Here is a 230686-nt window from a genome sequence, read left to right as displayed (position 1 = left end):
ACGGTCAACAACCTGCATCCGTTCACCGTCAATCGCCACCGCGTCAACCTGCGTCGGCCAGCCCCGGTCGATTTCGTTCACCGTCCAGGCGAACCCCGCCTCCTTCGGTGGACGAATCTCAAGCTTACTGGCATCGAGGCCTGCGCTACGCGCGAGCGTCAGCACCCGGTCAAACTGCTCCCCCTGCAGAGGCGGCATCGTTTCGGGCATCGCCATATTGCCCATATGATGTTCGGCATGAGCATCGTGGGCCATCGGCATCGCGGCGCGCAGCTGAGTATTGACCTGCGGCGTCAGCCAGCCGAAAGCGGCGCGCATCTTATCGACATTATCCCCGGCCCACTGCGACCAAGTTAAGCCCGTCGCGGAGAACAGCAGCATTCCGGCCAGCAGCACCCAGCCGAGAGAAACATGCAGCCGACGCGTATTTTGCTGAGGATTATTGATGCGTCGACGCGGCCGGGTCATTGCCCATAGCGCAATGCCTCCCAGCGCGGCAACCCACATCCAGGATGCCGCCAGCTCGCTATACAGCCGGCCGATATTACCTGCCAGCAGCGACCTGTGCGCGTAATCAATCCACTGGCGCAGGGGCAAAATACCGCTGGTGCCATAGACCGTCATATCGCCTTTAACCCGTAAGGTCACCGGATCGATAAACAGCGCCCGGGATTCAGATTCTCCCAGCTGCGGATCGGCGAACATCACCCGCGTGGTCTCGCCGGGGGCAATGGCAGGTCGCACCGCCTGCAGGCGAAGATTTCCCTGAGTCAGCGCCTCCGCGGCCGCGATTTGGGCGCTCAGCGGCTGCTTCTCACCGCCGGGTGTCGCGCTCAGCGCATCGTGATACAGCCAGTTTTCCAGCCTGCGGCGTGGCAATATACAGCGTACCGGTTAGCGCAGCCACGAAGATAAACGGCCCGATAAACAGGCCAATATAAAAATGAAGACGCCGCAGCAGGTTCAGCCATGCCGCGCGCGAGGTGCAGGTAGTCATACTTTTCCTTTCCGAAAGCAAAAAGAGAACGTTGCGCAGTGCGCACGTTATTTTTTATTAACAGGAAACAGCAGACCGGCGCGGCGGCGCGCGAGTATCGGGATAGAGCCAGGGGAAGTAGTGCCAATGCTTCTGCACCGGGCGAGCCGTAAAGATACGCAGTCGCCGCAGGATGAAGGTGATAAGCAGCGCCAGCGCCAGCAGCAGGCCCGGCACGTGGGCTAGCAGCACGCAGTAGCCGCAGGCCTCGGCGTGGTCAGCCGGCACGGTATGCGCAGGCGTAGACGTAGACGTAGACGCCGGCGGAGCAGAGTGGGACATCTTCATGCCGTGAGGCATTTCCATGGCATGAGGCGTTTCCGCCATCATCATCGCGTGGTGCATTCCGGGCATCGCGCCCATCGGATCTTTTTGCAATGAGATAGAGATCAGCGGAGCGACGACGATCAGCAGGATCGAAAACAGCGCCAGCCATGCGGCCCGCCATTGATGTGCTGACTGTCGATAAATATTGCCGGCCACCGCCCCTCCATCGTGAGGGCGATATTGTAAATGATTTACATCAAGATAGTTAAAACAAAGATAAAAAAAGGGCCAGCCTACCAGGCCAGCCCTTTTTATCAGGATGTCGCGAAAGCGAATCTTAGTTAAGACGCTCTTTGATACGAGCAGACTTACCGGTACGCTCACGCAGGTAGTACAGTTTAGCTTTACGTACAGCACCACGACGTTTAACAGCAATGCTGTCAACTACCGGAGAGTGAGTCTGGAAGACACGCTCAACGCCTTCGCCGTTGGAAATTTTGCGAACAGTGAATGCAGAGTGCAGACCGCGGTTACGAATAGCGATAACCACGCCCTCGAATGCCTGCAGACGTTTTTTGGAACCTTCAACAACCCATACTTTCACTTCCACGGTATCACCCGGACGGAAGGAAGGTACGTCCTGCTTCATCTGTTCTTGTTCAATTTGCTTAATAATGTTGCTCATAATTTAATCTCTTATCCTGGGTAAACTGATATTGGGGGCGTTACGCCATCCCATCATGTTTATGCTGCTGTTTTGCGTGTTCAGTTTTGAACTGCGCCAGCAACTTTGCTTGCTCTTCAGTCAGAGCCAGGTTTTCCAAAAGTTCAGGTCTTCTAAGCCAGGTGCGGCCCAGCGACTGTTTCAAACGCCAGCGACGTATCTCAGCATGGTTTCCCGACAGCAATACCGGCGGTACTTCCATCTCTTCTAACACTTCAGGACGGGTATAGTGTGGGCAGTCCAGCAGACCATCGGCAAAGGAATCTTCCGTTGCCGAAGCTTCATGACCCAGAACCCCCGGGATGAACCGGGAAACGGAATCAATCAGCGTCATTGCCGGTAACTCACCACCGCTGAGAACGTAATCGCCGATTGACCATTCTTCATCAATTTCGGTCTGAATTACGCGCTCGTCTATCCCTTCGTAGCGACCGCACACCAGAATCAGCTTCTGATTCGCTGCCAGTTCGCTGACGCCCGCTTGATCAAGCTTGCGTCCCTGAGGCGACAGATATATCACCTTAGCGCCTTCACCTGCCGCGGCTTTTGCTGTATGGATGGCGTCCCGCAAGGGTTGCACCATCATTAACATCCCCGGTCCGCCGCCGTAAGGACGATCGTCCACGGTACGGTGCCGGTCGTGCGCGAAGTCGCGAGGACTCCAGCACTGGATGCTCAGCAGGCCATTTTTTACTGCCCGGCCAGTTACCCCGTAATCGGTAATTGCGCGGAACATTTCAGGAAACAGGCTAATTATGCCAATCCACATAGCGCCGTCTTTTACCGTTTATTCGGAGAATTTAAAAACCAGGATCCCAATCTACTTCGATTGTTCGAGTAGCGAGATCGACTTTCTTGATAACCTGCCCATCGAGGAACGGAACCAGCCGCTCCTTGATGCCAAACGCATCTTTCAGGTTTGCCTTGATGACGAGAACGTCATTTGACCCGGTTTCCATCATATCGATGACTTTGCCCAGGCCATAGCCTTCAGTGGTGACTACCTGGCAGCCCATCAGGTCTTTCCAGTAATAGTCGCCCTCTCCCAGCTTCGGCAACTGCGAGGAATCCACGATAATTTCGCAATTAGTCAGCAGATTCGCAGCATCGCGATCGTCAACGCCCTTCAGCTTGATGACGATATCCTGATTGTGGTGGCGCCAGCTTTCCAGCTCAACAACCTGCCACTGACCCGCCTTCTGGATTAACCAGGGCTGATAGTCAAAAATGCTTTCGGCGTCTTCGGTGGAGGAGAACACTCTGAGCCAACCACGGATACCGTAGGAAGAACCCATTTTGCCCAATACGATCGGATCAACAGGTGCTTGTGCGGTGTGTTGCTTGCTCATCATGACCACCGTGACAGATTAAGCTGCTTTGTTCGCTGCTTTGATCAGCGTAGCTACGCGATCGGAAACGGTAGCGCCCTGGCCAACCCAGTGAGCGATACGATCCAGATCCAGACGAGTTTCTTCTTCGTTCGCGGAAGCTATCGGGTTGAAGAAACCAACGCGCTCGATGAAGCGGCCGTTGCGTGCATTACGGCTGTCGGTGACAACAACCTGGTAGAACGGACGCTTTTTAGCGCCGTGACGAGCTAAACGAATAGTTACCATAACATCCTCTTGTGTGAATAAAACAACCGGGCCCCATCGAGGAACGGGACCCGGGTGTCATATTAAAAGCCCGAAAATTTTACTGATTTCTGTGCAAAAATCAATTCAAAACTGCAATACGCTAAATAATTCGAGTTGCAGGCAGGCGGCAAGTGAGTAAATCCCCGGGAGCGTACACAAGTACGTGACCGGGGTGAGCGAATGCAGCCAACGCATCTGCGGCTTGAATTATGACGCGTATTAGCGACCGGGGAAACCGGGCGGCATCATCCCTTTCATCCCACGCATCATCTTCATCATGCCGCCTTTCGACTTCATCTTCTTCATCATGCGCTGCATATCGTCAAACTGCTTGAGCAGACGGTTAACGTCCTGTACCTGCATCCCGCAGCCCGCGGCGATACGGCGCTTGCGCGAACCTTTGATGATCTCAGGTTTAGCGCGCTCTTTCAGCGTCATCGAGTTGATGATCGCTTCCATCCGCACCAGCACTTTATCGTCCATCTGCGACTTAACGTTATCCGGGATCTGCCCCATGCCCGGCAGCTTGCCCATCAGGCTGGCCATACCGCCCATGTTCTTCATCTGGCGCAGCTGCTCGAGGAAGTCGGTCAGGTCGAAGCCGTCGCCCTTCTTCAGCTTGGAGGCCAGCTTTTCTGCCTGCGCGCGGTCGACCTTGCTCTCAATATCTTCGATCAGAGACAGCACGTCGCCCATGCCGAGGATACGGGAGGCGATACGATCCGGATGGAACGGCTCGAGGGCTTCGGTTTTCTCGCCGACGCCGAGGAATTTAATCGGCTTACCGGTGATATGACGAATCGACAGCGCCGCACCGCCGCGGGCGTCGCCGTCCACTTTGGTCAGCACCACGCCGGTCAACGGCAGCGCTTCGTTAAAGGCTTTCGCGGTATTCGCCGCATCCTGACCGGTCATCGCATCAACGACGAACAGCGTTTCTACCGGGTTAAGAGCAGCGTGAACCTGCTTGATTTCGTCCATCATCGCTTCATCGACGTGCAGACGACCGGCGGTATCCACCAGCAGCACGTCGTAGAACTTCAGCTTCGCCTCTTTCAGCGCGGCATTAACGATGTCGAGCGGCTTCTGGCCGACGTCGGACGGGAAGAAATCAACGCCCACCTGCTCGGCCAGCGTTTCCAGCTGTTTAATCGCCGCCGGGCGATAAACGTCCGCAGAGACCACCAGCACCTTCTTCTTGTGCTTCTCGCGCAGGAATTTACCCAGCTTCGCAACGCTGGTGGTTTTACCCGCACCCTGCAGGCCCGCCATCAGCACCACGGCCGGCGGCTGAGCGGCTAAATCCAGCGCCTGGTTCTCTTCACCCATCGCCGCAACCAGACTCGTTGCGTACGATCTTGACGAACTCCTGGCCCGGGGTCAGGCTTTTGTTAACTTCATGCCCTACCGCGCTCTCTTTTACGCGGCTGATGAATTCACGCACGACGGGCAGAGCAACGTCCGCCTCGAGCAGCGCCATGCGCACTTCGCGCAGGGTTTCTTTAATATTGTCTTCGGTAAGGCGTCCGCGGCCGCTAATGTTGCGCAGCGAACGCGACAAACGATCGGTTAAATTATCAAACATTGTCTCTCGCCTGAGGTGGAAACTGTCGGTCGCCGCAGCGACACCACAAATACAAATTTGCCGCAGTATAACACGACATGTCGCGGGATGTGATGCAACGGTTGGAGCCGACGTCGCGTAACGCTATACTGCTTCTCTTTCTTATTTAGTCAACAGTCGACGCCCATATGCCTGTTTTTGCTCTACTCGCGCTTGTCGCCTATTCCGTCAGCCTGGCGCTGATCGTTCCCGGCCTGCTGCAAAAGAACAGCAGCTGGCGGCGGATGGCGATAGTTTCCGCAGCTATTGCGCTGATTTGTCATGCTTTTGCGCTGGAGTCACGCATTTTCCCCGGCGGCGGTAGCGGGCAAAATCTCAGCTTACTCAACGTCGGCTCGCTGGTCAGCCTGATGATCTGTACGGTGATGACCATCGTCGCTTCGCGCAACCGAGGCTGGCTGCTGCTGCCCATCGTCTACGCTTTTGCGCTGATTAATCTGGCCTTCGCCACCTTCGTTCCCAACGAATACATCACGCACCTGGAAACAACCCCGGGCATGCTGGTGCACATTGGCCTGTCGCTCTTCTCTTACGCAACGCTGATCATTGCCGCCCTGTACGCCCTGCAGCTGGCCTGGATTGACTACCAGCTGAAAAACAAAAAGCTGGCTTTTAGCCACGAAATGCCGCCGTTGATGAGTATTGAACGTAAAATGTTTCATATCACCCAGGTCGGCGTGGTGCTGCTGACGCTGACGCTGTGCACCGGGCTGTTCTACATGCACAACCTGTTCAGTACGGAAAATATTGATAAAGCCGTGCTGTCGATCGTGGCGTGGTTCGTTTATATCGTCCTGCTATGGGGGCACTACCATGAAGGCTGGCGCGGTCGCCGGGTCGTCTGGTTTAACGTCACCGGCGCAGGCCTGCTGACGCTGGCTTATTTTGGCAGCCGCGTCCTTCAGCAGTTTATTAGCTAAATCCAGACTACGAGCAACCACACCGGGCAGCATTACGACAGGTCATCTGAACGCCGGCAGCGCGAAGCAACCGCCGCATACTCTGAATATGCGAAGGTTCCAGGCTCTACCGGATCGGGCCGGTAATCGCCCGGTGGGACAGGCTTTAAGGAGTCCCTCCTGGAACACATCTCTACCACCACGCTAATCGTGACGTTGATTATCATGGTGATCATCTCAGCCTATTTCTCCGGTTCTGAGACCGGCATGATGACGCTGAACCGCTACCGCCTGCGCCATATGGCGAAGCAGGGCAACCGCCAGGCGAAGCGCGTCGAAAAGCTGCTGCGCAAACCCGATCGCTTAATCAGCCTGGTGCTGATCGGCAACAACCTGGTCAATATTCTCGCCTCCGCGCTGGGGACTATCGTGGGTATGCGCCTGTACGGCGACGCAGGGGTGGCGATCGCCACCGGTGTTCTGACCTTCGTGGTGCTGGTATTTGCCGAGGTTCTGCCCAAGACTATCGCCGCGCTGTATCCGGAGAAAGTCGCCTATCCGAGCAGCATCCTGCTGGCGCCGCTGCAGGTGCTGATGATGCCGCTGGTGTGGCTGCTGAACACCATCACCCGCCTTCTGATGCGCATCATGGGCATCAAGGCCGATATTATTATCAGCGGCGCGCTGAGCAAAGACGAGCTGCGTACCATCGTGAATGAATCGCGTACGCAAATCTCCCGCCGCAATCAGGACATGCTGCTGTCGGTGCTGGACCTCGAGAAGGTCAGCGTGGACGACATTATGGTGCCGCGAAATGAGATTATCGGTATCGATATTAACGATGACTGGAAATCCATCGTCCGCCAGCTCACCCACTCGCCGCACGGCCGTATTGTGCTCTACCGCGGTTCGCTGGATGACGCCATCAGCATGCTGCGCGTCCGTGAAGCCTATCGCCTGATGACCGAGAAAAAAGAGTTCACTAAAGAGGTGATGCTCCGCGCCGCGGATGAGATTTACTTCGTGCCGGAAGGCACGCCGCTGAGCACGCAGCTGGTGAAGTTCCAGCGCAATAAGAAGAAGGTAGGGCTGGTGGTCGATGAATATGGCGATATCCAGGGCCTGGTGACCGTTGAAGATATTCTGGAAGAGATTGTCGGCGACTTCACCACCTCGATGTCGCCCACCCTGGCGGAGGAAGTGACCCCGCTCAACGACGGTTCGGTGATTATTGACGGCAGCGCCAACGTTCGTGAAATCAATAAGGCGTTTAACTGGCGTCTGCCGGAAGACGAAGCCCGCACGATCAACGGCATTATTCTTGAAGCGCTGGAAGAGATCCCGGCTCCCGGCACCCGCGTGCGCATCGAGCAGTACGACATCGATATTCTCGATGTTCAGGACAATATGATTAAGCAGGTGAAGGTGATGCCGGTGAAGCCGATTCGTGAAAGCGCGGCGGAATAATCGCCCGTTAGCTCAAGCAAGCGGTGAACCTCGGTTCGCCGTTTTTTTGCTGCCGAATCGGCGGTAACGCAGGTCAATAAAGCATAAAAAAACGGCCACCCGCAGGCGGCCGCTTTACAGAGAATTACTTCGCCTTCGCCACGGTCACCATCGCTGCGCGAATGGTACGACCGTTCAGGGTGTAGCCCTTTTGCATTACGCCCAGCACGTTGCCCGCCGCCACGTCTTCAGATTCAACCATGGCGATGGCCTGATGAACATTAGGATCCAGCGGCACGTTGGTATCGGCAATCACTTCCACGCCGAACTTACGGACAACGTCCAGCATCGACTTCAGCGTCAGCTCAATACCTTCAACCATTGAAGCCATGTCCGGATTGGCTTTATCGGCCACTTCCAGCGCGCGGTCCAGGCTATCGATCACCGGCAGCAGTTCGTTGACGAACTTCTCCAGGGCGAATTTATGCGCCTTTTCCACGTCAAGCTCGGTGCGACGACGCAGGTTTTCCATTTCCGCTTTTACGCGCAGGATACCTTCGCGTTCACGAGTCTGGGCTTCAACCAGCTGCGCTTCCAGATTCGCAATTTTTTCATCGCGCGGATCCACCTGGTCAGCAGAAACCTCAGGCTCAACCGCCTCAACGTTGTCGTGCTGTTCCGTGATAATTTCTTCCGGGGCTTGCCCGTCAGGCGTTTTCTGTTCTTTACTACTCATGAATTTCTCCGCGTTTTTTTCGCATTCATCTCGCTAACTTCGCTTATTATGGGGATCAGTTTCCGGGTTTCAAGGGAAGCAGTCAGATTGTCATCATTCATTTAACGCAAGGACATCCAGAACATGAAGAACCATTTCAAGTGTATAGGCATTGTGGGGCATCCTCGTCACCCAACCGCGCTGACCACACATGAAATGCTCTGGCGCTGGCTGTGCAGTAAAGGCTATGAAGTTCTGGTCGAACAACAGATCGCCCATGAGCTACAGCTTAGCAACGTCAAAACGGGAACGCTGGCGGAGATTGGCCAGCAGGCGGATCTGGCGGTCGTCGTTGGCGGTGATGGCAATATGCTTGGCGCCGCGCGCACCCTGGCGCGGTATGATATTCAGGTCATCGGCATCAACCGCGGCAATCTCGGTTTTCTGACCGACCTCGACCCGGATAACGCGCTGCAGCAGCTTGCCGACGTGCTTGAAGGCCACTATATCGCCGAAAAACGCTTTCTGCTGGAAGCCCAGGTCTGCCAGCAGGATTGTCAGAAACGGATTAGCACGGCAATTAACGAAGTGGTTCTGCATCCGGGCAAGGTCGCGCATATGATCGAGTTCGAGGTCTACATCGACGAGGTGTTTGCCTTTTCCCAGCGCTCCGACGGCCTGATTATCTCCACCCCGACGGGCTCAACCGCCTACTCGCTGTCCGCCGGAGGCCCCATTCTGACGCCTTCGCTCGACGCCATCACCCTGGTGCCGATGTTCCCGCATACGCTCTCGGCCCGCCCGCTGGTCATTAACGGCGACAGCACCATTCGCCTGCGCTTCTCCCAGCGCTGCAGCGACCTTGAGATCAGTCTGTGACAGCCAGATAGCCCTGCCGATTCAGGACGGTGAAGATGTCTTAATCCACCGCTGCGACTACCACCTGAATCTTATTCACCCGAAAGATTACAGCTATTTCAATACATTGAGCACCAAGCTTGGCTGGTCGAAAAAATTATTCTGATTTTATAAGCCGCCTCTTTACTGGATAAAAAACCAGTATATACTGTACGAAAACACAGTAATGGTTTTTCACACAGGAAGGCAGCTATGTTGGCGCAACTCACCATCAGTAATTTTGCTATCGTTCGTGAACTGGAGATCGATTTTCACAGCGGCATGACCGCCATCACTGGGGAAACCGGTGCGGGAAAATCGATAGCCATCGATGCGCTAGGGCTGTGCCTTGGCGGCAGAGCGGAAGCAGATATGGTGCGAAGAGGCGCCAGCCGCGCGGACCTGTGCGCGCGCTTCGCGTTGAAGGATACGCCCGCGGCGCAGCGCTGGCTGGAAGCGAACCAGCTGGAAAGCGGACGTGAGTGTTTACTTCGCCGCGTCATCAGCACCGACGGCCGTTCGCGCGGCTTCATTAACGGTACCGCTGTTCCTCTCTCCCAGCTTCGCGAGCTCGGCCAGCTGCTTATCCAGATCCACGGGCAGCACGCGCACCAGCTATTAACCAAGCCAGAACACCAAAAAACGCTGCTCGATGGTTATACCGCTGAGTATGCGCTTACTCAGCTCATGGGCGGGCATTATCGCCAGTGGCACCAGAGCTGCCGCGAGCTGGCGCAGCATCAGCAGCAGAGCCAGGAGCGCGCCGCCCGCGCCGATCTGTTGCAGTATCAGCTAAAAGAGCTGAACGAGTTCTGTCCTCAGCAGGGTGAATTCGAACAAATCGACGAAGAGTACAGACGTCTGGCCAACAGCGGCCAGCTGCTGAGCACCTGTCAGCATGCGCTGACGGTGATGGCGGACGGCGAAGAGGCGAACCTGCAGGACCAGCTCTACGCCGCTAAGCAGCTGGTAGGCGAGCTGGTCGGCATGGACGGCAAGCTCGCCAGCGTGCTGGATATGCTGGAAGAAGCGTCAATCCAGCTTAGCGAGGCAACCGACGAGCTGCGCCACTACAACGACCGTCTGGATCTCGACCCGAATCGCCTGTTCGAACTGGAGCAGCGCATCTCGCGGCAGATTTCCCTCGCCCGCAAGCATCAAATTACGCCGGAGGAGCTGCCGGCGTTCTATCAGGCGCTGTTAGAGGAGCAGCGCCTGCTGGACGACAGCGCGGGCTCGCTGGAGTCACTCAGCCAGACGGTGGTTGAACATCACCAGCTGGCGCTGGAAACGGCCCGCCAGCTGCACGCCGCACGGCAGCGCAGCGCCGATGAGCTGACCCGGCTGATCACTGAAAGTATGCACTCACTTTCCATGCCTCACGGGGTGTTTGCCATCGACATCGCCTTTGATGAGCGTCATCTGACGGCCGAAGGCGCCGATCGCATCGAGTTTCGCGTAACCACCAACCCCGGTCAGCCGCTGCAGCCTCTTGCTAAAGTGGCCTCCGGCGGGGAGCTATCTCGTATTGCGCTGGCTATTCAGGTCATTACCGCGCAGAAGATGGAAACGCCGGCCCTGATTTTCGATGAAGTCGATGTCGGCATCAGCGGCCCAACTGCCGCCGTGGTCGGCAAGCTGCTGCGCCAGTTGGGGGAATCGACCCAGGTCATGTGCGTCACTCACCTGCCGCAGGTGGCCGGCTGCGGCCACCATCACTTCATCGTCTGCAAAGAGACCGATGGCGAGATGACCGAAACCCACATGCATCCGCTGGATAAACGCGCGCGTCTGCAGGAGCTGGCCCGCCTGCTGGGCGGGAGCGAAGTCACGCGCAACACGCTGGCGAATGCGAAAGAGTTGCTCGCGGCGTAAACTTTTTGATTTCCGCAGAGTCATAGTGAACAGCAAATTGCCGCAAGACCTGCAGTCGAAGGTTTCCAACTGGGCAAAGGTCTATTATTATCGGCATATTACAGATGAGCCACGTACTGTTCGGGCCCGAAAAGGAATCAAATCACTATGCGCTGTAAAACGCTGACTGCTGCCGCAGCGGTTCTTCTTATGTTGACCGCAGGCTGTTCCACTCTGGAACGAGTGGTTTACCGTCCTGACATCAACCAGGGTAACTATCTGGCACCTAACGATGTAGCAAAAATTCGTGTCGGCATGACGCAACAGCAGGTTGCTTATGCTCTGGGTACCCCAATGATGTCGGATCCGTTTGGCACTAACACCTGGTTCTACGTTTTCCGTCAGCAGCCTGGCCATGAAAACATTACCCAGCAGACCCTCACTCTGACCTTTAACAACAGCGGCGTGTTAACCAACATCGATAACAAACCGGCACTGACCAAAGAGTAAGGCACAGCGGCGGTAGCCATACCGCTCCGGAAACGCAAAAAGCGCTCATTGAGCGCTTTTTTTATGCCAACCGGCCCTACTTCTCGTCGTTCTTTTTTTCTGCCCGCTGGCGCCGCAGCTCTTTCGGGTCGGCAATCAGCGGCCGGTAAATCTCCACCCGGTCGCCATCATGGACTTCATCGTGCAGCTTAGCCGGGCGGCTATATATTCCCACCTTGTTTTTCGCCAGGTTTATATCGTCGCGTAGCGCCAGAAGGCCGCTGGCAATAATCGCCTGTTCGACGGTCGCCCCCTCCTCCAGCCTTACGCTTTGCAGATACTGCTTTTCAGGCAGGGCATAGGCGACTTCAACGACGATTTTAGCCGACACGATAAACCTCTTTCGCCCGGGTGGTAAACGCCTGCACCATATTGAGCGCCAGTTCTTTAAAGATACGGCCAAACGCCATTTCAATCAGCTTGTTGGTGAATTCAAAATCGAGGTGGAATTCGATTTTGCACGCATCCGGACTCAGCGGAATAAACTGCCAGCCGCCAATAAGCGATTTAAACGGGCCATCGACCAGACTCATCAGGATGCTCTGGTTGCTGGTTAACGTATTCCGCGTTGTGAAAGTCTTACTGATGCCAGCCTTAGACACATCAACCGCCGCCATCATCTGCGTCGGCCCGGACTCCAGCACGCGGCTACCGGTGCAACCTGGCAAAAAATCAGGATAGGACTTCACATCGTTTACGAGTTGATACATCTGCTCCACGCTGAACGGCACCAGCGCAGTACGGCTAATCTGAGGCATAGCAAGTTCCACATTTAAACACGGCGCAAATAATATCATTTATCTGCTGCTAAAAAAAACGCTGTGCCACAACTCGTGCTAAGATAACGCGTTACACCTCGCAGGATGGATTGAGGTAACTATGTATAAGATAAGCGATGACTTCAGGACACTATGACTAAGAAAAAAGCACACAAACCTGGATCAGCCACCATTGCGCTGAATAAACGCGCCCGTCATGAATACTTTATCGAAGATGAATACGAGGCGGGTCTTGCCCTGCAAGGGTGGGAAGTCAAATCTCTGCGCGCCGGTAAAGCCAACATCGGCGATAGCTACGTGATTCTGAAGGACGGCGAAGCCTATCTGTTTGGTGCCAACTTTACGCCAATGGCCGTGGCTTCAACCCACTACGTCTGCGACCCGACGCGCACCCGCAAGCTGCTGCTAAATCAACGAGAGCTCGATGCGCTGTACGGCCGTATTAACCGGGAAGGTTATACCGTCGTAGCCCTGTCGCTGTACTGGAAAAATGCCTGGTGCAAAGTCAAAATCGGCGTGGCGAAAGGTAAGAAACAGCACGACAAGCGTACCGATCTGAAAGACCGTGAATGGGCGGTCGATAAAGCGCGCATTATGAAACACGCCGGACGTTAACCTCCTTCTACAGGGGCCAGCTAAGCTGACCCTTGTGCTATATCGTTGTTGATGCTGCTTTTTTACCCAACCAGGCGCCATAAACCACCGCACGAGGGCTGGTAAGCCTGTTCATAAATCTGTTATACTTGTCCTAACACATTGGGGCTGATTCTGGATTCGACGGGATTCGCGAAACCCAAGGTGCATGCCGAGGGGCGGTTGGCCTCGTAAAAAGCCGCAAAAAAATAGTCGCAAACGACGAAAACTACGCTTTAGCAGCTTAATAACCTGCTCTGAGCCCTCTCTCCCTAGCTTCCGCTCTTAAGACGGGGATCAAAGAGAGGTCAAACCCAAAAGAGATCGCGTGAATACCCTGCCTGGGGTTGAAGCGTTAAAACTAATCAGGCTAGTCTGGTAGTGGCGTGTCTGTCCGCAGGTGCCAGGCGAATGTAAAGACTGACTAAGCATGTAGTGCCGAGGATGTAGGAATTTCGGACGCGGGTTCAACTCCCGCCAGCTCCACCAAATAAAACAAGGGGTTACGTGAGAGCGTAGCCCCTTTTTGTTTGGTTGTGGCGGCAAAATGGCGGCAGCCAATTTGCCCACCGTTCATTAACGACTTAGCCGTTTATGTAATAAAGGTGATTCACATGGAAGAAATGCACTTTGTCTACATCAATGCGAATGCACGCATTGGTGCCCATTCGATAAGCAATGTTAGCCACAGCGATAACTACATTCAGGGTATATGCCAATCAGCCCATTCAATAAGGACGTTTCGAAAAGATAGAATACTTAAGGAATGCACATCTGCTTATGAAGCAGAGCAAGCCTGTCAGTCCTTTTTTCCTGAAAATTACATCCATCTAACCAGGGAGACAAAGCCCAAAGCTCTCACTTTTGACGTTTGCTTTACAGGGTTCAAAAAAGCGGATAAAGAACGTTTGATTGACGTTGCCGAGGCACACAATCTTACGGTTAGAAGTTCAGTAACTCAAAATCTGCAAATGCTCTGCTGCGGATACAATGCAGGACCAACTAAAGTAAATGCTGCTCGCATGAAAGGCACCGTCATCATTGATGAGGCAGGTTTTATGCATTTTCTTGAAACAGGCGAGATCTCAGACGAATAAAAACCCGCCGCAGCAGGTTATTTTTTTAAAAGTTCATATGACCCTGCCCGCTTGACGTCGGATGCGGCGGGGCATTATCAATTACGCCTGGTATCATGATATACCGGACTACGGTTTCATGGGTGATAAACGTGGTGCCGCAATTGATATTTTGGCACTGGCAGTAACGCTCCTTTGTCTGATCCGTTACGCGAAAACTGCTCCGCGTGTGCGCTGCATGTCCGCATTTAGGGCAATTCATCATATCCGTTTCTCCGCCGCCGTTACCGAAATCGCATCAATAATACACAACATCAATATCGAGAACCAATTATTCAATATTGAGATCGTCAATTTCTACTTCCAGTTCGATGCTGGTCATAAATCCGCTATTCGGGTTGACCGTGTGCGTTAAGGTGGTGATGGTCCAGCTGGCATCATCAATGGGTTGCTTAAAGCCGGTGACCTTAACGGGCATTTCCGTATAGAGATCTGCGCGGCCTTCTGCCAGTTGCAGGGAAAATGACGCTACACCACGCTGCAGCCGCTCCCAGTTCACTTTTGCAGCCCGCTCTGCATTACTTCGGTTCGCATAGGTCCGGTTCAGAACCAGCACGTTTTCATCCGTCCCGATCAGGTAATCCCCCTGCTTTGCTTCCGGCTCTTTGGGTTTTGTTGTCTTCCGGCGGCGCTTCACCTTAGCCGTTTCTTTCTTTTCTGGTTCCCGCGTATGCAGCCAGTGAGCTATAACCCCGGTATACGCTCCCCTGTCCGCCAGACTGAAGCGATGACTGTCACCGTCCCGACGGGTAATAGTGATGACCGGCAGCGCTTTCCCGCTGGCCGTTTTCCCCTGCCCCTGCCGGATAAACAGCAGGTTACTGTCCTTAACCGAAGCAATCGCGCCATACTGCCGCGCCAGCTTCATCAAAAAGCTGGCGTCGCTTTCGTTGGTCTGGTCCAGGTGATCCAGCGTCTGCTCCGCGACATCTTTGCCGATAGCAACCTTCAGGCTGTGCCGCGTGGCAATCTCCTTCACCACCTCACCCAACGTCGTTTTGTGCCAGGACTTTTCACGCCGTACATTTAGCGTCTCCCTGAAATCAGCGCTGCGGGCACGGATTGTCAGTCGGTCCGGGCTGCCGCTATGTTCGATCTCATCAACGGTAAACTTCCCTTTTGAAAACAGCGGCTCGCCTTTCCATCCAAGCGCCAGAGAAATCACCGCGCCACGACGCGGCATAATTACCAGACCGTCCGCATCGTCCAGCTCCAGATCAAGCTGGTCAGCTTCGAATCCGCGGTTGTCGGTCAGCGTCATACCCATCAGGCGCTTATCCAGCGTCTGCGTGGCATCCTTACCCTCAATCACGATGCGAAAGGCCGGGGTCTTGCTGAGGTTGAGTAAATCAGTCATCTCGCTCACTGCAGTAACCCTCCTACCGTGGTTCTGATATTCCCTACCGCTGCCGCTGCGGAGTCCTGCAGGCTGCTAAGCTGGTCACTCAGGCTGCCGAACATTTCGGACAGCGACTCATCAACACGTTTCAGCCCCAGCGAAAACTCTATTTTTCTCGCTTCACCGCTGGCGAAAAACTCTGTTTTCGTCTGGCTCAGGTTTTCAATCACGTACATACCATAGATAGTCCCGCCGCCCTCGATCAGCGGCCAGGCCTTTCCCTGCTCCGCCATCAGCTCCAGCGCCAGCAACGACAACCTGCCGCCGGTCACTTCCGGCATGAGGACGCCGGAGAGCGTCAGCTGATCGTTATCTGGCCCCAAAAACTGCGTTGTCGGACGGCGATTAATGCGGTTGTTGGTCACATGCCGCCAGTTCCGCTGATACTGCAGTTGCTGATAGGGAACCGTGCGCAGCTGAAACACAAACAAGCCCAGGACCATCATCATGAATCGTACCCCCCTTGATCGCTGAAGTTGCTTCGGGCCTTAGCCCTCATACGACGCTCGCGCTCATCGAGCTGTCGCGCAACCTCCTGCGCAATATCCTGAGCGTTCTGCCCTGGCTGGGCGGTGATATGAATGGGTGCGTTAATCTCATAACGGATCACTGGCGTCACGCTGGATGAGGCAGCCTGGTTTTGTTTGTATGCCATAGCTGAAAGGCTGTACGGATGTAAAGGCACAGCTTCTACAGGCGCTGCAGCTACCCCCATAAAGCCTGCAACGACGGACGCCAGCGCAGCAGTGCGCCGCCTGCTGGTCACACTTGCCGGACCGTTAATGATTTCCGGGCCGCTCTCCCCCACAATGCCAAACTGACCTCGCGGGATCGTGCCGCCGCTGTCATACATACCTGCAAAGCCCATTGGCGGGAATCCGCCAGGCGGCAACACCACCTTGCCGTCACCGTTCATCGTAGCGGACTGCTGTCGTGTGACCTGTTCAGGTAGTTTTGCTTTTGCCGCTTCCTGACTGACGATGCCGAGTTTTTCCAGCAACCACGACACGCCTGATTTAAGCGATTCAAGCGGGTGCATCACCATATTCAGACCTTCCGCCAGCGCCTCACCAAACCTGCGGCCCATTGCAGCTGCACTGTTCAGTTCTTCAGAAGTGGATTTGACCGGCGTAAGCAAATCAGTGAACCACTTCCACAAAGCCTGCACCTTATCGCCAATCCACTGAAAAACAGGCCGCAATGGCTCAAAGGCAGCACTGATCGGTGCCGCAGCGGCTTTAAACCCATCCACCACACCACCTAAAAATGCGCTGATAGGTTGCCAGTATTTCCAGACTACCAATGCCACACCAGCCAGTGCAGCCACAACCAGCCCTATTGGGCTAAGCAATACACCCAGCACACTGCCAACACCCATAAGGGCCGCACGCAACAAGGCGAACGGTGACATTACCAGCCATCTGAGTACGCCCCCGGCACTCCGCACCGAGGCTATCAGAGCTGCAAATGCAGCGCTCGCCAGTCCGCTGATTTTCATACCAAGCTGGCGGACCGCGGTGCCGGGGTTACGAAAGGAGGCCACCAGTGTCTCACCCGCCTGCTGGGCAGACTCTTTAATCTTTTCCAGCACGCCATCACGGAACGCATCCAGTATACCGCCCCCATCGTTATCATCACCGCCACCACTGAGCACCTCGCGAATACGGCTGATCCAGTCAACCGTTTCACCTGCTTCATTTCCCGCAAACAGTCCAAGCAGTTTTTTCAATGCATTTCCGGACTGGAACAGCCCCGGAGCGAACGACGTAAACGCCTGGCCCAGCCGACCCAGCAACGGACCAAACCGCCCCAACCCGGTAATGGCAAGCGATTTCATCCCAAAGCGCAGCAATACCAGCGGCCCCAGAACCGCGGCCATTGCGATCGCCAGCGTACCAAGGGCTGCCGTGACCGAAGCCACCACGGCGGCAATCTTCATTAACCGGCCCGCCAGTTCCGGGTTGGCTTCTACCCACCGGCGCATCACACCAGTAACGCGTTTAACTGCATCCATGATTTCCATCAGCGGAGTACGCAGCGTTTCCCCCAGGCTACTGAAAACGTTTTGCGTTCCAGTTTTTACCAGCAACCACTGAGCTGAAAGTGAATCCTTATTAATATCAGATTCTTTCTGCATGGAACCGTCGGCATTGCTGCCAGCAGTCAGTTTCAATTGGCGCTGCAGCTCCGGCAGATTGTTAGCAAGCTTCGCTGCATCGTCACCAAACTCTTTGCCGAAAACTAAAGTCATTGCACTAAGTCGTTTGTCCTTAGGCAGACTGTTTACCTTTTCAAGCACATATTGGATGGTCCCTATTGCATCACGAGTCATATCTTTCTGAATCTTCTCTGGATTCAGTTTGAGCATTTCCATTCCTTCGTAAAAGCTCTTGCTCTGCTGGGTAGCAATCGACAGTTCTCGCACCATAGCATTCGAGGCGCTGGCGGCAATTTCCGGCGTGGCCCCGAGGGACAGGAAGGCGGAACCCAGCGCGGCAGCCTTTCGGAAATCAAGCCTGTCAGCCACGCCCCCCATGCGCTGCAACACGTCGATAATATCCGCGCCCTTCGACATGGCGTTATCGTCCAGGTAGTTCAGCGCGTCACCCAGCTGTTCGATATTGCGGGTCGGCACTTTATACAGCTGTGCGATTTTCCCCAGACTTTCCGCCAGCTCATCTGCCGGAAGTTCAAAGGCCGTTGCAGCCTTAGCCGCGGTTGATGCAAAAGCCAGCAGATCACGCTTCTGGTCCTCAAAGGGATCGTCCTGATTGGTCACGCCCATGCGTGCGCCACCTTCTACCAACGCGGCGTAATCAATTGCGCCATTCTCCATGGGAAACTGCTCACTGGCGGCCTTAATGGCATTCTGCATGTCATAAAACTGTTTCGTGCGGTTGCCGTTATCGTCCCGCAGCCCGTTTACCTGTTTTGCCACACCCTTCATGGCATCTTCCATGCTGGCGTAGCTTTTCACAGCAGCCATGACCGGCGCGCCCATTGCAAGCCCCGCTGCCATGGTGGTTGCCCCAGCCCCGGCAATGCGATCCCTCACCTCAAGACGGCGTGAATATTGCTCACGTGCGGCATTCATTTTCGCCTGCTGTTCGCCCAGGCGTTTCAGGGATTTCTGCTGACGCTCCAGAGCTTGCCGGGTTTCGTCGGCATTTTTACGCAGTTCCCGCTGGGCGCTACTTAGCTGTTTAGTATCAATGCCGGATTCTTTCAGCGCTTGTCGCTGCCGTTGTACCGAACCCAACAGGCCGTTGTAGGTCTGTTGCAGTTCCTGCACACGGTTTTTTGCCTGGCTGAAGAGCTTAGCCTGCGCAGCCGTCGGGCGGTGTGTTGCCGCAAACTGCGTGGCAAGTTTTGCGGCTTCCTCACGCGCGGCATTGAGATTTTTTGCAGTAATGGCAAGCTGCGACCGGGTTTTACGAAATTCATCAATGGTCAGCTTCGCGTAACTGTTAACGCTGCTGACCTTGGTGGTATTGCTCTCGCCGGTTTTCCACTCGCCGGAATCCACCTCTTTGTGGCGTCCGCGTACAACCAGCTCAACGGCCTGCACCTCGCCGGTGTCATCGCGCTGGATAGAGCCGGTGAAGCGCATCTGCACCCCGTCAACCGTGGCTTTACCCATCTGTTTAAACAGAAGCGCCTCAGTGCCGCCGATGGTCATTTCCGTATCCAGTGCCCCATCATCCAGCCCCAGATCGATACCGACTGAACCGGGCATACCGCCGCCGCGATAGTTCTCAAGCTTGCGGGAAAACTTCGGCAGGGTGACGGATTCAGCAATGCCCATCCAGCTGTTACCGGCGTTGAAGATGTTCAGGTGTTTTAGTTTGCGTGGTAAGGCCATGGGTCCCCCTTATGCGCTTACGCGGGTGGTGAAATCCACCAGGTAACGGTTAGTGATGCGCTGGCGCAGCATCAGGTTTTCCAGCGGCGGCACTGGCGTGTAGTCGTAATCGATCCAGAGCTTCCCGGCCTTCAGGGTATCTTTGTCGTTAACGCTGTCATCAATCCAGCAATCACCGCCGATGAGGTAGCCCTGATTCACCAGGCTGCGCATTTTGGCGCGGATGCCTTCGATAATGTCGCGGGCCAGAGACGGGTTAAGCGGCATGTCCACCGCCCACATATGGCCTTCTGCCATAGTGTCAGCCAGTACCTGCGCGGTGCGGGTGTAGTTTTCAAACTGGAAGAGCGGGTCATCGCTGAGGCAGCGGGAACCCCAGAAGCGGAAACCATCCTTGCGGATCAACGTGGTGACGTCGTTTTGGTTCAGCAGCCCGGCATCGGTTGCCGGGTCCTGCAGGTCCCAGAACACATCCGCAGACAAGCCGGTTACGCCGTTGACGCCCACGTTAGACAGGGTTTTGTGCCAGCCGGTTTGCTCGTCGATTTTGGCGCGCAGGCCAAGGGCGCGGGCGGTGGCGTAGGCGGTCGCATCCGCCTGCAGTACCGTGTCAAAGTTGATGAAGTCAGGCCAGATCAGCATCCCTTCACGCTGGCTGAAGTTGTCGCGGTAGGCGATCGCATCCTCCACCGTCTTACAGCCATACGCGGACATATAGGCAAAGCCGAAAGTGGATTCTGCGTAGCTACGGAATCCGCAGTAATATTTCCCCCGCGCCTGAAACCCGTTCAGGATGTTGTAATCTCCGCCGCTGTACATGTCATACCCGTAGCCCACCCCGGCAATCGCCGCCTTGCGGTTGTACATGCCGAGTTCAAATCCTGCCATCGACGTCGCGCGGGAGTCTTCATTAACTGAAACAAGCCAGTTTCCACCCCATACCTTTGTAAGACCGGCTACACGCATCGTCGCGCCAGCCGCAGGTATGCCGGTGCCGGTCCCGGAAACGATATACCAGCCGGTGTCGATGGTGATGGTCTGCGTATCAGCATCAACGCCAACAATCAGGGATGAGTACCACACCCCGTCGCTGCCGTTGACGTCAATAATCTGATGGTACCTCAGCTTTGCAATCACCTCCGGCGTAAGGTCAGAACAGGTTACCGTGGTGGCGGTGAAGGTCGTATTCACGCTCTTCAGTAGTTCCGGTGGTGCCACAATGTGGCAGTAAATCCCGACCCCGTCGCGGTTGGCGTACTTTGCCAGCGCCGCCGCCGAGCTGATTCCGAATGATTGCGTTGTCCTGATTGAATGAATCCCGGCTATCATAATAACCATCTGCACTATTGAAAATTTTAAACAGGTGTTTGGCACGCTCAATAAAATCTGATGCGTTTGTAGCTATCTCCCGATATAGATTTATTAAGTCAGGGTTAATATCCGCGACAAGATAATGAGGATACTCTGTCGCCATCATCACAGCGCAGGAACCCGCGAAAGGTTCAACCAGTCGCGGGCCTGCAGGCAGGTGCTTTTTCAGCTCATGCATGACGGCGGTTTTATTGCCCGCCCATTTCAGGATGGTGCTCATACAGCACCCCCATTGTAGTGTTTGCCTTTCAGACTCTGCGATTTCCTGACAGGTGATGCAGCACTGCACACCAGGAATAGCACGGCGGCGGGCTGGCGGTATTGGTGCGTCGCAGTCAATGCACAAGACACGGGAAACGCCCGGCGCTTTATTGCGGGCGGTGTGGATGTGCCGCTGGCGTTCTTCTTCAACGCGCTGCTGTCCGAGGTCCATAGAATCAGCCATCAGTGGATCTCCTGCGCTTCGTTCTGGATGTTTTCCGCAGCAACGCGCAGCAGCTCCGCCGCCTCAACGTGATTAAGCTGGCGCGATGTGATGTGACACGCCATGCTATCAAGAAGGGCAGCCATCGCCGCAGCACGTGCACGGCGTTCTTCCATACGGGCCTCTGTCAGTATCTGGTTAAGACCTGCATCATCCGGGCCGATTTTGTTGGAACGGGTTTCGATATTTCGCATTGTTGTTTCTCCTGAATTTGGGCAAAAAAATGCCCGGCGGGTATACGCCATTAATTTCTGTTGTCGTTTAATTCGGCATGGCTAGCCGTTTTGGAAATAAACTCACGACTGCGCGAAGATGGTTCATCACACCAATAAGTGCGGTTACCTCGTCACTCGTCAGCTCACTAAACTCAACGCAGTGACGCTCCTTGCTAATATTTGCAAGAAAAAATAATGCAGCAAGCACACGATTATTCAGCTCGTACTTTTCATCACGCTTATCACGCATTTCGTTAATAAAGCGATTAAGTTCTTTTTCACAGTCGCCATATAGAGCGGTGCGTAGCACAGATATATGATTTAACGCACTGGCACGCTGCCCGGCGCTCATATTGATAGTGATATCTTCAGCTTTGAAAGCCATGACATTCTTTTCCTGTTACCGGTTAAACCTTCCAGCAGCGCATCCTGAGAGCGGCACGGATGCCAGCGCTTGCCATCCTTCCCCATGATCCAGCCATGCCCGAAATGAGGTGATGGGCTTTGCTTAACGAGCAGCGATGCGAGAGATGGTTGTTTAGTCAACATAGCCACCTCAGATCAAACCAAACGAGGCACCCAGGCCAGTGACTGTATCAATGGTGCTGGCCATCGCCGGGCTTGCCTGCAGGCGCGCCTGCAACGTCACTGCGGTTAATGCCATCAGTCGAGTAACTGAATTAATGCTATCAACAATCTGACGGCGCCCTGCCGTTGTATGCGCTTCGCCGGAAACAGCGCCGGCAGCCACGCGGCCGATTTCTGCCGTAGCTTTTAGAACATATTCCGGCATCTTTTCGCGCGCGACTTCGTTTAACGGCACGCACGGGAGGCAGTGGATCTGAGCCAGGAAACCATCAACCAACGCTGAATCCTCGGTCAGATCAGTAAGCAGCCAGATCTCCGGCGCGGTAAGTTGGTGCGGCTGGTCCGGGTTAAGCTTATTGCGCAGAGTCTGAACATTCATCCCGGCACGCCCTGCCAGTTTCGCCATGTTATGACGCAGTGCGAAAGCCCGGCAGGCTTCATCAAAATGCGGATGTTTGGAAATCTTATAATCAAACATGTGAGCCCCTTAAAAAGTTCTCATAATCGAACTTACTGACCAACAATGACGCGGAAGTTGGAATGACCAAGAGACTCACGGACCTGATCGGTTTTGTACATTAAGTAACGCAGGCTTACGCGACCTTTATTTTTCTCTTTTTTAACCATGTACTTAGCAAGATGACCATGATGAATTTTTTGGTATACAGAGCCACGGGAAATACCTTCCCACTCCGCGAACTCTGCAGGCGTAGCCATCTCTTTTGGTACTCGAATTGAAATATCTGTGCTCATAGTGCAGTATCTCTTAGTTTTAGTGCGTTTTATGATGTTCAACCCCAACTTCCAAACTCTCACTTTAGAAGTTGGACATAACTTACGATCCCGATATTGGATTGTCAAATGGAGAGTTCAACTTGAAGATTAACAGCGGTACAAATACGGGAGGAAGGGAAGCTATCAAAAGGCTAATGACTGCCTACGGTTTCAATACTCAGATTGCTTTAGTTGAGCATCTTCAAGCTTCTAAAAGTACTATGGCAAACAGGATGTTACGTGACAGCTTTCCTGCTGACTGGGTTATCCAATGCGCTCTTGAAACAGGCATTTCTTTGCTCTGGTTAACAACAGGGCAAGGCGAAATGTACCCTCAGGCAGACGAAAAAAATAAGTCCAAAAACGAGAGTCAGCCCACAGTACGCCCCCTTTCTAAGATTGTCGTCCCGCCAGTGAAACAGGTAACGATAGAGGGCGGTACTTTTAATGAACTGGAGGATATTTATCTTGATCAGGGGCTGATTTCAGGTAAAGCAGAAGACTGTTTGTACGTAAAAACGACTGAAGGGGATTACGTTATTGATACCTCTACAAAACAGCTCAGTAACGGAATCTGGCTTATCGATATTGATGGAATGAAAAGTATCGTGAAGATTGCCCGCATCCCAGGGAATAAAATTATTGTCCATCAAGATGACACCTCTTTTGAATGCTCTGTCGACGACGTTGAGGTAATTGGCCGTGCAGTAAAAGTCATTAAGAGCATTTAATTATGACGATCAGAAAGCAGCCGAACGGAAAGTGGTTATGCGAGTGTTATCCGAACGGACGTGACGGGAAGCGCGTGCGCAAGCAATTTGCGACAAAGGGCGAGGCTGTAGCATTCGAAAATTTCACCATGGATGAAGTGAACAAAAAACCGTGGCTGGGTGAAAAGGAAGATCGGCGGCGTTTGTCAGAATTGATTGAGCAGTGGCACTCCCTTTACGGCCAGACGCTGGCAGACCCTAAGCGCCTAATGGCGAAATTGAATATTATCTGCAATGGCCTGGGCGATCCCGTCGCCTCTGAATTAACCGCCAGTGACTTTACAAAATATCGTGAAGCACGATTAAAAGGTGAGGTTCGTAACGAAGACGGTGCGCTAATGTCGCCAGTAAAGCCCCGCACGGTAAACCTGGAACAGCGTAACTTATCATCCGTTTTTGGCACCTTGAAAAAGTTGGGCCACTGGTCAGCCCCTAACCCACTAGCAGGGCTGCCAACATTCAAAATCGCAGAGGGAGAACTAGCGTTCCTGGCCCCGGACGAAATTAAACGCCTGCTTGATGCCTGTGCTGACTCTCAAAGCCCCAGCTTGCTGATGATTGCAAAAATATGCCTGGCCACCGGCGCACGCTGGAGTGAGGCCGAAAACCTTCAGGGCCATCAGTTGTCAAAATACCGGATCACCTATACCAAAACCAAAGGCAAGAAAAACCGAACCGTACCGATATCTCAGGATCTGTATGACGAACTCCCCAAAATCAGAGGGAAGCTATTCACGCCATGCAGAAAAGCCTTTGAGCGCGCAGTGAAACGCGCAGGAATCGACTTGCCAGAGGGTCAATGCACCCATGTGTTGCGTCATACTTTCGCCAGTCACTTTATGATGAATGGCGGAAACATACTGGTACTGCGAGATATTCTGGGGCATTCAGACATTAAAATGACAATGGTTTATGCTCATTTTTCACCAGATCACCTAGAAGATGCTGTGACGAAAAACCCTCTTAATAACTTGGTGTATTGGAAATGAAAAAAATAACGGTCTTAGATTCAGATATCCTATCTAAAATGAAGATGAGAGCTGTCAAATCGGCAATCCGAAAATTACAGCCAGAAACATTTATTCGTCAATGTATGGATTATAATCTCCAGAGATTTAAAGATAGTCTAGACATGTTGAAACATCACCCTTGGATTGTAAATCTATGCATCAAGTGGGCAGCATCAAGCATAGGTGATAAAAGGGCCACAAAAGTTGGTGATACTCGCACACTCAATAAAATTCTACAGCAAACATACGATGTAATGCCTTACATCCCAGTTGGTTTGAAAAGTGCTGATGGTATTGATTTCTTCTTTAGAAATAATCTATATCAGCAGCTAATGTACCAAACTTCATCTACTGGTCACTACATTAGCAGGGAAGCCTTCATATTTGGAAGGCTCGATCCTCATCATAAATTATCAAGAAGGTTCTTTGAATTAACTAATTTATCAGTTGAACGCTTTGTCATGTTATCAATTACATTCACCTTCTTAATCAGCAGCAAAAAAAATGTAATAAAAGAAGTAACAGCTGACATGTTTAGTATATTGACACCATATATAAGCCGAGAAGAGATTTTCTTTTTTTTGGATTCATTATCAATTAGTTATGAAGAGCTTCCTGAGTTTTGCAAAAGAAAAACCACGGAAAATCCGTTAAAAGAATACTTCTTACCTTCACCATTTATTGAGAACCCATTAATAAAATACAACGACAAATTTTTATTACTACATACTCAACTGACTTTAGCTAGCCTTCAAACGTTTATCTATGACTTATTAAGAAGAGATGATCCTGAAAAGTTTATGGACAGCTTTGGCTCAATATTTGAAAATCTTGTCAAGGATATATTTGATGAAAGCAAAATAAGATACATTGATGAGCAATCACTTAAAAAACATTTGCCTCAAGAAAACAAAGTGGTTGATTTTTTAATACCCCATGAGGCAGCGAACATATTCATTGATGCTAAAGGGGTTGAGATACATGAGCGGGGCATGGTTACTCTCAGTCATAGTGAAATATCAGGGAGGATAAAAAACTCAGTATTAAAAACAATCGAACAAGCGCACGCCGTTAATAGGGAAATCCTTAACTCACCTAAATTAATAACAGATTTCAAAAGTGAATCTTATATTTTATGCATAACGTATAAAAACCTCATGCTTGGAAATGGCACCTTTTTAGAAAAGTCATACGCCACTGATGGAGTTTCAAAAATACGGAAAAATCACGATGATGCATATCAAATTCCAGATAGTCATATTTTTTGCATTAGCATTGAAGAATTTGAGTACCTGATGTCATCTTGTAAAGAGCATGGTCGCCAACCATATGAAGTTTTAAGGTATGCCGTTGAAATGAATAGAACACCATCACAAACTGTATTTTTATTCATTCAGCACCTCGAAAAAATCTTTGGTCAAGTTACAAAGTCGGAAATGATTAGGAAAACAGGTTTAGATTTACTTGAACGAATGACAGAGAGCATTCCCGGACTTAAACAAAATGTAAATTTGGTTAATGAGTAATGGCGGCAAAGTGGCGACAGCACATTAAAAATGCATAAAACCGCCAAACACCAAATAACACTAATTAGCTGTATTTAAAGATAAATATCTGTTTTCATTACACAACAAATGGTATGTAGGAATTTCGGACGCGGGTTCAACTCCCGCCAGCTCCACCACTTTTTAGTTGTTTGAAGTATACTGAAGTCTACTAAGCCCGCATGGAACCAGCCTTGCGGGCTTTTTTACGTCTACAGAAGTCTACTGAGATTTGCTAGAAGCTACTCGTTATGGCACCCTTTTTGGGACCCAGTGCAAAGGGTCCAAAAAACGAGGGTCCTAAAATGGCAAAGATCGCTAAGAAGCTCACTGACACTGAAATCAAAAATACCAAGCCAGCAGAAAAGGAAATCAACCTTTTTGACGGTGATGGCCTGATGCTACGAATCGCTCCCCTATCAAAGGGTGGTAAGAAAAATTGGTATTTCAGGTATGCAGTGCCAGTAAGTAAGAAGCGAACAAAGATGAGCTTAGGAACCTATCCTCATCTCACACTTGCTAAGGCTCGGGCTACACGTGATGAATACTTATCGTTGCTTGCAAATGGTATCGATCCGCAGATTCACAACAACGATAAAGCTAATGCCCTTAAGGATGCCACTGAGCACACGCTACAAGCGGTTGCTAGGAAATGGTTAGATGAAAAGGTTAAGACCTCTGGTATCTCTCCAGACCACGCAGAAGACATCTGGCGAAGCCTTGAACGAAATATTTTCCCCGGTTTAGGCAACATTCCTATCAAAGAGATCCGTCCCAAGCTCTTAAAACAACACCTTGACCCCATAGAACAACGAGGCGTATTGGAAACTCTACGCCGTATCATTTCACGTCTAAATGAAATTTTCCGTTGGGCTGCAACAGAAGAACTTATTGAGTTTAATCCTGCTGACAATCTCGGCCAGAGATTCAGCAAACCCAAGAAGCAAAATATGCCAGCTTTACCACCAGATGATTTACCCCGATTCTTGATTGCTCTATCTAACGCTTCTATACGGCTCGAAACACGTCTTCTAATTGAATGGCAACTCCTTACGTGGGTTCGTCCGGGAGAAGCAGTCCGTGCTCGGTGGAGTGATATAGACGAAGATAATCGATTCTGGAACATCCCCGGTGAGTTTATGAAGATGAAGCGCCCTCACAAGATTCCGCTGAGTAAAGAGGCTATGCGTATACTTGAGTTAATCAGACCAATCAGTGGTCATAGAGAGTGGGTTTTCCCAAGTATTAAGGCTCCCCTTAATCACATGCATGAACAAACAGCCAATGCTGCAATTATCCGTATGGGATTCGGTGGAGAACTTGTTGCTCACGGAATGCGCTCTATAGCAAGAACGGCTGCTGAAGAAAGTAGTAAATTTAGAACAGAGGTGCTTGAATCAGCCTTAGCTCATACTAAGAACAACGAAATCATAGCCGCTTACAATCGTGCTGAGTATCTTGCTGAAAGAACAGAGCTGATGCAGTGGTGGGGAGATTACATTCAAGCTCAGAAATATAAGGCAATTGCTGCGTAGAAGGTTTAACTAAACAACTCTGATTCAAATTATGGATTAGAATGCATCACGCATCTAATTTATAGTATGAATACTGAGTTCACTTCATAATACCATATAAAATTACAGTCTGATATTAAATGCTATAACAGGAACGATTAATGATATATTATTAATCTAATTGTGAAGTATATATTGTCAGCTCAATGACCTCATTGCCTTCGCCCACTTTCCTTATACTGCATTAATTGTGTTTGTTAGGGTAAAGCTTCTTGGTCATGTGCCCTAAACTGCAACCCAATTTCTTATAAAAGCTGTTTTCTTCGGCGCTCACACTATACAAAATCTGGTAGATAGCAAAAAGTATGATTTAGCTCTATCATTTTACATTCAATCTCTGTTAGAAATTTCAATGTGTTTGAGTTTGTAGGCACTTCAATAAACTTGAAGAATAATCGTTGATTAGGAAATTATCATGAAGATTATCATATCAAAAGTTAAGAAAGGAAAAATATTTACTGACGAATACTTAAACCTGACTCAAAATAATGAATTAGATTTTGGGAAAAGGAAAACCTGCGTTCTTTATGGACCCAATGGCACGGGTAAGACAAGTTTATCAAAGGTATTGAATAGAGAGCAAGATGCCGAATACTCAATGAATATAGATGGTGTGCAATTCACAGAGAAAAATGATGCTATAGCTCATATCATTTCTGATCAAAATGACAGAAATATTATTCAAGGTGAGACACAGGACTTTATTCTTGGCGAGGACATAAAAAAAGAATATGAGCTTAAAGAAAAAATCAATAATAGCTTCATTAGCATATTCGAGAAAGATCTTGTTGACATATTAAAAAAAGATTATCAAATATCGAAGATTAAGACTAATTTTGATAGTCTTATTCAAGACAAAAAGATACTTGGATATATATCAGATATTGCAAACAGTCGCTCAAGGGGCAAAAAAATTGATCGGGAGGATTTTATCAAAACAATCCACGAATTCGATTTAAATGATAAACCAGATTATGATGAAGGTAAGTTAAAGTTTTTCATTGACGATTTTGCCAGAGATGATTCGATTATAAGAGCATTATCAAGTTATAACTTCAAATTTAATGGAAAAGAAAATTGCATAGTTAAACTTGAAGAACAAGGTGAAGCATTATCGATATTGAAAAAGTTTAATTACATAGATGAATGTTTAGTTTGCGATCATCCAATTAATGTCAATGATAAATTGGCTGAAAAAAATGAGCAATATGAAAAGACATCAAACGGAATGGATGACCATGAAAAAGAAATTGCAGAAAAGATTGTAAAAAACCTATCACAAACCGATCCATTCATTATCAAAGATAAAGTTAGAAATGCGATAAAAAAATCCGACAAGTCGTTCATATTGGAATTAATAACAGATTTCAATAAATATAGAGAAATATACTGGCAATTACTTAAATATGATTTTCTCAATATTTCAACCAACAAAGGACTAAAGGAGGATTTCTCAGCCTACAAAGAGTTACTAAAAAACAAACCAACATTTGGCAGTGAAGACATTTTATTTATTGAGCAGTTTTTAAATGAATCTCTTGAACGAGAAATTTCATTAGTTCGAGATGCGGAAAATAATATTAGACTCACTTTGGGGGGAAGAGATTTTTTAAACAAAAATCGTAAAGATCTAGAATTAAGTAATGGAGAACAAAATTTTCTTTCACTAGCATTTGAACTGTTAAAAGCAAAAAATTCCACGTGTAAATTAATAGTTCTTGACGATCCTATTTCCAGCTTCGATTCAATTTACAAAAATAAATTAGCATATGCAATATTAAGTTTCTTATCATCTAAGAAAACATTGATTCTTACACACAATACAGATTTAATTAAACTGCTCGAACACCAAGAAAAACAATGTTTAAACCTTTATTACTTTAATAATGTTGCTGGTGAACAAAACGGATTTATACCTATAAATCAAAATGAAATGTCCATTCTACTTTATATCCATGAGTTTTTGAGGGTTTTACGAGAAGATATAAAATCTGAGATTGAAGATGAAAAACAATTTCTAATATCTCTAGTCCCATTCATGCGTGGACTTTGCCAAATAATAGGATTACCCGAAGAAAAGAACAAATTAACGCAGTTAATGCATGGATATTGTGACGAAAAAGTGAATGTAAAAGACATTTATGAAAAATTATTTTCTAATAACGTATTAACTAGAGATCATGAATTATCAGCAAAGGATGTGATTTCGTGGGATTATAAAAACTTTAATCCACTAAAGAATGGAGTTTACCCATTATTATCTAAAACATTAAGGCATACTCTAACATATCTTTATTTACGTCTGAGCGTTGAACATCACTTAGTTGATAAATATAATATCAATACAAGTAAACATGATATGTTATCCAGTATAATTTTTAATTCATTTAAAGGTAGTGAGCCTGAAAAAATTCAACATCGCGTATTTTTCATGTCTAAAAAAACTCTTTTGAATGAGTTTAATCATTTTGAAATGGATATGAATATTTTTCAACCTGCTATAGATATAACAGATAAAGCCTTAATCAAGGAACGGGAACAGATACTAAACAGATTAAAAGAAATATAATTTTTAACTGTAGGCACTCCAAAAGTGCCTACAGTTTCATATATAGTTAAATCAAGGCTTTTTAAAATACATCTTTTTTTCTTTTGAAATAACATTTTTTTCTTCAGTGCTTTCTTTAAAATTTTCTTTTAATCTCTTTTTAAATCTATTTTCATATTCAACTAAGTAATCAGTTTTTTTCTTTAAAGATTCTTTAATCAGCTTCTCTTTATTTCTGGGCTGAATAAGGGGTTTTATGATACCTAATCTCTCCCTTACTTCTTCGATCTTAGCTGCTCTACTATTGAAACTGCTACGGCCTTTGAGTCTAAAGTTATTCGTGGCTGTTGTGGCTGTTTCTGCATGATCAAGTATCCTACTGATAGAACCGCTATCAGATTTATCACGCCAACTATTGAGGCCATTTTTATTATAAGTTTTGATTGGTTCTTTATTGTATTGTCTTTTAACTCTGTTGAGTATTTGTGCAGCTTTTTGTGTTGTTCTTCTAACTTTATGGCTTGCTGATCTATTATATTTTTCGCTGAGTTTAAAGCTGTTGTTGTTGCTTCTAATGAGTTGTTCACTCTTGTTAGTGTCTGTTGTGTCTGATTTAATGCTGTGCTGACAGACTCTGATAGTATCATCATCGATTCTGATAATGGTTCTATCGTCATTGATATTTGGTTCAATAGGTGATCGTCCAATACTATTTTCGTCATCTGTTTTTCTTGCTGCGAATCTTCTAATGAGTTCATCATCTCTATTTTTGTCATATTTCACCTTACCTTTAATAGTGTTCCAGCTAAATTTTTTACCTAATGAAGATCCCTTAAATGCTATATCATTCACACTGAATGAAACCCCCGCCACGTTGCCAGTGCTGGCAACATTGAACCTCGGTTCAATGCCTACGGCCTGTATTCTGTCTATAAAAGTCTGCAGGTCTGGTTTACCCAACATAGCCGCTTGTAGCGCGTTCTGAAGCACTATACGAGCTGGTTTCTCACCTGTACGTAGGGCTTGCTCGATCTCGTTCTTGGTTGGTGCTAATACGTCTGATTTTTGCTCCTGTAAGCCTTTAGTAATGGTTAAGCTGTGCTTTACTTCTAAACGTTCACAAGCTGCTATTGTTTTAAATGCTGAGTGCTGACCATGCCATACAGAACCATCAAGGCCGATCCTGTTTGCTACAATATGAATATGGTCTTGATTTGTATCTTTATGACGCACACAAATATATTGATATTTTTCTATATCAATATTCATTTCTTTCAAATAGTCTTTTGCTATCTCCTGCCATTTTTCATCTGTTAATTTTTCATCTTTTGGAAGAGATAAAAATGCATGAAAGACTGGTTTTTTTATATCTTGTCTAAAGCCGCTTACAGTTTTAAACTCATCAGTTAACTCACTAACGTTATTTTTATCTGCTGACATATTGCTACAAATAAAACTGTGATCATCTTTTAATATATAATCTACCCTATTTATAAATGATCTCCCTGTTTTAGCTACATTCCCTTTCATATATACCCCAAGTTTTTATTTATTTCTATTATCCTTCTACCAACCTGTTTTATATTAAAGTTGAGTTTATCAACCTCATTTTTATCAAAATACTCATTACCATTTAGTTTCTTTGTTGCTTGGTTTATATTATTGGCAACTGCTGAAAGCTGCATGTATGTTTTTTGATTTATTTCAGGCATTTTTCTTTTAACAATAGGTTCAGAGTTTAAAATCTCTTTCCTAATGTAATGGCCTCTTTCAAGACCGGATGCCTCAACAAGTTCTTTTAAATATTCAAACTCTGCTTTGTTTACTCTAAACTGTATAGATATATCTCTGCGTTCTTCGTGATTTAATTCTATACGCCCTCTTTTTCTGTCTGTTCGCATTCTTTATTCCTCTGGATAATGTAATCATCTGTTGCTCTTATGTAGTCGTTATCATTTTCAATAATTAATGCTTCAATAAGCTCATCAGCTTTATTCTCTGTAATGTATCTATTGGCTACAAAATAACACAAATCTCGCTCATCACTATTGATTTCATTAAATGGTATATCTTTGTTTTGTTCTATGTAATAAAAAAACCTTGCCAGTATTTCGAGCTTATATTCTATAGTCATACTATTCATTAAGTTTTCTACATTCATGTTCTATTATTCCTTTTGTATTTAATCAGTGCTTTCTTATCTATCATTTTTCTAACTTCTGATATTGCTTGCTTTGCTTCGCTTGAAGAGTTTGTTTTTCCAGTACAGCTACGGATCATAAAACCTCCCAACATAATACAAAGTATTACCATTGCTACAGACATAATCATCATAATATTCTTTTCTCCCTGCCTAAAAACCTAAATAGTGTATTATAAGAACCTACCAATGAAATATCTTCAAACCACAATATAATATGTTCAGCTAAAGCAACCTTAGCCCTATTTGATAATTTACTTATTATCTCCACTGCTTCGTTTAAATCTTTTATTTCAACATCTCTATTTGCTTCATCTCTTGCCTCACCTAAAAAATAGATACTCGCTTCAAGATAATACCTTAAATAATCCAAGTCATAATGTTCATATTTCACAAATTCTTTTTTTGTGTCATCATCACCCAGTATGGCATTAGTTAAATATTGATAATGCTCAAATAAAATTTTCCCATCTATGTTATTTATAAAACCTAAATCATCATTCATTTTAAATACTCCTATAATATTAAACTGTATGGTTTACCGCCTCCCCTTTGACAAGGGGATTAGGCGGAAGGGTAGATCTTTTTCAACCCTACGAGCAAAGCGAGATAGGGCAATCCGAAGGATTGGGTAAATAGCGGATACGCTATTACACCTTGCCTCAGTTTCCGAAAGCTAAAAAATAAAAGCTGAACTCAACTTATATTTAAATAAATAACCGATCTAAAAAACTAGTCAATAGCGGCTACATAAATAAATACACTGCACGATAAATAAAATGCAAATAAAAGATAGAGTAAACAATATATTGTCTTTATGGCAACTTTGGGGGGAAATCGTCAAGGGCTAAATCGTGGGGTCCCGCTTGCGGGTTCCGATTTAGTGCTTGATGATATAGAGGAGGAAATAAAATTTATATGGGTGATGGTTCGACACTTCGAGCCATCACCTTGGAAGACGTATTTTACATTCTCCTTCTGAAAGAAATCCTGTCAGAAAAAGCCAACTTGCTAATAATAAACCCAACAATCGCAATAACAAATAAACTAATATTACCAGCCATTATTCCTGAACTCATACCAATCAAAACTGATAATATTAAGGTGCTGAATACTATTAAAAATACGCACCAACCCGGCGGAGCACCGTATAATACAGTTGCTTGACATCCAGTGCATACGTGAACCCCTTTCTGACTTTCTTTTAGACAGTATGGGCATTGAATGGTATTATTTTCCATTTCCTACTCCTCTAATCTTTCTTAAAAACCGCACCTTGGTAAACAACTCCATCTTTGACTTTTTCGATTTTAAAAGTCCAAGATCCGAGATTTTTGTTTTGCGTTTTGGCGATATAGATGGGTTTCTTGCTTTCATCCCAGCTTTTAACGGTAAAAACACCATCGCGAAACTTGATCACATCTTTCTGAATATCAAGCCTGACGCCAAACTGTTGATTAACATAGTTGCCATAGATGCCATCATCGCCACACCCTGCTAACAGGACGGCAAGACCTGCCACTAACATAAATTTCCGCATACCTTTTCCTTCATTGGTAAGACACAGGCCAACGCTTGGCCTGTAAACGTCTTAGAATTCAATTATTTTGATGGTTCGTCATATCGTTTGTACCGATCGAAAATCACACCATGATAGGTTAAAACTATCGTAAACAAATAATCGATCGTTTATATCAATTAAAAACCGATCGATCTGGTATCATTTGATTGTCAAAAGCTATCAATATCTAATTATCGATCTTTTATACCGATCTATTCCTGTTAAGGATTTGGATCTCGAACGGGCAACAGCGGGAAAATTTCTATGATGGGATATCTGGCGCGAGACTTTTTTTATATCTTTTATATATGGTTTTCTTTTTACTTTATTAGGCTTCGCCCTATATATTTTTTAGATCTAGTTCTACTTTATATTTTATTGGTGCCATAAAACAAGGCACCTTTGCTATAAACAAAAACAGCCTTACTGAGAGTTATATACTGCCTTGTGTTCGCCCCCGAAAAGGGGACTTCATCCAAGGCTTCGCCTCCTGAAATTTTCAACTTATTTTGTTGAAAATATATCAAGATTGGCGAAAACCAAGATGAAAAATATGACTTCACCCAAGTTGATCTGGCTTAAAGCTCTACATCGTTTCCAATGTAGGACACCCTACGACACCCCCAGATTCGTTCATGCAGATTAATGTATTGTTATCCCCTATTTATGCTGTAAACAAAGGTAGGGCTTTCTCATAGCTATTCCATATACAACTTCACTTATCTGTTTAGAACTTCGCTTCGGGTTGGTATTACGTCGCTTCCCCTTCTATACCTACAACCAACAAAACATACGGACATCTCTTATTAGCGACTCGCGCTCAATTGCTCCACATATGTAGACCTGATACAAAGGTTTATAATTTGATTGCTTTCGAGGACATTAAAGATTCTGGAAGTGGTATTTAAAAGACTTGTAAAAAGCTCAGATTTAGATTTGACAAATATGAAAAGATTATTTAATACTTTATTATATTTGTAATCACGTTAATCCTCTAACTGATTACAAGACTTAAAAAAGTCAGCGAAAACTTTTTTAGTCCTTAAAAAGTCAGATTTAAAATCTGGCTTTTTTTGTATCTTTACTTTTTATAGATCTTATATTTTAATAGTCAATAGAAATAAAGAAATATTTCACAGCATCATTATTAATGCTGAAATAAATGAAGGTCAGATATACATCTGACCTTTAGTTTAATATGGGTTTATTATTCATACTTGGCCCTAAACGCTCTACAAACCAAATCACGCTGCTTTATTACGAGACGAGTAAATCATTTGGTCAATCCATTCATCAACTTCACTTTCTACGAACCTGATTGCTCGATCACCTAGTTTTATAGGTGCGGGGAATTGACCACGACTGATTAATCGATAAATCCAAGCTTTAGAAAATCCGGTTCTTTCCAGCACTTCAGGCAAACGGATAAATCTTTTTCTTTCTGTCATACATTTCTCCATTGTTGTTTTGATGGATGCAGTATCTTCAGATCGCTTATGGCGATCAACTCTCAAAAAGCACGAATTGATCAATGAGTGGTGTTTTTTTATGCAGATTTGTAAGAAGAGCTTTGAAAGCAAGCCAGCATAGGCTTAGTGGGACTTTTGCAAAAAGTGCTATTTTTCCGACCTATGCAAGTTTTTTAATAAAAAGTTATTTATCAATGAGTTAATTGGTTTGCGATTTAATTCCGTACTATCCCCCTTTATAATTCTTGTTTAGCACATTGAGAAGACTTAGTTGGAGAAGATCTTGCATACGGGAAATAGCCTCTGGATCAGAAAGGCTCTGTTTCGTGAGTTCAACTCCTCAACGCTAGCAGTATCTAAGATTTTAGCTCTGGAATAAGTAAAATCAGTGATGACGCCTTTTTTTGGACCCTTTATTGAACCCTTAATGAACATCTATAAAAAAATAATAATATAAATCATATAGTTGATAAATAAAGCACAGGGACGCCAGCCATCGGTGATTACCAGAGTCATCCGATGAAGTCCTAAGAGCCCGCACGGCGCAAGCCTGCGGGCTTTTTTGTATCTGCAATTTGTCCCGCGAAGTCCGAAGAGAACTAATTAAATCCGAACCTTTTAGGCCCATTGATAGGCCCAACGAAAAGCTCTATTGTTTTCGTTGGGCCTAAACGCATGGAGACTCCCCATGGCAAGAAAAACCAAGCCGTTAACCGATACGGAAATCAAAGCCGCCAAACCTAAAGATGCCGATTACCAGCTGTATGATGGTGACGGGCTTACTCTGTTAATCAAGTCCAGTGGTAGTAAGCTCTGGCAGTTCCGTTACTATCGACCTCTGACAAAGCAGCGAACCAAGCAGAGCTTCGGTGCCTATCCTGCCGTCTCACTTTCTGATGCGCGTAAACTCAGAGCCGAATCTCGAGTTTTATTGGCAAAAGATATTGATCCTCAGGAACATCAGAAAGAACAGGTGAGGAATTCTCAAGAGGCCAAAACCAACACCTTCTTGTTAGGCTGTGTCCCTTAATTACATAACCTCTTGTAAAACAATCGGATGCAACCCAGTTTCACCATCGCCAGATAATTCCTCGCCGTTTTGTCGTAACGTGTGGCAATGCGGCGGTATTCTTTCAGGCGACCAAAGCACCTCTCAACAACATTGCGATTGCGGTAGGCTTCACGATCGAGTGGTGAACGACCATCTGTGGCCATTTTTTCATTGGATTTACGCGGGATGACAACTTTTATCCCTCTTCTTTTCAGTTCGTTACGTAACGCATGTCCGGAGTAGGCTTTATCAGCCAGTACTGCATGACCACGGCGCTTGATACTTCCGTTCTGGCGCTGAACACCGATACCGTCCAGAAGACGTTGTGCAAACTGGCTTTCGTGAGCCTGACCGGGACTCAGTACGATGTTTAACGGCAGACCACTTCCGTCTGTCGCCAGATGAATTTTGGTGCCAAAACCACCGCGAGAGCGACCCAGCCCATTATCTCCGGTGATATCGGGTTGTTTTTTTGCGCACCGGCAGCACATTTCAGCGCCCGGATATTGCTGCCATCCAGTGCAGTGGCCGACCAGTCCACGAGGCCATGTGCATCCAGAGCTGAAAGTAACTTGTTGAAAATAATGTTAATCACACCCGATTTTGACCATCGGTTAAAGCGGTTATAAACGGTCTTCCATGGGCCGTACCGTTCAGGTAAATCACGCCATGGTGCACCTGAACACAGCACCCAGAACATGCCGTTGATGATCATACGATGCTCCGCCCACGGACGCCCGGCCTGTGGAGAGGCAGACGCTGCTGGCAGAAAGGGTTGGATGATAGTCCATGCTTCATCGGGAATGTCGTAGCGAGCCATAGTTTAATATGTTGTGGAAACAGACAGTTACTATAGCTCAGGTGATTACGGGACACAGCCTAGTTGCCGAGCGTTGGTGGAATGTGAAGAAAGCCAGCGTGACAGAGGACTATGCCGACGATATCTGGCGCTCGCTTGAGAGAGATGTTTTTCCAGCAATCGGTGATATCAGTGTCACTGAGATTAAGGCTCATACTCTGGTTAGAGCAGTTCAGCCGGTTCAGGCTAGAGGCGCATTAGAAACTGTTCGCCGTCTTTGTCAGCGTATTAACGAAGTCATGATTTATGCGCAGAACACGGGCATGATTGATGCGGTTCCCAGCGTAAATATCGGAAAAGCGTTCGAGAAGCCTCAGAAAAAGAACATGCCGAGCATCCGGCCTGATCAACTGCCTCAACTGATGCAGACGATGCGAACAGCAAACATCAGCCAGTCAACACGATGCCTGTTCATGTGGCAGCTTCTTACTATTACCCGTCCTGCCGAAGCCGCTGAAGCTCGATGGGATGAGATCTATTTTGAAGCTAAAGAATGGAAAATTCCTGCAGCTCGAATGAAGATGAACCGGGAGCATACGATTCCATTGTCTGATGGAGCTCTCGCTATTCTGGCAATGATGAAGTCACTCAGTGGTGGCCGAGAATTTATCTTTCCTAGTCGCATCAAACCAACCCAGCCGATGAATAGCCAAACAGTGAATGCAGCACTCAAACGGCTGGATTGGGAGGCGTTCTCGTTTCTCATGGCTTGCGTTCTATCGCCAGTACCGCCCTTAATGAACAAGGCTTCCCACCTGATGTTATTGAAGCGGCGCTGGCTCATGTGGACAAAAATGAAGTACGTCGCGCTTACAATCGCAGCGATTATCTTGAGCAGAGACGCCCGATGATGCAGTGGTGGGCAAACCTTATAAAAGCGGCAGATAGTATTCCTACCGTTTGTAACGAAGTAGCAGGTCTTAGATTGGTTGGGTAGTGGATTTAAAATCTCAAGTGATTATCCTTAGAAAAGATAAACACTTGAGATAATTGAAATTTTTATTGGATTAAGGCAAAACCATGCTACATTAATTAAGATAGTTTAAAATAGCATTTATATAGATATATGTTACACTTTCTAAAAAAATCGCGAAAAAGGAAATCTGATAACAATCAGATTTTAGAAGTTGACATAATACATACCAAATTTATCGTGCTATAAACACTACATTAACCTTTTGTTTTTTCATAACAAGCAAGCAAAAATGATGAATACAATAGAAATTCACCGCAAACAACCAAACCTAACTCTAGCCCAGCACATACAAAATAAAAGACTACAACTTGGAAAAGAAATCTCCAAAAAATACAAGATTTATCTCGACTTAAGGTTCTGGATTTTTTTTAGAGACATTGAGCTTGGGAATAATAACGATCGAGACTTAATTAATCTCCTACAAAAAATAAAGTACTTGGTTGATAATGGAAAGGTAGTTTGCCCTATATCTGCTACTGTTTTTTTAGAACTAATGAAACAGAACGATATCGAAACAAGGATGGCCACAGCCAAAATTATTGATCATCTGAGTTTTGGAGTTACACTTATAGCTAGTCCTGAGAGAGTCAAACAAGAATTATGTAATGCTACGTATTCGATTTTGGGAACTAAGGACAGCATTCCAATTGATCAATTAGTATGGACCAAACTAAGTTATATTTTCGGCGATTACCATCCATACGATACATCTTTCGATGCAGCTGAAGAACTGATCATTCAGAAATCTTTTTTTGATCATATGTGGGATATTTCACTCGTTGAAATGATGAACCATATCAACTATGAAAGCTGGGAACAATTTGATTGGCAGAAAACAGCAGAAATGCTTAACTTGGCTAATAAAGAGCATACCAATGAGCTTAGAAGCTATCAACACGCATATCGTATTGAGTTCGACGGAGTGTTAAGCCTTTTCAACGAGCAATTAATCCAGATATTCAAAGAGGCTTACAAGGCCGGATATAACAATGATGAAATTAATAATAAGAAAAAATCAAAAAATGAAAAATTTAAACAATTTGCACAATTAGTCCGTACTTTACATATTGGTGCCTCTTGTCATGCTGCAGTAAGATGGGATCAGAAACGCCACTCAATGGTAATGATCTTTTAGATTTTCATCATGCCGAAGCAGCTTTAGGATATTGTGATTTATTTTTGACTGAAAAACCTTTGAAAGTTCTAGTGAGTCAAGAACATTTGGGATTAAGAGAATTATTCTCATGCTCTGTTGAGTCATCAGCTAGTGAAGGGCTCAAGATACTTAACATATGTAAAATATAAAAATCAAGAATATTTCATATTACTAAATCTATAAACTTTAGAGGTCATTTTCATAATTGAAGCTGACCTCTCACCCGCTCGATAAGTCTCACACAACTATGACTAAGATTGGCAAGTATTATACCCCCAATTATAATCTATTACAAAAATAGCTAATCATCTATTTTAAAATCAAAAATCCTTAAGATATCATTAAATGATGCTTCACATTGCCCCACAAGGCTAGTGAAGTGTGCACGTAGATTTTCATGATCGGTACGCGCTTCTAATATCGCTTTCTTCTTTTTTCTGTAGAAGCATGTCCGCGTACTTCGGTTCGTAGAGCATGCAGTTTTTGCATAGGCTGAACTAACATTTTCGCTTCATCTACTGTTGCACTTTTAGCAATAAGAGCTTCTTGTAGTATGCGCAAGGATCCCCATTTGGGTTCAATGATTCGGCCCTCATATTTAGCAATTTCACTCAGTGGCTTTGGTAAAAAGCCCTCAACTAAATACTGATCAAGCGCAAGGATTTCATCACCCCACTCTTTGATTGAATCTGTTGCAGGATACTGAACAGCGTCACTCAATACTGTACCCCGTGGCTTCCACCAGATGGGAGGATTCTTGTCCATTAGCGAAATTTTGTGTTTGAGTGCCAACAATGGTTCATTGGACAGATACCATTCCCCAACAATATCCGTCTGAAATGCACGCTTAGAAATTGTTCCTTTTGGCCATTCATTGAAGGCTTGCCAATAGAGCTGTTCTTCATAAGGTAAATGAGCCAAATCACCAATGTATACATGAACTTGCCCGGCCTCATTAATATCATAGGATTTTAAATACCAAGCATTTCGACAAGCAATACTTCTTTCATCTAAAGTATATTTTTCTGGATCCGCCTTGAAACGATGTAACACTTCTGCTCTAAAAAAGGCAGGTGAAACTTCCCACGGTAATTTATTTTCTTGAAAATAGTTAGATAGTGAGTCTGGTCCGCAAGATGTTTCAATATTGCAGCTATTTTTACGATCGTATATTTTAAAGGTTGCGTATTTCCTTTTAGATGGATTATCTTCATCCTTCCATGCTTTTACCAGACCGCGCACAGTTACTTGAGGGCGAATGATCATTACACCATTACAGTAACTGGCTTCCCCGTTAATACCACCATGATAAAAAAGACCCCCTTCATCTTTAGTATATCTGTTGATATTCCCCCAGCCAGCAAAATTACCCCATCTGACACGTGTAAAATCAAACTTTAAAACAAGACATGTTTTGGATAAAGCCATGAATGTATCTAAATCCTTTCTCTTAATAGTAACTATATCCAGATAGTTAAAAGGAGGTGAAATATTTTTGTTAATTATCCTGATTACATCTTCAATATCACCCCGTTCATCGAGACGACAATATGCATTTCTTTCTGGCAAGTAATATAACCCAAGGCTGTGCACAAGTTTCTGACTTAATTCGATAGGTGCACGGCCTTCTTCAACGCCATGAAACCTACGACGATAAATTAATGCCTCTCCCCCTTTGAACACCCCATCTAAAGGTGGCTCAAGATAAATACGATGTCCTTGACCTCCACCCCATGACTTTTGGATCTTCCAACAATACTCAACATCCATACGCATATTCTGCAATGCCCATCTATCTGCTGTAGTAACATTTTTCTCTAGAGCTAGCGTGCCATGAATTAGGACACTATTTCCAATCGCGTAGATAACCACTTCATCATTTTGAGCATTTTCTTTCAGAAATTTAATTGACCTTTCAGCCTCTATTAACCAAGCGGCATCATCATTCTGTGGCTTTTCCGAAATAGCATGAAGCTCTGTGAATTTAAATTGGCTCATGAGTAATATTCATATCCTTTTACTTTATCTATAACTGACATAAGTTATAAGTTATAAGTTATAAGTTATAAGTTATAAGTTCCCCTTATGAATTAAGAAATAACATCAAACAAATACCACCCCTCTCGTAATTTTTTCACTGAATCTGCCATAACTTCCATTACGATGGAATCTACGTACTTGCCAAGAGTAAAATGAGCGCAATGACCCGGTATTTGTTATGTTTCTCTCGCGATATGTAGTGCCTCGCGATATGAGGGCTGTCCCACAATTACCTTGAATTTGCCCTAGCCTAGCTGGCCCCCATCCAGCATTCCAATAATGAAGCTCTGCGACGACTAGGTCCTTTAACTTAACCTGTAGACGCCCATCATGCGGGATGACTTCAAGAGAATTTTCTATGCCTGGCATCGTCGGTAAAAATAACCGGGATGGATACAAATCATGTTGTAGGTATCCTATCCGACCAAAATCGAGCGTTCCCGCCAATGGCCAAGCCATACAAGTTTTATTCACCAGTTGTTCAAAAGTTGGTGGAGTTATTAAGGTTGTTGTACTGAGTGGATCCGGAGCTTGGCTGGAAAGCATTTGTTCACGTGTCCAGAACGATTCAATATGGGATGTCAACGAGTCCGCTCCTTCCTTATCACTACTTACAGTTTGTGACCACCGAACAATCGACAACTCTACGCACTGTTCCATTGACATTGAAATGGGCGAGCTAAATGCAATTAGCTCGTCTCCTGGGTTTGCCGCCTCTACTTGAGCAAAGAAAGTTCGCAATGAAGCCTCGATCGCCTTACTATCACTTTTGAATTCAGTCGATACTGAGAGCCATTCGGGACGATAAGGTCGAAGAAAAGCCAAAGTTGGATGGATAGGCAACGCCAAGAGAGAATGTTGCTCGGTCAACTCCATTGGTATCCTCCAGATGTGTCTAGCCACAGCTAACGTGCGAAGATAAGCGGAAATTACGCGAAGGGCTGTTCGAGAGGAAAAATGAGGGGCAAAGCCCTCTCCCAAGGGCCGAATGAAATATCCTGCATCCCCTTGGTACGGTGCATTTGGATATGCCGTCCGGTTTTTTGTCCATTCGAAGGCCATTTGTCGAATAAATGGACAGCGGGTAAAAGTTTCCAACTTGCTAATGGTTATATGGAAGATTCTTGGCAAATCCGTACCTTGAACACTATCAAAGTCATCGGGAATGATGAAGTCTTCTGGAGCTACTTCCAAATCAGTATTCACGAGCAGAATCGATAACCCAAAATCTTTCATCAACAATGATGAAAGTGGTGAGGGTAGAAGAATATTCTCTGCCAACAAAGTCGTAGGAAAGTAGTTAAACTCTTTAATTGCCATCCAGAAAATACATAATACTTCGACAACCTCGGCTTCAAGTTTGCGCGAGCGCAGCAATTGAAGCAGCAATGATTCGGTTTCAGCTTTCGTCTCAGGCTCTCCCAGTCGAGCGGCAAGCTCCTGGATAGTCCACCACCGAGCAGACGTAGCAGGCCATCCAAGACGGGCAATAAGAATGCGAAGATCGTTCATTTCACTTCCTGGGCGATTGGCTCGAGCAGTTTTGACATCCAGCAAGGTGGTTCTAAGGGCAAGGTCCGAGTATCCTCAATCACACAATTAACCATCGTCTCTGTGAACTTTACAGCTTCATCAATGCGATTTTGCTTAACGTAGAAATAGACCATAACTTCCGATGGAGCTAGGCGTGACGACACTGGCTCATCAAACATGTTGTAGGTTGTTACGGCCACAAATTCATCACAGCGCTGCGGATAATTTTGGGCAACCAGGTCGAGTCTTTTGCAAGTCACATCCACGTTCTCCATGTAACCAATCCATCCCCCATTACGGATCTGTGCATGAACAAGATACTTCCAAGCTGCAGTTAAGCCACTTAATCTACGTTTTGTTTGAAATGCAAACTCGGAAAGATGTAGAGCTTCCCTCATCCATTTGTTGTTTTTTGCAAATAGAATCTTATCCAGTTCGACGAGTAAATTTCGCCCCTGCTTTTGGCTTTCCCAGTGCTGATACCAAGTACGGAGAAGTTTTGGACGCTCTTTGTAATATGGTTCCAGAACTTTGAGCAAGTCTTCCAATTGTTCAGGTCTAAAGACCGTCACATCACCTTCATAAGGTTTATTGTCAGCGTCACTACTTGAATTTTCGTGGCGATGTAAACAACCAATATCCCATCCATTATGCTCTTCAAGAATGCGAAGCCGCTCGGAAGCAGTTGTACAACCATCCTCTACATGTTGTTGCAGTGTATCCCGAATTTCGGGATGAAGGCCTGTGCGCATTAGAGCATCCAGAGGCCACTCTTCAATGATTCCCTGTTTGATGTAGGCCTGCATACTGCTCTCGGCCAAAGCCCAGTCACCCACACATGTATGCTCTTCAAATTTTATTACCAATGCGGAAGGCTTCAGCTTTGCCAGTAGCCGATCTGCTTCAGCAAGAACATGTCTCGTACCCTTACCATCGGTGTAATCCAAAACATGGTGTATTTGCGGCGCAATTTTAGCCAGTAACCGACAAGCTTCTTTCGGCACTACATCAACTAAATAAGCGATGGCATCAACCGTATTACTCAGTGTCGGATCTTTACGATGTCCGTATCCAGTGGTCAATTCCCACGTCTGCGTGCAAAGCTCACGAGCCTCCGAATTCAGTCGATGGGAGATCGCTATCGCACAGAGTTGTAATGGTATTTGAAGATGTACACTGGTCTCATTTTGAATGTCTGCATCAAGTAACAAACGTTGAGCGCCAATGAATGTTATAGCCGCTTCGTCGGCCATTCTGATCAATGAACCAGATGCGTACTGAGTGCGGAATGACGCACTATCGAACCAAGCGCATTGCAACGCAGCATCAATAGTCGATTGGGAAAGTACCACAGCACTAGTTCCCGAAAGCAGAACACTACCAATATATATATCGCAAGCAATACGGTGTAGTGCCGCTTGAAAGTCCGCTGTTGCCGATTTTCTAAAATAACTTTGTCTAAATCGCCGCGATTCAACAGGCTCGAGTAATTCATACAGCTCATGGAAGTTGATGAATTCCCCACACCACCATCGTTGGGCTATTTGTGCACCAATTCCGGACAGTACATTGAGATAATCAGTAATATCTTCTCTATCTTCGTACATAGGGGCTTTGATGTGCTCGAAGTTTGTTTGCCCTTCTGCAATCATACAAAGATTCAGATGTACGGCACCAAACAGCCAGTGGTGCGTGAGAGTCGCCAAATTATCTTTGTGTTTGTAATAGCTGTCGCTTATCCAGTTCACCGGGATTGGTTGGCTCGAAGGAGTTGAGGTTTTGATTAACGCGACCTCTATTGCAGCCACAAATGGAGTTCTGACAAGTTCGTCGAAGTCCTCTCGCTCGGTCACTACTACCCCTGCAACCGCAGCCGCTCGTATACAAGCATCGCTAATTATGTTCTTTTTCTGTCCATCGGGTAGAGAAGCTGCTAGCAACATTAAATCATCCAAATTACCTTTTTGAATCAGCATTTGAGCAACACGATGCCCTCCTTGTTACTGAGAGGACTAGAATCCAACGAGCCCGTTTGAGTCTTGCTCATGAAGTTGAGTATGACAGACTTGATGCGATAGAACATGCACGCAAAGAATTCGGTGATAAGGCCCGCCATTATCGATATCTACTAGAGAAGACCGTCAATTTATCTTCAAATGGTGTAGATAGAGTTACAGAGGATGTACTACGAGAATTAGTTGGCTTGGTTGATTGGTTCATGGTGCTGACTGGTGCCAGTGATACCCTTCACAATGGTATAGATGTGGGTGGTGTTGAGATCGACGACTCATATATTCCAGAAGTTTTCTATTCGACAGATTTTGGTGATCGTGAGGCTACCTTTGCAAAGGAGTATGCGAAGTCCAGGTTGGGGCTTGGCACAAATGACAAGGATGCGGTGGAAGGAGAGTCAGAGGGGTTGCTGGCTTCAGAGAAACTCAAAAAAGCTTTTATCACCGATTTGGGGTTCGAGCTTCAGAATATGCTCACTGTTCTCGCTGTGTTATCGCAAGCTCAACGATATGGATTCGGGAACGAACTTTCCTTGTCTTATGCTGCAGCACCTGATCGCCTTGCGCGAGGGTTGGCTGATAGCATTGATAGGCTTGACTATTCTGAGGCCCAAAAGATTGTTGCTTTTCTGACTCTTTCGGAAGTAGGAGTTCGCAGGCTCGTTGGAAGGGATATCGATGAAGGAGATATTCCATATTGGGAGCGGAATAAGCGAATCGATCGATACACTATCAAGCCGCTGGTAATTGATGGTGCCGATTTGCGTTGGGGGGCAGAGTCGGCAAGCCGGGCAATGTACATTTGGATGTCGGCGGTACGAGACGGTTATTTGCCTGCGGAATTTGATTGGCCTCATGTTAAGCCAGTCATTCGCGAGGTTAAGGAGAGTATTGAAAAGCGTCTCGAGCTTCGTACAGAGGAAATATTCCGCAGGCATACACCTTATGTTCAGCGAGGTATTGATTTCTTTAGAAGATTCCGGGAAGAGAAGTTTGATGACGTTGGTGATTTCGATGTTTTTGCATACTGGCCGGAAAGCAATTTGCTCGTGACAGTAGAGTGTAAGTACAACCAGCCGCCATTTACAATGAAAGATAGCCGTCGTCTTCGTGGTCGGATATTTGGCAAGGCAGAGAATGACAGGGCAGGACAATTCAGTCGTATTTTAGACCGCAGAAAATTTCTCGAAACTCACCGTTCAAGGTTACTTGAACTGCTCCAGTGGCCACAGCCAGAGAGTGTTCCTTTAAGGAATATTGAACTCTATGTAAGCCGCGATGTGTACTACTGGATGGTTCATCCGCCATATCCTGTTCCGACCCAGTTTGTACGTGTAGACACTTTGGACACTTGGATCAAAACCGAACTAAACATACCTTGATGCTATGAGTGAAGATATTAAGAAAACCGCCATCACTGCAGCTGGTTATATTTATCAAAATCGCCAGGGCCTTAAGGTCCTGTGCGATTGGCTTGATGCGCCGACGCGCTATAGCCGCGTGAAATTTGAATGTGATAATGAAAACGAAGCACCACAGGGACTAGATGATATCGTCATCGAACGAAGTGATGGCTTCGTTGACCTTCAGCAGATCAAGTTCACTCCAGATTCTGAGACGCATCTTCTATCTTGGGATTGGATGCTGGAGAAAACGGGCAAGACAGAGCGGTCGAGATCGATGCTACGCAAATGGTTCGATGCTTTCAAACAACTTGATCCAGTGCGTATTGGCGAAATTTCGCTCATAACGAATCGCCGACCAGATGCTGCTATTGAGGTTTGTCTGGAACGAGACCGGATTGATCCTTCTAAGATCCCAGAACCTCAGCGCACCTTGGTAGAAGTTGAACTCGGCGGCGTTGAGGAATGCAAACTTTTCTTCAGACAATTATGTATTCGACACAGCGATAAGGGCTATCTTGCATTGGAGCATGAAGTTGATGCTCGCCTTCGACTGCATGGTACGCCAGAGGGAATCGCTAATCTAAAATATGTGGCTCTGAATTGGGCAACGCAAAAAAATCTCCCTGCGCCGGATGGCTGGATCAAACTGGCAGAGGTTGGAACCATCTTGCGAGCTTCACCTCCAGCTCCTTTGCCAGAGGATTTTGTTGTTCCAGAAGGTTATGAGGTTCCTGATGAAATATTCCATCAAGAATTTGTCCAGAGCACAATTAATGCTACCGGAAAGGCAATTGTGCTGACTGGTCCACCAGGACGCGGAAAGAGTACTTACCTGAGCGCACTGTGCGACACGCTTGCAGAAAAAGGTATCCCAACGGTTCGCCATCACTATTTTCTGTCGACAACCGAGCGAGGCCGCGACCGGGTTAATAGCTACATTGTCGAGCAATCCATTCTGGCGCAGATCCAACAGTTTCACGAGGATGTCCCGAAGACTGGTGGAGGCTTACATACACAATTGGAGGCATGTGCTGCCCACTACAAAGTACTGGGAAAGCCATTTGTGCTCATTCTTGATGGTTTGGATCATGTCTGGCGTATCAACGCTGAGGATAAACGGCCACTAGATGACCTTTTCTGTCAGGTAATTCCCTGCCCGGAAAATATGGTACTGCTCGTCGGCACTCAACCGGTAAATGACGAACAGTTGCCAGCGGATTTGCTCGCCTTTGCACCAAAATCTGAGTGGCATACATTGCCTGCAATGTCTGAGAGTGCAGTACTTTCTTATCTACGTAGAACAGTTCAGGAAGGCTGGCTTACAACTGGTTTTGAAAGTGAAGAACAAATTGAAGAACAACTGCAGAGTGCAGCATCCGCTCTTCGTAAGAAAACTAATGGCCATCCTCTTCACGTTATTTATGCTACATCAGAATTGAAACATTCGGGTCGCAGACTATCCAGTTGGGATATTGAGCAGTTGAAGGGAGACTTGAGCCAAGACGCCCGATTTTACTATGCATCTCTATGGGAACGTCTTGCTCCAAGCCAAAAGGATACGCTAAGGCTTATCTGTGCCTTTACTTTTTTCTGGCCTAAGACAGCCTTCTCAGAGATTGCTACCAAAATTAAGGCGGTGGAACCAGATGTGGATAAAGTAGAGCATTTGCTCCATTCGTCTGTGGCTGGTCTTAAAGTCTTCCATGAAAGTTTGGCTGTTTTCGTACGTGCAACTGATGACTATGAGAGTCGAATCAATGAATTAATGCCTGTTATTGCAGACTGGCTTGAACACCAGGCACCTACTTCACTACGAGTGAACTGGTTATGGACAGTTCAAGCGAAGCTTGGTAACCCCAACAATCTCATTACAGGTTTAACTCGTGACTGGATCATGAGTCGCTTAAAAGAAGGATATTCAGAAGCTTTATTTGAGATATTATTGTCAGAAGCCCTGAGCGCTGCGCTTGAAACTGCAAATTTTTCAGATGCCTACCGGTTGGCGCATCTGAAAGCTCGTATGGTTGATGGAAGTCAATTTCAGATGCAGGATAGCGATCTGGCTAGGCTCATATCTTTTACATTGACACTAACCTCAGAGGAAAGTGTGATCGCCCTGCTTAACCACATCGCCCGTTTTTACATGAGGGGTAAAAAACTGCCCGCCCAGCTTTACCGTATCGATCCCAACGTGAATTAATATCTCCGCCCCATTCCCGGATTCCAGGCCTATGGCGTGGTGAGTTTCAAACAACGACGCAACCGTACCGTTTACCGGAGACACAACCCGCCCGCTCTGCGGCCTGATTGCAATCCCCTTTCCCATGATAGCGCTGGCAAACACCGGGTCATTCACCATCGCCAGGGGCAGTACATCCCCTTCAAGCGGGCTGACGATTATTTCCTGGCGCGATAGCCGGGCCTGTTTTTCCTGAGGCTCGTCAGCCGGAGCGTGACGTTCAGCCACGGCTTCCGGTGTGCATTCTTTTGCAACATCAGATGCCGTCGTTTTCATTTTTCGCGGTCTGAACAGGGCTTTCAGATAATAAATAAGGCCTGGGGAATTTTTTTTCATACTGCGTTCTGTCTTTTCTTCATTAGGTTTTTTATTAAGTACTGCAACGTCAAGTATTGCATCAAATACTTCACTGACATGGTTTTCAATAGCTACCTGCAATTGTTCACCGCGCCTCACTACGTTGACAACACTGGGGTTAACTTTAAGATCATCGATATTTACCTGCGTATGATCTTTTAAGTTAAAGCGCAATCTGGTTGCACAATGAATTACGCTGTTGATATTGTCAAGACCGCCTACGCAACTCAGTATCTCTATAGCTAACTTCTTGAATTCCATAATCTATCCTTAATATTCAATAGCAATACAGGTAAACCAGAATCCCCCTTCGCCCTGCATTTGATACTGTTTTTGAGGCAAAAAAAAACCCAACCTGTTTTTATTCGCCAACACGAATAAAAACAGCTTAGGTTTTGCCTGCCCTATTTACTACATCAGAATAGGTACAGTAACAATCCATACAAGCATTATGTCATTAACAATAATTCTATTCTATACATCGTACCAAAAGCAAGCCTTTTATTATGTAAGTGGGTAGGGAAATACAAAAAAAGAGACCATTGATATTTATTTTTTCTCTTCGAGGATTTCAGTTCTCACCCGCTCTATATGAATCGCCAGGAACATCAGTTCTTCTTTCGTCAGCATATAGTTGTATTTCTGATTAATATACTGTTGAATTTTTTCTGCACACTGGTAAGCCAGAACATATTTTACTTTCACCACATCATGCAGAGACTCGTCATCGCTAAAAACCGTCTTGTTGCCCATAAGCCTCTGAGCAAAAAACTTCAGATGGGTAACAAAACGGTGGTAGCTTAATGCCTGCTCATCGTAGTCAATCTTTAAAAACCGTCTGACGATATTAAGTATTTCCTGCATAATTTTCGTGATATGCATGATGTCCGGCATGCCGCCGCCAAGCTGTGCGTTTACCAGATGCAGAGCGATAAACCCCGCTTCATCTTCCGGCAGGCGGACAAACAGTCGCTGTTCAATGATGTCCAGCGCCTCCAGCCCAACGGCAAATTCTTTCTGATACAGGCGTTTGATTTCTATCAGCAAAACGTTGCTGATCTCCATGCCTTCCTTGTGCCGCTCAATGGCAAAATGGCAGTGATCCGTCAGCGAGATATAAATACTGTTCTGCAACTTGCCCGGCAAGCGCTCCTTCGCCAGCGCGATGATTCGGTCTGCCGTCGCCACCACCTCCACCGGAATTTCGGCCAGTAATTCACTCAGCCGCGACATCAGTTCGCCGCTTTTCAGCTCGAATATTTTTTCTATCAGGGTCTCATCCAGCGTATCGCCGGCATGCTTTTTAAAACCAAGCCCCCGCCCCATCACAACCGACTCGTTCTGATGTTCGTCCATCACCGTCACAACATTATTATTGAGTATCTTGGCTATTTGCATTTTTCAAACCCTGGAAACAAAAAAACCACAGCATCGCCAAAGTAGCGAATCTGTGGTTTTGCCTGACGATGCAGTAACAATCCTGATTGCATGGACATTATCACTTTAAGCGATCTTTTCAATCTGAACACATGAAAATCGTGATGCGGATCTACATAAGTCTGTTTTGTCAATAACGCAACAAAAGGTACCGCTGGTATGATGTTACTGATCCTGACCTGACCCTGGCCCAAAATCAATACAGTGCTAAATCAGAGATCTTCGTCTTTTTGCAGGCTCCGGATAAATTCAGCCGGAGTCATGTCATTTAATGATGAATGCGTCCTCTCATGATTGTACTCCCTGACAGCCCCCGCCGCCCGCTAAAAGCCCACGGACAAAATGGACTTTACGTGCCCTCCCCGATTGGGGTTCCTTCTAAAAAGTCGCCTTCTTTGTTATATTGTGCTTATTGATCACTCACCTCTGCGGTGCCAAAAAGAAAAATATTCACCGCGACCCAGGAAGATGAAATGTTAGATTACCGCTTCCCGACAGCTTTGCAGATGGTTCTCAGCGTAGCGATGGCGGAGCAGTTGGGTGAACGTTCGACCAGCGCGATCCTCGCCTATGGCCTGGAAGCCAATCCGAGCTTTATCCGTAAACTGATGGTCCCCCTCACGCGCGACGGCATTATCGTCTCGACGCTGGGGCGCAACGGCTCCATCCACCTCGGCCGTCCGGCTGATAAAATCACCCTGCGCGATATCTACGTCTCCGTTATTGAAGACAAAAAGCTGTGGGCTTCGCGTCCTGACGTCCCGGCCCGCTGCGTGGTCAGCGCCAACGCCTGCTGGTACTTCAAGTCCATCGCCGACGAAGCCGAACAGGCGTCGCTGAACGTGCTGGCACTTCATACCGTGGCAAGCGCGCTGGAAAAGGTTAAAAAAGGCGATATCAGCGGCTGCCTGCAGTCTGCTCGAAGCAGACGATCTCGCCAAAAAAGCGCACTAAATCCGGCGCTCCGGCCCCCTTAAATAGTAAAAAACCGCCTTCACTGAAGGCGGTTTTTTTATGCTACGAAGGTTGGGTCGGAACGTCAGGAGGGCTGAACTTCCGCTACCGGCTTGCCGCGCGTCACGAACTTGCGCAGCGCAACGTAAAATACCGGCGTCAGGAACAGACCGAACAGCGTCACCCCTAGCATCCCGGAGAACACCGTGATCCCGGTAACGCCGCGAACCTCCGCCCCCGCGCCGTGGCCCAGAATCAGCGGGATAGTCCCGGCGATAAAGGCTATCGAGGTCATTACAATCGGACGCAGACGCAGGCGGCAGGCCTCCAGCGCGGCCTCGACGATCCCTTTCCCCTGCATCTCCAGCTCGCGGGCGAACTCGACGATCAGGATGGCGTTCTTACAGGCCAGCCCCATCAATACCACCAGCCCCACCTGCACGAACACGTTATTATCGCCGCCGGTTAACCAGACGCCAAACAGCGCCGATAGCAGGGTCATAGGTACAATCAGAATCACCGCCAGCGGCAGCGTCCAGCTTTCATACAGCGCCGCCAGCACCAGGAACGCCAGCAGCACCGCGACCGGGAAGACGATTATGGCCGTGTTGCCCTGAGTGGCCTGCTGATAGCTAAGGTCCGTCCATTCAATATTCATCCCGTTCGGCAGCACCTGCTTAGACATCCCGGCCAGCGTCGTCATCGCCTGAGCTGACGACAGCACGCGGGGATCGGCATCGCCGATCAGATCCGCCGCCGGATAGCCGTTGTAGCGGATCACCGGATCGGGCCCGTAGGTGGTGGTGATATTCACCATGCTGCCGATCGGCACCATCTCGCCCTGGCTGTTGCGGGTGCGCAGATTGCCGATATCCTCCACGCTGTCGCGGAACGGCCCGTCGGCCTGGGCCATCACGCGCCAGGTGCGGCCAAACTGGTTGAAATCGTTCACGTAGGACGATCCCAGATAGGTCTGCAGCGTCCCGAACAGATCGGTCAGCGACACGCCCTGGGCCTTGGCCTTATCGCGATCCACCTGCACATCCAGCTGCGTAACGTTGGCCTGATAGGTGGAGATCGGGAAGTGCATTCCCGGCGTCTGCATAATCGCCCCCGACATGGTGTTAACCGCGGTTTGCAGCGCGCCGTAGCCCAGCCCGGCCCGGTCCTGAATATAGAGCGAGTAGCCGGAACCCTGGCCCAGCCCCAAAATCGGCGGCGGCAGGATCGAGAAGCCGAACCCCTGCTGCAGCTGCGCGATTTTAGCATTAATCTCGGCGTTAATTTCCGCCGCGGTATGCGTACGCTGATCGAACGGCTTCAGGCCGAAGAAGACCGTCCCGGTGTTCGGCGTATTGGTAAACTGCAGCGCGTTGAGCCCCGGGAACGCCACCGCATAATCCACGCCTTCGGTGTTCATGCCGATTTCGCTCATTTTGCGGATCATCGCGTCGGTTCGCGCCAGCGAAGCGCCTTCCGGCATCTTCACGCCGCCAATCAGGTACAGCTTATCCTGGGTCGGAATAAATCCGCCGGGCACGGCTTTAAACATTACCCCGGCGGCGCAAAGCAGCAGCAGATACACCACGAATACCGCCCCGCGGCGGCCCAGGGTTTTCGCCACCAGCCCCTGATAGCCGTTAGAGCTGCGGTTGAAGAAGCGGTTAAACGGCCGGAACAGCCAGCCGAACAGCCGGTCGATAAGCCGGGTCGGCATATCTTTCGGCGCGCCGTGCGGCTTCAACAGCAGCGCCGCCAGCGCCGGAGAGAGCGTCAGCGAGTTAATCGCCGAGATCACCGTCGAAATCGCGATGGTCACCGCAAACTGCTTGTAGAACTGTCCGGTAACGCCGGAGAGGAAGGCCATCGGCACGAATACCGCGCACAGCACCAGGGCGATAGCGATAATCGGCCCGGACACCTCGCGCATCGCCTGGTGCGCAGCCTGCAGCGGCGCCAGCCCCTCTTCAATATTACGCTCGACGTTCTCCACCACCACGATGGCGTCATCCACCACGATCCCGATGGCCAGCACCAGCCCGAACAGGCTCAGGGTATTCAGCGAGAAGCCAAGCAGATAGAGAATGCTGAAGGTCCCCACCACCGACACCGGCACGGCAATCAGCGGGATGATCGACGCGCGCCAGGTTTGCAGGAACAGAATCACCACCAGCACCACCAGCACCACCAGCACCACCAGCACCACCGCTTCCAGCAGGGTTTGCACCACCGCGCGGATGGAGTCGCGCACGAAGACCGTCGGATCGTACGGCGCCGCCCACTTCATATCCTCCGGGAAGCGCGTCGCCAGCTCGCTCATCTTAGCGCGCACGGCGTTAGAGAGGTCGATGGCGTTCGCCCCCGGCGACTGGAAGATACCAATCCCCACCGCATCTTTATTATTCAGCCTGGGAGCGCAGCGCGTAGCTGCCGGACCCCATCTCAACGCGCGCCACGTCGTGCAGACGCACCACCGATCCGTCCTGGGCCGTTTTGAGGATGATATTGCCGAACTCCTCCTCAGTATGCAGGCGTCCCTGGGCGTTAATCGAGATCAGGAAATCGCTCTCTTTCGGCAGCGGCTCGGCGCCGAGCTGGCCGGCGGAAACCTGCACGTTTTGCTCCTGCATCGCCGCGACGACGTCAGAAGCGGTCAGGCCGCGCGCCGCCACCTTATTGGGGTCCAGCCAGACGCGCATGGCGTATTCGCCGGAGCCAAAAATCTGAATCTGGCCGACGCCGGGCAGGCGCGCCAGCTCATCCTTGACCTTCAGCGTGGCGTAGTTGCGCATATACAGCGAATCGTACTTGCCATTCGGCGAGAACAGATGCACCACCAGGGTAAGCGTTGGGGACTGCTTCTGGGTGGTGATCCCGAGACGGCGCACGTCCTCGGGCAGGCGGGCTTCGGCCTGCGATACCCGGTTTTGCACCTGAACCTGCGCCTGGTCGGGATCGGTGCCCGGACGGAAGGTCACGGTGGTGACCAGCACGCCGTCGGAACCGGCGACGGATTTCATATACATCATGTTTTCAACGCCGTTGATCGCTTCCTCCAGCGGCGTCGCCACGGTTTCGGCGATAACCTTCGGGTTGGCGCCCGGATACTCCGCGCGCACCTGCACGCTCGGCGGCACGACGTCAGGATATTCGCTGACCGGCAGCAGCGGAATCGCGATCAATCCGGTGACGAAAATCAAAATCGACAGCACCGCGGCAAAAATCGGCCTGTCGATAAAAAAGCGGGAAAAGTCCATACGACGGATTCTCTGGTAAGGGATCAGTTAAGGGCGGTGCTGGCGGTCATGGCGACGGTTTTCGCGTTAACCGGCATGCCCGGCATAAACACTTTTTGTAAGCCGTCTACGATGACTTTATCGCCGGGGTTAAGCCCCTGCTGCACGATACGCAGGCCCGCCGCCAGGCGGCCAGGCGTGATATCACGACGCTGCGCTTTACCATCTTTATCAACGATATAAACGTATTTTCGATCCTGATCGGTTAATACCGCCTTGTCGTCAATCAGCATGGCGTTGAATTCGGCGCTGCCCGGCAGGCGTACGCGGGCGAAGAGTCCCGGCGTAAACAGGCGCTGGGCGTTATCCAGCACCGCGCGCATGCGGATCGTACCGGTACTCGGGGTGAGCTGATTGTCGAGGAAATCCACTTTGCCCTGATGGGGATAGCCCTCCTCTCCGACCAGGCCAATTTCTACCGGCAGGGCCAGATGGCTGCTGGAAGCCCCCTGCCCGCTGCGGGCAAGGTTTTGGTAGTGAAGATAGGTTGATTCATCCACGTCAAAGTAGACGTAAACCGTCTTCTGCGACACCAGAGTGGTAAGCACGCTGGCGCTGTCGCCCGCGGTGACGAGGTTGCCGCTGGTAATCAGCGCGCGGCTGGCGCGGCCGTCGATAGGCGCGGTCACCTTGGTAAAATCAAGGTTCAGCTGCGCTGCGTCAACCGCCGCCTGCGCAGCCCGCATATCGGCCTGCGCCTGAACGGCGGCCGAACGCCGCTGCTCCCACTCTTCGCGGGAGACCACGTTGGTGTTCACCAGCTTGTCGGTACGGCCGGCCTCGCTGCGCGCCAGGCTGGCCTGGGTTTTGCTGCGTGAGAGCTCCGCCTGCGCCTGTTCGAGCGCGGCGCGGTAGGTCCTGTCGTCGATGGTGAACAGCACCTCGCCTTTTTTCACTTCCTGACCATCGGTGTAGTTCACCTTATCGATATAGCCGGAGACGCGCGGGCGCAGCTGGACGCTCTCTACCGCTTCGATGCGGCCGTTAAAGCTATCCCACTGGCTGACGGGTTTAACCACCACGTCGGCGGCGCTGACGGCAGGCGCCTGCGGCGCGGCGTTTTGCGCAATGCCGTTATCGCATCCGGCAAGCAGCGCCGCGAGCAGCGCCGTCCCCAATAAACGCCGATGAAAGTTAACCCAAGGTTTTTGCAGGCTCATTATTTTTATTCCGCTGGTTGTTGTTGCCGCCGAACAAGACGCCGCGGGGGACGCAGCGCCACTTCCTTTGTTCGGGCTGGCTGAAGGCCATTTGTGTCGCTCATCGCCACAAAATATGTATCAATTACGAGTACACTATCGCGGCGATTGTAGGGAGGCGCTAAATTAAGTGCAAGAATAATTGTTGCACTTTATGTGCTATTCGCGGGAGCGAAGTATGACCATTTGTTAAGGGCCACCGTTTTTCCTGGCTTTAGCGCCGCCCTCGCGCATCGCCCGGCGGGTTCGGGGCCGGACCGCTGCGCCGGCCGGCTCCAAATACGCCATCGGCGATGCGATGAAACCCTAAGAGCCCGCACCGCGCATGCCCTGCGGCCGTTTTGTGCCCGCATTCCTGCGGGACAATTTCCCTGATTCCAGTTAACCTTATGACCCATTGCAGAAAACATCGCACTTACTGAGCAATGTCATGATTTTGACCAGGAGGGAACACGATGACTGTCCCGTATTATCAGTACGAAAAGCGTCTGAAATAAGGTATAAAGCCGCATGAAAATCCCAAACAGAATCCAACCTCTGGTCGATGACGGCCTGATAGACGAAGTGCTTCAGCGGCTGAAAAGCGGTAAAGAGGCCGACGTTTACACTGTTTTATGCGGTGACAAGATCCAATGCGCCAAAGTCTACAAAGAGGCGGCGCAGCGCAGCTTTAAGCAGGCCGTGCAGTATCAGGAAGGGCGTAAAGTCCGCAACTCGCGCAATAACCGCGCGATGCAAAAAGGCTCAAAGTTCGGCCGCAAGCAGCAGGAAGAGACCTGGCAAATGGCGGAGGTCGACGCGCTGTTCCGCCTGGCTAACGCCGGGGTTCGCGTACCTCAGCCCTATATCTGCCTTGACGGCGTATTATTGATGGAGCTGATCACCGACGCCGAGGGCGCGGTGGCCCCGCGCCTGAGCGATGTGGCCCTGTCGGAAGAGGAAGCCGTTGCTGATTTCGCGACCATGATCCGCAATATCGTGCGCATGCTGTGCGCCGGACTGGTACACGGCGATTTATCGGAGTTCAACGTCCTGCTTGACGCGCAGGGGCCGGTGATTATCGACCTGCCGCAGGCGGTAGACGCCGCGGCAAACAACCATGCCCGGTCCATGTTCGAACGTGACGTGAATAACATCACCGCCTACTACGGCCAGTTCGCCCCGCAGCTCTTAAAGACGCGCTATGCGAAAGAAATCTGGATGCTGTATGAAGACGGGAAATTAACCCCGGAAACGCCGCTAACCGGCCTCTATGTCGAAGAGGTTCACGCGGTCGATATGGACTCGCTACTGGACGAAATTACCGCCGCGGAAGATGAGTTCTACGAACGCCAGCGCGCCGCCAGAGAGCGCGACGATGAGTAGATTTAGGCCTTTGCGCTGCCGCACGGCGGCCCGGGCCAAGGGGCAAACAAGCGCTTAACCGGCGTCTCTCCCCGCGGACAGGCCCTGCAAGGGGCCCGTCTGGCCGAACAACGCCGGCGCCGGTTCACCCGCCGCGAGATCCTCTGCTTAATCAACGACTCCGGGAAGAGGCCTTCCCTCCCCCACAGCCCTCATACTTTTGAACATCAAGGTAACTCTTGAATGCTCCTTATTGCGCCGCACTTCGCCGCCGACGCCTGCGCACGTCCCGCAAAGACGAAAAATTATCTTAAATAAAATCAATAGAAATATGCGTATAACCGCTGTTCAAAGCAAAGTGCGATCGGCGTCAAGGTTATCACATTACCCGCGTTCTATGTTTGTTCATATGTTCATATATCATTAAAATGTTCACAGACAATAAGGCGCTTCCTGCACCTGGCATAACCGTTTAGCCCACACCTTAACCCCGCTCTTTAAGGAGGCAGTGATATGACAGCAACGACCGAGTTGTACCCTTCGGCGCACATCGCCGAACTTTTTTTCCCGCTGGCCGGCGATGAGAACGCCGTTTTACAGGTCATCGACAAAATCGCCGCTACCGGCTATTACCGGGGGTTTGAAACCGGCATTATTCATCGCCCGGAAATCGCGGCGAAAATCCGCCATCTCGCTGAACAGCAGCGTCTGAACGTCACCCAGTGGCTGACCTTCGAACTGCTTAAAGACCATCTCAACCTCAGCAGCCTCGACCCCGAGCTGCGGGAAAAATCCATCCGTCGCGCCTGCGAGCTGGTCCACCTGGCGGCCGAATGCGGCACCAGTAAACTGTCGCTGGTGAGCGGCAGCGATCCCGGCGACGCGCGCCGCGAAGAGGCAAAAAAGGGGTTTGGCGAAGCGCTGGTGCGCATCGGCGAAGTCGTTGCCCGGTATGACAACATGCTTTTACAGGTGGAGCCGCTCGACCGCTTCGCGCATAAATGCCAGCTGATTGGCCCAACGGATGAGACCGTGGAGTGGATGCAAGCGCTGCGCCCTGACTGCCCGAAACTCTATCTCGCCTGGGACAGCGCCCACGTCTCGCTGAATCAGGAAGATCTCGTCGAATCGCTGACGCTCGCCGCGCCGCTGATTTCACAGCTGCATCTGGCTAACGCCATCCTTGACCCGCAGGCCGAGGGCTACGGCGATTATCATATGAAATTTGGCGAACCAGGATTCCTCACCACTGCCTCAGCGGCGCACATCATCCGCACTGCAATGGGCCTTGCGCTGCCGAAGGAGCTCGGCGCCATCTCCCTCGCCGTCGAAATGCGCACCACCGAGCAGGACGATCTATGGGATAACGAACGCCAGTGCCGCGAGTTTCTGCAGAGCGCCTGGCGCGAAGCGCAGCGCGGATAGCGACGCCTGAATAGCGACGCCTGAATAGCAAAGGGGCCATAAAGGCCCCTTTTTATTAACCGGATTGCGATCCAGGCATTACGCTGACGTTACACCACCGATACCGGCGTCAGCAGCGGCTTACCGGCATAAAACGCCGCGATATTATCGATCACCAGCTGCGCCATCGCCGCGCGGGTGGCGCGGGTAGCGCTGCCAATATGCGGCGTCACCACCACGTCATCGCGGTTCAACAGCGCCTGCGGCACGTGGGGTTCGTTCGCGAAAACGTCCAGACCCGCGCCGCCGATCGTGCCGAGGGTGAGCGCCTCCGCCAGCGCCTCCTCATCCACGACGCTGCCGCGGGCAATGTTAATCAAAATCCCCTGCGGACCGAGCGCGGCCAGCACGTCGTGATTAATCAACTTCTGGCTCTCCTTCCCCGCGCTGGCGCATACCATCAGCACATCGCTATTTTTCGCCAACTCCAGCAGATCGGAATAGTAGGTCACCTCGCTGCTCTCAACGGGATTGCGGTCGAAGCAGGCAATGCGCATCGCAAAGCCCTGCGCCCTCTTCGCAACGGCCCGACCAATGCGGCCGAAGCCAACAATGCCCAGCCGCGCGCCGCTGACTTTGGTGGACTGCGGGTAGGCGCCGGATTGCCAGCCGCCGCGCTCAATAAACTTCTGCGCGCCGGTAATGCGCCTTGATACGTTCAGCATCAGAGCGATCCCAAGGTCGGCAACGTCATCGGTTAAAATATCCGGCGTATTGGTCACCCGGACGCCCCTGGCGGAGGCGGCGCGAATATCCACGCCGTCATAGCCGACGCCAAATACGGCGATTAATTTTAATTGCGGTAATTGATTAATCAACGCGGCCTCAACCTTCGACTCGCCGCTGGCTAATATTACCTGGACTTCCCCGGCAATGGCATGCAATTGTTCAGCAGATAACTTACTGTATTCATACAACGTGTGGGCGAGCGCTAACTCCTCCGCTAACGTCTGCGGTACTTTATCCACTCGTAATATAACTGACATATCAGCATCCTGTATTTAAGAGTAATTCAGCCAGATGACTCAGTGGCTATTTATTTCTGGTACGACAGCTGGCCGTTTTTCAACGGTAATTTATTAAAGTTAATGCACAGCGTTCCGACGGTGTAGAGGCCGGCGCAGATGGCGAAATAGACCAGCACGCTTTCAAAGCTGCCGGTGGCCTGTAAAATAACGCCCACCAGAATCGGTACCAGAATCCCCGCACAGCTGTTCGCCATATTCATCAGCCCGCCAACCAGACCGACGCGGTCTTTCGGCGCCAGAATAGCCGGGAAGCTCCAGTACAGGCTGCCGAACATCATAAAGAAGGCGGCGACGGAGAGCAGGCCAACCGCCAGGTTCGGATCGGTCACCGTTGACAGCGCGTAAAGTATGCTCAGGCCGACGATACCGGAGATAGACAGCAGGCTTTTCAGCGATACGTTATGGCTGACGCCTCTTTTCACCAGGAAGTCGACGAAGAAGCCGCTAAACAGGCATCCCAGCGTCCCCATGATAAAGATGATAAACGTCGAGTTGCCGATAGAGGCCAGCTGCAGACCCTGCGCCTGCGCCAGATAGCTCGGTCCCCAGGTCAGCAGCCCCCAGTACACCATGCCCCAGGAGGCGCGGCCGATCATGATCGCTATCATAGTAAACCAGCTGATCCCCAGCCCCCTGGTCGGCGCGGTGTTATCGTCGCCGGTCGCGCCGCTGACGTTGCCGGCGGCAATGTACGCCACCTCCTGCGGGTCGACTTTCGGGTGTTCAGACGGGCGGTCGCGCAGAATTCGCCATGCCACAAAGCCCAGCAGCATCGTGAACAGGCCCACCACCACGAAGGTGACGCGCCATGAGTCCAGCAGCACGATGAGATGCGCCACGATGATCCCGCCGATCGCCACGCCCAGCGGGCTACCGGAGTCCATGATAACCGCCCCGCGGCCCCTTTCAGATTGCGTCAGCCAGGTTGAGCTCAGCTTCGCGCCGCTGGGTGAAACCGGCGCTTCCATCGCCCCTAAACCGATACGGGCGAGGATCAGGCTAATCCCGCCGCTCGCCAGACCGATAATGGCCTGGAAGAACCCCCAGCCAAACAGCGCGCCGGTGATCACTTTACGCGGGCCGTAGCGGTCGAGCAGCCAGCCTCCCGGCACCTGCAGCAGAGCATAGGACCAGAAGAAGCTGCTGAGAATCAAACCCTGCATGGTTGGTGAAAGGTCAAATTCTTCTTTTATATAGGGCATCCCGATCGATAAAGTAATACGATCCATCAGGTTAACGGCTAATAAGAAGAACATCGTGCCAAAGATAACCCAGCGGTAGTTGGTAGGTTTCTTTGTATTGGGTATTGGAGTAAGTGTAGAGTCAGACATAATTAACCTTCGATTTTAAAAGTCGTTAAAAAAATAAAACGAAATTAATCTATGAGCGTTAAGTACCCGGTGAACATTAGTTACGCTTTTGAATTATTATGAACAAAAGAGCAGCCAATGAACTTATGTTAAAAACATAACAACATATGCGTCATAAACCGTATGCGACTTTAATCACAGAACATGGAAATGTGCTTATAATCATTTTTATAACCCCAAATAAAATATCGCCCCTAACCTTTAGTTCATTCTCAACGATAAATAAGAATAAGCTACAGGATTAAAAATAAAATAAATTGCGCCAGCGGCTTATATCCTTTGCCCGGAATTTCAGCGGTGACGCATTTTTTATTTATCAGGCGCCTGGAGGGTAGCCCAACCATTTTTCCAGCATCTGCCGGGACTGGATCAGTACCTCCAGGCTATACGCCGGATCGATAGGCGAAGCCCCCCTCACCGGATAGCTGTCGCGCTGGCGATGCATGCGTAAAGGAATCTCCAGGCTACAGGGAATCGCCCGCGCCTCCAGCTCTTTTAGCATTGGCACATAGTTCAGCTGCCCGTAGCCCATCGGCGTGAAGTGTACCTCCCCGTCACGGACCTGCAGATCCTTCAGATGGCAATGCTGGGCCCCCGGCAGCATGGCGATCGCCGCCGCAACCGGATCGACGTCCGGGCACAGCGAAACAATATTGCCGGCATCGACGTTGAAGGCCACCGCCGGACTATCGATAGCCTCCAGCAGCGCAAAGCCGTCGTCGGCCAGGCGGAAGACGTCATAATTCGGATCGCCGCCGTTTTCCAGGCAGATCGTGCAGTCGTGCTCGGCGGCAACCGCCGCCAGCTCGCGCAGATTATCGATAATCCGCGCGCGGTCGGCGCTTCTGCCGACGCAGACGTTGATCCATTTGGCGCCAATCATGCTGGCAAAACGGATGCGCTGGCTGAACTGCTCCACGGCATCCGCGGCGCCCATATTCATCGTCGCCCCCAGCGCATACGTGCCCAGCTGGTGTTTTTCCAGCAGCTCACGAATATGCGCCGCGTTTTCCGCGCCAAAGAGCTCGGGCGGCATATCGCCCACGTAGCCCTGGTTATAGGCCAGCTCAACGTAATGAAACCCGGCTTTTTTAATGGTGCTAAAGGCGACGTCGGTATCAAGGCCGTCGAACATCGCGGTATTTACGCCAATCACAAGTTTACTCATGCCGATCCCTTCCTTTATGTAACAGGTCTACCAGCGTGGTGGTTGCCAGAATAGCCGATAGACCAGCCCACGGTTATCAGAACTACAGCAGCGCTTTCGCCTTCGCGACAACGTTCTCCACGGTGAAGCCGAACTCTTCGAACAGCAGCTCCGCCGGCGCAGACTCGCCGAAGCTGGTCATCCCGACTATCGCGCCGTTCAGACCCACGTATTTGAACCAGTAGTCGGCGATACCCGCTTCCACCGCCACGCGGGCAGAGACCGCTTTCGGCAGCACCGATTCACGGTACGCCGCATCCTGCCTGTCAAACGCGTCGGTGGACGGCATGGAGACCACCCGCGCCTTCACGCCTTCGGCTGTCAGTTTATCCCACGCGGCAACCGCCAGCTCCACTTCCGAACCGGTGGCGATGAAGATCAGCTCCGGCTGCCCGGCGCAATCCTTCAGCACGTAGCCGCCGCGGGCGACGTTTGCCAGCTGCTCTGCCGTACGCTCCTGCTGCGCCAGGTTCTGACGCGACAGGATCAGCGCCGTCGGGCCGTCGTGACGCTCCACGCCGTATTTCCACGCAATCGCCGATTCCACCTGGTCGCACGGACGCCATGTGCTCATGTTCGGCGTCACGCGCAGCGAAGCCACCTGCTCGACCGGCTGGTGCGTCGGGCCGTCTTCCCCCAGACCGATGGAGTCGTGGGTGTAGACCATCACCTGACGCTGTTTCATCAGCGCCGCCATACGCACCGCGTTGCGCGCGTATTCCACGAACATCAGGAAGGTGGAGGTGTACGGCAGGAAGCCGCCGTGCAGGGCAATCCCGTTGGCAATCGCGGTCATGCCGAATTCACGCACGCCGTAGTGGATGTAGTTCCCGGCGCTGTCTTCGTTAATCGCTTTCGAACCGGACCACAGGGTGAGGTTGGAAGGCGCGAGGTCGGCGGAGCCGCCGAGGAATTCCGGCAGCAGCGGGCCAAAGGCTTCAATCGCGTTCTGCGACGCTTTACGGCTGGCGATTTTCGCCGGGTTCGCCTGCAGCTTAGCGATAAATTCACTGGCTTTGGCGTCGAAGTCAGCCAGCATTTCGCCCTTCATACGGCGGGTGAATTCATCGGCTTCCTGCGGGAAGGCGCCGGCGTAGGCGGCAAACTTCTCGTTCCACGCCGCTTCTTTCGCCTGACCGGCCTCTTTCGCATCCCACTGCGCGTAGATATCAGACGGGATGTCGAAGGCCGGATGATGCCAGCCCAGCGCTTCGCGGGTCAGCGCGATTTCCGAGTCGCCCAGCGGCGCGCCGTGGGAGTCGTGGGTGCCGGCTTTGTTCGGCGAACCGAAGCCGATGATGGTTTTGCACATCAGCAGGGACGGTTTGTCGGTCACCGCGCGCGCTTCTTCAACCGCGCGTTTGATGGCGTCGGCATCGTGGCCGTCCACGCCGCGCACCACGTGCCAGCCGTAGGCTTCAAAGCGTTTGGCGGTGTCGTCGGTGAACCAGCCTTCCACGTGGCCGTCGATGGAGATGCCGTTGTCGTCATAGAACGCCACCAGTTTGCCCAGCTTCAGGGTACCGGCCAGGGAGCACACTTCGTGAGAAATGCCTTCCATCATGCAGCCGTCGCCCATGAAGGCGTAAGTGAAGTGGTCAACGATATCGTGGCCCGGACGGTTGAACTGCGCCGCCAGGGTTTTCTCGGCAATCGCCATGCCGACGGCGTTGGCAATCCCCTGGCCCAGCGGGCCGGTGGTGGTTTCCACGCCGGGGGTGTAGCCGACTTCCGGGTGGCCCGGGGTTCTGGAGTGCAGCTGACGGAAGTTTTTCAGTTCTTCAATCGGCAGGTCATAACCGGTGAGGTGCAGCAGGCTGTAAATCAGCATCGAGCCGTGGCCGTTGGAGAGCACGAAGCGGTCGCGGTCGGCCCAGGCCGGGTTGTTCGGGTTATGGTTCAGGAAATCACGCCACAGGACTTCGGCAATGTCAGCCATACCCATCGGGGCACCCGGGTGGCCGGATTTGGCTTTCTGTACCGCGTCCATGCTCAGCGCACGAATAGCGTTCGCCAGTTCTCTACGCGATGACATCGTCCGCCTCCTGTTTTTCCAGCAGCTCGCTGAGCATCGCCTCCAGCTTTTGCTGGTCCCGGGCAAACAGGCGAATGCCTTCCGCCAGCTTATCAACCGCCATCGGGTCCTGATTGTGCAGCCAGTAAAACTCGGACTCGGTGAGCGGCGACGGCGGCATTTCGCCGGCCTGCGGCGGCGCCAGCGCAACGCTAAGATCGCCCTCCATTCGGCTGAGCTCCTCCAGCAGCGCCGGAGCAATGGTCAGGCGATCGCAGCCGGCCAGCGCAATCACCTGCGCCGTTTTACGAAAGCTGGCGCCCATGATCACCGTCGGGTAGCGGTGCTTCTTATAGTAATCGTAAATATTGCGCACCGAGACCACGCCCGGATCGTTCTCCGCCGCGTCATCTTCCAGCAGGTTGCGTTCGCGATACCAGTCGTAAATTCGCCCGACGAACGGCGAAATCAGCCATACTCCCGCTTCGGCGCAGGCGCGCGCTTGGGCAAATGAAAAGAGCAGCGTCAAGTTGCAGTGAATGCCTTCGCGCTCCAGCTCTTCCGCCGCCTTAATCCCCTGCCACGTCGCGGCCAGCTTGATCAGCACCCGCGAGCGATCGATTCCGGCCTGCTCATATAAACGAATCAGCTTGCGCGCTTTCGCCACGCACAGCCCGCGATCGTAAGAGAGGCGGGCATCCACCTCCGTCGACACTTTGCCCGGCACCTGGCCCAGCAGCTCGAGGCCGATATTTACCGCCAGCTTATCGCTGGCGTTAATCAGCCGCGTTTGCGCCGTGCCGCCCTGCTCGCAGGCCCAGGCGATGGCCTGTTCGATCAGCGGACGGTAGAGCGGCTGCGCGGCGGCTTTGAGGATCAGCGACGGATTGGTCGTGGCATCCTGCGGATGGTACTCACGGATCGCGGTGATATCACCGCTGTCCGCGACAACGGTGGTCACTTCTTTCAGTTTTTCCAGAATGGTCATCGTGATGACTCCTTTATTCGTCTGCGCGGGCCGCACCGTCCGGGTGAACCAGCGTTTCGTAGTAATCGATACGCTGCACCTTCGGCCCGGAACGCCCGGCTTCAAACTCGGAGGCAAGCCAGGTATCGACCAGCATCAGCGCCAGCTCGCTGCCCACCACCCGCGCGCCGAGGGTCATGATTTGCGCATTGTTGCTTTTGCGGGCGCGCTCGGCCGAGTAAACGTCATGACACTGCGCGGCGCGAATGCCGGGCACCTTATTCGCCACAATCGCCATCCCGATGCCGGTACCGCAAAATAGCAGCCCGCGCTCAAAGGTGCCTTCGCGGATAGCCGAAGCCAGGTTAAAGGCGATATCCGGGTACATCTGCTCATTTCCCACCACGTCGTGGCTAAAATCAACGACCTCGATGTCCCGCTGCTGAAGATGTTCCTTTACCAGATTTTTAAGTCCGGTCGCAGCATCATCAGCACCGATTGCGACTTTCAACATTTTTCTTACCTCATTAATGACAGCGTTAGTATCAAACTTATGTTCAGAAGCCGATCGTGTGATGGATTCAGGCTGGAATTACCGGCCGCTTAACTGAACTAAAGTTCACCAGTTGTTCGTATGTAATAAGGTTTAGCAAGAAAACTGCGGTTAAAAAAGGGGCAACAGCACAAAAAATAGCTTTATTAAGCAAATCACGACCTCGATCACATATCCACCTGCTGAACATTTGATTGATTCATGTGATCTGATAGCGTTCATTTGTGATGGTACAAATGGCCAGAAACTGGCGGCTGGGAAACTAAATACAAATCATCTGGAGAAGACAAAATGAGCTGGATTTTTAACCGACCGTCAGACTTCGCAAAAGAAATGGTGGCGGGCTTCGTCAGCGCGCACGCGTCAATGGTGCGCCAGGTTCCGGGCGGGGTCGTACGTAACACGCAAAGCAGGCCGGGCGGCGTGGCCGTCGTGGTCGGCGGCGGATCCGGGCACTACCCCGCCTTCGCCGGGCTGGTCGGCCAGGGCCTGGCCCACGGCGCGGCCATGGGCAATCTTTTCGCCTCGCCTTCCGCACAGCAAATCTGCTCCGTCGCGCGGGCGGCCAATAACGGCGGCGGCGTGCTGCTAATGTTCGGCAACTACGCCGGCGACGTGCTCCATTTCGGTCTCGCCTGCGAGCGGCTGCGCGCCGAGGGGATCCCCTGCGAAACCATGGCCATCACCGACGATGTCTCCAGCGCGCCGCTGGCTGAAAAAGAGAAACGCCGCGGCGTAGCCGGCGATCTGGTGGTGTTTAAAGCCGCCGCCGCCGCCGCAGAGCGCGGCGACTCCCTGGCCGAGGTGCTGGCTATTTCCCGCCGCGCCAACGAACAAACGCGTTCGCTGGGCCTCGCCTTCAGCGGCTGCACTTTCCCCGGCGCGGAGCATCCGCTCTTTACCATTCCGGAAGGGAAGATGGGCTTTGGCATGGGGATCCATGGCGAACCCGGCATTAGCGAGCTGGATACCGTGTCGTCGCACGAGCTGGCGCAGATGCTCACCAGCACCCTGCTGGAAGAGCGCCCGCAGGCTATCGCGCAGGCCAAAGGCGCGCGCCTGGGCGTGATCATTAACGGTCTTGGCTCGGTGAAATATGAAGAGCTGTTCGTCTTCTGGCACGACGTGCAGCCGCTGCTGCAGAAAGCCGGTGTCGAAGTGGCTGACATTCAGATTGGCGAGTTTGTCACCAGCTTTGATATGGCCGGAATGTCGATGACCTTCGTCTGGTTTGATGACGAGCTGGAGGCCCTGTGGCTTGCCCCGGCCACCACTCCCGCCTTTAGCCGCGGTTCCGTCCTGCCGCAGGTTCCCCTCGATCCGCAGCGCCTGGAGCAGAGCGGCGAGGTCAAAATTCCCCAGGGCAGCGCCGAATCGAAAGAGGTCGCCGTTAAGGTGATGCGGATGGTTGACGCCGTCGCGCAAACGGTGATTGATAACGCCGAGGAGTTTGGCCGTATCGATGCGATCGCCGGCGATGGCGACCACGGCATCGGTATGGAGCGCGGCGTCGTTGCCGCCCGCAGCGCGGCGAAAAAGGTGCTGGAACAGGGCGCCGGAGCCGGTACCCTGCTACAATTCGCCGCTGACGCCTGGGCCGATGAGGCCGGCGGTACCTCTGGCGCTATCTGGGGCGTGATTCTTAATACGCTGGGTATCACCATCGGCAATCAGGAAAAACCTGACGCCGCGCGGGTTGCGCAGGCCATCTCCAAAGCCAACGCCGGGGTGATGCATTTTGGCAAAGCCAAACCCGGCGATAAAACCCTGGTCGACGTGCTGCTGCCGTTTAGCCAGGCGCTGAGCGCGGCAACGGACGAGGGACTCTCTCTCGCGCAGGCGTGGGATAAAGCCGAACGCGTCGCCCGCCAGAGCGCGCAGGATACCGCCCAGCTGCTGCCGAAAATCGGCCGCGCCCGCCCGCTGGCAGAGCGCAGCCTCGGCACGCCGGACGCCGGCGCGGTGTCGCTGGCGATGATTATCGCCGCGGTGGGCGCCTGCCTGAGCGATAACGCAGAAACTCAAGAACCCCGGGAGAACGTATGTCCCTAAGCCCCATCGTCGGCACCAGCCATAAAACCTATTTTGGCTATGGCCAAACCCGGGCGTGGTGCCAGCAGGTTGCCGAGCTGCTGCGCCAGCAGCCGGCAGAGCTCGACGGCGCGGCTGCAGCTGTTCACCTTCCCGGCAATGCCGGCGGTGGCGGCGGCATTGCGCTGCTTTGAGGGAACGGCAATGGCCACGGGTGCGCAGAATATCTGCGCCGCCCCGCCCGGCGCCTGGACCGGCGAGAGCAGCGCCGCCATGCTGCAGGAGATGGGCTGCCGCTACGTCGAACTCGGCCATGCCGAACGGCGCCGCCACTTCGGCGAAACCGTCGACATCATCAACCAGAAGATCGATATGGCCTACGCAACTCATCTCACGCCGGTCATTTGTATAGGTGAAGACCAGCAAATGAGCGCCGAAGATGCCGCTGACTACGCCGTCGGTCAGGTGCAGGAGTCTGCTGGCGCACCGCGGAGACGACGCGCTGCCGCCGACGATTTTTGCCTGGGAGCCGCAGTGGGCCATCGGCGCGCCAAAGCCCGCCAGCGACGACTATATCCGCCACGTCTGCCGGGAGCTGCGCGCGTATTTGCGGCAAAATTACGGCCCACAGTTTCAGGTTATCTACGGCGGAAGCGCGGGCCCCGGCCTGCTCAGCCGCCTGTGGCCCGACGTTGACGGCATTTTCCTCGGCCGTTTTGCCCACCGGCCCGAGGCTTTTGCGTCAATTCTTGCCGAAGCGCAGCAGATAGCGGCCGGGCGCCCGGAGAGCTAGCCGCCCTTCCCCTGGCGCGACGGGCTCACGGAGGGCCGTCGCGCTTACCCTGCTTGAGGTAAAAACGTTTCTGATATACTTTCAGCAAATGTTCACCCCCTAAACATTAATCTACCGCGTGGAGAAAGCAGCCGAATGGAAAAATCGAGCGCGTCCCAGGAGTATGAGCTACTCACCGAGATTGCCGTAGCCTACTACAGTGATGAGATAACGCAGGAAGAGATTGCCAACAAATTTGGCTTCTCGCGTATTAAGGTCGGACGTCTGCTGAAACGGGCAAAAGAAGAAGGGATCGTCGAGATCAACGTCCGCTACCACCCGATCTTCAGCACCCAGCTTGAGAAGCAGCTCAAAGATCGTTTCCCCATCAGCCGCGCGCTTATCGCCCTCGACCATAACGATGAAGAGGAGCAGCGTCGCCAGGTTGCCACCCTGGTCTCCAGCCACCTTAACAATATGCTGAAAGATAACGTGGTGGTAGCGGTAGGTCAGGGTCGCAACGTGGCGGCGGTCGCCGAATTCTCCGGCACCATCCAGGCGCGCGACTGCCGCTTTATTTGCGGCATCGGCGGCACCCATCGCCCGGGCGATATCATCAACGCCGATCATATCAGCCGCCTGCTGGCGAAGAAATTTGGCGGCAGCAGCGAGTCGCTGTACGCGCCGGCCTATGTCGAAAATATGCAGCTAAAAGAGCTGCTGCTGCAGAACGGCACCATTAAAGAGACCCTCGATCGCGCCCGCAAAGCCGATATTGCTCTGGTTGGCATCGGCGACATGAACGAAGAGAGCTATATGGTGAAGCTGGGCTGGTTCACGCCGCAGGAGATCAACGACGCCAGCATTAACCAGGGCGTCATCGGCGACGTCGCCGGCTACGATTTCTTCAACTCCCGCGGCGAGCACGTCAACACGGTGATGGACAACCGCGTGATTGGTCTGAGCGTCGAGGAGCTCAAGCAGATCCCCTGCGTGATTGCGATTGCCTCTGAAAATACCAAAGCGATGGCGATTATGGGCGCGCTGCGCACCGGGGCGATCGATATCATCGCCACCAGCGCCCGCAACATCCGCACGATTTTAAGCATGAGCCAGTAACCCGTCGGGCTGCCCCAGGCCGCGCGGCCGTTTGGCGCCGACCTGGGCGCAAAAAGCTCGATTGGTTAAAAAATGGCGGAAAAGGAGCACGAAGTGAAGAGGAAGTTATAAATACGGCACTTACCATATTGTTTTTCAATATATAACGTGGTGCTAATGTCTGTACTCAGAAGCTTTCTCTTCTTCCTCGGCGCGGCTTTCGCCTCCGCCATCGCGGTGCTCTGCCTGTGGATGGACGTGCGGGTCTTTGATAACAATATTGCGGAAATATCGCTCACTGAAATAGTGCAGGAGCTGGTGCTGGCGGCAATCGTGCTGATTCACTTCTGGCTGGCAAAGAGATATGCGCTTCTGCGCTACTGCAATATTCTCGTCGGCGGCTTTTTCCTCACCATGCTGATCCGCGAGCTGGACGCGGCCTTCGATCTTATTTCCCACGGCAGCTGGCTCTGGTTTGCCCTCTTCTCCACGCTGTGTAAGCTTATTTATCCGCTCATCCATTTCCGCCAGACCCTTGCACAGCTGGCGCAATATACCCGCACGCCTTATTACGGGATGATGCTCAGCGGTCTGCTGGCGGTGCTGGTCTTCTCGCGTCTGTTCGGGATGCACGGCCTGTGGTTCGCCATCCTTGCCGAGGATTACGCCCGGGCGGTAAAAAACGCCGTCGAAGAGGGCAGCGAGTCGTTTGGCTATATGCTCTGCCTGACGGCTTCGATCGGCTACTTCTACTATTTTCGCTTTGTCGCCCGCGCTTCGGCCGCGGCCAGCGCCTGATCTCGCGCGTCCCTTAATAGTTCCACTTCGGCCTGGCGACGGTATTCTTCTTGAGTAAATTACGAAACTCTTTCAGATAGGGCTCGTTGCTGCGCCCGCGTTTGCAAATCGCCGAGAACGGCGACTGGAAGCCGAACTCGTTGGGCAGCAGCACCCGCAGCCGGTTCTCCTTGATCCACGGCCAGGCGTAGTGTTCCGGGAGATAGCCGATATATTTCCCCGACAGGATCAGCAGCAGCTGCGCATCGACCGTCTCCACGGTGGCGCTGCCTTTACTGAAGCCGCGCCGCCGCAGATCGCTGGTGTTCCAGTAGCTGCGGGTCACCAGCGGGCACTGGCTGATCTGCTCTTTATCGAGCTGGCGGCTGAAGAACATCGGGTGCAGGTCGCTGCAGTAGAGCCAGTGCTGCTCGCGATAGAGCGGCTCGCTGATGATGTTATGCACCTGGGAATTGTAGCTGCCGATAGCCAGATCGATATGGTTGTTGAGCACGCCGTTCAGCTGCTCCGCCGGGGTACGGATAATCAGTTTGATATGCACGTGGGGAAACTTATCGCTGAAGCTGCGCAGCACCACCGGCAGCGACAGCGCGGTTTCGGTTTCGATCGAGTCGAGCGTCGAGATGCAAATCGTGCCGCTGTGTTCGCCCTTCAGCAGCGCCGACTGGCGTTCCAGCTCGTTGAGCTCGCTTAGCACGCGAATCGCCTGCTGCAAAAACTGCTGCCCTTTCTCGGTCAGCGCAAAACCGCCACGCCCGCGCTGGCACAGGCTAAACCCCAACTGACCTTCCAGTTGAGACATGGCGTTACTGATCGCCGACACCGAAATCCCCAGCTCCTGCTGGGCTCTGCCGTAGCTTTCCAGGCGGGCCACCGCCTCAAAAATCTGCAGCTGGCGAATGTTAAGGCTACCATCGTTGAGCATGATTAGTTCACCGGTAAATGAACTAAGTATTTGCAGCAGACGATTTAAAGTCCAGCACATCTTTCGCACTATCACCTTATCGAGCATTTGTGTGTCAGATTCAGGAGCTGAAATGGATAACGTCTTTCATCAACCGCAGGGCGGCAACGAGATGCCGCGTTTCGGCGGCCGCGCAACGATGATGCGACTGCCTTTTATCGAAGATTTACAGGGGCTTGATGCGGCTTTCGTTGGCATCCCGCTGGATATCGGCACGTCGCAGCGCTCCGGCACCCGCTACGGGCCGCGCTATATCCGCACCGAATCGGTGATGATTCGTCCCTATAACATGGCAACCGGCGCGGCGCCTTTTGAATCGCTATCGGTGGCCGATATCGGTGACGTACCGATAAATACCTACAGCCTGCTCAAATCGGTGCAGATCATCGAGGATTACTACACCGGTTTAAATAGTTTTCCGCTCATCCCGCTGACCCTCGGGGGAGACCACACCATCACCCTGCCGATTCTCCGCGCCCTGACCAAAAAACATGGTCCGGTAGGGCTGATTCATGTAGATGCCCACACCGATACCAACGATGAGATGTTCGGCGAAAAAATCGCCCACGGCACCACCTTCCGCCGCGCCGTCGAAGAGGGGCTGCTGGATCTTAAACGGGTGGTGCAGATTGGCCAGCGCGCCCAGGGTTACGCCGCCGGCGACTTCCAGTGGGGCGTCGACCAGGGCTTTCGTCTGGTGCAGGCGGAGCAGTGCTGGCACCGGTCGCTGGCGCCGCTAATGGCCGAAGTTCGCCAGCAGATGGGCGCAGGCCCGGTCTATCTCAGCTTCGATATCGACAGCCTCGACCCCATCTGGGCGCCCGGTACCGGCACCCCGGAAGTCGGCGGCCTGACCTCGATTCAGGCGCTGGAGATCGTCCGCGGCTGCCGCGGCCTGAACCTGATTGGCTGCGACCTGGTTGAGGTCTCTCCACCTTACGATATCAGCGGCAACACCTCCCAGCTGGCGGCCAACCTGCTGTATGAAATGCTCTGCGTCCTGCCGGGCGTGAAATATCCATAAGGGGATTCAGAATGCAGCCAACCATGCAGCCAGCCATGCAGCTCAAGGTTTTTCGCACCCTGTGGGGCGTGACGACTCCGTGGCAGCAAACCCTCAGCGAGCTAAAAAGCGTCGGCTGCTGCGGCATCGAGGCGCGAGTCCCGCTGAGCGCCGATGAGCGGCAGACGCTGGCCCGGCGTCTGCAGGAGTCCGAACTGGAGTATATCGCCATCGTCTTCAGCGGCGGCGGCGTGATCCCGGCGCAGGCCGAGACGCCGCACCAGCATCTGGAGCGCTTAAAAAGCCGCTTTGCAGAGGCAAAGGCGCTGAATCCGCGCTTTGTCAATCTGCTGGCCGGCAACGACCGCTGGCCGCTGGCGCAGCAGGTGGATTTTCTCGGCCGGGCCCACGAGCTGGCCGCCGCCTGTGAGGTGACCTGCAGCTTTGAAACTCATCGCGCCACCTCGCTGTATAGCCCGTGGCTGACCCTGGAAATTATCCAGCAGCTGCCGCAGCTGCGCTTTACCGCCGATATCAGCCACTGGCTGGTGGTGAGCGAGCGTCTGCTGGATGACCCCTGCGATGATTTCAGCGCCTTTATCGACCGCGTCCACCACGTTCAGGCCCGCGCCGGCTACGACCAGGGGCCGCAGGTGCCGCATCCGGCGGCGCCGGAATATCAGGCCGCGCTGCAGTTCCAGCAGCGCTTCTGGCAGCAGGTCTGGCAGTCGCAGCGCCGGCGCGGGTATCAGCAAACCACGCTGACGCCCGAGTTTGGCCCCGACGGCTATCTGCACCATCTGCCGTTCACCAACGTCCCGGTGGCCGATCTGTGGTCGCTGAATGCATGGATGGCGAAACATGAACAGCAGCGTTTCGCCGAGTTTTTATCGCTAACCAAAAAGGATCTGTCGTCATGAACGTCGCAAAAAGTTCTTTCACTGAGTTACCGACCATCGATATCAGCGATCTGGCCGGCGACAGTCTGGCAAAGCGCCAGGCCGTCGCCGACACCATCGGCAAGGCGGCGCGGGAAGTCGGCTTTTTCTACATCACCGGCCACGGCATTGTCCCTGAGCTGATCGCCGGGATCCGCACGGCGGCCAAACAGCTCTTCGCCCTGCCGATGGATCAAAAGATGCAGTACTACATCGGCCACTCCCGCAGCCACAAAGGCTACGTCCCGGAAGGGGAAGAGATCTACGGCTCCGGTAAACCGGACCATAAAGAAGCGTTTGATATTGGCTTTCAGGCCGCGGATGACCACCCGTTTGTGCTGGCCGGCACGCCGCTGATTGGCGCCAACGAGTGGCCGCAGCTGTCCGAGTTTCAGTCCCGAGTGCTGGCCTACTATGAAGCCGTATTTGCCCTCGGCCATCGCCTGTTTGACGCCTTCGCCCTCGCCCTTGGCCTGCCGGAGGGGTATTTCAAGTCGATGGTGACCTGCCCGCCGTCGAAGCTGCGCCTGATCCACTATCCCTTTGACGCCAGCGCCGAAGACGTTCCCGGTATTGGTGCACACACCGATTACGAATGCTTCACCCTGCTGCTCGCCGACCAGCCTGGCCTTGAGGTGCTGAATGAAGATAGCGCCTGGATCGACGCGCCGCCGGCGAAGAGCGCCGCCGGAGAAGAGGCTTTCGTGATCAATATCGGCGACATGCTGGAAGTGCTAAGCGCTGGCACATTTGTTGCTACAGCCCACCGTGTCCGCAAGGTGCCGCAGGAGCGCTACTCCTTCCCGCTGTTCTTCGCCTGCGATTACCACACCCTGATCCGCCCGCTGCCCAACTTTTTAACCGCCGGGGAGGCCAGCGACTATCAGGAACTGAGCATTGGCGAGCATATGTGGAGCCAGGCGCTGCAGACCTATCGCTACCTGCGCGAGAAGGTCAACAAAGGCGAGCTGCAGCTCCCGGAGCGCGCCCGCGGCACCAACACCTTTGGTCATCTGAAAAAACAAGCCCAGCAAAAAACCGTAACTAACCCGTGAGGATACATGATGAAAAAAACGCTCCATAAGCTCTCGCGCCGTGTGGCTCTGGGCATCGCCGTCGCCGCCTGCTTTTCCCCGCTGACCCAGGCGGCAGAACTGCTGACGGATGGCGTATTTAAAGTCGGGATGGAGGTGACCTATCCGCCGTTTGAATCTTACGACAGCAGTAACAACATCGTCGGCCTCGACCCGGAATTCGCCGCGCTGATTGCCGAGCATCTGAAGGCCAAACCGCAGCTGATCGACACCAAATTCACCAGTCTGATCTTAGGGATTGGTAAGAAATATGACGCGGTGATCTCCGGGATGTACGTCACGCCGGAGCGCCTTAAACAGGCCGATGCCGTGCCTTACGCCCTATCCGGCGCGTCGATTATCGCCCTGAAAAGCAGCGATATTCAGCCGAAAACGGAAGATGACCTCTGCGGCGTCAAGGTCGGCCTGCAGCAGGGCACCAGTTGGGTCTCGAGCCTGAAAAATCACTCCGATGAGTACTGCCTGAAGAACGGGAAGCCGGCGATTAGCATTCAGGAGTTCCCGACCGCGCCGGAAGTCTCCCAGGCCCTGATATCGAAAAACATTAACGCGCAGTTAGAGATCGCTCCGGCGGCGCAAATTCTTGTCGACAAGAGCCGCGGACGGCTGGCGATCAGCTCCACGCGGCTGGTCTATCCCCTGCCGCTGGGGATTTACGTCAGCAAAGGCAATAGCGAACTGGTGGAGGCGATTAAATCGACGTTAGCCACCTTAAAAGCCAACGGCAAATATGACGCCATCATCAAGAAATACAACTTAGAACGCATCGATTAAATACGATCAAGCCAATGCGCAACAGGAGTCGGTATGGAGTTCGATTGGGGATACTTTTTCTCGTTATTTAGCATTGGGGCATTCTGGCAGGCGTGCGTGACCGTCATCGTCGTCAGTGCATTGTCGTGGTTTATTGGCCTGGTATTAGGTTTTCTTTTAGCCTGCGCGAAGCTCTCCGGCCCGCGCTGGCTGAAGGTTCCCGTCGAACTCTATATTTGGTTTTTCCGCAGCGTGCCGCTAATGGTGCTGCTGGTGTTTGTCTATAACCTGCCGCAGCTGTTTCCGGCCACCCAGCCGCTGCTCGGCGTTCCGTTTATTGCCGGCCTGGTCTCGATGACCGTCACCGAGGCGGCCTATATGGCGGAAATCCATCGCGGCGGTTTAATTTCGGTGGCGAAAGGACAAAGCGAAGCCGGCCACGCCTTAAGCTTCAGCTTTATCGGCATTCAGCGCCTGATAATTATCCCGCAGGCGTTTCGCATCTCGCTGCCGACGATGATTAATGAATACATCACCATCATTAAACTCAGCTCGATTTTGTCGGTGATCTCGCTACCTGAACTGCTGCTCACCGGCCAGCGGCTGTACGCGCAGAACTTCCTCGTGATGGAGACGCTACTGGCGGTGGCGGTGTACTACGTGATGGTGGTGACGGTATTTACCTGGCTGTTCCGGGCGCTGGAAAACCGGCTCGATATTCAGCAAAAGCGCCCGCAAACCTTCAACGACGCCGAATGCGAGACCCTGCGCCAGATCCTGAAAGCGCCGCCGCAGGCGGCGAAGGCCGTGCCCGCCAGCGGCAGCCCGCCGGCTCTCGATCTGCGGGCGATCGCAAAGTCCTGGGGCCAGCATCAGGTGCTGAAAGGCATCCACCTGAAGGTCGATAACGGCGAGGTCATCAGCATTATCGGGCCATCCGGGTCGGGCAAAACCACCCTGATCCGCACCATCAACGCCCTGGAAAGCATCGATGGCGGGGAAATTATTCTCTACGGCGAAAATTATCTGAAAGGCGCGGCGATCGTCGATAAGCCGCAGATGCGCGCCGGCGTGCGCCGCATCGGCATGGTTTTCCAGAGCTTCAACCTGTTTCCTCACCGCACGGTGCTCGACAACGTCATGCTCGCCCCGCTGTATCACAAGCTGGCCGATCGCCGCGTGGCAAAAGAGCAGGCCCTCTATCTGCTGGACCGCGTCGGGCTGCTGGCCCACGCCGAAAAGTACCCCTGGCAGCTCTCCGGCGGCCAGCAGCAGCGCGTCGCCATCGCCAGGGCGCTGGCCTTAAAACCGGACATCATGCTGTTTGACGAACCCACCTCGGCGCTGGACCCGGAGCTGGTTGGTGAGGTGCTGAAGGTGATTCAGTCTCTCGCCCGCGAAGGGATGACGATGCTGATCGTGACCCACGAGATGGACTTCGCGCTATCCATCTCCGACCGGGTGGTGATGATGGAAAACGGCGTGGTGGTGAGCGATGTGCCGCCACGGCGCATCCGCGACGGCGCCGGCGATCCGGCACTGACCCGCATCCGTGAATTTATGGGAGTACAATAAATGGCTACTGAACGTGAGCTACGCCAGGATCTGGCCGCCGCCTACCGCCTGGCGGCGCTGTTTGGCTGGGAAGATACGCTCTATACCCACTTTTCCGTGCGCCTGCCGGGCGACGGCGAACCGCGGTTTCTGATTAACCCGTTCGGCATGATGTTCGACGAGGTGACCGCCAGCAATCTGATTGTCGTCGATATGCAGGGCAAGGTGGTGGAGGGCCACGCTCCGGCTAACTCGGCCGGTTTTACCATCCACAGCGCGGTGCATATGGCGCGGGAGGATGCCCACTGCGTGATCCACACCCATACGCTGCCGGGGATGGCGGTCGCCGCCTGTCAGGATGGCCTGCTGCAGCTTAACCAGATCAGCACCGAGTTTTATCAGCGCGTCGGCTATCACCCGTATGAAGGGGTGGCGTTTGATCTCGACGAACGCGAGCGTATTCAGCGCTCGCTCGGGGATAATATCGCCATGATTTTACAGAGCCACGGGCTGCTGTCGGTCGGGCGCAGCGTCGCCGATGCGTTTTGCATCATGTACTACCTCAACCGCGCCTGCGAAATTCAGACTGGCCGCCGCCCAGCTCGCTCCGCTCAGCCCGATTCACCTCATCCCGGCGCACCTGAGCCAGCACGCCTGCGAACAGCTGATGGGCGTGGAGCACGAGCGCCAGCAGGTCTGGCAGGCGTGGCTGCGCCGCCTTAACCGCCTCGACACCTCTTATAAAGACTAACGCCTATGCCGAACCTGACTATCGTTGTCGACTGCAATGACCCAAACTACGCCCGCGAGATTTGCGACGCGCTGCGGCTTTTCCCCGACGTGACGGCGGTCCTGCCCGACCATCCGGCGGCAGGTCGCGCGGAGTATGCCAGCTGCTGGTTTCCCGACCCTCAGTCTGCTGGCCCGCTCGCCGGAGCTAAAGCTTATCCAGGCCGCTTCGGCCGGGGTCGACCACCTTCCCGCAGAGGTGTTCGCCAGCCAGGTTCCGCTATGCCGGGTGGTGGATGAAGATTTTCGTCACGGGATGTTCGAATATGCGCTGTGGGGCGTGCTGTGGTTTCAGCGCCACTTTGACCGCGCGCTGGCGCATCAGCGCGAGCGGGTGTGGCAGGGCTACCCGCAGCGGGCCGCCGGCGATTTTCGCGTCGGGGTGATGGGGCTCGGTGAAATCGGCGGCTACATCGCCGCCCGCCTTGCCGGGCTGGGGTACTGCGTCTCCGGCTGGGCGCGGAGCGAAAAGCGGCTGGCGGGCGTGCGCTGCTACCACGGCGATGCGCAGGCCGCTGGTTTCCTGGGCGAACTGGATGCGCTGATCAACGTGCTGCCGCTCACCGAACAGACCCGCGGCATCCTCGCGCAGCCTCTGCTCGACCAGCTCCCGGCCGGAGCGGTGCTGATCAACTGCGGACGCGGCGAGCATATGGTGAATCACGATGTGCTGCAGGCGCTGGACAGCGGCCGGCTGGCGGGCGCGCTGCTGGACGTCTTCCCCGTCGAACCGCTGCCGGACGCCGATCCGCTGTGGTCGCATCCGCGGGTGGTCATCACTCCGCATATTGCCTCCATCGCCCCGGCGCAGGTGATCGCCCGTCAGCTGCTGGAAAATATTCAGCGTCTGCAGCAGGCGCTGCCGCTGAAAAACCTGGTCAATAAACAGATCGGCTATTAACACCTTGCAACCTCTGTCCCGCCCGGCGCAGGCGTCAGCTGCTACGCTTAACGGTCTGTTGCTCACACAATAAGGCCAAGGTTATGAAGATTGATTTATCGGGGAAAGTCGCGCTGGTCACCGCCTCCACGGCGGGCATTGGTTTTGCTATCGCCAGGGGGCTGGCGGCCAGCGGCGCGGAAGTAGTGATTAACGGGCGCAGCGAGCGCAGCGTTAACGCGGCCATCTCTCGCCTGCAAAACGAAGTGCCCGGCGCCAGAACCCGTCCGGCGGTCGCCGACCTGAGCGACGCCGGGGGCGTGAATCAGCTGCTGCAGGCGCTGGTCGGCATCGATATTCTGGTCAACAACGCCGGCATCTATGGCCCGCAGGATTTCTATGAAACCGATGACGAGACCTGGGAAAACTACTGGCAGACCAACGTGATGTCCGGCGTGCGCTTATCGCGGGCCCTGCTGCCGGCGATGGTGCAAAAAGGCTGGGGCCGGGTGGTGTTTATCTCCTCCGAGTCGGCGCGCAACATTCCGGCGGACATGATCCACTACGGGGTGACCAAAACCGCCCAGCTGTCGCTGGCGCGCGGGCTGGCGAAGTACGTCGCCGGCAGCGGCGTCACCGTCAACAGCGTGCTGCCGGGCCCCACCCTTTCCGACGGCTTTGCCGAAATGATGAAAGAAGAAGTCGCGAGGACCGGGAAACCGCTGGAGCAGCTGGCGAAAGAGTTTGTCATGGCCCATCGCCCCGCGTCGGTGATTCAGCGCGCGGCATCGGTGGAAGAGGTGGCGAATATGGTGGTGTACGTCTGCTCGACCCAAGCCTCGGCGACCTCGGGGGCGGCATTGCGCGTTGACGGCGGCGTGGTGGACGATATCGTCTGATAACGCGACGCCCGGCCGCTGGCTAGCGGTCGGGGGTTTTTGACGGCTCTTTTACGCTGGTCATTTCGTACTTACCCTCAGGATCCATGGCGTTGACCGCTTTTTGCAGCTCCGCCAGCGCAAACTTGAGGGAGGCCACCTCCTCTCGCAGCGCCTGCACTTCTTGTTCCTGAGTAGTGCTAACCCGGCTGGTTTTGGGGAACGCTTCGAAGACGTCCTCTTCGAAAAACATACGAACCTGACGATTATCAACGTTGACCAGCTGGTACTTAAGCCGGCCGCTGTTGATCGCGTTATAGATAGTTTTACGACTCACCATCGCTAACTCTATGACGTCGCTGATTCGTAACATCTTGTCCCTCTTTGCATCCGGCATTACCGTATTGAGCCCATCATTTTATCTTACTTCGTGACGATGCCATCGGTGAACACTTTTGCAATCTCCTCTGGCGTCATTTTCACGATTTCGTTAACGCGATCGCTATCGGCCAGCAGGGCGAACAAGGATTGAATAATTGCCACCTTTTCGCAGGTTTTATCAATTGCCATCATCACCACCAGCTGCGGCACCACCGCCTCCTCCGGCTCGTCGGTGCGCTGGAACTCCACGCCTGCGAGGTTAATGCCGATGGCAAAACCGGTGCGGTTGACGTGCTCAAACTCGGTGTGCGGGATGGCGACGCTGTGGGTCTCCATAAAAATCCCCGTCGGATAGACCTTTTCCCTCTCCAGCACCCCTTCGCTAAAGCTCGGCTTAACCAAACCATCGGCCTGCAGGCTTGCCGCCAGGCGGGTCAGCAGATCCGTCCGGCTGATCGCTTCGGTGAACGTCACCACGCGCTGTGCGCTAAACATCATTTCCCCACCTCCGCGTTTGCTTCAGCTAACTGCTCGTTTTCCTGCGCCAGCTTGCGGCGGTTCCACATCATCAACGCAAGGGTGCACAAGGTTAAAATGCCGACCCCAATCTCTTTTAAGTGGAAGCCCTGAATAATCGCCCACGGCAGCATCGCTCCGGCGTAATCGACGCTGCTGATGCTGGTGGTGCCCTGCGGCAGAGAGAAGCCGGTGCTTACCGCCGTGCTGGTGACGATCGGCGCCAGGTTAGTGCCGATGAGCAGCGCCAGGCTGAGCGTCAGCAGGCCGGTCAGCAGCGTACGGAACATATCGCCGCGGCACACCGCGGTGACCAGCACAAAGGCAAATGGCAGGCCGGTTAACGAGGCGAAGGGCAGGAACTCGTTGCCGGGAATAATCGCCGCCAGCACCAGCATAATGGGGATCATCAGCATCGATACCGACAGCGTCACCGGATGGCCAACGCTGACCGCCGAGTCGAGGCCGATGGCAATTTTACCAAAGGAGCCGGCGCGCGACTGGGCAATTTCCTGAATACGCTCGCTGATCGGATAGACCCCCTCCATCAGCATTTTGGCCATGCGCGGAATAATAGTCATCACCGCCGCCATGGTAATCGCCGTTTGTAAAATAGCCTTCACTTCGATCCCGGCAATAATACCCAGCAGCGCTCCGATAATTGCGCCAAGCGACGCCGGATCGCCGAGAATAGATAGCCTTTTCTGAATCACTTCGGTATCAATTTTAATATCGCGAATCACCGGCATACGATCGACAATCGCATTAACCAGCCATGCCGCCGGAACAAACGAAGCGGAGAAACCGTGCGGCACGGAAATAGACGGCAGGTTCAGGTATTTCTCGACGTCGCCGCTGGTACGGTCGGCAATAACCATAGTGACGATACAGTTAATTGCTGCCGCAAAAATACCCAGCCAGAGGCTATCGGTAATAATCGTGACCAGCGAACCGGTAAACGCGTGGTGCCACAGGTTCCAGATATCGACGTTCAGCACCCGGGTGGTTTTGCTGTACAGCATCAGCACGTTAATCGCCACGCACACCGGAATCACCAGCGCGCCCACGCGGGTTCCCATCGCCACCGCCGCCGCCGCGGGCCAGCCCACGTCCAGCACGGTGAGGTTCAGGCCAAAGCGCTCCACCAGCGCGTGGCTGACCGGCGTCAGGGAGTCGATCATCAGATTAACGGTAATGCTTAAGCCGATAAAACCAATCCCTACCATTAAACCGGCCTTAAGGGCTTTACTCAGCGACAGGCGTAATATCAGTCCGAGGATCATAAATATTAACGGCATCATCACCGAGGCGCCTAAGCCCACGATATAATCAACAATAAACATGGCTTAACCCTCGGCGAGAATTAATTCTTTCACGCTGCTGAAAACTTTATCGGTGCCCATGCCGGTCAACAGCGGCAGAGCGTTAATAACCGGAATGGAAAGCGCAACCGGTGAAGTCGAGACAATAAAATCGATATCATCGCGCGTTTTAGCTTCCGCCACGGTGCCCTGCGAAATACGTACCTTGTCGAGGATGTTTTCTTTTTTCAGGAACTCCTGCAGCTTATTTAACGCAACGGTGCTGGTTGCTACGCCAGCGCCACAACAAATCATCATGTGTTTCATGAGTATTCCTCTCGGTTTTGGTTGAGAGGATTAAATCATGATGACGGATTGAGAATTGTGATCAGTGTGTAATTTTACACACTGAGTACACACAGAACGGAGTAAAATAAATAACGCCTTGATAATGAATAATATTTAGTTAAAGCGCCTCCTTTAACCCTTCACGCCGGCGGCCTGGATATAGCGCTGGGGCGAAACGCCCAGCTTTTTGCGAAACATGGCGATAAACGCGCTGGCGCTGGCGTAGCCCAGCTCGTTTGCCAGGGTGCTCACCGCCACGCCGCGGGCCAGATTACACACCGCCTCCAGCAGGCGAATTTGCTGGCGCCATTCGGAAAAGCTCAGGTGCGTCTCTTCACGAAACAGCCGCGCCAGGGTCCGTTCGCTGGCCCCCACCTTTTGTCCCCACCACGCCAGGGTCGCCGCGTGATCCAGCTCGCGACAGAGCGTGTCGCACACCTGGCGCACCCGGCGATCGCTGGGCAGCGTCACGTGGCACAGGACGCTGGCGGGCAGGCGCGCCAGCTCGTCGCTCAGCAGAGCGTAAACCAGCGCCTGCCGCTCCGCCGTCAGCCCCTCTTCGAAACCGGCGGCGATAAGCGCGTGCAGCAGCGGCGTAGCGGATAGCCCGCGGCAGCGCTCGCCGAAACGTCGCGACGCCGGGGGAGTTAAGTAGAGGTTTTGCGTGACCACGTGGTCAACCGCCTGCAGCCCGTGCGGCAGGCCGCCCGGCAGCCAGATGGCGCGCCCCGGCGACAGCAGCCAGATATGCTGCGGGGTAACAATTTTCGCCACGCCGCGCAGGGCGTAGATCAGCTGCCCCTGTTCATGTTGATGAACCGGCTCTTCGCTGCCCGGGGTATACTTCAGCTGGCGCAGACCTTCAATCGCGTGCTGGGTTGTCATCTTCACCCGCCCTTTGTCTGATTCTCACCATTTGTGCGTACTGCTGCGTTTAGAGACAACTTTTGTCCGAATGGCGACATCCAGGTGACCAGTGGCGCCATTCTGCCACGGACGGTCTTCTCTTTTAAAGGTGAATAATTATCATTTCCATCCAATTCTAATAACAGTCGGAAATGCTATGAGACAGATTGGCAAGCTTTTCAGGGATAAACCGTTGAAAGTACTGGCATGTACGATCATCGCAGGATACAGCGGGCAGGCCTTCACTGCGGATAACGGGCAGGATAGCACAAAAGAACAGACGATGGTGGTCACCGCCGCTCCCGACGTCCAGGGGCAGGATGACGAAAGCAATATCGTCACCCATAGCGCGACGGCAGCCAGCAAATCCAGCCAGCTGATTAGCCGCACCGCGCAAAGTATTGCGGTCGTCACCCAGGCGCAAATTGCCGCCCAGGCGGCGAAAACGATCCCGGAAGCGCTGCGCTACGTCTCCGGCGTCTCGTCGGAAAGCTCCGGGCCGGATACCCGCTTTGACACCATTCTGGTGCGCGGATTTGAAGCCGACGAGTATCTCGACGGCCTGCGCCTGCCGCGCGAAGCCTGGTGGAGCCGACCGGCGTGGGACCCGTTCCTGCTGTCGCGCATTGAGGTTGTCAAAGGTCCGGCCTCGGTGCTCTACGGCCAGGCTAACCCCGGCGGGATCGTCAACATGGTCAGCAAGACCCCGCAGGCCGAACCCGGCGGCGAGGTGTACGTCACCACCGGCAACCACAGCCAGTTTGGTACCGGCTTCGACGCGACCGGGCCGCTGAACGATGATAAAACCCTGCTGGGCCGCGTTGCCGGCACCTTTTTCGATACCGAAACCCAGGTCGATCACACCCGCTATCAGCACTATGACATCGCCCCGTCGTTAACCTGGCAGCCGAGCGATCGCACCAGCCTGACGCTCCTGGCGCAGCTGCGCAAGGACCCGGACAGCGGCTTCTACAACCAGATGCCGGTCTCCGGCACGCTGACGCACAACCCGAACGGCCAGATCTCCTCCAGCTTCTACGGCGGACAGCCCGGCTTCGATAAATACGAGCGCAAGCAGGGCAGCATCGGCTATCAGTTCCGCCACGACTTTAACGATACGGTCACCTTCCGCCAGAACCTGCGCTATATCAGCAGCACCGGCGACTACCTGATGGTCTACCCGTGGGGCGTGCACGCCGACGCGCCGCTGATTGACCGCTACTCGATGAACCTGAAAGAGACGATGGTCAACTTCGCGGTGGATAACCAGGCGGAGTTCCATCTGCAAACCGGCCCGCTGCAGCACACCCTGCTGGCCGGTATTGACCGCATGCACAGCTCGGTGCGCAGCCAGTCCGGCTACGGCGACGCCAGCCCGATCAACTATCGCGATCCGGACTACAGCACCCCGGTGGTAAAACCGCCTTTCGACAGCAGCACCCACTCGACGATGGATCAGACCGGCCTCTATCTGCAGGATCAGCTGGAGTGGAACAGCTGGATCATGAGCCTCGCCGGGCGCTACGACGCGGCGAAAACCAAAAGCACCGACCTGCTCACCGACGCGCGCAGCGAGCGTAACGACTACGCCACCACCGGTCGCGCCGGGCTGCTCTACCACTTCGATAACGGCCTCGCGCCCTACGTCAGCTACTCCACGTCGTTCGTGCCGAGCAGCAGCAGCGATTTCTACGGACGCTCCTTTAAGCCCACCGAAGGTAAGCAGTCGGAGATTGGCCTGAAGTACGATCCGGTCGGCCTCGACGCCCTGTTTACCCTCGCGCTGTTTAACCTGCGCGAAACCAACGTCGCCACTCCGGACCCCGATCACGCCAACTTCAGCGTGCAGACCGGCGAGATCCGCTCCCGGGGGATCGAGCTGGACGGGAAAATCAACATCACCCCGGCCTGGTCGGTGCTGGCATCCTGGGCCTTAACCGATCCGCAGGTCACCAGCGCCAACGACGGCAGCGAAGGCAAGCATCCGGTGGGGATTGCCCGCAACAGCGCTAAGCTGTGGACGCAATATGCGCTCAGCGGCCCGCTGGACGGCTTATCAATCGGCGGCGGCGTGCGCTACGTCGGCAGCAGCTACGCCACCACCGATAACAGTCTGAAGGTCCCGGCCGCCACGGTGTACGATGCGCGAGTGGGCTATCAGTGGCGCGAGTGGGGCGTGGCGCTTAACGCCGCCAACCTGACCAACAAAACCTATCTCGCCTCCTGCCAGGATAACGGCTGCGAATATGCGATGAAGCGCCAGCTGGTGGCCACCGTGAACTACAAGTGGTAACCATGCTTTCACGACGCAGGTTGTTAACCGCCGCTCTGCTGGCCCCCGCGCTGTCGTGGGCCAGCGGTACGCCGGTGCCGCAACGGCTGGCGGTACTCGACTGGGGGCTGGCGGAGACGATCCTCGCCCTCGGCGTGACGCCGGCCGGCGTTTCGGCGCCGGCGTGGTATCGCAAGCTGATCCCCACCCCCGCCCTGCCGCAGACGGTGCAGGACCTGGGGCTGCTGTTTCAGCCGAACCTCGAAACCCTCTACGCGCTGCGTCCAGACCGCATTGTGGTCACTCCCCAGCACATCCTGCTCAAGCCGGCCCTCGAAAAGATTGCCCCGCTCCTGACGCTTCCCGCCCACGGGCTGGGGGCGTTTATCGAATCCACGCGCCGGCTCGGCGCCGCGCTGCAGCGCCAGGCGCAGGCGCAGAGCCTGCTCGCCCGCCTGCATCAGCAAATCGCCCGCGCCCGCGGCTACGCGCAAACCCTGCGCCAGCCGGTGATATTCGCCACTCCGGTCGACGCCCTGCACCTGCAGCTCTATACCGGCGGCAGCCTGCCTGGCGACGTGCTGGCGGCCTGCGGTATGCGCAACGGCTGGTCCGGCGGCGGCGGAGCGGAGGGCAGCGTGCTGATGGAGCTGACCCGCATCGCTTCCCTCGACGCTCGGCTGATCCTGCTGGTGGCCGAAGATCGGCGCGACGCGGTGGCCCGCTGGCGGCAAAGCCCGCTCTGGCAGCGGCTGCCGCTGACCTCGCGCTACCCGATCGGGCTGATTGAGCAGCCCATCAGCGACGCCGGGGCGCTCGTAACCGCCGGGCGTTTTGCCGATATTTTCAGCCAGCTGATGGCGGGGTGGCGCGATGCCTGAACCCTTTTCCCGCCGCCTGTCGTGGGGCGTTATCGCCGCGCTGTGGCTGATTTCCCTGCTGCTGGCGATCAGCGACGTGCTGCATCAGGGCGGATTTCATGCGCTATTCAGCGCGCAAAACGCGCGGCCGCAGGCGATTATCCTGCACGGTATGTGGCTCCCCCGTCAGGGAATGGCCATCGTCAGCGGCGCCATCCTCGGCCTGTGCGGCTGGCTGATGCAGCGCGCGCTGCGCAATCCGCTGGCGGAGCCGATGACCCTCGGCCTGACCTCGGGCGCGACCCTGGCGATGGGGCTGGCGTCGCTGTGGCTGCCGGCGCTGACCGGCGCCCCGCGGCTGGCGGTAATTATCGGCGGCGAGCTGGCGGCGCTGCTGCTGGTGCTGCTGCTGAGCTGGCGCCAGCGCCTCTCCCCGCTGGTGATGATTCAGGCCGGCATGATGATCAACCTGTGGTGCGGCGCGCTGACGATGCTGATCGCTATCGTCAACGACCGCTTTCTGCTGACCGTCCTGATGTGGGGCGGCGGGTCGCTGGCGCAGGAAGATGGTCATCTGCTGCTGGCCCTGCTGCCGTGGCTGGCGCTGTGCATGCTCCTGCTGGCCCTGCTGTTCCGCCCGCTGGAGCTGCTGCAGCTGCCGGAAACGATGGTCAGCGGCCTTGGCGCCTCGCCGCTGCGCATTCGCAGCGCCGCGGTCGCGCTGGCGCTGGCGATGAGCGCGCTGATTATCAATGCCGTCGGGGTGATTGGCTTTCTGGGCCTCGCCGCGCCGCATCTTGCCCGTTTTGGCGGCGCCCGCACGTCGCGCCAGCTGATGCTGCACAGCGCGCTGACCGGCGCCGGCCTGCTGTGGTTTACCGACCTCTGCGTGTCAAAGGTTTCTCTGTTCAACGGCCAGCTGCTGCCGGTGGGGATGCTGACCGCGCTAACCGGCGGACCGCTGCTGATTATGCTGGCGCGCCACGCCCGCCAGCACGGGATTGATACCTCCCCGCCGCCGCTGGTCGCGGCGCGCTCCGCCGGCCGCTGGATCCCGTGGGCGGCGGCCCTGGCGCTGGAGGCGGCAGTCGTGATTTCGCTGTTTCTCGGCCACGGGCTAAGCCACTGGCACTGGGCGACCCGCGGCGAGCTGGCGCAGCTGCTGCCGCTGCGGATCCCCAGGCTGCTGGCGGCCATCAGCGCCGGCGCCCTGCTGGCCGCCGCGGGAGTCCTGATGCAGCGGGTCAGCGGCAACCCGCTGGCCAGCCCGGAAGTGCTGGGCATCGGCGGCGGAGCGGCGATGGGGGTGACGGCCTATATTCTGCTGTTCCCCACCCAGGGCAGCGCTTTTTTGCTGCTCAGCAGCCTCGCCGGGGCGCTCATCAGCCTGCTGCTGACGATGTGGAACAGCCGCCGCAGCGCCTTTAATCCACAGCGGGTGCTGCTCAACGGCCTGGCGCTGAACGCCCTTTGTCAGGCGGCGGTGAGCATCGTGATGCTCAATAACCTTGCCGCCAGCGCGGTGCTGCTGCCGCTGATGACCGGCAGCACCTATTACATCAGCGCCCCGCTGGCGCAGGTGCTGTTTATCGCCACCCTGCTCCTGCTGGCGCTGGCGCCGCTGTTTCGCCGCTGGCTGGTGCTGCTGCCGCTGGGCGGCGTCGCCGGTTCGCTGGGCGTTTCCCTGCCCCGCGCCCGGCTGGGCGTGCTGGCGCTGGCGGCGGTCATGACCGGGCTGGCGACCCTGCTGGTGGGCCCGGTGTCGTTTATTGGCCTGCTGGGGCCGCATCTGGCGCTCCGGCTCGGGGTCAAGGGGCCGCTGGCGCAGCTGTACGCCGCGGCGCTGCTGTCGGCGGTCATTATGACGGTCGCCGACTGGCTGGGGCGCAACGCGCTCTATCCGCGCCAGCTGCCGGTTGGGCTGGTGGCATCGCTTATCGGCGTTCCGCTACTGGTCTGGCCGCTGATCCGCCCCAGAGCCCATCGTTAATTCGCATAACGCGTTGTGAGCAATGAATAAGGAATTTCGCATGTCGGTGTTGTTGATTTTGTTTCGAATGGTCGGCGGCTGGCTGCTGCTGGCGGTGGTCGCCGGGCTGATTAGCGGCTTTAGCAACGCTTCGCTGCTGGCGATGATTAACCACAGCCTGACGCTGCCGCAAACCGACCGCTGGCTCGGGCCCGGCGTCCAGTTTGCGCTGCTGGCGCTGCTGATGCTGGCAACCCGCGTGATCTCGCAGACCACCTTTATGTATCTCGGCCAGAGGGTGAAGGCCCGCCTGCGCGGCGAGCTGACCCGCCAGGTCAGCGAAACCCGCTGGCTGCAGCTGGAGAAGTCCGGGATGAGCAAAACCATCTCGGTGCTCACCCAGGACCTCGACACCCTGGTGGTGTTTTTCGTCAGCCTGCCCAACCTGTTCATCTACGGCGCGGTGATCGCCGGCTGCCTGATTTATCTCGCCACCCTCTCCGTCAGCGTCCTCGGGCTGGCGCTGGCGGCGATCGCCCTCGGCAGCCTCGGCTATCGCGCCGCGCACGGCCGGGCGATGGGGCTGCTGCGCCAGTCGCGGCAGCGGGAAGATACCCTGATTCAGCAGTGCAAAAAGCTGTTCGACGGCGGACGCGAATATCGGCTGAACGCCGACCGCCGCCGTCGGTTTGTCGCCGGCGAGCTGGCCGATAATATCGAGGCCGTGCGCCGGCAGCGTACCCGCGGCTACGTGCTGTACGGGCTCGCCACCAGCTGGGGCAGCATTCTGTTCTTCGCCTTTATCGGCCTGGTGCTGTTCGGTCTGCGCGATCTGCTAATGCTGGAGCCGGCGACCATCACCGGCTACGTGATGATATTTCTGTATATGATTGTGCCGGTGGAAGGGGTGCTGTCGTCGCTGCCGACCCTCGCCAGCGCCAGGGTCGCGCTGCAGCGGGTGCAGCAGACTGCGCGACGATCTGCCGCCGGAGCAGCCGCAGCGCCCTCTGCCTGCGGAACCCTTTCGTTGCCTGGCGCTGGAAGAGATCCGCTATCGGTATCAGGGCGAAGATGGGGAGCGCTTCACCCTAGGCCCGCTCGATATGCGCTTCTCCCCGGGCGAACTGGTGTTTATCGTCGGCGGCAACGGCAGCGGTAAAACCACCCTCGCCAACCTGCTGGTGGGACTCTATCCGCCGGATAGCGGCGCGATCGTGCTTAACGGCCGCGCCGTTGCCGACGACCAGCAGGAGGGCTATCGCCAGCTATTTTCGGCGGTATTTAACGACTTTTTCCTTTTCGACGACGTGGCGTTTGTCCACGAGCGCACGGCGGAGCAGGTTAACCATCTGCTGCAGCTCCTGAAGCTGCAGCACAAGGTCCGCTTTGCCGAGGGACGTTTCTCAACCACCGCCCTGTCGCAGGGGCAGCGCAAACGGCTGGCGCTGCTGCAGGCGTGGCTTGAGGAGCGCCCGCTGTACCTGTTCGACGAGTGGGCGGCCGATCAGGACCCGGAGTTTAAGGCGGTGTTTTATCTGGAACTCCTGCCGATGCTGAAGGCCGAGGGCAAAACCATCATCGCCATCACCCATGACGATCGCTACTTCCACCTCGCGGACCGCATCATCAAGCTGGAGTCGGGGCGCATCGTCCAGGCCGCCCCGCTTTAGCGCTGGCGCCTGGCGCGCGCGCCGCACAGCAGCGCCGCCAGCGCCGCCATCACCGGAACCAGCGAGCCCCAGAGTACGGCGTTCCAGCCGAAGAGATTCATCAGCGCGCCGGAGGCGAAGGCCCCCACCATCATCACGCCGAAGACGATAAAGTCGTTCAGCGACTGCACCTGGGTTTTCTCTTCCGGACGGTGGAAATCCATAATCTGCGTCGAGGCGCCGGTGAAGCCGAAGTTCCAGCCGATGCCCAGCAGGATAAGCGATACCCAGTAGTGCATCACCTCGGTGCCGGCCAGCCCAACCAGCACCGACAGCGCGAGAAGAGCCAGCCCCGCCTCATTAATTCGCCCGGCGCCGAAGCGGGCGATTAGCCTGCCGGTAAAAAAGCCGGGACCGTACATCGCCACCACGTGCCACTGAATGCCGAGGTTCGACGCCTGCTGGGAAATCCCGTGCAGGTGCATGGAGAGCGGCGCGGCGGTCATCAGGAAGTTCATCACCATGTAGGCCACCGCCCCGCTGAATACCGTGCGGGCAAAACCCGGCTGGCGCACGATCTCCCCGAGCGGACGGCCGCCGCTCCGCGCCTGAGCCACCGGCTCCACGGACTTGACCCCCAGCAGCACCAGCGCCGAAACCGCCGCCACCGCGCCCTGGGCAATGAAGGTCATGGCGAAGGTATGCGCCGGCCACAGGTTCATCGTGCCGGTCACCAGCATCGGGCCGATCACCCCGGCGGCCACGCCGCCGCCCATGACCAGCGACAGCGCCCGGGCGCGGCGCTCGGCGCCGACGCCATCGGTGGCGGCAAAGCGAAACGACACCGCCACCGCCGCGTAGGCGCCGCCCAAAAATGCCGCCACGCAGAAGAGCCAGAATGCGCCGAGCACCACCGCCAGCGCCGCCAGCAGGCCGGTCAGAACCCCGGCGCCGGTGCCCAGCATAAACACCGCTTTGCGCCCGCGCTTTCTGGCAAGAAAGCCAAAGGGTAAAATACAGGCCGCCATCCCGAGGACAAAAATGGCGATCGGCAGCGTGGCAAGGGTGCTATCGGGGGCAATGGCGTTGCCGACAATCGCTCCGGTGGCGTAAAAGACCACCGAGTTGGCCCCCGCCAGCGCCTGGGCGGTAGCCAGACGGATAATATTGTTGTTCTGTTGCCTGACCGGCAGGGTTATTTCAGCATTCATCAATTATCGTTATCCGGTTTATCCCGGCCGCTGTCCGATGCGGCCGCAGGGCGCCTGCGCGGCGGGTAAAACAGCCACTTTACCCGGCCACGAGACAATCGCCAGCGCCTATTCGTGAATTTTCCACTTCTGCTTAAGCACGTTTTTATCCTGGCTATCCAGCCAGCGGTTGACCTTCTCCAGCAGCGGCTGATTATCCTTTTTCATCATGTAGACCTTAAAGCTGGCGGTTCCCGGGAAGGGCCGTTCGTTGGCGACGCAAAAGACGCCGGGCTCTTTATTCTGGTAATAGATGCCCTCAATCAGGTCGGTCACCATCATATCGGCGGTTTTCTGCCGCAGGGCTTCGAGGTTATCAACGTTGTTTTTCACCCGGATAATCTGCGCATGTTTAATATGCGCATCAACGTAGCTTTGATTGGTACCGCCGGGATTGACGATCACCTTCACGTTCGGCCGATCGATTTTTTCGAGGCTCCCCAGCGCCGGCGCGGCCATGCAGCTGGCGAGGGCAATTTTGCCGTTGGCGACCACCGGATGGCTGAGGGCGAAATCTTTGGCCCGCTCCGGCGTTTCGGTGACGCCGCCCATGGCGATATCAAACTTATCGGCCTGCAGATCGCCCGACAGCGTCGGCCAGCTGGTCGGCACGAACGCCACCTTCAGGCCCAGCTTCTCGCCAAGATCTTTCGCCATGTCAACGTCATAGCCGAGCAGCTCCCCCGCACCGTTATGAAACGCCAGCGGGGCGTAATCTCCCGGCACGCCGACCCTCAGCTCGCCGCTTTGCTGAATTGTTTGCATATCACGTGCCAGGCTGCTGCAGGCCACGCTCGCCAGCGCCAGAGCAATACAAACCTTAACCTTCATACCATCATCCTTATTAATTAGTCAGTTATGTTAATTCTGCGCGTCCGATGCCCGCCGGTATTTTTTTCGTTAACGGGCATTAATGATAATTTTGTTAACCATATGTTTTCTTTTTGTGATGCACAACCAGGAAATGTTGCACCTTCTTTGTGCATATTTTGCTGAAAATCTACGCTCATAGTTCGCCTGCCTCCACTCTTTTCCCCGTCATACCGCAAACGACGGTGTTCCGTAATAGATGGCATGCATTGTGCTTTGTTATCTGAGTAACAGCGTAATGACTTATGAGAATCAAATATCACCGGGGGTGAGGATGAACGATAGTAGCGATCGGCTGTTTCGCACCATTGAGGCCACCTTTAGCCAGCTGACGCCTAGCGAGAAGCGCATCGGCAGCTGGCTGCTGAGCCATCGCCAGCATATCCCCTTTGAGACCGCGGACAGCATTGCCCAGGCGACCGGCACCAGCGGGATCACCGTCGGCCGCTATCTGCGCAAGCTGGGCTACCGCAACCTCGACGATGTTAAAAACAGACTGAAGGATCGCGCGCCGGTGCCCTATAAGCACTGGGGGGTCATCGATCGCCTCGACTCCTGGGCACAACAGCAGGCGCAGCCCGACCGCGCCAGCCTGTCGCTGCAGATGGAGCTTGACGCTATCCGCTACGTCTATCAGCTGGCGCAGGAGGAGACCTTTGCCCGCATCAGCGAGCGGATTGCCCGGGCCGACGCGGTGATTGTGATCGGCATTCAGTCCACGCGCGGTCTTGCCAACACCTTTTTTAGCCATCTTGAATATCTACGCCCGCGGGTGACCTACGCCGACGGCAGCTCCGGCACTGGCTGGAGGCGCTGAACTCCGAATATGCACATCCCTACGTGGTGATCACCGATACCCGCGCCTACTCCAGCACCGCCCGCCAGTTCTGCCGGGTGGCCGCCGACCGACGCATTGCCACCGCGCTGGTGACCGACATCTGGTGCCCGTGGGCCCGCGACTATCCGCTCGATCTGCTGCAGGTCAAGACCGATACCGGCCACTTTTGGGATTCGCTCGCGCCGATCGGCTGTCTTTTCAACCTGCTGCTCTCGGCGGTGGTCGAGCGGCTCGGCCCGTCGCTGTCGCAGCGGCTGGCTGAGAACCGCGCGCTGCAGCAGGAATTTGGTCAATTTGAACGTGAATAAGCGCCTGCTCGCCAGGCTCCAGGACAGGAAATAACCGATGAATCAGCAAGTCACTCTGGTCGATATCCGCGCGCGGTTTCCGGCGCTGGCTATCGATCTCAAGTACGCCAGCGCCGATAACATTACCGGCCAGCCCATCTATGCCGAAGCCCGCTGCCTGCTGCACCCGGACGCGGCGGAGGCGCTGGAGAGATCCCTGCGCATCGCCCGTCTGGCGGGCCTGAATCTGCAGGTTCTCGATGCCTATCGTCCGCAGCAGGCTCAGCAGACTGCTGTGGAACGCCTGTCCGAACCAGGACTACGTGGTGCCGATTGCGCTGGGTTCGAACCACAGCCGCGGTACCGCTATTGATGTGACGTTAATCGACGAAAACGGCCAGCCGCTGGATATGGGCACCGCCTTCGATGAGATGGACGATCTCTCCCACCCTTATCACCCGGCGGTTCCCGCCGCCGCTCAGCGTCATCGCCTGCTGCTGAACGCCGTGATGTTTGGCGGCGGCTTTAAGGGTATTTCCACGGAATGGTGGCACTTCGAACTACCGGATGCGGCCGGTTATCCGCTCCTTGATGATGTTTTTGCCTGCCTGGCTCCCGCTAAGACTGACGGAGTAATTCCATGAAAAAGATGCGTACCTCCTTAACCGGTTTTCGTCCGCTGCTGCTGGCCGTGGCGCTGGCCGCCGCCGTCGCGCCGGCCTATGCCGCGGTCCCCAAAGATATGCTGGTCATCGGCAAAGCCGCCGATCCGCAGACCCTTGATCCGGCCGTAACCATCGATAACAACGACTGGACGGTCACCTACCCGGCCTATCAGCGGCTGGTGAAATATAAAACCGATGACGGTAAAGGTTCAACGGACGTCGAGGGCGAGCTGGCGGAGAGCTGGCAGGTCTCCGATGACGGTAAAACCTGGACCTTTACGCTGCACAAAAGCATGCAGTTTGATGACGGCTCGCCGGTCACCGCTGAGGCGGTCAAGCTCTCGTTCGAGCGCCTGATGCGCATTAAGCAGGGTCCTTCGGAAGCCTTCCCGAGCGGGCTGAAAATTGAAGCCGTCGATCCCACCACCGTCCGCTTCACCCTGCCGGAGCCTTTCGCTCCGTTCCTGCATACCCTCGCCAACGACGGCGCGTCGATCGTTAACCCGGCGGTGCTGAAGGCTAACGCCGCCGACGACGCCCGCGGCTGGCTGGCGGAGCATACCGCCGGCTCCGGCGCTTATATGCTGCAGCGCTGGCAGAAAGGCCAGCAGCTGGTGCTGGTGCCCAACCCGCACTACAGCGGCATTAAGCCGGTCTTTAAGCGGGTGACGGTGAAGATTATCGGCGAAAGCTCCGCCCGCCGCCTGCAGCTAACCAAGGGCGATCTGGATATTGCCGATGCCCTGCCGGTAGACCAGTTCGCGGCGCTGAAAAAAGAGGATAAGGTCGCGGTGTATGACTATCCGGCGCTGCGCGTCACCTATCTGTACCTTAACAACGGCAAGGCGCCGATGAATCAGGTCGATCTCCGCCGCGCCGTCTCCTGGGCCACCGACTATCAAGGGATGGTCAGCGGGATCCTCGGCGGCAACGGCAAGCAGATGCGCGGCCCGATCCCGGACGGCATGTGGGGCTATGACGCCGGCGCTATGCAGTACTCCCTCGATATGGATAAGGCCAAAGCCGCGCTGGAGAAAGTGGCGGATAAGCCGAAAACCCTGTCGTTCCTCTACTCCGATAATGACCCGAACTGGGAGCCTATCGCCCTCTCCACCCAGGCGAATCTGCAGGCGCTGGGTATCCAGGTGAAGCTCGAAAAGCTGGCTAACGCCACCATGCGCGAGCGGATTGGCAAAGGGGATTACGACATCGCCATCGGCAACTGGAGCCCGGATTTCGCCGACCCCTATATGTTCATGAACTACTGGTTTGAGTCGGATAAGAAAGGGCTGCCGGGCAACCGTTCATTCTACGAGAACCCGCAGGTTGACGCCCTGCTCAAGAAGGCGGTCTCCACCGCCGATCAGGCGCAGCGAACCGCGGATTATCAGGCGGCGCAGAAAACGGTGATCGATGAGGCCGCCTACGTCTATCTGTTCCAGAAAAACTATCAGGTGGCGATGAACAAAGAGGTCAAAGGCTTCGTCTTTAACCCGATGCTCGAACAGATTTTCAATATTGCCGAGATGCACAAATAGCGGGCCGCACCTTAACCTTGTGATGCCGGGCCGCTCTCGGCCCGGCAGAGGACGTCATGATGAGTTTCTGGGGTTTACTACGACAACGCAGCTGGGGGCTGATCCTCGTCGTCGCCGGCGTATGCGCGATCACCTTTATTATTTCGCACCTTATTCCCGGCGACCCGGCGCGGCTGCTGGCGGGCGATCGCGCCAGCGACGAGATCGTGCGCCATATTCGCCAGCAGCTGGGGCTGGATTTACCGCTCTGGCAGCAGTTTTTGCACTACGTCAACGCCCTGCTGCACGGCGACCTCGGCACCTCTATCCGTACCGGGCGCCCGGTGCTGGAGGATCTGAAAACCTTCTTCCCCGCGACGCTGGAGCTGGCGATATGCGCGCTGCTTATCGCGCTGGTGGTCGGCATTCCGCTCGGCGTGCTGTCGGCGGTATACCGCAACCGCTGGACCGATCATCTGGTGCGCCTGATGGCGCTCACCGGCATCTCCACCCCGGCGTTCTGGCTGGGTCTGGGGGTGATCGTCCTGTTTTACGGCAAGCTCAACTGGCTGCCGGGCAGCGGACGCCTTGACGACTGGTTTGACCCGCCGACCCACGTGACCGGCTTCTATCTGATCGACGCGCTGCTGGAAGGCAACTTTGAGGTGTTCTTTAACGCCCTTCAGCACCTGATTCTGCCGGCCACCACCCTGGCCTTCGTCCACCTGGGGATCGTGGCCCGCCAGATTCGCTCGGCGATGCTGGAGCAGCTCAGCGAAGATTATATCCGCACCGCGCTGGCCAGCGGCCTGCCGAAGTGGACCATCGTGATGCGCTACGCCCTGCCCAATGCGCTGATCCCCTCGGTCACCGTGCTCGGCCTCGCGCTGGGCGACCTGCTGTACGGCGCGGTGCTGACCGAAACCGTTTTCGCCTGGCCGGGAATGGGCGCCTACGTGGTCTCCTCGATTCAGGCGCTCGATTTCCCGGCGGTGATGGGGTTCGCCGTGGTGGTGTCCTTTGCCTACGTGCTGGTTAACCTGCTCGTTGACCTGCTCTATTTGTGGATCGACCCGCGTATGGGTCGGGGAGAAAGCTAAGTGATGATGACCCAGGAACGCCCCGGCGTCGGCGTGAAAGCCGCCCGCAGCCACGCGTGGAAACGCCGCCTGTGGCTGGTACGTAAAAGCCCGCTGACGCTGATCGGCGGCGGCATTATGCTGATCATGCTGTTCCTGATGATCTTCTCCCCGTGGCTGGTGCCGCACGATCCCAACGCCATCGATCTGACCGCCCGCCTGCAGGCGCCGTCGCTGAGCCACTGGTTTGGCACCGACGAAGTGGGCCGGGATCTGTTTAGCCGGGTGCTGATCGGCAGCCAGCAATCGATCGCCGCCGGGTTGGCGGTGGTGCTGATCGCCGGGATCGGCGGCTCGCTATTGGGCTGCCTCTCCGGCGTGCTGGGCGGGCGCAGCGATGCGCTGATCATGCGGCTGATGGATATCATGCTGTCGATCCCCTCGCTGGTGCTGACGATGGCGCTGGCCGCCGCGTTAGGCCCCAGCCTGTTCAACGCCATGCTGGCGATCGCTATCGTGCGGATCCCCTTTTACGTGCGCCTCGCCCGCGGGCAGACGCTGGTGGTGCGCCAGCACAGCTTCGTTGAGGCCTCCGTCACCTTCGGCGCCTCCCGCTGGCACCTGATCAGCTGGCATATTTTACGCAATGCGCTGCCGCCGCTGGTGGTGCAGGCGTCGCTGGATATCGGCAGCGCCATTCTGATGGCGGCGACGTTAGGCTTTATCGGCCTCGGCGCCCAGCAGCCCACCGCCGAATGGGGGGCGATGGTGGCCAACGGCCGTAACTATGTTCTCGATCAGTGGTGGTACTGCGCCTTCCCCGGCGCCGCCATCCTGATTACCGCCGTCGGTTTTAACCTGTTTGGTGATGGGATTCAGGATTTACTGGATCCGAAGTCCGGAGGACGCAGCTAATGAATAACCGGGTTTTGACTATCGATAACGTCCGCTTAAGCTTCCCCGTCTACCAGGGCGCGGTGCACGTCCTGAACGCCGTCTCCATGCATATCGACCGCGGTGAAATTGTTGGCGTGGTGGGCGAGTCGGGTTCAGGGAAATCCGTCACCGCGATGCTGGCGATGCGTCTGCTGCCGCCGGACAGCTATCAGATTCACAGCGGCCAGGTAACCCTGATGGGCGACGATATCCTCGGCGCAACTGAAAAAGAGATGCGTGATATTCGCGGCCGCAGGGTGGCGATGATTTTCCAGGAGCCGATGACCGCCCTGAACCCGACGCGGCGGATTGGCAAACAGATGGTGGACGTTATCCGCCAGCACCGTCCGCTCTCCGCCCGCGAGGCGCGCGCCAGGGCGGCCGCGCTGCTGGCGGATATGCAGATCGCCGACCCGCAGCGGGTAATGGAGCGCTATCCCTTCGAACTCTCCGGCGGGATGCGTCAGCGGGTGATGATCGCCATCGCCTTCTCCTGCGAGCCCGACCTGCTGATTGCCGATGAGCCGACCACCGCGCTGGACGTGACCGTCCAGCGCCAGGTCCTGCGTCTGTTAAAACAAAAAGCGCAGGCCACGGGAACCGCGGTGCTGTTTATCAGCCACGATATGGCGGTGGTTTCCCAGGTCTGCGATCGTCTGTACGTCATGTACGCCGGGGCGGTTATCGAAAGCGGTTCCACCCCGCAGGTGCTGCACCATCCGCTGCATCCCTACTCCGTTGGCCTGCTGAACAGCGCTCCGGATAACGGCGAACCGCGATCGCTGCTGCAATCGATTCCCGGCACGGTGCCAAATCTCGCGCGCCTGCCGGGCGGCTGCGCCTTCCGCGAGCGCTGCTTCGCCGCCGGCGAGGGCTGCGGGATAGTCCCGATGCTGCGACCGATAGAAGACACCGACCAGCAGGCGGCCTGCTGGTATCCGCAACGGGAGAACGCCCATGTCTGACAGACTATTAACGCTGAGCGATGTTCATCTTAACTTTCCGGCGCGCAAGAACTGGCGCGGTAAGGTCGTCGAGCGCGTCTATGCGCTAAACGGCCTGGATATGACGGCCTATCGCGGCGAAACCCTGGGTATCGTTGGCGAATCCGGCTGCGGAAAAAGCACCCTCGCCAGGCTGCTGATGGGCATGCTCAAACCCTCTTCCGGCCGCTTCGAGCGCGGCGGTGACGCCGCCAGCGGGCGCGACGCCGGCAGCATGCAGATGGTATTCCAGGACCCGCTCTCTTCTCTGGATCCGCGTCTGCCCGTCTGGCGGACCATCACCGAGCCGGTGTGGATCCAGTCGCGACCCGGCGAAAAGGCGCGGCGCACGCTCGCCGAACGGCTGGCGCTGCAGGTTGGGCTGCGCCCGGAGTACCTCGACCGCCTGCCGCACGCCTTTTCCGGCGGCCAGCGCCAGCGCATTGCGATCGCTCGCGCGCTATCGGCGAAGCCGGATATTATCGTGCTGGATGAGCCCACCTCGGCGCTGGATATTTCGGTGCAGGCGCAGATCCTCAATCTGCTGGTTGAGCTGCAAAAACAGCAGAATCTGACCTTCGTGCTGATCTCGCACAACGTCTCGGTGGTGCGCCATATGAGCGATCGCGTGGCGGTAATGTATCTTGGGCAAATCGTCGAGATGGGCGAGGCGCGCCAGGTCCTCGACGCCCCGGCTCATCCCTATACCCGGCTGCTGATGGATTCGGTGCCGCGCATTGGCATGCCGCTGGGCGACGCGCCGCGCAACACCGAGCTGCCCGGCAACCGGCATCTGCCGCAGGGCTGCTATTTTCGCGATCGTTGCCCCTTCGCCGGCGCAGGCTGTGAAAAGCCGCAGCCGCTGCGCCCGCTGGCTAACGGCGCCTCGGCCCGCTGCTGGAAAGCGGAGGCCCTTGCCTGCAGCGGGGTAAACTAAAAAAACCGCCACCTGAGCATAAGGTGGCGGTTTTTATCTGCCGCTCATGGAGTGACGCGGCGGAGGTTAAATCAAAACAGACCGAGCGGCGCGGTGCCGTAGCTCACCAGCAGGTTTTTGGTCTGCTGGTAGGCGTTGAGCGCCATTTTGTGGGTTTCGCGCCCGACGCCGGACTGCTTATAGCCGCCAAACGCCGCGTGGGCCGGATAGATGTGGTAGCAGTTAGTCCACACGCGACCCGCTTTAATCCCGCGCCCCATGCGATAGGCCAGGTTGGTATCCCGCGTCCAGAGGCCGGCCCCGAGGCCAAACTGGGTCTCATTGGCGATCGCCAGCGCTTCCGCTTCATCCTTAAAGGTGGTGATGCCAATGACCGGGCCAAAAATCTCCTCCTGGAAGCTGCGCATATCGTTGCGCCCCTTAATCAGGGTCGGCTGGATGTAGTAGCCATTATCCAGCTCCGCCGTAATGCTGGCGCGCTCGCCGCCGGTGAGGATCTGGCCGCCTTCTTCGCGGGCGATCTTAATGTACGACAGGATCTTGTCGAACTGCTGGCGCGAGGCCTGGGCGCCGATCATCGTATCGGTATCAAACGGATCGCCGCGGCGAATCTGCGCCACTTTCGCCATCACCCGCTCCATAAATGGTTCGTAGATGGACTCGTGGATCAGCGCCCGCGACGGGCAGGTGCAAACTTCGCCCTGGTTGAAGAAGCCGAGCACCAGCCCTTCCACCGCCTTCTCAATATAGTCGTCTTCACCGTCCATCACGTCGGCAAAATAGATGTTCGGCGACTTGCCGCCGAGCTCAACGGTGCAGGGAATAATATTCTCCGCGGCGCAGGCCATAATATGTCGCCCGACCGGCGTGGAGCCGGTGAAGGCGATTTTGGCGATCCGCTTGCTGGTCGCCAGCGCTTCGCCGGCCTCTTTACCGAAGCCCTGCACCACGTTCAGCACGCCCGCCGGGAAGATATCGCCGATAATTTCCAGCAGCAGCGTAATGCTGAGCGGCGTCTGTTCTGCTGGCTTGAGCACCACGCAGTTGCCCGCCGCCAGCGCCGGCGCCAGCTTCCACGCCGCCATCAGCAGCGGGAAGTTCCACGGGATGATCTGCCCCACCACGCCCAGCGGTTCGTGGAAGTGATAGGCCACGGTAGTTTCGTCGATCTCGGCGGTGCTCCCCTCCTGCGCGCGCAGGCAGCCGGCAAAATAGCGGAAGTGATCGACCGCCAACGGCAGGTCGGCGTTCAGCGTTTCGCGGATCGGCTTCCCGTTATCCCAGCTTTCCGCCACCGCCAGGTATTCGAGGTTTTTCTCGATGCGATCGGCAACTTCCAGCAGCAGATTGGAGCGCTGCTGGACCGACGTTTTGCCCCATGCCTCCGCGGCGCGGTGCGCGGCATCAAGGGCAAAATCGATATCTTTGGCATCGGAGCGGGGAAATTGCGCAATGTCGCTCCCATTTACGGGGGAGGTATTCATAAAGAATTCGCCGCCGAGCGGCTCGACAAACCTGCCGTCAATATAGTTACCGTAGGCGGATTTGAGTGAAACTAACGCGCCTGGGGTGCCAGGATGAGCATAACGCATTGCAATCTCCTTCTTGTAGGGTTGAGGCGCAGCGGCGTATTGGTTTTTTGCTCTTGCCTGCTGCATCAACGCTATTGCAGGGGTTGTGCCAGTTTTCTTGCCCTTAAAAATAATAAATAAAATCAAAACATTAATAGTTGTCGTTTTTATATACGGCGCCGATTTTTGCTTCTGTGTCGCAAATCGCAACACATAAGAAACCGTAAAGCTACAATGTTGCAACATAACTCAGTCAACCATGAGGTGCTCCGTGCAAGGAAACCCGTTTACCCTCGCCCCGGAGGGAACAGCTAATCCGTTGCTCAGCGATTCGTGGTTTCGCAGCCAGTCTGTATGGCCTGCAGCCCACGACGGATGACTTCCCGCGCCTGCGCTCCGGCGAGCTGGCGGATCTGCTGGCCAGCCATAGCGGGCTGCAGCAGCTCGCGCAGCCGGTGATTGGCGCCCTGTCGCGCAAGGTCGCCGACCTGCAGTCGGTGGTGATCCTCTCCGATGCCAGCGGCCTGGTGCTGCAAACCTTCGGCAATATGCACGCCATGCAGAAGGCGCAGAGCTTTGCCCTCGCGCCGGGAAATTTATGGAGCGAAAGCGGTCGCGGGACAAACGCCATCGGCACCGCGCTGGCGATTGATGACAGCTGTGAAATTGACGGCCGCCAGCATTTTCTCACCAGCAACCAGGATCTCTACTGCGCGGCGATCCCCATTCAGAGCCCCGACGGGCAAATTGCCGGCGTGCTGGATATTTCCGGGCCGGCGCATTTCCCGCACCCGCATACCCTGGGCTGGGTGAAAGAGGCGGCCAAACAGATCGAGTATCTGTGGGTGAAACAGAGCCTGCACCCGCAGCAGTGGCTGATGAGCCTGCACTCTCAGCCGCAGAAGCTCGACAGCGTCGAGGAGCTGCTGCTGGTCTTTTCCGATAACGTGCTCACCGCCGGCAACCGGCTGGCGATGCGTGAACTGGGTCTGAGCAGCGAGCAGCTGGGCCACATCACCTTTCAGCAACTCTTTCCGCTGCTAACGCAAACCGCGGTCAGCGTTCCGCTGCCGCTCACCGTGCGCCGGCAGGGCTACTACTATCGGCTACGCGCCCCCACCCGCAGCGCCGTGGCGGTAGCGGCCCCTCCCGGCGTCGACCTCCCCTTCGCCGGCCCGCGCGAGGGGGAAAAAATGCTGCGCCTGCTCAACGCCGGCATCGCGCTGTGCATTGAAGGAGAAACGGGGTGCGGAAAAGAGTATGTCAGCCGCACGCTGCATCAGCACAGCCGCTGGCGCAGCGGTAAGTTTGTCGCCATCAACTGCGCCGCCATTCCCGAATCGCTGATTGAGTCGGAGACTCTTTGGCTATCAGCCGGGCGCCTTCACCGGCGCCAGCAAAAACGGCTATATCGGTAAAATCCGCGAGGCCGATGGCGGCGTGCTGTTCCTGGATGAGATTGGCGATATGCCGATGCTGCTGCAGACGCGGCTGCTGCGGGTGCTGCAGGAAAAAGAAGTTACTCCGCTCGGCGCCAGCCAAAGCTCTCCGGTCAACTTCGCGGTGATCTGTGCGACCCACCGTAACCTGGCGCAGCGCGTCGCCGACGGCGAGTTTCGCGAGGATCTGTTCTATCGCCTGCGGGAATTTGCCCTCGCCATTCCGCCGCTGCGCGACTGGCCGGCGCTGCCGGCATTTATCCAGCGGCTCTGGCAGGCGCTCGGCGCAGGCCAGCGCCGGGTGCAGCTAGCGCCGGAGCTGCTGGAAAACCTCTCCCGTCAGCCGTGGCCGGGCAACGTGCGCCAGCCTGCAAAGCCTGATGAAAGTGCTGCTGGCGCTGGCCGACGACGGCACCCGTCTCGGAGTTGACGATTTGCCCGCGGAGTACCGGGCAGCGCCGGCACCCGCCGCGCCGCGCGGGCTGCAGCAGCATGATAGCCAGCTGATTGCCGATACCCTGACCACCTACAACGGTAACGTCAGTAAAGCGGCGCAGGCGCTGGGCGTAGCGCGCAGCACCCTCTATCGCCGGGCCGCGCGCTCGGGACGCAATTAACCCTCCGCGGGGCCGCGCGCCCCGCGACCGCAGCGGCGGCGCAGAACAGGCTATTATCCGCGCTGGCGTTACGCGCCCTTTTATTTTAGGATTATCTAAATTTAGGTAATGCTAAAATAAAGAGATGAATAGATCACAGCAGCTGCAGGTCAGCGCCGGGGAAGCCGCGGCGCTGTTAAAAGCAATGAGCAACCCCAACCGGCTGATGATTCTGTGCACGCTTTGCGACGCGCCGCACGCCAGCGCCGGCGAGCTGGCGCAGATTACCGGCCTGAGCCCTTCCGCAGCTTCACAGCATCTGGCGCGTATGCGCGACGAAGGCCTCATCGACAGCAGGCGCGAGGCGCAGCGCATCCATTACTTCATCACCGATCCTGCCGTCCAGCAGATTATCGCCACGCTGAAGGCCATCTATTGCCCTTAAGGAGCTGCCATGACTATCGCCACCCTCTCTCCTGAAGAAGCCCGGACGCAAATCGCCCGCGGCGCCAGATTAATTGATATCCGCGACGCCGATGAGTATGCCCGCGAGCACATTCCCGACGCCGAGCTGGTTCCGCTCAGCGCTCTGAACGGCGGCGCCACGCTGCAAACCACCGCCGATCAGACGATTATTTTCCACTGCCAGGCGGGCTCGCGGACGCAAAACAACGCCATTCGCCTGCTTGCCGCCGCCGCTCCAGCGCAGGTCAAGCTGCTGGCCGGCGGTATTCAGGCCTGGAAAGCGGCGGGCCTGCCGGTTAAAGAAGATAAATCCCAGCCGCTGCCGCTGATGCGCCAGGTGCAGATCGCCGCCGGCGGGCTGATACTCCTCGGCGTGGCGCTGGGATATAGCTTCGACAGCGGCTTTTTCCTGCTGAGCGCCTTCGTCGGCGCCGGGCTGATCTTCGCCGGTATCACCGGCTTTTGCGGCATGGCGCGCCTGCTGGCGGTGATGCCGTGGAACCGACGCTGAGAAATCCCCTTTCAGGTCAGTTGTCTCCTGCCGTTTAGCTGAGCTATGGTTAATATCCGCAATCGCGACGCTGGGTCAGGCCAGGTAACAGGATAAGGCGTCGGATTATTCACGCAGAGGAGAGAGAGCATGTATTCACCGGGCGATCTGGTACAGCCGCGAACGGGCGGTCCAAAGCTTAAAGTAGTGACCGTCGATGGCGATCAAATTGTCGCCGTGCAGGCCAGCAACGAGCAGGGCGAGAAGTTTACCCTCAAAGCGGTCGACGTTACGCCCTATACCGAAGACGGCGATTTCGGCGTTTGCTAATATTCACGGTGGGTCGCCCCACCGTTATTTCCCCCTGTTACAACAAACCTGCAGCTGCGGGGATAAATATTAAATCAGCAAACTCTCCAGCGTTTTACTCGCCGGGATCGCGCGGGCGATCGGCTTCGGCATGCGGCCCTGGCCGGTCCAGTTTTTTTCCTGATATTCCGCTTTCTGCTCACGGGCAGCCTGCCGTTGGGGGCGTTTTTCTTCAGTGACGGCCCTGCGCTTTTTCCGCATATCGTCAAGAACGTCAATGGAGAATTCACGCGTGATGGCACGCAGCAAGCGGATATTATTCAGTTTCCGTAACATTAAAGCTATATAGTTCAAAGAAACCGAATGACAAATAAAATAAATTTATGCGGCCAGCTTAATGGCTGCGGTTATTTATTAGCACCTTTTATCTCGTCATAGAAATATATACAGATAATTTCGTGGAAAATTTATTTATACATAACCCAAGAGGCAGGCTTTTGCGGAACGGGCCTATTATCGCGCGGGGCGCCGGTATGCGCGTATCACGAGGATAGATAGAGCCTGAGCATAATATCGCCCGCGGCTGGCGGCGTCTGCATAGCCATTCATTAAAACCGAATGCATAAAATCGCACCATTACAGAACATTATTCCGTTTAAATCGGAATTTAATGGCAAATTACTCCAAAAGCGATGCTAATCACACTACCCTGCGAGAATCGCGCTGACAGGGGACTTCTCGATCGGCATTATCTTTTACGCAACATAACAATAACATTAACAAGATATTGATAATTAACAATAAAAATAATAATCAGCATAAAGCTGACGAAACGCTTAGCGAACCATCGTCCGCAGAGTATTTTATAGACAAAAAGCCGATAAATAAAAATTTACAGCTAGTTGCCACCTTCAAGCCAGAGATATAACCTACTCACATCAGAACAGGCAGCCAAAAAACGCTATAACAACGCGCATTTTCTGGCGTAACAGACTTTATTTTCGAGGAGCATACCGATGTTCTCTGCGCAGTCCCGCTTGCGCCATGCGGTAGCAGACACCTTTGCGATGGTCGTGTACTGCACCGTCGTAAACATGATGATCGAGATTTTCCTCTCCGGAATGGCTTTTGAGCAGTCGTTATCTTCACGTCTGGTCGCGATCCCGATAAACATTATTATTGCCGTACCCTACGGTTTTTACCGCGACCGCGCGATGCGCCTGGCGCGCCATATCAGCCCGACAGGCTGGATGAAGAATATTGCCGACGTTGTCGCCTATGTGACCTTCCAGTCGCCGGTGTACGTCGCGATTCTGTTTGTGGTGGGCGCCGACTGGCATCAGATTGCCGCGGCGGTGAGTTCGAATATTGTCGTTTCAATGCTGATGGGCGCCGCGTATGGCTACTTCCTTGACTACTGCCGCCGCCTGTTCCGCGTCAACGCCTGGAGCCAGGCGAAAGCCTGAGCCGGTGACCAACCAGCGACTGGCCTGCGCCAGCCGCAGCCACGTCCTTGTTATCGTCCCTCCGCTGAATTCTGTCCGCACAGCGCTGCGCAAATCCGCCGGTTAATTATGGGACATCGTCGGCTGCGCTTCGCCGAATAAGCCACTCAGAAAACGCTCAAGCGCAATACGTGAGCTAAATCCGTGTGGAATACCATAATGCTGCTGCGCATCGCCGGCTAAATAGAGCGGGAACTGCTCATAATGATCGCAGGTCTTGATATCCGAAGCGGGGTCCGCCAGCGTATTGCTGCGCTCTTTCAGCGCCGGATGAATAATTAAAGCGGTACGCCCCATGCGCGCTTCACGGTTCACATAAACATAATTATCGCCACGGCGATAGCCGTACGCTTTTTGCGTCACAACATCCATGGTGAAGCCGGCTTTTTCAAGAACACGCGCCACCTCATCGGGTCTTAAATACATACTCATTCCTCGTCATCTTTTACCGCACATTTACCTTACCTTATTCTTGATTGGCAGGGCTTTCGGAAAATTCCAGAAACCACGATTTAAAGCATAATTCAAAATCCTGTCCTACACTTAATCGCTCTACCTTAAATAATTCGGGTTGCCGGGCGACAGCAGCGCAGGCGCAATCTGAAGTATGGCGGGTATCGATGATATTAAGGGAGAAATCAATGGCCAACCGTGTGAATCGCAACAATGTAGATGAAAGCGCTGAGGATATTCATAACGATGTCAGCCAATTAGCGGATACGCTGGAAGAAGTGCTGAAATCGTGGGGCAGCGATGCAAAAGACGAAGCCGACGCGGCGCGCAAAAAGGCGCAGGCGTTGCTGAAAGAGACCCGCGCGCGCATCAACGGCAACAACCGCGTGCAGCAGGCCGCGCGTGATGCCGCCGACTGTGCCGACACCTACGTGCGCGACAAACCCTGGCAAAGCGTCGGCGCCGCCGCCGCAGTTGGGTTATTTATTGGCGTATTGCTGAATTTACGTCGATAATATAAACGTAAAACGAAGATAACAAATGCGCGTCAACCCCTGTATGCCTCGGCATGCAGGGGTTTTTACTTCCCGCCGCTGCGCAAAGCCAGCCTGAGCTGACCCACGAGGTCGGCGGCCATCTCTGCTGAGGTCAGATTGGTAAAGCTCACCAGCAGCCCGCCCTCGCCGCGGCTGTGCATCCGCCAGTCGCTCAGCGCCTGAACGTCCAGCCCGGCCTCCCTTGCCCGCCGCGCCAGCAGCCGGTCGTCGCCGCGCGTCGCAATCACCAGTCTGAATGCCGCCCAGCTGCGGCACCACCGCAAAGCCGGCGGCCGAAAGCGCCGCCTCCAGCCACTGGCGACGCAGGGCGTAGCTGGCGCGCATTTTTTTCAGATGGCGCCAGAAATGACCTTCCAGAATAAAATCGGCCAGCGTCTGCTGCCACAGCGTCGGAACGCTGCAGCTCATCAGCTGCGCCTGACGCCGGAAGGCGGCCACCTGCGGCGGCGGAACCACCAGCCACCCGGCGCGCAGCGCGGGAAAGAGCGATTTGCTGAACGTCCCGCAGTAGATCACGCGCTGCGGGGCATCGAGGCTTTTCAGCGGCGGCAGCGGCTTGCCCCGGTAGCGAAACTCGCTATCGTAATCATCCTCAATAATCCAGCCGTCATTTTGCGCCGCCCAGGCGAGCAGCTGTCTGCGTCTCGCAAGCGAGAGCGCGACTCCGGTCGGGCTTTGGTGAGCGGGCGTCAGCAACGCGAAGTGCGCGTCGGGAAAGCGGCGCAGCGCGTAGTCTACGTCCATGCCTTCATCATCGACGGGGACCGGATTAATGATGATATTTTGCCCCGTGACCACCGGGCGGATCAGCGGAAAACCGGGATCTTCCATCCACATTTTCTGCCCGGGCTGCGCCAGGGTACGCAGGATCAGCGTCATCGAGGCGGCGTAGCTGCCGGTCACCAGCACCTGCTCCGGCTGGCACTCAATGCTGCGCGACAGGCGGAGATAATCGACAATCGCCCGACGGAGAATCGGTTCGCCGCAGGGCTCGCCCGGCGCCAGATCGAAGCGGGTTTGCGTGCGCAGGCGGCGGCCCATCACCCGCGCCCACAGGCCGCGCGGAAAAAGATCCAGCGCCGGCAGGCCCATTTTGAACGGCAGCGGCGCGGCCGGCTCGCCGCCGCTTGCCAGACGCATCGGCGGCTCCTGCTGCGGGCTGAGACGCTCGCTGACGAAGGTTCCCGCCTGGCCTCGGCGCTCAAGCCATCCCTGAGCCACCAGCTCGCCCCAGGCGTTTTCCACCGTCGCCCGCGATACGCCAAGCTCCTGCGCGTATACCCGGCTGGCGGGCAGACGGCTGCCCGGCGCCAGCTCGCCGCGCTCAATGGCGGACTTCAGCTGGCGGGCGATACGCTGATAGTGTGGCGCTTTTTTGGCTTCCATTATGGTCTGCTTTTTTCATTAAAATATGGCTATCTTTTGCAGTCCATTATAGTGCTATTTTGGCTGCCGTCTTAGAGACTATCTCATCCGACGTCACCGTTGACGTCCGCCCGGGGCTCCGGGCTGCCTAAGGGATAGCTCTTAATGTGGAGAGAAAAATGAGCACACTGCGTCAGCCCTATAATGAACTGAGTCCGGAAGTCTATCACGCGCTGGTACAGGCGAAAGTGGCGCTGGAAAAAAGCGCGCTCGACGGCACGCTGCTGGAGCTGGTCTACCTGCGCGTGTCGCAGATTAACGGCTGCGCCTTCTGCCTGGAGATGCACAGTAAAGCGCTGCGCAAATCCGGCGTCGCCCAGAGCCGTCTGGACGCGCTGGCCGGCTGGCGGGTAAGCGCCCACTTTGACGCCGCGGAGCGCGCGGCGCTGGCGTGGACGGAGTCGGTGACCTACATCGCCAGCAGCCATGCGGAAGATGAGGTTTATCTGCCGCTGCTGGAGCATTTTAGCCCCCGTCAGATCAGCGATTTAACCTTCGCCATCAGCCTGATGAACGCCTTTAACCGTCTTGCCGTCAGCATGCGTCTGTAGTTTTACGCCCGGCCGCTCCCCCCCTCACAGGATCGCTCCTTGGGGGTTTTTCTTATTTTTAAACGCTATATATTGCGTGGTTGAACTTTTCTACAACTACATCTAGTATTTCCTGAACAGTTAATCGATACCAACCGCTGCGCCTTTTTGCGCCGTCCTGTTATCTTAAATGGAAATACGAATCATGCGCATTACTATTTACACTAAAAACGACTGTGTTCAGTGCCATGCGACCAAGCGCGCCATGGAGAGCCGCGGCTTTGCCTTCGAGATGGTCAACGTCGAGCATCATCCCGACGCCGCAGAGATGCTGCGCGAGCAGGGCTTTCGCCAGCTGCCGGTGGTGATTGCCGGCGAGACCCGCTGGTCCGGCTTCCGTCCGGATATGATTAATCGCCTGCGCCCCGTCGCGGCGGCCAGCGCATGAGCCTCATCGTCTACTTCTCCAGCAGCTCCGAAAATACGCATCGGTTCGTCCAGCGTCTGGGGCTGCCCGTGGTGCGCATTCCGCTTAACGAGCGGGAGCGGATCCAGGTAGACGAGCCCTATATTCTCATCGTCCCCAGCTACGGCGGCGGCGGAACCGCAGGCGCGGTGCCGCGCCAGGCGATCCGCTTTTTAAACGATCCCCACAATCGACGGCTAATTCGTGGCGTCATCGCCGCAGGCAACCGCAACTTTGGCGACGCCTACGGCCGGGCCGGCGACGTTGTCGCGCAGAAATGCAGCGTGCCGTACCTCTATCGCTTTGAGTCTGATGGGCACCCCACAAGATGTCGACAACGTGCGTAAAGGAGTAAGCGAATTTTGGCAACAACAACCGCAGAACGTCTAACCATAGAGGCGCCGGATTTCCACGCCCTGAACGCCATGCTGAATCTGTACGACAGCAGCGGCCGCATCCCGTTTGACAAGGACCGCCAGGCGGTGGACGCCTTTATGGCGACCCACGTCGAGGCCAACAGCGTCTCTTTCGCCGGCCAGAACGATAAGCTGGAGTGGCTGGTCGCCGAAGGCTACTACGACGCCGGCGTGCTGGCCCGCTACGATCGCCGTTTCGTCCTCGCGCTGTTTGAGCAGGCCCACGGCTACGGTTTCCGCTTCCAGACCTTTCTCGGCGCCTGGAAGTTCTACACCAGCTACGCGCTGAAAACCTTCGACGGCAAACGCTACCTTGAGCATTTCGCCGATCGCGCCTGCATGGTGGCGCTAAGCCTCGCGCAGGGCGACGAAACCCTGGCCCGCCAGCTGACCGATGAGATCCTCAGCGGACGCTTCCAGCCGGCGACCCCCACCTTCCTGAACGCCGGCAAGCAGCAGCGCGGGGAGCTGGTCTCCTGCTTCCTGCTGCGCATCGAAGACAATATGGAGTCGATTGGCCGGGCGGTGAACTCGGCGCTGCAGACTCTCAAAGCGCGGCGGCGGCGTGGCGTTCCTGCTGTCGAATCTGCGCGAAGCCGGCGCGCCGATTAAGCGTATTGAAAATCAGTCCTCGGGGGTGATTCCGGTGATGAAAATGCTGGAGGACGCCTTCTCTTACGCCAACCAGCTCGGCGCCCGCCAGGGAGCCGGAGCGGTCTACCTGCACGCGCACCATCCGGATATTCTGCGCTTCCTCGACACCAAGCGCGAAAACGCCGACGAGAAAATCCGTATCAAAACCCTGTCGCTCGGCGTGGTGATCCCGGACGTCACCTTCCAGTTGGCGAAAGACGACGCGCAGATGGCGCTGTTCTCGCCCTACGACGTCGAGCGGCTGTACGGTAAAGCGTTCGGTGATATCGCCGTCAGCGAGATGTACCCGCAGCTGGTCGCCGACGAGCGGGTCAGCAAACGCTGGATCCGCGCCCGCGATCTGTTCCAGCGGCTGGCGGAGATTCAGTTTGAGTCCGGCTACCCGTACATCATGTTTGAAGATACCGTGAACCGCGCCAATCCGATTGCCGGACGGGTCAACATGAGCAACCTGTGCTCGGAAATTTTGCAGGTCAACACCCCGTCGACCTTTGACGAAAACCTCGATTATGCCAGCGTCGGCCAGGATATCTCCTGCAACCTAGGTTCGCTAAATATCGCCCATACCATGGACTCACCCGACTTTGCCCGCACGGTTGAAGTCGCCGTTCGCGGCCTGACGGCGGTATCCGATATGAGCGACATTCGTTCGGTGCCTTCGGTGGCGGCGGGTAACGCGGCCTCTCACGCCATCGGGCTGGGGCAGATGAACCTGCACGGCTATCTGGCGCGGGAAGGCATCGCCTACGGCAGCCCGGAGGGACTGGACTTCACCAACCTCTATTTTTACACCGTGACCTGGCACGCGCTGCATACCTCGATGCTGATGGCGCGCGAGCGCGGCCAGCGTTTCGCCGGTTTCGAACGTTCGCGCTACGCCAGCGGCGAGTATTTCCGGCAGTATCTGCAGGACGACTGGCAGCCGAAAACGGCGAAGGTCCGCGAGCTGTTCGCCCGCGCCGGTATCACCCTGCCCGACCGTCAAATGTGGCAGCAGCTGCGCGATGACGTGATGCGCTACGGGATCTATAACCGCAATCTGCAGGCGGTGCCGCCCACCGGCTCGATCTCCTATATCAACCACGCGACGTCGAGCATCCATCCGATCGTCTCGAAGATAGAGATCCGCAAAGAGGGCAAAACCGGCCGGGTCTACTATCCGGCCCCGTTTATGACCAACGACAACCTGGCGCTGTACCAGGACGCGTATGAAATCGGCCCGCAAAAAATTATCGACACCTACGCCGAGGCCACGCGACACGTCGATCAGGGGCTCTCTTTAACGCTGTTTTTCCCCGATACCGCCACCACCCGCGATATCAACCGGGCGCAGATTTACGCGTGGAAAAAAGGCATTAAGACGCTGTACTACATCCGCCTGCGCCAGCTGGCGCTGGAAGGTACCGAAATTGAGGGCTGCGTGTCCTGCGCGCTGTAAGGAGAACCCAATGAGCTATCTATCGCGCGTTAGCGCCATTAACTGGAATAAGATTCAGGACGACAAGGACCTCGAGGTGTGGAACCGCCTGACCAGCAACTTCTGGCTACCGGAGAAGGTGCCGCTGTCCAACGATATCCCCGCATGGCAGGCCCTCAGCCCGATGGAGCAGCAGCTGACCATCCGCGTGTTCACCGGCCTGACGCTGCTCGATACCATTCAGAACACCGCCGGGGCGCCGGCGCTGATGAACGACGCCCTCACCCCGCATGAGGAAGCGGTGATGTCGAATATCAGCTTTATGGAGGCGGTACACGCCCGCTCCTACAGCTCGATTTTCTCCACCCTGTGCCAGACCAAAGACGTCGACGCCGCCTACGCCTGGAGTGAAGAGAACGCCCCGCTCCAGCGCAAAGCCGAGCTGATGCTGGAGTATTACCGGGCGGACGAGCCGCTGAAGAAGAAAATCGCCAGCGTGTTCCTCGAATCCTTCCTCTTCTATTCCGGATTCTGGCTGCCGATGTACTTCTCCAGCCGCGGTAAGCTGACCAATACCGCCGACCTGATTCGCCTGATCATTCGCGACGAAGCGGTGCACGGGTACTACATCGGCTACAAATATCAAAAGGGGCTGGAAAAAGTCAGCGCCGAAAAGCGCGAGGAGCTGAAGGATTTCGCCCTCAACCTGCTGATGGATCTCTACGATAACGAGCTGGCCTATACCCACGAGCTATACGCCGAAAGCGGCTGGGCTGAGGAGGTCACCGCCTTCCTGTGCTACAACGCCAACAAGGCGCTGATGAACCTCGGCTATGAGGCGCTGTTCCCGGCGGAAATGGCCGCGGTCAACCCGGCGATCCTCGCCGCGCTCTCGCCAAACGCCGATGAAAATCACGACTTTTTCTCCGGCTCAGGATCGTCCTACGTGATGGGTAAAACGGAAGAAACCGCCGACGCCGACTGGGACTTTTAACCTTACTTTCACCAGGAATATATTCACTCGATTCCTGGTGATCTCTTTCACATTATTTCCATTCATCATACCATTATCCGTTCCGATATTATCAGGAAATCCCCCTGTCATATTCAGCGCAAACCTCACTATTTTGACAATAATTATCCGCCGATCGTTAAAAATATTCCCGCCGCGTAATCAACGCTCAGCCCTTATATCACGGGGAGTGCGCCGGCATTGGCCCCGTGCCATATCGGCTATCCGCGGACATTGAGGGTTGTCACAGAATCTGAGTATGTTAGGGTGTAAAAAGGTAATTATCTCCACCAGGTACTATATCGACATAATACAAATAACGGGAAACTCTCTATTGCATGGCAATTAAATTAGAAATTAAGAATCTCTATAAGATATTTGGCGAGCATCCGCAGCGAGCGTTCAAATATATTGAAAAAGGATTTACTAAAGAACAACTGCTGGAAAAAACGGGGCTTTCACTTGGCGTCAAAGACGCCAGTCTGACCATTGAAGAAGGCGAGATATTCGTCATCATGGGGCTTTCCGGATCGGGAAAATCCACCATGGTTCGCCTTCTCAATCGCCTGATTGAACCCACCCGCGGACAGGTGCTGATCGATGGCGTCGATATCGCCAAAATATCGGAAACCGAGCTGCGCGAAGTGCGCAGAAAAAAAATCGCTATGGTTTTTCAATCATTTGCGCTGATGCCGCATATGACCGTGCTGGACAACGCCGCCTTCGGCATGGAGTCTGGCGGGCATGTCCGCCCAGCAGCGCCAAGAGAAAGCGCTGGAGGCGCTGCGCCAGGTCGGTCTGGAAAACTACGCTCACGCCTGGCCGGATGAACTCTCCGGCGGGATGCGTCAACGCGTCGGGCTCGCCCGCGCGCTGGCGATTGACCCCGACATCCTGTTAATGGATGAAGCCTTCTCGGCCCTCGATCCCTTAATTCGCACCGAAATGCAGGATGAGCTAACCAAATTACAGGCCAAACACCAGCGCACCGTGGTCTTTATTTCCCACGATCTTGATGAAGCCATGCGCATCGGCGACCGAATTGCCATCATGCAAAATGGCGAAGTTATTCAGGTCGGTACGCCCGATGAAATCCTCAATAATCCGGCCAATGATTATGTGAAAACCTTCTTCCGCGGCGTCGATATTAGTCAGGTGTTCAGCGCCAAAGATATTGCCCGCCGTAGCCCGGTAGGCTTAATTCGTAAAACGCCGGGCTTTGGCCCCCGTTCGGCGCTGAAATTATTACAGGATGAAGACCGCGAATATGGCTATGTGATTGAGCGCGGTAATAAGTTTGTCGGCATTGTCTCCATTGATTCACTGAAATCCGCGCTGAGCGAAGGTCAGGGAATTGACGCGGCATTACTCGACTCCCCGCTGGCGGTGGATGCGCAAACGTCGCTTAGCGACCTGCTCTCCCACGTAGGCCAGGCGCCTTGCGCGGTGCCGGTTGTGGATGAAGGGCAACAGTATATCGGCATCATTTCGAAACGCATGCTGCTACAGGCTTTAGATCGCGAGGGGGCAAACAATGGCTGATCAATCTAACCCGTGGGATACCGCACCGGCGGCGGATAGCACCGCGCAATCTGCCGATGCCTGGGGCACGCCGGCCGCCGCGCCGACCAACGGCGGCGGCGGCGACTGGCTGAACAGCGCCCCGGCGCCGCAGCCGGAACATTTCAACATCATGGATCCGTTCCATAAGACGCTGATCCCGCTCGACAGCTGGGTCACCCACGGCATCGACTGGATCGTTGTCCACTTCCGCCCGCTGTTCCAGGGGATCCGCGTGCCGGTGGACTACATCCTCAGCGCCTTCCAGCAGACTGCTGTTAGGGATGCCCGCGCCGGTGGCGATTGTGCTATTCGCCCTGATCGCCTGGCAGATTTCCAGCGTCGGCATGGGCGTCGCCACGCTGATCTCGCTCATCGCGATCGGCGCTATCGGCGCCTGGTCGCAGGCGATGATTACCCTGGCGCTGGTGCTGACCGCCCTGCTGTTCTGCATGCTGATCGGCCTGCCGCTGGGGATTTGGCTGGCGCGCAGCCCGCGGGCGGCAAAAGTTATTCGTCCGCTGCTCGACGCCATGCAGACCACGCCGGCGTTCGTCTACCTGGTGCCCATCGTGATGCTGTTCGGGATTGGTAACGTTCCAGGCGTGGTGGTGACCATTATCTTCGCCCTGCCGCCCATCGTGCGTCTAACCATTCTGGGGATTAACCAGGTGCCGGCGGATCTGATTGAGGCCTCGCGCTCCTTCGGCGCCAGACCGCGCCAGTCTGCTGTTTAAAGTTCAGCTGCCGCTGGCGATGCCGACCATTATGGCCGGGGTCAATCAGACGCTGATGCTGGCGCTGTCGATGGTGGTTATCGCCTCGATGATCGCCGTCGGCGGCCTCGGCCAGATGGTGCTGCGCGGGATCGGCCGTCTTGATATGGGCCTCGCCAGCGTCGGCGGCGTCGGGATTGTGATCCTCGCCATCATTCTTGACCGCCTGACTCAGGCCGTTGGGCGCGATTCGCGCAGCCGCGGCAGCCGCCGCTGGTACACCACCGGCCCGCTGGGCCTCATCACCCGCCCCTTCAGTAAATAACCTTCTCATCGCCCGGCGGCTTTGCGCCTGCCGGGCCAGCAGTTATCCTTTCATATGTATAGAGGAACAACGATGCGACATACAGCGATTCTTGCCACAGCGTTCACCGCTCTCATTGCCACCGGCGCCTTTGCCGCCGACCTGCCGGGTAAAGGCATTACCGTCAAGCCGATTCAGAGCACCATCACCGAAGAGACCTTCCAGACCCTGCTGGTCAGCCGCGCGCTGGAGAAGCTGGGCTACACCGTCGATAAGCCGAGCGAAGTTGACTATAACGTCGGCTACACCTCCCTCGCCTCCGGCGACGCCACCTTTACCGCCGTTAACTGGCAGCCGCTGCATGACGACATGTACGCCGCCGCCGGCGGGGACAAGAGCTTCTACCGCGAGGGCGTTTATGTGAACGGCGCGGCGCAGGGCTATCTGATTGATAAGAAAACCGCCGAGCAGTACCACATTAAGTCTATCGATCAGCTGAAGGACCCGAAAATCGCCAAACTGTTTGATGCCAACGGCGACGGTAAGGCCGATCTCACCGGCTGTACGCCGGGCTGGGGCTGCGAAGCGGTCATCAACCATCAGATTGACGCCTATGGCCTGAGCAACACCGTGGTGCATAACCAGGGCAACTACGCCGCGATGATGGCCGATACCATCGCCCGCTATAAAGAAGGCAAACCGGTGATTTACTACACCTGGACACCGTACTGGGTCAGCGACGTGCTGAAGCCGGGTAAAGACGTGGTCTGGCTGCAGGTGCCGTTCTCCTCCCTGCCGGGCGTGCAGAAGAACATCGATACCAAACTGGCTAACGGCGCGAACTACGGCTTCCCGGTCAGCACCATGCATATTGTCGCCAACAAAGCCTGGGCCGAGAAAAACCCGGCGGCGGCGAAGCTGTTCAGCATCATGAAGCTGCCGATTGCCGACATTAACGCCGAAAACGCCATGATGCATGAAGGCCACGCTTCGGAAGCGGATATCCAGGGCCACGTTGACGGCTGGATCAAAGCGCACCAGCAGCAGTTTGACGGCTGGCTGAAAGAGGCGCTGGCGGCGCAGAAATAGTCTGCCCTCGTCAGATTGCCCTATCGCTCCGGCGCGCGTCACGCCGCCGGAGGTTCCCGGGCTCGCCTTCTGCGCCCTGCCCGGGCACCGCTATTCTTGCACTATTCCACAAAATCGCCTCCGCTCCTGCCGCCTCACTATCTCCCGTCACTCACCTGCGCTAACCTACGAACCGGCAAAGAGATTTCACGCCAGTGACATAGGTTTAACGTATCAATTTTAGTCAATAATTCATTTGATTTATTTGTCACAATAGTTATTATATCGACTGTAATTAATGAGGTCATACCCAAATGGATAGTTCGTTTACTCCCATTGAGCAAATGCTCAAATTCCGCGCCAGCCGTCACGAAGATTTCCCGTTCCAGGAGATTCTGCTCACTCGCCTCTGCATGCACATGCAGGGTAAGCTTCTGGAAAATCGCAATAAAATGCTGAAAGCGCAGGGAATTAACGAGACACTGTTTATGGCGCTGATCACCCTGGAATCTCAGGAAAACCACAGCATTCAGCCCTCCGAGCTGAGCTGCGCCCTGGGGTCGTCACGCACCAACGCCACGCGCATTGCCGACGAGCTAGAAAAACGCGGCTGGATTGAACGCCGTGAAAGCGATAACGATCGCCGCTGTCTGCATCTGCAGCTTACCGACAAAGGTCATCAGTTTTTGCGCGAGGTTCTGCCTCCGCAGCACAACTGCCTGCATCAGCTCTGGTCTTCTTTAAGCACCAGCGAAAAAGATCAGCTCGAGCACATCACCCGTAAACTGCTTGGTCGTCTTGACCAGATGGAAGAGGACGGTGTGCTTGCGGAGTCCCTGCGCTAAGCGCGGAGCCGCTCGAAATTTTCTGAATTGACAAGGAAAAACAGACCAGGCCAGCAGATCTTCTGCTGGCCTTTCTGATAAACAGGTCGGCCCTGCCGATGTGAAATAATAGGATCGTGGAGAATAACATGAGCGCAAATGCGGAGAGCCAAACCCCGCAGCAACCGGGCAGCAAAAAAGGGAAGCGCAAAGGCGCCCTTCTGCTGCTGACATTGCTCTTTATTATTGTTGCCGTGGCATATGGGATTTATTGGTTTTTGGTACTGCGTCATTATGAAGAGACCGATGACGCCTATGTGGCAGGGAATCAGGTACAAATCATGGCGCAGGTGTCCGGCAGCGTGACGAAAGTCTGGGCCGACAACACCGATTTCGTGCAGAAAGGCGATCCGTTGGTCACCCTCGACCAGACCGATGCCCAGCAGGCGTTTGAGAAAGCGCAAACCCAGCTGGCCGCCAGCGTGCGCCAAACGCGCCAGTCGATGATCAACAGCAAGCAGCTGCAGGCCAATATCGACGTCAAAAAAACCGCGCTCTCGCAGGCGCAAACCGACCTCAACCGCCGTATCCCGCTGGGAGCCGCTAACCTGATCGGCCGCGAGGAGCTGCAGCACGCTCGCGATACCGTCGCCAGCGCCCAAGCCGAACTCGACGTGGCGGTGCAGCAGTTTAACGCCAACCAGGCCATCATCCTCGGGACCCGCCTTGAGCAGCAACCTGCAGTTCTGCAGGCGGCCACCGAAGTCCGTAACGCCTGGCTGGCCCTGCAGCGTACGCAGATCGTCAGCCCGATTAGCGGCTACGTTTCCCGCCGTTCGGTACAGCCCGGCGCGCAGATAAGCCCGACCACCCCGCTGATGGCGGTCGTACCGGCGACGAATCTGTGGGTTGACGCCAACTTCAAAGAGACCCAGCTGGCGCATATGCGCATCGGCCAGTCGGCCACCGTCATCAGCGATATCTACGGCGACGATGTGAAATACACCGGCAAGGTCGTGGGGCTGGATATGGGGACCGGTAGCGCCTTCTCCCTGCTGCCGGCGCAAAACGCCACCGGCAACTGGATTAAAGTGGTCCAGCGTCTGCCGGTACGTATCGAGCTCGATGAAAAACAGCTGGCGGAACACCCGCTGCGCATTGGCCTCTCTACGCTGGTTGAGGTGGATACCACCAACCGCGACGGCGAGGTGCTGGCTAACCAGACGCGTAAAGACCCGGCTTATGAAAGCAATGCCCGTGAAATCGCCCTTGAGCCGGTGAATAAACTGATCGACGGCATCATCCAGGCTAACGCCGGATAATTCGGGGTGAGCGTAATGCAACAGCAAAAACCGCTGGAGGGCGCGCAGCTGGTCATCATGACCATTGCGCTGTCGCTTGCGACCTTCATGCAGGTGCTGGACTCCACTATCGCCAACGTGGCTATCCCAACCATCGCCGGTAACCTTGGCTCGTCCCTGAGCCAGGGCACCTGGGTGATCACCTCGTTTGGGGTGGCCAACGCCATCTCCATTCCGATAACCGGTTGGCTGGCAAAACGCGTAGGGGAAGTGAAGCTGTTCCTGTGGTCAACGGTGGCGTTTGCCATCGCCTCCTGGGCCTGCGGCGTGTCCAACAGCCTGACGATGCTGATTTTCTTCCGCGTGATTCAGGGGATCGTCGCCGGTCCGCTGATCCCGCTGTCGCAGAGCCTGCTGCTCAGCAACTACCCGCCGGCAAAACGCTCCATCGCCCTGGCGCTGTGGTCGATGACGGTTATCGTGGCGCCAATCTGCGGGCCGATCCTTGGCGGCTATATCAGCGACAACTACCACTGGGGCTGGATCTTCTTTATCAACGTCCCGATTGGCGTTGCGGTGGTGATAATGACGCTGCAAACCCTGCGCAGCCGGGAAACCCGCACCGAGCAGCGGCGCATCGACGGCGTCGGGCTGGCGCTGCTGATAGTCGGTATCGGCAGCCTGCAGGTGATGCTCGACCGCGGCAAGGAGCTGGACTGGTTCGCCTCCACGGAGATCGTCGTTCTGACGGTGGTGGCGGTGGTGGCCATCAGCTTCCTGATCGTCTGGGAGCTTACCGATGAAAACCCGATAGTCGACCTTTCGCTATTTAAGTCGCGAAACTTCACCATCGGCTGCCTGTGCATCAGCCTCGCCTATATGCTCTACTTCGGCGCTATCGTTCTGCTGCCGCAGCCTGCTGCAGGAGGTCTATGGCTACACCGCGACCTGGGCGGGCCTGGCGTCGGCGCCGGTTGGGGTGATCCCGGTCCTGCTCTCGCCGATTATCGGCCGCTTTGCCCATCGGCTCGATATGCGTCGGCTGGTGACCTTCAGCTTTATCATGTATGCGGTGTGCTTCTACTGGCGCGCGTGGACCTTCGAACCGGGGATGGACTTCGGCGCTTCGGCCTGGCCGCAGTTTATCCAGGGCTTCGCGGTGGCCTGTTTCTTTATGCCGCTGACCACCATCACCCTGTCCGGCCTGCCGGCGGAACGACTGGCGGCGGCCTCGAGCCTGTCGAACTTTACCCGTACGCTGGCGGGCTCGATCGGGACCTCGATAACCACCACCATGTGGACCGACCGCGAGGCTCTGCACCATGCGCAGACTCACCGAGTCGGTCACGCCGTATAATCCTAACGCCCAGCAGATATACGACCAGCTGCAGGGCCTGGGGATGACCCAGCAGCAGGCGTCCGGCTGGATAGCCCAGCAGATAACCGACCAGGGGCTGATTATTTCCGCCAACGAAATATTCTGGGTCTCGGCGGGGATCTTTATCCTGCTGTTAGGGCTGGTGTGGTTTGCCCGACCGCCGTTCAGCGCCGGCGGCGGCGGAGGCGGTGCGCACTAGCGTTAACAAGAAGGGATCTGCGGATCCCTTTTTTATGGGCGGATAAAAACGCCCGCCTGTCCAGTTTGCGCTAGTTTCTGTCCACTGCGCTAAAGCGCCCCGTTCTCCTTGTCGTGCAGGATAAAGATCCAACCCAAGGAGTCTCATCATGCTGAAACATCCTCACCAAAAGTATCGCCCCTCGCCGATCGTATCCCTGCCCGACCGCCGCTGGCCGGAGCGGCAGATCGCCCACGCGCCGCGCTGGCTCTCTACCGATCTGCGCGACGGCAACCAGGCGCTGGCGGAACCGATGGACGGCGCGCGCAAGCTGCAGTTCTGGAATCTGCTGCTGGAGTGCGGATTCAAAGAGATTGAAGTCGCTTTCCCGTCCGCATCGCAGACTGATTTCAACTTCGTTCGCCAGCTGATTGAGGAGCAGCGTATCCCCGAGGACGTCACCATTCAGGTGCTGACCCAGGCGCGGGAGGATTTAATTCTGCGCACCTTCGAATCGCTGCGCGACGCCCGCAGCGCCACCGTGCATCTCTATAACGCCACCGCGCCGCTGTTTCGCCGGCTGGTCTTCGGCATGGAAAAAGCGCAGGTGGTTGAGCTGGCGACCCGCGCCACCCGCCTGATCCGCCAGCAGTGCGAACGGCAGCCGCAAACGCGCTGGCAGTATGAGTACTCGCCGGAAACCTTCTGCTTTACCGAACCGGAATTTGCGCTGGAGATCTGCGAAGCGGTGGCGGACATCTGGCAGCCCTGCGCCGAACGCCCGATGATCATCAACCTGCCCGCCACCGTGGAGGTCAACACTCCCAACGTCTATGCCGATCAAATCGAGTATTTTTGCCGTCACTTCTCGCGCCGCGCCGACGTTTGCATCAGCGTCCACCCGCATAACGATCGCGGCACCGGCGTTGCCAGCGCCGAGCTGGCGGTGATGGCCGGCGCCGATCGCGTTGAGGGCTGCCTGTTTGGCAACGGCGAACGTACCGGCAACGTCTGTCTGGTCACCCTCGCCATGAACCTCTATAGCCAGGGCGTCGATCCGCAGCTCCACCTTCCCGGAGATGAAGCGGGTCGTGGAGATCGTCGAGAGCTGTAACCAGCTGCCGGTTCACCCGCGCCATCCGTGGGCGGGAAGCCTCGCCTATACCGCATTTTCCGGCTCGCATCAGGATGCGATTAAGAAAGGTTTCGACGCCCGTCGGCCCGGCGAAATTTGGCAAATGCCCTACCTGCCCGTCGACCCGCAGGATATCGGCTGCAGCTATGAGGCGGTTATCCGCGTCAACAGCCAGTCGGGTAAAAGCGGCAGCGCGTGGCTGATTGAGCAGAATCACGGCTTAAAGCTGCCGCGTATGCTGCAGCAGGATTTCAGCCTGCACGTGCAGCGCGCAACCGATAGCCACGGCAAGGAGATGACGCAAAACGCCCTGTGGCAGCTGTTTCGCGAGCGCTACGGCCTGGTGGCGCAGCCGCCGCTGGCGCTGCTGGATTACCAGAGCGACGGTCAGCAGGACGGCCAGCTCTCGCTGCAGGCGACGCTCCGGGTCTACGGCGAGACCCGCAGGCTGCAGAGCAACGGCAACGGGCTGCTTTCCGCCGCCGCGCGCGGGCTGAGTGCGCTGCTTAAGCAACCCTTTGTGATTAGGGATTATCATGAGCATACCCTCGGCGAGCGCAGCGACAGCCGTTCGGTGGCCTATATCCGCTGCGTCTTGCCGGATGGCGACAGCCGCTGGGGGGGCGGGATCGATAACGACGTCGCCCGCGCCTCGCTCCAGGCGCTGTGCAATGCGCTCAGCGGCGGCGATCACTCCTCCGGCGAGCGGAAGTAGTCGCTGGGAGCCATCCCCATCACCCGGCGGAACATGGCGCTGAAGGCGCTATGGCTGCCGTAGCCAAGGTCCAGCGCCACCCGCAGGACCGACTGCCCCTGCGCCAGGCGCACCAGCGCTTCCATCAGCTTCGCCCGGCGCACCCATTCGCTCCAGGTCAGCGTGGTCTGCTGCTGGAAGTGGCGGTTGAGCGTCCGCTCGCTCATATTGCTCTCTTTTGCCGCCTGGAGGCTGCTCCAGGCGTCACCCGGCGTTTCGCGAACCTTTTGACACAGCCGGCGCAGCGCTTCGCTTTGCGGTTCGATCAGGCCAAACGGCAGCACGGTCATGCCGCGGATCTCATCAAGAATTAATTCATAGACGCGCTCGTCGCGGCTGCCGGGATCGTAGCGTTCGGCCAGCGTCAGCGAAGCGACGATCAGCTCGCGCAGCAGCGGGGAGATCTGCACGATCTGGCACGATGACGGCAGATCGGCGCGAGCAAGGGGATCGATAAACAGCGTGCGCGCCGCGACTTTGCCGGTGATGCGCAGCGCGTGGGGCATCCCCGCCGGCAGCCAGACGCCGCGCCCCGGCGGCACCACCCAGTAGCCAGCCGGGGTCGCCACCCGCACTACGCCGCTCAGGATATGCAGCAGCTGGACGCAGTCGTGCTGATGCCACGGCTCGCTATCGCCATGGGCGTAATCATGGGCAAAGGGCACCAGGGAGCGGTGCTGAAAGGAGAAGCGGGAGGTCGTCGACATCGCGGCGTGAGGATATCGGCCCGACGCTATCGCCGGGCCGCGGCAGAAGAACTAGATATGCAGTTCTTGCAGCGTTTCTTTCGGCAGCGCCAGCTCGTCATTGCTGTTGATGCGTACGTCGCGCTCAAGGATATGACGCGCGATCTCCTGAGCTTCTTCCAGCGAGTGCATGGTGTAGGTGCCGCACTGGTAAACGTTGAGCTCGGGGATCTGGCTCTGCTCTTTTACCTTCAGCACGTCGGCCATTGCCGCTTTCCAGGCATCCGCTACGCGCTGCTCGTCCGGCGTACCGATCAGGCTCATATAGAAGCCCGTGCGGCAACCCATCGGAGAGATATCGATAATTTCCACACCCTTACCGTTGAGATGGTCGCGCATAAAGCCCGCGAACAGGTGCTCAAGCGTGTGAATGCCTCTTTCCGGCATCACTTCCTGATTCGGTATGCAAAAACGCAGATCGAAAACGGTAATTTCATCGCCGTGCGGCGTGTTCATTTTCTTCGCGACGCGCACCGCAGGGGCTTCCATTCGGGTATGGTCGACTGTGAAACTATCTAACAACGGCATTCTTCACCTCCGATAGTGATTTTTTTTAAATAAAAATGAACTCTTTTGACACCCGCGAGTCTGAGTATGTGAAAGACGCGCATTTATTATCATCATCCCTGAATCAGAGATGAAAGTTTGGCCACATTGATGTGGCCTTTTTCTTTTGTACCGCTTTTTGCTACGCGTGTCTCGCTAACAGAGCGCTAAACGGTTCGCTATCTTCCGCTTCTATCTTCTGCTGACGCACGGCTGACGCTTCACGCTCGGTAATGAAATCCTCTTCGCGTAAAATCTCCAGCGGCTCTTCCCGCAGCATCGTACGATAGCGATCGGCCAGCTCCTTACCGGTGCCGCCAATCCCTTCTTCAAGCATAGAACGCAGAATGCGCGCTGAGAAAGTTAATTCCGGATCGTCGAAGCTGGCAACCAGCTCGTCGCACACCTGCTGATAGGCGTCGCCGCTGTGAATACCGTCGAGAGTCTGCGCCACGCGGCGCAAATCGCGGAACAGATCTTTACCCACCTTAGCCAGCGGGAACTGCGCGCTTTCGCAGCCGATCCCCAGCGTCAGGCCCGGCTTACGCCCTTCAAGAATCACTCGATTCCAGTTAGTGCGCGTGCACAGCAGCTCGTCGCTGCTCATTTCCGGCGCATCGGCCAGCGCGCACCAGACCATAAACAGATCGAGGAAACGCACCTGCTGCTCGTCCACGCCAATCGGCGAGAACGGGTTGATATCCAGTGAACGCACTTCGATATATTCGATTCCGCCGCGCAGCAGCGCGTCAGACGGCGTCTCGCCGCTGCGGGTCACCCGTTTCGGGCGGATTGGCGCATAGAGTTCGTTTTCAATCTGCAGAATATTACTGTTAATTTGCAGGTACTTACCCTCTTTCTCGAGGCCAATTTCCGCATACTCCTGCGACGGGGTTTTAATCGCCCGCTTCAATCCTGCCACATACTCCTGCAGATCGTTAAACGTAATTCCGAGATTGCTTTGCGACTTATTGGTATAACCGAGGTCGCTCAGGCGCAGGGAGGTTGCGTACGGCAGGTAGTACATGCCGTTTTCCGCTTTCTCAAACGGCAGCGTGGTCGGTTTCCCCTGCAGGAAAGAGGGGCAGATCGCCGGAGACGCGCCAAACAGATACGGGATCACCCAGCCAAAGCGGTAATAGTTGCGGATCGAGCGGAAATAGCCCGCCGAAATGGCCTCTTTCCCGCTCTCCTCGTCCTCAACGCCGCACTTCGCCTGCCAGAACGCCATCGGCAGAGAGAAGTTATAGTGCACGCCCGAGATGGTTTGCATCAGCGCGCCGTAGCGGTTTTTCAGCCCTTCACGATACAGCGTTTTCAGACGACCGATATTTGAGGTGCCGTACTGCGCCAGCTCGATATCCTGGCCGGGAGCGATATAGCAAGGCATGCTCAGCGGCCACATCCGCTCGTCGCCGAGATGGCGAGCGGTATAGCGATGAACATCGCGCATAAAGGTAAGCATGTGCTGAATATCGCCATCAACCGGCGTAATAAACTCCAGCAAAGCTTCAGCAAAATCGGTGGTAATCCATTTATGGGTCAGCGCTGAACCCAATGCCTGAGGGTGGCCGGTAGTGGCCAGCGAGCCATCGGCGTTAACGCGCAGCGTTTCGCGCTCAAGGCCGCGATGAATGCCCTTTAGCGCCTGCGGATTTTTTTCCAGCCAGGCCAGCGCCTGTGATACGTCCGGGATCAATTTGACCTCCCGCCTGTCGAAATCATTTGAATAAGCATAATTGTAATGGTGACCATATAGGTTATTCCAGCAGACGCTATTGTTACAGCCTGCCCGGAGAGCCTCAGTTCCACAATTAGTGCCACCACGTCATGCCCTGAAGCGTAGCCAGCGCAATGACGATATAGCGCAGCGCTTTACCAAGGCATAAAAAAAAGAGCACTGGTCCCCAGGAAATGCGCATCCATCCCGCCAGTAAACACAGCAAATCGCCGATCACCGGCGCCCAGCTTAATAATAATGTGACCGCGCCGTAGCGCTTTAGCCAGCCGGACGCCCTTTCCTGCCAGCGCGACGTTTTGCGCAGCGGAAACAGGCGCCCCAGAATAACGTTAGTTACCCCTCCAAGGCTATTGCCGATTGTTGCTATTAATACCAGAATCCACGGTTGGCTCGCTCCCGTAAGCAGCATAGCAACCAGCACAACTTCCGAGTTACCGGGAAGCAGCGTGGCGCTGAGAAAGCTACTGGCAAACAGCGATATCAGCGCGAACGCGTCGCTCACAGCAGCCGAACGTCGACGGCATCCATCCCCGCGCGCTGTGCGGCCTGCAGACCAAAGTCCGCGTCTTCAAATACCACGCATTTTTCCGGCGCAACGCCCATGCGCTCGGCGCACAGCAGGAAGGTATCAGGAGCAGGCTTGTGGTTGGTGACGTGATCGGCGGCAATGACCGCGGCGAAATAGTGGCGCAGGCCGAGATGGGCCAGCAGCGCTTCCGCAACGGCGCTTTCGCTGCCGGTACCCACCGACATCGGACGACGACCGTGCCACTCTTTTACTACCTCAATCAGCGGTAAGGGCCGCACGCTATCCAGCAGCATCGCTTTGACGGCGTTGGTTTTTTCCAGCGCCAGCCGGTGGGGGTCTAAATCCGCCTGGTTCATTTCGATAATCACCTGGGCAATGCGCCAGGTCGGAGAACCGTTGAGCGCGACCATCGCCTGTTCGTCGAAACGCATTCCGTAACGGCCCAGAACCTCGCGCCAGGCCTTACGATGCGTCGGCTCGGTATCAAGAATAGTGCCATCCATATCAAAGATAAGTCCTGCGTAACGTTCGTACATCGTGTTCTCACCAACCGGATAGGGAAAGGTTACTTTATCGCAAAAGACGCATATTGTCGCGGGCGGAGGCAGAAGCAGCAAAGGCGCCACGGGGCGCCTTTATCATAACGATGCAGCGGCTTATTTGATTTTCAAATCATTCTCAACCACACGAACGCCCTGCACTCTGCGGGTCACCTCTACGGCGCGATTCGCATCCGTCTGCGACGAAACAAAGCCGCTCAGCTGAACGCGACCTTTGAAGGTCTGCACGCTAATTTCAGTGGATTTGATCTCTTTTTCGTTAAACAGCGCGGTTTTAACTTTGGTGGTCACGACGGTGTCGTCGATATAGCCGCCGGTGCTTTCCTTAGTGGCCGATCCGGCACAGCCAGCCAGAGATACGGCGACCAGAAGCGTCGCGCAAAAGGCAGGTATTGCTTTGAACCATCTCATGGATTTCTCTCCTTGCACTCATCTCACCCGAATCAGGTCGATATACAGGGGTAAATTATAGTGGAAAGAGCAACTTGCCAATATAAAAAAGTGCGAAAGAGCGTGCTGAAACGGCTAAGCGACGGCGGCTGACGGGGTGGTTGGGCGATAAGGTTTTCGAACGCGGGGCTATTTCGCAGACCGTGGAACAATTGTGTTGGGGTTATTTTGGAGAAGATGGTGCATCCGGGAGGATGACTCACTGGGTTCGCCCTACGGGCCGTCGCTTATGCGACGTTATCCTCCCTGGTGCTGGCGATGATTTCGCAGACCATGAAGCAATTGTGTTGGGGTTATTTCGGGAGAAGATGGTGCATCCGGGAGGATGACTCACTGGGTTCGCCCTACGGGCCGTCGCTTACGCGACGTTATCCTCCCTGGTGCTGGCGATGATTTCGCAGACCATGAAGCAATTGTGTTGGGGTTATTTCGGGAGAAGATGGTGCATCCGGGAGGATTCGAACCTCCGACCGCTCGGTTCGTAGCCGAGTACTCTATCCAGTCTGAGCTACGGATGCATCAGGGAGAACTTCTTTACTATGCTGTCTTTCCTGGCGCTGACGATTATCTCGCAGACCATGAAACAACAAAAGTGCTGTTATCTTGAAGAAGATGGTGCATCCGGGAGGATTCGAACCTCCGACCGCTCGGTTCGTAGCCGAGTACTCTATCCAGCTGAGCTACGGATGCATCAGGGGGAACTTCTTTACTATGCTGTCTTTCCTGGTGCTGACGATTATCTCGCAGACCATAAAACAACAGTATCGCTGTTATCTCGAAGAAGATGGTGCATCCGGGAGGATTCGAACCTCCGACCGCTCGGTTCGTAGCCGAGTACTCTATCCAGCTGAGCTACGGATGCATCAGGGAGAACTTCTTTACTATGCTGTCTTTCCTGGCGCTGACGATTATCTCGCAGACCATGAAACAACAGAATAGCTGCTATCTCAGAGAAGATGGTGCATCCGGGAGGATTCGAACCTCCGACCGCTCGGTTCGTAGCCGAGTACTCTATCCAACTGAGCTACGGATGCAAAATGGCGGTGAGGCGGGGATTCGAACCCCGGATGCAGCTTTTGACCGCATACTCCCTTAGCAGGGGAGCGCCTTCAGCCTCTCGGCCACCTCACCACACGCCTCTTTCGAGTGCTTCGAAGAACTTGTTTCTGCTCTTCGTCGCTGCGATGGCGCACATATTACTTTCTGGTACTTATAAGTCAAACAATTTTTCGAGACCTTTTTTCCGTTTGCACACTTACCGCGCAATCAGCCTGCAAAAACGGCAAAAAGAGCGTTTACTCAACAGAAATTGAGGGTTTACGGCCTGCTACAGGCAAAAAATAAAGATAGTCGACGATGGGCAAGTAGCGGAAAAGAGAGGCGTCTGAAGTAGAAAATAGAGAGAAATCGGCTGGCGGTGGGATGCGCCTCACGAAATCGCGAGGCGCGAAAACCTTAGTAACTGGACTGCTGGGATTTTTCAGCCTGGATACGCTGGTAGATCTCTTCACGATGCACGGAGACTTCTTTAGGGGCATTAACGCCAATACGTACCTGGTTACCCTTAACCCCTAAAACTGTCACAGTGACCTCATCTCCAATCATGAGGGTCTCACCAACTCGACGAGTCAGAATCAGCATTCTTTGCTCCTTGAAAGATTAAAAGAGTCGGGTCTCTCGTATCCCGGCATTATCCATCATATAACGCCAAAAAGTAAGCGATGACAAACGCCTCACGGCGTAACGCAGTCATGGCATCACATTCTGTTAAACCTAAGTTTAGCCGATATACACAACTTCAACCCGACTTTATCGTTATCAGTGCTTCTCTTGCAAGATACCGCGATCCGCAGATCACGGCACCTATGCGTTTATAGTTATTACAGTTTTGCGCTTACCCAGCCTTTCACACTGGCTAACGCAGCAGGGAGAGCAGACGCATCGGTACCACCGGCCTGAGCCATATCCGGACGACCGCCCCCTTTGCCGCCCACCTGCTGAGCGACCATACCAACCAGCTCCCCTGCCTTCACGCGATCTGTCACATCCTTAGACACACCGGCAATCAGAGAAACCTTACCATCCGCAACCGTGGCTAACACTACAACCGTCGAACCCAGCTGGTTCTTCAGATCGTCAACCATGGTACGCAGCATTTTTGGCTCAACGCCGACCAGCTCGCTGACCAGCAGCTTAACGCCGTTAATCTCTTCCGCTTTGCTGGAGAGGTTTGCGCTCTCCTGCGCTGCCGCCTGCTCTTTCAGCTGCTGTAGCTCTTTTTCCAGCTGGCGAGTACGTTCCAGCGCGGAGCGTACCTTGTCGCCGAGGTTATGGCTATCGCCCTTCAGCAGCTGTGCGATATCGCCCAGCAGATCGCTTTGCGAATGCAGGCTCGCAATCGCGCCTTCACCGGTTACCGCCTCAATACGGCGCACGCCCGCGGCGGTCCCGGATTCGGAGGTGATGCGGAACAGGCCGATATCGCCGGTCCGTGCAGCGTGAGTCCCGCCGCACAGCTCGGTGGAGAAATCGCCCATTTTCAGGACGCGAACGCGGTCATCATACTTCTCGCCGAACAGCGCCATGGCGCCCGATTCGCGAGCCGCATCGATATCCATAATGTTGGTTTCGATAGCCAGGTTGCGGCGAATTTGCGCATTGACCAAATCTTCAACCGCGCGGATCTCTTCCGGCTTCATCGCTTCAAAATGCGAGAAGTCAAAGCGCAGCGCTTTATCATTTACCAGAGAGCCCTTCTGAGCCACGTGCGTACCGAGAACCTGGCGCAGCGCTGCATGCATCAGGTGGGTCGCGGAGTGGTTCAAACGGATACGCTGGCGGCGGGCGCGATCGACGTCGGCCTGCACCGCATCGCCCACTTTCAGGATACCGCCGGCCAGTTTACCGATATGGCCAATGGCCTGGCCATATTTCTGCGCATCGCTGACGGTGAACGAGAAGCCCGCGCCTTTCAGCTCGCCCTTATCGCCGACCTGGCCGCCGGATTCAGCGTAGAACGGCGTTTGATCGAGAATCACTACCGCATCCTGACCGGCAGCGACGGAATCAACCGCTTTACCATCAATGAACAGCGCGGTCACTTTCGCGTTCAGTTCCAGGTGGTCATAGCCTTTAAACTCAGAAGCGCCCTCAACGCGAATCATCGCGTTGTAGTCGGCGCCGAAACCGCTGGACTCACGCGCGCGACGGCGCTGCTCTTCCATTGCCGCTTCGAAGCCTGCTTCGTCAACTTTGATGTTGCGCTCGCGGCATACGTCCGCGGTCAGGTCGACCGGGAAGCCGTAGGTATCGTACAGGCGGAAGGCCGTTTCGCCGTCGAGGGTGTCGCCTTTCAGCTTAGCCAGCTCGTCGTCGAGCAGCGCCAGGCCGCGTTCCAGAGTGCGGGCAAACTGCTCTTCTTCCGTTTTCAGAACCTGCTCAACCTGAGCCTGCTGCTGCTTCAGCTCTTCGCCGGCGGAGCCCATGACCTCAATCAGCGGCGCAACCAGCTTCCAGAAGAAGGTATCCTTCGCGCCGACCATATTGCCGTGGCGGACGGCACGGCGAATGATACGACGCAGCACGTAGCCGCGGTTTTCATTCGACGGGATCACGCCATCAGCGATCAGGAACGCGCAGGAGCGAATATGGTCGGCAATCACGCGCAGCGACTTGTTGCTCAGATCGGTGGCGCCGGTCACTTTTGCCACGCTCTCAATCAGCTGACGGAACAGGTCGATGTCGTAGTTGGAGTTCACGTGCTGCAGAACGGCGGCGATACGCTCCAGGCCCATACCGGTATCCACGGACGGCTTCGGCAGCGGCTGCATGGTACCGTCAGCCTGACGGTTAAACTGCATGAAGACGATGTTCCAGATCTCAATGTAACGATCGCCGTCCTCTTCCGGGCTTCCCGGAGGGCCGCCCCAGATGTGGTCGCCATGGTCAAAGAAGATTTCGGTGCACGGGCCGCAGGGACCGGTATCGCCCATCTGCCAGAAGTTATCGGAGGCAAACGCGCCGCCTTTATTGTCGCCAATGCGAATAATGCGCTCACGCGGAACGCCAACCTCGTTGGCCCAGATATCGAAAGCTTCGTCATCGGTTTCGTAAACGGTCACCCACAGCTTTTCTTTCGGCAGAGCGAACCAGCTTTCGCCGGTTAACAGCTCCCATGCGTACTTGATAGCATCCTGCTTGAAGTAGTCGCCGAAGCTGAAGTTGCCCAGCATTTCAAAGAAGGTGTGGTGGCGTGCGGTATAGCCGACGTTTTCCAGATCGTTGTGTTTACCACCCGCGCGAACGCAGCGCTGCGAGGTGGTCGCGCGCGAATAATTACGCTTGTCTAGGCCAAGGAACACATCCTTGAACTGGTTCATCCCGGCGTTGGTAAACAGCAGGGTCGGATCGTTGTGCGGCACCAGGGAGCTGCTGGCAACTACCTGATGTCCCTTACTATGGAAAAAGTCGAGAAACGCCTGACGGATCTCAGCAGTGCTCTTGCTCATAATTATCCTGAAATCAAGCTATACACTTCATCCTTCACGCCGCCTCTACGCTGGCTGCGCTCGTTCACCTCAGTCACGTACCTGCGTACGCCTCAGGGACTCGCTCCGTTGCTGCCTTGGTGCAGCGCGAATGATTTGTGTATAAGGAATAATCGTCCTGGGCGCTGACTGCCTTTTAAACAGCCAGCGGCCGGACGGAATAAAGTGGGAATAAGATAAGTTTTCTTTACGGGGAAGTAAAATCCCCGATGGGTCAATCTGCAAAATTTCGCCAGATTTCCTGGATATCTTCCATCAGGTAGCCGCGGTACAGCAAAAAGCGCTGTATTTTGACTTTTTCGGCAAATACGGTGGGGAGCGGATCGCCATACTTTCTCTGCGCCTGCTCTTTCGCCAGCTGCGCCCAGTCGATTTCGCACTCGCGCATTGCGCGCTCGCTCTCTTCGCGGGTAATACCTTTCTGGTTCAGCTCCTGGCGGATGCGCGCCGGACCGTAGCCTTTGCGGCTGCGGCTGGCAATAAACTGGCGGACAAAGCGCTGGTCATCGAGGTAGCGGTTTTCGATGCACCAGGCCACAACCCGATCGACCTCTTCCGGCATAACGTCCAGCGCCTCGGGGCCATTTTTCCCCATGACCGGCGCGGCCAGCTTGCGCCGCAGCTCCTGTTCGTTATGGTCGCGCATTGCCAGAATGCGAATCGCGCGATCCAGCAGGCGGGCGTAGCCGGAACGGCGGGATGAAGGTTCAGTCACGGGCACCTCGATAATCAAAAAGCAAAAGGGCCGCATAAGCAGCCCCTTGTTTTCCCATCGTATTTCAAATCGCACGTGCGCTGGCCCTGCCAGCCCTGCAACCTGAACGATTCAGGAGACAATTACCCGACGATATCAGAAATCCTGTTCGCTTTCTTCTTCGCTTTTACCGTCAACCACGAAGTCCGGCGTGGAGTCCTGGTTGTTCAGCAGCAGCTCGCGAATTTTCTTCTCGATCTCTTTCGCCGCTGCCGGGTTCTCTTTCAGCCAGGTGATGGCGTTCGCTTTACCCTGACCAATTTTGTCGCCGTTATAGCTGTACCAGGCGCCCGCTTTTTCAATCAGCTTCTCTTTCACGCCCAGATCGACCAGCTCGCCGAAGAAGTTGATGCCTTCGCCGTAGAGGATCTGGAACTCCGCCTGCTTGAACGGCGCGGCGATTTTGTTCTTCACGACCTTCACGCGGGTTTCGCTACCGATGACGTTATCGCCATCTTTTACCGCACCGATACGGCGGATATCCAGACGCACGGAGGCGTAGAATTTCAGCGCGTTGCCGCCGGTGGTGGTTTCCGGGTTACCGAACATCACGCCAATTTTCATACGAATCTGGTTGATGAAGATCAGCAGCGTGTTGGACTGCTTCAGGTTACCGGCCAGCTTACGCATTGCCTGGCTCATCATACGCGCCGCGAGGCCCATGTGAGAGTCGCCGATCTCGCCTTCGATTTCCGCTTTCGGCGTCAGCGCCGCAACGGAGTCGACCACCAGCACGTCTACCGCGCCAGAGCGCGCCAGCGCGTCGCAGATCTCAAGCGCCTGCTCGCCGGTATCCGGCTGAGAACACAGCAGGTTGTCGATATCAACGCCCAGCTTGCGGGCATACACCGGATCCAGCGCGTGTTCTGCATCAATAAAGGCGCAGGTTTTACCTTCACGCTGCGCGGCGGCGATAACCTGCAGAGTCAGCGTCGTTTTACCGGAAGATTCTGGCCCGTAGATCTCGACGATACGGCCCATTGGCAGACCGCCGGCGCCGAGGGCGATATCCAGTGAAAGCGAACCGGTGGAGATAGTTTCCACGTCCATGGAACGGTCTTCACCCAGGCGCATGATGGAGCCTTTACCGAACTGTTTTTCGATCTGGCCCAGTGCTGCCGCCAACGCTTTCTGTTTGTTTTCGTCGATAGCCATTATTACTCCTGTCATGCCGGGTGGAACCGGGTAGTGAATTCTGTTCTGTTGAGGCAATTATACTGTATGCTCATACAGTATCAAGTATTTTGTAGAAATTGTTGCCAGAGGAGCCGCAGGGCGTAGGCCGTGGCCTGACGGCGCACCGACTCGCGGTCTCCGGCGAAGCACTCCCGCTGCGTGATCCCCTGCCCGTTGGCGCAGGCAACGCCAAACCACACCGTGCCGACGGGCTTTTCTGCGCTGCCGCCGTCCGGCCCGGCCACGCCGCTCACCGAGATCGCGTAGGTGGCGCGCGCGGCGCGCAGTGCGCCAATCGCCATCTCCACCACCACCGGTTCGCTCACCGCGCCGTGCTCGGCCAACGTCGCTTCGCTGACGCCAATCATCTGGGATTTAGCTTCGTTGCTATAGGTAACGAATCCGCGCTCGAACCACACCGAACTGCCGGCAATATCGGTAAGCACTTTAGCAATCCAGCCGCCGGTACAGGATTCAGCCGTGCTCACCGTCGCGCCCTGCGCCTTCAGCGCCTGCCCAACCTGCTCACTCAGCTGCATTAATTCCGAATCTGTCATCGTCGCCCCGTTTAAGCCAGATAAAGAGGCCATCAAAGATAGCACTTTCAGCACAGATGTGGGGATCGGGAGATGAATTTACGAGGGGGCTTCCGAAAAAGGACGGTCCCGAGGGCCGGGACCGTAAATAGCGCGTTACTTCATGCTGGCGGCAATCAGTTCGACGTTATGACGCATCATTTTCACGTAGCTGTCCGCCACGCCGCCCGGTTTAGACAACGCTTCCGGATAGAGCTCGCCGCCCGGCTGCGCGCCCGTGGCGTTGGCAATCTGCTTCACCAAGCGCGGATCGAGCTGGTTTTCCATAAACCAGGTGTGCACGTTATCGGCTTTAATCTGTTTAATCAGCGCCGCAACCTGCGCGGCACTGGCTTCGCTTTCCGACGACAGTCCCTGCGGCGCAAGGAAGGTCACGCCGTAGGCGCGGCCAAAGTAGCCGAACGCGTCATGGCTGGTCAAAACCTTACGTTTCGCCTGCGGAATGGCGCTGAACTGGTTCTGCGCCCAGCCGTGAATCTCGTTGAGCTGGCCGATATAGCGCTTGCCGGAGACCTCAAGCGCCGCTTTATCTTCAGGGTCGGCTTTGACCAGCCCGCTGAGGATATTTTGCGCGTACAGCGCGCCGTTGGCGGCGCTGTTCCAGGCGTGCGGATCGGTCACCGTTTTCCCGTCCTCATCGAGGGTATGCGTTTTTACGCCCGTCGACGCCACCACCAGCTCGCCTTTGAATCCCGATGCTTTAATCAGCCGGTCGACCCACCCCTCCAGCCCGAGGCCGTTGACTACCACCACGTCGGCCTTGCTGAGCAAAGCGCTGTCCTGCGGCGATGGCTCAAAGGTGTGCGGGTCGCCGTCGGGACCGACCAGCGTATCGACGTGAACATGCTCGCCGCCAACCTGCTGCACGATATCGCCCAGCACCGAAAAGCTGCTGACCACGTTGAGCGTTTTCGCCATCGCCCCCTGCGCCGCCAGGCCCAGCGCCAGCGCTAAAACTACCCCGGTACGTTTCATCATATTTTCCTTACCCCATTAATTTGCGCCAGCCGACCACCAGCCGGCTGCGCGTGCCAAAAAACACTGAAATAAAAAAGATCCCGCTGGCGGTCAGCACGATGGCGGGGCCGGCGGGCAAATTCGCCGCCCACGACAGGCTGAGCCCCATCCAGGCGCAGGCGCTGCCGATCAGCGCCGCCAGCAGCAGAATGGCGGGCAGCGTTCGCGCCCAGCAGCAGGCGGCCACCGCCGGGAGCATCATCACCCCCACCGCCATCAGAGTGCCCAGCACCTGGAAACCCGCCACCAGGTTCAGCACCAGCAGCGCCAGAAACAGGCCATGCAGCAGCGCGGGCAGCCGGCGGTTATTCACCTGCAGCCACGCGCTGTCGAAGGCCTCGCTCACCAGCCCGCGATAGAGCAGCGCGATGCAAATCAGCGTCAGGCTGGCGACCCCGGCGACGAACAGCGCCGCGTCGTTATCCACCGCCAGAATCGAACCAAACAGCAGATGCAGCAGATCGACGCTGGAGCCGCGCAGGGACACCAGCGTCACCCCCAGCGCCAGCGAGCCCAGGTAAAACCCGGCGAAGCTGGCGTCTTCTTTAAGCGGCGTGCGGCGGCTGACCCACCCCGCCACCAGCGCCACCGCGATGCCGGCGATAAAGCCGCCCACCGACATCGCCAGCAGCGACATGCCGTTAAGCAGATAGCCCACCGCGACGCCGGGCAAAATCGCATGCGACAGGGCATCGCCCATCAGGCTCATGCGTCGCAGCAGCAGGAAAACCCCGAGCATGGTGGTACTCAGCGAGAGCGCGAGGCACACCACCAGCGCGCGGCGCATAAAGCCGAATTCGATAAAAGGTTGAAAGAAGGTGTGCCAGATCATGCCAGCCTCGCGGAGTCGAAGGCGGGAAGCACGCTGCCAGTCTCGCCCCAGCGGGCGTGCCGGGACTCGAGCAGCAGGGTTTCCGGGAAATATTCGGCGACGCGCTGGTTATCGTGCAGCACCGCCAGCACGGTCTGCCCCTGCCGGTGCATCTCAAGGATCAGCGTCATCAGCTCGCGGCTGGTAGACTCATCGATCCCGGTAAAGGGCTCATCAAGCATCACCAGCGGAGCCTGCTGGACCATCACCCTGGCAAACAGCATGCGTTGAAACTGCCCGCCGGACAGCGCTTCGATCGGCGTTTTCGCCATTGACGTCAGGCCGACGCGATCCAGCGCCGCGTCAATGCGCCGGCGGATCTCGCCGCGTATTCCGCGCAGGAGCGAGACCTGCGGCCAGGCGCCCTGGCTCACCACGTCCCGAACCACGAGGGGAAACTGTGACTCCAGCGAATGCCGCTGCGCCAGCCAGCCGATAATCGGGCGCGACGTGCGCCAGTGCAGGCGGCCGCTCACCGGGGGAATAAACCCGGCCAGCGTTTTTAACAACGTCGATTTACCGCAGCCGTTCAGGCCGACAATGGCCGTCAGGCTGCCCGCGGCGATAACGCCGCTGAGCGCCGGGGTAATCGCCAGCTCGTCATACCCGGCTACCAGGTTTTCCAGTTCAATCATGGCAGGGTTACCGCCCACCAGGTCGCCAGCCACAGCAGCGCCAGCAGGACGCAGGCGAAGCCCACGCGCAGCGCGGCGGAGCTTGAAAAAAGAGAGATGAACATCTTTGCCCCAACTAATATGTTATAACGTAACATTATTGGATCGGCGGAATAATGTAAATCAGCGTCAACGAAGGGAAATGCTGCAAAATGTAACAGACTCCCCTCCGGGCAGAGGGAAGTCTCGGGGAAAGCTTACTGTCCGCGGGCCTGAGAAACGGCCAGGCCGAGCTGCCAGACCGCCATCGCGTAGTGGGTGCTGTGGTTATAGCGGGTGATGGTGTAGAAGTTCGGCAGCCCGTACCAGTACTGGTAGCTGGTGCCGATATCGAGGCGCAGCAGGCTCGCCTGCTGATGGTTGCCCAGCGGCTGCGTTGGCGTCAGTCCGGCCGCCGTCAGTCTGCGATACGCTGTAATTGGTCTTAAAGCCGTTCTCCAGCCCCGGCGCCTGGCCCATTGCCGGTACCGCGACCAGATCGCCGCTCGCCCAGCCGTGCTGCTTGAAGTAGTTGGCCACGCTGCCGATCGCATCCACCGGGTCCCACAGGTTGATATGCCCGTCGCCGTTGAAATCCACCGCGTACTGGCGGTACGAGGAGGGCATAAACTGGCCGTAGCCCATGGCGCCGGCGAAGGAGCCTTTAAGATCCAGCGGATCGTCGCTTTCGCTGCGCGCCATCAGCAGGAAGGTTTCCAGCTCGCCGGAGAAGTACTCGGCGCGTCGCGGATAGCTGAAGGAGAGCGTCGCCAGCGCGTCAAGAATGCGGGTTTTCCCCATCACGCGCCCCCAGCGGGTTTCCACGCCGATAATACCGACGATGATTTCCGGCGGCACGCCGTAGACCTGCCAGGCGCGGTTCAGCGCATCCTGATACTGATTCCAGAACGCCACGCCGTTTTGCACGTTATCCGGGGTAATGAACTGCTTTTTGTAGCGCAGCCACGCGCCGTTCGGCCCGGTTGGCGGCAATCCGCTCGGGGCCTGACGGTCCATCAGGCGCAGGACGTAATCCAGACGCTTAGCCTGGGAGAGAATCTCGTGCAGCTGCTGCCGGTCAAACCCGTGCTTATTCACCATTTTGTCGATGAACTGCTCTGCGGCAGGGTTATTGGCGAAATCCCCTCCCATATTCATAACGGTATGCTGCGGCTCCAGCAGGAAGCCACCGGATCCTCCCGTCGTCTCCGTTACTGCGGTGGCTTTAGGTTTGCTGCTGCAGGCAGCGAGGAGAACGCACAGCGGGAGTAGTGCCAGATAGCGACGCTTCAACATGGGACTTCCATTTAACAAATTCGGCAAGGGGTAATTATGGTAAAGCATGCGGCCGTCAACAAGGAAGCGGCAATCTATTCGCCGACAAAATAGTCCTGTCAGCCCTCTCTCTCCCCGCCCGAAGATCCTCTTCCCGGCCAATTTCCGGGAAGAAATTTTCATCCCACCGGCAATAAACTTTCAAATTAAAATATTTATCTTTCATTTTGCGATCAATTTAACACTTTTAAACCTTTCAAAATGATTAAAATCAGCTGCCAGTTAGCAAGAAAAATAACGCTACAAAGGAGAGAATAATGATCGAAGTTATTACCCACGGCGCCGAATGGTTTATCGGCCTGTTTCAGAAGGGGGGCGAGGTCTTTACCGGGATGGTGACCGGGATCCTGCCCCTGCTGATCAGTCTGCTGGTGATCATGAACGCGCTGATCAACTTTATCGGCCAGCAGCGGATCGAAAAGCTGGCGCAGCGCTGCGCCGGGAATCCCATCTCCCGCTACCTGCTGCTGCCCTGTATCGGGACGTTCGTTTTCTGTAACCCGATGACCCTGAGCCTCGGGCGCTTTATGCCCGAGAAGTACAAGCCCAGCTACTACGCGGCGGCCTCCTACAGCTGCCACTCCATGAACGGCCTGTTTCCCCATATCAACCCCGGCGAGCTGTTTGTCTATCTCGGGATCGCCAACGGCTTAACCACCCTCGGCCTGCCGCTGGGGCCGCTGGCGGTGAGCTATCTGCTGGTCGGTCTGGTAACCAACTTCTTCCGCGGCTGGGTGACCGATCTGACAACCTCCATTTTTGAGAAAAAAATGGCCATCCAGCTTGCACAAAAAGTGCATCTGTCCGGAGCTGCATCATGACGCGTATTCGTATTGAAAAAGGGGCCAGCGGCTGGGGCGGCCCGCTGGAGCTGGACGCCGTCGAAGGCAAAAAAATAGTCTATATCACCGCCGGAACCCGCCCGGCGATCGTCGACAAGATCGCCCGGCTCACCGGCTGGCCGGCCGTGGACGGCTTTAAAGAGGGGGAACCGCCGGAAGATGAGATCGGCGTGGCGATTATTGACTGTGGCGGCACCCTGCGCTGCGGCATCTATCCGAAGCGGCGTATTCCGACCGTCAATATCCACGCCACCGGCAAGTCCGGGCCGCTGGCGCAATATATCCTTGAGGACATCTACGTCTCAGGCGTTAAGGAAGAGAATATCCACCCTGTCGCCGATGCCGGCGCCGACGAACCGGCCCCGCTTCAGCCCGCGGGCCGCGATTACGATGCCAGCAAAAAAATCACCGAGCAGAGCGACGGCCTGCTGGCCAAGGTCGGTATGGGAATGGGCTCCGTGGTGGCGGTGCTGTTCCAGGCCGGGCGCGACACCATCGACACGGTGCTGAAAACGATCCTGCCGTTTATGGCCTTCGTCTCGGCGCTGATCGGCATCATTATGGCCTCGGGCATTGGCGACTGGATTGCCCACGGCCTGGCGCCGCTCGCCAGCCATCCGCTGGGGCTGGTGACGCTGGCGCTGATCTGCTCCTTCCCGCTGCTGTCGCCGTTCCTCGGCCCTGGCGCGGTGATCGCCCAGGTTATCGGCGTTCTGATCGGCGTGCAGATTGGCCTCGGCAATATTCCGCCGCATCTCGCCCTCCCCGCCCTGTTTGCGATTAACGCCCAGGCGGCCTGCGACTTTATCCCGGTCGGCCTGTCGCTCGCCGAAGCCCGGCAGGAGACGGTGCGCGTCGGGGTGCCTTCGGTGCTGGTCAGCCGCTTCCTGACCGGCGCGCCAACGGTGCTGATCGCCTGGTTCGTTTCCGGATTTATTTACCAATAAGAGGTTCCTGAAGATGACCGTGATTTACCAGACCACCATTACGCATATCGGCGCCAGCGCGACGATGGCGCTGGAGGAGCAGATGCTGATTACCTTCCGCGATGGCGCGCCGGCGGATATCGAAGAGTACTGCTTTATTCATAACCACGGCGAGCTTGTCGGCGCGCTGGCGCCGGGGGCGCAGCTCCAACTGGGAGAACAGCGCTATCCGGTCACCGCAGTGGGCGAGGTGGCGGAACAGAATCTGCGCGAGCTGGGCCATATCACGCTGCGTTTCGACGGCCACCGCGTGGCGGAGTTTCCGGGGACGGTGCACGTGGCCGGCCCCGTGCCGGAGGCGATCGCCCCCGGCTGCGTACTGAAATTTTTTGCTTAAGCTGTAAGGAGAGAACTATGAGTCAGGTTGCTGTTGTCATCGGCGGAGGACAAACCTTAGGTGAGTTTCTGTGTCGTGGCCTCGCCGCCCAGGGGTATCGCGTGGCGGTGGTGGATATTCAAAGCGATAAGGCCACCCGCGTGGCGCAGGCGATTAACGCCGAGTATGGCGAAGGGACGGCGTACGGTTTTGGCGCCGATGCGACCAGCGAGGCCAGCGTCGTCGCCCTCGCCCGCGGCGTGGACGAGATATTTACTCGCGTGGATCTGCTGGTCTACAGCGCCGGGATCGCCAAAGCGGCCTTTATCAGCGATTTTGCGCTGGGCGACTTCGACCGCTCGCTGCAGGTCAATCTGGTGGGCTACTTCCTCTGCGCCCGCGAGTTTTCACGGCTGATGATCCGCGACGGCATTCAGGGACGCATCATTCAGATCAACTCCAAATCCGGCAAAGTGGGCAGCAAGCATAATTCCGGCTACAGCGCGGCGAAGTTTGGCGGCGTCGGGCTGACCCAGTCGCTGGCGCTGGATCTGGCGGAGTACGGTATTACCGTGCACGCGCTGATGCTCGGCAACCTGCTGAAGTCGCCGATGTTCCAGTCGCTGCTGCCGCAGTACGCCCATAAGCTGGGTATCGCCGAAGATCAGGTCGAGCAGTACTACGTCGACAAGGTTCCGCTGAAGCGCGGCTGCGATTATCAGGACGTGCTCAACGTGCTGATGTTTTACGCCAGCCCGCAGGCCTCTTACTGCACCGGGCAGTCCATCAACGTCACCGGCGGGCAGGTGATGTTTTAACCGCCCCTTCCCGGGTCGCGCCGCGATCCGGGTTCTTCCCAACGCCACGCCTTAAGGAGATTTTATGGTTAGCGCATTAATCACCGTCGCCGCCATCGCCTGGATCGCCCAGCTCGCCTTCGGCGGCTGGCAGATCCGCCGCTTTAACCGCGCGTTCGATAAACTCTGTCAGCAGGGCCGCGTCGGCGTCGGTCGCTCGGCGGGCCGCTTCAAGCCGCGGGCCATCGTCGCTATCGCGGTTGATGAACACGACCGCATCAGCGGCACCCTGCTGATGAAGGGCCTGACCGTCTTCGCCCGTCCGCAGCAAATTCCGGCGCTTGAGGGCAAACTTTTGCAGGAATTGCGACCGGATATGATCTTTCCCCATGATCCGCTCTGTCGGAATGCACTATCATTAGCGCTTAAACCGAAACATGTATAATTTCGTTGTAAAAGTAAATATCTTGCGAAATTATCATATCGAAACTTTAAACGCAGGATGTAACCGCTATGAAACCACGTCAGCGACAGGCAGCTATTATTGAGCATCTGCAGTCGCAGGGTAAGTGCTCGGTCGAAGAGCTGGCGCAACACTTCGCTACCACCGGCACCACCATCCGCAAGGATCTGGTGACCCTCGAACATGCCGGCACCGTCATTCGCACCTACGGCGGAGTGGTGTTGAATAAAGACGAAAGCGACCCGCCTATCGATCATAAAACGCTGATCAATACCGCCAAGAAAGCGCGCATCGCCGAAGCCGCCGTGCGCTTTATTCACGACGGCGACTCGATCATCCTCGATGCCGGCAGTACGGTGCTGCAGATGGTGCCCCTGCTCAGCCGCTTCAATAACATCACGGTCATGACCAACAGCCTGCATATCGTTAACGCCCTCTCTGAGCTCGACAATGAACAAACGATCCTGATGCCCGGCGGCACCTTTCGCAAAAAATCCGCTTCCTTTCACGGGCAGCTGGCGGAGAATGCCTTCGAGCAGTTCAGCTTCGATAAGCTGTTTATGGGGACCGACGGCATCGATCTGAACGCCGGCGTTACCACCTTCAACGAGGTGTATACCGTCAGCAAAGCGATGTGCAATGCCGCCCGGGAGGTGATCCTGATGGCCGACTCGTCGAAGTTTGGCCGTAAGAGCCCAAACATCGTCTGCGGCCTTGAAAGCGTGGATATGTTGATTACCGATGCCGGTATCGACCCGACCTTCCAGCGGGCGCTGGAAGAGCAAGGCATCAAAGTGATTATTACTGGAGAAGATCATGAGTAACTTTCTGTTAGAAGCCGGACGCCAGACCCTGCTGCTGGAGCTCCAGGAGGCGAGCCGCCTGCCTGAACGCCTGGGCGACGACTTCATCCGCGCGGCGGAAACCATCATCCACTGCGAGGGTAAACTGATTGTTTCCGGCATCGGCAAATCGGGCCATATCGGCAAAAAGCTGGCCGCCACCTTTGCCAGCACCGGCACGCCGGCGTTTTTTGTCCACCCGGCGGAGGCGCTGCACGGCGATCTGGGGATGCTCGACGGCCGCGATGTGATGCTCTTTATCTCCTATTCCGGCGGGGCGAAGGAGCTCGACCTGATCGTGCCGCGGCTGGAAGAAAAATCGATTCCCCTGCTGGCGATGACCGGCAAATCGAAATCCCCGCTGGCGCTGGCGGCCAGGGCGGTACTGGATATCGCCGTAGAGCGCGAAGCCTGTCCGATGCACCTCGCCCCAACCTCCAGCACCGTCAACACCCTGATGCTTGGCGACGCGCTGGCGATGGCGGTGATGCAGGCCCGCGGCTTCAATGAAGAAGATTTTGCCCGCTCGCATCCGGCCGGCGCGCTCGGCGCGCGGCTGCTGAATTAAAGTCCACCATCTGATGCGCCGCGACGATGACGTGCCGCGCGTTGACATCACCGCCAGCGTGATGACCGCCATGCTCGAACTCAGCCGCACCGGGCTGGGGCTGGTGGCGGTGTGCGATGCGCAAAACCGCGTCGAGGGCGTATTCACCGACGGCGACCTGCGCCGCTGGCTGGTGGGCGGCGGCACCCTCGAGGATACCGTCAGCCGGGCGATGACCCGCAGCGGCGTGACCCTGCAGGCCGAGAGCCGCGCGGTTGAAGCCAAAGAACGCCTGATGAAGCACAAAATCAGCGCCGCCCCGGTGGTGGATGAGAGCGGCCAGTTGGTCGGCGCGATCAACCTGCAGAACTTTTATCAGGCCGGGATTCTTTAAGCCCCAGACGCTTCGCCAGCCGATGCAGGTTGGCGACGTCCAGCTCCAGCGCTCGGGCCGCTGCCGCCCAGCTGCGGTTATTCTCCGCCAGCGCCCGGGCGATCGCCTCGCGCTGGAACGCCTCCGTCGCCTCGCGCAGGTTTAGCGCCTGCGTCGGCGCCGGCGGCGCGGCGCTCGCCAGGTTCGGCGCGTCGCCGGCAAACTGAAAGTGCTGCGGCTCCAGCACGATGTCATCCCCCGCCTGAGTCGCCCGCGCCAGCACCACCGCGCGATGAATCGCGTGTTCCAGCTCGCGGACGTTGCCGGGCCACGACCAGGCGCCCAGCCTTGCCCGCGCGGCGCCGCTTAACACCACCTGCCCCAGCCCCATCCGCAGGCGGCACTGCTCGCAGAAATAGCCCGCCAGCAGCACAACGTCCTGATCCCGCTCGCGCAGCGCCGGCACCGACAGCGGAAAGACGCTCAGCCGGTGATAGAGATCGGCGCGAAAACGCCCTTCGACCACCTCCTGGCGCAGGTCGCGGTTGGTGGCCGCCAGCACCCGCACGTCCACCCGCAGGCTGCGATCGTCCCCGACGCGCTGAATGTCGCCATACTGCAGCACGCGCAGCAGCTTCGCCTGCAGCGCCAGCGACAGCTCGCCGATCTCATCGAGGAACAGCGTGCCGTTATCGGCCATTTCAAACTTGCCGCTGCGGTTGCTGATAGCCCCGGTAAACGCTCCTTTGACGTGACCAAACAGCTCGCTCTCGGCCACGCTTTCCGGCAGCGCCGCGCAGTTAAGATAGACCAGCGGATTGGCGGCGCGCGGCGAGCCCTGATGCACCGCTTTCGCCACCAGCTCCTTGCCGGTGCCGGTTTCACCGTCAATCAGCACGTTTAGATCCGATGCCGCGACGATATCAATCTCCTTTTTCAGCTGCAGCATCGGCGCCGAAAGGCCGATAATCTCCTGGCGCTCGGCGGCCGGGTAGCTCACGCTCGGCTCCGGCAGCACGTTCTGGTTCTCCAGGCGGGCGATCAGCAGCGCGTTGTTCAGCGCCCCCGCCACCAGCGCGGCAATCAGCCGCAGCTCCTCATCGCTGAAGCTATCAAAGCGGTCGGCGTCCATGCCGTCGAGGGTCAGCGCGCCGATCAGCGTCTGCCCGGCAAACAGCGGCAGCCCAACGCAGGCGTGAACCTTGAGGCTTTCCTGGCCGGGGATCAGCCCGTCGTAAGGGTCCGGCAGGTCGCTATCCGCCGGAAAGCGCACCACGTCGCCGGCGCGGGCGATAGCCTCTAAACGCGGATGCCCTTCGAGGGAAAAGCGCCGCCCCAGCACGTCCTGGGCGAGGCCGTCGATCGCCAGCGGCACAAACTGATGCGCCTCATAGCGCAGCAGCGCCGAGGCATCGCAGCCAAGGATCTGCCGCAGGGTGGCAATCAGGCGCGGGAAGCGGTCGGCATGGCCGATATCGCTTTGCAAATCAATAGCGATTTTCGCCAGCGCCTCTACGGAAAAGCTCATCGCTGCCTCACTGTCATTTTGACAATCACAATAGTCATAACGACTATTTTAACCATTGTCATTTTGACATCAACGCTTTTAGCTAAAAATAATAAATCAAATAAAATCAATATATTAAAAAGTTGGCACGCAGCTTGATATAAGCAAAGCATCTTATTTTGAAAACGCTGAATTAATTGAGGTTGCTATGTCTATTCTGGTTAAAAATAACATTCATTGGGTTGGCCAACGCGACTGGGAAGTGCGCGATTTCCACGGAACCGAATATAAAACGCTGCGCGGCAGCAGCTACAACAGCTATCTCATCCGCGAAGAAAAGAACGTCCTGATCGATACCGTGGATCATAAATTCAGCCGCGAGTTCGTGCAGAACCTACGCGGCGAAATCGACCTCGCCGATATCGACTACATCGTGATTAACCATGCGGAAGAGGACCACGCCGGGGCGCTGACCGAGCTGATGAACTCGATCCCGGACACCCCGATTTACTGCACCGCCAACGCCATCGACTCCATCACCGGCCACCACCATCACCCGGAGTAGAATTTTAACGTGGTGAAAACCGGCGACAGCCTCGACCTCGGCAACGGTAAGCAGCTGATCTTCGTGGAAACCCCGATGCTGCACTGGCCGGACAGCATGATGACCTATATGACCGGCGACGCGGTGCTGTTCAGCAACGACGCCTTCGGCCAGCACTACTGCGACGAGCACCTGTTCAACGATGAAGTGGATCAGACCGAGCTGTTCGAACAGTGCCAGCGCTACTACGCCAACATCCTGACGCCGTTCAGCCGCCTGGTGACGCCGAAAATTACCGAAATCCTCGGGTTCAACCTGCCGGTGGATATGATCGCCACCTCCCACGGCGTGGTATGGCGCGATAACCCGACGCAAATCGTCGAGCTGTACCTGAAATGGGCGGCGGATTATCAGGAAGACCGCATCACCATTTTCTACGACACCATGTCCAACAACACCCGCATGATGGCCGACGCGATCGCCCAGGGCATCACCGACATCGACCCGCGCGTGGCGGTGAAAATCTTTAACGTCGCCCGCAGCGACAAAAACGAAATTCTCACCAACGTCTTCCGCTCAAAAGGCGTGCTGGTAGGCACCTCGACCATGAACAACGTCATGATGCCGAAAATCGCCGGCCTGGTGGAGGAGATGACCGGCCTGCGTTTTCGCAACAAGCGCGCCAGCGCCTTTGGCTCCCACGGCTGGAGCGGCGGCGCGGTTGACCGCCTCTCTACCCGCCTGCAGGACGCCGGCTTTGAAATGTCCCTGAGTCTGAAGGCGAAATGGCGCCCGGACCTGGACACGCTGGAAATTTGCCGCGAGCACGGTCGCGAAATCGCCCGCCAGTGGGCCCTCTCCCCGCTGCCGGCCAGCGCTGATAAAAAAGCGTCGGCTGAGCAGAGCGACTGCGCCGCGGCAGCAGCGGCCGACCTCGGCCCGTCAATGCAGTGCAGCGTCTGCCAGTGGATCTACGATCCGGAGAAAGGCGAACCGAACCAGGACGTCCAGCCTGGCACCCCGTGGAGCGACGTGCCGGATAACTTCCTGTGCCCTGAGTGCTCTCTCGGCAAAGATGTCTTTGACGTTCTGGCAACGGAGGCAGTATGAGCGATGGCATCGTCATCATCGGCTCGGGCTTCGCGGCCCGCCAGCTGGTAAAAAATATTCGTAAGCAGGACCCGCAGATCCCGCTGACGCTGATCGCCGCCGACAGCATGGATGAGTACAACAAGCCGGACCTCAGCCACGTTATCAGCCGCGGTCAGAGCGTCGAGGATCTGACCCTGCAAACCGCGGGGGAGTTTGCCGAGCAGTATAATCTGCGCCTGTTCCCGCACACCTGGGTGAGCGATATCGACGCCGAAGCCAAAGTGGTCAAAAGTCAGGACCGCGAGTGGCGCTACGACAAGCTGGTGCTGGCGACCGGCGCCGCGCCCTTTATTCCGCCGGTGCCGGGCCGCGAGCTGATGCTCACCCTCAACAGCCAGCGGGAATACGGCGCCGCGCAAACCCGGCTCCACGACGCGCGGCGCGTGCTGATCGTCGGCGGCGGGCTGATCGGCTGCGAGCTGGCGATGGATTTCTGCCGCGCCGGCAAAGCGGTGACGGTGGTCGACAATTCCGCCAGCGTGCTGTCGGCGCTGATGCCGCCGGAGGCCAGCAGCCGCCTGCAGCATCGGTTAACCGATATGGGCGTGCACCTGATGCTGAAAACCCAGCTCGAAGGGCTGGAGCAAACCGCCGACGGCATTCGCGTGAGCGTCGATCGTCAGCGCAGCGTGACCGTGGACGCGGTGGTTGCCGCCGCTGGCCTGCGCCCGGAAACCGCCGTGGCGCGTCGGGCAGGCCTTGAGATTAACCGCGGCGTGGTGGTCGATAGCCGCCTGCGCAGCAGCCATCCGGCAATCTTTGCCCTCGGCGACTGCGCCGAAATTAACGGCATGGTGCTGCCGTTCCTGCAGCCTATTCTGCTCAGCGCCATGTGCCTGAGCAAAAATCTGCTCGAGCAGACGGGTGAACTGAAGCTGCCGCCGATGCTGGTGAAGGTGAAAACCCCGGATTTACCGCTGCATCTGGCCGGGGAGACGCGGCGCGAAGATTTAACGTGGAATATCGTGGCCGCCAACGACGGCCTGGTGGCTAAAGGCGTGGATGCGGAAAACCAGCCTGCGCGCCTTTGTGGTCAGCGAAGACCGGATGAAAGAGGCCTTCGCGCTGCTCAAGCAGCTGGTGAGCTAAGCGCTTTCCCGGCCGCGACGTCAACGACTTGCCCGTGTATGGATCCCCCCCGTTATACAACCCATCTCTTCAGTTGTGTAACGGGGGATATGTGGCGTTCGTATATCCGGCCACTCTCTCAACACCATCACCACCGTATACGGCCAGGATGCTATCTGCGCCCCTGCTTCCCTTCGGGCTATCGGCTTGTTTGTCAGAGCGCCTTCATCCAGACCTGCTTATTATGAGAAATGTTTATCTGGTAACAATGCTCAACCAATTGCGCCCATTGATCCCCGGTTTCGCAAAGTGAATGGGCTCACGACAAAAGACGTGTGTGAAAGATTAAGAGTACCCTGCAGATTTACGCTCCCCCGCTACGGACAGAATCACCGCAAAATCCTTCAGGATGAAAACTAGTTTTACCCCCACATTTAGTGATGGTTACGTGAAGGAGGTTCATCTATTCTGCCTTTATCAGCGAGCAGGCCGGAGTCACTCTTTGTGGATAATCCCATTCTTCAGAAAACCCTCATCATCGTTATTCTCATCCTGTGGGTAATCGATGAATTCCGGACCAGGAAAAGAAAAACTTCTGACCCTGCTATTGAAGCCGCTGATGCCAGGGAACGCCATCAATGGCGCTATCTCAGATGGGGGTTCCGGGCAGTACAAGCGGCAGCGACGGTGTATATCTTCGTTCAGCTGATTCAGGTATTACTGAGATAGATGCCACAGGCAGGTACAGGCTGGACAGAGACATTTTACTGTCCAGTTGAGCCCCGGTGGGCGCCGTTGTGTAGGTCCGCTGAGTGCCAGGAGCGGACGTTAGGCTAGGCTGTGTCCCGTAACTATTTTTTGTACAATCTGATGAATGTTCTAATCACAAGAAGTTTCTTCACTTGGCACGTTACGATTTCCCTGATGAAGCCTGGGCACTGATTTATCCTGTTTTGCCACCTGAACGAGGTACCGCCAAAGGTGGTCGACCTTACATCGAGCACCGGCAAGTTATGAATGGCATATTTTGGGTATTATGCTCCGGGGCTCCCTGGCGGGATTTGCCAGAACGCTATGGCCACTGGAAGACCATTTACAATCGATTTAATCGATGGTCTCAGGCTGGAATAATAAATTGTATTTTCAATAAATTACTGTTCATTCTTGATGACAACGCGTTGATTGGGTGGGATGCCATAGCCCTTGATGGCAGTAACATTCGGGCTTTGAAAGCAGCCGCTGGAGCTAAAAAAAACATCCCGATGAACTTGAAGACCATGGGCTGGGTCGCTCTCGGGGTGGCTTTGGTACCAAAGTCCACCTGGCGACAGATAGCACAGGGTTACCACTAAGTTTCTGCCTGAGTGGTGGACAAGCCCATGAGAGTAGATATGCGGAAAAATTGCTTAATCGTGTCGGGATAGTACGAAGAAGCGGGCATCTGAAGTCCCGGCCAAAAGCGGTGTTAGCGGATAAGGGCTACTCGAGTCAGACCCTGCGTCATCATCTTAAAATGAGAGGAATAAAGTCAGTCATTCCGTTCAAATCAAATGAAAAAGCCAGCCGAGATGGTCGCCGAAAGTTGAATGTCCGGTTGTACAAAAAGCGCAATGTTGTTGAACGCTGCTTTGCGATGCTAAAAGAAAATCGCCGTATAGCTACACGCTCAGAAAAAAAGGCCAGAAACTATCTGACCATGCTTAAACTGGGCGCTATCCGGTTATTTTTAAAACGATTGTTAGGTTAAGGGACACAGCCTAATCAACAATACGGTGATCAGGCTGGATAATACGCTTAGCCAGTTTCTTTTGTAGAAGGATAACTATAATTGGGAACCCTGAGGCGGAAATTGCACATACCACCAGCAACGTGTTCACATTTTGTTGTGCTATGCCATGATCGGGTAACAGAAAAGCTGACAGGAAAAATGCGACGGTTGTAATCAGATACATTATTGATGTCTGTAATGAAGAGAATCCGGCCCGTTGCCTGTTATCAGGAAACTGAATTGTAAGCGCTGAAGATGAAACCAGACGACTGTAAGAGGCACCGAGAAATACAGCAATAAATAACGCCGCATGCTGATAGCCGAGGATAGGGATTAATAAGCTCAGTATAAAGACGATGGTTGAACCTGTAGCCAGAATTAAAGCAGAAAAATGGGAAGTTAACACGCCAGTAATTTTTGTAGACAGGTAACCTGCAACACCCCCGGCGAAGAACAGCCAGGGCAACAGGTCTTGCGAAGCGCCCAACTGCTGTGTCATTAATGGTACCAGCACGGGAATGACCAGCATCGGGCTAAACTGTACAAACGCATTACCGGAGGCGAAAAGTAAAGTATCCACATCGAGAGGTAGCGTGCGGAGCGTGTCTGAAGAGTCCGGATCCTGAGGTATGAAGAATACAATCAGTGGCAATGCCAACAAACAGAATGTACTGATTAACCCCAAAGCGGCATGCCAGCCATAATTTGCAGACAAAAATAATATCGTGGGCATTCCTGCAATGCTTACCATCGAAAATGACGCAATCACCGTCGCCAACATTTTTCCGCGTAAGTCAGCCGGTGAGTTGTTTATCACTATACTTATACCCACACCCATTGTCGTACCGCCAACCAGACCAGCACAGAATCGTAGTGCCAGCAGAAGGCTAAAACTTGAGGTGAAGGTCGTCAAAAATGTCAGCAGGCCTAATAACGCCATATTGGTGGTTAAAAAACGTTTCTTATTGAAACGACCAATCCAGTAAAAGGCGATAACGCCCGAAAGGACTGCACCAGACGTGTACATCCCCGACACATAGCCGGAAAATGATACGGGAACTGCAAAATCTGCTGCCATAAAAGTAAAAACAGGGTTGAACATCATATATTCCAGCGCATTGGTGAACTGGATAAAAGCCATTACCATGGCTATCCGCATGAGGGCTTTATGATTAAACGTTTTTGTGACCAGTGGCATAGCAAGCAACCTGTGGATGAAAGATATCCCAGTTTAACTGCTATCAATCATGTGCATTAGATGGTAGAAATGGCATTGATTATTATCATATATGGGATAGTTGATGCGTCCGGCTCTTGATTTTAATAGTCTGAAAGTGTTCATTGCTGTGGCTGATAGAGAAAGTTTTGTTGGGGCATCGAAAGTCCTTGAAATGCCAACATCAAATGTTAGTCGTTGTATTGCTCAGTTAGAAGAAAAGCTGAATCTTCAGCTTATTGAGCGCAGCACCCGACATATGAAACTTACCCAGGCAGGGCACTTACTCTATACCCGGGCGAAGCCATTGCTGGAGGCGCTTGAGCAAACTGAGACAGAATTAACGTTGCGGCAAATGCAACTCAAGGGTCCATTACGTATCTGTATTCCCAGTGAAGCAGGTCCTGCATTGCTGGGTTCTGTTATTGCCGATTTCGCCTGTCAGTACCCGGATCTCGAGATCAGCTGTGTCACAAATTTGTCAGGTTTCGAATCCCTGCGGGATGAACTGGATTTAGCGATCATTATTACCCGTGGTCAGATGGATGACAGTGACTACATAGCCCGTCATCTGATGACGATTCCATGCACCATTGTTGCAGCCCCCTCCGTCATTCAGCGTTATGGCACCCCTTCTCATATCCAGCAATTTGAAGAATTACCCTGTATTACAACAGTAAGCGCACTGAAAGGTGCTCCGTGGCAGTTTGTTAATAAGAAAGGGGGATTCGAGACAATTAAAGTTAAAGGGCATTATCGGGTAGACAGCGGAGAGATGGCAGGGCGCGCTGCGGTAGCAGGTGTTGGTTTTGCCATTCTCTCGAAGCAAGCCTGCCAACCCTACATTAGCGATGGACGGTTAATCGAGGTTGAGTTTGAACAATCGGCAGCCCCATTGCAATTGTTCGCACTTTATTCAGATCGGCGTTACTTGCCTGCTAAAACAAGAGCGCTCATTGATTTTATGCATCAGAAATTGAGCGATATATCCGTAGCAACATAAGGCGGTATTGGATCACAACAGAAAGTCCAGTTGGTTCAATGAATTTCTGCTTAACACATAACGTCTGCTGTTCGCTCTTGAGGGACAACCATACTCAAATCTCCCACATTGCAGGAGATTTTAAGTATGAAAACGTCACCGTGGAACAAAGATCGTATCATCGGTCAAAAAAGGCCACTTCAGATATCTCATATCTGGGGGATCCGAATCAGACTTGAACTGGAAGATAAAACACGCGATCTAGCTCTGTTCAACCTGGCTTTGGACAGTAAGCTACGGGGCTGTGATCTGGTCAAACTCAAAGTATCAGATGTTGCATATGGCAATTCTGTTTCAAGCAGAGCAACGGTGTTGCAACAGAAAACCGGTAGCCCTGTCCAATTTGAGATAACTAAAGGGACAAGAGAAGCTGTTACTGCATTGATAAAACGTGGCAATTTGCACAGTAAAGACTTTCTGTTCCGGTCTCGGGTCGGTACTTGCCAACACATATCAACCCGGCAATACAACCGAATTTTTCATGGGTGGATAGCAAAGCTTGGTCTCGAAGATTCGCTTTACAGCACGCATTCCATGAGAAGAACAAAACCTTACCTGATCTACAAGAAAACCAAGAATCTTCGTGTGATTCAACTCTTGTTAGGCCATAAGAAACTGGAGAGTACGGTTCGCTATCTGGGGATTGAAGTCGATGATGCGTTGGAGATCTCTGAGTCGATTGAAGTCTAAGGTTGTCAGGGCTGCAACAGCAGCCCTGTGCCAAATGCGGACATTACAAATAGCGGCATCGGGCAACGAGGTTCAGATCACCATTATGTTAGGTTATTATAACGGAAATATCTCGTGCCACTATTTCACTCCAGAAAGCCCGTGTCACGAACATACGGCTAACCGGAGGGGATTTGAGAAGCGACACTCGATTATCACGCGTTCTGCATGTGCTGGTTCACCTGGCCTGTGATGGAGGCAACTATACCTCACAACAACTGGCTGAAATGCTCGATACCAATCCTGTGCTGGTACGGCGTTCAATGGCTGGTCTGCGTGAGGCCGGGTATGTCCGTTCCGAGAAAGGGCATAATGGCGGCTGGTCGCTAAGCTGCGATCCGACCCTGGTTACGCTGTTAGATATTTATAAGGCCGTCGGGATCACGCATCTTTATCACCTGGGTATTAATCGTGATGATCCTCATTGCCTGATTGAAAATACCGTTAATGACGAGTTAGAAGATGCGTTGAAACAGGCTGAAACCCTACTAATGTCACGGTTAAATGAAATTACGCTCAGTCATCTTTGCCGTAAATTTAAAGAAAACAATCAGTAATCTATAATACCCACCTCTTACATAATCATTCTTTTTATCCGTACGTGCCCTCAACAGCAATACTTCCGATGTGGCGTATTGCTTTTGCATAATAATGATCGTATCTTTTGTTGTTACATGAGTTACTCATTCCATCAGGAGTTATTGTGCAACACGTTATTGATCAATCTGCCCTTCAGGCACTGTGGTACTGCTTCGTTCTAAGCCTCGCGACCGCTAGCATTGCCTACACCATTACCCAAACGGAACTCTTCCTCCCGGTTCGTAAAATCGCCAGTAAAGTCGGCCATATGACGGGTTATCTTTTCCACTGTTTTTATTGCATGAGTCACTGGATCGTGTTTGCTGGCGTGCTGATTTATCAGCCTGTCCTTATCAGTAGCGGACATCTTTATATTGACCTTATTACTAGTGCGTTCTTTACCGTCACATTAACCACCTTTATTAATGGCATCATGTTCCGCGCCTTTATTAATGCGATGGCGAAAATGATGAAAGAAAAAGAACTAAAAGCCATGATGGAAAAAGAAAACGCTAAATAATCGTCCAGGCTCTTCTTAATAAGTCAGTGCCGGTTCACGGCACTGTTACCAGTTATTATTTATTACGGGATTGTATCTATGCAGCTTTCGAAAGAGCATGCGGGTGTCTCTGCCAGCGATTTAAGCCTGTGGATGGCCATTATCATGCTGGCGGTCGGCAGCTTTATCTTCATTAATACCGAGTTTTTACCAATAGGCTTACTGAGTGATATCGCGGGGTATTACGGAATTAGTTCCGGTCAGGCTGGTCTGATGGTCACCGTGCCAGGCGTGGCCGCGGCAATTGCTGCGCCAGTGTTGACACGTTATTGCGGTGCCCAGAACCGACGTTACATTCTGCTGGCCATGACAGTCCTGCTTGTGATTTCAAATCTGGCAATGGCCTTCTCAACAAGTTTCCATCTGTCCCTGTTCGCCCGACTGTTACTTGGGATCGGCGTCGGGGGGTTCTGGTCATTCGCTGTTCCTTTCGGGGTTAATATTGTTAAAGATCACCACAAAAGCAGAGCAACAACTATCATCACAGCGGGCGTGGCGGCTGGTACCGTCGCCGGGGTTCCTATCGGCACGTTCCTGGGCGTCCATTTCGGCTGGCAGAATGCGTTTCTGGTGAACGGTCTGCTGTCGGTCGCCGTTTTAGTGTTGCAATTTATTTTTCTGCCATCGCTAAAAGGGGAATCCTCTCTGACATTTGCCGATATGGCGAGGGTTGTGCTGGAGAAATCAGTCACCAAACGCCTGCTGTCTACGATGTTCTTTGCGGCTGCGCATTTCGGCTCTTTTACTTACTTCGAATTGATCCTGGCCAAAGAAGCTCACCTTAGCCAGAGTTTACTGCCTGGCATGTTTTTGCTTTACGGATGTACGGGGTTTATTGGTAAGCGCCCCATAATGAACGTGGCGTAAGGATTATTTTACGGAGGATAGGTTCCAGGGCAGCAGCTCATGTACCCGGTTTGAAGGCCAGTCGTTGATCTTGCTTATCACCTCGCACAACCAACCTTCCGGCTCCACACCGTTCAGTTTGCAGGTGCCAAGCAGGCTGTAGATGATGGCTGCTGCCTCACCCCCGTTGTCAGAGCCGAAGAACAGGTAGTTCTTTCTGCCAACCGCCACCGCGCGCAGCGCGTTTTCTCCGATGTTATTGTCGATTTCCACCTGACCGTTACGGCAGTACTCATTCAGGGCGTGCCACTGTTTCAGTATGTACGCGAACGCCTTCGCCGTCTCCGCGTGAACCGACAGCGTCGTCATTTGCGCCTCTATCCACTCGTGCAGCGATGTCATCAGCGGAACCGACCGTGCTTTTCTTATCTGCAGCCGTTTCCCGGCCGGGCTGCCGCGTATTTCCGCCTCGATGGCATACAACGCACCTATACGGTTCAGCGCTTCATTCGTCATTTCTGTCGGGCGTCGAACATGCTCATCGTGGATTTTCCTTCTGGCATGCGCCATGCACGCTGCTTCTCTGATGTGCCCGGACTCATACAGCGTGTCGTAAGCACCGTACGCATCTGCCTGAAGCACGCCTCTGTACCCTGAGAGATGTCGCTGAGGATGTTCCCCCTTACGGTCCGCTGAGTACGAGAACCAGACTGCCGGCGGTTCTGGCACCCCGGCGTTACGGTCATCCCGGACGTAGACCCACAGCCGACCGGTTCGCGTTTTACCACTCCCGGGCTCCAGCACCCTGACCGGCGTGTCATCAGTGTGCACCTTGCCAGCCTGCATAACGTACTGGTTGAGCGCCTCATGCAGCGGACGAAGCCGGTTGCCCATCATCGCGACCCAGCGGACCATCGTGTTACGGCTCAGCGCCAGTCCATGACGGGCGTAGATTTCTGTCTGCCGGTACAGCGGCGTATGCTCCACATATTTTCCGACCAGGATGCGGGCCAGCAGGCTGCTGCCCACACGACTGCCTTCTACCGGCTTTGCCGGGAGCGGGGCCTGCACGATAACGTCGCACCGGCTGCACGCCAGCTTCGGTCGGACCGTTTCGATGATTTTAAAGGCGGTTTTGATGATCTCCAGTTGCTCAGAGAGAGTTTCTCCCATCACCTTCAGCTCTCCACCACATGACAGGCAGACGCTGGTCGCTGGCAGTAAGGTCTGTGTTTCCCGAGGCAGGTCGGCTGGCAGCGGTTTTCGGGCGGTGTGGCGGGTGGGTTTTTCTGGCGTCGTTTGCGACACGACAACACTATCTGCTGGTATATCCGGTACCGGCTCGTTGCCATTCAGGCAGGTTTTTGCCGCCTCCAGTCGGCTTTCCAGCTCTGACAACCGTTTCTCTGCCTGGCGGATTTTGTTTTCCAGCTTATTACGGCTCTTTTCCGAACTCTGACCGAACAGCATTCGCCGTAGTTTATCCAGCTGTGCTTTCAGGCGGTTGATTTCCTGCTCATAACCCGCCACCTGGCCTGCATACTGGCGCAACCGGGTCTGCTGGTCGTTCAGCATCGCCCGCTGTTTACGCAGCATGGCTTTTAACTGGTCGATATCGTCAGGGAGTTCATTTTTCATACACCCGACATTACAACAGGTTACACCCGCAGGCCAGGACGTTGTGATGACTGTGGATGTTTCCAGTTGAGGCCTTCCAGCAGCATAGCCAGTTGCGCCGGGGTCAGATGGATCTTCCCGTCGCTGACAGCGGGCCAGACGAAGTGTCCACGCTCAAGACGTTTGATGAACAGGCACAGACCATCCTCATCGGACCACAGTAGCTTTACCATATCACCACGGCGCCCCCGGAAGATGAACAGGTGGCCGCTGAATGGGTCCTCGTTGAGGACATTCTGCACGCGGGAGGCCAGGCCGTTGAAGCCGTTTCTCATGTCGGTAACGCCCGTCACCAGCCAGATGCGGGAACCCGCAGGAAGGGATATCATCAGCCACCTCTCTTCAGTTCGCGAACCAGAGCCGACAGCATGGCCGGGGTGAGGTTGCCGGACAGCTTCAGGCGTGCACGGCCGATACTGACCTCACAGCATTGCCCGGCATCCGGTGGCAGGCTTTGCGCTGATGCTGCCGGGAGCTCGGGCAGCGCGGGTCGTGAGTATTCGGTGGTCACAACAGGAACGATATCGTCACTGATAATGGCCGGTGCTGGGGGTGTATCAGATGGCTCATCAACCAGATGACGATAGCGCTGACGCCAGGTGAACAGCAGGTTGTCATTAATCCCGTTCTGGCGGGCAAGCCGTGCCACGCAGGCACCGGGTTGCAGTGATCGCTGAACCAGGTCGAGTTTGAACGGCATGGAGTAGGTAGCCCGCTGGCGTGGGACTGTCGGTTGGGTCATTTGTGATAGAGTCCATTTAAAAATTAAGTGGACTCTATCATCACCGGATTAAAGGTACGTCGACAGACGTCGTTGCCGGGGCGCTTACGTTTATTGGAACGTTTATCTCGGAATATCTGGTCAGAAAGCTGACAGCCCGCAATACATTTCGCCTGAGTACCGTCCTTCTGTTTACGGCGATCTTGCTGATGCCACTGTCTGCCGCGGGCTACCCGGCGGTGATCGCCCTGACGATGCTGTGGGGGTTGGCGTATGGGCTGATGCCTGTCAGTATCAACATCTGGTTGTATGAAGCGAATAAAAAGGACTATGTCACTTCTACGGCAAGTAACGTTTGCGTATATCAGATTGCAGTGGCCGCAGGATCGTTTGCCGGAGGGATTGCCTTTAACCACTATGGTATCGCTGCCACTCTTCTGACCAGTGTGGTTATTGGCGTGTTATGTCTGATGATTTCGTTCCTGAAGACTCCACACTAAGCGCTTATCTTCAGATTGATGAGACGATTCAGGTTACTACCTGAACCGTCTCATCCCTCATTTAAGAGATGTTCGCCCACTTCCCATATCCTCAACTTTGCTCAGCTACAGATGCCAGGCAAAAGTCAAAAATACAGACCATTTTCCTTAGTGCTTTCCGGTTCTCCAACTTCCGCTCCTCGCTCATAGCAGACCTCCCGACGCCTCAGGCGGTCCGCTTTGTGCCAATAGCAGACACTTTTAGCAGGGGAGATATAGAAATATCGGTTAATCATAAAGGTAAACAAAATGAGAGTCAGAAAGCGTGAATTTCAGCGTCGCTCATTACCGCTCCGGACCGTGTTGTCATGATACTGTCATCCTGGGTCCGGATTTTAACACTGGACTCTCAGTGAGGATCTTGCGTACAAGACCGAAATTATCTGTCAGACAGTATATATACTGCTCTGCCCCTCCTGTCTGTAACCAGTTGAGGTGCTCAACCCGGGCAGCGTCCACACGGATCACATCCCCTTCAAGAAGCTCATTCACGCGCTCAAGCTCGTCAAAAAGATTATGCCCGTTAACCCTGATGTTATTGACAATACAGTGCTGAATAATGGCGCGCTCTTGCCTGACTTTTTCTCCTAGAGACGGACAGATCATGGCCAGCGTAATCGTGGAGGATAGCGGCAGGTAAATCTCAATGCCCTCAAGAGCCAGTCCGAGATTGCCCCATACGGGATGGGATACTTTGTTGAACAGAGACACCGGGTTATCTGAAATGTAAAAGGGGGCGTCAAGGGTAGTTTCTAGCAAGTGCCAGTCCTTCTGCATAAGCATATCAGCTTCAGTATCCTGATCTCTGAGCATTTCCAGAAACATCCCTTTAGCTTCTGACGCATCCCCTGCAATTATCTGAAGACCATCTTCTGAATCAGTATCAGGTGACAGCGAAAATTCATCGACCGATTGATCAAACAGCCCCATCTCCAGAAGCTTTTTCTTGAATGTATGCGATATATGCTTGATCTGCTCAAGCTGATTGTGTGTACGGATCTGCTGAATAGCGGTAAACATCGCCAAGTCATGCCTCTCTACCTGACTGAGAATACTGAGGCTTTTTTTCTGCAGGATCTTGGTAATAACTGATGCGGCGCGCCCTTCATACTGACACAGCATCGGTTCGAGGCTAAGATGTTCCGGATGATTATCAAAGTTGTAGAAGGTGTTCCGGACGGTGGCATCGTTGACGTTAGTTGTAAAAACTCGCCCGCTCTCTTTGTCGAAAGCGAACAGCTGCTTTCTGTGTTTTTTCTTTTTTCCCGATGATCCAAAGTGCTCCAGCAGAAATCGGGGAACGGTGTGCTGCCGCACAACTTCAGTTTGCATGCTCGATGGCTCGGCCATGTACAGGGTCCTTTTTTTGGTTGGTCGAAAAGCGACAGGTTTTAGTTCGGACGGCATCGTAAACAGCCTCTCTCCGGATGGTTACCTTCGGCACGGTAATATTCGCAATTATGAGCATGATAATCCAACTGTACACTTAGAACAGCTCGCTTGGTCATTATTTCATGATGAAAGCAATTTTCCATCCAGACGGACCGTTGCGTAAAACATCATTAAACCGAACTGCTCCCCGTTAATTCTCACATAACGCTGTAAGCAATGTCCGTAGATCGCTCACAGCGGACCTTTAGCTCAGCTAGTTTGTCCGCTTCGTGCCAGGAGCGGGCATTGTTGCCTCAAAAAGGGTAATTAAAATCTGCCAAATATTTCTTTCCCGATAGTTATGTCTGATAATATGCATTACAAAGCATAACTGTTCGATTTTTATGCAAAATGCAATCCCCTTTAATAAAAACCAAACAATCAAAAAGATGAAAAATGACCACCAACGTTTAATTTTTAGAGGTTATAACTGCCAGATTAAGATATCATAGAATAAAGTAATGGCATCACCTTGAATTTATAGTTATTCAAACAATTTCAATATCCGTGAGGTTAATAACTCCCTTAAATTTGATGTAAGAGATAGGGTTGTATATTCTTTAATAAATCTACAATACAAGTTAATTAAAATTCTCACCCTGTTTTTTGAAATCACATACAATCCAAAGGAGAGTGTTACTTAATATCTCAGGGAATTTAAAATAAAACCAACACGTTATGATTTACTATCACTATATGATTCAAGTTATATACGCAGCAATGGACAGAGTGAAAGCATATGAACTTATCCAGGTTATTTACTTTAATGCTTTGTAGTTGTACGACCTTCAGTTGTAGTTCTGCTGATACGGTACTCGCTCCATATGAAAAAAAACTTGAACTAGATGGTTCAACCACCCGAAGTTTTCATTCAATGTTATATTATCCATCAGGAGAGGCGCTTCACAACCCAGGGTATATTGTTGGAGTTGAAAAGTCGCCTAAAAAAACGATTGGCGGGCCAACAAAACAGTCGGATGATGATTTATTAAAAAATGACTTTTATCTAGATGGTGAGATACCTGGCTTCAATGACACTAGACATCAAATAAATAGATTTACAAAATACGATAGAAAGTCCATGTTTGTTTCTCATATCATTAAAAATGATTCTAATATTATAAATGGGAGTTTCAACACCCCTTATATCACGAATAACTACTGTTTTGTTTACAACTCATACATTTCCAGTGATTTGGCGGAACAATCTGGTGTAGATCTAACAAAAATAAATGGATGGAATGCATGCAAAATACCCATTTCGTTTAATGATGCTGAGGATGCTAAATTAATATCCTTTTATAAAAATAGCGATAAAGGGTTAGCGGCGCTTAAAGATAATCTCAAGCATGACCTAAAAACTGGGGTTTATAGCCATATACTCATCATGGTCATGGGTTGGAACACCTCTCAAAGCGAAGCAGTTCGTAATTTTAATGATATTGCAGGAAATATTATTAATGCCTCTCTTGAGCAAGGAGAAGAGGTTAAAGATAACCCACCAGCAAAACTCAATAAATTGATAGTTACAAGATCACGGGTTATAGGACCAAAGGAAAGTGAAAACAAACGTATATTTAGACCTCTCATAATTGGTATAACGTGGCCTTCATACTGGTCAACTGGGAATATGAATGTAGGCAGCTATCCCAACAAAGCAAACGACGCAGACGAACTGGGCATAATTTGGCTGAATAAAATCATGAATGAAACTATACCAGAAAGTATGAGCGAATCAGGGGGCAAGCTACCTGTTATCGCCATAGGCCATAGTTTTGGTGCGCGGGCAATGACTCGTGCATTATTTAGCAGTCCATTTATAAAAAATGGGAAATGGGTCACGAGCCCTGTTAATTTAGCTGTTTCATTACAGGGGGCTATGAGTATAAACCGGTTCTTTCCAAAATTAGGCATTGAAGGTGCTCCATACAGAGATTATGCCAGGTTGACTAATACAAAAATAGTACTTACAGCTTCGCGATTCGATTCAGCAGTTAATCATGCGAAATGGGCTGACATGGCAGGAGGAGAGAAAAGCTACGAAAAAGCGTGTACACAATCTGTTTACTCTGGAGCATTTCACTGTATGACAGCCTCAGATACTTCTTCTAAAACCCGATATGGAAAATTTTTATTATGCAATCGTGGTGAAACTTCTGATGAATGTGCAGACCCGCTAAAACCCAATACAGGACCGAGAATGATTGATTATATTGATACCTCAAACGGAATAACGGAATACAACTCATTGGGTACGGGTGGAGGTGCACACAGCGACATTTATCGTTTACCTATGGGACGATTGCTTTGGAGACTCATCCAGGCTTATGCAATGGAAAAATGATTTTGGAGGCGAGGATATCTCTCGCATCAGTGAAGCAAGAGCATCAGTCCCAGCAGAATATTCTGGTGGTATCGCTAACCCGATTCTCTCAATACAACATCAGAATGATGATAGGTCAGAGAACATAATTTTTATCGTGTATTTTATAAATAGCATTCTGCATCAGGGGCCGTGATTAACGAGTGTAGGTGATATGGCTGGTATTGTAAGCATCCCGCTTAAACGAACCATTCACTTTTAGAGATCTTCCGACATACTGATTATGTTCCCTGAGGAGATCACCATGCGTAAAGCCCGATTCACTGAGCACCAGATTATCGCTGTCCTGAAGTCTGTTGAAGCCGGACGTGCCGTCAAGGATGTCTGCCGCGAAGCAGGAATTTCTGAAGCCTCGTACTACAACTGGAAAGCAAAGTACGGTGGGATGGAAGCCTCTGATATCAAAAAGATAAAAGATCTTGAGGACGAAAACCGTCGCCTCAAACAGATGTTTGCCGACCTGAGTCTGGAAAATCGCGCACTAAAAGACGTCATCGAAAAAAAGCTTTAAAACCAGCGATAAAGCGTGAACTCGTCAGCTATCTGAAAGAGGCGTTTTCGATGAGTGTACGTCAGGCATGCAGGATGTTATCGCTGAGCAGGACGGTTTATTTTTACCAGCCCGATACCCGGCACAATGAACGGGTGATCCAGGCACTGACTGAGCTGGCGGAGCGCTATCCGCGATACGGTTTTAAGAAGCTGTTCCAGCTTCTGCGCAGGCAGGGGCACACCTGGAACCATAAACGCGTTCACCGGATTTACTGCCTGCTGAAACTGAATTTTCGTCGCAGGGGAAAGCAGCGTCTGCCAGTGCGTAACCCGGCACCACTGGCCACGCCGGAGGCGTTAAACCAGAGCTGGTCCATCGATTTTATGCATGATGCGCTGATCTGCGGCAGACGCTTCCGGACCTTCAATGTAGTGGATGACTTTAACCGCGAAGCACTGGCGATAGAAATCGACCTGAATATCCCGGCGCAGCGGGTGATCAGAGTGCTGGACAGGATAGTGGCAAACCGCGGTTATCCACTGAAGATGCGGATGGATAACGGACCAGAACTGGTCTCTCTGGCACTGGCACAGTGGGCAGAGGAGCATGGCGTGATGCTGGAATTTATCAAGCCGGGAAAGCCAACGCAGAATGCCTTTATCGAGCGTTTTAACCGGACGTACCGGACAGAAATCCTGGATTTTTATCTGTTCAGAACACTGAATGAAGCACGGGAAATTACTGAGACCTGGCTGATGGAATATAACAGCGAGCGACCTCATGAGTCCCTGAATAACCTGACGCCGGAAGAGTATCGGCTGATGGCTGATAAACCGGAACTCTCAAAAAATGCGTGGAACTAAAGTGGGTGTGCTTACAGAGTCATCGCAACCGCTTAGCCGCACGGAGTTTTATGACCGTATGCGGCATGACTATATCCCGCTCGAGGGTGACTGGCTTTCGCAGGCCGGATTTACGCCGGGTATGCCGGTAAAAATCAGAGTGATGCCAGATTGCATTGTGATCACCGCCCAGAACAGCCGGGAGCTGTTCGGTTGTGCCGAAGGGCTAAGCGCGGCTCATTTCAGTAAGAAGAAAATGGACTTGTGGATCAAAACGTTCCCCGGTGCGCTTAACGATACCGGTGATCTGCCGGTCATCCGGCGGGAGAAGTCCCGCTATGATTGCCTGAAGCGAAGCCGTGACTGACCCTTAAGGTAAAATCCCGGCTCAGGCGGCCGGGATTTTTATGAAGACCAATCAGGATCTGAAGGCGGTGATTTACGGGCTTTGCGCTCTTCTAAATAGCTGCGTTTCCCGGCTCTGGTGAATAATCCAGGGACAGAGCGAGCCGGGACGATATCCCAGGCCTACTGCGCCAGATTATCGTATCCGCGCCAGCGATAGTTAATCACCGACAGCACCCAGCAGGCGACAAACAGCCCGATAACCACGAAGCCGGCGTTGCCAAGATTATCGTTCAGCGCCCCCACCCAGCGCCACGGCCCGCCGCTGAGCGCAAATTTATCCATCAGCAGGCCCAGCGCTTCCATGCCGCCGATAAACAGCGCCACCACCACCGAAGTCCCGGTAATGGTCATATTGTAATAGAGCTTGCGCTGCGGCTTGCTGAACGCCCAGCCGTAGGCGCCGACCATCAGCACGTTATCGAGGGTATCCACCAGCGCCATGCCGCTGGCAAACAGCGCCGGGAAGACCATAATCGACCAGATAGAGATGCCGCTCGAGGCGCTGGCGGCGGAGATGCCCAGCACGCCAATCTCGGTCGCGGTATCAAAACCGAGGCCGAACAAAAAGCCCACCAGGTACATCTGCCAGTCTGCGGCTAATCAGGCGGAAGGTTTTGCCGAACAGCCAGCTCATCATGCCGCCGCCCGCCGCTACCTCATCGCCCACCTTCTCCCCGCGTTTCCACGCCTGAAAGCTGCGCCAGACACTGCGCAGAATAACCAGGTTGATAAAGGCCATCAGCAGCAGAAACAGCGCCGAAACGGCGGTGCCAATCACGCTGCCGGTATCGTGAAACAAGCTCATCTGCTGGCCGAACGCCGTCGCGGTGGCGGCAATGGCGGCGGAGGCCAGCACCACAATCGACGAGTGTCCCAGCGAGAACCAGGCGCCCACGCCGAACGGACGACGCCCCTGCTGCATCATCTTGCGCGTCACGCTATCAATCGCCGCAATATGATCGGCATCGACCGCATGACGCAGTCCGTATCCCCAGGCCAGCAGGCTGGCGGCCATCAGCGCGCCGCTGTCGCCAAAGGCCTGCCACGCCCAAATCCAGGCAATCAGGTTGGCCACAATAAGCCCCAGCACCAGCGCCGCAGCGCGCGGCTGCTGGCGTAAAATCGTCACTATCATCATGGTATCCTGTGAACCTGCCGGCGCCCGACCGAACGCGATTGCTCCATCGCCGGCAGGCAGCTGATGCGGAAATAGCAGAGTAAAATCCGCCAGATAAAACGTCAATCGGCAAATCAGCAGCCGGTTATGCAGACGTTAGCGCAGGGCGCATCTTCACATTGATGTCAGGCGGTGGCCATCAACAGGTTGACGCCCCTGATGACGATCTCAGGCGCCGGGGCCAGCGGTGAGAGAGTCGCGCTCGATCAGCTCGCCGGAGAAGGTTTGCTGGAGTTTGAAATCGCCGCCGTCGAGCATAAAAATCAGCCGGTTAATGCTCTCTTTGATCATCTCCTTCACCGGAATTTTGACGCTGGAGAGCGCCGGGATCATATAGGGCGCCAGCACGATGTCGTCGAAGCCAATCACCGACACCTGCTCCGGCACCTTCACGCCGTGCAGATGCAGACTGCTTCATCGCGCCAATCGCCATGTCGTCGTTGCTCGCCACCAGCGCGCTGTAGCCGACGTTGCGCTGGCGTAGCGTCTCAACCCCGGCCGCGCCGGTTTCCGGCGTCCATTTGCCTTCAACGATCAGCGCTTCATTGAGCGCAATATCGTGCCGGGCCAGCGCCTCTTTGTAGCCGGCGAGACGCTCGATGCCGGTAGGTGAATCCAGCGAGCCGGTGATAAACGCAATCTCACGGTGGCCGCGGGCGATGAGCTGCCGTACCGCGGCAAAGGCCGAGGCTTTTTGATCGGACCAGACGCAGTGGCTGGCGTTGCGCCGCAGGCGGCGGTTAAGCACCATGATTGGCCGATCGTGCTGCTCGACGATCTCGTCCATTTCATCGACGCTAAGAAAGCGCGGGTAAATAATAATCGCGTCGCAGCGCAGGTCGAGCAGGTACTGAATCGCCTCCCGCTCTTCGTCGGCGCTGTGCTTGCCGTCGGCCAGAATCAGCTGCCGCCCCTTGTCTTCGGTCATCCGCGCCACCTGAAACAGCAGACTCGCTGAAGTAAACCCCGTGATAGAGGGTGTTGGTGACCACCAGCCCGAGGGTCTGGCTCTTTTTGGTGGCGAGGTTGCGCGCCAGCAGGTTCGGCCGGTAGCCGCTTTCAGCAACGGCCTGGAATACGCGATCTTTCGTCTCCTGGCTGACGTAGCCGTTGCCCGATAGCACCCGCGAAACCGTCGCCTTCGACACCCCTGCGCGCTTTGCGACCTCCAGCATCGTTGCCATGTTGTTCTTCCTGTTGCCAAAAGATGCCCGCAGTGTACTGCACGCCCTGCCGTTTTACAGCCTTCACGCGCGCGCCGGGCAGATTCTTTTCCGCGGCATAAGCCGATCAAAATCACAAAATGAAAATATGATTTTTTTTAGGTCTTGCTTGTAAATATGAAACTCATCATTATTTTGTGGAACCGGTTTCCTATGTATGCACAATGCCGTGCCGCTTTACGGCGCGGTGAAAAGCCAGTACCCCATTGATAAACAGGATAAAATCCGATGTCTAAAAATTATGCAGCCCTGGCACAGCAGATCGTCTCGGCGATTGGCGGCGTTGAAAACGTCACCGCCGTCACCCACTGCATGACCCGCCTGCGTTTCGTGGTCAAAGACAACGAGCAGGTGGATAGCGCGACCCTAAAAGGGCTGAAAGGCGTACTGGGCGTCGTGCGCAGCGATAACCAGTGCCAGGTGATCGTCGGAAATACCGTCTCCCAGGCCTACCGCGAAGTGATGAGCCTGCTGCCGGGCGATATGCGCCCGGCGGAACCCGTGGGCAAACCGCCGCTGACCTTCAGGCGGGTTGGCGCCGGGATCCTCGATGCGCTGATCGGCACCATGTCGCCGCTGATCCCGGCGATTATCGGCGGATCGATGGTCAAGCTGCTGGCGATGATCCTCGAGATGAGCGGCGTCCTGGCGAAGGGCGCGCCGACGCTCACCATCCTGACGGTGATTGGCGACGGCGCCTTCTTCTTCCTGCCGCTGATGGTCGCCGCCTCGGCGGCGGTGAAATTCAAAACCAATATGTCGCTGGCGATTGCCATCGCCGGGGTGCTGGTGCATCCGAGCTTTATCGAGCTAATGGCCAAAGCCGCTCAGGGCGAACACGTCGAGTTCGCCTTTATTCCGGTCACCGCGGTGAAATATACCTACACCGTGATCCCGGCGCTGGTGATGACCTGGTGCCTTTCTTATATCGAGCGCTGGGTCGACAGAATCACTCCGGCGGTGACGAAGAACTTCCTCAAGCCGATGCTGATCGTGCTGATCGCCGCGCCGCTGGCCATTCTGCTGATCGGCCCGCTGGGGATCTGGATCGGTAGCGCCATCTCGGCGCTGGTCTACACCATTCATCACTATCTGGGCTGGCTGTCGGTGGCGATTATGGGCGCCCTGTGGCCGCTGCTGGTGATGACCGGGATGCACCGCGTCTTTACGCCGACTATCATTCAGACCATTGCCGAAAGCGGCAAAGAGGGAATGGTGATGCCGTCGGAAATCGGCGCCAACCTGTCTCTGGGCGGCTCTTCGCTGGCGGTGGCGTGGAAAACGAAAAACCCGGAGCTGCGCCAGACGGCGCTGGCGGCGGCCGCGTCGGCTATTCTCGCCGGGATCTCCGAACCGGCGCTGTACGGGGTCGCGATACGGCTCAAGCGCCCGCTGATCGCGAGCCTGATCAGCGGCTTTATCTGCGGCGCGGTCGCCGGCATCGCCGGGCTTGCCAGCCACTCCATGGCGGCGCCGGGCCTGTTTACCAGCGTCCAGTTCTTCGATCCGGCAAATCCTATGATCCTCGTCTGGGTCTTCGGCGTGATGGCGCTGGCGGTGGTGCTGTCGTTTGTTCTGACCCTGCTGCTTGGCTTTGAGGATATCCCGGTGGAAGATGCCGCCGCCGATGCCCGACAGCGCCAGGCGACGAGCGAAGCATCCCACGCCTGAACATAATTTTTGACACAGAGGTAACGCATGGCGACTTTTCCACACGGATTTTTATGGGGCGGCGCACTGGCCGCCAACCAGGCTGAAGGAGCATATCTGGAGGGCGGCAAAGGGCTGACCACCGTCGATACCCTTCCCCACGGGGCCAGGCGCCTGCCGGTCAAGCTGGGGCTGGAAAAGCGCTTTCAGCTGCGTGACGATGAGTTCTACCCCAGCCATGAAGCGATAGACTTTTATCATCGTTATAAAGAAGACATTGCCCTGATGGCGGAGATGGGCTTTAGCGTATTTCGCACCTCCATCGCCTGGAGCCGCCTGTTCCCCAATGGCGACGAGCAGGAGCCGAATGCGCAGGGGATCGCCTTCTACCGTTCGCTGTTTGAAGAGTGCAAAAAGCACAATATCGAGCCGCTGGTGACCCTGTGCCACTTCGACGTGCCGATGCATCTGGTGACCGAATACGGCTCCTGGCGCAATCGCAAAATGGTGGGATTCTTTACCCACTACGCCCGCACCTGCTTTGAAGCCTTTGACGGGCTGGTGAAATACTGGCTTACCTTTAACGAAATCAACATCATGCTCCATAGCCCCTACTCCGGCGCCGGCCTGGCGTTTGAAGAGGGCGAGAATCAGGAGCAGGTGAAGTACCAGGCCGCGCACCATGAGCTGATTGCCAGCGCCCAGGTGACCAAAATCGCCCACGAGGTGAACGCGAAAAATCAGGTTGGCTGCATGCTGGCGGGCGGCAACTTCTATCCGTACTCCTGCAAGCCGGAAGATGTGTGGATGGCGCTGGAGAAAGATCGCGAAAACCTGCTCTTTATCGACGTACAGGCGCGCGGCGCCTGGCCGGTCTGGGCGGCGCGGGTGTTCCGCGAGAAAGGCGTGACGATTGTCAAAGAGCCGGGCGACGACGAGATCCTGCGCAACACCGTCGATTTTGTCTCCTTCAGCTACTACGCCTCGCGCTGCGCCTCGGCGGAGATGAACGCCAACAATACCAATGCGGCCAACATCGTGAAGTCGTTAAAAAATCCGCATATTCAGGCCAGCGAATGGGGCTGGGGAATCGATCCCCTCGGCCTGCGCATCACCATGAATATGATGTATGACCGCTACCAGAAGCCGCTGTTCCTCGTGGAAAACGGCCTCGGCGCGCGGGATGAAATCGACGCTAACGGCGAGATTAACGACGACTACCGCATCAGCTATCTGCGCGAACATATCAAAGCGATGGGCGACGCTATCGCAGACGGTATTCCAGTAATGGGCTATACCAGCTGGGGCTGCATTGACCTGGTGGCGGCCTCCACCGGCGAGATGAGCAAACGCTACGGCTTCATCTACGTTGACCGCGATGACGCCGGCAACGGCACCCTCGACCGTAAGCGCAAGAAGTCGTTCTGGTGGTATAAAAAGGTCATTGCCAGCAACGGCGAAGATCTGGCGTAGCGGTCATCCCCCGGATGGCGGCGCGTCCGGGGGAAGCCTCACTCCGCCACCGCTTCCAGCGGCGCGCAACCTGGCCGGCGCCCGGACCTAAAGCGTCCTACCCTGCTTTCGCGGATGAAAAGATGGGGTATGACCAAAGATGAGCTAGTATAGGTCCGACACGCCCTCAACCAGGTACATAAGGAGATTCTATGGCGGTATCAGCACGTAATCAGCTCAGCGGCACGGTCAGCGCGGTAGCCACGGGCGCAGTTAACGATGAGGTTGAATTAACCCTCGCGGGCGGCGCAAAGCTGGTGGCAATCGTCACCCATAGCAGCAAGGAGGCGCTGGGTCTGGTCGCGGGAAAAGAGGCCATTGCGCTGATTAAAGCGCCGTGGGTCACCCTCGCGACCGAAGACTGCGGCCTGAAGTTCTCCGCGCGCAACCAGTTTGCCGGCAGCGTGACCCGCGTAACCCAGGGCGCGGTTAACGACACCGTGCATATTCAAACCGATGCCGGTTTTGAGGTTGTCGCCGTGGTCACCAACGAAAGCCAGCAGGAGATGCAGCTCGCCCAGGGCAGCCGCGTCATCGCGCTGATCAAGGCGTCGGCGATCCTCATCGCCACCCGCGCTTAAGCCATGCTCAAAACGCCGCTGCACTCTACGTTGCGTGAAGCGGCGTTATTCATTAAGAACGCCCGCTAATCGGCAGCGCTGCACCGATCTATCCTTCCCACGCTCATTATTACCCCTTCATCTAAATAATAATCATTTTCATTTATCAATAGCCCGTGCTATATAACATAGCACAGGCTATAAATGATGTTTAATTAATCGCAACGTTGTGAGGGAACCTATGCTGCACCTGCCACCGCTGAAACACCTGATGTTCGCCGCTACTCTGGCGATCCTCGCCGTCGCTCCCGCGCAGGCGAAGGAGAAATTTAAGGTCATCACCACCTTTACGGTGATCGCCGATATGGCGCAGAACGTGGCCGGCGACGCCGCCGAGGTCAGCTCAATTACCAAACCGGGAGCCGAGATCCACGAATATCAGCCGACGCCGGGCGATATCAAGCGCGCCCAGGGAGCGCAGCTCATTCTTGCCAACGGCCTGAACCTCGAGCTGTGGTTTGCCCGCTTCTATCAGCATTTAAACGGCGTGCCGGAAGTGGTGGTCAGCAACGGCATTCAGCCGATGGGCATTAGCGACGGCCCCTATAACGGCAAGCCCAATCCGCACGCGTGGATGTCGGCGGACAACGCCTTAATCTACGTCGATAACATCCGCGACGCGCTGGTGAAATACGATCCGGACAACGCCGACGTCTATCGCCGCAACGCCGAGGCCTACAAGGAAAAAATCCGCCAGACCATGGCGCCGCTGAAAGCGCAGCTGGCGAAACTGCCGGAGGACAAGCGCTGGCTGGTCACCAGCGAAGGCGCTTTCTCCTACCTCGCCCGCGATAACGGCCTGCAGGAGCGCTACTTATGGCCGATTAACGCCGACCAGCAGGGCACGCCGCAGCAGGTGCGTAAAACCATCGACACCATGAAAAAAGAGCATATCCCGACCATCTTCAGCGAAAGCACCATCTCCGATAAACCGGCGCGCCAGGTCGCGCGCGAAGCCGGCGCCCACTACGGCGGCGTGCTCTACGTTGACTCCCTGAGCACCGCCGACGGCCCGGTACCGACCTATCTCGATCTGCTGCGGGTGACCACGCAAACCATCGTCCAGGGCATCAACGACGGCCTGAGGAAACAGTCATGAGTACAGCGTCGGCGGGGCTGGTCATCGACAGGGTCAGCGTAACCTACCGCAACGGCCATACCGCGCTGCGGGATGCCTCCTTCAGCATCCCGCAGGGTTCGATTGCCGCGCTGGTTGGCGTCAACGGCTCGGGGAAATCGACCCTGTTTAAAGCGCTGATGGGCTTTGTGCGCCTGGCGCGCGGCGAGATTGCGATCCTCGGCCGGCCGGTCAACCAGGCGCTGCGGCAAAATCTGGTGGCCTACGTTCCCCAGTCCGAAGAGGTCGACTGGTCGTTCCCGGTGCTGGTGGAAGACGTAGTGATGATGGGGCGCTACGGCCATATGGGCTGGCTGCGGCGGGCAAAGGCTCGCGACCACGAGATCGTTGACGCGGCGCTGGCGCGCGTAGGAATGAGCGAATACCGCCAGCGGCAGATTGGCGAACTCTCCGGCGGCCAGAAGAAGCGCGTGTTTCTTGCCAGAGCCATCGCCCAGCAGGGCAAGGTGATCCTGCTGGATGAACCCTTTACCGGCGTCGACGTGCAGACCGAAGCGCGGATCATCGCCCTGCTGCGGGAGCTGCGCGACGAAGGCTGCACCATGCTGGTCTCAACCCACAATCTCGGTTCGGTCAGCGAGTTTTGCGACTACACCGTGATGGTCAAAGGCACCGTTCTGGCGAGCGGCCCAACCGAGACCACCTTTACCGCCGAGAATCTGGAACTTGCCTTTAGCGGCGTGCTGCGCCACGTGGTGCTCAAAGGCGGCGAGGATCGCATCATTACCGACGATGAGCGGCCGTTTATCAGCCGTCGGGCGGCGGGAGGCGAAGGATGAGCTGGCTGCTGGAGCCGTTTGGCTATCACTATATGCTGAACGCGATGTGGGTCTCCGCGCTGGTCGGCGGCGTGTGCGCCTTTCTCTCGTGCTACCTGATGCTGAAAGGCTGGTCGCTGATTGGCGACGCCCTATCCCACTCAATCGTCCCCGGCGTGGCAGGAGCCTATATGCTCGGCCTGCCTTTCGCGCTGGGCGCCTTTCTCTCCGGCGGGCTGGCGGCGGGCAGCATGCTGTTTCTCAACCAGCGCTCAAAGCTCAAGGAGGACGCCATTATCGGGCTGATTTTCTCCTCCTTCTTCGGTATCGGGCTGTTTATGGTGTCGCTTAACCCGACCTCGGTCAATATTCAGACCATTATCCTCGGCAATATTCTGGCGATCGCCCCGGAGGATATTATCCAGCTGGCGGCGATTGGCTTTATTTCGATAATCATCCTGCTGCTGAAATGGAAAGATCTGATGGTGACCTTTTTCGATGAAAGCCACGCGCGCTCCATCGGCCTCAACACCACCGGGCTCAAGCTGCTGTTCTTCACCCTGCTGGCGGCCTGTACCGTGGCGGCGCTGCAGACCGTGGGCGCGTTTCTGGTGATTTGCCTGGTGGTCACCCCCGGCGCCACCGCCTGGCTGCTCACCGACCGCTTTCCGCGCCTGTTGGCGATTGCCGTCGCCATTGGCAGCCTGACCAGCTTCTTCGGGGCCTGGCTGAGCTACTATCTGGACGGCGCCACCGGCGGCATTATCGTGGTGGCCCAAACGCTGCTGTTTCTGGCGGCATTTATCTTCGCGCCAAAGCACGGCCTGCTTGCCAGCCGCCGTCGCGCCAGGGAGGCCTCATGCTGACCGTTTTGCTCGAACCGTTCCAGTTCCCTTTTATGATCAACGCCATGCTGGTGGCGGCCATCGTTGCCGTCCCCTGCGCCCTGCTGTCGGTGTTTTTGGTGCTTAAAGGCTGGGCGCTGATGGGCGACGCCATGAGCCATGCGGTGTTTCCCGGGGTGGTGGTGGCGTACATCGTCGGCATTCCGTTCGCCATCGGCGCCTTTATTGCCGGGCTGTTCTGCGCCATCGCCACCGGCTATCTGGATGACAACAGCCGCATCAAGCGCGATACGATTATGGGGATCGTCTTTTCCGGCATGTTTGGCGCCGGCCTGGTGCTGTACGTCGCCATTCAGTCCGAGGTTCATCTCGACCATATTCTGTTCGGCGATATGCTGGGCATCTCCGCCAGCGATATCGCGCAAACCTCGCTGATCGCGCTGGCTATTGCGCTGATTATTGGGCTGAAGTGGCGCGATTTTCTGCTGCACGCCTTCGACCCGCATCAGGCTAAGGCCAGCGGCCTGCGCTGCGGGCTGCTGCACTATGGGCTGCTGTGCATGATTGCGCTGACGATCGTCGCGACGCTGAAAGCGGTGGGGATTATTCTGTCGATTTCGCTGCTGATCGCTCCGGGCGCCATCGCGCTGCTGCTGACGCGGCGTTTTATCAGCGCCCTGCTGCTGGCGGTGGCGCTTGCCGTGAGCTGTTCGCTGGGGGGAGTCTGGCTGTCGTTCTATCTCGATAGCGCCCCGGCGCCCACCATCGTGGTGCTGTTCAGCGCGCTGTTCGTCATGACGTTCGTTTATACTTCGATGCGCGATAGCCGGACGCAGGCCGATTCCGCGGAGGTCGAGGGCTAGCGCCGGCTATTTTTTAGGCCGGTACTTTTCCGGCAGCTCGGGGACCGGCCGCTTATCGTCAATCAGATGACGGATGGTTAATAGCGGGTGGCGCCAGAGCATTCGCGACCCCGCCCAGCGCATGATCTGCTTCATCTCTTCGCGTTTTGCCGGCTGATAGCAGTGCACCGGACACTGCTTGCAGGCCGGCTTTTCTTCACCAAACACGCATTTATCCAGCCGCTTATCGGCATAGGCATTGAGCGCCTGATAGTGCTCCGCGTCGGCTATCGCCTCCGGACAGCGGCGCTGATAGAGCGAAATCATCCTGCTGATGGTCTCTTTTTCGCGATCGATACGTTTACCCGCCATAACCTGCCCCCGGCAACAAAGATGCACTTATAATACACCTTCAGGCGGCGCGGCGCAGCCGCTTACTCCCTGAGGATTAGGCCGGTTTATCCACGTGCCCCAGCGATTTTTCCGGGAAGCAGACGTCGCGTACCCGCCGCTTAAGCTCCGCCGCATCGGGGAAGCCCTCATCCTGCTTGCGATCCCAGATTTGCACATCGTCCACGCTGATGGTGAATATTCCCCCGGTTCCCGGCACCAGCGTGACCGAGGCGATATCGGTGCTGAAGGTGTGCAGCAGCTCCTGCGCCATCCAGCTGGCGCGCAGCATCCAGTTGCACTGGGAGCAGTAGGTGATGGTAATGGCGCGTTTAGTCATTGCTATCCTCAATAATCCTTACCCAAATGATCAGGTACGTTAATCGTTAAGCCGAATTGTAATCAACTTTATGGATAAAATGTGGAGATATAATGAATTGGTTGCAAATGGAAATACTTATCATTAGTATTCGCAGGATCACAGGGAAGGAATTCGCCAGCAAAGGGAAATCACGGGGTGAATCGACCAATCTGGAAGTAACGCGTGAGCCGATACTAATAATTATCAAGGCGTGGCTACTATGTACAAATCCACTCAATCAGCGGCATGGTTTAAAAAAAGCCTGCTGGTGACTTCTTTGCTCGCAGCAATTTATCAGACCACCGCCGGGGCGGCTGACAGCACCAATAAAAAACTCACCAACGATGCATCGTCCGATGATAGCTCGGAGGTGATGACCGTGACCGCACCGGCCCCCGTGCTGAAAGCGGGCAGCGAACACTCCATTAGCGCTCAGGATCTGCAGGATAAAGGCGCCAAAGATTTCGGTTCCATCATGCGCTATGAGCCGCTGATTGGCGCCACCGGCGCCAGCGGCGGATCGGGCAACGGCAAAAGCGGCTTCGACCGCGGCGGCTACACCGGCTACAACATTCGCGGCATGGAGAGCAACCGCGTCGGTATCGACGTTGACGGTATCGCCCAGCCGAACGCCACCGGACGCAGCTACGTCAGCCGGGCAGGCCTCAACACCTTCGGCATCGGCCGCGACTACATTGACCCGTACATGTACGGCAGCATCGATATTCAGTCCGGCGCCACCTCCACCGAAACGGCCAACAGCTCCATCGGCGGTAACGTCTCTTTCCGTCCGAAATCGGCCGATGACTACCTGCGTCCGGGCAAAACCAGCGCCTTCGGCTACCAGAGCGGCTACGACTCCGCCGACCGCAGCTGGCACAACGGCGTCACCATCGCCGGCGGCGATGAGACCCTGCGCGGGATCTTCGTCTACAGCCGTCGCGACGGTCAGGAAACGGAAAATAACAGCGGGACAATCGATTCATACCCGGCCAACTGGCACTCCGACGCCTTTATGACCTCCGGGATCTGGCAGCCAAATGAAGAGCACAAGCTGACCGGCACCTTCGATTACTACCATAAAACCAACCATACGCATTACGACGTCTGGGACTCCAGCGGCAACAGCACGATTGGCGATGCCACCCAGACCAGCCAGACCCGCCGCTGGGGGCTGAGCCTGAAAGACGACTGGACGCCGATGAACGACTATATCGATAGCGTCTCAACCAAAGTCTACTACCAGCATACCGAGGCCCACGACTCGACCTGGATGCCGGACAGCATCACCCGCACGATGGAAACGGTTAACTCCAACTACGATACCGACACCTGGGGCTTCCAGACCGCGCTGGCCAAATCTATAGGCCGCCACGATCTGAGCGCCGGCTTTAACGCCAGCACCAGCAAAACCCAGCGCCCGTTCAGCCAGTCGCCGATTCCTATCAGCTATAGCGAAATCATGCAGCCGGAAGCGGACAGCCGCGGCTATACCGTCGCCGGCTTCCTGCAGGATAAAATTAACTTCGATCTCGACAGCCATAACTTTGCCGTAATCCCGGGCATTCGCGTGGTGCACCAGTCAACTAAACCGGAAAACCTCTCGGACCTGGCCGCCAACAGCAGCGTGCTGACCGGCTCGTCGGTGGCTAATCTGTACCGCGAGAACTCCGATACCCAGGCGCTGCCGTCGTTGACCTTCCAGTACGATATGACTCCGCGCCTGATGACCTACCTGCAGTACCAGCGCGGCGCGCAGTTCCCGAACGCCAGCCAGCTGTACGGCTCGTGGAACCTCGGCTCCAGCTATGCCGGCCCCGCGCAGTACGCGCTGATCGGCAATACCGACCTGAAAACCGAGACCAGCGACAACTTCGAGTGGGGGATGAAGGGCGAGGTGACGGAAGGCATCACCATGCGCACCGCGCTGTTCTACAACAGCTATAAGAACTTTATCGCCTATAGCCGCTACACGCGCTCCGGCAACCCGGACCACTTCACCAACGTGCCGTCGAATATCTACACCATTTATCAGGCGGAAAACCGCGATAAGGCCTATATCTACGGCGGTGAAATCAGCGCCAAATTCAACTTTGGCACCTGGTTCGAAGAGGTTAACGGCCTGAGCGCCACCCTCGCCTACGGCTACAACGAAGGGAAATCAAAGTCCAGCTATAACGGCGACAAATACGTCGACCTCGATAGCGTCGCGCCAATGAAGGCTATCGTCGGCGTGGCGTGGGACGATCCGGCAAAAGTGTACGGTACCGCGCTGACCGCAACCTTTGTTAAGGGCAAACGGGCGACCGCCACCAACCGCGAGAGCTATAACAATAGCGGCTCGGCAATCACCGATTCCACCAGCGAATATATGCGCGTGCCTGGCTACGGTATGCTCGACTGGACCGCTTACTGGCAGGTGGCGAAGAACGTGCGCCTGAACGGCGGGGTTTACAACATTACCGATCGTAAATACTGGGATTACCTGAGCAGCCGTACTATCGAAACGTCGACCAACCAGGATGCCAACGATAAAGCGCTGGCGACGATGCCCGGCCGAACCTGGCAGCTGGGCGTGAACGTCGATTTTTGATCGGCCAGATAATAAGAAACCTGCCCCCGGCCATCGTGCCGGGGATACTCATCGTAGAGAAGGATGTGAATTATGCAAGACGCTCAACATCAACATGCCCCGCTGTGGCAGCGCTACCTGACCACTAAAGCGCAATCTTCCGCCAAATACGCCCGCGATATCGCCACCGAAATGGGGATTAGCGAAGCCGAACTGACCGAAGCCCGCCTCGGCTACGATGCCGTGCGTTTGCAGGACGACGCGCGCGCGATTCTGGCCGCGCTGGAAGCGGTCGGCGAAACAAAGTGCATTTGCCGCAACGAATACGCGGTACACGAGCAGGTCGGCGAATTTACCAACCAGCACCTCACCGGCCACGCCGGGCTGGTGCTCAACCCGCGGGCCCTCGATCTGCGCCTGTTTCTCAGCCAGTGGGCCAGCGCGTTCCATCTGACCGATAACGATCGTCAGAGCATTCAGTTCTTCGATCACCACGGCGACGCGCTGCTGAAGGTCTACGCCATCGAGCAAACCGATATGGTCGCCTGGGACGCGCTGATCGCTGAGCATACCCAAAGCGAACCAACGCCGCTGGAAATTCGTCCGGCGGAGATCGCAAAATATGCCGATACCGTCGACGCCGCCGCGCTGGAGAGCGAGTGGCGCGCGATGACCGACGTGCACCAGTTCTTCGTCCTGCTGAGAAAGCATAATCTGTCGCGCCAGCAGGCTTTCCGGGCGGTGAGCGACGACCTCGCCTGCCGCATTGAAAACGATGCCCTGCCGCGCCTGCTGGGCACCGTTCGCGAAGAGGGCAACGAAATTATGATTTTCGTTGGCAACCGCGGCTGCGTGCAAATTTTTACCGGCGCGCTCGAAAAGCTGCTGCCGATGCGCGGCTGGCTCAATATTTTCAATAGCACCTTTACGCTGCACCTGCGCGAAGACAGCGTGGATGAGATCTGGGTGACTCGCAAGCCGACCGCTGACGGTCACGTCACCAGCGTCGAGCTGTTCGCCAAAGATGGCACGCAGATCGCCCAGCTCTTCGGCCAGCGCAGCGAAGGCCACCCGGAGCAGGAGCAGTGGCGCAGCCAGGTTGACCGTCTGACGACGGAAGGACAGACCGCATGAAGCGCTGGCTCGTACTGCTGACGGCCTTGCCGCTGTTTGCCAGCGCCGCCGTCGAACGCATCATCACCCTCGGCGGCGACGTCACCGAAGTGGTTTACGCCCTCGATGCCCAGCAGCAGCTGGTCGCCAAAGACAGCACCAGCACCTGGCCCGCCGAGGCGCAGTCGCTGCCGGACGTCGGCTATCTGCGCCAGCTCAACGCCGAAGGGATCCTCTCGCTGCGCCCAACCCTCGTGCTGGCCAGCGCCCAGGCCCAGCCTTCGCTGGTGCTAAAAAAGGTGCAGGAAAGCAGCGTGAAGGTTATTGACGTGCCGGGGGGCTACAGCCTGGCGTCAATTGATAAAAAGGTCGCCACGATTGCCGAGGCCTTAGGCAAACAGGAACAGGGCGATGCGCTGCTGCAGAAGCTGCACCAGCAGATCGCGCAGATCCCCACCCGGCCGCTTAACAAGCGGGTGCTGTTTATTCTCAGCCACGGCGGGATGAGCACCCTGGTCGCCGGGAAGCAGACGGCGGCCGATGGCGCGATCCGCGCCGCCGGCCTGCAGAATGCGATGCAGGACTTCGACCACTACCGCAGCATGTCCCAGGAGGGTGTGGTCGCCAGCCTGCCGGATCTGGTGGTGATTTCCGCCGACGGGCTTAAGGGCATAGGGGGCGAAGCGGGCCTGTGGAAACTTCCCGGCCTCGCGCAAACCCCGGCGGGCCGCCATAAGCAGGTGCTGGTGATTGATGATATGGCGTTGCTCGGGTTTGGCCCACGCACGCCGCAGGCGATCATCACGCTGCGGCAAAAAGCGGAGCAGCTGCCCTGATGCGTGCTGCTCCCGCCCGTACTCTGTGGCTAATGCTGTTGCTGCTGGCAGGGCTGACGCTGTTCGCCACCACCCTCGGGGCGATGCGTCTGCCGCTCGCCAGCCTGTGGCCGTCCGGCGATGAAGTGCTGCGCCATATCTGGCTGACGATCCGTCTGCCTCGCGTGCTGCTGGCGCTGCTGGTAGGCGCCGCGCTGGCGCTCTCCGGCTGCGTGATGCAGGGGCTGTTTCGCAACCCGCTCGCCGACCCGGGGCTGCTGGGGATCAGCAGCGGCGCGGCGCTGGCGGTGGCCTGCTGGCTGGTGCTGCCGCTGTCGGTGCCGGTACTGGTGGCGCTGTATGCGCCGATGCTGGCGGCCTTTATCGGCAGCATGGCGGTTATGGTGGTGATTTTTATCCTCAGCCGGGCCGGCGACGGCTCGCTGTCGCGCCTGCTGCTGGTCGGGATTGCCATCAACGCGCTATGCAGCGCGCTGGTGGGCGCGCTGGCGTGGATAAGCAACGATACCCAGCCTGCGCCAGCTTTCCCTGTGGGGAATGGGCAGCCTCGGCCAGGCGGAGTGGTCTACGCTGCTGGTGGCGGCCACGCTGATGGTCCCGGCGTCGGCGGCGGTATGGTTGATGGCCTCGCGCCTCAATTTACTGCAGCTCGGCGACGAGGAAGCGCACTATCTTGGGGTTAACGTCCGGGCGCTGCAGCGGCTTCTGCTGCTGTGCAGCGCGCTGCTGGTGGCGGCATCAGTCGCCATCAGCGGAGTGATCGGCTTTATTGGCCTGGTGGTTCCGCATCTGATGCGGTTGTGGCTGGGGCCGGACCATCGCGGCCTGGTCCCCGGCTCGCTGCTCGCCGGCGCGATTTTACTGCTCCTCGCCGATACCCTCGCCCGCACCGTCGCCGCGCCCGCCGAAATGCCGGTCGGCCTGCTGACCAGCATGCTCGGCGCGCCGTGGTTTTTATGGCTTATTTTCCGCCAGCAGAGGACGATCAATGGATAACAGCTATCTCGCCCGCTCGCTGTCGCTGCGCGTCGGCCAACGCCTGCTGATTGACGATATTTCTCTGCAGCTGAGCGCGGCCGGAATGACGGCGCTGATTGGCCCGAACGGTGCGGGCAAATCGACCCTGCTCCGCCTGCTGACCGGCTTTTTAACCCCCGACAGCGGCGAACGGATCGTGGAGGGCCGGCCGCTGGAAAGCTGGACGCCGGAGGCGCTCTCCCGCCGCCGGGCGGTGATGCTGCAGCGTACCCAGCTGCACGCCGACTGGCCCGTTGAGACGGTGATCGCCATGGGGCGCTCGCCGTGGGGCAAAACCCCCGAACTGCAGACCGTGCGCAGGGTGATGGCGGAGACCGGCTGCGACCATCTGGCCGGCAGGCGCTACCCTTCGCTCTCCGGCGGCGAGCAGCAGCGGGTGCAGCTGGCCCGCTGCCTCGCCCAGCTGTGGCGCGACGACGCTCCGCAGGGCTGGCTGTTTCTTGATGAGCCGACCTCGGCGCTGGATCTTTACTATCAGCAGCACCTGCTGCGTCTGCTGAAACGGCTGACCCGCAGCGGCCTGCTGCACGTCTGCATCGTGCTGCACGATCTTAACCTCGCCGCGCTGTGGGCCGACCATATCCTGTTGATGCACCAGGGGAAGCTGGTGGCGGAAGGCACGCCGCATGAGGTGATACAGCAGCCGATCATCAGCCGCTGGTACGGCGCCGACGTGCGCACCGGCCAGCACCCCGACCACGCGATCCCGCAGGTCTATCTGGCGCCCTAATCCCGCCGCGGGTAGCGCGATCGTCCGCGCTACCCGCTTTAGCAACTGGAACGCGGATCGCTGCATCTCGTTTCGTCACTTTCCCTGAAAGTCGTATCTCCGTTATGATGTCTCTCCAATGTGATACCAACGAAAACAAAAAAGATCGCAACCCATTAAAACCCAGGGAGCTGGATAACTTTCTATGAGTACAATCGACAATCTCGACGCCCACACCCCGATGATGCAGCAGTATCTAAAGCTGAAAGCGCAGCATCCGGAGATCCTGCTGTTCTACCGCATGGGCGACTTTTACGAGCTGTTCTATGACGACGCTAAACGCGCTTCGCAGCTGCTGGATATCTCGCTGACCAAACGCGGCGCCTCGGCGGGCGAGCCGATCCCGATGGCCGGGATCCCGCATCATGCGGTGGAAAACTACCTCGCGAAGCTGGTGAATCAGGGCGAGTCGGTGGCGATTTGCGAACAGATTGGCGATCCGGCCACCACCAAAGGGCCGGTCGAACGCAAAGTGGTACGCATCGTCACGCCCGGCACCATCAGCGATGAAGCGCTGCTGCAGGAGCGCCAGGATAATCTGCTGGCCGCCATCTGGCAGGACAGCAAAGGCTTCGGCTATGCGACGCTGGACATCAGCTCCGGGCGTTTTCGCCTCAGCGAGCCGGCGGATCGCGAAACCATGGCGGCGGAGCTGCAGCGCACCAACCCGGCAGAGCCTGCTGTATGCCGAAGATTTTGCCGAAGCGGCGCTGATTGAAGGCCGCCGCGGCCTGCGCCGTCGCCCGCTGTGGGAGTTTGAAATCGACACCGCCCGCCAGCAGCTAAATTTACAGTTCGGCACCCGCGACCTGGTGGGCTTCGGGGTCGAAAACGCCCCGCGCGGCCTGTGCGCGGCGGGCTGCCTGCTGCAGTACGTCAAGGATACCCAGCGCACCTCCCTGCCGCATATCCGCTCGATCACCATGGAGCGCGAGCAGGACAGCATCATTATGGACGCCGCCACCCGCCGTAACCTTGAGATCACCCAGAACCTGGCCGGCGGCACCGACAATACCCTCGCCTCGGTGCTCGACTGCACCGTCACCCCGATGGGCAGCCGGATGCTTAAACGCTGGCTGCATATGCCGCTGCGCAATTCCGCGGTGCTGATCGAGCGCCAGCAGACCATCGGCGCCCTGCAGGAACGCTATGGCGAGCTGCAGCCGGTGCTGCGTCAGGTCGGCGATCTGGAGCGTATTCTGGCGCGCCTGGCGCTGCGCACCGCGCGGCCGCGGGATTTAGCCCGCATGCGCCATGCCTTCCAGCAGACTGCCGGCGCTGCGCGACATGCTGGCCGACGTCCCCTGCGCCCCGGTGCAGCAGCTGCGCGATAAAATGGGCGAGTTCGCCGAGCTGCGCGAGCTGCTGGAAAAAGCGATTATCGACGCGCCTCCGGTACTGGTGCGCGACGGCGGCGTGATTGCCCCGGGCTATAACGAAGAGCTCGACGAGTGGCGCGCGCTGGCCGATGGCGCCACGGACTATCTCGATAAGCTCGAGCTGCGCGAACGCGAACGGCTGGGGCTGGATACGCTGAAAGTGGGCTACAACGCGGTCCACGGCTACTACATTCAAATCAGCCGCGGCCAAAGCCAGCACGCGCCGATTCACTACGTCCGTCGCCAGACCTTGAAAAACGCCGAGCGCTACATTATTCCCGAGCTCAAGGAGTATGAAGACAAGGTGCTGACCTCGAAAGGCAAGGCGCTGGCGCTGGAGAAACAGCTCTACGATCGCCTGTTTGATATGCTGCTGCCGCATCTTGCCGACCTGCTGCAGAGCGCCAGCGCGCTGGCGGAGCTGGACGTGCTGATTAACCTCGCCGAGCGCGCCGAAACCCTCAACTACTGCTGCCCGACCTTTAGCGATAAGCCGGGCATCCGCATTGTCGAAGGCCGCCATCCGGTGGTGGAACAGGTGCTAAAAGAGCCGTTTATCGCCAACCCGCTGGCCCTGTCGCCGCAGCGCCGGATGCTGATTATTACCGGCCCGAACATGGGCGGTAAAAGTACCTATATGCGCCAGACCGCGCTGATTGCGCTGCTGGCGTGGATCGGCAGCTACGTTCCGGCACAAAAGGTCGACATCGGCCCCATTGACCGCATCTTCACCCGCGTCGGCGCGGCGGACGATCTGGCAAGCGGCCGCTCAACCTTTATGGTGGAAATGACCGAAACCGCCAATATTCTGCATAACGCCACCGAGCACAGCCTGGTGCTGATGGACGAAATCGGCCGCGGCACCTCAACCTACGACGGCCTGTCGCTGGCGTGGGCCTGCGCCGAGAACCTGGCGAATAAGATAAAAGCGCTGACGCTGTTTGCCACCCACTACTTCGAGCTCACCCAGCTGCCGGAGAAAATGGAAGGAGTGGCTAACGTGCATCTGGACGCGCTGGAGCACGGCGACACCATCGCCTTTATGCACAGCGTTCAGGACGGCGCGGCAAGCAAAAGCTACGGCCTGGCGGTCGCGGCACTGGCGGGGGTGCCGAAAGAGGTGATCAAGCGCGCGCGGCAGAAGCTGCGCGAACTGGAGAGCATTTCGCCCAACGCGGCGGCAACCCAGGTTGACGGCACGCAGATGTCGCTGCTGTCGGCTTCGGAAGAGACCTCCCCGGCCCTCGAAGCGCTGGAGCATCTTGACCCCGATACGCTGACGCCGCGTCAGGCGCTAGAGTGGATTTATCGACTGAAGAGCCTGGCGTAACGGCCTCCTTCGTCTGTGAACATCATTCCCGGGCGGCAGCCGCCCTGGCCTGAAGATCGCTATTGATCGCCTCACGGAGCTTGCCCGCTGGCGCGGCGGCGCGGCGGTTCTCTATCGCGAAACGCAGACGCTTCCCGGTCAGGCGGCGACGGTGCGCTGGTCAACGGTGGTGTTCAGGCTGGAGGATGACAGGATTTTATGGCGCCACCTGCAGGAGACCTGGCAGGGGTAGAGTTAGCTGGCTAAAAAAGGAAAAGGCCCAATCGCACGATCGGGCCTTTTTTATGAAATGTCTTATTCGCGGAATAGCGCTTCGATGTTCAGCCCCTGACCCTGCAGGATTTCCCGCAGGCGGCGCAGGCCTTCAACCTGGATCTGACGCACGCGTTCGCGGGTCAGGCCAATTTCACGGCCTACATCTTCAAGCGTAGCGGCTTCATAGCCCAGCAGGCCAAAACGGCGCGCCAGGACTTCACGCTGCTTGGCGTTCAGTTCGAACAGCCATTTGACGATGCTTTGTTTCATGTCATCGTCCTGCGTGGTGTCTTCCGGGCCGTTATCTTTTTCATCGGCCAGAATATCCAGCAGCGCTTTTTCCGAGTCACCGCCCAGCGGAGTATCCACCGAGGTGATGCGCTCGTTCAGACGCAGCATACGGCTAACGTCATCAACCGGCTTATCCAGCTGTTCGGCAATCTCTTCCGCGCTCGGCTCATGGTCCAGCTTGTGGGACAACTCACGCGCGGTACGCAGATAGACGTTCAGCTCTTTAACAATATGGATAGGTAAACGAATAGTACGGGTTTGGTTCATGATCGCCCGTTCAATCGTTTGACGGATCCACCAGGTCGCATAAGTCGAAAAACGGAACCCACGTTCCGGATCAAACTTTTCAACCGCGCGGATCAGCCCCAGGTTGCCCTCTTCAATCAGATCCAGCAGCGCCAGACCACGATTGCTATAACGACGGGCAATTTTTACCACCAGACGCAGGTTGCTTTCTATCATCCGGCGGCGTGAAGCAACATCACCACGCAACGCGCGTCGGGCGAAGTAGACCTCTTCTTCAGCCGTCAGCAGCGGGGAATAACCAATCTCACCAAGATAGAGGCTGAGTCGCATCAAGCACGCGCTGCGTTGCGCCTTGCGACAGGAGATCTTCCTCGGCCAGATCGCTATCACTGGGTTCCTCTTCTACTAAGGCTTTCTCGTCGAAAGCCTCAACTCCGTTCTCATCAAATTCCGCGTCTTCATTTAAATCATGAACTTTCAGCGTATTCTGACTCATAAAGATGGCTCCTACCCGTGATCCCTGAGCAAAGCACCTTCGCTAAATATCCTTCAAACGTCGCCAGGACAGGTTTTTAGCCCTAATACAGAGCACCGCCCCGGCGCCTTTTAAGTGACGTTATGCTTATGCGTACTTCGCCAAATTATCGCTGCGGTAAATACTGCAGCGGGTTGACGGATTTCCCCTTGTAACGAATTTCAAAATGCAATCTTGTCGAGCTGGTTCCGGTGCTACCCATGGTAGCAATTTTCTGCCCCGCTTTAATTTCCTGCTGCTCCCGGACCAGCATAGTATCGTTGTGAGCGTAGGCACTCAGGTAATCATCGTTGTGTTTGATGATAATTAGATTACCGTAACCGCGCAGCGCGTTACCGGCATAGACGACGCGTCCATCAGCGGTCGCGACGATAGCCTGTCCTTTACTGCCTGCAATATCGATGCCTTTATTACCGCCCTCGGCGCCGCTAAAGTTCTCGATAACCTTGCCATCAGTCGGCCAGCGCCATGAAGAGATCGGCGAACTGGTTGACGTGCTGCTTGCAGTCGGTTGGTTGCTGCTGATAGCTGGTGCCGTAACCGGCGCAACGACCGTGGTCGCTGGCTTATTATTCGGCAACATCTTATTAGCATTCTGTTCACCTGAGGATTCAGAATACGTAATAGTTGGTTGCGACGCAACCACTGCGGTTGATTTTTGTGCAGGATGTGAGGCCTCCGTCGCACCTCCGCTGGCCCGAGCGCTGGCCTGCGCCACGGCGTTATCGCCGGTGATTGGCTGGCCTGCGGAGTTGCCGACCTGCAGCGTCTGACCAACGTTCAGGGCGTATGGCGCCGGGATATTATTGCGTTCAGCAAGGTCGCGGAAATCGTTGCCGGTCACCCAGGCAATATAGAACAGCGTGTCGCCGCGTTTGACGGTGTAGGTGCTGCCGCCGGTGTAGCTACCTTTCGGAATATCGCCATATTTGCGGTTGTAAACGATCCTGCCGTTCACGGTCTGCAGCGGCTGCTGGGCTACCGGCTGCTGGGCCATCGGCTGAATTTGCGTCGGCCGGGTCTGAACCGGCTGCACCTGAGGCACGGCGGAAACGCCCGTTTTCGCCGGCGGGGTAATCAGCATCCCGGAGCTGGTCCCGGAGGAGGAGGCGCCTCCAGCCGAACTGACCGGCGCAGGCGGATTATTCGTATTCGAACAGCCTGCCAGCCAGAGTGAAACCAGCGATAGTGCCGCAATACGGCTTAAGGTAAATTTTGGGCTTCCCGCGCTCATTTATCCCCCAGGAATAGGTTAACTACCAATATCTTGCTTACCGGGCAACGCCCGGCCAGGACACTGAAAATGTGTCCACCCTACGCCTAAAATCAGGCAAAAAAAACCTGGAATAATCCGGGTCTCACGCCAGCTCGCCCTGGACCAGGGGAACGAAGCGAACGGCTTCGACGGTATCAATCACAAACTCATTACCGCGACGACGGATCCGTTTCAGAAACTGATGCTCTTCACCTACCGGTAAAACCAGTACGCCACCCTCATCCAGCTGCGCCAGCAGCGCCGGCGGAATTTCCGGCGGCGCGGCGGTGACGATAATCGCATCAAAAGGCGCTCGCGCCTTCCAACCCTGCCATCCATCGCCGTGACGGGTTGAAACATTATGTAAATCAAGTTGTTTAAGGCGACGCCGCGCATGCCACTGCAGGCTCTTAATTCGCTCCACCGAGCAGACGTGGTGCACCAGCTGCGCCAGGATCGCCGTCTGATAGCCCGAGCCGGTGCCAATTTCCAGCACCCGGGACTCCGGCGTCAGCGTCAGAAGCTCCGTCATTCGCGCCACCATATAGGGCTGCGAAATGGTTTGCCCCTGGCCAATCGGCAGCGCGGTATTTTCCCACGCCTTATGTTCGAAGGCCTCATCGACAAACTTTTCCCGCGGCACCAGCGCAATCGCTTCGAGCACGCGCTCGTCGACGATGCCCTGAGTACGGAGCTGATTCAGCAGGCTTTCAACACGTTTACTTACCATTGGCTGTCTACCCCGACGCGTTCGAGCCAGTCGGTGACCACTTCATGGGCCTGGTGGGCGGTTAAATCAACGTGCAGCGGCGTCACCGACACGTAGCCTTCATCCACCGCCGCAAAGTCGGTATCGGGCCCGGCATCGTGCTTCTCGCCCGGCGGGCCAATCCAGTACAGGGTATTGCCGCGCGGATCTTTCTGCGGGATCACCTGATCGGCCGGATGGCGGCTGCCGCAGCGGGTCACGCGGATGCCTTTAATCTGCTCAAGGGGCAGATCGGGGACGTTGATATTGAGAATGCGCCCGGTGCGCAGCGGCTCGCGGCTGAGCGCGCGCAGAATGGTGCAGGTGATGGCCGCCGCGGTGGCGTAATGCTGATGGCCATTTAGCGAAACGGCCAGCGCCGGAAAGCCGAGGTGACGTCCCTCCATCGCGGCGGCTACGGTGCCGGAGTAGATAACGTCATCGCCAAGATTCGGCCCGGCGTTAATACCGGAAACCACGATATCCGGACGGGGGCGCATCAGGGCGTTAACGCCGAGATAGACGCAGTCCGTCGGGGTGCCCATCTGGACGGCGATATCGCCATTGTCAAAAGTGAAGGTGCGTAGAGAGGACTCCAGCGTCAGGGAGTTCGATGCGCCGCTGCGGTTACGATCGGGTGCGACAACCTGGACCTCAGCGAATTCCCGTAAGGCCTTCGCCAGGGTCTGAATGCCCGGCGCATGTATCCCGTCATCGTTACTCAGCAATATTCGCATAGTCACCCGTTGTGTTGATAAGTTCCCTTACCACGCTGGTGGCGAAGCTGCCCGCTGGCAGCCAGAAACGCAGTTCAACGGTTACGTCATCCCACCAGTTCCAGCGCATCTGCTGCGGATAGAGCAGCATCGCCCGGCGCGCGGCTTCTACTTTTTCCCGCATCAGCAGCGCCTGGAGTTGCGTCTCGTCGGCCACCGCCGCCCGTTCGGCGGCCAGCGCATCGCGTTGGCTACCCCAGTCGCCGCTCCCCGGCAGCGCAGCGGTAATCAGCAGCTCGCGGCGATCAACCCGCCCCTGCAGCTCCGCCAGCTCTTCAGGCGCGGCGACAAACCAGCTGCCACGCCCCGCTAATTGTAGCGCATCGCCATCAACAACCTGATTAAATTCTGTTTTTTTTAATCTAATACTGACCTGCTGATTAAACAAGCCGCTGCGCGCCGCCGAGAGCCAAAAACTGCGTTTATTTCGGTCGCGCACCGGGGCTCCGCTCTCGGCCCAGCGCAGCGCGCCCAGCAGGTTGCTGCCGCCAATCCCAAAGCGCTGAGCGCCAAAGTAGTTCGGCACGCCGCCCGCAGCAATGGCCTGCAGGCGCTGCTCGACGTCATCACGATGGCTGACTTCGCGCAAGACCAGGGTGAAGTGATTGCCCTTCAGCGCGCCGAGGCGCAGCTTGCGCTTATGGCGCGCGTACTCCAGCACCTGGCAGCCTTCGAGCTGAAATTTGCTGAGGTCAGGCATCTCTTTACCCGGCACCCGGGCGCAGAGCCACTGTTCGGTCACCGCGTGTTTGTCCTTCTGCCCGGCAAAGCTGACTTCCCGGGCGTGAATTTTAAGGAATTTCGCCAGCGCGTCAGCGACAAAGCGCGTGTTGCACTCCTTTTTGAGGATCCGCACCAGCACGTGCTCACCTTCGCCGTCGGGCGCAAAGCCGAGGTCTTCTACCACCATGAAGTCTTCCGGGCTGGCTTTCAGCAGCCCCTGCCCCAGTGGTTTACCGTGCAGCCAGGTGAGTTCGTTGAAGGCGATCATTGCGCCGCCTTACGCAGCAGCGCCACCGCTTCACAGGCAATGCCTTCGCCGCGGCCGGTAAAGCCGAGCTTTTCGGTGGTCGTCGCCTTCACGTTGACGTCGTCCATATGGCAGCCCAGATCTTCGGCGATGAAAACGCGCATCTGCGGAATATGCGGCAGCATTTTGGGCGCCTGGGCAATGATGGTGACGTCAACGTTGCCGAGGGTATAGCCCTTGGCCTGAATCCGGCGCCAGGCTTCGCGCAGCAGCGCGCGGCTGTCGGCGCCTTTGAAGGCCGGATCGGTGTCCGGGAACAGCTTACCAATGTCCCCCAGCGCCGCAGCCCCCAGCAGAGCATCGGTCAGCGCGTGCAGCGCGACGTCGCCATCGGAGTGGGCCAGCAGCCCCTTCTCGTAGGGAATTCGCACCCCGCCAATAATGATTGGGCCTTCACCGCCAAAAGCGTGTACGTCAAAACCATGTCCAATTCGCATTAAGCCTTCTCCTGGTGTCGGGAACGGGTAAGGTAAAATTCTGCCAGCGCCAGGTCTTCCGGGCGCGTCACTTTAATATTATCCGCGCGTCCGGCCACCAGTTCTGGATGGAGGCCGCAAAATTCCAACGCCGACGCTTCGTCGGTGATGGTCGCGCCTTCGTTGAGCGCCCGCATCAGGCAGTCAAAGAGTAATTCACGCGGGAAAAACTGCGGCGTCAGCGCGTGCCACAGGTCGTTGCGATCGACGGTATGGGCAATGGCGACTTTGCCGGGTTCGGCCCGTTTCATGGTATCGCGAACCGGCGCCGCAAGGATGCCGCCAACGCGGCTGGTTTCACGCAGCGCCAGCAGGCGGGTGAGATCGTCCTGATGCAGGCACGGACGCGCGGCGTCATGCACCAGCACCCACTGCGCATCGGGCAGCGCCTTGAGGCCAGCAAGAACGGAGTCGGCGCGTTCGCTGCCGCCGTCAACGACGGTAATCTGCGGGTGGGAAGCCAACGGCAGCTGGCTAAAGCGGACGTCGCCGGGGCTGACGGCAATCACCACGCGCTGGACGCAGGCGTTGGCCAGCAGCGCGGCAACCGCGTGCTCGAGAATCGTTTTGTTACCGATTGAGAGATATTGTTTCGGGCATTCCGTTTGCATACGACGGCCAAAACCGGCCGCCGGCACCACGGCGCAAACGCCCGGAAAAGTGGCTGCCATGTCGTAATCCTGGGCTTAATTTAGCGATTATTCTGCGCCGATCCCTGATTGCGTTTAGACGCATCCGGGACCAGACGATAAAACGTTTCACCCGGGCGGGTCATACTTAGCTCGTTGCGCGCGCGTTCTTCGATCGCTTCCTGACCACCGTTGAGGTCGTCGATTTCCGCAAACAGCTGATCGTTGCGCGCCTTTAATTTATTGTTGGTGTCCTGCTGAGCGGAAACATCGTCATTAACCCGACTATAGTCATGCAGACCATTTTTACCGAACCACAGCGAGTACTGTAGCCAGACCAGCAAAGCCAATAATAGCAGCGTTAATTTACCCATCCTGCCCCCTGAAAAACGGCATCATCATCCGATAACTCGCCCGAGCGTTCTACTCCGACGCGCGGACGATGCCGCGTAACGCGGGGACTGTACCACATTTTTGTCGTCGATACCCAGGCTTGATTCATACGCCAAAAGGACTATCCCAGCAGCCAGAGAAACAGCAGGCCGAACATCAGTCCGATCGCCAAAATCGTCGCGCACGAGCTATAGAGGAGTTTACCATTCAACAACGAATGCAGCGCAATACCGACCACAACGGCCACCGGCATCAGTGCAAGGAAGAACGGCCAGGTGTAGAGAAGAAAAAACAGCGTATTGCTGCCATAGATAAGGAAGGGAATACCCAGCGCCAGCAGCCACGAGATAAATCCCACGGCGGCGCCTGACAAAGACCAGGTGGTCTCGTCACTCGCCACCGGAGGTGGTTCTGAACGAATCATACTGAGGTTCTGGGTATTGCGCATATCAAATCCTGTTCACCGGGCGACCAGCATCTCAGTGCCGCCACCGTTTCAGGATCTGATAATATCTCGCTGTCTGAGCAGGTCTAATAGTTGGTGCACCAAATTTGTTACCAATTGTTCACCATCCAGATGAATTTCCGCCTTTTCCGGTGCCTCGTACACGGAGTCAATCCCGGTGAAATTGCGTAGTTCGCCCGCTCGCGCCTTCTTGTACAGCCCTTTTGGATCTCGCGCCTCGCAGATCGCCAGCGGCGTATCGACGAACACTTCGATAAAGCGCCCTTCCCCCAGGCGCTCGCGTACCGTCTGGCGCTCGGCGCGGTGCGGCGAGATAAAGGCCGTCAGGACCACCAGCCCGGCCTCCACCATCAGCTTCGCCACTTCGCCCACGCGGCGGATATTCTCTTTGCGATCGCCATCGCTAAAGCCCAGGTCGCTGCACAGGCCGTGGCGAACGTTATCGCCGTCCAGCAGATAGGTGCTGACGCCTGCCTGCTGGAGCGCCTCCTCCAGCGCGCCGGCAACGGTAGATTTACCGGAGCCGGAGAGGCCGGTAAACCACAGCACCACGCCGCGATGGCCGTGGCGCTGCTCGCGCTGCTGCGGAGTGACCGGATGGGCATGCCAGACGACGTTTTCGTCATGCTGCGCCATTACTTGCCTCCCAGCAGATCGCGCGCGTCCCAGTGCGGGAAATGCTTACGGATAAGCTGGTTGAGCTCCAGCTCAAACGCGCTGAACGACGAAGCGGACGTCTGGGCCTGCTCCTGCGGCTCGCGCACCATGCCGGCGCCGACGGTGACGTTCGACAGGCGGTCGATAAAAATAAGTCCTCCGGTCACCGGGTTGTTCTGGTATTTGTCGAGCGTCAGCGGCTCGTCAAAGGTCAAATCCACGAGGCCGATGCCGTTGAGCGGCAGCGCTTCCACTTCCCGCTGGGTCAGATTGTTAATATCAACCTGATAGCGAATGCCGTCCACGCGGGCGCGGGTTTTCTTGCCGGCAATTTTGATATCAAAGCTCTGGCCCGCAGAGAGCGCCTGTTCAGCCATCCACACCACGTCAATGCTGGCGCTCTGCACGGCCGGCAGCGATGCCTGCGCATCGACCAGCAGGTCGCCGCGGCTGATATCAATCTCATCCTTCAGCACGATAGTAATCGCTTCCCCGGCGCCGGCCTCCGGCAGGTCGCCGTCAAAGGTCACGATGCGCGCCACGCTCGATTCCACACCCGACGGCAGCACCTTCAGTCGCTGGCCGACCGTCACTTTGCCGGAGGCTACGGTGCCGGAGAAACCGCGGAAATCGAGGTTTGGACGGTTAACAAACTGCACCGGGAAACGCAGCGGCTGGCTTTCAACCAGGCGATGGATCTCAACGGTTTCCAGCACTTCCAGCAGCGTCGGGCCGCTGTACCAGCCCATTTTGTCGCTCTGGCTGGCAACGTTATCCCCTTCCAGCGCGGAAAGCGGCACGAAGCGAATATCGAGGTCGCCCGGCAGCTGTTCGGCAAAGGTCAGATACTCTTCGCGAATCTGATTAAAGCGCTCTTCGCTGAACGCCACGAGGTCCATTTTATTCACCGCCACCACCAGGTGTTTAATGCCCAGCAGCGTCGAAATAAAGCTGTGACGACGGGTCTGATCCAGCACCCCTTTGCGCGCATCGATCAGCAGGATCGCCAGATCGCAGGTCGAGGCGCCGGTCGCCATATTGCGGGTGTACTGCTCGTGCCCCGGCGTGTCGGCAATAATAAACTTGCGCTTTTCGGTAGAGAAATAGCGGTAGGCCACGTCGATGGTGATGCCCTGCTCGCGCTCCGCCTGCAGGCCATCCACCAGCAGCGCCAGATCCAGCTTCTCGCCCTGGGTTCCGTGACGCTTGCTATCATTATGCAGCGATGAGAGCTGATCTTCATAAATCTGGCGGGTATCGTGCAGCAGGCGGCCAATCAGGGTACTTTTGCCGTCATCGACGCTGCCGCAGGTCAGGAAACGCAGCAGGCTTTTGTGCTGCTGCGCGTGCAGGTAGGCTTCAACGCCGCCTTCATCAGCAATTTGTTGTGCAATTGTCGTATTCATGGCGGCTCCTTAGAAATACCCCTGACGTTTCTTCAGCCTCCATCGAGCCTGCCTGGTCGCGGTCAATCATGCGACCCTGACGTTCGCTGGTCGTGGAGACCAGCATCTCTTCAATAATTTCCGGCAGCGTTTGCGCGTTGGACTCCACCGCGCCGGTCAGCGGCCAGCAGCCGAGGGTACGAAAACGCACCATCTGCCGTTTGATCACCTCGCCCGGCTGCAGGTCGATACGATCGTCATCGATCATCATCAGCATGCCGTCACGTTCGAGAACCGGGCGTTCTGCCGCCAGGTACAGCGGCACGATTTCGATATTTTCCAGGTAGATGTACTGCCAGATATCCAGCTCGGTCCAGTTGGAGAGCGGGAACACGCGAATGCTTTCGCCCTTGTTAATCTGGCCGTTGTAGTTGTGCCACAGCTCCGGGCGCTGGTTTTTCGGATCCCAGCGGTGGAAGCGATCGCGGAAGGAGTAGATCCGCTCTTTGGCGCGGGACTTCTCCTCGTCGCGGCGGGCGCCGCCGAACGCGGCATCGAAGCCATATTTGTTCAGCGCCTGCTTGAGGCCTTCGGTCTTCATGATGTCGGTGTGCTTGGCGCTGCCGTGGACAAACGGGTTGATGCCCATCGCCACCCCTTCCGGGTTTTTGTGCACCAGCAGCTCGCAGCCGTAGGCCTTCGCGGTGCGGTCACGGAACTCGTACATCTCACGGAATTTCCAGCCGGTATCCACGTGCAGCAGCGGGAACGGCAGGGTTCCCGGATAGAACGCTTTACGCGCCAGGTGCAGCATCACGCTGGAATCTTTACCGATGGAGTACATCATCACCGGATTGGAGAATTCGGCGGCCACCTCGCGAATGATATGGATGCTTTCCGCCTCCAGTTGTCGCAGGTGAGTGAGTCGTTTTTGGTCCATTACCGTTCCTTATAAGGCCTGTTGTGCCGGGCCTAAGCCAAATTGACCACAGAAGAGCCAAAGCCCTCTGCGTTCGTTGTATGTTGAAACCAGGCGAGCTGCTGATGTAGCTGCACCACCTCACCCACCACCAGCAGGGCCGGCATCGGGGCGTCTTTCGCCAGCTGTTCCAGTTGTTCTAACGTGCCGATGGTCGTTTGCTGATCGGCGCGGGTGCCGCGGGAGATAACCGCCACCGGCGTGCTTCTGTCGCGCCCGTGGGCGATCAGCCGCGCGCTAATTTCCGCCGCCTTCATCGCGCCCATATAGATGGCCAGCGTTTGCCGACTCTGCGCCAGCAACGTCCAGTCGTACGCCGCGCTGTCCGCCTTGTAGTGGCCGGTGACGAAGGTCACGCTCTGCGCGTAATCGCGGTGGGTCAGCGGGATCCCGGCATAGGCCGTCGCCCCTGCGGCTGCGGTTACGCCGGGGACAACCTGAAACGATATTCCCGCCGCAGCGGCCGCCTGCACTCCTCGCCGCCGCGACCGAAAATAAACGGGTCGCCGCCCTTCAGGCGCACCACCGTTTTGCCCTCTTTCGCCGCCTCGACCAGCATCCGATTGGTTTCGTGCTGCGGTACCGAATGCTCGCCGGCGCGTTTACCGACGCAGATCATCTCCGCGTCGCGGCGCACCAGCTCGCGGATCTCCGGCGTCACCAGATGATCGTAAAACACCACGTCCGCCCGCTGAACCGCCTGCAGACCGCGCAGGGTAAGGAGCCCCGCGTCACCCGGCCCGGCGCCGACAAGGATGATTTCGCCCAAACGCTGTTCCGGCTGATAGAGCTCATCTTCCAGCGCCTTGTCCGCGGCGGCTCTGTTGCCGGCAATCATCAGGCTGGTAAAGCGGCCGTTGAAAACGCGTTCCCAGAAACGACGCCGCGCCGCGGTGGTGGTCAGATGGGTTTTAATATGCTGCCGCCAGGAGCTTGCCGCTTCGGCAACGCGTCCGAGGTTGGTCGGCAGCAGCGCTTCAATTTTTTCGCGGATCAGCCGCGACAGAACCGGCGCCGATCCGCCGGAAAAGATCGCCACCAGCAGCGGGGAACGATCGACAATGGAGGGAAAGACCGCCGAGCAGAGCGGCTGATTGTCCACCACGTTAACCAGACGGAAGCGGGCGTTCGCCGCGGCGGAAACCCGCTGGTTCAGCGCGTCGTCTTCGGTGGCGGCAATCACCAGGAAAACGTCGTCGATCTGCTGTTCCTGAAACGCTTGCGCGCGCCACGCGATTTCCCGGCGCTCGACCTGTTCCGCAAGCTCATCGGATAGCGCAGCGGCCACAACCTGCACCTTCGCCCCTGCCCGACGCAGAAACATTATCTTGCGCTCGGCAATCTCGCCGCCGCCGATAACCAGCACCGGCCGCTCTTTTAGTTCGGCAAATAGAGGCAAATAATCCACGTTGCAACAACTCGCTTACAATCAGTCATGGTGCGACTATAGGGTGCCGCTTAGAGCAAATGAAATTACGAAATGGAATGAGTTGTTACTCAAAGGAATAACGGTCCGGGAAAGCAAAGTTCAAAAAGTGCTTAACATGCGACTTTTCCGCTATTTAAGAGCAAATGAAATTGTTTAAGCTCGGTCACAGTTTCATACTAAGCGGGTCAAATTGTTATGTTGCCGTAAGGACCCTCATATGTTTTCCGCGTTGTGCCGCCGCCTGCTTCCACTGGCGCTTGGCGCAGGTTTTGTCTTCTCCGCCCCGGCTTTTAGCGCTATGGGCGAAACCGCCAATACGCAGGCTCGTCATATCGCGACCGTTTTCCCCGGAAGAATGACCGGCTCGCCCGCAGAGATGCTGTCGGCGGACTACCTGCGTCAGCAGTTCGCGCAGATGGGCTACCAGAGCGATATCCGCAGCTTTCATACGCGCTATATCTACACCACCAAAAATCAGCGGCAGAACTGGCAAAACGTTACCGGCAGCACGGTAATCGCCGCCCACGAGGGCAAGGCGCGCCAGCAGATCATCATCATGGCGCACCTCGACACCTACGCGCCCATGAGCGATAGCGACGTGGAAAAGAACCTCGGCGGCCTGACCCTGCAAGGGATCGACGACAACGCCCTTGGCCTTGGCGTGATGCTGGAGCTGGCCGAACGACTCAAGAACGTGCCCACCCATTACGGCATTCGCTTTATCGCTTCCAGCGGTGAAGAGGAGGGGCGCCTCGGAGCGCAGAATCTGCTGAAGCGGATGAGCGACGAGGAGAAGAAAAACACCCTGCTGGTGATCAACCTCGATAACCTGGTGGTCGGCGACAAGCTCTATTTTAATAGCGGCCGCAGTACGCCGGCGCCGATTCGCAAGCTCACCCGCGACCGGGCGCTGGCCATCGCGCGTAGCAAAGGGGTTGCCGCTTTCAGTAACCCAGGGCTGAACCGTGACTATCCGCAGGGCACCGGCTGCTGTAACGACGCCAGCGTTTTTGACAGCGCCGGGATCCCGGTGCTGTCGGTAGAAGCCACCAACTGGTCGCTTGGTAAGAAAGATGGTTTCCAGCAGCGGGCAAAATCCCCCGCCTTCCCTGACGGCTCCAGCTGGCACAACGTGCAGCTGGATAATCAGCAGCATATCGACAAGGCGCTGCCCGGCCGCATCGAGCGGCGCAGCCGCGACGTCGTTAAGGTGATGCTGCCGCTGGTAAAAGAGCTGGCGAAGGCCGATAAGCGCGACTAGCTGGCCTGCAGGAAAAGGTACATCCCCGCGTGACCTGACGCGGGGAACACAAAAACATCAATAAATATAAAAATCCCGGTATTACCGGGATCCCAAAAATATCTATCGGTAATCTACTAACCCTCGTGCAGCCCGCACTCGCGCTTCAGGCCGAAGAAGCGCGTCTCTTCCTCCGCCATCCCCGGCTCCCATTTGCGGGTGGTGTGGGTATCCCCCACCGAGAGATATCCCTGATCCCACAGCGGATGGTATTTCAGGCCGTGCTTCTGCAGATACTGATAAACGGTGCGGTTATCCCAGTCGATAATCGGCAGCACCTTAAATACCCCACGCTGAATCGCCAGCACCGGCAGGGTTGCCCGGCTGCCGGACTGTTCGCGGCGCAGGCCGGCAAACCAGGTATGGGTATTCAGCTCCTGCAGAGCGCGGTTCATCGGCTCGACTTTGTTGATGTCATTGTATTTCTCAATGCCCTCAACGCCCTGCTCCCACAGCTTGCCGTAGCGGGCTTCCTGCCAGGCCGGACTGGTCTGCGCCCGGTAAACCTTCAGGTTCAGCTGCAGCTTATCGGTAAGCTCATCGATAAACTGATAGGTTTCCGGGAACAGGTAGCCGGTATCGGTGAGGATCACCGGAATATCCGGACGGATCTGGTTAACCAGATGCAGGCTAACCGCCGCCTGAATACCAAAGCTTGAAGAGAGCGCGTAGTCGCCGGGCAGGTTTTCCAGCGCCCACGCCACGCGCTCTTCGGCGCTGAGCTTCTCCAGCTGCGCGTTGGTCTCCGCCAGCTGCAGTACGCGTTCAACTTTCGGCAGTTCATTTAGCGCGTTGAGATCGAGTACGGACATAGTTACCTCGTTATTTTCCCTGCGCCTTATCCCCTCCCCGTCAACGGGTAGGGGATCGTCAGGCGCGGATAAAGACGTTTATTCCCAGAAATCACGGGCTGGATCGAGCACCGGGCGCACGATACCCGCACGCACCGTAAAGTCACCGAAGCCTTCACCCGCTTCGCGCTCTTTCGCCCAGCGCCCGACCAGTTCGTCTATCGAGTCGAGAATTTCCGACTCGGTAATATTTTCGCGATACATGCGCGGGATGCGCGTTCCGCTGCGGTTGCCGCCCAGATGCAGGTTGTAACGGCCCGGCGCTTTACCCACGAGGCCGACTTCCGCCAGCAGGGCGCGGCCGCAGCCGTTCGGGCAGCCGGTCACGCGGGTAACGATATGCTCCTCGCTCACGCCGTGCTTGCTCATCACGCCGTCCACCTTATCAATAAACGACGGCAGGAAGCGCTCCGCCTCGGCCATCGCCAGCGGGCAGGTCGGGAAGGAGACGCAGGCCATCGAGTTTTCACGCTGCGGGGTGACGCTATTCATCAACCCGTGATCGCGAGCCAGCTTTTCGATCTTCGCCTTCTGATCCTCCGGCACGCCGGCAATAATCAGGTTTTGGTTGGCCGTAATGCGGAACTCGCCTTTATGGATCTTAGCAATCTTCAGCAGGCCGGTTTTCAGCGGACGTCCCGGATAATCAAGGATACGACCGTTTTCAATAAACAGCGTCAGGTACCAGTTATTGTCGATACCTTTTATCCAGCCAATCCGATCGCCGCGACCGGTAAACTCATACGGACGGATCGGCTCGAATTTAATGCCGGCACGACGCTCAACTTCGGCCTTGAAGGTGTCAACGCCAACGCGTTCCAGGGTGTATTTCGTTTTCGCATTTTTACGATCGGTACGATTGCCCCAGTCGCGCTGGGTGGTGACCACCGCTTCCGCCACGGCCAGAGTGTGCTCAAGCGGCAGATAGCCGAATTCGCTGGCAGTGCGCGCGTAAGTTTTCTTGTTGCCGTGATCAATGGACAGACCGCCGCCGACCAGCAGGTTAAAGCCCACCAGCTTGCCGTTTTCGGCAATCGCCACGAAGTTCATGTCGTTGGCGTGCAGATCGATATCGTTCTGCGGCGGGATCACCACGGTGGTTTTGAACTTACGCGGCAGATAGGTCTGGCCAAGGATCGGCTCTTCGTCGGTGGTGGCCACCTTCTTCTGATCGAGCCAGATCTCCGCGTAGGCGCGGGTGCGCGGCAGCAGGTGCTCGGAGATCTTTTTCGCCCACTCGTAGGCTTCAGCATGGAGCTGAGACTCGTTCGGGTTAGAGGTGCACAGCACGTTACGGTTCATATCGTTGGCCGTCGCCAGCGCGTCCAGCCCCACCGAGTGCAGCATCTGGTGCACCGGCTTGACGTTCTTCTTCAGAATACCGTGGAACTGGAAGGTCTGACGGTTGGTCAGACGAATGCTGCCGTAGATCGTATTATCGGCGGCAAACTTATCGATCGCCTGCCACTGTTTGGTGGTGATCACCCCGCCCGGCAGGCGGCAGCGGAGCAGCATCGCATGACGCGGCTCCAGCTTCTGCGCCGCACGTTCGGCGCGAATGTCGCGGTCATCCTGCTGGTACATGCCGTGAAAACGGATCAGCAGGAAGTTATCGCCCTTAAAGCCGCCGGTGAGGGGGTCGTTTAAGTCTTCCGCGATGGTGCCGCGCAGGTAGTTGCTCTCTACCTTCATCCGCTCGGCGTCGGTCAGTTTACCTTCGACCACCAGCGGTCCAGGATGTTTTTCGCTCATTAGTAGACATCTCGCTGATAACGGCGCTCAACGCGCAGCTCACTTAAAAATTCGTCCGCCGCTTCGGCGTCCATCGCGCCGAATTCGGCAATCACTTCCAGCAGCGTCCGCTCAACGTCTTTCGCCATGCGATTGGCGTCGCCGCAGACATAAATATGGGCACCGTCATTAATCCAGCGCCACAGTTCGGCCCCCTGCTCGCGCAGCTTGTCCTGAACATAGACTTTTTGTTGTTGATCGCGGGACCAGGCCAGATCGATGCGGCTCAGTACGCCCTCTTTGACGTAGCTTTGCCACTCAACCTGGTAAAGGAAATCTTCCGTAAAGTGCGGGTTGCCGAAGAACAGCCAGTTCTTGCCCTCGGCGCCTTCCGCCGCGCGCTGCTGCATGAAGGCGCGGAATGGCGCAATGCCGGTGCCCGGGCCAATCATGATCACCGGAGTCTGCGGGTTGGCAGGCAGGCGGAAGTTATCATTGTGTTCGATAAAGACGCGGACTTCGCCATCTTCTTCCACGCGATCGGCGAGGAAGCTGGAAGCGCCGCCGGCGCGCGCGCGGCCTTCGATCTCATAGCGCACCACGCCGACGGTTACGTGAACTTCGTTTTCCGTTTCCGCCTGCGAGGAGGCGATCGAGTACAGGCGCGGCGTGAGCGGGCGCAGCAGGTCGATCAGCGCCTGGGCCTCCAGCTGCGCCGGAGAGAAGCGCACCATATCGACGACCGGCGTGGTGGCCGCGTAGTGCTGCAGCTGCGCTTTATCGCCCACCAGCGGCAGCAGCGTTTCGCTGCGGGTTAATGTCGCGTAATTCTCAACGATGTTAGCGGTATTGACCGTTAACTCGAAATGCCACTCCAGCGCTTCCGCCAGCGGCAGGGTTTTGCCTTCGACGGTAACCGGCTCATCGCCCTTCAGCCACAGCAACTCGGCCAGCTCTTTAACCAGCGCCGGATCGTTCTGGTACCAGACGCCCAGCGCGTCGCCGGGCTGGTAGCGCAGGCCGGAGTCGCCAAGATCGATTTCAATATGGCGCACGTCTTTCCCGGAGTCGCGGCCGGTAATTTTTTGGTTTACCGAGAGCGTCGCGGTCAGCGGCGCTTCTTTAGTATAGGGGCTGGTGTGAATGTCATTAACCGCGCCGCTCGTCGCCAGCTGAGCCGGCGTCGCCGCCGGCGCGCGGGCCTTCAGCACTTCGACCACGCGGGTGCGCCATTCGGCCGCTGCGCCCTGATATTCGACGTCGGCATCAACGCGATCGAGCAGGCGCTCCCCGCCCAGCTCGGCCAGCCTGCTGTCGAAATCTTTCCCCGACTGGCAGAAGAATTCGTAGGAGGTATCGCCCAAACCAAAGACCGCGAAGGCGGTGCCTTCGAGCTTCGGCGCTTTTTTCGAGAGCAGGAATTTATGCAGCGCGACGGCTTCTTCCGGCGGCTCGCCTTCGCCCTGGGTTGAGGTCACGACGATCAGCAGTTTTTCGGAGGCTATTTGTTTGAATTTGTAGTCGCCCGCGTTAACCAACTTAACGTTCAGCTGCGCTGCCTGGAGGTCGTCACGCAGCGCTTCGGCCACCCGACGGGCGTTGCCGGTTTGCGAGGCGGACAGCAGCGTAATGCTCGGGACTTCCGCCGCCTGGGCCGGAGCGGCAGCCGCCGCGCCGGAATGCTGATTCAGCACGCCCCAAAAATAGCCGGAAACCCAGGCAAGCTGGGTCGGGGTGAAGTCTGTCGTGGCCGCCTGCAGGCGCGCCATTTGCTCCGGGTTAAGCGGCAGCAAATTGGAAGGTGGGACCTGTGTCGTCATGCGTCGTTATGTTCCAGTAAGCAAAGCTGTTATTCGCACCCTGTCAGCGCGGCAAAAACAGAAGAGAATGTAAGGTTAACGGCGCAGATAGTAACAATTAAATAAGGGATGGAAATAACAAATAACCAAATGGACTAACCTGTTTTACCTATAGTTATTAACAACAAAATCGATTAAATAATCCTATGAAATATAAAGAGATTACTGACCACAGGGCGGCGTATGCGGCCATTTCACGCTCGGGGCCGTTTTAGTTAATGCTAAAAAATGTACTTTCCGGTACCCTACGGCGGTTTTTTGTCTTATTGAGAGTAAAAGATGTCCACCACCCTGTTTAAAGATTTTATCTTCGAAGCCGCCCATCACCTGCCCCACGTACCGGAAGGTCATAAGTGCGGTCGTCTGCACGGTCACTCTTTTATGGTACGTCTGGAGATTACCGGCGAAGTCGATCCGCATACGGGTTGGATCATGGATTTTGCCGAGCTTAAGGCCGCCTTTAAGCCGACCTACGATCGCCTGGATCACTACTACCTGAACGATATTCCTGGGCTGGAGAACCCGACCAGCGAGGTGCTGTCGCGCTGGATTTGGCAACAGGTTAAACCCGTTGTGCCGCTGCTGAGCGCGGTGATGATTAAAGAGACCTGCACGGCGGGCTGCGTCTATCGCGGCGAGTGACGGTTTGCCGGGCAGTGCTTTATTTAGCCCCTTAGCAGAACGCAGAAGCCCGGTCAGCATTGCGCTACCGGGCCTTTTTATCAGGCAATATTCAGATATTTATGCGTTTGCATCGAGAGCCGCCAGTTGCGGGCGATGCAGGTCTCAATACACAGACGCGTCGCATCCTCTTTCTGGCTGATGGGCTGCAGAGCGATAATCCGCGGCTTGTCGTCGGTCAGCGTTTCCAGCAGTTCATCCAGCGCTTCGATATCGCGCACGCGCCCCACCGGATGCTTGATTTCATCCGCGCGCAGCAGCGCCTGCGACAGCACGTCGTAACCGCCGCGCATGTTGACCTTCGGTGAAACCGTCACCCAGGTGCGCGGGCTGCAGCGCACTTCGTGAGTACCGCTGGTTTCAATCTGGCAGCTGAAGCCGTTATGCTCAAGCAGGGTCGTCAGCGGGGTGAGATCGTGAATGCAGGGCTCACCGCCGGTGATCACCACGTGACGGGCGGTCCACCCCTGGCGGCCAATAATCGCCAGCAGATCTTCGCCGCTGGCCGGGCCCCATTTATCGCTCTCTTTGGTTTTCGCCAGAATGCTGAACAGCGACACTTCCCGATCGGCAAGTTTGTCCCAGGTATGTTTGGTATCGCACCAGGCGCAACCAACCGGGCATCCCTGCAGGCGAATAAAAATGGCGGGCACGCCGGTAAAATAACCCTCGCCTTGCAAGGTCTGGAACATCTCGTTAATCGGGTACTGCATAATCATCTCTGTTTAGGTGCTAAACGATCATTATCGCAGATTTGCGCGCCCAGGTCTTGTCCTCAGCTGCGATGGCGCCCCGTTATCTCGCGGCGATAAAACTGCGGCTATTCTGACTCTTGGCGCCGCCATGTTTATGCATGACCCGCGCCGCATTCATCATTCATTTTATTTTTTAGATTTATATCGTTGATGTAACAAAAAATTTTAAATATTACATTAATGGAAAATATAAAAACCTGAACAATAAATAAAATAACCAATAAAATCAGTATAGTACAAACAGATACATGAAACTTCGAATTTTTATAAATAGTCTGATGTCGAATCCAATCCGCGCCCGCTCATAACCTTAATACGGCCTTAAGAATTGATTTAAATGGCCCATTTCCCATTTATCCGCCGTTTAGTTTAGCCCGCCTAGAATCCACCCGACTAACCATGATGAGACTGTATTCATGAAGACATTATTAATTACAGGCGTTACCGGATTTCTGGGTGGAGCAGTTTTAGAGAATATCCTGAAGCAAAAAAATCGGGCGAATCTGCTGCTTTTAGTTCGTGCCAGTAATGGTGAAGCAGCGCTTGCCCGGGTTAAAGACAATCTGCGAAAATTCAACATCGCGGAGGAGACGCTGGCGACGCTGAGCGTCCGGCACATCCTGCTGGGTGATTTGGCGAATCCGCAGGAATTTCTTGCCGATCCGCGCCTCGACGGCGTTACCCACGTGCTCAACTGCGCCGCCGTCGCCTCGTTCGGCAATAACCCGCTGATCTGGAAAGTCAACGTTGAGGGGACGCTCCGCTTTGCCCAACGCATGGCCGAGGTCTCCGGGCTGCAGCGCTTCCTGCACGTTGGCACGGCAATGTCGTGCTCGCCGGAGCCTGACTCTCTGGTCGCGGAAAGCGCCGAATTCCGCGAGCGCGCTGAGCACCTTGTCGAGTACACGCACTCTAAATCGACCATCGAGCGGCTGATGCGGCAGGCGTGCCCGACGCTGCCGCTGGCTATCGCCCGCCCCTCTATCGTCGTCGGCCATACCCATCACGGCTGCCAGCCCTCCAGCAGCATCTTCTGGGTATTCAGCATGGGCCTGATGCTGCAAAAGTTCATGTGTGCGATGGAGGACAGGATTGATGTTATTCCCGTTGATTACTGTGCCGATGCGCTGCTGATGCTGCTCGATAGCCCGCTGCCCCGCGGTGAAGTGGTGCATATCTCGGCGGGGGAAGAAAACAGCGTCAGGTTTGCCGAGATTGACAGCGCAATGGCCTCCGCGCTAGAGCGGCTGCCCGTCGGCGACAGCTATGCCCAGGTGAGCTATGAGACGCTGGTGAAGATGCGCCGGGAGCTAAAGGATATCTTTGGTCCCTGCAATGAGCGCCTGATGCTCAAAGCCATGCGCCTGTACGGCGCCTTCGCCGGGCTGAACGTGCGATTCAGCAACGATAAGCTGCTGAGCATGGGGATGCCGAAACCGCCGCGCTTTACCGATTATATTGACCGCTGCGTGCAAACGACCCGCGGGCTTTCTATTCCGCAGCAGATGGCCGTCGACTTTAAATAATCGCCGCTCTGCAGGCAAAAAAAATGCCAGTCCGCAGACTGGCATTTTCATATCAGATAAAGAGCGGCTTATGCCTGACCTTTGATCTCTTTACGACCGTTGTACGGTGCTTTTTCGCCCAGAGCTTCTTCGATACGAATCAGCTGGTTGTATTTAGCAACGCGGTCAGAACGGCTCATAGAACCGGTTTTGATCTGGCCTGCAGCAGTACCTACCGCCAGGTCAGCGATGGTAGCGTCTTCAGTTTCGCCTGAACGGTGAGAGATAACGGCAGTGTAGCCAGCGTCTTTCGCCATTTTGATCGCAGCCAGAGTTTCGGTCAGGGAACCGATCTGGTTGAATTTGATCAGGATGGAGTTAACGATGCCTTTCTCGATGCCTTCTTTCAGGATCTTGGTGTTGGTTACGAACAGATCGTCACCAACCAGCTGGATTTTGTCGCCCAGAACTTTAGTCTGGTATGCGAAGCCGTCCCAGTCAGATTCGTCCAGACCGTCTTCGATAGAGACGATCGGGTACTGTTTGGTCAGATCTTCCAGGAAGTGAGTGAACTCTTCAGAGCTGAACGCTTTGTTGCCTTCGCCAGCCAGAACGTATTTACCGTCTTTGTAGAATTCAGAAGCCGCGCAGTCCATCGCCAGAGTGATGTCGGTGCCCAGCTCGTAGCCGGCAGCTTTAACCGCTTCAGCGATAACCGCCAGAGCTTCAGCGTTGGAACCCAGGTTCGGCGCGTAGCCGCCTTCGTCACCAACTGCGGTGTTCATGCCTTTAGCTTTCAGAACTTTAGCCAGGTTATGGAACACTTCAGAACCCATACGTACGGCTTCTTTCAGGGATTTAGCGCCAACCGGCTGAATCATAAATTCCTGGATGTCGACGTTGTTGTCCGCGTGCTCGCCGCCGTTGATGATGTTCATCATCGGAACCGGCATGGAGTATTTGCCCGGGGTACCGTTCAGCTCGGCGATGTGTTCGAACAGCGGCTGGCCTTTAGCGGCAGCTGCTGCCTTGGCGTTCGCCAGGGACACGGCCAGGATTGCGTTCGCACCGAAGTTAGATTTGTTTTCAGTACCGTCCAGATCGATCATGATCTTGTCGATGCCGGCCTGGTCTTTGGCGTCTTTGCCAAGGATTGCCTGAGCGATCGGGCCGTTAACCGCGCCAACGGCTTTCAGTACGCCTTTGCCCATGAAGCGGGATTTGTCGCCATCGCGCAGTTCCAGCGCTTCGCGGGAACCAGTAGAAGCACCTGACGGAGCTGCTGCCATACCAACGAAACCACCTTCCAGGTGTACTTCGGCTTCAACAGTCGGGTTACCACGGGAGTCGATGATTTCACGACCGATGACTTTAACGATTTTGGACATTAGATTTTCCTCAGTACAAGTTAAACTAAAACTCCAGACAAACAATGCACCCGGAGGGGTGCATTGCCGTTCTAACTCTTTTACTTCGCCTGACGCTTCTGATACTCGCCTGCTGCCTTAACGAAACCAGCAAACAGCGGATGGCCGTCGCGCGGCGTCGAAGTAAACTCCGGGTGGAACTGACAGGCCACAAACCACGGATGGTTCGGCACCTCGATGATCTCGACCAACTGATCGTCCCCGGAACGGCCCGCAACGCGCAGGCCCGCATTTTCAATCGGCTTCAACAACATGTTGTTGACTTCGTAACGGTGACGATGGCGCTCGGTGATTGTCGGCTCGCCGTACAGCTGGCGCACCAGGCTATCTTCGTCCAGCTGGCACTGCTGCGCGCCCAGGCGCATGGTGCCGCCGAGATCGCTTCTCTCGGAACGAACTTCGACGTTGCCTTCCTCATCACGCCATTCGGTAATCAGCGCCACGACCGGGAACTTACAGTCTGGCACAAATTCCGTGGAGTTAGCGCTCTCCATCCCCGCTACGTTGCGCGCGAACTCAATCAGCGCAACCTGCATACCCAGGCAGATACCCAGATATGGAATATTGTTTTCACGCGCATAGCGCGCGGTGGCAATCTTACCTTCAACGCCGCGGTAGCCGAAGCCGCCCGGGATCAGGATAGCATCTAAATTCTTCAGAATTTCGACGCCGCGCGTTTCCACATCCTGCGAATCAATCAGCTTGATGTTTACGGTCACACGATTTTTCAGACCGCCGTGTTTCAGCGCTTCAATCACCGATTTGTAGGCATCCGGCAGCTCAATGTACTTACCGACCATACCGATGGTGACTTCGCCTGCCGGGTTAGCTTCTTCGTAGATAACCTGTTCCCATTCGGCCAGGTTTGCTTCCGGGCAGTTCAAGCTGAATCGTTTACAAATATAATCGTCCAGCCCCTGAGATTTCAACAGGCCCGGAATTTTATAAATGGAATCGACATCTTTCAGAGAAATAACGGCCTTTTCCGGGACGTTACAGAACAATGCAATTTTAGCACGTTCGTTCGCCGGGACCGCCCGATCGGAGCGACAGATCAGAATATCTGGCTGAATACCGATAGAAAGCAGCTCTTTTACGGAGTGCTGAGTCGGTTTGGTTTTGACTTCGCCGGCTGCTGCCATGTACGGCACCAGGGTCAAATGCATAAACAGGGTGTGCTCGCGGCCAATTTCTACCGCCATCTGGCGAATAGCTTCGAGGAACGGCAGGGATTCGATATCGCCGACGGTACCGCCGATTTCAACCAGCACCACGTCGTGACCTTCGCCACCGGCAAGCACGCGCTCTTTAATCGCGTTGGTAATGTGCGGAATAACCTGTACGGTTGCGCCCAGGTAATCACCACGGCGCTCTTTGCGCAGGACGTCGGAGTAAATACGCCCCGTAGTGAAGTTATTACGGCGGCTCATTTTGGTACGGATGAAGCGCTCGTAATGGCCCAGGTCCAGATCGGTTTCAGCGCCGTCTTCAGTAACGAACACTTCCCCGTGTTGGATAGGACTCATGGTGCCCGGATCGACGTTGATGTACGGATCCAGTTTCATCATGGTCACGTTAAGCCCACGGGCCTCGAGAATAGCTGCGAGGGATGCTGCGGCAATGCCTTTACCCAGAGAGGATACGACCCCGCCGGTCACAAAAATATAGTTCGTTGTCATGCTGAACCTGAGAAGTTAGGGTGAAACGATGGAATAACCAGGACGGGAAAGTAGTATACCCGAACACGACGAGCGCCACAAACTTTCATTCTCCGCCTCCTTTCCAGGCCATAACAAACACAGGGAGTGAGAAAATAGCCCCTTTTGGGTAAATGTTTTTGACGCAAATCAAGCGCTTGTCATTTAAAAAATCACACAAATCGCGCTTGATCACGAAAACCCGTTAGAGATCAGTTTCCTGCCGCTTTACCTCTTGCCACACTTCTTCCATGGTATCGAGGTCAACGCCGGTCATCTCCAGCCCGCGCGCGGCGACAATGCGCTCAACTTCGCGGAAGCGGCGCTCAAACTTTAGGTTGGCTTTTTGCAGGGCGACTTCGGCTTTAACGCCTAAATGACGGGATAAATTGACCGTCGCAAACAGCAGGTCGCCAACTTCCTCCTCCAGTTTAGCCTCATCTACCACCGCCTGCTGCACTTCGTGCATCACCTCGTCGATCTCCTCGTGCACCTTGTCCAGCACCGGCCCCAGCGAGGTCCAGTCAAAGCCCACTCCCGAGCAGCGTTTTTGTATTTTATGCGCGCGCATCAGCGCTGGCAGGCTGTGCGGAATATCATCCAGCGCGGAGTGCTGGGATTTTTCCGCCCGCTCGGCGCTTTTGATCTCTTCCCAGCGCGCCAGCACTTCCGTACTGCTGCCGGCGCTGGCGTCGCCAAAGATATGCGGATGGCGACGCTCCAGCTTGTCGCTAATCGCGGCGCAAACGTCGTCAAAGGCGAAACGTCCCTCTTCCTGCGCCATCTGGGCGTAGAACACCACCTGGAACAGCAGGTCTCCCAGCTCGCCGCGCAGATCGTCAAAATCTTCGCGGGCGATAGCGTCCAGCACTTCGTAGGTTTCTTCGAGGGTATAGGGGGCAATGGTGGCAAAGGTCTGCTCTTTGTCCCACGGGCAGCCGGTTTCCGGGTCGCGCAGGCGTTGCATTATCCCGAGCAGGCGGTCGATTTGAGTCATGGTAATTCCTTGCAAAATGTTGGTCTTTTTCGCTTCCCCCGGTGAAAACGCAGGAGAAAATCAGCGCAGTAGCCCTCTCCCCGCAGGAGAGAGGGCCATGGATGGAGGGATAAACCATTAGCCGCCGTGCAGACGGCGGGCATCAATAACGTCCGGTACCTGATTCAGCTTGCCGAGCACGCGGCCCAGCACCTGCAGGTTATAGATTTCGATGGTCATATCGATGGTGGCCAACTGCTGTTTGGTATCGCTACGGCTGGCCACGCCCAGCACGTTGACCTTCTCGTTGGCGAGGATGGTAGTGATATCGCGCAGCAGGCCGCTGCGATCGTTGGCGACCACGCGCACCACCAGCGAGTAGCCCGCGGAGTAGCTTTCCCCCCAGACCGCATCGACGATCCGCTCCGGCGCGTGCGACTGCAGCTCCGCCAGCTGATCGCAGTCCGCCCGGTGCACCGAGATCCCGCGCCCCTGGGTGATAAAGCCGACAATCTCATCGCCGGGGATCGGCTGGCAGCAGCGCGCGATGTGGTGCATCAGGTTACCGACGCCTTCGACCACCACCCGGCCGTTATCTTTGCTGCGATTCTGCGGCGCCCAGCTCTTCTGCTGCAGTTGCTTCAGCGCCGCCGCATCCTGCTCGGCCGCGCTCGGCTTATTGAACTGCGCCTGCAGGAAGTTGACCATCTGGTTAAGGCGAATATCTCCGCCGCCGATGGCCGCCAGCAGCTCGTCCAGCTCGTTGAAATTGTAGCGCGGCAGCAGATGTTTTTCTGCATCCTTGAGAGTGATGCCAAGATGCTCCAGCTCATCGTCAAGGATCTGCCGTCCGGCGAGAATGTTTTTATCGCGATCCTGCTTGCGGAACCAGGCGTGAATTTTCGAGCGCCCGCGGCTGGTGGTGACGTAGCCAAGGTTCGGGTTCAGCCAGTCGCGGCTCGGGTTGGGCTGCTTCTGGGTGATGATTTCAATCTGATCGCCCATCTGCAGCTGATAGGTAAACGGCACAATGCGTCCGCTGATTTTCGCCCCGATGCAGCGGTGGCCGACATCGCTGTGGATGTGGTAGGCAAAATCGAGCGGCGTCGAGCCGGAGGGTAAATCGACCACGTCGCCCTTCGGCGTAAAGACGTAAACCCGGTCGTCAAAGACCTGGCTGCGCACTTCATCCAGCATTTCGCCGGAATCCGCCATCTCTTCCTGCCAGGCGATCAGCTTACGCAGCCAGGCAATGCGGTCTTCGTAGCCGCGCCCGCCGCCCACCGCCGCGCCGGCGCCCTCTTTGTACTTCCAGTGCGCGGCGACGCCCAGCTCGGCATCTTCATGCATCTGGCGAGTACGAATTTGAATTTCTACCGTTTTGCCGCCGGGGCCGAGCACCACGGTATGAATAGACTGGTAGCCGTTAGGCTTCGGATTAGCGACGTAATCATCGAACTCATCCGGCAGATGACGGTAGTGGGTGTGGACTATCCCCAGCGCGGCGTAGCAGTCCTGCAGGCGCTCGGCGACAATGCGCACCGCCCGCACGTCAAACAGCTCATCGAAGGTGAGATGCTTTTTCTGCATTTTCCGCCAGATGCTGTAGATATGCTTCGGCCGGCCGTACACTTCGGCCTTGACGCCTTCCGTTTTCATCTCCGAGCGCAGGTGGCCGACGAATTCGTCAATGTAGTGCTCGCGGTCGATTCGCCGCTCGTGCAGCAGCTTCGCGATGCGCTTATATTCGTCCGGATGCAGGTAGCGGAAGCAGTAATCCTCCAGCTCCCACTTCAGCTGGCCGATCCCTAAGCGGTTGGCCAGCGGCGCGTAGATATTGGTGCACTCTTTCGCCGCCAGAACCCGTTCATCTTCAGGCTCGTCTTTGACTTCCCGCAGGTGGGCGATACGTTCGGCGAGCTTGATGACCACGCAGCGGAAATCGTCGACCATCGCCAGCAGCATGCGGCGAATGTTATCCACCTGTTCAGAGGAGACGGAGTCGGTGTGGGTGGCCTTGAGCTGGCGGATGGCCGCCATGTCACGTACGCCGTGGATCAGGGTCACCACGGATTTGCCGACGCTCTCCTGCATCACCTCTTCGCTGACGACCTCGCCGTCCGCCAGCGGGAACAGCATCGCCGCCCGCAGCGTATCGATGTCCATGCTCAACGTGGAGAGGATTTCAACCATCTCCACGCCGCGCCATAGCAGAAGGTCCGCGCGCGGATGTCCCTGCGTTTGCTCACGACAATAGTCCCAGGTTTCGGCTAAGCGCTCACACGACTGCTGGCTGGAAATGCCCAGACTCGCGATCCATTTATTCGGGTCAAATTCACCAGCTTTATTTAGATGTGCACTTCTTACCGCAACCATTGTCCTCTCCTTAAGGGACCTGGCCTGCCGAAGTCGGCAAGCCTCAACTTATACACGTCATCCTGCAAATCGTATTAGCGCCGGCGCCCGTCGCTCGCCTCAGTCGCTGAGCCGAGCGGGCCGCTGAGGATTTACTCTACTGCCACCTCAATGCGATTCGTATGATTTTGTGTAATTTTGTGTTCAAACAGCACCATTGATTCCAGATGCCCGGTATGCGGGAACATATCCAGCATCGCCAGGCGCTGGATTTCATACCCCGCCTCTAAAAGCAGTTCGCTATCGCGCGCCAGCGTCGCCGGGTTACAGGAGACGTAGACTACGCGCTGCGGGGCCAGTTTTATAATATGTCGCATCACGCCGGCCGCGCCGGCTCTTGCCGGATCGAGCAGTATTTTATCAAAGCCGCGCTTCGCCCAGGCCTGGCGGGTCACGTCCTCTTCCAGATTTTCGTGGAAGAATGTGACGTTATGCAGATTGTTCAGCGCGGCGTTTTCGCGCCCTTTCTCGACCAGAGCAGGAACGCCTTCAACGCCGACAACCTGCGCGGCGCGCTGCGCCAGCGGTAGGGTAAAATTGCCCATTCCGCAGAACAGATCCAGCACCCGGTCCTGCGGCTGAATATCCAGCCACTCGAGGGCCGTACGCACCATCAGCTGGTTAACGCCGTCGTTAACCTGGATAAAGTCGCGCGGACTGAACACTAAGCGTAGTCCGTCTGACGTATACCATGGCGCTTCGCCGACAATATGTTCAAGTATCTCGCTTTGCGGCGCCAGGTACAGGGAAAGACCGTTAGATTGCGAAAATCGTTCCAGTTTTTCTTTATCGCCGGCGGGCAGCGCGGCGGTATGACGTAATACCATCAGCGGCCCGTTATCGGCCTGCACCAGCTCAACGTGGCCCAGCTGACGCACGGATTTCAGGCTGCTCAGGCATTCGCGCACCGCCGGCAGCAACGCCTCAAGAGCGGGCGCCAAAACGGGGCACTGCACCACGTCGACAATGTCGCTGGAGCTGGCCTGACGAAAGCCCATCCGTAAGTGTTGGGTCTTTGGCTGATAATTCAAGCTCAGGCGCGCGCGTCGACGATAGCCCCACGGCGAAGCGGCTATAATCTCTTCGACGTCGCGCTTCATCAGGCGGCCGAGCGCGGCGCGCTTGCTTTGCTGCTGCAGCTCAACGCTGGCATGCTGCTGCTGGCAGCCGCCGCAGACACCAAAGTGCGGACAGCGCGGCGTCTGGCGCTGCGGGCTATCGTTGAGGCGGCGTTTCACCCCGGCGTGAGCGTACTGTTTTTTATCGTCAACCAGCACCACCTCGGCCTGCTCCTGCGGCAGCAGGCCGCGAACAAATAGCGCTTTTCCCTGGTGACGAGCGACGCCCTGACCAAAGGGATCGAGGTCATTGACTGTAACGGTTATGATCTGGCGCGTCGTCACACGCCGTTTTGCAGAGTAGAATTGCGCCATCGTAGAGATTTGTCTCAATCAAATATACTGACTCTTATTCTCCCATAACGGAACCGCATGACCAACTACAGCCTACGTGCTCGCATGATGATTCTTATTCTGGCGCCTACCGTACTTATTGGTTTGTTGCTCAGTATTTTCTTCGTCGCGCATCGCTACCACGACCTGCAGCGGCAGCTGGAAGACGCCGGAGCCAGCATTATCGAGCCGCTGGCGGTCTCCAGTGAATATGGCATGAATTTGCAAAACCGCGAATCTATCGGGCAGCTGATTAGCGTCCTGCACCGTCGTCACTCGGATATTGTGCGCGCAATTTCAATTTATGATTCGCAAAACAGGCTCTTTGTGACCTCCAATTTTCAGCTTAACCCCAGCGAGCTGCGGCTGGACAAGGGGGCCACGTTTCCCCGTCAGCTCAGCGTGACCCGCAAAGGCGACGTGATGATCCTGCGCACCCCGATCGTCTCGGAGAGCTATTCGCCCGACGAGTCGCCGGTGACCGATGCCAAAATGCCCGGCAACATGCTGGGCTACGTGGCCCTCGAACTGGATCTCAAATCGGTACGCCTGCAGCAGTACAAAGAGATTTTTATCTCCAGTGTGATGATGCTGTTCTGCATCGGGATTGCGCTGATTTTCGGCTGGCGGCTGATGCGGGACGTCACCGGGCCGATCCGCAATATGGTCAATACCGTTGACCGCATTCGCCGCGGCCAGCTGGATAGCCGCGTCGAAGGCTTTATGCTCGGCGAGCTGGATATGCTGAAGAACGGCATCAACTCGATGGCGATGTCGCTGGCGGCCTATCATGAAGAGATGCAGCACAATATCGATCAGGCGACCTCCGATCTGCGCGAAACCCTCGAGCAGATGGAGATCCAAAACGTTGAGCTGGATCTGGCGAAAAAGCGCGCTCAGGAAGCCGCGCGCATCAAGTCAGAGTTCCTCGCCAATATGTCCCACGAGCTGCGAACGCCGCTTAACGGCGTGATTGGCTTTACCCGCCTGACGCTGAAAACCGATTTAAACGCCACCCAGCGCGATCACTTGACCACCATCGAGCGCTCCGCCAACAACCTGCTGGCTATCATCAACGACGTGCTGGACTTTTCCAAGCTGGAGGCGGGTAAGCTCATTCTCGAGAGCATCCCGTTCCTGCTGCGCAGTTCGCTGGATGAGGTGGTGACCCTGCTGGCGCACTCGGCCCACGATAAGGGGCTGGAGCTGACGCTGAACATCAAAAATGATGTGCCGGATAATATTATCGGCGACCCGCTGCGCCTGCAGCAGATCGTCACCAACCTGGTGGGCAACGCCATTAAGTTCACCGAGCACGGGAATATCGACGTGCTGGTGGAGCAGCGCGCGATCGGCAACTCCCGCGTGCAGATCGAGATCCAAATCCACGATACCGGAATCGGCATTCCGGAGCGCGACCAGTCGCGGCTATTCCAGGCTTTCCGCCAGGCGGATGCCAGCATCTCCCGCCGTCACGGCGGCACCGGCCTGGGGCTGGTCATTACCCAGCGGCTGGTGAAGGAGATGGGAGGCGATATCTCCTTCCACAGCCAGCCTAACCGCGGTTCAACCTTCTGGTTCCATATCAGCCTCGATCTCAACCCGAACGCTATTCCCGATAGCCCGCCCACCGACTGCCTGCGGGGGAAAACGCTGGCATATATCGAAGCCAACGCGGCGGCGGCCCAGTGCACGATGGAGCTGCTGGCCAACACGCCGCTGGAAGTGGTCTATAGCCCGACGTTTTCCGCGCTGCCGGAGACGCATTACGATATTCTGCTGGCCGGTATTCCGGTTTCCATGCGCGACCTTAACCAGCAAAAGGATAAGCTCACCAAAGCCTGCGCGATGGCGGACAATTTAATTCTCGCGCTCCCCTGCCACGGGCAGATCAACGCTGAAGCGCTGAAGCGCGAGGGGGTGGCCGCCTGCCTGCTTAAGCCGCTGACCTCAACCCGGTTACTCCCCGCGCTAACCGCCTCCTGTCGGACGCAGCCGGCGGTGATGTTGACGCATACCGACAGCAGCAAGCTGCCGATGACGGTGATGGCGGTTGACGATAATCCGGCAAACCTGAAGCTTATCGGCGTGCTGCTGGAAGACCTGGTCCAGCACGTCACGCTATGCGAGAGCGGCCAGCGTTCCGTGGAGCTGGCCAGGGAGATGCAGGCTGGATCTGGTGCTGATGGATATTCAGATGCCGGATATGGACGGCATTCGCGCCTGCGAGCTCATCCGCCACCTTCCCCACCATCAGCAAACGCCGGTCATCGCGGTCACGGCCCACGCGCTGGAGGGGCAAAAAGAGAAACTACTGAGCGCCGGCATGAACGACTACCTGGCAAAACCGATTGAAGAGGAGAAGCTGCACAGCCTGCTGCTGCGCTATCAGCCGGGGATGCACGCCGCAGCGCCGCCGGCGGCCGAGGTGATTGAAGCCCCGATCGATCATAACGTCACCCTCAACTGGCAGCTGGCGCTGCGGCAGGCGGCGATGAAGCCGGACCTGGCGCGGGAGATGCTGCAGATGCTGATCGCCTTCATGCCGGAGGTGCGCAACAAGGTGGAAGAGCAGCTGGTGGGCGAAGAGCCGGAAGGGCTGCTGGATTTGATTCATAAGCTTCACGGGAGCTGCAGCTACAGCGGCGTGCCCCGGCTGAAGAAGCTGTGTCAGACCATCGAGAGCCAGCTGCGCGCGGGAACCGCCGCCGAGGATCTGGAGCCCGAGCTTCTGGAACTGCTGGATGAGATGGATAACGTCACGCGGGAAGCGTGCAGGCTCATGGGCGTCTAGCCCGGCTGACTCTGCGGGTCCAGGCAGCGGCCCGGCCCCGCAGAGCGCAGCTACAGCTTCTGCCCCATTTTCAGTATCGCCGCCACGTTGCGCGCCGTCATGCGCACATTATCGGCGGCATTTCCCAGCGCCTCTTCGAGCGTGCAGACGGAATAGAGTACGCTGAAGACCGCATCCAGCCCGTGCTGATGCACCACGCCCACGTCCGCGCTCAGGCTGCCGGCAATGCCAATCACCGGGATATCGTAGCTTTTCGCCACCTTAGCCACCCCAACCGGCACCTTGCCGTGGATAGTCTGGCTGTCAATACGCCCTTCGCCGGTGATCACGAGGTCAGCGTCCGCCACCCGCTCGGCGAGACGCAGCGCGTCGGTCACAATCTCAATCCCCGGGCGCAGCCTCGCTCCGCAAAACGCGTAGAGCGCGGCGCCCATTCCGCCCGCCGCTCCGCCGCCCTCAAGATTGAGGACATCAATGTCGAGGTCGCGATGGATAATTTGCGCGAAATGCGCCAGCGCGCGATCGAGGCGAGCGATCATCTCCGGCGTCGCCCCTTTCTGCGGGCCAAATACCGCCGTTGCCCCTTCCGGGCCGGTTAGCGGATTGGTGACGTCGCAGGCCACCTCGATGCGGCAATCCGCCAGCCGTTGATCCAGCTCGCGGAGGTCAATCTTCGCCAGCTGCTCCAGCATCGCGCCGCCGGCCGCGATCTGCCGGTTATCTTCCGTCAGCAGCTTTGCGCCCAGCGCCTGCACCATTCCGGCGCCGCCGTCGTTAGTGGCGCTGCCGCCGATACCGATAATGATTTGCTTCACGCCGCTATCCAGCGCGTGGCGGATCAGCTCGCCGGTTCCCCAGCTGGTGGTGAGCAGCGGATTACGGCGCGCCGGCGGTACGCTTTCCAGGCCGCTGGCCGCCGCCATTTCGATATAGGCGCAGCGTTCGTCGCCGGAAAGGCCGTAAAAGGCGTCCACCGGCTCGCCGAGAGGGCCGGTAACGACAGCCCGCACCAGATGCCCCTGAGTGGCGGCGACCATCGCTTCGACGGTCCCCTCGCCGCCGTCGGCGACCGGTAGCTTGAGGTACTCTGCGTCGGGATAAATCTCCCTGAACCCCTGCTCTATCGCGGTCGCTACGCCCAGCGCACTCAGGCTCTCCTTGTATGAATCCGGTGCAATGACTATTTTCATAAGCCGTCCTTAACATGAACCAACGCCAGCGATCCAAAAGCGACCGGCTCCCGCAGGAACCGGTTTGTCCTCAGCGCACCATGCACGGGCGCTTGTTGTCAAACGTCCACTCGGGGATCAGATACTGCATCGCCATCGCATCGTCGCGAGCGCCCAGACCGTGCTTTTTATACAGTTCATTAGCCTGCATAACGCGGTCCATATCGAGCTCTACGCCAAGGCCAGGCGTCGACGGTACCTGCACCATACCACCTTTGATCTCAAAAGGTTGTCGGGTCAAACGCTGGTTCCCTTCCTGCCAGATCCAGTGGGTATCAATGGCGGTGACCTTACCCGGCGCCGCCGCCGCGACGTGGGTGAACATCGCCAGCGAGATATCAAAATGGTTGTTCGAATGCGAGCCCCAGGTCAGGCCAAACTCATGGCACATCTGGGCCACGCGAACCGAACCCTGCATGGTCCAGAAGTGCGGATCGGCCAGCGGGATATCAACCGACTGCAGCGACAGGGTGTGCCCCATCTGCCGCCAGTCGGTGGCAATCATATTGGTCGCCGTTGGCAGACCGGTGGCGCGGCGGAATTCCGCCATCACCTCACGGCCGGAGTAGCCCTGCTCGGCCCCGCACGGATCTTCCGCATAGGCCAGCACCCCTTTCAGCGCTTTGCCGATGGCGATGGCCTCGTCGAGCAGCCAGGCGCCGTTCGGGTCAAGCGTCACCCGCGCCTGCGGGAAACGTTTCGCCAGCGCGACGATGGACTCGGCCTCCTCCTCGCCGGCCAGCACGCCGCCTTTGAGTTTGAAATCGTTGAAGCCATACTTTTCGTAGGCCGCTTCCGCCAGGCGCACGACGGCGTCCGGGGTCATAGCCTCTTCGTGGCGCAGCCGGTACCAGTCGCACTTCTCATCCGTCTGGCTCTGATAGGCCAGCGGCGTGGCCTGGCGATTGCCGACGAAGAACAGGTAGCCGAGCATTTCCACTTCGCTGCGCTGCTGCCCGTCGCCCAGCAGCGAAGCCACGTTCACGCCGAGGTGCTGGCCAAGCAGGTCCAGCAGCGCCGCTTCAATCCCGGTCACTACATGAATAGTGGTACGCAGGTCGAAGGTTTGCAAACCGCGGCCGCCGGCATCGCGATCGGCAAACTGCTGGCGAACGGCGCCGAGCACGTTTTTATATTCGCCGAGAGTTTTGCCGACCACCAGCGCCGCGGCCTCCTCCAGCGTCTGGCGGATCTTCTCGCCGCCAGGAATTTCGCCCACCCCGGTATGACCCGAGTTATCTTTAATAATCACAATATTGCGGGTGAAGTACGGGGCGTGCGCGCCGCTGAGATTCATCAGCATGCTGTCGTGGCCGGCCACCGGGATAACCTGCATAGAAGCGACTACCGGCGTTGAGAATTGCGTCGTCATGATTTAATCCTTTTCTAATTAATCGCGGCCGAAAACGGGACGTTTGCGGTCAAATTTCCACCCCGGGATCAGGTACTGCATCGGCCCTGCGTCGTTTCGCGCCCCTCCGGGCAGCGTCTTATAGGCCTCGTGCGCTTTTTGCACCTGCTCCCAGTCCACTCCACGCCCAGACCCGGCGCGTCCGGCACGGCAATTCTGCCGTTTTCAATCTGCAGCGGATTTTTGGTCAGGCGGCAGTCGCCCTCCTGCCAAATCCAGTGAGTATCGATGGCGGTCGGATTGCCCGGCGCCGCCGCGCCGACATGGGTAAACATGGCCAGAGAAATGTCGAAGTGGTTATTTGAGTGGCAGCCCCACGTCAGCCCCCAATCATCGCACAGCTGCGCAACACGCACCGCGCCGGATAGCGTCCAGAAGTGCGGATCGGCGAGCGGGATATCCACCGCATTGAGCATCACCGCGTGCCCCATTTCACGCCAGTTAGTGGCAATCATATTGGTTGCCACCGGCAGGCCGGTGGCGCGGCGGAATTCCGCCATCACTTCCCGACCGAAAAATCCCTGTTCGGCGCCGCAGGGATCTTCGGCGTAGGTCAGCACATCCTGCAGGCCTTTGCACAGTTCAATGGCCTCATCCAGCAGCCAGGCGCCGTTCGGATCGACGGTAATACGCGCATCCGGGAAGCGTTTTTTCAGCGCGCGAGCTGTGTCAATCTCCCGCTCGCCCGGCAGCACGCCGCCCTTAAGCTTGAAATCTTTAAAGCCGTAGCGATCCTGGGCGGCTTCGGCGAGGCGGACCACCGCTTCGCCGCTCAGCGCCTCCTGATGCCGCAGGTGGTACCAGTCATGCTGGCCCGGAGTGGTCTCCAGATACGGCAGATCCGTTTTATTGCGATCGCCGATATAGAAGAGATAGCCGAGAACGGTGACCGCGTCGCGCTGTTTACCCGGCCCCAGCAGTTCGCAGACCGGAACATTCAGCGCTTTGCCCAGCAGATCCAGCAGCGCAGCTTCCAGCGCCGCCACCGCGTTAACCCGCAGCTCAAAGGTCCAGGCGCCTTTACCGAAGGTGTCGAAATCCGCCGCCTGATTGCCTTTATGCACCTGCTGAACCACTTTGTTCAGGCGCGCAATCTCCTGCCCCAGCACCTGCGGAATAGCGTCCACCAGCGTCTGATAGATCACCTCGCCGCCGGGGGCCTCGCCGATACCGGTGTTGCCCGCGCTGTCGGTGAGTACCACAATATTGCGGGTAAACCAGGCGCTGTGCGCGCCGCCAATATTCAGCAGCATACTGTCATGCCCGGCAACCGGGATCACCTTCATGTCGGTGACGATCGGAGTAGATTGAGTATTCATCGTTAGCGTTCCCCAACAGGTTTCAGTTCGATGCGTTTAATATCCCCCACCAGCACCAGGTAGCTCAGCACCGCCACCAGCGCATGTATCCCGACATAAATCAGCGCGCCGTTGAACGAGCCCGTGGTGCCGACGATGTAGCCGATCGCGATAGGCGTGACGATGCCGGAGATGTTGCCGAACATGTTGAACAGGCCGCCGGAGAGGCCGCTGATCTCTTTCGGGGCGGTATCCGCCATCACCGCCCAGCCCAGCGCGCCGATGCCCTTGCCGAAGAAGGCCATCGCCATAAAGCCGATAATCATCCATTCCGCGTTAACGTAGTTACAGAACACCATCACCATCGACAGCAGCATGCCGAGCACGATGGGAGTTTTGCGGGCAATGTTCAGCGAGCCGGTGCGGCGCATCAGCCAGTCGGAGATAATGCCGCCCAGCACGCCGCCGGCAAAACCGCAGATGGCGGGCACGGAGGCGACAAAGCCGGCTTTCAGAATCGACATGCCACGCGCCTGCACCAGATAGACCGGGAACCAGGTGATAAAGAAGTAGGTCAGCGCGTTGATGCAGTACTGGCCGATGTAGATCCCGACCATCATGCGCGATCCGATCAGCTGCCTGATCTGATCCCATTTTTCACTGAACGAAACTTTCTGCGCGCTTTTCTTCTGATCCATATTGATCAGCGCGCCGCCTTCGGCAATGTACTCCAGCTCCTTCTTGTTGACGCCGGGATGTTGATTCGGCTCGTGGATCACTTTCAGCCACACGAAGCTAATCACGATCCCCAATCCGCCCATAAAGAAGAAGACGTGGGACCAGCCGACCTCATGGGTTAACCAGCCCATGATCGGCGCGAAGATGACGGTGGCGAAGTATTGCGCGGAGTTGAAAATAGCCACCGCCGTGCCCCGCTCCTGCGCCGGGAACCAGGCGGCAACGATGCGGCTGTTGCCGGGAAAAGAGGGAGACTCCGCCAGCCCAACCAGAAAGCGTAGGGTAAACAGGGCGACAATAATGCCGAAACCGCTAAAGATATCGACGAAGCCCTGCAGGAGAGTAAACATCGACCAAATGAAGATCGACCAAAAATAGACCCGCTTTGAGCCGAAGCGATCGAGCAGCCAACCGCCGGGGATCTGTCCAATGACGTAGGCCCATGAGAACGCTGAAAAAACGTAGCCCATGCCCACCGCGTCGAGGCCAATATCTTTGGCCATTTCCGAGCCGGCAATCGATAGCGTCGCGCGATCGCCGTAGTTAAAAGAGGTGACGATAAACAGCATCACCACTATCCAGTAGCGGGCGTTGGTGCGTTTTTCCGCGCCGCTCGCCGCCTGACTTAATGTACTCATTGTTGCACTCCTGAATCATAGCAATTAGCTACGTTCATTCTGAACAGCACAACCTGTAGGGTAGTCAGAATGACGTGTTGGTGTTTTCGTTTTATCCGGCATTTTGCTTTTTCAAACTGGCAGGGAAAGTATAAAAAGAGGACCTGGCCGGCTCACCGTGCACATACACAGCTTTGCGGGACGTGCTGAAATCGATTTATGGCTTATGCCTAATCAGATGGGGGGTAGTTCACGGAAATGAAAAGCAGTCGCCGCCTGGCGCGATCGGCGACGACGCAAACGACAGGAGTGTGAAATATCTCTCTTGACCCGGTGAAACCGCCGGAAAAAAACCGCGTTATTGAAAAGGTTATCAGGCAGATGCCTGACCCCCGGCGAGCGGGCGCGGGTACGATCCCGTTGAGCGTTTATCCGGCGCGGGCCTGCAGAAGGGACGCCCTCTACGTAGAGAGCGTCGCTTTGCGTCCGCCTATTCGAGTAGGGTCGCCCACTGTTCAACCCACGAGTTGGAGACGCTTTCGGGCTCCGGGTCTTCGCTGGCGTCAATCAGCAGCATGTCGCCGACGCGCTTTGCGCCCTGCTCCTGCAGCAGCGCATCAAAGGTTTTGCCGCCGCCGCAGAAGTTAGCGTAGGTGCTATCGCCGAGCGCGATGATGCCGTAGCGCAGGTGCGGCTGGTACATATCCTTAATGCCTTCGTACAGCGGGACGATGCTATCCGGCAGATCGCCCTGCCCGGTCGTTGACGTCACGACCAGCACGTATTTTCCGCTATAGGGTTCCCAGTCCTGAACTTGCGGATCTTCGAACACCTTCGCTTTATGGCCCAGACCGCTCAAAATGGCTTCAGCTTCTTCTGCGACCAGCAGCGCGTTACCGTACATCGTACCGACAAAAATCCCGACTTCTGCCATGTTTATCTCCCTGGATTGACCTCAATTCGTTCATCCTGACCGCTGTCGTCAGCAAACTCAACCCTTTCATTTAGCGGCAGAAGGCCGCGCCAGCCAAACTGCGACAGCGCCCGCATCCACACATCGTCCAGGCCGGCGCGAATGACCAGCGGCTCGCCGGTAAACGGATGGGTTAACGAGAGCTGGCTGGCGTGCAGCATCAGGCGGTCGCAGGCAAAGTTTTCAGCCGCGCTGCGGTTCTGCCGCAGATCGCCATGCTTGCTGTCGCCGATAATCGGGTGGCGCAGGTGGGAGAGATGGCGGCGCAGCTGGTGCTTACGTCCCGTTTTAGGTTCCAGTTCAACCAGGCTGTAGCGCGTCGTCGGATAACGTCCGGTGGCGACCGGCATTTCCACCGTCGCCAGGCCACGATAGTGGGTCATCGCCGGCTGCGGGCCTTTATCTTCGCGCGCAAATTTATCGGCGATTTTATCCAGCTCTTCAACCAGCGGATAATCGAGCAGCGCCTCTTCGGTCAGCCAGCCGCGGGCAATGGCGTGGTAGCGTTTTTGCATCTGGTGCTGTTCAAACTGCTGCGACAGCCGCCTTCCCGCCTCGCTCGATAGCCCCATCAGCAGAACGCCGGAGGTCGGTCTGTCGAGACGATGGGCGGTAAAGACGTGCTGGCCGAGCTGGTCACGCACCGTTTGCATAACCACCACTTTCTCGTCGCGATCCAGCCAGCTGCGGTGGACCAGCCAGCCGGAAGGCTTATTGACCGCCACCAGCCACTCGTCCTGATAGATAATTTCCAGCATCAGGCGTTGTCGCTCGCAAAGAGGGCATCGAGCAGCAGCAGCTCGGCCAGCACGCGCTCGCGCAGCGGATGGGCGGCATCAAGGGCCATCTCATAATAAGGCGAGACGGCAAAACTCTGCGGCAGCGGCTGCTCGCCATCCAGCAGCTGATGCATACGAGGGAGCAGCACCCACTGCAGCCACTCCAGCGGCTCCATGGTATCCATGCAGAACGGGCTGTCGCTGGCAAAGGCGCTGCTTTGCGGCGCGTTTTCCTGCCAGTACCGCGTGTCGCGCAGCAGCGCTTCAATAGCATGCAGGCGCGCGCGCACGCTGAGGTGAAGAGTCATGGGGGAACCTCGATGAGTTGTAAACCGGCGCAGAATAGCAAATTCAGAAGAGAAATAAAAAAAGGGAGCACTGTATAAACAGTGCTCCCGGTTCGTTTCGCAGCAATCCGGCTACATTGGTGCTCCCTGCTCGTCCGTGAAAACTTTTCCTGAGGTCTCCTGACCATGTTCATCCATAAACCAGTGCGTCCTGCTTTCACACCACCCCGATGTGAAATTACCTGTCCTTAAGTCTATCCCGATCTTCCTGATCCACCGTTCATCATGAGCGGCTCACGTTCTCCATCCTGGAGGTGTCCTTTACGCAATCCTGCGTTATCCTGTGCTTCATCCTGAAGCCTGTCCTTGCTGCGCCTTCCCGGCGGGTCCTGCAGAAGCGTCATCATCCTGATGTTCACTTCATTTCGCGACTTCCTGTCGACGTAGATAGGATCCCTGATTCCGCCTCGTCTTACAAGCCTTCATACGACAATCTCTTAAGATTAGTCACCACTGGAAAAGACGATATAAAACCTAACCAATTGAATTTATTTTGTTTATTAAAAATTAAAAAGTTGAAAAATGACTTAAATGATGACGATCTCTTACAGGTCTTGTAAGAGATCTCTCACAAATGCGCAGGCAGGACGGGTTAAACAACCGGCTCAAGCTGGTTCAGAAAACTCGCAATGGAGGGAGCAAGGGTCGTACGCTTGCGCGTGCCGAGCGTCTCTTTGAGGACTTCGCCCCTCAGGTTACAAACGGAAATAACCTCCAGCTCGCTGTCCAGCGTGGCGATAAACAGCGTCGGCGACAGCTTGAGGCGTTTTTGCACCACCAGATGACCAATCAGATTTTCCTGCATGCGCTGGAAGTCATCCGGGCTCCAGGTTTGCAGCAGGGTCATCGTTTCACCGGCAAAGCGCGCCTGCATATCGCCGGCAAACTGGGTGGTATAAAAACTATGAGCCGGCGGTTGTACCACAATATCCAGGGCCCTTTCAACCGCGCTGATATTGGCGGCGAGGGAAAAGGGCTGCGGTTGCCAGAAAACAGCGTCGGCGTCCGTCGAGCTGATGCAGGGCGACGGGATGCCGTAAAGCTCTTCGCTGCGCGGCAGGCTTGCGCGCTGCTGCTGCCAGGCGTCGCAATAACGTTGGGTAAATGCTTGCAGCGCTTCTGCGGTCTGATTGTCCACCGGTTTATCTCTTCACGTTAGCCAGGATACACTTAGCAAATAGTGTACCCGCTTTACTATGGTGAAACATGTCTTCTTATGAGAATCATCAGGCTCTGGCCGGCCTGACGCTCGGTAAATCAACCGATTACCGCGATACCTACGACGCATCCCTGCTGCAGGGCGTGCCGCGCAGCCTGAACCGCGACCCGCTCGGCCTCCACGCCGACAGCCTGCCCTTCCACGGCGGCGATATCTGGACGTTGTACGAACTCTCCTGGCTGAACGCAAAAGGCCTGCCGCAGGTGGCGGTGGGCCACGTCGAGCTGAGCGATACCAGCGTGAACCTGGTGGAGTCCAAGAGCTTTAAGCTCTATCTCAACAGCTTTAACCAGACCCGCTTCGCCGACTGGCAGGAGGTGCAGGCGACCCTGACGCGCGACCTTAGCGCCTGCGCCCAGGGCGAGGTGACGGTTGCGCTTTATCGCCTCGACGAACTCGAAGGCCAGCCGGTGGCCCATCTGCACGGCACCTGCATCGACGATCAGGATATCGCGATCGATAACTATGAATTCAGCACCGACTACCTGCTGGGCGCCGCCGGCGACAACATCGTCGAAGAGACGCTGGTAAGCCATCTGCTGAAATCCAACTGCCTGATCACCCATCAGCCGGACTGGGGTTCGGTGCAAATCCATTATCGTGGGCCAAAAATCGATCGCGAAAAGCTGCTGCGCTACCTGGTCTCGTTCCGCCATCACAACGAGTTTCACGAGCAGTGCGTCGAGCGGATCTTCAACGACCTCCTGCGCTTCTGCCGGCCGCAATCGCTCTCCGTCTACGCCCGCTATACCCGCCGCGGCGGCCTCGACATCAACCCGTGGCGCAGCAACGCGGACTTTGTTCCGGCTATCGCTCGCCTGGCGCGCCAGTAGTAAAGAATTTTCACAACTTTGCGTGCGTTCACGCGTACGCAAGGTTGTGGAAACGCCGCAGGCAAGGCTATTGTAATCACAGGAAGACGATAATCGTCCTGTTAAGGAGTTCACTTGATTACACATGTTAGCCCGCTTGGTTCAATGGATATGCTGTCACAGCTGGAAGTGGATATGCTTAAACGCACCGCCAGCAGCGACCTGTATCAACTCTTTCGCAACTGTTCGCTTGCCGTGCTCAACTCGGGGAGCCTGACCGATAACAGCAAAGAGCTGCTGTCTCGTTTTGAAAACTTCGATATTAACGTGCTGCGTCGCGAACGCGGCGTGAAGCTGGAACTGATCAACCCGCCGGAAGAGGCGTTCGTTGACGGGCGTATTATCCGTTCCCTGCAGGCCAACCTGTTTGCCGTGCTGCGCGACATCCTGTTCGTTTACGGGCAGATTCATAATACCGTTCGTCTGCCGAACCTCGACCTCGAAAGTTCGGTGCATATCACCAACCTGGTGTTCTCGATTCTGCGTAACGCCCGCGCCCTGCACGTCGGCGAAGCGCCAAATATGATCGTCTGCTGGGGCGGCCACTCGATTAATGAGACCGAATATCTCTACGCCCGCCGCGTCGGGACCCAGCTCGGCCTGCGCGAGCTGAATATCTGCACCGGCTGCGGCCCGGGAGCGATGGAAGCGCCGATGAAAGGCGCCGCGGTCGGTCATGCCCAGCAGCGCTACAAAGACAGCCGCTTTATCGGCATGACCGAACCTTCGATTATTGCCGCCGAGCCGCCGAACCCGCTGGTGAACGAACTGATCATCATGCCGGATATCGAAAAACGCCTCGAGGCGTTCGTGCGTATTGCCCACGGTATCATTATCTTCCCGGGCGGGGTGGGGACGGCGGAAGAGCTGCTCTATCTGCTGGGCATTCTGATGCACCCGGCCAACAAGTCGCAGGTCCTGCCGCTGATCCTCACCGGACCAAAAGAGAGCGCGAACTATTTCCGCGTGCTGGATGAGTTCATCGTCCACACCATGGGCGAATCGGCGCGCCGCCACTACCGGATTATCATTGACGACGCCAGCGAAGTTGCGCGTCAGCTGAAGAAAGCGATGCCGCTGGTGAAAGAGAGCCGCCGGGAAACCGATGACGCCTACAGCTTTAACTGGTCGATTCGTATTTCGCCGGACCTGCAGATGCCGTTCGAGCCGACGCACGAAAATATGGCCAATCTCAAGCTCTACCCGGATCAGCCGGTAGAGGTGCTGGCTGCGGATCTGCGCCGCGCCTTCTCCGGGATCGTCGCCGGGAACGTCAAAGAGGTCGGCATCCAGGCGATTGAAAAATACGGCCCCTATAAGCTGCACGGCGATGCGGAGATCATGCGCCGGATGGACGATCTGCTGCAGGGCTTCGTCGCCCAGCACCGCATGAAGCTACCGGGCGGCAGCGCCTATATTCCTTGCTATGAAATAGGCTCCTGAGCTCTGCTGTAACTCTTCCCGGGCGGCGGCTGACGCCCTGCCCGGGCAATTCAATCCCGCACGCTGTACGTCTGCATTACAACCCTCCAGCTCTCCAGCTCTCCAGCTCTCCAGCTCTCCAGCTCTCCAGCCTCTCCAGCACGATAATCTGCCGACCCCGACCTCCCTGCGCGTCCTGTCAGAAATTCATTTCAGCCGTGAATGCTTTGTAGATTTTCACAAAGCCAATCGTTTGCCTTTCCGAAAACAGCAACAAATATCACCACAAAAAAGATATTTGAGAGCTAAAACATCGAGAACATCCCATTTTAATAGCAAAAACCTCGTTATTACGCCGCCACGCTTTTATCTCATATGCTGCAAATGTTAGCCTTCGCGCCACAAATATCTGGCTGAACATCAGAAACAGACTGTTGGACTAAAAATACCCACCTTGAAAGTGGATTATTGCAATTGAGATCGAGATCACTGATAGATTTCCAATATGAATGTATCTTTCCGCCCCACTTGTTACGGAGAAAATCACGAAAAAACCGTAAACAAACGAATTTAATATTACTTAATTGATTTTATTTATTATTTTTTGTCGCTTCCTCCAGGAGATACAGATGGAAACCACGCAAACCAGCACTATCGTTTCGGGCGCAACCCGCAGCGGATGGCGCAAAACGGACACTATGTGGATGCTGGGCCTGTACGGCACGGCTATCGGCGCGGGCGTTCTGTTCCTGCCGATCAACGCCGGGGTCGGCGGCCTGATCCCCCTGATCATCATGGCTATTCTGGCTTTCCCGATGACCTTCTTTGCCCACCGCGGGATGACCCGTTTTGTGCTTTCCGGTAAGAATCCGGGCGAGGACATCACCGAAGTCGTCGAAGAACACTTTGGCGTTGGCGCCGGTAAGCTGATTACCCTGCTCTACTTCTTTGCTATCTACCCGATTCTGCTGGTTTATAGCGTCGCGATTACCAATACCGTCGAGAGCTTCATGCAGCACCAGCTGCACATGACGCCGCCGCCGCGCGCGATCCTCTCGCTGATCCTGATCGTCGGCATGATGACCATCGTGCGCTTCGGTGAGCAGATGATTGTTAAAGCGATGAGCGTACTGGTGTTCCCGTTTGTGGTCGCCCTGATGATTCTGGCGCTGTATCTGATCCCTGAATGGAACGGCGCGGCGCTGGAAACCCTCTCCCTGAGCAGCGCAACCTCTACCGGCAACGGCCTGTGGATGACCCTGTGGCTGGCGATTCCGGTGATGGTCTTCTCCTTTAACCACTCACCGATCATCTCCTCCTTCGCCGTGGCGAAGCGTGAAGAGTACGGTCAGGGCGCAGAGAAAAAATGCTCCAGCATCCTCGCTCGCGCGCACATCATGATGGTGCTCACCGTAATGTTCTTCGTCTTCAGCTGCGTACTGAGCCTCTCCCCGGCGGACCTGGCGGCGGCGAAAGCTCAGAACATTTCGATTCTCTCTTACCTGGCGAACCACTTTAACGCCCCGCTGATTGCCTGGATGGCGCCGATCATTGCGATGATTGCTATCACCAAATCCTTCCTCGGCCACTATCTGGGCGCTCGTGAAGGCTTTAACGGCATGGTGATTAAATCCCTGCGTGGTAAAGGTAAAACCATCGAAATCAATAAGCTGAACAAGATCACCGCGCTGTTCATGCTGGTCACCACCTGGATCGTGGCAACGCTGAACCCAAGCATTCTGGGGATGATCGAAACCCTCGGCGGCCCGATTATCGCGATGATTCTGTTCCTGATGCCGATGTACGCGATTCAGAAAGTCCCGGCGATGCGCAAATACAGCGGCCACGTCAGCAACGTCTTCGTGGTACTGATGGGTCTGATTGCTATCTCCGCAATTTTCTACTCTCTGTTCAGCTAATCTCCCCCTCGCGCCGCCCGCCGGCGGCGCGCTTTCCGACAGTTCTGGATGTGCATCATGATCAGCGTATTCGATATCTTTAAAATCGGCATTGGCCCTTCCAGCTCCCACACCGTGGGGCCAATGAAAGCGGGCAAACAGTTCACCGACGACCTTATCGCACGCGGGCTGCTTGCCAGGGTCACCACCGTCATCGTCGACGTATACGGCTCCCTTTCCCTGACCGGCAAAGGCCACCACACCGACATTGCGATTATTATGGGCCTGGCGGGCAACATGCCCGATAGCGTCGATATTGACGCGATCCCTGCGTTTATTCAGGACGTCAACACCCACGGGCGCCTGATGCTGGCAAACGGCCAGCAGGAAGTCGACTTCCCGGTTGACCGCTGCATGAATTTCCATGCCGACAACCTGTCGCTGCATGAAAACGGCATGCGCATTACCGCCCTGGGCGGCGACAAGGTGCTCTATACCCAGACTTACTACTCCATCGGCGGCGGGTTTATTGTCGATGAAGAACATTTCGGCCTGACCAATGAAGCGCCGCCCGTGGTGCCTTATCCGTACAAAAATGCGGCCGACCTGCAAAGACACTGCCGCGAAAGCGGGCTCTCGCTTTCCGGCCTGATGATGCAAAACGAGCTGGCATTGCACAGCAAAGAAGAGCTGGAGCAGCACTTCGCCGCGGTCTGGGAAGTGATGAGCGGCGGTATTGAGCGCGGCATCAGCACCGAAGGGGTGCTGCCGGGCAAGCTGCGGGTTCCGCGCCGTGCCGCCGCCCTGCGCCGAATGCTGGTCAGCCAGGACAATACCAACAGCGACCCGATGGCGGTGGTTGACTGGATCAATATGTTCGCCCTGGCGGTGAACGAAGAGAACGCCGCCGGCGGCCGCGTGGTCACCGCGCCGACCAACGGCGCCTGCGGCATTGTGCCAGCGGTACTGGCCTACTACGATAAGTTTATCCGCAAGGTTAACGCCAACTCGCTGGCGCGCTACCTGCTGGTGACCAGCGCGATTGGCTCGCTGTATAAGATGAACGCCTCGATTTCCGGCGCCGAAGTGGGCTGCCAGGGCGAGGTCGGGGTGGCCTGTTCGATGGCGGCGGCCGGCTTAACCGAGCTGCTGGGCGGCAGCCCGGGCCAGGTGTGCATCGCCGCGGAAATCGGTATGGAGCACAACCTGGGCCTGACCTGCGACCCGGTAGCCGGCCAGGTTCAGGTGCCGTGCATCGAGCGTAACGCCATCGCCGCCGTCAAGGCGGTGAACGCGGCGCGGATGGCGCTGCGCCGCACCAGCGAACCGCGCGTGTGCCTCGATAAGGTTATCGAGACGATGTACGAAACCGGCAAGGATATGAACGCCAAGTACCGCGAAACGTCGCGCGGCGGCCTGGCGATGAAGATCGTCGCCTGCGATTAAGCCCGCTCCAGCCCGGCAGCCGCGCCTGCCGGGCACTCCCCCGCCCTCCCCGCCGCGCCAACCGCTATTTTTGTTATATAGACTAAAATTTAGTTATTTATTGGTTATAAGGGCAATTTGTTACCTTACGCTTAACCGCTACAGGAGAACAAATCATGTCCAAAAGGTTCCATCTGGCCGTACTGCCGCTGGTGCTCGGCCTCTCTGCTTCCGCGCTGGCACAGGCGCCGGAAACCGTTAACATCGGCTATCAAAAAGCCAATATTTTCGCCCTGCTGAAATATCGCGGCACCCTCGATGAGACCTTCAAAAAACAGGGGATCGCCGTGCGCTGGATCGAGTTTCCCGCCGGTCCGCAGATGCTGGAAGGGCTGAACGTCGGCAGTATCGACCTGGCGGCCACCGGCGACGCTCCGCCGGCATTCGCGCAGGCAGCACAGGCGGATCTGGTCTATCTCGCCCACTCCCCGGCGAACCCCAAAACCGAAGCCATCGTGGTGCCGGAAAACTCGACGATTCGCAGCGTGGCCGACCTGAAAGGCAAACGCGTGGGGCTGAATAAAGGCTCCGACGTCAACTATCTGCTGGTAGCCGCGCTGGAAAAAGCCGGGCTGAGCTATAAAGATATCACGCCGGTCTATCTGCCTCCGGCCGATGCCCGCGCCGCCTTCCAGCGCGGCGCCATTGATGCCTGGGTTATCTGGGACCCGTACCTTGCCGAAGTCGAAACTAACGCCAAAGCGCGGCAGATCCGCAACGCTGAAGGGCTGGTGCCGCACTACACTTTCTATCTCGCCAGCCGCAAATTTGCCGAAAACCATCCGGATACGGCAAAACAGGTGGTGGATGAGTTACGCCAGCTCAGCGACTGGGCTAACGCCCATCAGGACGACGCTGCCGGGATTTTGGCGACCTCAACCGGGCTGGATAAGGCCATCTGGCTGAAAGCGCTCGCCCGCCTGCCCTACGGCGCCGAACGCATGACGCCTGCGGTCTATAACGAACAGCAGGCGCTGGCGGATACCTTCACCCGCGTTGGCCTGCTGCCGGTCAAAGTGGACGTGCGCAGCGCCACCTGGTCGCAGGATAAATAGTGTTTAACGGCGACGGTTTTCCCCGTCGCCTCCTTCCTTCCTTACCCCTGCGTTTTCTCACCGTTGCCTATCTGCCAGATAAAGGTCGGCGCTTCGCCGTTGACCAGCCAGTTGCCGATATTGCGCGCTTTATAGATAACCGGATTATGCGACGCCACCGTGCGCGCGTTGCGCCAGTGGCGATCGAGCGCTTTGCCTACCCGGGTGTCCGACGCGCCGAGGGCGTTAAACAGCTCGGTCGCCGCGCGCGGTATCCAGTCGCTGGCAATCACCTGCGCCTGCGCCGCTTCAACCTCCGCCAGACGATTACGCTGCGCAATCAGCGCCTCGTCGCCGCTGGCGTGAACGATATAGGCCTGCTGTAAAGACTCCGCCGCCTGCAGCACCGCCGCGCGGGTTGCCCACGCCCAGCTGCTGATCTGCCCGACCACCTGCAGCACCTGAGGATCGTCGCGCGGCACGGCGGCATTGCCGTGGCTGTACATACGGGAGCGTTTTTTCACCCCTTCGGCGGCATCGCGTTCTACCGCCAGGCCGATACCCGCCAGCGTCGCCAGTAAGATATGCTGATAGAAGGCGGTCTGGTAGCGAAAGCGCTCGGCAAAATCGTAGACATGTTCCTGCTCAACCTGCGCCTGCCGGAAGCGGGTGGTGCCGCTGCCGGTCAGACGCTGGCCAAAGCCGTCCCAGTCGTCCTCGCGCTCCACCCCGCTTTGCCCGGTACTGACCAGCGCTATCACGTCGCCGCCGTTGTCGCTGCGGCGGGCAAAGACGTCAATCCAGTCGGCGTACAGCGTCCCGGTGCTGTAAAATTTCTCGCCGCTTAGCCGCCAGCCGCGCTTGTCCGGCGTCACCTGAGTATTCACCTCCCCCAGCTTTACCGCCCCCGTTTCGGTCCAGCCGCTGCCCACCAGCTCCCCGTCGCGAAAACGCTGGAACCAGCGATCGCGCTGCGCGGAATCGGGCTGATTCAGACGGTCCTCAACAAAGGCAAAATGAGCGCGCAGCGCCTGCGGCAGGTTTGAATCAGCCTCGGCCAGCTCAATCAGCAGGGCAATCAGCTGCGGCAGCGACGCGCCCCAGCCGCCCTTTTCCCGCGGAATGCGCAGCGTGCCGAATCCCGCCTCCTTCAGCCAGCGAATCGGCTCCTCGGGCAGAATACGCTGCTGCTCGCGGCTGGCCGCCCCTTGCGCAATGCGCGAGAAAATCGGCCGAAAGGCCGCCGCCAGCTGTTCGTAATCGGTACCGGTAGAAAGTAGTGTCATCATCTGTTCCTTAATGGTGGCTATCGTCAATGTCGTGACGCGTCGGCTCGTGGCGAACCGCAAGCAGGAAGAAGATCGGAATCAGGGCGGCCAGCGATACCACCCAGAACATTTGCGTGCCGAGGGAGGCCTGCAGCAGCGGCAGCACGAACAGCGCCAGCGCGCTGCCGATCCCTGAGAGCGCCCGGCTGAAGCCGACGCCGGTGGCGCGAATCGAGGTTGGATAGGAGAGCGCCGGATAGATCATCAGCTGCGCGCCGGGGCCAAAGCCCTCGGCAAACAGCCACAGCCCAAGCATCGCAATCGCCAGCACCACGCCGACGGTGGCCTGCGGCTGACCCACCAGAGCAAGCACAATCAGGGCGATAAACTGCAGCGCGAAGCCGGCAATCGCCACGTGGCGCGACGGATATTTCCACGCCAGATGCATCCCCAGCAGCCCGCCGGTAAAGGCAAACAGCGCGTTCAGTCCCAGCGAAGCGGAGATGGTTTCAAACACGCCGGCACCGAGAAACTGCGCGAGGATCGACGGCAGGAAAAAGGCGATGGCGGTGTACTCAAAGGAGATACAGATATTCATCACCCCGGCAACGATGGTGCGCTCGCGGTACGGCTTTGCAAACAGCGCGCGGAAGCTCACCTTCGGCGGCGGCGCGGGGCGTTCAGCCGGTGCTTCATGGGCGGCAATGCCGTAAGAGTCGCGCAGAATGCGCACCGCCGAGGTTAGATCTCCCTGGTTTGCCGCCCACAGCGGCGATTCATTCATAAATTTGCTGCGCACGGCGATAATCAGCAGCGCCGGAACCGCGCCAAACAGCAGCGAGGCGCGCCACAGCCAGTCGAGATGCTCCTTTGGCAACAGAAAATAGAGGCCGAAGATAATCAGAAAACAGACCGTCGAGGCGGCGTACCACATCGGGCACCAGGCGGCGAGGCGCGAGGCCTTGTTGCCTTTGCCGGTAAAACGGGAGAATTCAGCGAGGTAGGACATGGCGACCGGCAGATCGATACCGACGCCGATACCCATCAGGAAACGGGCGCCGATCAGCACCCAGACGTTGGGCGCCAGCCCCGCGGCGATAGCCGAGACGACAAAAAACAGCATATCGGCCATAAACACCGAATAGCGGCCATATTTATCCGTCAGCCAGCCGCCGATCAGGTTGCCAAAAATGGTGCCGACCATAATGGATGAGGTGACCAGGCCGGTCAGCAGCGGCGAGAGCTGGAATTCACGCACCACGTCGTCGATGCCGTAGGAGAGCGTGGTTAAATCATAGGCGTCAAGGAAGACGCCGCCGAGAGCGAGGAAGACAATCATCCGCGCATATTTAGCCTGATCCTTGCCCGAATTAATTAGCCGCGCCACGTCCCCGACGCTACTCACCGGCGCGGAGGCCGCACCGGGATTATCAACTGACAGCGTACTCATGTTTTCACCTTATTATGTTGTGCAGACGATCGCAGTTATAGGCCGACCGCTGATAAAGTGGAACCAACAAATACGCATATAAAAATCAATATATTCAATAAGTTAATCAAATAAAACGCCAACAACAGGACGGGCCTTCGCCCGTCCTGCGAGATCGCTCAGCGGCGCAGATTATTCGGCGGAAACCGGCACCAGCACGTCTTTCACCAGCGGATCGTCGGTGGTTTTCAGCCAGCTCTGAATT

General features: G+C 55.9%; 183 protein-coding genes, 5 tRNA genes, 1 other RNA gene and 41 pseudogenes (2 of these 230 cut by a window edge). 108 read left to right on the top strand and 122 right to left on the bottom strand.

Annotated elements, in window-relative coordinates; all coding sequences use genetic code 11:
* The 7 genes and pseudogenes from ABOC21_RS05770 to ffh form a co-directional block, all read right to left on the bottom strand.
* Positions 1-997 (bottom strand): annotated as a pseudogene (locus ABOC21_RS05770) (PepSY-associated TM helix domain-containing protein); it reaches 375 nt to the left of the window's first position.
* Positions 998-1054: 57 nt separating this feature from the next.
* A complete protein-coding gene (locus ABOC21_RS05765; RefSeq protein ID WP_426812236.1) occupies positions 1055-1519 on the bottom strand; it encodes a DUF2946 domain-containing protein in 465 nt (154 codons plus the stop codon).
* 121 nt (positions 1520-1640) lie between these two features.
* Positions 1641-1988, bottom strand: a complete 348-nt coding sequence (gene rplS, locus ABOC21_RS05760; RefSeq protein ID WP_006178051.1) for a 50S ribosomal protein L19 — start codon at positions 1986-1988, stop codon at positions 1641-1643.
* Between the two features lie 40 nt (positions 1989-2028).
* Positions 2029-2796 (bottom strand): tRNA (guanosine(37)-N1)-methyltransferase TrmD, encoded by a 768-nt coding sequence (gene trmD / locus ABOC21_RS05755; RefSeq protein ID WP_426812235.1) that lies wholly within the window; start codon positions 2794-2796, stop codon positions 2029-2031.
* 31 nt (positions 2797-2827) lie between these two features.
* Positions 2828-3376 (bottom strand): ribosome maturation factor RimM, encoded by a 549-nt coding sequence (rimM, locus tag ABOC21_RS05750; RefSeq protein WP_426812577.1) that lies wholly within the window; start codon positions 3374-3376, stop codon positions 2828-2830.
* Between the two features lie 18 nt (positions 3377-3394).
* Positions 3395-3643 carry a 30S ribosomal protein S16 gene (gene rpsP / locus ABOC21_RS05745; RefSeq protein WP_426812234.1) on the bottom strand — a complete coding sequence of 83 codons (249 nt, stop codon included), beginning with the start codon at positions 3641-3643 and terminating at the stop codon, positions 3395-3397.
* 240 nt (positions 3644-3883) lie between these two features.
* Positions 3884-5249: pseudogene (ffh, locus tag ABOC21_RS05740) on the bottom strand (signal recognition particle protein).
* A 167-nt stretch (positions 5250-5416) separates the two neighbouring features.
* On the opposite strand from ffh, the gene ABOC21_RS05735 reads away from it, so the two are divergent.
* Positions 5417-6208 carry a cytochrome C assembly family protein gene (locus tag ABOC21_RS05735; RefSeq protein WP_426812233.1) on the top strand — a complete coding sequence of 264 codons (792 nt, stop codon included), beginning with the start codon at positions 5417-5419 and terminating at the stop codon, positions 6206-6208.
* A gap of 159 nt (positions 6209-6367) precedes the next feature.
* Entirely contained in the window at positions 6368-7654 is a 1287-nt protein-coding gene (locus ABOC21_RS05730; RefSeq protein ID WP_426812576.1) for an HlyC/CorC family transporter, read from the top strand.
* Between the two features lie 124 nt (positions 7655-7778).
* Here the strand turns inward: ABOC21_RS05730 and grpE are convergent, their stop codons facing one another.
* Positions 7779-8369: a nucleotide exchange factor GrpE gene (grpE, locus tag ABOC21_RS05725; RefSeq protein WP_426812232.1), complete on the bottom strand. Its 591-nt coding sequence runs from the start codon at positions 8367-8369 to the stop codon at positions 7779-7781.
* Positions 8370-8492: 123 nt separating this feature from the next.
* On the opposite strand from grpE, the pseudogene nadK reads away from it, so the two are divergent.
* From nadK to bamE, 3 genes and pseudogenes are all read left to right on the top strand, one after another.
* Positions 8493-9372, top strand: a pseudogene (gene nadK, locus ABOC21_RS05720) (NAD(+) kinase).
* 86 nt (positions 9373-9458) lie between these two features.
* Positions 9459-11120, top strand: a complete 1662-nt coding sequence (recN, locus tag ABOC21_RS05715; protein WP_426812231.1) for a DNA repair protein RecN — start codon at positions 9459-9461, stop codon at positions 11118-11120.
* A 147-nt stretch (positions 11121-11267) separates the two neighbouring features.
* Entirely contained in the window at positions 11268-11609 is a 342-nt protein-coding gene (bamE, locus tag ABOC21_RS05710; RefSeq protein WP_095105682.1) for an outer membrane protein assembly factor BamE, read from the top strand.
* Positions 11610-11685: 76 nt separating this feature from the next.
* Here bamE and ABOC21_RS05705 read toward each other — a convergent pair whose 3' ends face one another.
* Complete coding sequence (locus tag ABOC21_RS05705; protein ID WP_095105683.1) at positions 11686-11979, bottom strand: RnfH family protein; 294 nt, start codon at positions 11977-11979, stop codon at positions 11686-11688.
* A complete protein-coding gene (locus ABOC21_RS05700) occupies positions 11969-12406 on the bottom strand; it encodes a type II toxin-antitoxin system RatA family toxin (protein WP_426812230.1) in 438 nt (145 codons plus the stop codon). The genes ABOC21_RS05705 and ABOC21_RS05700 overlap by 11 nt, the downstream gene beginning before the upstream one ends.
* Positions 12407-12559: 153 nt before the next feature.
* Between ABOC21_RS05700 and smpB the strand changes: the two genes are divergently transcribed.
* The 3 genes from smpB to ABOC21_RS05685 all read left to right on the top strand — a co-directional run bounded on the left by smpB (position 12560) and on the right by ABOC21_RS05685 (position 14157).
* Positions 12560-13042, top strand: a complete 483-nt coding sequence (gene smpB / locus ABOC21_RS05695; RefSeq protein WP_045855711.1) for an SsrA-binding protein SmpB — start codon at positions 12560-12562, stop codon at positions 13040-13042.
* Positions 13043-13185: 143 nt separating this feature from the next.
* Positions 13186-13549: a transfer-messenger RNA gene (ssrA, locus tag ABOC21_RS05690) on the top strand.
* A 125-nt stretch (positions 13550-13674) separates the two neighbouring features.
* Positions 13675-14157, top strand: a complete 483-nt coding sequence (locus tag ABOC21_RS05685; RefSeq protein WP_426812229.1) for a hypothetical protein — start codon at positions 13675-13677, stop codon at positions 14155-14157.
* Positions 14158-14182: 25 nt separating this feature from the next.
* On the opposite strand, the gene ABOC21_RS05680 is transcribed toward ABOC21_RS05685, so the two are convergent.
* From ABOC21_RS05680 to ABOC21_RS05620, 13 genes and pseudogenes are all read right to left on the bottom strand, one after another.
* Positions 14183-14401: an ogr/Delta-like zinc finger family protein gene (locus tag ABOC21_RS05680; protein WP_426812228.1), complete on the bottom strand. Its 219-nt coding sequence runs from the start codon at positions 14399-14401 to the stop codon at positions 14183-14185.
* 66 nt (positions 14402-14467) lie between these two features.
* Positions 14468-15553, bottom strand: a complete 1086-nt coding sequence (locus ABOC21_RS05675) for a phage late control D family protein (RefSeq protein WP_426812575.1) — start codon at positions 15551-15553, stop codon at positions 14468-14470.
* 5 nt (positions 15554-15558) lie between these two features.
* Entirely contained in the window at positions 15559-16044 is a 486-nt protein-coding gene (locus ABOC21_RS05670; RefSeq protein ID WP_426812227.1) for a phage tail protein, read from the bottom strand.
* Entirely contained in the window at positions 16041-19049 is a 3009-nt protein-coding gene (locus ABOC21_RS05665; RefSeq protein WP_426812574.1) for a phage tail tape measure protein, read from the bottom strand. The genes ABOC21_RS05670 and ABOC21_RS05665 overlap by 4 nt, the downstream gene beginning before the upstream one ends.
* Positions 19038-19457 (bottom strand): annotated as a pseudogene (locus ABOC21_RS05660) (phage major tail tube protein); the annotation flags it as partial. The pseudogene ABOC21_RS05660 and the gene ABOC21_RS05665, both read right to left, overlap by 12 nt.
* A 9-nt stretch (positions 19458-19466) precedes the next feature.
* Positions 19467-20204 (bottom strand): annotated as a pseudogene (locus tag ABOC21_RS05655) (phage tail sheath subtilisin-like domain-containing protein); the annotation flags it as partial.
* Positions 20205-20757: 553 nt separating this feature from the next.
* Positions 20758-21048, bottom strand: a pseudogene (locus ABOC21_RS05650) (DNA adenine methylase); the annotation flags it as partial.
* Positions 21045-21273 (bottom strand): annotated as a pseudogene (locus ABOC21_RS05645) (TraR/DksA family transcriptional regulator). The pseudogenes ABOC21_RS05645 and ABOC21_RS05650, both read right to left, overlap by 4 nt.
* On the bottom strand, positions 21273-21506 hold the full coding sequence (locus ABOC21_RS05640; RefSeq protein WP_426812226.1) for a DUF2732 family protein: 234 nt from the start codon (positions 21504-21506) through the stop codon (positions 21273-21275). Before ABOC21_RS05640 ends, ABOC21_RS05645 begins: the two are co-directional and overlap by 1 nt.
* A 67-nt stretch (positions 21507-21573) precedes the next feature.
* Entirely contained in the window at positions 21574-21912 is a 339-nt protein-coding gene (locus tag ABOC21_RS05635; RefSeq protein WP_004144796.1) for a DUF5347 family protein, read from the bottom strand.
* Positions 21876-22076 carry a phage filamentation protein Fil family protein gene (locus tag ABOC21_RS05630; protein ID WP_004205792.1) on the bottom strand — a complete coding sequence of 67 codons (201 nt, stop codon included), beginning with the start codon at positions 22074-22076 and terminating at the stop codon, positions 21876-21878. The genes ABOC21_RS05635 and ABOC21_RS05630 overlap by 37 nt, the downstream gene beginning before the upstream one ends.
* 7 nt (positions 22077-22083) lie before the next feature.
* Positions 22084-22593: a phage regulatory CII family protein gene (locus ABOC21_RS05625; RefSeq protein ID WP_004151018.1), complete on the bottom strand. Its 510-nt coding sequence runs from the start codon at positions 22591-22593 to the stop codon at positions 22084-22086.
* 32 nt (positions 22594-22625) lie between these two features.
* A complete protein-coding gene (locus ABOC21_RS05620) occupies positions 22626-22868 on the bottom strand; it encodes a hypothetical protein (protein ID WP_001397669.1) in 243 nt (80 codons plus the stop codon).
* Positions 22869-22990: 122 nt separating this feature from the next.
* On the opposite strand from ABOC21_RS05620, the gene ABOC21_RS05615 reads away from it, so the two are divergent.
* The 5 genes from ABOC21_RS05615 (at position 22991) to ABOC21_RS05595 (ending at position 30356) form a co-directional block, all read left to right on the top strand.
* Complete coding sequence (locus tag ABOC21_RS05615; RefSeq protein WP_004151019.1) at positions 22991-23620, top strand: phage repressor protein CI; 630 nt, start codon at positions 22991-22993, stop codon at positions 23618-23620.
* A gap of 2 nt (positions 23621-23622) precedes the next feature.
* Entirely contained in the window at positions 23623-24648 is a 1026-nt protein-coding gene (locus ABOC21_RS05610) for a site-specific integrase (protein WP_087793703.1), read from the top strand.
* Positions 24645-26195: a GapS1 family protein gene (gapS1, locus tag ABOC21_RS05605; RefSeq protein WP_426812225.1), complete on the top strand. Its 1551-nt coding sequence runs from the start codon at positions 24645-24647 to the stop codon at positions 26193-26195. The genes ABOC21_RS05610 and gapS1 overlap by 4 nt, the downstream gene beginning before the upstream one ends.
* Positions 26196-26518: 323 nt before the next feature.
* On the top strand, positions 26519-27748 hold the full coding sequence (locus ABOC21_RS05600; RefSeq protein ID WP_045855712.1) for an integrase domain-containing protein: 1230 nt from the start codon (positions 26519-26521) through the stop codon (positions 27746-27748).
* Between the two features lie 454 nt (positions 27749-28202).
* Positions 28203-30356, top strand: coding sequence for an AAA family ATPase (locus ABOC21_RS05595; protein WP_045855714.1), 2154 nt, complete (start codon positions 28203-28205; stop codon positions 30354-30356).
* A gap of 51 nt (positions 30357-30407) precedes the next feature.
* Here the strand turns inward: ABOC21_RS05595 and ABOC21_RS05590 are convergent, their stop codons facing one another.
* From ABOC21_RS05590 to ABOC21_RS05555, 8 genes are all read right to left on the bottom strand, one after another.
* Positions 30408-31865: a relaxase/mobilization nuclease domain-containing protein gene (locus tag ABOC21_RS05590; protein WP_426812224.1), complete on the bottom strand. Its 1458-nt coding sequence runs from the start codon at positions 31863-31865 to the stop codon at positions 30408-30410.
* The gene (locus ABOC21_RS05585; RefSeq protein WP_200024126.1) at positions 31862-32236 is read right to left on the bottom strand and encodes a plasmid mobilization protein; all 375 of its coding nucleotides are present in this window, start codon (positions 32234-32236) and stop codon (positions 31862-31864) included. Before ABOC21_RS05585 ends, ABOC21_RS05590 begins: the two co-directional genes overlap by 4 nt.
* Positions 32206-32496: a hypothetical protein gene (locus ABOC21_RS05580; protein ID WP_049099482.1), complete on the bottom strand. Its 291-nt coding sequence runs from the start codon at positions 32494-32496 to the stop codon at positions 32206-32208. Before ABOC21_RS05580 ends, ABOC21_RS05585 begins: the two co-directional genes overlap by 31 nt.
* Positions 32493-32669 (bottom strand): hypothetical protein, encoded by a 177-nt coding sequence (locus ABOC21_RS05575; RefSeq protein ID WP_020231151.1) that lies wholly within the window; start codon positions 32667-32669, stop codon positions 32493-32495. Before ABOC21_RS05575 ends, ABOC21_RS05580 begins: the two co-directional genes overlap by 4 nt.
* A complete protein-coding gene (locus ABOC21_RS05570) occupies positions 32666-33040 on the bottom strand; it encodes a hypothetical protein (RefSeq protein ID WP_426812223.1) in 375 nt (124 codons plus the stop codon). The genes ABOC21_RS05575 and ABOC21_RS05570 overlap by 4 nt, the downstream gene beginning before the upstream one ends.
* 460 nt (positions 33041-33500) lie before the next feature.
* Positions 33501-33776, bottom strand: a complete 276-nt coding sequence (locus tag ABOC21_RS05565) for a hypothetical protein (RefSeq protein WP_071883304.1) — start codon at positions 33774-33776, stop codon at positions 33501-33503.
* An 11-nt stretch (positions 33777-33787) separates the two neighbouring features.
* Positions 33788-34075 carry a hypothetical protein gene (locus ABOC21_RS05560; protein ID WP_020231154.1) on the bottom strand — a complete coding sequence of 96 codons (288 nt, stop codon included), beginning with the start codon at positions 34073-34075 and terminating at the stop codon, positions 33788-33790.
* A gap of 1265 nt (positions 34076-35340) precedes the next feature.
* Positions 35341-35544 (bottom strand): helix-turn-helix transcriptional regulator, encoded by a 204-nt coding sequence (locus ABOC21_RS05555; RefSeq protein WP_074181212.1) that lies wholly within the window; start codon positions 35542-35544, stop codon positions 35341-35343.
* A gap of 709 nt (positions 35545-36253) precedes the next feature.
* On the opposite strand from ABOC21_RS05555, the pseudogene ABOC21_RS05550 reads away from it, so the two are divergent.
* A pseudogene (locus ABOC21_RS05550) lies at positions 36254-36580 on the top strand (integrase arm-type DNA-binding domain-containing protein); the annotation flags it as partial.
* Between the two features lie 11 nt (positions 36581-36591).
* Here ABOC21_RS05550 and ABOC21_RS05545 read toward each other — a convergent pair.
* Positions 36592-37436, bottom strand: a protein-coding gene (locus ABOC21_RS05545) for an IS5 family transposase (RefSeq protein ID WP_426812222.1) whose coding sequence is annotated in 2 segments (ribosomal slippage) — positions 36592-37091 and positions 37091-37436 — 846 coding nt in all. Because the reading frame shifts where the segments join, the coding sequence is not laid out codon by codon here.
* A 59-nt stretch (positions 37437-37495) separates the two neighbouring features.
* On the opposite strand from ABOC21_RS05545, the pseudogene ABOC21_RS05540 reads away from it, so the two are divergent.
* Together ABOC21_RS05540 and ABOC21_RS05535 are read left to right on the top strand one after the other, a co-directional pair.
* Positions 37496-38412, top strand: a pseudogene (locus ABOC21_RS05540) (integrase domain-containing protein); the annotation flags it as partial.
* Between the two features lie 268 nt (positions 38413-38680).
* Positions 38681-39586: a hypothetical protein gene (locus ABOC21_RS05535; protein WP_426812221.1), complete on the top strand. Its 906-nt coding sequence runs from the start codon at positions 38681-38683 to the stop codon at positions 39584-39586.
* A gap of 435 nt (positions 39587-40021) precedes the next feature.
* Here the strand turns inward: ABOC21_RS05535 and ABOC21_RS05530 are convergent, their stop codons facing one another.
* From ABOC21_RS05530 to ABOC21_RS05520, 3 genes are all read right to left on the bottom strand, one after another.
* Positions 40022-41605, bottom strand: a complete 1584-nt coding sequence (locus ABOC21_RS05530; protein ID WP_426812220.1) for a hypothetical protein — start codon at positions 41603-41605, stop codon at positions 40022-40024.
* A gap of 105 nt (positions 41606-41710) precedes the next feature.
* Positions 41711-43159, bottom strand: coding sequence for a multidrug DMT transporter permease (locus ABOC21_RS05525; RefSeq protein WP_426812219.1), 1449 nt, complete (start codon positions 43157-43159; stop codon positions 41711-41713).
* Positions 43156-45156: a hypothetical protein gene (locus ABOC21_RS05520; RefSeq protein WP_426812218.1), complete on the bottom strand. Its 2001-nt coding sequence runs from the start codon at positions 45154-45156 to the stop codon at positions 43156-43158. The genes ABOC21_RS05525 and ABOC21_RS05520 overlap by 4 nt, the downstream gene beginning before the upstream one ends.
* A 56-nt stretch (positions 45157-45212) precedes the next feature.
* Here ABOC21_RS05520 and ABOC21_RS05515 point away from each other — a divergent pair, with 56 nt between their 5' ends.
* A complete protein-coding gene (locus tag ABOC21_RS05515; protein WP_426812217.1) occupies positions 45213-46574 on the top strand; it encodes a hypothetical protein in 1362 nt (453 codons plus the stop codon).
* 4 nt (positions 46575-46578) lie between these two features.
* Positions 46579-48711 (top strand): annotated as a pseudogene (locus tag ABOC21_RS05510) (NACHT domain-containing protein); the annotation flags it as partial.
* Here the strand turns inward: ABOC21_RS05510 and ABOC21_RS05505 are convergent.
* From ABOC21_RS05505 to licT, 3 genes and pseudogenes are all read right to left on the bottom strand, one after another.
* A pseudogene (locus ABOC21_RS05505) lies at positions 48709-49071 on the bottom strand (glucose PTS transporter subunit IIA); the annotation flags it as partial. The pseudogenes ABOC21_RS05510 and ABOC21_RS05505 sit on opposite strands and share 3 nt — an antisense overlap.
* A gap of 273 nt (positions 49072-49344) precedes the next feature.
* Positions 49345-49455 (bottom strand): annotated as a pseudogene (locus ABOC21_RS05500) (PTS transporter subunit EIIB); the annotation flags it as partial.
* A 288-nt stretch (positions 49456-49743) separates the two neighbouring features.
* On the bottom strand, positions 49744-50592 hold the full coding sequence (licT, locus tag ABOC21_RS05495) for a BglG family transcription antiterminator LicT (protein WP_426812216.1): 849 nt from the start codon (positions 50590-50592) through the stop codon (positions 49744-49746).
* A gap of 512 nt (positions 50593-51104) precedes the next feature.
* Between licT and ABOC21_RS05490 the strand changes: the two genes are divergently transcribed.
* Positions 51105-51608, top strand: a complete 504-nt coding sequence (locus ABOC21_RS05490) for an RrF2 family transcriptional regulator (protein ID WP_426812215.1) — start codon at positions 51105-51107, stop codon at positions 51606-51608.
* A gap of 62 nt (positions 51609-51670) precedes the next feature.
* Here the strand turns inward: ABOC21_RS05490 and oqxB are convergent.
* Positions 51671-54842 (bottom strand): annotated as a pseudogene (gene oqxB / locus ABOC21_RS05485) (multidrug efflux RND transporter permease subunit OqxB).
* 23 nt (positions 54843-54865) lie between these two features.
* Positions 54866-56041, bottom strand: coding sequence for an efflux RND transporter periplasmic adaptor subunit (locus ABOC21_RS05480; RefSeq protein ID WP_095098194.1), 1176 nt, complete (start codon positions 56039-56041; stop codon positions 54866-54868).
* Between the two features lie 549 nt (positions 56042-56590).
* Here ABOC21_RS05480 and ABOC21_RS05475 point away from each other — a divergent pair.
* Both ABOC21_RS05475 and ABOC21_RS05470 read left to right on the top strand, forming a co-directional pair.
* Entirely contained in the window at positions 56591-57445 is an 855-nt protein-coding gene (locus ABOC21_RS05475) for a PA4780 family RIO1-like protein kinase (protein ID WP_426812214.1), read from the top strand.
* A 492-nt stretch (positions 57446-57937) separates the two neighbouring features.
* On the top strand, positions 57938-58849 hold the full coding sequence (locus ABOC21_RS05470; RefSeq protein WP_426812213.1) for a sugar phosphate isomerase/epimerase family protein: 912 nt from the start codon (positions 57938-57940) through the stop codon (positions 58847-58849).
* 89 nt (positions 58850-58938) lie between these two features.
* Here ABOC21_RS05470 and ABOC21_RS05465 read toward each other — a convergent pair whose 3' ends face one another.
* The 6 genes from ABOC21_RS05465 to ABOC21_RS05440 all read right to left on the bottom strand — a co-directional run bounded on the left by ABOC21_RS05465 (position 58939) and on the right by ABOC21_RS05440 (position 65988).
* A complete protein-coding gene (locus tag ABOC21_RS05465; protein ID WP_426812212.1) occupies positions 58939-59874 on the bottom strand; it encodes a 2-hydroxyacid dehydrogenase in 936 nt (311 codons plus the stop codon).
* Positions 59875-59924: 50 nt separating this feature from the next.
* Positions 59925-61247, bottom strand: coding sequence for an MFS transporter (locus ABOC21_RS05460; RefSeq protein WP_426812211.1), 1323 nt, complete (start codon positions 61245-61247; stop codon positions 59925-59927).
* A gap of 355 nt (positions 61248-61602) precedes the next feature.
* Positions 61603-62454, bottom strand: coding sequence for a sugar phosphate isomerase/epimerase family protein (locus ABOC21_RS05455; RefSeq protein WP_426812210.1), 852 nt, complete (start codon positions 62452-62454; stop codon positions 61603-61605).
* 82 nt (positions 62455-62536) lie between these two features.
* Positions 62537-64528, bottom strand: coding sequence for a transketolase (gene tkt, locus ABOC21_RS05450; RefSeq protein WP_426812209.1), 1992 nt, complete (start codon positions 64526-64528; stop codon positions 62537-62539).
* On the bottom strand, positions 64515-65495 hold the full coding sequence (tal, locus tag ABOC21_RS05445; protein ID WP_426812208.1) for a transaldolase: 981 nt from the start codon (positions 65493-65495) through the stop codon (positions 64515-64517). Before tal ends, tkt begins: the two co-directional genes overlap by 14 nt.
* Before the next feature lie 13 nt (positions 65496-65508).
* Positions 65509-65988 carry an RpiB/LacA/LacB family sugar-phosphate isomerase gene (locus ABOC21_RS05440; RefSeq protein ID WP_426812207.1) on the bottom strand — a complete coding sequence of 160 codons (480 nt, stop codon included), beginning with the start codon at positions 65986-65988 and terminating at the stop codon, positions 65509-65511.
* Positions 65989-66318: 330 nt separating this feature from the next.
* Here ABOC21_RS05440 and ABOC21_RS05435 point away from each other — a divergent pair, with 330 nt between their 5' ends.
* The 6 genes and pseudogenes from ABOC21_RS05435 (at position 66319) to ABOC21_RS05410 (ending at position 70726) form a co-directional block, all read left to right on the top strand.
* On the top strand, positions 66319-68079 hold the full coding sequence (locus ABOC21_RS05435) for a dihydroxyacetone kinase family protein (protein ID WP_426812206.1): 1761 nt from the start codon (positions 66319-66321) through the stop codon (positions 68077-68079).
* A complete protein-coding gene (locus ABOC21_RS05430) occupies positions 68070-68252 on the top strand; it encodes a hypothetical protein (protein WP_426812205.1) in 183 nt (60 codons plus the stop codon). Before ABOC21_RS05435 ends, ABOC21_RS05430 begins: the two co-directional genes overlap by 10 nt.
* A pseudogene (locus ABOC21_RS05425) lies at positions 68218-68478 on the top strand (triose-phosphate isomerase); the annotation flags it as partial. The gene ABOC21_RS05430 and the pseudogene ABOC21_RS05425, both read left to right, overlap by 35 nt.
* A 19-nt stretch (positions 68479-68497) precedes the next feature.
* A complete protein-coding gene (locus tag ABOC21_RS05420) occupies positions 68498-68851 on the top strand; it encodes a triose-phosphate isomerase (RefSeq protein WP_426812204.1) in 354 nt (117 codons plus the stop codon).
* Between the two features lie 135 nt (positions 68852-68986).
* The gene (locus ABOC21_RS05415) at positions 68987-69949 is read left to right on the top strand and encodes a sugar-binding transcriptional regulator (protein WP_426812203.1); all 963 of its coding nucleotides are present in this window, start codon (positions 68987-68989) and stop codon (positions 69947-69949) included.
* Between the two features lie 156 nt (positions 69950-70105).
* Entirely contained in the window at positions 70106-70726 is a 621-nt protein-coding gene (locus tag ABOC21_RS05410) for a transporter (RefSeq protein ID WP_426812202.1), read from the top strand.
* Positions 70727-70739: 13 nt separating this feature from the next.
* Here ABOC21_RS05410 and ABOC21_RS05405 read toward each other — a convergent pair whose 3' ends face one another.
* On the bottom strand, positions 70740-71651 hold the full coding sequence (locus ABOC21_RS05405; protein ID WP_426812201.1) for a LysR family transcriptional regulator: 912 nt from the start codon (positions 71649-71651) through the stop codon (positions 70740-70742).
* Positions 71652-71763: 112 nt separating this feature from the next.
* On the opposite strand from ABOC21_RS05405, the gene speB reads away from it, so the two are divergent.
* The 8 genes and pseudogenes from speB to ABOC21_RS05365 all read left to right on the top strand — a co-directional run bounded on the left by speB (position 71764) and on the right by ABOC21_RS05365 (position 79600).
* Positions 71764-72714, top strand: a complete 951-nt coding sequence (gene speB, locus ABOC21_RS05400; protein WP_426812200.1) for an agmatinase — start codon at positions 71764-71766, stop codon at positions 72712-72714.
* A gap of 35 nt (positions 72715-72749) precedes the next feature.
* Positions 72750-73613: a sugar phosphate isomerase/epimerase family protein gene (locus ABOC21_RS05395; RefSeq protein ID WP_426812573.1), complete on the top strand. Its 864-nt coding sequence runs from the start codon at positions 72750-72752 to the stop codon at positions 73611-73613.
* Positions 73610-74686: an isopenicillin N synthase family dioxygenase gene (locus ABOC21_RS05390; RefSeq protein WP_426812199.1), complete on the top strand. Its 1077-nt coding sequence runs from the start codon at positions 73610-73612 to the stop codon at positions 74684-74686. Before ABOC21_RS05395 ends, ABOC21_RS05390 begins: the two co-directional genes overlap by 4 nt.
* Before the next feature lie 9 nt (positions 74687-74695).
* Positions 74696-75499: an ABC transporter substrate-binding protein gene (locus ABOC21_RS05385; protein ID WP_426812572.1), complete on the top strand. Its 804-nt coding sequence runs from the start codon at positions 74696-74698 to the stop codon at positions 75497-75499.
* A 33-nt stretch (positions 75500-75532) separates the two neighbouring features.
* A complete protein-coding gene (locus ABOC21_RS05380; protein ID WP_426812198.1) occupies positions 75533-77053 on the top strand; it encodes an amino acid ABC transporter permease/ATP-binding protein in 1521 nt (506 codons plus the stop codon).
* Positions 77054-77783: pseudogene (locus tag ABOC21_RS05375) on the top strand (class II aldolase/adducin family protein).
* A gap of 5 nt (positions 77784-77788) precedes the next feature.
* Positions 77789-78722, top strand: a pseudogene (locus ABOC21_RS05370) (2-hydroxyacid dehydrogenase).
* Between the two features lie 83 nt (positions 78723-78805).
* A complete protein-coding gene (locus ABOC21_RS05365) occupies positions 78806-79600 on the top strand; it encodes an SDR family NAD(P)-dependent oxidoreductase (protein ID WP_426812197.1) in 795 nt (264 codons plus the stop codon).
* A 22-nt stretch (positions 79601-79622) separates the two neighbouring features.
* Here the strand turns inward: ABOC21_RS05365 and ABOC21_RS05360 are convergent, their stop codons facing one another.
* The 5 genes from ABOC21_RS05360 to ABOC21_RS05340 form a co-directional block, all read right to left on the bottom strand.
* Entirely contained in the window at positions 79623-79952 is a 330-nt protein-coding gene (locus ABOC21_RS05360; RefSeq protein ID WP_426812196.1) for a DNA-binding protein, read from the bottom strand.
* A 50-nt stretch (positions 79953-80002) separates the two neighbouring features.
* Entirely contained in the window at positions 80003-80458 is a 456-nt protein-coding gene (locus ABOC21_RS05355; protein WP_426812195.1) for a PTS sugar transporter subunit IIA, read from the bottom strand.
* Positions 80455-81819: a PTS galactitol transporter subunit IIC gene (locus tag ABOC21_RS05350; RefSeq protein ID WP_426812194.1), complete on the bottom strand. Its 1365-nt coding sequence runs from the start codon at positions 81817-81819 to the stop codon at positions 80455-80457. Before ABOC21_RS05350 ends, ABOC21_RS05355 begins: the two co-directional genes overlap by 4 nt.
* A 3-nt stretch (positions 81820-81822) precedes the next feature.
* Complete coding sequence (locus ABOC21_RS05345; protein ID WP_426812193.1) at positions 81823-82104, bottom strand: PTS sugar transporter subunit IIB; 282 nt, start codon at positions 82102-82104, stop codon at positions 81823-81825.
* Positions 82105-82257: 153 nt separating this feature from the next.
* Complete coding sequence (locus ABOC21_RS05340; protein WP_426812192.1) at positions 82258-83010, bottom strand: AraC family transcriptional regulator; 753 nt, start codon at positions 83008-83010, stop codon at positions 82258-82260.
* 214 nt (positions 83011-83224) lie between these two features.
* Here ABOC21_RS05340 and ABOC21_RS05335 point away from each other — a divergent pair, with 214 nt between their 5' ends.
* From ABOC21_RS05335 to ABOC21_RS05315, 5 genes are read left to right on the top strand one after another with little or no spacing between them, the layout of a single operon-like run.
* A complete protein-coding gene (locus ABOC21_RS05335) occupies positions 83225-85324 on the top strand; it encodes a TonB-dependent siderophore receptor (protein ID WP_426812191.1) in 2100 nt (699 codons plus the stop codon).
* A gap of 2 nt (positions 85325-85326) precedes the next feature.
* On the top strand, positions 85327-86184 hold the full coding sequence (locus ABOC21_RS05330; RefSeq protein ID WP_426812190.1) for an ABC transporter substrate-binding protein: 858 nt from the start codon (positions 85327-85329) through the stop codon (positions 86182-86184).
* Entirely contained in the window at positions 86177-88153 is a 1977-nt protein-coding gene (fhuB, locus tag ABOC21_RS05325) for a Fe(3+)-hydroxamate ABC transporter permease FhuB (RefSeq protein WP_426812189.1), read from the top strand. Before ABOC21_RS05330 ends, fhuB begins: the two co-directional genes overlap by 8 nt.
* 40 nt (positions 88154-88193) lie before the next feature.
* Complete coding sequence (locus tag ABOC21_RS05320) at positions 88194-89291, top strand: hypothetical protein (RefSeq protein ID WP_426812188.1); 1098 nt, start codon at positions 88194-88196, stop codon at positions 89289-89291.
* The gene (locus tag ABOC21_RS05315; protein ID WP_426812571.1) at positions 89179-89802 is read left to right on the top strand and encodes a cyclic peptide export ABC transporter; all 624 of its coding nucleotides are present in this window, start codon (positions 89179-89181) and stop codon (positions 89800-89802) included. Before ABOC21_RS05320 ends, ABOC21_RS05315 begins: the two co-directional genes overlap by 113 nt.
* Here ABOC21_RS05315 and ABOC21_RS05310 read toward each other — a convergent pair.
* Both ABOC21_RS05310 and ABOC21_RS05305 read right to left on the bottom strand, forming a co-directional pair.
* On the bottom strand, positions 89799-90992 hold the full coding sequence (locus ABOC21_RS05310; RefSeq protein ID WP_426812187.1) for an MFS transporter: 1194 nt from the start codon (positions 90990-90992) through the stop codon (positions 89799-89801). The genes ABOC21_RS05315 and ABOC21_RS05310 overlap by 4 nt on opposite strands.
* 108 nt (positions 90993-91100) lie before the next feature.
* Entirely contained in the window at positions 91101-91862 is a 762-nt protein-coding gene (locus tag ABOC21_RS05305) for a transporter substrate-binding domain-containing protein (RefSeq protein WP_426812186.1), read from the bottom strand.
* A 313-nt stretch (positions 91863-92175) separates the two neighbouring features.
* Between ABOC21_RS05305 and ABOC21_RS05300 the strand changes: the two are divergent.
* The 7 genes and pseudogenes from ABOC21_RS05300 (at position 92176) to ABOC21_RS05270 (ending at position 99143) form a co-directional block, all read left to right on the top strand.
* Positions 92176-93047 (top strand): annotated as a pseudogene (locus ABOC21_RS05300) (MurR/RpiR family transcriptional regulator).
* A gap of 37 nt (positions 93048-93084) precedes the next feature.
* A pseudogene (gene ddpX, locus ABOC21_RS05295) lies at positions 93085-93670 on the top strand (D-alanyl-D-alanine dipeptidase).
* A 5-nt stretch (positions 93671-93675) separates the two neighbouring features.
* Positions 93676-95229 (top strand): ABC transporter substrate-binding protein, encoded by a 1554-nt coding sequence (locus tag ABOC21_RS05290; protein WP_426812570.1) that lies wholly within the window; start codon positions 93676-93678, stop codon positions 95227-95229.
* Positions 95230-95288: 59 nt separating this feature from the next.
* A complete protein-coding gene (locus tag ABOC21_RS05285; RefSeq protein WP_426812569.1) occupies positions 95289-96308 on the top strand; it encodes an ABC transporter permease in 1020 nt (339 codons plus the stop codon).
* Positions 96309-97202, top strand: coding sequence for a D,D-dipeptide ABC transporter permease (gene ddpC / locus ABOC21_RS05280; protein WP_426812185.1), 894 nt, complete (start codon positions 96309-96311; stop codon positions 97200-97202).
* Positions 97202-98188, top strand: a complete 987-nt coding sequence (locus tag ABOC21_RS05275) for an ABC transporter ATP-binding protein (RefSeq protein WP_426812184.1) — start codon at positions 97202-97204, stop codon at positions 98186-98188. The genes ddpC and ABOC21_RS05275 overlap by 1 nt, the downstream gene beginning before the upstream one ends.
* Positions 98181-99143, top strand: a complete 963-nt coding sequence (locus ABOC21_RS05270; RefSeq protein WP_426812183.1) for an oligopeptide/dipeptide ABC transporter ATP-binding protein — start codon at positions 98181-98183, stop codon at positions 99141-99143. The genes ABOC21_RS05275 and ABOC21_RS05270 overlap by 8 nt, the downstream gene beginning before the upstream one ends.
* 71 nt (positions 99144-99214) lie before the next feature.
* Here ABOC21_RS05270 and exaC read toward each other — a convergent pair whose 3' ends face one another.
* On the bottom strand, positions 99215-100735 hold the full coding sequence (gene exaC, locus ABOC21_RS05265; protein WP_426812182.1) for an acetaldehyde dehydrogenase ExaC: 1521 nt from the start codon (positions 100733-100735) through the stop codon (positions 99215-99217).
* Positions 100736-100985: 250 nt separating this feature from the next.
* Between exaC and ABOC21_RS05260 the strand changes: the two are divergent.
* The 4 genes and pseudogenes from ABOC21_RS05260 (at position 100986) to ABOC21_RS05245 (ending at position 104034) form a co-directional block, all read left to right on the top strand.
* A pseudogene (locus ABOC21_RS05260) lies at positions 100986-102770 on the top strand (sigma-54-dependent Fis family transcriptional regulator).
* Between the two features lie 124 nt (positions 102771-102894).
* Complete coding sequence (locus tag ABOC21_RS05255) at positions 102895-103194, top strand: ArsR/SmtB family transcription factor (RefSeq protein ID WP_426812181.1); 300 nt, start codon at positions 102895-102897, stop codon at positions 103192-103194.
* Positions 103195-103203: 9 nt separating this feature from the next.
* Positions 103204-103725 (top strand): rhodanese family protein, encoded by a 522-nt coding sequence (locus tag ABOC21_RS05250; protein ID WP_426812180.1) that lies wholly within the window; start codon positions 103204-103206, stop codon positions 103723-103725.
* A gap of 129 nt (positions 103726-103854) precedes the next feature.
* On the top strand, positions 103855-104034 hold the full coding sequence (locus ABOC21_RS05245; RefSeq protein WP_426812179.1) for a hypothetical protein: 180 nt from the start codon (positions 103855-103857) through the stop codon (positions 104032-104034).
* A gap of 69 nt (positions 104035-104103) precedes the next feature.
* Here the strand turns inward: ABOC21_RS05245 and ABOC21_RS05240 are convergent, their stop codons facing one another.
* Entirely contained in the window at positions 104104-104349 is a 246-nt protein-coding gene (locus ABOC21_RS05240) for an H-NS family histone-like protein (protein ID WP_426812178.1), read from the bottom strand.
* A 680-nt stretch (positions 104350-105029) separates the two neighbouring features.
* On the opposite strand from ABOC21_RS05240, the gene alaE reads away from it, so the two are divergent.
* Positions 105030-105479, top strand: a complete 450-nt coding sequence (alaE, locus tag ABOC21_RS05235) for an L-alanine exporter AlaE (protein WP_426812177.1) — start codon at positions 105030-105032, stop codon at positions 105477-105479.
* Between the two features lie 102 nt (positions 105480-105581).
* Here alaE and ABOC21_RS05230 read toward each other — a convergent pair whose 3' ends face one another.
* Positions 105582-105944: a DUF2002 family protein gene (locus ABOC21_RS05230; RefSeq protein ID WP_331833947.1), complete on the bottom strand. Its 363-nt coding sequence runs from the start codon at positions 105942-105944 to the stop codon at positions 105582-105584.
* Positions 105945-106159: 215 nt separating this feature from the next.
* On the opposite strand from ABOC21_RS05230, the gene ABOC21_RS05225 reads away from it, so the two are divergent.
* Positions 106160-106486: a DUF883 family protein gene (locus tag ABOC21_RS05225; RefSeq protein WP_123708533.1), complete on the top strand. Its 327-nt coding sequence runs from the start codon at positions 106160-106162 to the stop codon at positions 106484-106486.
* A gap of 65 nt (positions 106487-106551) precedes the next feature.
* Here the strand turns inward: ABOC21_RS05225 and ABOC21_RS05220 are convergent.
* Positions 106552-107914, bottom strand: a pseudogene (locus tag ABOC21_RS05220) (PLP-dependent aminotransferase family protein).
* A 158-nt stretch (positions 107915-108072) separates the two neighbouring features.
* Between ABOC21_RS05220 and ABOC21_RS05215 the strand changes: the two are divergent.
* The 12 genes and pseudogenes from ABOC21_RS05215 (at position 108073) to leuA (ending at position 121627) form a co-directional block, all read left to right on the top strand.
* On the top strand, positions 108073-108504 hold the full coding sequence (locus tag ABOC21_RS05215; RefSeq protein WP_426812176.1) for a carboxymuconolactone decarboxylase family protein: 432 nt from the start codon (positions 108073-108075) through the stop codon (positions 108502-108504).
* 184 nt (positions 108505-108688) lie between these two features.
* Positions 108689-108931 (top strand): glutaredoxin-like protein NrdH, encoded by a 243-nt coding sequence (gene nrdH, locus ABOC21_RS05210; protein WP_426812175.1) that lies wholly within the window; start codon positions 108689-108691, stop codon positions 108929-108931.
* A pseudogene (nrdI, locus tag ABOC21_RS05205) lies at positions 108928-109339 on the top strand (class Ib ribonucleoside-diphosphate reductase assembly flavoprotein NrdI). The gene nrdH and the pseudogene nrdI overlap by 4 nt, the downstream one beginning before the upstream one ends.
* Positions 109312-111457 (top strand): annotated as a pseudogene (gene nrdE, locus ABOC21_RS05200) (class 1b ribonucleoside-diphosphate reductase subunit alpha). Before nrdI ends, nrdE begins: the two co-directional pseudogenes overlap by 28 nt.
* Positions 111458-111467: 10 nt before the next feature.
* On the top strand, positions 111468-112430 hold the full coding sequence (gene nrdF / locus ABOC21_RS05195; protein ID WP_426812174.1) for a class 1b ribonucleoside-diphosphate reductase subunit beta: 963 nt from the start codon (positions 111468-111470) through the stop codon (positions 112428-112430).
* 356 nt (positions 112431-112786) lie between these two features.
* Positions 112787-113990 (top strand): annotated as a pseudogene (proV, locus tag ABOC21_RS05190) (glycine betaine/L-proline ABC transporter ATP-binding protein ProV).
* Positions 113983-115049: pseudogene (proW, locus tag ABOC21_RS05185) on the top strand (glycine betaine/L-proline ABC transporter permease ProW). Before proV ends, proW begins: the two co-directional pseudogenes overlap by 8 nt.
* 72 nt (positions 115050-115121) lie before the next feature.
* Complete coding sequence (gene proX, locus ABOC21_RS05180; protein WP_426812173.1) at positions 115122-116117, top strand: glycine betaine/L-proline ABC transporter substrate-binding protein ProX; 996 nt, start codon at positions 115122-115124, stop codon at positions 116115-116117.
* A gap of 293 nt (positions 116118-116410) precedes the next feature.
* Positions 116411-116941, top strand: a complete 531-nt coding sequence (mprA, locus tag ABOC21_RS05175) for a transcriptional repressor MprA (RefSeq protein ID WP_041146855.1) — start codon at positions 116411-116413, stop codon at positions 116939-116941.
* A 128-nt stretch (positions 116942-117069) separates the two neighbouring features.
* Positions 117070-118242 (top strand): multidrug efflux MFS transporter periplasmic adaptor subunit EmrA, encoded by a 1173-nt coding sequence (gene emrA, locus ABOC21_RS05170; RefSeq protein WP_426812172.1) that lies wholly within the window; start codon positions 117070-117072, stop codon positions 118240-118242.
* Positions 118243-118257: 15 nt separating this feature from the next.
* Positions 118258-119798, top strand: a pseudogene (emrB, locus tag ABOC21_RS05165) (multidrug efflux MFS transporter permease subunit EmrB).
* Positions 119799-119946: 148 nt separating this feature from the next.
* A pseudogene (gene leuA / locus ABOC21_RS05160) lies at positions 119947-121627 on the top strand (2-isopropylmalate synthase).
* Here leuA and ABOC21_RS05155 read toward each other — a convergent pair.
* The 20 genes and pseudogenes from ABOC21_RS05155 to mltB all read right to left on the bottom strand — a co-directional run bounded on the left by ABOC21_RS05155 (position 121603) and on the right by mltB (position 137148).
* Complete coding sequence (locus ABOC21_RS05155) at positions 121603-122373, bottom strand: AraC family transcriptional regulator (protein ID WP_426812171.1); 771 nt, start codon at positions 122371-122373, stop codon at positions 121603-121605. The pseudogene leuA and the gene ABOC21_RS05155 overlap by 25 nt on opposite strands.
* A gap of 51 nt (positions 122374-122424) precedes the next feature.
* A complete protein-coding gene (luxS, locus tag ABOC21_RS05150) occupies positions 122425-122940 on the bottom strand; it encodes an S-ribosylhomocysteine lyase (protein WP_426812170.1) in 516 nt (171 codons plus the stop codon).
* Between the two features lie 160 nt (positions 122941-123100).
* Positions 123101-124657, bottom strand: a complete 1557-nt coding sequence (gene gshA, locus ABOC21_RS05145; RefSeq protein ID WP_426812169.1) for a glutamate--cysteine ligase — start codon at positions 124655-124657, stop codon at positions 123101-123103.
* Between the two features lie 115 nt (positions 124658-124772).
* Entirely contained in the window at positions 124773-125201 is a 429-nt protein-coding gene (locus ABOC21_RS05140) for a YqaA family protein (protein ID WP_426812168.1), read from the bottom strand.
* Positions 125198-125764 carry a fructose-1-phosphate/6-phosphogluconate phosphatase gene (gene yqaB, locus ABOC21_RS05135; RefSeq protein ID WP_426812167.1) on the bottom strand — a complete coding sequence of 189 codons (567 nt, stop codon included), beginning with the start codon at positions 125762-125764 and terminating at the stop codon, positions 125198-125200. Before yqaB ends, ABOC21_RS05140 begins: the two co-directional genes overlap by 4 nt.
* A gap of 120 nt (positions 125765-125884) precedes the next feature.
* Complete coding sequence (locus ABOC21_RS05130; protein WP_426812166.1) at positions 125885-126199, bottom strand: BON domain-containing protein; 315 nt, start codon at positions 126197-126199, stop codon at positions 125885-125887.
* 479 nt (positions 126200-126678) lie between these two features.
* Positions 126679-126756 (bottom strand) — tRNA-Arg (locus tag ABOC21_RS05125).
* Positions 126757-126851: 95 nt separating this feature from the next.
* Positions 126852-126928: transfer RNA gene (locus ABOC21_RS05120), tRNA-Arg, on the bottom strand.
* 95 nt (positions 126929-127023) lie between these two features.
* A tRNA-Arg gene (locus ABOC21_RS05115) sits at positions 127024-127100 on the bottom strand.
* A 95-nt stretch (positions 127101-127195) separates the two neighbouring features.
* A tRNA-Arg gene (locus tag ABOC21_RS05110) sits at positions 127196-127272 on the bottom strand.
* Between the two features lie 4 nt (positions 127273-127276).
* Positions 127277-127369 (bottom strand) — tRNA-Ser (locus ABOC21_RS05105).
* A gap of 324 nt (positions 127370-127693) precedes the next feature.
* Positions 127694-127879: a carbon storage regulator CsrA gene (gene csrA / locus ABOC21_RS05100; protein ID WP_000906486.1), complete on the bottom strand. Its 186-nt coding sequence runs from the start codon at positions 127877-127879 to the stop codon at positions 127694-127696.
* 239 nt (positions 127880-128118) lie between these two features.
* A complete protein-coding gene (gene alaS / locus ABOC21_RS05095; protein WP_426812165.1) occupies positions 128119-130746 on the bottom strand; it encodes an alanine--tRNA ligase in 2628 nt (875 codons plus the stop codon).
* Positions 130747-130999: 253 nt separating this feature from the next.
* Positions 131000-131500: a recombination regulator RecX gene (gene recX / locus ABOC21_RS05090; protein WP_426812164.1), complete on the bottom strand. Its 501-nt coding sequence runs from the start codon at positions 131498-131500 to the stop codon at positions 131000-131002.
* 135 nt (positions 131501-131635) lie between these two features.
* Complete coding sequence (gene recA / locus ABOC21_RS05085; RefSeq protein ID WP_426812163.1) at positions 131636-132694, bottom strand: recombinase RecA; 1059 nt, start codon at positions 132692-132694, stop codon at positions 131636-131638.
* A gap of 80 nt (positions 132695-132774) precedes the next feature.
* Positions 132775-133272 (bottom strand): nicotinamide-nucleotide amidase, encoded by a 498-nt coding sequence (pncC, locus tag ABOC21_RS05080; protein ID WP_426812162.1) that lies wholly within the window; start codon positions 133270-133272, stop codon positions 132775-132777.
* A 135-nt stretch (positions 133273-133407) separates the two neighbouring features.
* Positions 133408-134286: a metal ABC transporter substrate-binding protein gene (locus tag ABOC21_RS05075; RefSeq protein ID WP_426812568.1), complete on the bottom strand. Its 879-nt coding sequence runs from the start codon at positions 134284-134286 to the stop codon at positions 133408-133410.
* Positions 134287-134296: 10 nt separating this feature from the next.
* A complete protein-coding gene (locus ABOC21_RS05070; RefSeq protein ID WP_095098396.1) occupies positions 134297-135160 on the bottom strand; it encodes a metal ABC transporter permease in 864 nt (287 codons plus the stop codon).
* The gene (locus ABOC21_RS05065; protein ID WP_426812161.1) at positions 135157-135867 is read right to left on the bottom strand and encodes a metal ABC transporter ATP-binding protein; all 711 of its coding nucleotides are present in this window, start codon (positions 135865-135867) and stop codon (positions 135157-135159) included. Before ABOC21_RS05065 ends, ABOC21_RS05070 begins: the two co-directional genes overlap by 4 nt.
* 203 nt (positions 135868-136070) lie before the next feature.
* Positions 136071-137148: pseudogene (mltB, locus tag ABOC21_RS05060) on the bottom strand (lytic murein transglycosylase B).
* A 296-nt stretch (positions 137149-137444) separates the two neighbouring features.
* On the opposite strand from mltB, the gene srlA reads away from it, so the two are divergent.
* The 7 genes and pseudogenes from srlA to gutQ all read left to right on the top strand — a co-directional run bounded on the left by srlA (position 137445) and on the right by gutQ (position 142374).
* A complete protein-coding gene (gene srlA / locus ABOC21_RS05055) occupies positions 137445-138008 on the top strand; it encodes a PTS glucitol/sorbitol transporter subunit IIC (RefSeq protein ID WP_426812160.1) in 564 nt (187 codons plus the stop codon).
* Positions 138005-138976, top strand: coding sequence for a PTS glucitol/sorbitol transporter subunit IIB (gene srlE / locus ABOC21_RS05050; RefSeq protein WP_426812159.1), 972 nt, complete (start codon positions 138005-138007; stop codon positions 138974-138976). The genes srlA and srlE overlap by 4 nt, the downstream gene beginning before the upstream one ends.
* Positions 138977-138989: 13 nt before the next feature.
* Positions 138990-139352, top strand: coding sequence for a PTS glucitol/sorbitol transporter subunit IIA (gene srlB / locus ABOC21_RS05045; protein ID WP_426812158.1), 363 nt, complete (start codon positions 138990-138992; stop codon positions 139350-139352).
* Between the two features lie 17 nt (positions 139353-139369).
* Complete coding sequence (gene srlD, locus ABOC21_RS05040) at positions 139370-140149, top strand: sorbitol-6-phosphate dehydrogenase (RefSeq protein WP_426812157.1); 780 nt, start codon at positions 139370-139372, stop codon at positions 140147-140149.
* 64 nt (positions 140150-140213) lie between these two features.
* Entirely contained in the window at positions 140214-140573 is a 360-nt protein-coding gene (gene gutM / locus ABOC21_RS05035; RefSeq protein WP_426812156.1) for a transcriptional regulator GutM, read from the top strand.
* 68 nt (positions 140574-140641) lie between these two features.
* Positions 140642-141415 (top strand): glucitol operon DNA-binding transcriptional repressor SrlR, encoded by a 774-nt coding sequence (srlR, locus tag ABOC21_RS05030; protein WP_426812155.1) that lies wholly within the window; start codon positions 140642-140644, stop codon positions 141413-141415.
* Positions 141408-142374: pseudogene (gene gutQ / locus ABOC21_RS05025) on the top strand (arabinose-5-phosphate isomerase GutQ). The gene srlR and the pseudogene gutQ overlap by 8 nt, the downstream one beginning before the upstream one ends.
* On the opposite strand, the gene norR reads toward gutQ, so the two are convergent.
* Entirely contained in the window at positions 142337-143881 is a 1545-nt protein-coding gene (gene norR / locus ABOC21_RS05020; protein ID WP_426812154.1) for a nitric oxide reductase transcriptional regulator NorR, read from the bottom strand. The pseudogene gutQ and the gene norR overlap by 38 nt on opposite strands.
* A gap of 187 nt (positions 143882-144068) precedes the next feature.
* On the opposite strand from norR, the pseudogene norV reads away from it, so the two are divergent.
* The 4 genes and pseudogenes from norV to ABOC21_RS05000 all read left to right on the top strand — a co-directional run bounded on the left by norV (position 144069) and on the right by ABOC21_RS05000 (position 148371).
* Positions 144069-145514, top strand: a pseudogene (gene norV / locus ABOC21_RS05015) (anaerobic nitric oxide reductase flavorubredoxin).
* A pseudogene (norW, locus tag ABOC21_RS05010) lies at positions 145511-146645 on the top strand (NADH:flavorubredoxin reductase NorW). The pseudogenes norV and norW overlap by 4 nt, the downstream one beginning before the upstream one ends.
* 483 nt (positions 146646-147128) lie before the next feature.
* Entirely contained in the window at positions 147129-147353 is a 225-nt protein-coding gene (locus ABOC21_RS05005; protein WP_426812153.1) for a hypothetical protein, read from the top strand.
* Positions 147354-147526: 173 nt separating this feature from the next.
* Positions 147527-148371 (top strand): annotated as a pseudogene (locus ABOC21_RS05000) (IS5 family transposase).
* Positions 148372-148381: 10 nt separating this feature from the next.
* Here ABOC21_RS05000 and ABOC21_RS04995 read toward each other — a convergent pair.
* Positions 148382-149590: an MFS transporter gene (locus ABOC21_RS04995; RefSeq protein ID WP_426812152.1), complete on the bottom strand. Its 1209-nt coding sequence runs from the start codon at positions 149588-149590 to the stop codon at positions 148382-148384.
* A 103-nt stretch (positions 149591-149693) separates the two neighbouring features.
* On the opposite strand from ABOC21_RS04995, the gene ABOC21_RS04990 reads away from it, so the two are divergent.
* The 5 genes from ABOC21_RS04990 (at position 149694) to ABOC21_RS04970 (ending at position 153384) form a co-directional block, all read left to right on the top strand.
* The gene (locus tag ABOC21_RS04990) at positions 149694-150611 is read left to right on the top strand and encodes a LysR family transcriptional regulator (RefSeq protein ID WP_426812151.1); all 918 of its coding nucleotides are present in this window, start codon (positions 149694-149696) and stop codon (positions 150609-150611) included.
* Positions 150612-150737: 126 nt separating this feature from the next.
* Complete coding sequence (locus tag ABOC21_RS04985) at positions 150738-151340, top strand: site-specific integrase (RefSeq protein WP_426812150.1); 603 nt, start codon at positions 150738-150740, stop codon at positions 151338-151340.
* 173 nt (positions 151341-151513) lie between these two features.
* The gene (locus tag ABOC21_RS04980; protein ID WP_426812149.1) at positions 151514-151936 is read left to right on the top strand and encodes an Rrf2 family transcriptional regulator; all 423 of its coding nucleotides are present in this window, start codon (positions 151514-151516) and stop codon (positions 151934-151936) included.
* Between the two features lie 146 nt (positions 151937-152082).
* A complete protein-coding gene (locus ABOC21_RS04975) occupies positions 152083-152478 on the top strand; it encodes a DUF1360 domain-containing protein (protein WP_426812148.1) in 396 nt (131 codons plus the stop codon).
* 78 nt (positions 152479-152556) lie between these two features.
* Positions 152557-153384, top strand: a complete 828-nt coding sequence (locus ABOC21_RS04970) for an MFS transporter (protein ID WP_426812147.1) — start codon at positions 152557-152559, stop codon at positions 153382-153384.
* Positions 153385-153387: 3 nt separating this feature from the next.
* On the opposite strand, the gene tnpC is transcribed toward ABOC21_RS04970, so the two are convergent.
* From tnpC to ABOC21_RS04955, 3 genes are read right to left on the bottom strand one after another with little or no spacing between them, the layout of a single operon-like run.
* Entirely contained in the window at positions 153388-155001 is a 1614-nt protein-coding gene (gene tnpC / locus ABOC21_RS04965; protein WP_426811793.1) for an IS66 family transposase, read from the bottom strand.
* A gap of 20 nt (positions 155002-155021) precedes the next feature.
* Positions 155022-155369, bottom strand: a complete 348-nt coding sequence (gene tnpB, locus ABOC21_RS04960; RefSeq protein WP_426811792.1) for an IS66 family insertion sequence element accessory protein TnpB — start codon at positions 155367-155369, stop codon at positions 155022-155024.
* A complete protein-coding gene (locus ABOC21_RS04955) occupies positions 155369-155782 on the bottom strand; it encodes a transposase (protein ID WP_426811791.1) in 414 nt (137 codons plus the stop codon). The genes tnpB and ABOC21_RS04955 overlap by 1 nt, the downstream gene beginning before the upstream one ends.
* A gap of 47 nt (positions 155783-155829) precedes the next feature.
* Here ABOC21_RS04955 and ABOC21_RS04950 point away from each other — a divergent pair, with 47 nt between their 5' ends.
* Positions 155830-156261 (top strand): MFS transporter, encoded by a 432-nt coding sequence (locus tag ABOC21_RS04950; RefSeq protein ID WP_426812567.1) that lies wholly within the window; start codon positions 155830-155832, stop codon positions 156259-156261.
* 345 nt (positions 156262-156606) lie between these two features.
* Here ABOC21_RS04950 and ABOC21_RS04945 read toward each other — a convergent pair whose 3' ends face one another.
* Positions 156607-157650, bottom strand: a complete 1044-nt coding sequence (locus tag ABOC21_RS04945; protein ID WP_426812146.1) for a DUF4238 domain-containing protein — start codon at positions 157648-157650, stop codon at positions 156607-156609.
* Positions 157651-158470: 820 nt separating this feature from the next.
* Between ABOC21_RS04945 and ABOC21_RS04940 the strand changes: the two genes are divergently transcribed.
* The 3 genes from ABOC21_RS04940 to ABOC21_RS04930 all read left to right on the top strand — a co-directional run bounded on the left by ABOC21_RS04940 (position 158471) and on the right by ABOC21_RS04930 (position 161816).
* Positions 158471-160075 (top strand): hypothetical protein, encoded by a 1605-nt coding sequence (locus ABOC21_RS04940; protein WP_426812145.1) that lies wholly within the window; start codon positions 158471-158473, stop codon positions 160073-160075.
* A gap of 283 nt (positions 160076-160358) precedes the next feature.
* A protein-coding gene (locus ABOC21_RS04935) for an IS3 family transposase (RefSeq protein ID WP_426812144.1) occupies positions 160359-161470 on the top strand; the annotation gives its coding sequence in 2 pieces (ribosomal slippage) (positions 160359-160620 and positions 160620-161470; 1113 coding nt in all).
* Positions 161457-161816, top strand: coding sequence for a SymE family type I addiction module toxin (locus ABOC21_RS04930; protein WP_426812143.1), 360 nt, complete (start codon positions 161457-161459; stop codon positions 161814-161816). Before ABOC21_RS04935 ends, ABOC21_RS04930 begins: the two co-directional genes overlap by 14 nt.
* Positions 161817-161977: 161 nt before the next feature.
* On the opposite strand, the pseudogene ABOC21_RS04925 reads toward ABOC21_RS04930, so the two are convergent.
* From ABOC21_RS04925 to ABOC21_RS04915, 3 pseudogenes are all read right to left on the bottom strand, one after another.
* Positions 161978-162992: pseudogene (locus ABOC21_RS04925) on the bottom strand (HoxN/HupN/NixA family nickel/cobalt transporter).
* Positions 162993-163016: 24 nt separating this feature from the next.
* A pseudogene (locus tag ABOC21_RS04920) lies at positions 163017-163127 on the bottom strand (hydrogenase maturation protein HypF); the annotation flags it as partial.
* Positions 163128-163202: 75 nt separating this feature from the next.
* Positions 163203-164218 (bottom strand): annotated as a pseudogene (locus ABOC21_RS04915) (LacI family DNA-binding transcriptional regulator).
* A 267-nt stretch (positions 164219-164485) separates the two neighbouring features.
* Here ABOC21_RS04915 and ascF point away from each other — a divergent pair.
* The 7 genes from ascF to sitD all read left to right on the top strand — a co-directional run bounded on the left by ascF (position 164486) and on the right by sitD (position 171643).
* Complete coding sequence (ascF, locus tag ABOC21_RS04910) at positions 164486-165928, top strand: PTS cellobiose/arbutin/salicin transporter subunit IIBC (protein WP_426812142.1); 1443 nt, start codon at positions 164486-164488, stop codon at positions 165926-165928.
* Positions 165929-165955: 27 nt separating this feature from the next.
* Positions 165956-167380: a 6-phospho-beta-glucosidase gene (locus ABOC21_RS04905; RefSeq protein WP_426812141.1), complete on the top strand. Its 1425-nt coding sequence runs from the start codon at positions 165956-165958 to the stop codon at positions 167378-167380.
* A 191-nt stretch (positions 167381-167571) separates the two neighbouring features.
* A complete protein-coding gene (locus ABOC21_RS04900; protein WP_426812140.1) occupies positions 167572-168000 on the top strand; it encodes a TOBE domain-containing protein in 429 nt (142 codons plus the stop codon).
* Between the two features lie 220 nt (positions 168001-168220).
* On the top strand, positions 168221-169138 hold the full coding sequence (locus ABOC21_RS04895) for a metal ABC transporter substrate-binding protein (RefSeq protein ID WP_426812139.1): 918 nt from the start codon (positions 168221-168223) through the stop codon (positions 169136-169138).
* Positions 169135-169956: a manganese/iron ABC transporter ATP-binding protein gene (locus tag ABOC21_RS04890; protein ID WP_426812138.1), complete on the top strand. Its 822-nt coding sequence runs from the start codon at positions 169135-169137 to the stop codon at positions 169954-169956. Before ABOC21_RS04895 ends, ABOC21_RS04890 begins: the two co-directional genes overlap by 4 nt.
* On the top strand, positions 169953-170801 hold the full coding sequence (sitC, locus tag ABOC21_RS04885; protein ID WP_426812137.1) for an iron/manganese ABC transporter permease subunit SitC: 849 nt from the start codon (positions 169953-169955) through the stop codon (positions 170799-170801). The genes ABOC21_RS04890 and sitC overlap by 4 nt, the downstream gene beginning before the upstream one ends.
* A complete protein-coding gene (sitD, locus tag ABOC21_RS04880; RefSeq protein ID WP_426812136.1) occupies positions 170795-171643 on the top strand; it encodes an iron/manganese ABC transporter permease subunit SitD in 849 nt (282 codons plus the stop codon). The genes sitC and sitD overlap by 7 nt, the downstream gene beginning before the upstream one ends.
* 6 nt (positions 171644-171649) lie before the next feature.
* Here the strand turns inward: sitD and ABOC21_RS04875 are convergent, their stop codons facing one another.
* Together ABOC21_RS04875 and ABOC21_RS04870 are read right to left on the bottom strand one after the other, a co-directional pair.
* On the bottom strand, positions 171650-171994 hold the full coding sequence (locus tag ABOC21_RS04875) for a nitrous oxide-stimulated promoter family protein (RefSeq protein WP_426812135.1): 345 nt from the start codon (positions 171992-171994) through the stop codon (positions 171650-171652).
* Between the two features lie 76 nt (positions 171995-172070).
* The gene (locus ABOC21_RS04870; protein WP_426812134.1) at positions 172071-172352 is read right to left on the bottom strand and encodes a SelT/SelW/SelH family protein; all 282 of its coding nucleotides are present in this window, start codon (positions 172350-172352) and stop codon (positions 172071-172073) included.
* Positions 172353-172593: 241 nt separating this feature from the next.
* On the opposite strand from ABOC21_RS04870, the gene ABOC21_RS04865 reads away from it, so the two are divergent.
* From ABOC21_RS04865 to mutS, 6 genes and pseudogenes are all read left to right on the top strand, one after another.
* Complete coding sequence (locus ABOC21_RS04865) at positions 172594-174966, top strand: TonB-dependent receptor domain-containing protein (RefSeq protein ID WP_426812133.1); 2373 nt, start codon at positions 172594-172596, stop codon at positions 174964-174966.
* A gap of 72 nt (positions 174967-175038) precedes the next feature.
* Complete coding sequence (locus ABOC21_RS04860) at positions 175039-176079, top strand: hemin-degrading factor (protein WP_426812132.1); 1041 nt, start codon at positions 175039-175041, stop codon at positions 176077-176079.
* The gene (locus tag ABOC21_RS04855) at positions 176076-176894 is read left to right on the top strand and encodes a heme/hemin ABC transporter substrate-binding protein (RefSeq protein WP_426812131.1); all 819 of its coding nucleotides are present in this window, start codon (positions 176076-176078) and stop codon (positions 176892-176894) included. The genes ABOC21_RS04860 and ABOC21_RS04855 overlap by 4 nt, the downstream gene beginning before the upstream one ends.
* A pseudogene (locus ABOC21_RS04850) lies at positions 176894-177890 on the top strand (FecCD family ABC transporter permease). Before ABOC21_RS04855 ends, ABOC21_RS04850 begins: the two are co-directional and overlap by 1 nt.
* Positions 177883-178662 carry a heme ABC transporter ATP-binding protein gene (locus ABOC21_RS04845; RefSeq protein ID WP_426812130.1) on the top strand — a complete coding sequence of 260 codons (780 nt, stop codon included), beginning with the start codon at positions 177883-177885 and terminating at the stop codon, positions 178660-178662. The pseudogene ABOC21_RS04850 and the gene ABOC21_RS04845 overlap by 8 nt, the downstream one beginning before the upstream one ends.
* Before the next feature lie 184 nt (positions 178663-178846).
* A pseudogene (gene mutS / locus ABOC21_RS04840) lies at positions 178847-181410 on the top strand (DNA mismatch repair protein MutS).
* 294 nt (positions 181411-181704) lie between these two features.
* Here the strand turns inward: mutS and rpoS are convergent.
* Positions 181705-182698 (bottom strand): annotated as a pseudogene (rpoS, locus tag ABOC21_RS04835) (RNA polymerase sigma factor RpoS).
* Positions 182699-182843: 145 nt separating this feature from the next.
* Complete coding sequence (gene nlpD, locus ABOC21_RS04830; RefSeq protein WP_426812566.1) at positions 182844-183920, bottom strand: murein hydrolase activator NlpD; 1077 nt, start codon at positions 183918-183920, stop codon at positions 182844-182846.
* Here nlpD and ABOC21_RS04825 point away from each other — a divergent pair.
* The gene (locus ABOC21_RS04825; RefSeq protein WP_241723694.1) at positions 183862-183993 is read left to right on the top strand and encodes a peptidase; all 132 of its coding nucleotides are present in this window, start codon (positions 183862-183864) and stop codon (positions 183991-183993) included. The two genes, nlpD and ABOC21_RS04825, sit on opposite strands and share 59 nt — an antisense overlap.
* A gap of 102 nt (positions 183994-184095) precedes the next feature.
* Here the strand turns inward: ABOC21_RS04825 and ABOC21_RS04820 are convergent, their stop codons facing one another.
* The 11 genes and pseudogenes from ABOC21_RS04820 to cysG all read right to left on the bottom strand — a co-directional run bounded on the left by ABOC21_RS04820 (position 184096) and on the right by cysG (position 192930).
* The gene (locus ABOC21_RS04820; RefSeq protein WP_426812129.1) at positions 184096-184722 is read right to left on the bottom strand and encodes a protein-L-isoaspartate(D-aspartate) O-methyltransferase; all 627 of its coding nucleotides are present in this window, start codon (positions 184720-184722) and stop codon (positions 184096-184098) included.
* Positions 184716-185477, bottom strand: a complete 762-nt coding sequence (gene surE / locus ABOC21_RS04815) for a 5'/3'-nucleotidase SurE (protein WP_095098550.1) — start codon at positions 185475-185477, stop codon at positions 184716-184718. The genes ABOC21_RS04820 and surE overlap by 7 nt, the downstream gene beginning before the upstream one ends.
* A complete protein-coding gene (gene truD / locus ABOC21_RS04810) occupies positions 185458-186507 on the bottom strand; it encodes a tRNA pseudouridine(13) synthase TruD (RefSeq protein WP_426812128.1) in 1050 nt (349 codons plus the stop codon). The genes surE and truD overlap by 20 nt, the downstream gene beginning before the upstream one ends.
* The gene (ispF, locus tag ABOC21_RS04805; RefSeq protein WP_275049033.1) at positions 186504-186983 is read right to left on the bottom strand and encodes a 2-C-methyl-D-erythritol 2,4-cyclodiphosphate synthase; all 480 of its coding nucleotides are present in this window, start codon (positions 186981-186983) and stop codon (positions 186504-186506) included. The genes truD and ispF overlap by 4 nt, the downstream gene beginning before the upstream one ends.
* The gene (gene ispD / locus ABOC21_RS04800) at positions 186983-187693 is read right to left on the bottom strand and encodes a 2-C-methyl-D-erythritol 4-phosphate cytidylyltransferase (protein ID WP_426812127.1); all 711 of its coding nucleotides are present in this window, start codon (positions 187691-187693) and stop codon (positions 186983-186985) included. Before ispD ends, ispF begins: the two co-directional genes overlap by 1 nt.
* Positions 187694-187713: 20 nt before the next feature.
* Complete coding sequence (gene ftsB, locus ABOC21_RS04795) at positions 187714-188025, bottom strand: cell division protein FtsB (RefSeq protein ID WP_426812126.1); 312 nt, start codon at positions 188023-188025, stop codon at positions 187714-187716.
* A gap of 140 nt (positions 188026-188165) precedes the next feature.
* Positions 188166-188492, bottom strand: a complete 327-nt coding sequence (locus tag ABOC21_RS04790) for a DUF3561 family protein (protein ID WP_426812125.1) — start codon at positions 188490-188492, stop codon at positions 188166-188168.
* Between the two features lie 48 nt (positions 188493-188540).
* Complete coding sequence (gene cysC / locus ABOC21_RS04785; protein ID WP_426812124.1) at positions 188541-189146, bottom strand: adenylyl-sulfate kinase; 606 nt, start codon at positions 189144-189146, stop codon at positions 188541-188543.
* Positions 189146-190573, bottom strand: coding sequence for a sulfate adenylyltransferase subunit CysN (cysN, locus tag ABOC21_RS04780; protein WP_426812123.1), 1428 nt, complete (start codon positions 190571-190573; stop codon positions 189146-189148). Before cysN ends, cysC begins: the two co-directional genes overlap by 1 nt.
* A 9-nt stretch (positions 190574-190582) precedes the next feature.
* Positions 190583-191492 (bottom strand): annotated as a pseudogene (gene cysD / locus ABOC21_RS04775) (sulfate adenylyltransferase subunit CysD).
* Positions 191493-191524: 32 nt separating this feature from the next.
* Positions 191525-192930 (bottom strand): annotated as a pseudogene (gene cysG / locus ABOC21_RS04770) (siroheme synthase CysG).
* Positions 192931-193177: 247 nt separating this feature from the next.
* Here cysG and ABOC21_RS04765 point away from each other — a divergent pair.
* The gene (locus tag ABOC21_RS04765; protein WP_426812122.1) at positions 193178-194221 is read left to right on the top strand and encodes an aminopeptidase; all 1044 of its coding nucleotides are present in this window, start codon (positions 193178-193180) and stop codon (positions 194219-194221) included.
* Positions 194222-194337: 116 nt separating this feature from the next.
* Here the strand turns inward: ABOC21_RS04765 and cysH are convergent, their stop codons facing one another.
* From cysH to cysJ, 3 genes are all read right to left on the bottom strand, one after another.
* Complete coding sequence (gene cysH, locus ABOC21_RS04760) at positions 194338-195072, bottom strand: phosphoadenosine phosphosulfate reductase (protein WP_426812121.1); 735 nt, start codon at positions 195070-195072, stop codon at positions 194338-194340.
* Positions 195073-195150: 78 nt separating this feature from the next.
* Positions 195151-196863: an assimilatory sulfite reductase (NADPH) hemoprotein subunit gene (gene cysI, locus ABOC21_RS04755; RefSeq protein ID WP_426812120.1), complete on the bottom strand. Its 1713-nt coding sequence runs from the start codon at positions 196861-196863 to the stop codon at positions 195151-195153.
* Positions 196863-198662 carry an NADPH-dependent assimilatory sulfite reductase flavoprotein subunit gene (gene cysJ / locus ABOC21_RS04750; RefSeq protein WP_426812119.1) on the bottom strand — a complete coding sequence of 600 codons (1800 nt, stop codon included), beginning with the start codon at positions 198660-198662 and terminating at the stop codon, positions 196863-196865. The genes cysI and cysJ overlap by 1 nt, the downstream gene beginning before the upstream one ends.
* Positions 198663-198980: 318 nt before the next feature.
* Here cysJ and queD point away from each other — a divergent pair, with 318 nt between their 5' ends.
* Complete coding sequence (gene queD, locus ABOC21_RS04745; RefSeq protein WP_426812118.1) at positions 198981-199343, top strand: 6-carboxytetrahydropterin synthase QueD; 363 nt, start codon at positions 198981-198983, stop codon at positions 199341-199343.
* An 80-nt stretch (positions 199344-199423) separates the two neighbouring features.
* Here the strand turns inward: queD and queE are convergent, their stop codons facing one another.
* The gene (gene queE / locus ABOC21_RS04740; RefSeq protein ID WP_426812117.1) at positions 199424-200095 is read right to left on the bottom strand and encodes a 7-carboxy-7-deazaguanine synthase QueE; all 672 of its coding nucleotides are present in this window, start codon (positions 200093-200095) and stop codon (positions 199424-199426) included.
* Between the two features lie 458 nt (positions 200096-200553).
* Between queE and ABOC21_RS04735 the strand changes: the two genes are divergently transcribed.
* Positions 200554-201663 carry an SDR family oxidoreductase gene (locus ABOC21_RS04735; RefSeq protein ID WP_426812116.1) on the top strand — a complete coding sequence of 370 codons (1110 nt, stop codon included), beginning with the start codon at positions 200554-200556 and terminating at the stop codon, positions 201661-201663.
* A gap of 68 nt (positions 201664-201731) precedes the next feature.
* Here ABOC21_RS04735 and eno read toward each other — a convergent pair whose 3' ends face one another.
* The 5 genes from eno to rlmD form a co-directional block, all read right to left on the bottom strand.
* Positions 201732-203030 carry a phosphopyruvate hydratase gene (gene eno, locus ABOC21_RS04730; RefSeq protein WP_426812115.1) on the bottom strand — a complete coding sequence of 433 codons (1299 nt, stop codon included), beginning with the start codon at positions 203028-203030 and terminating at the stop codon, positions 201732-201734.
* An 80-nt stretch (positions 203031-203110) separates the two neighbouring features.
* On the bottom strand, positions 203111-204748 hold the full coding sequence (pyrG, locus tag ABOC21_RS04725) for a glutamine hydrolyzing CTP synthase (RefSeq protein WP_426812114.1): 1638 nt from the start codon (positions 204746-204748) through the stop codon (positions 203111-203113).
* A gap of 223 nt (positions 204749-204971) precedes the next feature.
* A complete protein-coding gene (mazG, locus tag ABOC21_RS04720) occupies positions 204972-205763 on the bottom strand; it encodes a nucleoside triphosphate pyrophosphohydrolase (RefSeq protein WP_426812113.1) in 792 nt (263 codons plus the stop codon).
* Between the two features lie 117 nt (positions 205764-205880).
* The gene (relA, locus tag ABOC21_RS04715) at positions 205881-208118 is read right to left on the bottom strand and encodes a GTP diphosphokinase (protein WP_426812112.1); all 2238 of its coding nucleotides are present in this window, start codon (positions 208116-208118) and stop codon (positions 205881-205883) included.
* A 131-nt stretch (positions 208119-208249) separates the two neighbouring features.
* Entirely contained in the window at positions 208250-209590 is a 1341-nt protein-coding gene (gene rlmD / locus ABOC21_RS04710) for a 23S rRNA (uracil(1939)-C(5))-methyltransferase RlmD (RefSeq protein ID WP_426812111.1), read from the bottom strand.
* A 57-nt stretch (positions 209591-209647) separates the two neighbouring features.
* Between rlmD and barA the strand changes: the two are divergent.
* Positions 209648-212402: pseudogene (barA, locus tag ABOC21_RS04705) on the top strand (two-component sensor histidine kinase BarA).
* 50 nt (positions 212403-212452) lie between these two features.
* Here barA and ABOC21_RS04700 read toward each other — a convergent pair.
* From ABOC21_RS04700 to syd, 8 genes and pseudogenes are all read right to left on the bottom strand, one after another.
* A complete protein-coding gene (locus ABOC21_RS04700) occupies positions 212453-213592 on the bottom strand; it encodes a glycerate kinase (RefSeq protein WP_426812110.1) in 1140 nt (379 codons plus the stop codon).
* Between the two features lie 70 nt (positions 213593-213662).
* Positions 213663-215003: a glucarate dehydratase gene (gene gudD, locus ABOC21_RS04695; protein WP_426812109.1), complete on the bottom strand. Its 1341-nt coding sequence runs from the start codon at positions 215001-215003 to the stop codon at positions 213663-213665.
* Between the two features lie 18 nt (positions 215004-215021).
* Positions 215022-216361 (bottom strand): annotated as a pseudogene (locus ABOC21_RS04690) (enolase C-terminal domain-like protein).
* 2 nt (positions 216362-216363) lie between these two features.
* Positions 216364-217716 (bottom strand): MFS transporter, encoded by a 1353-nt coding sequence (locus tag ABOC21_RS04685; protein WP_426812108.1) that lies wholly within the window; start codon positions 217714-217716, stop codon positions 216364-216366.
* Between the two features lie 469 nt (positions 217717-218185).
* The gene (locus tag ABOC21_RS04680; protein WP_426812107.1) at positions 218186-218629 is read right to left on the bottom strand and encodes a flavodoxin; all 444 of its coding nucleotides are present in this window, start codon (positions 218627-218629) and stop codon (positions 218186-218188) included.
* Positions 218630-218631: 2 nt separating this feature from the next.
* On the bottom strand, positions 218632-219426 hold the full coding sequence (gene truC, locus ABOC21_RS04675) for a tRNA pseudouridine(65) synthase TruC (RefSeq protein WP_426812106.1): 795 nt from the start codon (positions 219424-219426) through the stop codon (positions 218632-218634).
* Positions 219426-219755 (bottom strand): YqcC family protein, encoded by a 330-nt coding sequence (locus ABOC21_RS04670; protein ID WP_426812105.1) that lies wholly within the window; start codon positions 219753-219755, stop codon positions 219426-219428. The genes truC and ABOC21_RS04670 overlap by 1 nt, the downstream gene beginning before the upstream one ends.
* Positions 219756-220386: 631 nt before the next feature.
* Positions 220387-220932 carry a SecY-interacting protein gene (syd, locus tag ABOC21_RS04665; RefSeq protein ID WP_426812104.1) on the bottom strand — a complete coding sequence of 182 codons (546 nt, stop codon included), beginning with the start codon at positions 220930-220932 and terminating at the stop codon, positions 220387-220389.
* Positions 220933-221000: 68 nt separating this feature from the next.
* Between syd and queF the strand changes: the two genes are divergently transcribed.
* The 5 genes from queF to ABOC21_RS04640 all read left to right on the top strand — a co-directional run bounded on the left by queF (position 221001) and on the right by ABOC21_RS04640 (position 227745).
* Positions 221001-221846: an NADPH-dependent 7-cyano-7-deazaguanine reductase QueF gene (gene queF, locus ABOC21_RS04660; RefSeq protein ID WP_426812103.1), complete on the top strand. Its 846-nt coding sequence runs from the start codon at positions 221001-221003 to the stop codon at positions 221844-221846.
* Positions 221847-221960: 114 nt separating this feature from the next.
* On the top strand, positions 221961-223328 hold the full coding sequence (gene ppnN, locus ABOC21_RS04655; protein WP_426812102.1) for a nucleotide 5'-monophosphate nucleosidase PpnN: 1368 nt from the start codon (positions 221961-221963) through the stop codon (positions 223326-223328).
* A 608-nt stretch (positions 223329-223936) separates the two neighbouring features.
* Positions 223937-225226 carry an HAAAP family serine/threonine permease gene (locus ABOC21_RS04650; protein ID WP_426812101.1) on the top strand — a complete coding sequence of 430 codons (1290 nt, stop codon included), beginning with the start codon at positions 223937-223939 and terminating at the stop codon, positions 225224-225226.
* Between the two features lie 57 nt (positions 225227-225283).
* Positions 225284-226651, top strand: a complete 1368-nt coding sequence (locus tag ABOC21_RS04645; protein ID WP_426812100.1) for an L-serine ammonia-lyase — start codon at positions 225284-225286, stop codon at positions 226649-226651.
* Positions 226652-226806: 155 nt separating this feature from the next.
* Entirely contained in the window at positions 226807-227745 is a 939-nt protein-coding gene (locus tag ABOC21_RS04640) for a sulfonate ABC transporter substrate-binding protein (protein WP_426812099.1), read from the top strand.
* A gap of 41 nt (positions 227746-227786) precedes the next feature.
* Here ABOC21_RS04640 and ABOC21_RS04635 read toward each other — a convergent pair whose 3' ends face one another.
* The 3 genes from ABOC21_RS04635 to ABOC21_RS04625 all read right to left on the bottom strand — a co-directional run.
* Positions 227787-229010 carry an acyl-CoA dehydrogenase family protein gene (locus tag ABOC21_RS04635; RefSeq protein WP_426812565.1) on the bottom strand — a complete coding sequence of 408 codons (1224 nt, stop codon included), beginning with the start codon at positions 229008-229010 and terminating at the stop codon, positions 227787-227789.
* Positions 229011-229020: 10 nt separating this feature from the next.
* Complete coding sequence (locus tag ABOC21_RS04630; RefSeq protein WP_426812098.1) at positions 229021-230442, bottom strand: MFS transporter; 1422 nt, start codon at positions 230440-230442, stop codon at positions 229021-229023.
* A 171-nt stretch (positions 230443-230613) separates the two neighbouring features.
* Positions 230614-230686: the final stretch of a MetQ/NlpA family ABC transporter substrate-binding protein gene (locus tag ABOC21_RS04625; RefSeq protein ID WP_133600423.1), read on the bottom strand. The gene runs 806 nt beyond the window's last position; 73 of the gene's 879 nt are visible here — the last part of the coding sequence; the start codon falls outside the window, past its right edge; the stop codon is at positions 230614-230616.

It is taken from the genome of Klebsiella sp. WOUb02 (genome assembly GCF_050058015.1).
Classification (GTDB): Bacteria; Pseudomonadota; Gammaproteobacteria; order Enterobacterales; family Enterobacteriaceae; genus Klebsiella.
This window is presented reverse-complemented; position numbering and strand designations above follow the sequence as displayed.

Coding starts and splice junctions, on each gene's coding strand:
- rplS (WP_006178051.1), bottom strand. CDS start 1,988: ATGAGCAACATTATTAAGCAAATTGAACAAGAACAGATGAAGCAGGAC.
- trmD (WP_426812235.1), bottom strand. CDS start 2,796: ATGTGGATTGGCATAATTAGCCTGTTTCCTGAAATGTTCCGCGCAATT.
- rimM (WP_426812577.1), bottom strand. CDS start 3,376: ATGAGCAAGCAACACACCGCACAAGCACCTGTTGATCCGATCGTATTG.
- rpsP (WP_426812234.1), bottom strand. CDS start 3,643: ATGGTAACTATTCGTTTAGCTCGTCACGGCGCTAAAAAGCGTCCGTTC.
- ABOC21_RS05735 (WP_426812233.1), top strand. CDS start 5,417: ATGCCTGTTTTTGCTCTACTCGCGCTTGTCGCCTATTCCGTCAGCCTG.
- grpE (WP_426812232.1), bottom strand. CDS start 8,369: ATGAGTAGTAAAGAACAGAAAACGCCTGACGGGCAAGCCCCGGAAGAA.
- recN (WP_426812231.1), top strand. CDS start 9,459: ATGTTGGCGCAACTCACCATCAGTAATTTTGCTATCGTTCGTGAACTG.
- bamE (WP_095105682.1), top strand. CDS start 11,268: ATGCGCTGTAAAACGCTGACTGCTGCCGCAGCGGTTCTTCTTATGTTG.
- ABOC21_RS05700 (WP_426812230.1), bottom strand. CDS start 12,406: ATGCCTCAGATTAGCCGTACTGCGCTGGTGCCGTTCAGCGTGGAGCAG.
- smpB (WP_045855711.1), top strand. CDS start 12,560: ATGACTAAGAAAAAAGCACACAAACCTGGATCAGCCACCATTGCGCTG.
- ABOC21_RS05685 (WP_426812229.1), top strand. CDS start 13,675: ATGGAAGAAATGCACTTTGTCTACATCAATGCGAATGCACGCATTGGT.
- ABOC21_RS05680 (WP_426812228.1), bottom strand. CDS start 14,401: ATGATGAATTGCCCTAAATGCGGACATGCAGCGCACACGCGGAGCAGT.
- ABOC21_RS05675 (WP_426812575.1), bottom strand. CDS start 15,553: ATGACTGATTTACTCAACCTCAGCAAGACCCCGGCCTTTCGCATCGTG.
- ABOC21_RS05670 (WP_426812227.1), bottom strand. CDS start 16,044: ATGATGATGGTCCTGGGCTTGTTTGTGTTTCAGCTGCGCACGGTTCCC.
- ABOC21_RS05640 (WP_426812226.1), bottom strand. CDS start 21,506: ATGCGAAATATCGAAACCCGTTCCAACAAAATCGGCCCGGATGATGCA.
- ABOC21_RS05635 (WP_004144796.1), bottom strand. CDS start 21,912: ATGGCTTTCAAAGCTGAAGATATCACTATCAATATGAGCGCCGGGCAG.
- ABOC21_RS05630 (WP_004205792.1), bottom strand. CDS start 22,076: ATGTTGACTAAACAACCATCTCTCGCATCGCTGCTCGTTAAGCAAAGC.
- ABOC21_RS05625 (WP_004151018.1), bottom strand. CDS start 22,593: ATGTTTGATTATAAGATTTCCAAACATCCGCATTTTGATGAAGCCTGC.
- ABOC21_RS05620 (WP_001397669.1), bottom strand. CDS start 22,868: ATGAGCACAGATATTTCAATTCGAGTACCAAAAGAGATGGCTACGCCT.
- ABOC21_RS05610 (WP_087793703.1), top strand. CDS start 23,623: ATGACGATCAGAAAGCAGCCGAACGGAAAGTGGTTATGCGAGTGTTAT.
- gapS1 (WP_426812225.1), top strand. CDS start 24,645: ATGAAAAAAATAACGGTCTTAGATTCAGATATCCTATCTAAAATGAAG.
- ABOC21_RS05600 (WP_045855712.1), top strand. CDS start 26,519: ATGGCAAAGATCGCTAAGAAGCTCACTGACACTGAAATCAAAAATACC.
- ABOC21_RS05595 (WP_045855714.1), top strand. CDS start 28,203: ATGAAGATTATCATATCAAAAGTTAAGAAAGGAAAAATATTTACTGAC.
- ABOC21_RS05590 (WP_426812224.1), bottom strand. CDS start 31,865: ATGAAAGGGAATGTAGCTAAAACAGGGAGATCATTTATAAATAGGGTA.
- ABOC21_RS05585 (WP_200024126.1), bottom strand. CDS start 32,236: ATGCGAACAGACAGAAAAAGAGGGCGTATAGAATTAAATCACGAAGAA.
- ABOC21_RS05580 (WP_049099482.1), bottom strand. CDS start 32,496: ATGAATGTAGAAAACTTAATGAATAGTATGACTATAGAATATAAGCTC.
- ABOC21_RS05575 (WP_020231151.1), bottom strand. CDS start 32,669: ATGATGATTATGTCTGTAGCAATGGTAATACTTTGTATTATGTTGGGA.
- ABOC21_RS05570 (WP_426812223.1), bottom strand. CDS start 33,040: ATGAATGATGATTTAGGTTTTATAAATAACATAGATGGGAAAATTTTA.
- ABOC21_RS05565 (WP_071883304.1), bottom strand. CDS start 33,776: ATGGAAAATAATACCATTCAATGCCCATACTGTCTAAAAGAAAGTCAG.
- ABOC21_RS05560 (WP_020231154.1), bottom strand. CDS start 34,075: ATGCGGAAATTTATGTTAGTGGCAGGTCTTGCCGTCCTGTTAGCAGGG.
- ABOC21_RS05555 (WP_074181212.1), bottom strand. CDS start 35,544: ATGACAGAAAGAAAAAGATTTATCCGTTTGCCTGAAGTGCTGGAAAGA.
- ABOC21_RS05535 (WP_426812221.1), top strand. CDS start 38,681: ATGATGAATACAATAGAAATTCACCGCAAACAACCAAACCTAACTCTA.
- ABOC21_RS05530 (WP_426812220.1), bottom strand. CDS start 41,605: ATGAGCCAATTTAAATTCACAGAGCTTCATGCTATTTCGGAAAAGCCA.
- ABOC21_RS05525 (WP_426812219.1), bottom strand. CDS start 43,159: ATGAACGATCTTCGCATTCTTATTGCCCGTCTTGGATGGCCTGCTACG.
- ABOC21_RS05520 (WP_426812218.1), bottom strand. CDS start 45,156: ATGCTGATTCAAAAAGGTAATTTGGATGATTTAATGTTGCTAGCAGCT.
- licT (WP_426812216.1), bottom strand. CDS start 50,592: ATGCAAATAGCCAAGATACTCAATAATAATGTTGTGACGGTGATGGAC.
- ABOC21_RS05490 (WP_426812215.1), top strand. CDS start 51,105: ATGTTAGATTACCGCTTCCCGACAGCTTTGCAGATGGTTCTCAGCGTA.
- ABOC21_RS05480 (WP_095098194.1), bottom strand. CDS start 56,041: ATGAGCCTGCAAAAACCTTGGGTTAACTTTCATCGGCGTTTATTGGGG.
- ABOC21_RS05475 (WP_426812214.1), top strand. CDS start 56,591: ATGAAAATCCCAAACAGAATCCAACCTCTGGTCGATGACGGCCTGATA.
- ABOC21_RS05470 (WP_426812213.1), top strand. CDS start 57,938: ATGACAGCAACGACCGAGTTGTACCCTTCGGCGCACATCGCCGAACTT.
- ABOC21_RS05465 (WP_426812212.1), bottom strand. CDS start 59,874: ATGTCAGTTATATTACGAGTGGATAAAGTACCGCAGACGTTAGCGGAG.
- ABOC21_RS05460 (WP_426812211.1), bottom strand. CDS start 61,247: ATGTCTGACTCTACACTTACTCCAATACCCAATACAAAGAAACCTACC.
- ABOC21_RS05455 (WP_426812210.1), bottom strand. CDS start 62,454: ATGAGTAAACTTGTGATTGGCGTAAATACCGCGATGTTCGACGGCCTT.
- tkt (WP_426812209.1), bottom strand. CDS start 64,528: ATGTCATCGCGTAGAGAACTGGCGAACGCTATTCGTGCGCTGAGCATG.
- tal (WP_426812208.1), bottom strand. CDS start 65,495: ATGACCATTCTGGAAAAACTGAAAGAAGTGACCACCGTTGTCGCGGAC.
- ABOC21_RS05440 (WP_426812207.1), bottom strand. CDS start 65,988: ATGTTGAAAGTCGCAATCGGTGCTGATGATGCTGCGACCGGACTTAAA.
- ABOC21_RS05435 (WP_426812206.1), top strand. CDS start 66,319: ATGAGCTGGATTTTTAACCGACCGTCAGACTTCGCAAAAGAAATGGTG.
- ABOC21_RS05430 (WP_426812205.1), top strand. CDS start 68,070: ATGTCCCTAAGCCCCATCGTCGGCACCAGCCATAAAACCTATTTTGGC.
- ABOC21_RS05420 (WP_426812204.1), top strand. CDS start 68,498: ATGCCGCTGACTACGCCGTCGGTCAGGTGCAGGAGTCTGCTGGCGCAC.
- ABOC21_RS05415 (WP_426812203.1), top strand. CDS start 68,987: ATGGAAAAATCGAGCGCGTCCCAGGAGTATGAGCTACTCACCGAGATT.
- ABOC21_RS05410 (WP_426812202.1), top strand. CDS start 70,106: ATGTCTGTACTCAGAAGCTTTCTCTTCTTCCTCGGCGCGGCTTTCGCC.
- ABOC21_RS05405 (WP_426812201.1), bottom strand. CDS start 71,651: ATGCTCAACGATGGTAGCCTTAACATTCGCCAGCTGCAGATTTTTGAG.
- speB (WP_426812200.1), top strand. CDS start 71,764: ATGGATAACGTCTTTCATCAACCGCAGGGCGGCAACGAGATGCCGCGT.
- ABOC21_RS05395 (WP_426812573.1), top strand. CDS start 72,750: ATGCAGCTCAAGGTTTTTCGCACCCTGTGGGGCGTGACGACTCCGTGG.
- ABOC21_RS05390 (WP_426812199.1), top strand. CDS start 73,610: ATGAACGTCGCAAAAAGTTCTTTCACTGAGTTACCGACCATCGATATC.
- ABOC21_RS05385 (WP_426812572.1), top strand. CDS start 74,696: ATGAAAAAAACGCTCCATAAGCTCTCGCGCCGTGTGGCTCTGGGCATC.
- ABOC21_RS05380 (WP_426812198.1), top strand. CDS start 75,533: ATGGAGTTCGATTGGGGATACTTTTTCTCGTTATTTAGCATTGGGGCA.
- ABOC21_RS05365 (WP_426812197.1), top strand. CDS start 78,806: ATGAAGATTGATTTATCGGGGAAAGTCGCGCTGGTCACCGCCTCCACG.
- ABOC21_RS05360 (WP_426812196.1), bottom strand. CDS start 79,952: ATGTTACGAATCAGCGACGTCATAGAGTTAGCGATGGTGAGTCGTAAA.
- ABOC21_RS05355 (WP_426812195.1), bottom strand. CDS start 80,458: ATGATGTTTAGCGCACAGCGCGTGGTGACGTTCACCGAAGCGATCAGC.
- ABOC21_RS05350 (WP_426812194.1), bottom strand. CDS start 81,819: ATGTTTATTGTTGATTATATCGTGGGCTTAGGCGCCTCGGTGATGATG.
- ABOC21_RS05345 (WP_426812193.1), bottom strand. CDS start 82,104: ATGAAACACATGATGATTTGTTGTGGCGCTGGCGTAGCAACCAGCACC.
- ABOC21_RS05340 (WP_426812192.1), bottom strand. CDS start 83,010: ATGACAACCCAGCACGCGATTGAAGGTCTGCGCCAGCTGAAGTATACC.
- ABOC21_RS05330 (WP_426812190.1), top strand. CDS start 85,327: ATGCTTTCACGACGCAGGTTGTTAACCGCCGCTCTGCTGGCCCCCGCG.
- fhuB (WP_426812189.1), top strand. CDS start 86,177: ATGCCTGAACCCTTTTCCCGCCGCCTGTCGTGGGGCGTTATCGCCGCG.
- ABOC21_RS05320 (WP_426812188.1), top strand. CDS start 88,194: ATGTCGGTGTTGTTGATTTTGTTTCGAATGGTCGGCGGCTGGCTGCTG.
- ABOC21_RS05310 (WP_426812187.1), bottom strand. CDS start 90,992: ATGAATGCTGAAATAACCCTGCCGGTCAGGCAACAGAACAACAATATT.
- ABOC21_RS05305 (WP_426812186.1), bottom strand. CDS start 91,862: ATGAAGGTTAAGGTTTGTATTGCTCTGGCGCTGGCGAGCGTGGCCTGC.
- ABOC21_RS05290 (WP_426812570.1), top strand. CDS start 93,676: ATGCGTACCTCCTTAACCGGTTTTCGTCCGCTGCTGCTGGCCGTGGCG.
- ABOC21_RS05285 (WP_426812569.1), top strand. CDS start 95,289: ATGAGTTTCTGGGGTTTACTACGACAACGCAGCTGGGGGCTGATCCTC.
- ABOC21_RS05275 (WP_426812184.1), top strand. CDS start 97,202: ATGAATAACCGGGTTTTGACTATCGATAACGTCCGCTTAAGCTTCCCC.
- ABOC21_RS05270 (WP_426812183.1), top strand. CDS start 98,181: ATGTCTGACAGACTATTAACGCTGAGCGATGTTCATCTTAACTTTCCG.
- exaC (WP_426812182.1), bottom strand. CDS start 100,735: ATGCGTTATGCTCATCCTGGCACCCCAGGCGCGTTAGTTTCACTCAAA.
- ABOC21_RS05255 (WP_426812181.1), top strand. CDS start 102,895: ATGAATAGATCACAGCAGCTGCAGGTCAGCGCCGGGGAAGCCGCGGCG.
- ABOC21_RS05250 (WP_426812180.1), top strand. CDS start 103,204: ATGACTATCGCCACCCTCTCTCCTGAAGAAGCCCGGACGCAAATCGCC.
- ABOC21_RS05245 (WP_426812179.1), top strand. CDS start 103,855: ATGTATTCACCGGGCGATCTGGTACAGCCGCGAACGGGCGGTCCAAAG.
- ABOC21_RS05240 (WP_426812178.1), bottom strand. CDS start 104,349: ATGTTACGGAAACTGAATAATATCCGCTTGCTGCGTGCCATCACGCGT.
- alaE (WP_426812177.1), top strand. CDS start 105,030: ATGTTCTCTGCGCAGTCCCGCTTGCGCCATGCGGTAGCAGACACCTTT.
- ABOC21_RS05230 (WP_331833947.1), bottom strand. CDS start 105,944: ATGTATTTAAGACCCGATGAGGTGGCGCGTGTTCTTGAAAAAGCCGGC.
- ABOC21_RS05225 (WP_123708533.1), top strand. CDS start 106,160: ATGGCCAACCGTGTGAATCGCAACAATGTAGATGAAAGCGCTGAGGAT.
- ABOC21_RS05215 (WP_426812176.1), top strand. CDS start 108,073: ATGAGCACACTGCGTCAGCCCTATAATGAACTGAGTCCGGAAGTCTAT.
- nrdH (WP_426812175.1), top strand. CDS start 108,689: ATGCGCATTACTATTTACACTAAAAACGACTGTGTTCAGTGCCATGCG.
- nrdF (WP_426812174.1), top strand. CDS start 111,468: ATGAGCTATCTATCGCGCGTTAGCGCCATTAACTGGAATAAGATTCAG.
- proX (WP_426812173.1), top strand. CDS start 115,122: ATGCGACATACAGCGATTCTTGCCACAGCGTTCACCGCTCTCATTGCC.
- mprA (WP_041146855.1), top strand. CDS start 116,411: ATGGATAGTTCGTTTACTCCCATTGAGCAAATGCTCAAATTCCGCGCC.
- emrA (WP_426812172.1), top strand. CDS start 117,070: ATGAGCGCAAATGCGGAGAGCCAAACCCCGCAGCAACCGGGCAGCAAA.
- ABOC21_RS05155 (WP_426812171.1), bottom strand. CDS start 122,373: ATGTCGACGACCTCCCGCTTCTCCTTTCAGCACCGCTCCCTGGTGCCC.
- luxS (WP_426812170.1), bottom strand. CDS start 122,940: ATGCCGTTGTTAGATAGTTTCACAGTCGACCATACCCGAATGGAAGCC.
- yqaB (WP_426812167.1), bottom strand. CDS start 125,764: ATGTACGAACGTTACGCAGGACTTATCTTTGATATGGATGGCACTATT.
- ABOC21_RS05130 (WP_426812166.1), bottom strand. CDS start 126,199: ATGAGATGGTTCAAAGCAATACCTGCCTTTTGCGCGACGCTTCTGGTC.
- csrA (WP_000906486.1), bottom strand. CDS start 127,879: ATGCTGATTCTGACTCGTCGAGTTGGTGAGACCCTCATGATTGGAGAT.
- alaS (WP_426812165.1), bottom strand. CDS start 130,746: ATGAGCAAGAGCACTGCTGAGATCCGTCAGGCGTTTCTCGACTTTTTC.
- recA (WP_426812163.1), bottom strand. CDS start 132,694: ATGGCTATCGACGAAAACAAACAGAAAGCGTTGGCGGCAGCACTGGGC.
- pncC (WP_426812162.1), bottom strand. CDS start 133,272: ATGACAGATTCGGAATTAATGCAGCTGAGTGAGCAGGTTGGGCAGGCG.
- ABOC21_RS05075 (WP_426812568.1), bottom strand. CDS start 134,286: ATGAAACGTACCGGGGTAGTTTTAGCGCTGGCGCTGGGCCTGGCGGCG.
- ABOC21_RS05070 (WP_095098396.1), bottom strand. CDS start 135,160: ATGATCTGGCACACCTTCTTTCAACCTTTTATCGAATTCGGCTTTATG.
- srlA (WP_426812160.1), top strand. CDS start 137,445: ATGATCGAAGTTATTACCCACGGCGCCGAATGGTTTATCGGCCTGTTT.
- srlE (WP_426812159.1), top strand. CDS start 138,005: ATGACGCGTATTCGTATTGAAAAAGGGGCCAGCGGCTGGGGCGGCCCG.
- srlB (WP_426812158.1), top strand. CDS start 138,990: ATGACCGTGATTTACCAGACCACCATTACGCATATCGGCGCCAGCGCG.
- srlD (WP_426812157.1), top strand. CDS start 139,370: ATGAGTCAGGTTGCTGTTGTCATCGGCGGAGGACAAACCTTAGGTGAG.
- gutM (WP_426812156.1), top strand. CDS start 140,214: ATGGTTAGCGCATTAATCACCGTCGCCGCCATCGCCTGGATCGCCCAG.
- srlR (WP_426812155.1), top strand. CDS start 140,642: ATGAAACCACGTCAGCGACAGGCAGCTATTATTGAGCATCTGCAGTCG.
- norR (WP_426812154.1), bottom strand. CDS start 143,881: ATGAGCTTTTCCGTAGAGGCGCTGGCGAAAATCGCTATTGATTTGCAA.
- ABOC21_RS04995 (WP_426812152.1), bottom strand. CDS start 149,590: ATGCCACTGGTCACAAAAACGTTTAATCATAAAGCCCTCATGCGGATA.
- ABOC21_RS04990 (WP_426812151.1), top strand. CDS start 149,694: ATGCGTCCGGCTCTTGATTTTAATAGTCTGAAAGTGTTCATTGCTGTG.
- ABOC21_RS04985 (WP_426812150.1), top strand. CDS start 150,738: ATGAAAACGTCACCGTGGAACAAAGATCGTATCATCGGTCAAAAAAGG.
- ABOC21_RS04970 (WP_426812147.1), top strand. CDS start 152,557: ATGCAGCTTTCGAAAGAGCATGCGGGTGTCTCTGCCAGCGATTTAAGC.
- tnpC (WP_426811793.1), bottom strand. CDS start 155,001: ATGAAAAATGAACTCCCTGACGATATCGACCAGTTAAAAGCCATGCTG.
- tnpB (WP_426811792.1), bottom strand. CDS start 155,369: ATGATATCCCTTCCTGCGGGTTCCCGCATCTGGCTGGTGACGGGCGTT.
- ABOC21_RS04955 (WP_426811791.1), bottom strand. CDS start 155,782: ATGACCCAACCGACAGTCCCACGCCAGCGGGCTACCTACTCCATGCCG.
- ABOC21_RS04945 (WP_426812146.1), bottom strand. CDS start 157,650: ATGGCCGAGCCATCGAGCATGCAAACTGAAGTTGTGCGGCAGCACACC.
- ABOC21_RS04940 (WP_426812145.1), top strand. CDS start 158,471: ATGAACTTATCCAGGTTATTTACTTTAATGCTTTGTAGTTGTACGACC.
- ABOC21_RS04930 (WP_426812143.1), top strand. CDS start 161,457: ATGCGTGGAACTAAAGTGGGTGTGCTTACAGAGTCATCGCAACCGCTT.
- ascF (WP_426812142.1), top strand. CDS start 164,486: ATGTCTAAAAATTATGCAGCCCTGGCACAGCAGATCGTCTCGGCGATT.
- ABOC21_RS04905 (WP_426812141.1), top strand. CDS start 165,956: ATGGCGACTTTTCCACACGGATTTTTATGGGGCGGCGCACTGGCCGCC.
- ABOC21_RS04900 (WP_426812140.1), top strand. CDS start 167,572: ATGGCGGTATCAGCACGTAATCAGCTCAGCGGCACGGTCAGCGCGGTA.
- ABOC21_RS04895 (WP_426812139.1), top strand. CDS start 168,221: ATGCTGCACCTGCCACCGCTGAAACACCTGATGTTCGCCGCTACTCTG.
- ABOC21_RS04890 (WP_426812138.1), top strand. CDS start 169,135: ATGAGTACAGCGTCGGCGGGGCTGGTCATCGACAGGGTCAGCGTAACC.
- sitC (WP_426812137.1), top strand. CDS start 169,953: ATGAGCTGGCTGCTGGAGCCGTTTGGCTATCACTATATGCTGAACGCG.
- sitD (WP_426812136.1), top strand. CDS start 170,795: ATGCTGACCGTTTTGCTCGAACCGTTCCAGTTCCCTTTTATGATCAAC.
- ABOC21_RS04875 (WP_426812135.1), bottom strand. CDS start 171,994: ATGGCGGGTAAACGTATCGATCGCGAAAAAGAGACCATCAGCAGGATG.
- ABOC21_RS04870 (WP_426812134.1), bottom strand. CDS start 172,352: ATGACTAAACGCGCCATTACCATCACCTACTGCTCCCAGTGCAACTGG.
- ABOC21_RS04865 (WP_426812133.1), top strand. CDS start 172,594: ATGTACAAATCCACTCAATCAGCGGCATGGTTTAAAAAAAGCCTGCTG.
- ABOC21_RS04860 (WP_426812132.1), top strand. CDS start 175,039: ATGCAAGACGCTCAACATCAACATGCCCCGCTGTGGCAGCGCTACCTG.
- ABOC21_RS04855 (WP_426812131.1), top strand. CDS start 176,076: ATGAAGCGCTGGCTCGTACTGCTGACGGCCTTGCCGCTGTTTGCCAGC.
- ABOC21_RS04845 (WP_426812130.1), top strand. CDS start 177,883: ATGGATAACAGCTATCTCGCCCGCTCGCTGTCGCTGCGCGTCGGCCAA.
- ABOC21_RS04820 (WP_426812129.1), bottom strand. CDS start 184,722: ATGGTAAGTAAACGTGTTGAAAGCCTGCTGAATCAGCTCCGTACTCAG.
- surE (WP_095098550.1), bottom strand. CDS start 185,477: ATGCGAATATTGCTGAGTAACGATGACGGGATACATGCGCCGGGCATT.
- truD (WP_426812128.1), bottom strand. CDS start 186,507: ATGATCGCCTTCAACGAACTCACCTGGCTGCACGGTAAACCACTGGGG.
- ispF (WP_275049033.1), bottom strand. CDS start 186,983: ATGCGAATTGGACATGGTTTTGACGTACACGCTTTTGGCGGTGAAGGC.
- ispD (WP_426812127.1), bottom strand. CDS start 187,693: ATGGCAGCCACTTTTCCGGGCGTTTGCGCCGTGGTGCCGGCGGCCGGT.
- ftsB (WP_426812126.1), bottom strand. CDS start 188,025: ATGGGTAAATTAACGCTGCTATTATTGGCTTTGCTGGTCTGGCTACAG.
- ABOC21_RS04790 (WP_426812125.1), bottom strand. CDS start 188,492: ATGCGCAATACCCAGAACCTCAGTATGATTCGTTCAGAACCACCTCCG.
- cysC (WP_426812124.1), bottom strand. CDS start 189,146: ATGGCGCAGCATGACGAAAACGTCGTCTGGCATGCCCATCCGGTCACT.
- cysN (WP_426812123.1), bottom strand. CDS start 190,573: ATGAATACGACAATTGCACAACAAATTGCTGATGAAGGCGGCGTTGAA.
- ABOC21_RS04765 (WP_426812122.1), top strand. CDS start 193,178: ATGTTTTCCGCGTTGTGCCGCCGCCTGCTTCCACTGGCGCTTGGCGCA.
- cysH (WP_426812121.1), bottom strand. CDS start 195,072: ATGTCCGTACTCGATCTCAACGCGCTAAATGAACTGCCGAAAGTTGAA.
- cysI (WP_426812120.1), bottom strand. CDS start 196,863: ATGAGCGAAAAACATCCTGGACCGCTGGTGGTCGAAGGTAAACTGACC.
- cysJ (WP_426812119.1), bottom strand. CDS start 198,662: ATGACGACACAGGTCCCACCTTCCAATTTGCTGCCGCTTAACCCGGAG.
- queD (WP_426812118.1), top strand. CDS start 198,981: ATGTCCACCACCCTGTTTAAAGATTTTATCTTCGAAGCCGCCCATCAC.
- queE (WP_426812117.1), bottom strand. CDS start 200,095: ATGCAGTACCCGATTAACGAGATGTTCCAGACCTTGCAAGGCGAGGGT.
- ABOC21_RS04735 (WP_426812116.1), top strand. CDS start 200,554: ATGAAGACATTATTAATTACAGGCGTTACCGGATTTCTGGGTGGAGCA.
- eno (WP_426812115.1), bottom strand. CDS start 203,030: ATGTCCAAAATCGTTAAAGTCATCGGTCGTGAAATCATCGACTCCCGT.
- pyrG (WP_426812114.1), bottom strand. CDS start 204,748: ATGACAACGAACTATATTTTTGTGACCGGCGGGGTCGTATCCTCTCTG.
- mazG (WP_426812113.1), bottom strand. CDS start 205,763: ATGACTCAAATCGACCGCCTGCTCGGGATAATGCAACGCCTGCGCGAC.
- relA (WP_426812112.1), bottom strand. CDS start 208,118: ATGGTTGCGGTAAGAAGTGCACATCTAAATAAAGCTGGTGAATTTGAC.
- rlmD (WP_426812111.1), bottom strand. CDS start 209,590: ATGGCGCAATTCTACTCTGCAAAACGGCGTGTGACGACGCGCCAGATC.
- ABOC21_RS04700 (WP_426812110.1), bottom strand. CDS start 213,592: ATGAAAATAGTCATTGCACCGGATTCATACAAGGAGAGCCTGAGTGCG.
- gudD (WP_426812109.1), bottom strand. CDS start 215,003: ATGACGACGCAATTCTCAACGCCGGTAGTCGCTTCTATGCAGGTTATC.
- ABOC21_RS04685 (WP_426812108.1), bottom strand. CDS start 217,716: ATGAGTACATTAAGTCAGGCGGCGAGCGGCGCGGAAAAACGCACCAAC.
- ABOC21_RS04680 (WP_426812107.1), bottom strand. CDS start 218,629: ATGGCAGAAGTCGGGATTTTTGTCGGTACGATGTACGGTAACGCGCTG.
- truC (WP_426812106.1), bottom strand. CDS start 219,426: ATGCTGGAAATTATCTATCAGGACGAGTGGCTGGTGGCGGTCAATAAG.
- ABOC21_RS04670 (WP_426812105.1), bottom strand. CDS start 219,755: ATGACTCTTCACCTCAGCGTGCGCGCGCGCCTGCATGCTATTGAAGCG.
- queF (WP_426812103.1), top strand. CDS start 221,001: ATGTCTTCTTATGAGAATCATCAGGCTCTGGCCGGCCTGACGCTCGGT.
- ABOC21_RS04650 (WP_426812101.1), top strand. CDS start 223,937: ATGGAAACCACGCAAACCAGCACTATCGTTTCGGGCGCAACCCGCAGC.
- ABOC21_RS04645 (WP_426812100.1), top strand. CDS start 225,284: ATGATCAGCGTATTCGATATCTTTAAAATCGGCATTGGCCCTTCCAGC.
- ABOC21_RS04640 (WP_426812099.1), top strand. CDS start 226,807: ATGTCCAAAAGGTTCCATCTGGCCGTACTGCCGCTGGTGCTCGGCCTC.
- ABOC21_RS04635 (WP_426812565.1), bottom strand. CDS start 229,010: ATGACACTACTTTCTACCGGTACCGATTACGAACAGCTGGCGGCGGCC.
- ABOC21_RS04630 (WP_426812098.1), bottom strand. CDS start 230,442: ATGAGTACGCTGTCAGTTGATAATCCCGGTGCGGCCTCCGCGCCGGTG.